This is a genomic window from Metaclostridioides mangenotii (assembly GCF_017873185.1).
In the GTDB taxonomy this organism is placed as follows: domain Bacteria; phylum Bacillota; class Clostridia; order Peptostreptococcales; family Peptostreptococcaceae; genus Metaclostridioides; species Metaclostridioides mangenotii.
The window spans coordinates 1-203,239 of sequence record NZ_JAGGJX010000004.1 but is presented as its reverse complement, the minus strand read 5'-3'; the positions used below and the strand labels follow the sequence as shown (position 1 = coordinate 203,239).

Sequence of the window (203,239 nt, the reverse complement as noted above, 5' to 3'; positions counted from 1 at the left end):
CCATTTGCGGCCTGGTAGTTCAGTTGGTTAGAATGCCAGCCTGTCACGCTGGAGGTCGAGGGTTCGAACCCCTTCCAGGTCGCCAAACTAAATTAATAATGATTGATCCTTAGATAAATAGTATCTAAAGGTAATTCTTGAAAATATGCGGGAATAGTTCAGTGGTAGAGCGCGACCTTGCCAAGGTCGATGTCGCGAGTTCGAATCTCGTTTCCCGCTCCATATAATAATGGGTGCATAGCTCAGCTGGATAGAGCAATGCCCTTCTAAGGCATGTGTCCGGGGTTCGAATCCCTGTGCGCTCACCATTAATTAATAAAAAAGTTTCACGAATGTGGAACTTTTTTTGTTTTTTGTTTTTTAAAACTATTTCTGAGCACAAAATATTTTTGAAGTGCAAAATCATTTCTGAATTTGCACAACTTGGTTCGCTTTTAGGTTATTTTATTGGAATAGATTGGATAGACTGTAAGATTTCCAAAGTATTTAGTAAAAAAGCAAATATGTTAGGGACAGAAAGTAAAGAAATTAATTTAAATAGAAATTAAACACATTGAACTAAGTATAGATAAAATAATATTTATATATTAGATTCTTATATTCATTAAGTTTGCAAAGGAGTAATATAAGATTTACTTTGTCTTACAATCATCATTTTCCTTTAATCTAATATATAGTTACTTATAATAAAATTGATAGTATATATACTCTTGAAATAATTAGATTGTATTGAACTTTCTGATATTAGAATTTTAATTATAATATAAATAGAAATTAAGCAATAATGCCTTTTAAGAAAAGTGAAAAAACGTTATTTTCGTTCTTTTTTTAACAATGTAATCTCCTTTTTATCTCATTTACACCACAAAAATTAACTATACTTCTATAATTGAATATAATCTGATGTATTAAAATATAAATATCTAATTTGTATGTGTTAAAAGAGCCTTATATGCTGAAAGAGAAGATCAGAATTAGAAAAATATTCTTAAAAAGCTGAAAATGAATATTTGATGAAAAATTGAATAGTTTGTATATACTTCGATTAATATAGTGTATAATACATAGTGTAAAGTAGTAAAAGCAAAAATAAATAGGAGGATAAAATTTTGTTAGATCTTAATTTATTTTTAAATGAAATTTTTAATATAATAACAAAAATTAGTATATCTGATATACTTGATATAATAATAGTTGCATACATTTTTTATAAGATTTTTATGTTCATAAAAGATACAAGAGCAGAACAAGTTTTTAAAGGTATAATACTATTTATGGTAATTGTGCAAGTCAGTGGTATTTTAAAGCTTCATACATTAAATTGGCTACTAAATAATACTCTTGAGATAGGTATTATAGCAGCGGTAATATTCCAACCCGAGCTAAGAGCAGGTCTTGAGCGTATAGGAAGAACTAGATTGTCTTTCTTTGGCAAAAATATCAATTCATCAGAAGAAATTTTAAATAGAACGATTGAAGAAATAGTGGAATCTCTGTACTCACTGTCTAGACAAAAGATAGGCGCGTTGATAGTAATGGAGAGAGACACTAAAATAAATGAGATAATAAATACAGGTACTGTTATAGATTCTGAGATATCTAGACAGTTATTAATAAATATATTTATTCCAAATACTCCGCTACACGATGGTGCAGTAGTGATAAGGGAATCTAGGATAAAGGCAGCTGCATGCTTTCTACCTCTTACTGAAACTAAAGATTTGAGTAAGGATTTAGGAACTAGACATAGAGCTGGTATAGGAATCAGTGAAGTGTCAGACTGTATAACTTTAATTGTTTCAGAGGAAACTGGAGGTGTCTCTATAGCCAAATCGGGCAAGCTTTATAGAGATATATCTAAGGAGAGAATGACCAACATACTACGCAGCAATTTAAAGGTAAATACAGATGAAAAAAGCTTCTTTAAAGGTGGTTTATTTAGATGATAAATAAGTTTAAACATAATACTAGAATTAAGGTTATAGCGCTGATCAGTGCGATGGTTCTGTGGATGTACGTGATGCTTGCTATAGATCCACAAAGTAAAAATTTAATAGAAGATGTCCCAGTATCCATAACTAATACGACAGAATTGGAAGACAAGGGCTTTGTAGTTTATCCAGAAAATGATCTTACAGCAGATGTATACATTTCGGGTGAATTATCTAAGGTAAAAAATACAACAAAGAGTAAAATTTATGTATATGGTGAAATAAAGGAACCACTTGAAGGCAGTAATGATATGTATCTAAGATCAAATGTTTCTGAGGGTGTAAATAGCTCTCTTAAAAACAATATGATTATAGTGAACCTCGAAAGGGTTGTAAAGAGGGATAAAGTTATAAAAGTAAATGTAAAAGGTGAGAAGAAAGACGATATAAGCGAAATAAAACTAGAGAAAAACAAAGTTAAGGTGACAGGGCCTCGAAGTATGGTCAACAAAGTTAAAAGCATTGAAGCGGACTTAAATGTAGAAAATGGTAAAGATAATTTTACTAGAAATTTAAAGTTAACTCCAGTAGATGAGTCAGGTAAAAAAGTGGAGGACGTTGTTCTTTCAAATTATTACGTGAACGCAGACGTTGAAATGTTCAAACAAAAGACAGTTCCGATAAAATTTAATTTAAAGGAAGGCAATACAGAAGATATAAAGAGCTACAATGTAAGTAGCAAAGAAATAGTTATAAAAGGTAAAAAGGAAGCTGTAGAAGCGGTTAATGCAATAGACACAGATACAATAGACTTAAAGCAATTGGAAAACGCTAATGAGATTAATGTAACCTTGACAGTACCTGAAGGAATTAACACTGAATTTAGTACAATAACCGTTAGTAAAAAGGAAAAAGACTTATCAAAGGATTCATTTAGCTTCAATTCATCTGAAATCGAAATTAGAAATAATATCGAAGAAGATGCAGATAAAGCTATAATAAACACTGATGAAATTAAGGTAGATGTTGAATACGACAATACTTTGGAAGCTGCAAAAAAATCAGATATTAAGCTATATATAGATTTGACTCAGCAAAGTACAACAAATTATAAATATGTAATAAAATTTGAATCTAGTTTCAATTTTAAAAATGTTAAGATAACTCCTAACGTTGTTGAAGTGAAATAGTCTAAAAATTAAATGATATTAAAAAAACAAGATGCGACAGAATACGACAAATATTGACATTGTTAATTTTATATTTCTGTTGCATCTTGTTTATTTTAGCGATATTATTATATTATGAGGATTATAGAGTAATATAAATATAGAACAATTTAATAAATAATATATTGATTTAAATTAAATAATAATATTAAACTAAATTGTTTTAATTGAATATAGTTTTCTGAAAAAAATTATTAATTTAAACTATGAAAAGCCTGTAACTAGATGTATAATTTAATTTGAAATGTTAAAAACGATTTCAAAAATTCTAAATGAGGTGTAATCGCATGAGAAACTTTGAAGAAGTAATAAGATTTGCAGAAGAAAGAGGTCCTAAGACTATATCTGTTGCTTGTTGTCAAGACAAAGAAGTTTTACTAGCTGTTGAGATGGCAAGAAAAGAAAAGATAGCAAAAGCTATATTAGTAGGGGATATTGAAAAGACTAGAGAGATTGCAAAAAGTATAGATATGGATCTAGACAATTACGAACTTATCGATATAAAAGATTTAGCAGAAGCTTCATTAAAATCTGTTGAATTAGTTTCACAAGGAAAAGCCGACATGGTAATGAAAGGCTTAGTAGACACATCAATAATCTTAAAAGCGGTTTTAAATAAAGAAGTAGGTCTGAGAACTGGAAACGTTTTAAGCCATGTTGCGGTTTTCGATGTTGAGGGCTATGACAAACTGTTCTTTATAACAGATGCAGCTATGAACTTAGCTCCTGATTTACAAACAAAAAAACAAATCATAGAAAATTCATGTACAGTAGCACATGCATTAGATATAAAAGAGCCAAAAGTAGCTTGTTTATGTGCTAAAGAAAAAGTTAATCCAAAAATGCCAGATACAGTAGATGCAAAAGAACTTGAAGATATGTGTAAGAGGGGCGAAATCAAAGGATGTATAGTTGGTGGACCTTTTGCACTAGATAATGCTGTCTCAGAAGAAGCAGCTAAACACAAAGGTATGGATCATCCAGTTGCTGGAAAAGCTGATATACTATTAGCTCCTGATATAGAAGCAGGGAACATACTTTATAAATCAATGTCATACTTTGCTAAGTCAAAGAGTGCAGGAGTTATAGTTGGGGCAAAAGCACCAGTTATATTAACTTCAAGAGCAGACAATGAAGAAACTAAACTTAATTCAATAGCGTTAGGTGTCTTAATGGCGGCTAAAGCATAATATTCAGGAGGTAAACAAACAAATGAATAAGGTTTTCAAAATACTAACGATTAATCCAGGGTCTACTTCGACTAAAATAGCAGTATTTGATAATGAGGTAGAAGTGTTTGAAAAAACATTAAGACACTCTTCAGATGAAATAGGAAAATACGAAAGAATTTCTGATCAATTTGAATTCAGAAAACAAGTAATAGTAGATTCTTTAGCAGAAGGTGGAGTAAAGTTATCTGATTTAGACTGTGTTGTAGGTAGAGGAGGACTTCTTAAGCCTATAGAAGGCGGTACTTATGAAGTAAACGCTCCAATGTTAGAAGATTTAAAAGTAGGAGTTTCAGGAGAACATGCATCAAACCTAGGTGGTATAATAGCTAAGCAAATAGGTGATGAAGTAAACGCTCCATCATATATAGTTGACCCAGTTGTTGTTGACGAATTAAATGATTTAGCTAGAATATCAGGAATGCCTGAAATAGACAGAGCAAGTATTTTCCATGCATTAAATCAAAAAGCTATAGCTAGAAGATTTGCAAGTGAGAATAATAAAAAGTACGATGAAATAAACTTAGTAGTAGCCCATATGGGTGGAGGAATATCTGTTGGAGCTCATGAAAAAGGTAAAGTTGTAGATGTTGCCAACGCCTTAGATGGTGAAGGACCATTCTCTCCAGAGAGAAGTGGTGGTTTACCAGTTGGACAACTAGCAAAGATGTGTTTCAGTGGTGAATTCACTTTAGATGATATTAAGAAAAAAATTAAAGGAAATGGTGGCTTAGTGGCGTATTTAGGAACTAACGACGCTAGAGAAGTAGAAGAGATGATAGAAAAAGGCGACAAAAAAGCTGAACTATTATACGAAGCTATGGCTTACCAAATAGCTAAAGAAATAGGAGCATGTGCATCAGTTCTTAAAGGGAATGTTGATGGAATACTACTTACTGGTGGCATAGCATACTCAAAATCATTCACTCAAATGATAATAGACAGAGTTAAGTATATAACTGATGTTACTGTTTATCCTGGTGAAGATGAAATGATAGCTTTAGCACAAGGTGGACTTAGAGTCTTAAATGCTGAAGAAGAGGCCAAAGTGTATGGTAACTAATGACAAAAGAATTAGAATCATGACTGGCCACTATGGTAGTGGAAAAAGTGAATTCTCAATGAACTATGTTATAAAATTAAGAGAGATGGTATCTGGTAAAGTAGCTATAGCTGATATGGACGTTGTAAATGTTTATTTCAGAACAAGGGAAAAGAAAGAACTTATGGAGTCTCTTGATATAATTCCTATGGGTAGCTCAATCGAAGCATCAAGTTTAGATGTACCAGCAATATCAGCTCAAGTAAAGACGCCTATGAACGATAGTTCATACAACTATGTTATCGACCTTGGTGGAGATAATGTAGGAGCTAAGGTAATTGCAGGATATAAAGATCTTATTAAAGATGGAGACTACGATTTATTTTTCGTAGTGAATGCAAATAGGGAGAAAACTCAAACAGCACAAGAAGTTATCGAATATATATCTATTATAGAGAATGCTTCGAAGCTTAAGGTAAGCGGCCTAGTAAATAATACTCATATGATCTGGGATACAACAGTTGAGGATATTTTAAAAGGTCAGGAAGTAGTCAAAGAAGTTTCTAAAGCGCTTAATATACCAGTTAAGTACAACACATGTATAGAGACTTTAGTTGATCAGTTGCCAGATGGTTTAGAAGGGGAAATATTCCCAATAAAGATGTATATGAGACAAGATTGGATGTAGTTTGGGCTCAAATATATAGAAAGTTTAAGGAGGCAAAGACAAATGGCTAAAGCAAAAGGAACAGTTACTTTTAATCAAGACCGTTGTAAAGGTTGTGGACTATGTGTTAACGCATGTCCAGTAAAGATTATGAAAATTGATACAAATGTAATCAACAAAAAAGGTTATAATCCATCAACAGTAGTTGATATGGACAAATGTATAGGGTGTGCAAGCTGTGCAACTATGTGTCCAGATCAAGTAATTACAGTAGAAAGAGACTAATTTAATCAATTAATAAAGGGGGAAGTTTAATGGCTAAAATACTTATGAAAGGTAACGAAGCTTTCGGAAAAGCAGCTATAGAAGCTGGTTGTAAGCATTTCTTCGGTTACCCAATAACTCCACAAAGTGAATTACCAGAGTATTTATCAAGAGAATTACCAAAAATAGGCGGAGCATTTGTTCAAGCTGAATCAGAAGTTGCAGCAATAAACATGGTATACGGAGCAGGAGGAGCAGGAGCAAGAGTAATGACTTCTTCATCTTCACCAGGTGTTGCATTAAAACAAGAAGGTATAACATACTGTGCAGGAGCTGAAGTTCCATGTGTTATACTTAACATCATGAGAGGTGGACCAGGTCTAGGAAGTATACAACCTTCTCAAGCTGACTACTACATGTCAACAAGAGGTGGAGGAAACGGAGACTACAGAACTCCAGTTTACGCACCAGCAACTGTTCAAGAAGCTGTTGATATGATCATGGGAGCTTTTGACGTAGCTGATTACTACAGAACACCAGTAATGGTTGTTGCTGATGGTATGATAGGACAAATGATGGAGCCAGTTGATTTTAGTGGTCCAGGAAAGAAAAGAGAGTTGCCTCCAAAAGATTGGGCTACTGTAGGAACAGGAATGAACAGAAAGCCTAATATCATAAACTCTCTATACTTAGAGTCAGTTGAGTTAGAGGAACACAACTTACGTTTAGATGCTAAATATAAAGAAATAGAAAAAAATGAAGTAGATGTTGAAATGTACAAAACAGAAGATGCAGAAATTGTCTTCGCAGCTTATGGAACTGTTTCAAGAATAGTTAAGACTGCTATTACTACTTTAAGAGAGCAAGGAATAAAAGCAGGACTTGTTAGACCTAAAACAATATGGCCTTTCCCATTTGACGCATTCAAAGCTGAAAATATACCTAATGCAAAAGCTATATTTACAGTAGAGATGAGTATGGGTCAAATGATCGAAGACGTTGACTTAGCTGTAAGAGGAAGATTACCAATATACTTCCACGGAAGACCAGGAGGAATGACTCCAGATCCAGCATATATTGTTCAAATGGCTAAAGACATATTAGATGGTAAAGAAGTTTCAGGAGGTGTTAGATAATGGCTGTTGTATTTAAAAGAACTGAAGGTTTAACTCAAGCCCATACTCACTACTGTCCAGGATGTACTCATGGTATAATCCACAGAATAGTAGCGGAATCTCTAGAAGAATTAGGATTATTGGGAGAAACAATAGGTATAGTACCTGTTGGATGTTCTGTTTTAGGATATAAATATTTTAATATGGATACTCAAGAAGCATCTCATGGTAGAGCTCCAGCTGCGGCTACAGGAGTAAAAAGAGTACACCCTGACAAAACAGTGTTTACTTACCAAGGAGATGGAGACTTAGCTTCTATAGGTACAGCTGAAATAATTCACGCTGCTGCTAGAGGTGAAAAAATAACTACTATATTCGTTAACAATACTACTTACGGTATGACTGGTGGGCAAATGGCTCCTACTACTCTAGTAGGTCAAAAAGCTACAACTGCTCAATCAGGAAGAAACCCAGAAACTCAAGGTTTCCCAATAAGAGTAAGTGAAATGTTATCTACATTAGATGGAGCAGTATTCGTTGAGAGAGTTACTGTTGATACTCCAGCTAACGTAAGAAAAGCTAAAAAAGCAATAAAGAAAGCTTTCCAAGTTCAAAAAGCAGGATTAGGATTTGGTATAGTTGAAGTACTTTCTACATGCCCAACTAACTGGGGATTATCACCAGTTGATGCATTACAATGGTTAAGAGATAATATGATGCCACATTATCCATTAGGAAACTTTAAAGATGTTGAAATTGATGGGGAGGTGAAGTAAATGTCTACAGCTAGAGTAATATGTGCAGGCTTCGGAGGCCAAGGTGTTATGTCAATGGGACAATTACTTACTTATGCAGGAATGTTAGAGAACAAAGAAGTATCTTGGTTACCATCATACGGACCAGAGATGCGTGGAGGTACAGCAAACTGTGCAGTAACAGTTTCTAGTGAGCCAGTAGGCTCTCCACTTATAACAGATGATGCAACTGCAGCTATATTAATGAATGCACCAGCATTTGAAAAATTCCAAAAAGACGTTGTTCCTGGAGGAAAAATATTAGTTAACAGTTCATTAATCGATACAAAAGTTGATAGAGATGATGTTGATGTTTACTATATACCAGCTAATGATTTAGCTGTTGAATTAGGAAATCCAAAAGTTGCCAACATGATAATGTTAGGTGCTTACTTAGAAGTATCTGATACTGTTGATATAGAATCAGTACTAGACGCATTTAAGAAAGTTTTCGGTCCTTCAAAAGAGAAATTTGTTCCATTAAACAGAGATGCTCTTCAAAAAGGTATGGATGCAACTAAAAACTAATAATAATTAGTATAAATAGGGGATATCCCGAATGTAAGTTACTGCTTACTATCAGGGATATCCCCTTTATTGTAATTTTATGTAGTATTTTATATACTTATATCAATTTTGTTATCTTTATTGTAAAGATAGATTATTTTTTGATTTTATGATAATGTGGTATAATATATAAGATAGTGCATTTTATGCTTTCGATTTTGAAAGGAGATTTTTTAGTGAGGAAATATTTTGGAACAGATGGTGTTAGAGGGGTAGCCAATACCGGACTAACATGCGATCTAGCATATAAGCTTGGAAGAGCTGGGGGATATGTTTTAGCTCAAAATGAGCATAAAGATAATGTAAAAGTTGTTGTAGGAAAAGATACTAGAGTATCGGGAGATATGTTAGAAGCATCATTAATAGCAGGGCTTATGTCTGTAGGTTGTGATGTAATAACAGTAGGGGTTGTACCTACACCTGCAGTAGCGTATTTAATTAAAAAATATGATGCTGATTGTGGTGTTGTTATTTCTGCATCCCACAATCCTTTTGAATACAACGGAATCAAGTTCTTCAATGATAATGGATACAAACTTGACGATGAATTAGAATTTAAAATAGAAGAATATATAGATGATATAGATAAAATTGATTATTACCCAACTGGTGAAAAATTAGGTAAAAAGATTTTCTTACATAACGCACAGAAGGACTATGTAGAATACTTAAAATCGATAATAAAAGAAGATTTAAGTGGTCTAAAAGTTGTTCTTGATTGTGCTAATGGCGCTGCGTATAAGGTTGCTCCAGAGGTATTTAAAGAACTGGGAGCAGAAGTTATTGCAATTCACAATGATCCAAATGGGATAAATATAAATGATAAATGTGGATCTACTCATCCTGAACTATTATGTGAGGCTGTCTTAAAAAACGGTGCAGACTTAGGTCTTGCATATGATGGAGACGCAGATAGACTTATTGCTGTAAATGAACAGGGACAAATAGTGGATGGGGATCATATAATGATTTTGAGTGCTATTTATCTAAAGAAGAAAAAGAAACTTGCAAAGGATACACTTGTTGTAACAGTGATGAGCAATATAGGTCTTACCATAGCTGCTAAGGAACATGGAATAGAACTAGCCACTACATGTGTTGGTGATAGATATGTTCTTGAAGAAATGGTTAAAAGCGGTTACAACCTTGGTGGAGAGCAGTCAGGTCACATGATTTTCCTAGATTACAATACTACAGGAGATGGAGTTTTAAGCTCTTTATTTCTTGCAAGTATAGTAAAAGAAGAAAATAAAAAATTATCTGAACTAGCTTCTGTAATGACGCAGTATCCTCAAGTGCTAATAAATGCAACAATTAAAAATGAAAATAAAAATAAATACATGGAAATAACAGATATAAAAGAAGAAATAGAAAAGATAGAGAATTTATTACATGGTGAAGGAAGGGTCTTAATAAGACCATCAGGTACAGAGCCATTAGTAAGAGTAATGCTAGAGGGTAAAGAGGAAGGTCAACTAAAAAAATTGGCGACAAATTTAGCTAATCTTATTACAAAAAAATTGTCGTAGATAGAATGGATCTTTAGATTAAAACTAAGGATCCGCTAAAGCGCCAGAACTCACTATATGTGAGTTGACGAGGTCAGAGTTAATCGAATTATCGGCGGATGCTCTGCGGTGTGTTTACCATCGAAGAACTTTTTCAAAACATATGAGTAATCGTGTGGACAAAGGGAAGTTCAAGTAAATGTAGACCTAACTCTTAAAATATATTAATAAAATTTTAGGAGGACACAAATATGTGTGGAATAGTTGGATATTTAGGAAAAAGAAATGCTGCTGAAGTAATTATGAATGGACTTTCAAAGCTAGAGTACAGAGGTTATGATTCAGCGGGAATAGCAGTAAACAATAACAATAAACTAGACATCAGAAAGCATAATGGTAGACTTGCAATATTAGGTGATGATGTCGAGTCTTATGGAATGGAAGGATCATTGGGAATTGGCCATACAAGATGGGCAACTCATGGTGAGCCATCGGATACAAACAGTCATCCTCATTTTAATAAAGACAAGAGTTTAGCTGTAGTTCATAATGGAATAATTGAAAACTACATGGAATTAAAAGACGAGTTAAGTAAAGACGGAGTAGTGTTTTTAACTCAAACAGACTCTGAAGTAATTGCCCACTTATTAGACAAATACTACGATGGAAATTTACTTGATGCAGCTTACAAAACAATATCAAGATTGAGAGGAGCATTTGCCCTAGGTATAATTTCTCAAGATAATGACAAAGAACTTGTAGCTGTTAGAAAAGATAGTCCACTAGTAGTTGGATTAGGTAAAGATGAAAATATAATAGCTTCAGATATAACTGCTCTATTAGCATACACTAGAGATGTATATTTCTTAGACAATGGTGAAGTAGTTCATATGCAGGGCAGCGATTTAAAAGTATACGACTTCGATAGAAATTTAGTAGAAAAAGATTCAGTTCATATAGATTTAGATATAGAAGCAGCTTCAAAAGGTGGTTACGACCATTATATGGCAAAAGAAATACATGAACAGCCTACAGCAATAAAAGAGACATTAGAGAGAAGATTAGATGGCAACGGAACTATAACTCTAGACACTATCAATATGGCTAAAGAAGATTTAGATAAAATCCAGAGAATATACGTTGTGGCTTGTGGTACTGCTTACCATGCAGGATTACTTGGAAAATACGCTATGGAGAAATTTATGAAAGTTCAAGTTATAGCTGATATAGCTTCTGAATTCAGATATTCTGATCCTATACTTGATGAAAATACTCTATTAGTGTTAGTAAGTCAATCTGGAGAAACTGCGGATACACTTGCAGTGTTAAGAGACGCTAAAGAAAAAGGTGCTAGAGTATTAGCAGTAACCAATGTAGTTGCATCTTCAATAGCGAGGGAAGCACACGATGTATTTTATACTTGGGCTGGGCCTGAGATATCAGTTGCATCGACAAAAGCTTATACAACTCAAATAGTTTCATTATATATGATATCATTAGACTTTGCTCTTAAAAAAGGTAGTATAACAAGAGAGTACTACGACGAAATGATTGCAAAGATGAGAGCAATACCTGCTCAAATTGAGGAAGTATTAAAAGGTGAAGACTATATAAAAGAAATAGCTAAAAAGTTTGCAGATACAACTAGTGCATTCTACTTAGGTAGAGGAATAGACTGTAGTTTAGCTATGGAAGGAGCTCTTAAGCTTAAAGAGATATCTTATATACATGCTGAAGCATTTGCTGCAGGAGAATTAAAGCACGGTACTATAGCTTTAATAGAGAAAGATATACCAGTAATAGCTGTTGCAACTCAAGAGAAGTTATTTGAAAAAATGGTTTCAAATATGGAAGAGGTTAGAGCTAGAGGCGCTTATATAATAGGAATAGCTCAATCGCACAATAAAGATGTTGAAAAAGCAGCTGACGATGTTATTTATATCCCAGATGCTGATGATATACTTGCTCCAATTTTATCAGTTGTCCCAATGCAAATTCTTGCTTATTATGTATCTATTCTTAGAGGATGCGATGTAGATAAGCCAAGAAACTTAGCTAAATCTGTTACTGTTGAGTAGGTAAAAATATATAAAAATTACTTTTAATAAAGTTGATAAAAACCCTTTTGGATATTATTCAAAGGGGTTTTTTATATAAATATAAGATAAAAAGTTCTTAAAATAGGTACTTTATACTATAAGATATATTCAATATACAATATTCGAGGAAAATATCCGATAAAAATGGCATTCTAGTATATGAAAATATTTCTAAATGCCATTTTTATATGATATATAAACTGTAGTTCTTACTCTAGATTATAAAAATTGTGGTATTTGGAACTACTTACTAGGGAAGTCTAGGAATTTGTCGTAGCAGTTAAATGGCTCCTCTTTACCTAAAAACTCCATTTGACCTGCTAGTTTATATCCAAATTTTTTAAATAACGAATTCATTTTAATATTAAGCGAATAGGTATCCGTCTTTAAATAAACTACGCCGTTATTTTTGGCGAGCTCTTCGGCGAACTCCATTAATCGAGTACCTATTTTTTGATTTCTAAAGTTTGAGTTTACAGCCATTCTATGAATAATCATAGCTTTTTTATCAAAGGCCCATTTTATATCTAAATACTCATCGGGCTCTATATAGTTTACACAGATAAGGCCAACGACTTGACCGTCTAATTCATCTACATAAAGGTCTTCATTTTTAATATCGTTTTCAAAGTCTTTTGCTTGTGGGTAGTTTTCGTCCCACTGTGTATTGTTGTAAGTTTTCATTTCTTTTACAGTATCCGAAATTATATTCATAATTTGATCTAGGTCTTTTATGTTTGCTTTTCTTATCATATTATTACTCCTTGTAATGTTTTAGATCGTACCAATCTGATTCTATATTTTCTTGCATCTTTTTTACTAGCTGGTATGCTAGGATTTTTTCGTTTTCTGAAAAATCTTTAAAGCAAATATCAATGCCTCTATTTTCTTCAGTTATTATAACATTATATATTTCTAATGCTTTTTCTGTAGGATATAGCATTGAGATCCTCTTATCATCAGTATTTATTTTTTTAGTAATGTAATCTTCTTTTATCAGTTTTTGTGTTGCCTTTGTAGTTGTGGTTTTGTCAACTTTTAGTATTGATGTGAGTTGTATAAGGTTTATTCCAGGATTTTCGCATATACGTGTTAGGAATATGTATTGACCCTTTTGGATATTGAATTTTTTGTATTTATTATCGTTTAAAGTGTTGATAGTTCTTGAAAGAGCTCCGACTTCTCTGAGTATTTTATTTTTTAACTCTGTAATGGTATCACCTCCTAATATTAGTTGAAAGTTCAACTAATATTATTATATTACATATCCTTTTATTACGCATTATTTTTTATGTTAAGAATAGATTAAAAAAAGGATTTATGTGATAAAAATATTTATTCTACTATAGGTAGTTTATGGAGGGTTTTTGTAGATTTTAAGTTAGGTTTAATTTAAAAATATATTTTAATATATTATCAATTAACGCCCTAATAAGGTCAGAAGACAGTACTTTCAAGTAAGAAATTTTCTAGAATAACTAAAGTATGCGGAAATGTAAACGAGAAGGCATTAGAAGAATTTATAAAATATTTTAATAATTAAAATCAAGGCGGAGAGCTAGTAATAGCGCTCTTCCTTATTTTATTTGAAGAGTTAAGTATATGTAATTTAGAAAATACTTCGTTTATTTGGTATAATGTATTTGTTATGCAAACAAAAATACAGTACAAAATACACAAATATACTTTATAAATGAAGGTATTGAATATATTGTTTAGCTACTATATCGATTTCAATACTTTTGCGAATTGGCGGTGTTATAAATGCAAAAAATATCTCTAAATAAAGAGACGATAAAATATATAAAAGAAGAAAATAAAAGATGTATAGATTGCAAAAAATGTTACAATGTATGCCCTATGATGGATAAATTTGGAGAATCACCAAAAGCTATTATGGAAGGAATAACTACTGATAAAAAAATAGATAAAGCTTTAGCATACTCATGTATGCTTTGTGGCCTATGTAAAAAAGTATGCCCTAAAGATATAGATCTAGGGGATGCATTTCACAAATCTAGAAAAGATATATTCTCAGCTGGAGAAAATAATTTAAAAGATTTGGGATATAAGTCTGTAAAGTTTCATCAGCAAAATAGTTTTTCATCAGTTTTTTCATACAGTTCAATAAAAAAGGATCACAAGACTGTTTTTATGCCGGGATGTAGTTTGGCAAGTTACAGTGATAAAATCGTTGTAGATACTTTTAAATATTTAAAAAGCCACATAGAAGATATCTCTATAATATATGAATGTTGTGCAAAGCCTACGATGATTATGGGAGATACAGAAAAGTTTAAAAAGTATTATTCAAAATTAGCAGAGGCGTTAAGCTCTATAGACGAGGTTATAGTTGCTTGTCCAAATTGTTATAAAGTAGTTAAAGAAAACAGTCCGGATGTTAAAGTTACATATATTTGGAGTATAATTAATGAGCGTGGTTTACCAAAAGAGTTGGAAGGTTATTACGGCAATTTGGAGAAGAGATTTACACTTCACGATCCTTGTCCCACTAGATATAATTGTGAAGTTCACGATGATGTTAGAGAAATCCTAAATTCATTGGAATTAAAAATAGATGAATTTAAAAATAATAGAGAGAATACAGAGTGTTGCGGGTCTGGCGGAATGACTAGAGTTACAAGCAATGAGATCTCTATAACACAAACTAAAAAGAGAGCTGAAGAAACTGAAAATGATACGGTTATTTCGTACTGTGAGTCATGCTGTGAATCAATGATGTTAGCTGGGAAGTCGACTCTTCATGTACTGGATTTTATGTTTAATGAAGATGTAAAAAATAAAAAGATTTTTAATCAAGAAAATAGCTCCACAGTAGGAAAATGGATGACAAGACGCAAGGGAATTAAGAAGATAAAAAAATTGTAATCTAGAATAGATAGAAAAAAACTATAGAAAAAGGTATGTCATAGAAAATGGAAATGAAGAATAAGCTTATATTTTGTTATAATTAAATGGAAAGAGTAGAAAAACGTTTGTCCTAGGAAGTATTAATAAATTATAAGTTTATGGAGGGTATATTTATGAAGATTAGTAAGAAATTTAGAGTCTTGGTTTTAGGGATGATTATGGCACTTACTTTTGGAAGCTTGGTGGGATGTAGTCCAAAAGATGATAAACAAGCATCTGAACCAGCGAAACAAGAAGAAAAAAATGATGAGAGCAAGGTTGCTTATGAAGATATTGACGGAGAAAAAGCATTAAAATTAATGGAAAAAGAGAAAGATGGAATTGTAATTGATGTTAGAGACGACAAAGATTATTCTTCAGGACATATTGCGAACGCTATAAACATATATGTAGATGATATAGAAGGAAAATTGAGTGATATAGATGGATACAAAGATAAAACTGTAATCCTATACTGTAACTCAGGTAAGAAAAGTGCAGAAGCTGCTGATATACTAGTTAATAATGGATTTACAAAAGTTTACAATGCACAAGGAGTAAAAGATTACAAATATGATTTAGTTAAATATAACGATATAACTGGGGCAGAACTAGAAAAGGCAATAGCGGATAATAAAGATGCTGTGTTAATTGATGTTAGAAAAGCAGATGAGTTTGCTAAAGGTCATATAGAAAAAGCAGAAAATATACCACTTGAAGATATAGAATCAAAATTAGATACTCTTGATAAAGACAAAGATATATATTTATACTGCAGAACAGGAAACAGAAGTGGACAAACTGCAAAGATTCTTTCTGATAAAGGCTTCACTAAAGTTACAAATTCAATTGATGGCGTAGATGAGTACGAATTTAAATTAGTAAAATAAAAGCATAAATGAAGAGAAGTGAATATATAGATGTAAACAAATAGACATATTCTATCAAACGGTAATCGATAGAGTATGTCTATTTTTTATCTAATTATTTTTATTTAAAGAATCTAAGTAGAAAATAAAAGTTTATCTCGAGTATACATAGGTAAAATATGTCAATAATTTATATATATAATGAAATAAAAATTATTTTTATTTAGGGGGATTTAAATGAAAAAGATAAAAATATTTATAAGTATGATATTATTGATGATTTTAGGTGCGGCAATTTCTTACGCAGATTCAAATATTAATACTAAATATAGTACACTAAAATCTTCATTAGAGTGTATAAATGCTGAATATGAATTTTATAATGTAAAGTATAATTCGGAATTAGAATACAATATATCAAAAGAAAAGCTAAAAAAAGTATTGTTTAATATAGTAGAGATTTTTGGTGCCAGTCAAAATGAAATAGAGTATGACGAAAATTGGAATACTAAAAAGAAAGAAATTTTTATAAATGTCGAATTAAAAAATATAAAATTGAGCGTAAAAGGGATTAAAGAAAATTCAAATGAAGCGTATATTACAGTTGACATATCAGAACACAAGGTATATAAACATATAGAGGATGATTATAACAAGCTTGAAAAGCTGTTAAAAAATTATTCAAATAACACGGAAATATACGCCTGCATTGTAGGGAAATACACAAAAAAGTTACAAAATGACAAATATGATGATATTTTGGATAAAATATTATATAATATGAGTGCTGAAGAAATACATAAAATAAAAAATAAACACTTTTTATCAGCTGTAGCATATGGTAAAGTATTAAGATACAGCGAGTTAGATTATTTAGGAAAAAAGATAAATTTAAATATAGCGATTAGATACAAAGAAGATATTGGGGAAACGTACGTCTATATCGCAAGTCCGATTATAAAAATAGATTATTAATTAATGAGGAGAAAAGCAAAATGGCAAAAATAATAGTGAAAAAGAGTAATCCACTTAAAGGTAGTGTTAAAATAGATGGGGCAAAAAATGCAGTATTACCAATAATAGCAGCAACTTTATTAGCGAACGGAAAATCAACACTACACGGAGTTCCAAATCTACAAGATGTTCAAGTTATATCAAATTTACTTAGACACTTAGGTGCTGATGTAGAGTACAAAGACAACACATTAACAGTAGATGCAAGTAAAATAAATACTTGTGAGGCCCCTTATGAGCTAGTTAGAAAGATGAGGGCGTCATTCTTAGTAATGGGACCGCTATTAGCTAGATTTAACAGCACAAAAATCTCTATGCCAGGAGGATGTGCTATAGGAACAAGACCTATTGATTTACATTTAAAAGGGTTTAAAGCATTAGGTGCAGAGATAGAAATGGATCATGGATTTATAGAGGCTAAAACTGATGATTTAAAAGGAAGCAAACTATACTTAGACTTCCCATCTGTTGGTGCTACTGAAAATATAATGATGGCAGCAACTCTTGCAGATGGAACTACAATAATAGAAAATGCTGCAGAAGAGCCAGAAATAGTAGATTTAGCCAATTTCCTAAATGAAATGGGCGCAAATGTAAAAGGTGCAGGAACTAATACTATAAGAATTAAAGGTGTTAAAGAACTAAAAGGTGCTGAGCATAATGTAATACCTGATAGAATAGAAGCGGCAACTTATATGTGTGCAGCGGCTATGACAAAAGGTGATATAGTAGTTGAAAATGTACTACTTGAGCACTTAAAGCCTGTAATAGCAAAATTAAGAGAAGCTGGTTGTAAGATAACTGAAATGGAAAACTCAGTTAGAGTAATAGGTCCAGAGGTACTAAAGCCAATAGATATAAAGACTCTACCACATCCAGGTTTCCCTACAGATGTTCAAGCTCAATTTATGGCTATGCTTACAGTTGCTAATGGAACTGGTGTAGTTATAGAGACTGTATTTGAAAATAGATTTATGCACGTAGCTGAATTCAACAGAATGGGTGCAGATATAAAAATAGATGGCAGAAGCGCTGTTGTAAATGGAGTTGATGAACTTCATGGAGCAAATGTAAATGCCACAGATCTTAGAGCTGGGGCTGCATTAATACTATGCGGACTTATAGCGGAGGGCGAAACTCAAATTGGAGAAATTTATCATATCCAAAGAGGTTACGTTGATATAGACAAGAAGATCAAGTCTTTAGGCGGAAATATAGAAATAATTGAAGACTAATAAAAATTAGAATATTACTAAAAACTTAATCATAAAATAAAAGGGTTGTTCATATACTTTAAGGTAAAAGCTAAATGCTAGGAGGAGAGTGTATGAAGAACCCTATTTTGATTTTACTTTGTTTAGTTATATGTTCAGTTGCAGCACCTATACTGATAACAGCTGTGTCGTACAATGAGACAGAGTTGTCTAGTAGCAATAAAGTAACTGTTGCTAAAGCGGATAAAGAGGAAAATAAAGCAGATAATAAAACGGATGTAAAAAGTGAAAAGATATTGAACTTAGAAACGGTTAATAAAGAATCACCTAAGATTGATATATACAATCATAAACTAGGCAAATATCAGAAAATAGATCTAGAAGAATATTTATCTGGGGTTCTTGCTGGGGAGATGTCTCCAGATTTTGATATTGAAGCTCTAAGAGCGCAGGCTATAGCTGCGAGGACTTATGTAATGTATAAAATGGATAGACCTTATCCATCTAGACACAAAAAAGCAGTAGTTTGTACAGATTTCAAACACTGCCAAGAATATAAAAGCTACAGTGAGCTTCAGAAAATAAACGGCAAAGAGTGGATGAAAAGCAGATATTCTAAAATACAAGAAGCTGTAAAATCTACAAAAGGTCAAATCATAGCGTACGATGACAAAGCAATTCTGCCTCTGTACTTCTCTACATCGTCTGGAAAAACAGAAAACAGTGAGGAAGTATTTTCAGCAAGTTACCCATATTTAAAGTCAGTAGACAGTCCTTATGATAAAATATCCCCTAAATTTATATCAAAAATGAGCATGAGCAACAAAGAATTTGTTAACTCTATTAAGAGAGCAAATGGATCTATATCGTTGAGTGAGCTAAATTTAGAAAATCAAATAAGTGTAGTTGAAAAGAGTAAAGGTGGAGCAGTAGATAAAATAAAAATAGGAAATAAGACATTTGCAGGAACTGAAATAAGAACAATTTTTGGACTTAATTCAGCAAATTTTGAAATAGTTTTTAATGGCGAAAATTTAGAATTTAATGTAAAGGGATACGGTCACGGTGTTGGAATGAGCCAATGGGGAGCAGAGGGGATGGCAAAGGATGGCTCTAAATATTATGAAATATTATCCCACTATTACTCAGATACTAGTATAAAAGATATATATTAGATGTATAAAACCATAAAATGACGTCAATAATCCAAATGTACAAATATATTTGGAGGTGCAATATGAAAAAAAGGCTATTAGAGAAAGATGGTTTTTATTTATCTTTATTTGTATGTGTTTGCCTAATAGCAGTAGGCGGGGTTTGGTTTACAAACAGTAATGTAGATAAATTAGCCTCTAATAATGAAAAATTAGAAAATTCTAATAAAGATAACGAAATACACCTAATTGAGAACAATAAAAACGATAAGGTACCTACTGCTACGGATTCAAAGCAAAATCTTGAGAAAGCAAAACAAACTGAAGATAAAAATGTAAGTAAAGCAGAGAACAAAACTTCAAAATTGAGTTATTTAGGAACTGAAGTACTAAGAGAATATTCGGAAAAAAAGCCTACATATTCTAAAACTTTAGATGTGTGGGAGATACACAAAGCATTAGATATAAGCTCAACTAAGGGATCAGATGTAAAGTCACTTACTAGTGGAGTAGTTACAGATGTATTTAGCAGCGATAAATACGGATATTCTGTAAAAGTGAAGAATGAAGAAAAAGGTATTGTGGTAGTTTATTCGAATCTTGATAAAGATACAAAAGTTGAAAAAGATCAGAAGATAGCAGAAGGTCAAGTTTTAGGAAAAGTTGGAGAATCATCTAAAGCAGAGAGTGAGGACGGATCTCATATACATTTAGAAGTATATAAAAATGATAAATTGGTAGATCCATCAGAATTTTTAAAATAAGATTCTAGACCATGAGAAAGTAAAAGATATCGACGTATATAGTAATGTAGAAAAGAAAGTGACAAAGCAATAAAGCAATTCAGATTAAATAGTAATAAAGCAATGAAGCAAACTAAATTTAAAATAATAGAATTACTAAAGGATGCTAAAAGTGATAACTATCACTAAATAAGCATCCTCTTTTTTTATTTAAACATGCTTTGTTATATTTTCCCTCATTTTCACATATATATCATTAAAGCTATTATGTGAGGGGGGGAATCATTGAAATCGCATATAGAAGAAAGAGCAGTGGTAGTAGCAAAATATATCCTCGAGAAAAATACGACAGTAAGACAGACTGCAAAGACATTTGGAGTCAGTAAGAGTACTATTCACAAGGATGTAACAGAGCGATTAAAAGAGATAAATCCATATTTAGCTAAGGAAGTGAAAAACGTCCTAGATAAAAACAAATCTGAAAGACATATCAGAGGGGGAATGGCGACAAAATTAAAATACTTAAATGATTATAAAAAAATGTAGGTAATTATGCCTACATTTTTTTATAATTATTTAAATATTATGGTAAATATAGGATTTCGTCTTGACTAAAATAAAGTTTTTGTATATGTTGTATTATAAGGATACTAATTTGTAAATACTATATACAAGGTAATTTAAGGATAATAAATATTATAAACTTTAATTTAATAAAATATAATCAATAATCATAAAAGGAGTTGAAGACATGGCTGGAGCTGATATAGGCATAGACTTAGGTACTGCAAATGTGCTAGTTTATGTTAGTGGCAAGGGAATATTACTAGAGGAACCTTCAGTTGTAGCGATTGAGAAGAAATCTAAAGAGGTTTTAGCGGTAGGTGAAGAGGCCAGAAGAATGATAGGTAGAACACCAGGAAATATAGTAGCTATTAGACCACTTAAGGATGGAGTTATATCTAATTACGATGTAACAGAAAAAATGCTTAAATATTTTATAGACCAGATCGCTGAAAAAAAAGGATTTGGTAAGTTTTTTATGCCTAGAATAATGGTATGTGTACCAACTGGTGTTACAGATGTAGAAAAAAGAGCCGTAGAAGAGGCTACAAGAGAAGCTGGAGCTAGAGAGGTATATATTATTGAAGAGCCTATAGCAGCGGCTATAGGGGCTGGTATAGACATTTCTGAACCAAATGGAAGTATGATCATAGATATCGGTGGGGGGACTGTTGATATGGCAGTTATCTCTTTAGGTGGTATAGTTGTAAGCGAATCTATAAAAGTGGGCGGAGATAGATTTGACGAAGCAATCGTTAGATATATGAAAAAACAGCACAATATTCTTATTGGAGAGAGAACTGCAGAGAAAATTAAAATGGAAGTCGGAAGCGCGTTTGAAAGAGAAGAGGTTGTATCGATGAAGGTTACAGGTAGAAACCTAGTAACAGGTCTTCCGATATCTGTAGAAATAAATTCATCGGAAACTCTTGAAGCATTAAATGAATGTATAGAGCAAATTGTTATTGCAACACACTCTGTACTAGAAAAAACTCCGCCAGAGCTAGCAGCTGATATTGGCGACACTGGAATTATAATGACTGGTGGCGGAGCTTTACTTTATGGATTGGACAAGCGTATAGAGCAAAGTACAGGAATAAATGTGGTAATAGCTGAAGAACCACTTTCATGTGTAGCAAAAGGTACAGGGATAGCTCTTGGCTCTATAGATATGTTAGAGACAGGTGGATCATTTAGAAGATAGAAATTAAGGAGTAAAATTATGCTAAATATAGATCAGATAAAAGAGATAATACCACATAGATATCCATTTCTTTTAGTGGATAAGGTAATTGAATTAGAAATAGGGAAAAAAGCAGTAGGCATCAAAAACGTAACTGTTAATGAGCCATTTTTTCAAGGTCACTTTCCAGAGTACCCTCTAATGCCAGGAGTTCTTATAATTGAGGCTCTAGCTCAAGTTGCAGCTGTAGCAATGATGTCTATGGATGAAAATAAAGGCAAACTAGGTGTGTTTGCAGGGATAGATAATGTTAGATTTAAAAAAGAAGTAAGGCCAGGAGATACTCTTACATTGGAAGTAGAGGTTATTTCCATAAGAAGAAATATAGCAAAAGTAACTGCTAAGGCACGTGTAGGAGAAGAACTTGCATGTAAGGGGGACCTTATGTTTGCATTAGTTGAAAAGTAGGATTAAAAAACAAATTTTGACAAATTACGAACCAAAAAGACATTATTGTAATATAGTATATTAGTGGATGAAAAACTCCACGAATTAATTAATAATCCTATAAAATATACAAAGTTCGGGTTGTAAAGTTGATGCTATAAAAAATTAAATAGTTGATAGAAGAGTTTTAGGTGACACGGCTTATAGATTGAGTGTTCGAAATAATCTTCTGAAAAAATCCAAAAGAATCTATAGAGGCTGATTATAGAGTGGTTGCCATCACTTTAGGATCGGCCTCTCTTCTTAAAAATATTAATAAATCCCTTATACATTAAATGTTAAACATATAATGTATAAGGGATTTAATGTTTTATTGAAGTTATAAAATAAAATACAAAAAGCTAATACTTTAAATTAAATATAAATAGTAAAAATAATAGTTATTATCATGCTCAAAATATTATATAATATGAAGTAATTATATAATTGGCTTGGGAGAATTAAGATATGTCAAAAAAAGTTTTAGTAAGAATAATAGTATTAGCCGTAACATTATTAGTACTCAGCACATTTATAAAAACAGATAATGCAGAAAGGATTACTTTTAAAAATAAAAGAATACTTTCAAGTAATAAAGAATTAATTGTAGACAACAAATGGTCAAGTAATATTATCACGTCAGCTGGTGAGTGTTTTTTGATACAGATGAATATTTATGATTTTGATGATGAGTTTGGAGAAGGAACAACAATGCTGCTAAAGGGAAATGAGAATTTAGAGATTGCTGATATAAGATTAGAGAAAATAGACAATGAAGTGAAACAATATAAAAAATACTACCAAACATATTCATTGTTTATAAATGCCACACCTTCAAAATCAGGTGAATTTAAACTTGATGATATGGAAGTCGAAATAACTGGTAATAAGGAAATGCACAAAATCAATTTAGGTAAATTTAATTTAAAAGTTTATCCAAGAGAGGAAGTCGGAGCGGATTTAGAATTCACGGTAGGTAGTGGTTTTATGAGTTTAGGCGAGGGTACTGAATATGAGTCACAAGATTATTTTAAAAGTTCATTCGATACAGAGATAGATAATAAAAATAAAACAGATATAGTAATTAAAGAAATTAGAGTAAATGATGACAAGTATTTTAAACTTGAAGAACTTAAAAATAATATAACAATAAAGCCAGGAAAGAGATCAAAAGTAGAAGTTCCTTTCACATTGGATAGAAAAGCATTAAATTATTGTTACAGTACGGAGATATTGTATAGTTTTGAAGGGAAAGATAAGAGACAAATAACGGCAATAAACTCGATTTCAAATTCTATAGGTCCAAATCAACTTGCCGAAATGATAAAGCAAAAAAGTGAAAATAAAAACATATAAACAAATACAAATGAATATAAACGAATAAAAATAGAAATAAATATAGTCAGAGATTTAAATAAAAAAAGGTGTATTTGAGAGATAAGAGTTTTATATAACTTTACTCCAAAATACACCTTTTCTTTAGTTAAATGTTATCATTTGTGACTTTTAATAATACTGGAAATAAGAATACTTTAAAAACAATGCTTATTAGTGCAAATTGAACAAAAAATTTACATACCTTTCTCAGAATATCACCTACCCTTGCTGTTATGTATAATGATCAGGTAGATACTAATATTGAAAGAGCAATGGCCTCAGCTAAATCAAAGATAAAGCTTAAACGTATGTTATTAAACGAAAATCTGTTGTTTTCATCTATTTTATCCACAATTCCCACAATAGAATAGTTACCTATCTGGGGGAGTTTCTTTCCGACACCTTTTCCAGGGAGAATAGGTCCTTCTCTTATTTGTATATTTCCTATAGTGCTTTGCGATCCTAGACAAGCGTCTATGGCTAAAAAATTGCCATTTAGATGTTTGTTTTTAATCTCATCTAAAGATTCATATATATTTAGTGCGTGAATAGGGTTATCTAGTGTTCCGTATACAGGGTATTTGTAACTGCTTTTTTTTAAGATTGTTCCAACTAAAGGGCCAAGAGTATCGCCAATAGCCCTATCTGTTCCTATACAAACTACTATGGTGTCGTCATCTATTATGCCTTTGAGGGATGAACTAAGGAGATCAACTGCGTTTTCCTCACTGTAGTTTACTTTGGTCAAATACAATAGGAACACCCCCTTCAAAAGATATATATGAATATCTGTAGTGGAAAATACCATTATTTGAATATATTCACGAAATATACATAAGAAGGGTCGTCTATTATTTTTTATAGTTGTTTATCAACGATAAAAATGTTTTTTATACTGTTTATTTTTTGCTAATTAACTTTCATTTAGATGATATTTACAATTTGAGATAGTATCTTGTTGAAATAATTAATTAGTAGATAAATATGTAACAGGAACAATTATTATTATAGAGTTTGCTATAGAATATAACTTAACATCGGAGATCCTATAGTAATAAAATGCGTCCATTAGTAAAAATATTCCTTCAATAATAGTTATCGTATATAAAACTAAATCTTAATCGACTATTTCTGTAAAACCTAAAATCAATAAATTATAATCAAGATACCTATTTTGCTGCTCAATTTTAACATATAAAATACCATATTTTCATTCAATTAGCTTAAATAAAGTAAATTAGATTAATACATATATACTATAATTTTTTATATTTACTATATAACGAATAAGATTTAAATACTTCTCAAATAATAATATAAAAGTATACTAAAAAATTGCACATGTCCCACAAAAATATTGACAGTTTAAAACAAAAATAGTAGTATTAAATAGTATAAAAAATTAAATTCTTGATTACCTTATCAAGAGAGGCTGAGGGATAGGCCCTTTGAAGCCCAGCAACCACCCATATGGGAGAAGGTGCTAATTCCTACAAGACAATTGTCTTGAGAGATGAGGTCAGTTGATTAATGCATTATTACGTTAATTAACCTCTTCTGTGGAATATAGAAGAGGTTTTTTTGATTGTCATTCGTGAGAAATAGTTCATTTGAATAAGGTAAAATGGATAAAATAAATAGTAAAATAGGAGGATTAGAAAATGGCGAGACATTTATTTACATCAGAGTCTGTAACTGAAGGGCATCCAGATAAAATCTGTGATCAGATATCAGATGCAATTCTTGATGAATTATTAAGAAAAGATGTTAATTCAAGAGTAGCTTGTGAAACTACAGTTACAACAGGGCTAGTTTTAGTAGCGGGAGAGATAAGCACATCGGCTTATGTTGATATCCCAAAATTAGTTAGAAAAACGGTACAAGATATAGGGTACACAAGAGCTAAATACGGATTTGATGGCGATACATGTGCGGTAATTACATCTATAGATGAGCAATCAGTGGATATAGCAATGGGTGTCGACGAGGGCCTTGAAAGTAAAACTGGTGAGATGACAAATGAAGAAATAGAAAAGGTAGGAGCAGGTGACCAAGGGATAATGTTTGGATTTGCTTGCAATGAAACTCCTGAATTAATGCCTTTGCCTATATCACTAGCTCACAAATTATCTAGAAGACTTACAGAAGTTAGAAAAGATAGAACTTTGGATTATTTAAGACCGGATGGAAAAACACAAGTTACAGTAGAGTACGAGGGAGACAAAGCTGTTAGAGTTCACACTATACTTATATCAGCACAACACTGTGAAACTGTAGAAACAGAGACTATAAGAAAAGATCTAATTGAACATGTAATAAAGGCTGTTATACCAGCAGAATTACTTGACGATGAAACTAAAATATACATCAATCCAACTGGAAGATTCGTTATAGGTGGACCTCAAGGCGACACAGGACTTACAGGAAGAAAGATCATCATAGATACTTACGGAGGATACTCAAGACACGGCGGGGGAGCATTCTCAGGTAAAGATCCTACGAAAGTTGATAGATCAGCAGCTTATGCAGCTAGATATGTAGCTAAAAACATAGTTGCTGCTGGACTTGCGGATAAATGTGAAATAGAGCTTGCTTATGCGATTGGTGTAGCAAGACCATTATCAATATTTATAGATACTTTTGGAACAGGAAAAGTAGCAGAAGCAAAATTAGTGGAATTAGTAGAAAAGCATTTCGATTTAAGACCGGGTGCGATAATAAGGGACCTAGATCTTAAAAAACCAATATATAGACAAGTAGCTGCGTATGGACACTTTGGTAGAACGGATATAGATGTACCATGGGAGAGAACAGATAAAGCAGAGTTACTTAGAAAAGAAGCGCTTTAAGAATTAATTTAATAGACAATAAAGTAAAAAGAGATAGACTCAAAAAAAAGAGACTATCTCTTTTTTTATTGATAAAAATCTAAAAATAAGGTATATTTTAATTGGAATAGAGGTTAAAAATATATTTGGTGTCAAGATGACTTAATAGGGAATTGGATTGAAATTCCAAGCTAACCCAGTAACCGTGATATGGACGAGATCTTAAAATACCACTGATCAAATTCGGGAAGGTAAGATCGAGGATGAAGTTAAGCCGGGAGAACTGCCCAATATATAGCTAATATCTTCTGAGGGTAGGATGTTAGACTTAAATAAGATAATTTTAGTCTTAAATTTAAGCATTTTACCTAACAATACTATGTTAGGAGGAAACAAATGAATAAATATTTAGCATATCCTTTTTTGTATGATGAATCTTCAGACCTAAGATGTGATTTTGAAATTTTGACAGACGAAATATCAAGCATGATTGGGTTACTTAGATCAATGGTAAGTAATGAAGATCTAGGAGAAGATTTAAGCAAAATCAATGAAATAATGTATCATATCAATCCATCTCTGAGAACAAAAGTTGCTGTTACAGAGGAAGAGCTGTCTTGGCTTGCCAAAAAAGTGTCAGATATTCAAGAAGAAGTAAAAGATACTTTTACTAAGTTTGTTTTACCACAAGGGTGTATACAAGCTTCGTATTGTCATGTCATAAGAAGTAAATGCAAGTCTTTAATTAGACTTTTGAGCAGATACAAACAGCAAGGAAATGATGTAGAAGATATTTTATTTGATTTTGTAAATTTATACTCGGGATATTTTTTTGTTTTGGCATTAAAGCTAAACAAAGAGGATGGTCTCGAGGAAACAGAATTTACAAGCAGAGTTTATTAATAAAAAAATTAAGGAGAAAATCATATGAAAAAGAGATTGATAGCAATTATAATGACTGTGCTGATGATAGCATTAGTTGGATGTAGTCAAAAAACAGAAAGAGAAGTTACAGATAGATTGGGAAATAAAGTTGAAGTCCCAAATAAGATAGAAAAAATAATATCAACAGCTCCATCGAATACTGAGATTATAGCGGATTTAGGACTTGCAGATAAGTTGGTTGCAGTAGACAGCTTCTCGGGGCCAATAAAGGGCGTTGGTAAAGATGTAACTAAGATTGATTTTTCTAACCCTGATGCTGAAGCAATAATAGGATTAGAACCTGATTTAATTATAGCTTCTGGTCACAATAAAACTGGAACTGGTGAAGATCCGTTTAAATTAGTTAGTGAATCTGGAATACCAGTAGTTTATATACCAAGTAGCGATAGTATTGATGGCATATACAAAGATATTGAGTTCATATCAAATACTTTAAATGTAAAAGAGAAGGGCGATAAACTAGTAAAAGATATGAAGTCTGAAGTAGCCGAAATATCTAAGGTAGGAGCTACGATAAAAGATAAAAAATCGGTTTATTTTGAATTATCACCAGCTCCTAGTATATACACTTTTGGAGATGACACTTTCTTAAATGAGATGATTGATATAATTGGAGCTAAAAATGTATTTGCAGACGAAAAAAGCTGGATATCTCCAAGTGGAGAAGCAGTCATAAATAAAAATCCTGATGTAATACTTACTAACGTAAACTATACAGATAATCCTGTTGATGAATTAAAAAATAGAGAAGGATTTGAAAATATCACCGCAGTTAAAAATAATGATATTCATCAAATTGATACAGATTCATCTTCACGCCCATCAAACCATATAATACTTGCATTAAAGCAAATGGCAAAAGCTGTATATCCAGATAAGTATGACAAATAGAAATAAGATTTTAGTTAGTATTGCGTTTGCATTTTTCATTATTTGTGTTGGAACGTCTTTAGGAAGTTCCAACATTAGTATATACGACACCATTGTGATAATTATTGATAAAATATTTAACTTACCAATGCAAAATTATATAGATGCTAAAAATATTTCTATAGTATGGAAATTAAGGCTTCCTAGGGTATTACTTGCGTTTATAGTCGGTGGATGTTTATCAATAAGTGGAGCGGTAGTTCAATCTATACTAAAAAATCAACTAGCTTCACCGTATACATTAGGTGTATCATCAGGAGCATCTTTAGGAGCGGGAATTGTTATAATAACTGGACTGTCTATTCCTATAATAAGTGGATTTACTCTACCGATTGTTGGATTTTTATTCGGCCTTATTACTGTTTATTCGGTGATAGTTTTTTCAAATAAAATAGATAAAACTATGTCTAACAATACGATAATACTTTGTGGTATGGTTTTCTCACTATTTGTAAATGCTTTACTTACAACATTAACTGCACTTTTCTCAAATGAGTTAAAAGCTGTATCACTTTGGCAGATGGGAAGTTTTGCTATGAAAGGATGGCTCTATGTAAGGCTTATTCTTCCATTCTTTATAATAGGAACACTTGGTGTACTAAGATATACAAAAGAAATGGATATACTGACATTTGGAGAAGAACAGGCAAAATCGGTCGGAGTGGAGACTCAAAGCGTAAAAAAGAAGCTCTTTATATTTTCTTCTATACTTACGGGTGGAGCTGTATCACTTAGTGGTACAATTGGGTTTGTCGATTTGATAGCACCGCATGTGGCGCGAAAAATAGTCGGATCAAGCCATAGATATGTTATACCCATGTCTTTTATTGTTGGGGGAAGTTTAATGGTAGTAACTGATTTAATCGCGAGAACTATTGTATCTCCATCAGAACTTCCAGTTGGAGCAATAACCGCAATAATAGGAGCTCCTTTCTTTGCATGGGTATATTTTAAAAAGAGATAGGTGATAATGTGTTAGAAATAAACGATCTTTACTGTGGATATGACGGAGTAGATATAGTAAAAAATATTAATATAAAAGTAAATAAGGGCGACAACTTATGTATAGTTGGACCTAATGGAAGTGGAAAGAGTACACTATTAAAAGCAATAGGAAATGTTATAGATTACAGAGGCAATATAAAGTTAGATTTAAAAGAGGTTTCAACATTATCTAGAAAAGAATTAGCTAAAAAAATTGCATTAATGGGTCAAATGTCACAGATTTATTTTCCGTACAGTGTTTACGATGCAGTTTCATTAGGAAGATATGCACATTCTACGGGAATACTTAAAAGTTTGACTAAAGAGGACAAGTTGATAATATCAGATGTGATAAATAGAGTTGGATTGTATGATATGAAGGACAAGATGATAGATGAATTATCTGGTGGTCAGCTCCAGAGAGTATTTTTAGCTAGAACATTAGCACAGAATCCGGATATTATTTTGCTGGATGAACCGACAAACCATCTGGATTTAAAACATCAAATTGAGCTACTTAACTATCTGACTCAGTGGGCAAAGGATAACAATAAAACTGTTATAGGAGTGCTTCACGATCTGAATTTAGTCCAGTATTTTGGCGATAATGTAGCGATAATGCACAATGGAGAGCTTGTATCTTATGGAAATCCGAAGAGTGTTTTAGATGGGGAGACTTTAAAAGATATATATGATATTGATATACGAGCATTTATGCTGGAATCATTGGAAAGATGGAAAGAGACAAGAGAATATAGAAAAAGTATATAAATAGAACATAAATGGAAAATAAGCATTGAAGCGAGTATCAATGCTTATTTTTTTGCCTAAAAAATTAGAGCTTTATAATTGCTAAAATTTCTAGCGATAGCCTTTTTAATTTTTTTCTGCTAAAATGAATATTAATTGGAATCAGAGTCGAGTATAGAAATACTATTCGTTTTAGGAGAATGTATATGGAAAGATTAGAGGGAATGGTTAGTGATATAGTATTTAAAAATGATGATAACGGATATACTATAGCACATTTATCAAATGAAAAAGATGATGTTGTAATTGTAGGTTGTATGCCAACCCTAGCAGTTGGAGAGAGCGTAGAAGTTTCAGGTAAGTGGGTTAACCATAAGGTTTATGGGTCGCAATTTGAGGTAAATGCTTTTATGCCTATTACGCCATCTTCACTTGAGGGGATTCATGTCTATCTGTCTTCTGGCATGATAAATGGAATCGGAGAAAAGATGGCAAAGAGGATAATAGACAAGTTTGGAGTAGATACATTAAATGTAATTCAAAATGAACCCGAAAGACTTCAAGAAGTTGAAGGTATAGGAAGTAAAAAAGTAAAGCAAATTGTAAAGAGTTATGAAGAAGATAGAGAGCTTAGAAATGTAATTATAGAGTTATCTCCATATGGAATTACTCCAAGTTACTGCTTAAAAATATTTAAAAGATATAAAGAAAAATCGATTGAAGTGATTAACAACAATCCATATCAACTTGCAGAAGATATAAGGGGTATAGGGTTTAAAATCGCCGATAATATTGCAGATAAAATTGGAATAGAGAAGGATTCTAAAAATAGAGTAGCTCAAGGGATTATATATACCTTAAATCTATCTTTAAACAACGGTCATACATATTTACCTAAAAATACACTTATACAAGATGCACTAAAGTTGCTTGAGATCGATGTAAAAATAATCGAAGAATGTGTTTACGAGCTTGTGTACAACAAGAAAATTCAGATAGAAAAAATAGAAGGACGAGAACTAGTGTATTTAATGTCATACTATTTATCTGAAAATGGAGTGTGCTCTCAAATTGTAAAACTATCGGAGCATAAGCTTGACGATTTAAATGTAGATATTGATGAACAAATTAGAGAAGTAGAAGATGAAGAAGAAATAGAGCTTGCAAATAATCAAATAGCTGCAGTAAAAGAGTGCATAGACAATGGTCTGGTAATCATAACAGGAGGTCCAGGTACAGGTAAAACTACAACTATTAATTCTATTATTAAGGTATTTGAGAAGAATAAAAAAGAAGTAGTATTAACAGCTCCTACAGGAAGAGCGGCAAAGAGAATGAGTGAAACATCAAATAAAGAAGCTAAGACTATTCACAGGCTGCTTGAGATGGGATTTTCTACGGATGATGATCTAATGTTTTTCAAAAATGAAGATGATCCAATAAAGGCAGATGTAGTAATTGTAGATGAGGTATCTATGGTGGATATAATTCTTATGTATAATTTGCTTAAGGCTATAAAAGTTGGAACCAGAGTAATTTTAGTTGGAGACAGCGATCAACTTCCCTCAGTTGGTGCAGGTAATGTATTAAAAGATATGATTGATTCAGAGGTAATAAATGTAGTAAGACTTACTGAAATTTTCAGGCAAGCTCAGGAGAGTATGATAGTTGTAAACGCCCATAGAATTAATAACGGACAGCCGCTATTTCTAAATTCAAAGGGAAAAGATTTCTTTTTTATAAAAAAGGAAACACCTGAGGACATTGTAGGTGAAATCATAGGGCTTATAAACGAGAGACTTCCAAAGTTTTATGGGGTGGATAAGCTAAAAGATATACAAGTTCTATCTCCTATGAGAAAAGGTGATTTGGGAGTTACCAACTTAAACATATTACTTCAAAAGTACCTAAATAAAAAAGAAAAGTATAAAGTAGAAGAAACTTTTTCAAAACGACTTTTCAGAGTTGGCGATAAAATTATGCAGATTAAGAACAACTACACTAAAAAATGGGAAAATGAAGATCAAAGCGATAGTGGGGAAGGAGTATACAATGGCGATATAGGCTATGTATATCATATAGACAAACAAAAAAAGATTTTGTATGCACTATTTGATCAAGAGCGAATAGTTGAGTACACATATGATGAATTAGATGAATTAGAGCACAGTTTCTGCACTACAATACACAAAAGCCAAGGGAGTGAATTTCCAGTAGTAGTAATACCGATAACTTGGGCACCTCCAATGTTGCTTAGCAGAAACCTACTCTATACAGCGGTAACAAGGGCAAAAAAATTAGTAATCTTAGTAGGAGAAGTCAAATACTTAGAGCATATGATCAGAAATAACAGGGTCAATGAGAGATACTCAAACCTAGGTTATAAACTAAATAAATTTAAAAAAGAAGGGTTGTTGATTGGCTAAGAATGAAGATTAGTAAAGTTATTAGATCTATTATGTATAATAACGCTAATAGCAAGGGTAGCAATAAAGGCGATAATAGCGATAGTTATAGAGACAAACTTTACAAGATTTACGGAGAGTTCTTAGAAATTTTATATCCTCAAAATATAAATTGTATTTTGTGCAGCAGACCGATAAAAAAGTCAAATTCTTATTCAATGTGTAAATCGTGTTTCGATGAATTAAACTTTATATTAAATGGTTGTGGGAAATGTGGAAAATTCAAAATAAACTATTCACTAGAAAAGCAGTTTATAGATGAGTGTAATTTTTGCCACAGTAAAACATTTTACTTTGAAAAAGCTATATCTTGTATAGAGTACAATGATATAAGTAAGAGATTGATATTAGGGCTTAAGTATAGCTCAAAGACGTACATGTGCAAATATATAGCTCAAATTATGAAGGAGAAGTTAGATATAGAGAATATCAAATTTGATTATTTAACCTATGTACCTCTTCATAAAAAGAGACTTAAAAAAAGAGGATTTAACCAATCGGAAAAAATTGCAAAATACTTAGTAAAATTAATAGATGTGCCGTTGATTGATTTGGTAGTAAGGCATAAATACACAGAAATGCTTTACAAACTAAAAAGAGACGAAAGAAGTAAAGAGTTAAAAAACGCATTTAAAATAAATGAGGAGATAAATATTGGAAATGTAGAGGACAAAGTTGTACTCCTCTTAGATGATGTATTTACAACAGGGTCGACAGTAAATGAGATATCGAAAGTGCTTAAACTTGCAGGAGTAGGAAAAGTATATGTAATAACACTTCTTACGAAAAGCAGCGAGAAGTATGTAAAAGATGATGCGTTATAAGAAGCAAGAAATCCATTTTGTCGCAACTGTAAATGTTGACAAAAAAGGATTTTGATATTAAACTAAACAAGTAATATTTAGGTTTGTGGTTGCAAGTCCAAGCCAGTCGCAGGCAAAAGGATCCACGTAAGTTAGCGATAAAAATGTTGCTAATGAGCATGGTGCGGCTTAGAAGTAAGACCTACCGATAATAAAATCGAGAGAGCGTAGTAGTGCGGCGAACCCAAGCGAACCCTCCAGTAGGCGAGTGTGGGGTCAAAGACCAGGTCAACTAGATATTATTCATGAAGGGGATATTTTAAGATATAAGATTTTTATTTTATGTTTTGAAATATCCCCTTCTTATTTTTATATAATAATGGTAAAATTTCACAATAAAATTAATCTATGTGTATAGATCGAGAAAGCGGGTATAAACATTATAAGGGATATTAATTAAATAATATTTAACGAACACGATAGTACAGCAAAGTTTAAATATATCTAAATTTATATCAAAACTTACTTATTTTTAATTAATACACAAATTAATAACAAATAATGACTTTCTTTGTGGATATATTATTAATTCAAAAAAGCTATTTACTAACAGATTTGAACTTATTCACAATTTAATCCACATTGTCCACAGGTTGATGTGGAATATAGTCCACATTATATACAGACTTATACACTTTTAATTACATAAAGATATCTGAAAATTAAAATAATTATATTAATTTGTAAAAATAAAGGGATATATCTATTTTGTATAGAATTTATATACGAATAGAATTATTTATATACTGTCATAAATGAAAGGGGATGTTTTTATGAATATAATAATAACTGGGAGACAAATAGAATTAACTGACGCAATTAAAGAAAAGATTGAAAGCAAATTAGAAAAGTTGGACAATTACATTGATTCTAACACGGACGTGAAAGTAACTGTTAGCGCTAAAAAAGATAGACAAACTATAGAGGTTACAATTCGCACAATAAATGGGCCAGTTATAAGAGCAGAGGATACACAAGAAGATTTATATTCTGCTGTAGATTTGGTATATGATAAGCTTAAAAAGCAAATTAGAAAGTATAAAAAGAGATTACAAGATAGAAAACAAGATAATAAGAGTATTAGATTCTTAGATGTAGCAGAAGATAACGTTGAGGATGACGCTGACTTAAATGAGTCGTTAGTTATTGAAAGACGTAAGAAGTTTAGTCTAAAACCTATGACTGAGGAGGAAGCAGTTCTTCAAATGGATTTGGTTGGACACGATTTCTACATGTTTAGAAATACTGATACTGATGAGATCGCGGTTGTTTATAAGCGTAATAACGGTGGATATGGAATCATTGAACACGACTAAGTCGTTCCCACAAAAATTGCCAATCTTTGGGTTCGCTTCAAAGCGAAATTTTTCGGTACGATTTTGATTGCCGCTCGCCAAAAGTTTGACAAATTTTGTTGGGTTATGACTTTGGGGGTATGGCAAAATGGAAATAAAAATTTTATAAATCTTTAAAGGTTGTCTTAGATTATAAAGATAACCTTTTTTGATGTAAAAACTTTCAAAAACTAGTCTCTTTATATTTTTTTGCCGATATCCGTTTTTCTCCTTTTCAAGTAAAAAATTATCTAAACCTAAAATAACTCCTATTATGATGTATACTATGTTATCTGCAATTAGTATATAATGCGAGTAAGTTATATCAAATGTCTTACATAATTATATCGTATTAGAGGGTTATTTCTGGACATATTTCTACACAGAATTTTGGATAAATTTAAACCTTATTGGAGATAACATTATTTACCTTTTATATATAAAAAATAAACTTTTATGCTTAGATAGCAAAAAAACAAAAAAGAGTTATTAATAGCCCTAAATAATGCTATAATAAATACTAGGCAGCTTTTTTTAAGCTGTCTTTTTAAATAATATTACATATTAGGGTTTCTTACTGGAAAAATCAACTTAACTCTAGTATAATTGTTTTATAATTTGTGGATAACTGTTTTGATATTGCTTGTAACTTTGAGATATGAATGTTTTGAAATTTGGTTACAAGTTATATTTTAAAATGTAGATTAGTTTAAATATATACAGGAACGAGGAGATAGTTAATGAGTTTTATAGATAGTTTGTTTAATATGGCCGATAAAAAGGAACTTAAAAAGTTTAATAAGACAGTGGATATAATAGAATCACTTGAACCTAAGTTTGAGACTATGGATGATAAAGAATTAAAAAATATGACTAATGAATTTAAAGAAAGATTGGCAAATGGCGAAAGTATAGATTCTATATTACCAGAGGCATTTGCAGTTGTTAGAGAGGCATCTAAAAGAGTACTTGGGCTTAGACACTACAGAGTACAGCTAGTAGGAGGAATAGTTCTACACCAAGGAAGAATAGCAGAGATGAAGACGGGTGAAGGTAAGACTTTAGTTGCAACTGCACCTGTTTATTTGAATGCGCTTTCAGGAGAAGGAGTTCATGTCGTAACAGTGAATGACTACCTGGCAAAGCGTGATAGGGATCAAATGGCTAAGGTATATGAATTCTTAGGTATGACTGTTGGGGTTATAGTACATGGACAAGACACGACAGTTAGGAGAGCTCAGTACAATTGCGATATTACTTACGGTACAAACAATGAGTACGGGTTTGACTACTTAAAAGATAACATGGTAATTCATAAAGAAGAGAGAGTTCAAAGAGGGCTTAACTATGCAATCGTGGATGAGGTTGACTCTATACTTATAGATGAGGCCAGAACTCCGCTTATAATTTCTGGACCTGGAGACAAATCAACACACCTATATTCAGATGCAAATACTTTTGTTTTAACATTAAAAAGTGATGACTATGCAAAAGAAGAGAAGGACAAAGCTGTTTCTCTAACTGAATCTGGAATTCACAAAGCAGAAGTTTACTTCAATGTTGAAAATATAACTGAAATATCACATACAGAGCTTTACCACCATATAAATCAAGCCTTAAAAGCGCACACAATTATGAAGAGAGATGTAGACTATGTAGATAAAGACGGAGAGATTGTAATCGTTGATGAATTTACTGGTAGACTTATGTTTGGTAGAAGATACTCAGAAGGGCTTCACCAAGCTATAGAGGCTAAAGAAGGACTACAAATACAAAGAGAGTCTAAAACTTTGGCTACAATTACATTCCAAAATTACTTTAGAATGTACAACAAACTTGCAGGTATGACTGGTACTGCTAAGACTGAGGAAGAAGAGTTTAAGGCAATATACAAAATGGATGTTTTCCAAGTACCTACAAATATGGCGATGATCAGAGAAGATTTAGCAGATGCTGTATACAAAAGTGAAATGGGTAAATTTAATGCAGTTTCTCTAGATATAATAGAAAGACATGAAAAGAAACAGCCAGTTCTAGTTGGTACGGTTTCTATAGAAAAATCAGAGCTTCTTTCACATATACTAAAGAAAAAAGGCGTTAAACATGAAGTTTTAAACGCTAAGCACCACAATAAAGAGGCTGAGATAATAGCTCAAGCTGGTAGATTAGGATCAGTTACAATAGCCACAAATATGGCTGGTCGTGGTACGGATATAGTTTTAGGAGGTAACCCAGAGGTACTTACTAAAAAAGAAATGAAGAGAGCAGGTTTCGATGATGAAACTATAAGTATAGTAGATACTCCGATCGATGGTTTAGATTTGGAAGGAAATGAAGAACTATTCGAAGCTAGAAAAGAATATGAAAGACTATTTGAGCAGTTTAGAAAACAAACAGAAGAAGAGCAGCAAAAAGTTAGAGAAGCGGGCGGTCTTGCTATAATAGGTACTGAAAGACATGAATCTAGAAGAATAGATAATCAGTTAAGAGGTCGTGCTGGTCGTCAAGGTGACCCAGGTAGCTCGAGATTCTATATTGGTCTAGAAGACGATCTTATGAGATTGTTTGGTAGTGATAGGATATCTGGGATAGTAGACAAAATAGGTCTAGAAGAAGACATGCCAATAGAACATAAAATACTTACTAAATCTATAGAAGGTGCTCAAAAGAAAGTAGAAGGTAAAAACTTCGGAATAAGAAAGCACGTACTTCAATACGATGATGTTATGAATAAGCAAAGAGAAGTAATGTATGCAGAAAGAAGTAGAGTACTTGAAGGTGAAAATCTACAAGATCAAATACAAAGTATGGTTCACTCTGTAATAGAGGAATCTGTGAATGCTTATACAACAGAGCAAGGTTTTGAAGAAGAAGCATTTAAAGATCATATATATGGTTTATTTATGCCAAAAGGTAGCTTAGAGATTCCTGAAATGGACAAATTGAACTCTGTTGAACTTATAGAAAAAGTATACGAGACAGCAGAAAAAATCTATACATTAAAAGAAGATCAAATTGGAAGTGAGAGAATGAGAGAAGTAGAGAGAGTTATACTACTTCAAGCAGTTGATAATCACTGGATAGATCATATAGATGCAATGGATCAATTACGTCAAGGTATCGGACTTCGTGCAATAGGTCAACAGGACCCAGTTGTTGCATATAAGATGGAAGGTTTTGATATGTTTGAAGAGATGAATAAGAACATCAAAGAAGATACAGTTAGATATCTTTTCAATATAACAGTTGAAGAACCAGTTGAAAGAAAACAAGTAGTTGATGTAGAGAATTTAACAGCTAGTACATCAGACGACGAAGAAGAAACTCACACAGTTGTAAAAGGTGATAAAATAGGAAGAAATGATACATGCCCATGTGGTAGTGGCAAAAAATATAAAAACTGTTGTGGAAAGTAAACTCTAGAATGTAAGTGGAGGGTTAAATGTTAAATACACAGGAAGTTAAACATAGCATAGAAGATATGCAGACAAATTTAGAAGAATTGAGGGTTTCTCTTTGACTTAGATGTCCTAAAATCTAAGCTCATTAACTATGAGAAACAGATAAATGAACAACACTTTTGGGATGACAATGATCATGCCCAAAAAGTCTTAAAAGAAGTAAAATATATAAAAGAGAGTATAGAAAGCTATGAAGGTATGAAGGAATCTGTAGATGATATAGAGATACTTATTGAGCTTGCTGTAGAAGAAAATGATGACTCAGTTTACGAGGAAGTCAAAGATTCTATAAATACACTTGAAAAAGAACTGGATGATTTCAAAATAAAGACTCTTTTGGATGGAGAATACGATGGAGGCAATGCAATACTTTCATTAAATGCAGGTACAGGTGGGCTAGATGCACAGGATTGGACTCAGATGCTTCTTAGGATGTATATAAGATGGGCTGAGGATAGAGATTTTAAAGTTAAGCTTTTAGACATAATATCTGATCCTGAGGCTGGAATTAAGACAGCTACAATATCTGTAGAGGGAAGTAATGCCTATGGATATCTTAAAGGAGAAAAAGGGGTACATCGCCTTGTAAGAATATCTCCATACAATTCATCTGGAAAAAGACAGACATCTTTTGCATCTGTAGATGTAGTACCAGAGTTAGATGACAGTATAGAAGTGGATATAAATTCATCAGACCTTAAAATAGATACGTATAGAGCATCTGGCGCTGGCGGGCAGCATGTAAATACTACTGACTCCGCTGTAAGAATTACACACATTCCTACTGGAATCGTAGTACAGTGTCAAAATGAGAGATCTCAACATTTAAACAGAGAGAGAGCTATGAGGATGCTTATGGCAAAACTTATAGAGTTAAAGGAATCTGAACATAAAGAAAAAATTGAAGATCTGCAAGGCAAGTACTCGCAAATTACTTGGGGAAGTCAAATTAGATCTTATGTATTCCAACCGTACAAATTGGTCAAAGACTCTAGAACAAATGCAGAGTCTGGAAATGTAGACGCAGTTATGGATGGGGAGATAGATTTATTTATAAATGAATTTCTAAAGATGAATAAGTCGATAAGCAAATAAAACTATAGGGGGTGTCTCTAAAACTGACTAACAGCAAATGAAGCTGTAAAGTTTTAAAGACACCCCTTTGGGATAGTTTAGATAAAGATAGGAAAGAGGTAATATAGTGAATATCAATGAAATATTAAAAAAAGAATTTAGGCTCAGAGATGAGCAAATCAACAACACTATAAAACTTATAGACGAGGGAAATACTATCCCGTTTATAGCTAGATACAGAAAAGAAATGACTGGTGAAATGAGCGATGTAACTTTAAGAGAGTTACATGAGAAACTTATGTATCTGAGAAACCTAGAGTCTAGAAAAGAAGATGTAAAAAGACTTATAGATGAACAAGGTAAACTTACTGATGAGCTAGTTAAAAACATAGAAAAAGCAAATACTCTTCAGGAAGTAGAAGATGTTTATGCACCTTATAAACAAAAAAAGAGAACTAGAGCGACTATGGCTAAAGAAAAAGGCTTAGAAAATTTAGCGCTATCGATCTTAGAACACAGTATCGTAAATATTGATGACGAGGCAAGCAATTATATAGACGAGGAAAAACAAGTCGTAACAGTAGATGATGCTTTAAAAGGATCTATGGATATAATAGCTGAAATGGTTTCAGATGATGCTGAGATAAGAAAGTTTATTAGAACTATAGCCCTTAGAGATGGAGTATTGATTGTAAAAAATACTACTGATGAAAAGTCTGTATACGATATGTACTATGACTACAGCGAGTCGGTTAAAACTATAGCACCTCATAGAGTTTTAGCAGTAAATAGAGGTGAAAAAGAAGAGTTTTTAAAGGTAAAACTAGATATAAATACTGATAGAATAAAGAAATTTATAGAAGATAAATATATAAATAACGACAATAGAAAAAATAGAGAAGTTATAGTTGCAGCGATTGAGGATTCATATAAGAGACTTATATTCCCTTCAATAGAAAGAGAAATAAGAAACCATCTAACTGAAATAGCTCAAGAGAGAGCAATAAGTGTATTTGCTAAGAATCTTAAAAGTTTACTTCTACAACCTCCGATAAAGGAGAAAGTAGTAATGGGATTCGACCCAGCGTTTAGGACTGGTTGTAAAATTGCCGTAGTTGATAAAAATGGTAAGCTTCTAGATTACACTACTGTATACCCAACAGCACCTCAGAACAATGTTGAAGGTGCTAAAAAGACTCTAAAAGATCTTATTGAAAAGCACAGTATAGATATTATATCAATTGGAAATGGTACAGCATCTAGGGAATCAGAGCTATTTGTATCAGAGCTTCTTAAAGAACTAAACAGAGACGTTCAGTATGTTATTGTAAATGAAGCGGGTGCTTCAGTTTACTCAGCTTCAGAGCTTGCAAATGAAGAACATCCAGATATAAACGTATCTATAAGAGGAGCAATTTCTATAGCTAGAAGACTTCAAGATCCTCTCGCGGAATTAGTTAAGATAGATCCAAAGAGCATAGGGGTAGGTCAGTACCAACATGATTTAAATAAAAAACGTCTAGAAGAAGTACTTAATGGAGTTATCGAGGACTCAGTAAATAGCGTAGGAGTAGATTTAAATACAGCTTCATATTCTCTACTTGAGCATATAGCAGGAATAAGCAAAACAATAGCTAAAAATATAGTTGCTTACAGAGAAGAAAACGGCGAATTTACTTCTAGAGCACAGCTTAAAAAAGTAAAACGCCTTGGGCCTCAAGCTTTTGTTCAATGTGCAGGGTTTATGAGGGTACTAGATGCTAAGAATCCTCTAGACAACACAGGTGTCCATCCGGAGAGTTATGACATATGTAAAGGCATGTTAGAAAAAATAGGATATACATTAAACGATTTGAAATCTAAAAATATAGATGATATAGACGGTAGAGTTGAAAAAATAGGGATAAAGAATTTAAGTGAAGAATTAGGAGTTGGAGAAGTTACATTAAAAGATATTATTTTAGAAATCAAAAAGCCTGGTAGAGATCCTAGAGAAGAGGGAATAAAACCAATACTTAGAGTAGATGTGCTTAAGATTGAAGATATTAAAGAAGGTATGACACTGACAGGTACAGTTAGAAATGTAGTAGATTTCGGAGCGTTTGTAGATATAGGCATAAAAAATGATGGGCTAGTTCACAAGTCTAAGATGAGCAACTCATTTGTAAAAGATCCTATGTCTATAGTTACAGTTGGGGATATAGTAGAAGTTGAGGTAATAGGCATTGATATGGATAAAGGAAGAGTTTCTCTTTCTATGGAAAAATAAATTATTAAACAAAAAATAATTTATTTAAGATAAGAATTGTATCTTATAAATAAGTAGTTGTTTTGAAGTTTTTGTTTAAAGAAGTTTGGAGGGATATAATGATTTATATAAAAAATGGTAGCATAAATACTATAACTAATGGAGTTATAGTTGGAGATATACTAGTAGACGATGGAAAAATAGTTGAGATATCCGATGGGATAGTAGTTCCATTGGATGCTGAAGTTATAGATGCAAAAGGAAAGTTTATATACCCAGGATTTATCGATGCCCACACTCATCTTGGACTATGGGAAGATGGTATGGGAGCAGAAGGTGCTGATGGAAATGAAGAGACTGATCCAATAACACCACAATTAAACCCTATTGATGGTATAAATCCAATGGACAGAACTTTCGAGGAGGCGTATTCTGGAGGGATAACATCAGTATGTGTAACTCCAGGAAGTGCAAATGTAATGGGTGGACAGTGTATAGCCATAAAGACTTACGGTAAAAGAATAGACAAAATGATTATAAAAAATCCAGTTGCATCAAAAATTGCATTTGGAGAAAATCCAAAGACTTGTTATGGGGCTGATGAAAAAGCGCCTCAGACTAGGATGGCTATTGCAGCTATGCTTAGAGAAAATTTAAAAAAAGCTCAAGAATATTTAGAAGAGATTGAGCTTTATGAAAAAGATGAAGATGATGAGAGAGATAGACCAGAGTACGATATAAAATTAGAAGGTCTGCTTCCTGTTTTAAAAAAGGAAATTCCTTTTAAAGTACATGCACATAGAGCTGATGATATTTTTACTGCTATAAGAATAGGAAAAGAATTTGATGTAGATCTAACATTAGATCACTGTACAGAAGGTCATTTAATAGTAGAAGACCTTGTTGAAGAAAACTATCCTGTTATAGTAGGTCCATCGCTTTCTGAAAGATCTAAAATAGAGCTTAGAAATTTAACTTTTGATACTGCAGGAAAACTTTCGAATGCAGGACTTGATGTATGTATTATGACAGATCATCCTGTTATACCAGTTAATTATCTACCAATATGTGCAGGAATAGCTGTCAAACATGGAATGACTAATGAAAGAGCTTTAGAAGCTATAACTATAAATCCAGCAAAGGCAATTGGAATAGATGATAGGGTCGGGTCAATTGAAGTTGGAAAAGATGCAGATCTTGTAATTTGGGATGGGTATCCACTTGAGATAAACAGCAATGTTGTTTGCACAATTATAGATGGAAAAGTTGTTTATAACAATGAAAAAAGTTAACAACGAGAATCATCAAAAACTACTAGATATTTATTAAGTAGTTTTTTGATGATTTTTTTATTTTTACTTAATATTTATATAATAAATTTATTTTATAGAATTAACTCAGAATAGAAACACTAGAGAGGACAGAAAATTGAGTTAAATTATTAAAATTAATTTTACATATTGACAAAATATAATCAAAATATATAATAGTTACTAAAGGGATATACTATTTTTAATGAAGAGTTAATGATCTAAGAAAACGATATCCTAAAGGAATTAAGTAAAAAATCAGATAATATTCAAAAATAGTAGATTAAAAAACTTTATTAAAAAAGATAAAATAACATGTTAATAATAAGACTAATAATATAGGGTACAATTTATTCAATTGTAAATTAAGTATTATTATCTGTCTAAAATCTATAAAAAATACAAAGGAGGAATAAGATTTATGCTACTATTATCAAAAAACGATATCGATAAGGTATTTACTATGAGGGACTCTATTGAAGGTGTAAAAGAAGCGTTTAAATTATTTTCAGAGGGGAAAAGTGAAGTTCCACTAAGAGGTCAAATTCCAGCGCCAAAGCACAGCGGAACATTTTTATCTATGCCTGCATACGTTGAAGATCTCGATATTGCATCATTAAAACTAGTTAATATATTTCCAAAGAATATAGATATGGGTAAACCTTCAGCTCCAGCAACTGTAGTACTAATGGATGGAACAACAGGTGAATTTAAGTCTATTATGGACGGTACATATGTAACACAACTTAGAACAGGGGCTGCTTCAGGAGCAGCATTTGATTTATTAGCTAAAAAAGACTGCAAAAAAGGCGCATTAATCGGAACAGGTGGACAAGCAGCTAAACAGTTAGAAGCAATGATTGAAGTAAGGTGCCTAGATGAAGTAATGGTATATGATATAAATTTCGATAGGACTAAAGCATTCGCTGAAAGAATGCAAGAAGAATTAAAATCATACAACACAAAAATAACAGCGGTGAAAACTTCTGGTGAAGCTGTAACTGATGCAGATTTGATAATTACTGTAACACCATCAGAAAAACCAGTGTTTGACGGAGGCATTGTGAAAAAAGGAGCTACTGTTAGTTGTGTTGGATCTTATCAGCCTCAAATGCAGGAGATGGATCCAGTTATATTAACAAGAGCGACTAAAATATATTTTGACTCAGTAGATGCAGTTCTTTCAGAGGCAGGAGATATACTTATACCACTAGATAATGGAACAATTACAAAAGACGATTTTACAGGGGATCTGGGAGATTTAATACTAGGAAAAATAACTGGAAGAGAAAATGACGACGAAATAATAGTATTTAAAACTGTAGGAATAGGAACACAAGATTTAATAACTGCAAAACATATTTACGACAAAGCGGTAACTTATGGCGTTGGAATAGAGTGGAATTAATTTAAATTAATTTGTATGTTGGGGAGGTATTAGGATGAAAAGTAATCGCGAATATTGGAATGGACCTAAAGCAGCACATAGAAGAGTAATGTTAAAAGCTTCAGGGTATACAGACAACGAGATTAAGAATAAACCTCATATTGGAGTTGCAAATTCATTTATGGAAGGATCACCGGGAAGTGCTCACTTGAGACAAATAACAGAAGCTGTAAAGCAAGGCATTTGGGCAGCTGGGGGTATACCTGTTGAGTTTGGAATTCCAGCGACATGTGGAAATGTTGCCAACGGTGCAGAAGAATTAAAGTACGAACAAGCTGGTCGTGATATAGTAGCTATGTCGATTGAGTTTGTAACGAAAGTTCATCATTTTGATGGTCTAGTTATGGTGGCCTCTTGCGATAACATAATTGCAGGAACGTATTTAGCAGCAGCTAGACTTGATATACCTAGTATGATTGTTACAGGTGGATCGATGCAACCGGGTAACTATCGTGGTAAAAAAGTAGTAGAGGCTGAACTTGATGTTGCAGTATTAAGAGGCGATAGTGAAGAATCACTTGCAGATATGGAAGAGCATGTTTGTCCATCTTATGGAGCGTGTCCTTCGATGGGAACTGCGAATACGATGCAGATGTTAGGAGAAGTATTTAACTTAGTGCTTCCGGGTACTGGTACAATTCCGGCGTCAGATAACCAAAAAATTAGAAAATCTAGAGAAGCTGGAAGCTATTCAGTTGAACTTGTTAGAAAGGGAATTAAACCATCAGACCTAATAACAAGAGAGACTCTGTTAAATTCGATTATGGTAGACATGGCAGTTGCCGGATCTACAAATGCAGTTCTCCACATTTTAAGTATGGCAGTTGAATTAGATATAGATATAACTATGAAAGATTTTGATAAATTGGCTGAGGATATACCATGTATATGTGGAGTTATTCCGAGTGGAGATTATACGGTTGTCGATTTCCACTATGCAGGAGGAATTTCCGTTGTAATGAAGATGCTTGAAGAAAAACTTTACACAGATGTACCTACAATGTTAGGGAATACATGGAAAGATGTTTTAAAAGATGTAAAAGCAGAGAGCACAGAAATTATAAGAAGTTTAGAAGATCCTCTATTTGATGAACCTGGACTTAAAGTTCTTAGAGGTAATTTATCCCCTAATGGTGCAATTGTCAGACCTACTGGAGTACCAAAAGAGATGAAGTACTTTAGAGGAAAAGCTAAGACATTTAATAATGACTTCCATGCGTTAGAGGCTATAGAATCAGGGAATATAGTACCGGGAGATGTAATAGTTATAAGATATGAAGGATGTAAAGGAGCACCAGGAATGAAGGAAGTAATGCTTTCTACAGATGCTCTAGTTGCCAAAGGATTACATACAAGCGTAGGTTTAGTGACAGACGCTAGATTCTCTGGATTTAACTATGGTGCCATAGTGGGTCACGTTTCTCCTGAAGCTTTTGACGGAGGGGTTATAGCCTTAGTTGAAGATGGAGATGTAGTAGTAGTAGATCTTGCAAAAGCAGAAGTAACTTTAGAAGTATCTGACGAGGAACTTTCAAAGAGAAGAGAAAATTGGACTCGACCAGAGCCGAAAGAAACAAAGGGTCTACTTGCTTTATTTGCTAAGAATTGTAGACCGGCAGAAGAAGGTGGGGCTATGCAGCCTTGGTAAAGTATAATTGGTAGCTGCAATTAGAAAAACACGTAATTAAAGACAAGTTTTAAATGAAATATTATATTAGGTCTGACATAAATGTATTTGTAGTCAGGCCTTTTGTTTTAGAAAAAATTTTAATATGTTAAAATAGAAGTAATAAAGTAAAGGGTGGTTATAATTATATGTTTGATAAAGAGATTTCCTTATTAAATAAGCTTGGATTGACAGATTCAGAGGCCAAGGTTTACTTAGCTCTGCTTAGAAATGGAAGTGCATCAGGATATGAGGCAAGCAAAATTTCAGCAGTTCCGCGTTCAAAAATATATAATATACTTGAGTCTTTGACTATGAAAGGCTATATATTATTTGCAGAAGAAGAAAACAACAATAGATATGCTGCTGTACCTATAGATGAAATAGAAAAAAAGGTAAAAAATGAAACTAACGACATACTAGATGAACTTACAACATCTTTAAAAGATTTTCCATCAAATACTGATTTAGATTACCTATGGCATATTCGCCAGAACTCAAATGTATTTGCTAAGTGTAGAGAAATTCTTCAAAGAACTGAGAGTGAACTTTTACTACAGATATGGGAAGAAGATCTACCAAAACTTTTACCAGAGATCAAAAGGCTAGAAGACAAAGGGATAAGAATGGGTATTGTATATTTTAGCAATGATGAAAAATCAGAGGTTCCACTAGAGAAATACTGTAGACATGGATTAGTAGAAGAGAAATTAGAAGAGATGGGTGGAAGATGGATTACACTTGTTTCAGATATGAAAGAAGTAGTATTTGGGCAAATTATAAGCGACTTAACAGTAGAGGTCATATGGACAGAGAGCAGGCCTTTGATAGTATTAGCTGCAGAGTGTGTTAGACACGATATGTACTTTTATAAAAACGCAGACATTTTTAAAGAAGCGATGCAGAAAGAGCTTGGAGAGGATTTCTTAAAAGTTAGAGATATATTTTAATATCGATTTAAGAGATAATAAAAACTTGGCAATGCCTTGATAATTAATAAAAAATAATCAATTAAAATTAATAAGTATTGAGGCTACAATGATTTTAACTATTATATAGATGTAATAGTGTAGTGTGCATTTGCCGCCAATTTGCCACCCTTAATATAAAAAAACAAGAAACGATAAAACAGGAATTGGATAATTGGATAATATAAAAATAATATATTCTGTATTATTAGTGGTACCAAGCTTTTAATATTTTTTTTAAATAATAAAAAGGATTTTTATAAATATAAAGCTAAAACTACTTGACTTTAAATAAAAAAGTAACTATCATAGTATATGTAAGGAAAATAATAAATATAGAAGATCTTCGGGGCAGGGTGAAATTCCCTACCGGCGGTGATAGCCCGCGACCTACCATGGAGTAGTTGATTTGGTGAAATTCCAAAGCCGACAGTAAAGTCTGGATGAGAGAAGAGATTGGAAAAGCTTAAAAACAAGTTATTTTGTTTTAGACTGATTCATATACTCGAAGATAAAGACCTTCGAGTTTTTTATTTTTCCTAATAAATTCAATTAGGGGGAATTACGATGCATAATCAAAACACAGTCAATAGACAGACTTCATTAAAAACTAGAACACTAGTTATGATGGCAATTTTATCTACTATATCATTTATACTTATGTATATAGAGATGCCAATACCAGGTATTTTTCCAGATTTTCTAAAAATAGATATATCTGATATACCCGCAATATTAGGGGGGATGAGTTTTAGCCCTATAGTGGGTGTAGGGATAGTAGTTGTCAAAAATATAGTTCATGCGATAACAGCGACTACATCTGGTGGTGTAGGAGAGATAGCAAATGCTTTAATTGGCGGGGTTTACGTGTTTGTGATTTGCTATATTTACAAGAAAAGTACAGACATCAAGGGCGTAATAGCAGGAATCGTTTTAGGAACACTGGCAATGACTGTTGTAGGGGCTATAGTTAACTATTTTATAACTCTTCCATTTTACGGTCAACTTATGGGACTTGATGCTATAATAAATTTAGGGTCAGTTATAAATCACAGAATAACAGACTTATTTAGCTTTGTAATTTGGATGATAGTTCCATTCAATATATTAAAAGGAACATTGTTGTCAATATGCAGTGTGGTTTTATTTAAGAAAATGGGTCATATAATCAATAACAAATATTAGTATATAATAGTACGATAAATATAAATAAAGAATAAAGAGCTTATCTCAAAAGTATGTATTTGAGATAAGCTCTTTTTAAATGTGTTAAAAAATATAAAATATCAAAAAAATGCTTATTAAACGTTGTTTATATACTGTTTTGTATTAATATGCTTGAAATTGATACTGAAAAAGCGATATATATTTGCATAGCCTATGTGATTTTATTTATATATCGTTATAAATAATTATAAGAAATTAAATTTTTAAATATCTTAAATTAAATATTACTAGAAAAAATAAATGAGCTTATCTTAATTTAATTTAAAGATAAGCTCATTTAGAACAATAAATTTAGTTAAAAAATGAATCTATTTATATATTTAATATTTTAAAGATGAACATATTGTGTGATTGTTGTAAAACTTATTTCTATTTAATTTTATTATATTTCCTCTTCTACAACGTTTTGATGCTCATTTTTAAACTTTTTATTTTTCATATGACCAACAGTCAATACTGGTATGATTACTACAAATATTCCAAGTATTCCAGTATATCCATATCCAATTTGGACTATAGCTGTAAGCCCAAAAAGGGATATAGCCATTGATAATACCATACAACATAAAGATAGAAGACCTCTTCTTACAGTAATGTTTTCTGGAACTTTTATAAGGGTTTCAAATCTTGTAATAGCGCCAAATACACAACTTATACCTGTAGAAATAAACGCGAGTAAAAGTACAATTGTATATACTAAAACTAGCCAATCTTGACCTAACTGTTTACAGATATAAAGAATTGGAAGAGTTTCTCCTGAAGTTCCTGGAAGCCATGCAAATAGCATCATACAGCTTAGAACTATCATTACACTGTTTAGAATGAAACCTACAATAGTTGTATTGTTAATATCTTTATCTGTTTTAAGAGGTTGGGAGACGCTTATAATGATAGACCAGACGATAGCTTGGAATCCAGCGTATTTTAGGCCTAGCCAAAGTGCGTTCCAAATTGATTCAGTTGTGTATCCTGTCGTAGTTAAATTTATAAAATTTCCAGAGTTTGCAGTTATTCCTATGTAGCAGATTAGAGTTAGACAGATAACAATTATAACTGTCATTAGAGTGGAAGCTTTTCTTATAAGATTAGCTCCAAAGATTGTTAGTATGAATAGTATAGTTCCAGTTATTACAACACCTAAATTGTAACTTAAACCAAAGTCGCTAAATAGAGCAGCAGCACCTGCTATTGATCCACCTGTTGCAAGTAGTACTATAATTATATAGCAGACTTCGAATACAATAGAGAGAACTTTATCGTAAGGCTCATATAGTTTTTTAGATAGTGTTCTATAATCGTATGCGTTATAGTTTCTAGCCATCAACATTGTTTCTCTATAAACTAAAGCTATGATTCCAATAATTAAGATTGGCATCCAAAGTGTGTACCAACCTTCTTTAACAAAGAAATTCATTGTCTGATTACCTGTAGCAAAGCCCCCACCTACATGAGCGCCAAACCAAACTGAAGCAACACCAAAAACACCTTTCCAATTAACTTTAGAACTTGATGGATCTAAGTTATTGCTTTTCATTATAAACATCTCCTTTGTTATAATTATATTCATCTTTGTTGTTATTATAACAACAATAAGGCCGCCAGTCTATCAAATGGAACAATTTGTAATAAACAGATTGCAGAATATGGGTTCTGAAAGCCTATAGATGGGATTTACAAAAACATAAAAAATCAACTTGCAGATGAATAATATAATTTATTGTTTATTTAAAGGTGTTTACAATTAGAGAATATCAGTATATTTCTACAAGTTGATATGGCTTTGGATAGTGAAGTAAAGATCGATTAGAGTCCTAAAAATAATTATTAATATAGCTTTTTATAACTTTGCTTAGTGTGAAATTTCAGCGGTCAGCTCAACATAACTTTTGGAGACTACACATCTGTCATCAGATGACTGGTATATGATATCTGTTACACATCCATTTACTTGTATTGCATTTTCACTCGTGTAATCACATAGTAATATAATTGTGCCTTTAAAAGGAGCCTCTATTCCTTCTACTCTTATTTCCTCATTTAAATTCGTTGTCGAATAACAAAAGTTATATAGTATTTTACCAGTTACAAGTAATTTAACTCCATTTATACTATTTGGAGATGTTGAATTACATCTTATAGAGTTTATTGGTTTCCAATCTGATATAATCAAATCTCCGTTCATCCAATTTACATGATCAATATCTGGAAGCTGTTTTGGTATACAAGTAGAATTATCAAAAATAAATTGTCTTTTATAGCTTAGATTGATACTTATTTCTATTATATTTGAATAACATATATGTGCTCCTACATATCCGTTCGGCAAAATGTAGTTGTATGTTGTACTAGAGCTACTTTGAATAATACCACTGCAATCAGATGTTAAAATTCGTACTTGATATTCAACTACTATGCTTTGACCAACGCCAATATTACCCAAGTTTACGCCATAATTTAAGTTTACGTTTTCTATAACTGTTCCATTTATAGTAAATGTACCATTTATTAAACTAGTGGAATTGGGGTTGTTGTCTTCTAGTAGAACGTCATATGCTTCTAAATGACTATTATTTTCTAAAAGTATAGTGTATTTTATAATATCATTTAATGAAGCGCTGTTTGAACTAGAGCTTTTACTAACTTGGATATTGTTGTCATGGATCATTATAGTTAGTGGGCTAGCTGTTACCTTTCCATTAAAAGCATTATCCTTGTCATTGGAGTTGTAATTATAAAAAACGGTAATATTAGTAGTCATAGCATTGCAATTCTCATCAGAACTTACAACCTCGACATTAAAAGTTATTAATTTTTTACCTTTAGGCTCTATAGTTCCAGTTTCAATACCTGAAACTATATTAGCATCTTTATATTCAATAGAATCAATTTTTACACTTCCATCTACAAACTTAAAACATGGATTGAGTTTATCAATTACAACAGCGTTATCTATGGTTGTTTTGCTTTTATTGTATACTGTTAGATTGTACTGTATTATATGTCCTACAACTGCATGATTTGTTGAGACATTTAATAGCAATGAAATCCTTGGATCAACTACACTAGGGTCAAACATATTATTATCTCCACCTTTCCTAATATATGTATACGTTCAGGGGCAGTAGGTTATTATTATTTTATTTGAATAGTATTTTTAAAAGCTTAAAAATTATTATAAGCGCAGACTGGAGTGCAGATTAAGGTGAAAATTAAATCACAGAAATGATCGAGAAAATAGTTAAATAAATAACTAATAAAAACATATGATAAATATAATGAAAAAAATAATTTAATATTTAACAATGATATTTACTTGCTAATAGATTTGAATTTATAACAACATTATAATAACAGTATAAGAACTTTATAATACATGGATATTATTATATAATAATTAATATAGCAATAAATGAGCACAATAATTAAAAGTTGATATAAATAATGGAGATGGGCAAATGTATAAAGTGTACCTTAAAGATGAGGAAGAAACGAAAAGCTTTGGATACAAACTTGGTGAGATAGTTAAAAAAGGGAGTATAATATGTTTGTTGGGTGATTTAGGTGCAGGAAAGACTACATTCACACAGAGCCTTGCAAAAGGTCTTGGTGTTTGTGATTATGTAACAAGCCCGACATTTACAATAGTTAACGAATACGACGGAAGAATTCCGTTGTATCATTTCGATGTGTATAGAATTGGAAGTAGTGAAGAAATGTACGATATTGGTTATGATGAATATATAAACTCAGATGGAGTGTGTATAATCGAGTGGGCAAATCTAATAGAAGATATCGTGCCAGAAGAGCGCTTAACTATAGAACTAAAATATGTAGAAGACGGAAGAGAAATGATACTAACTCCAAAAGGAGAAGAGTATACTAGGATTGTTGAGGAGTTGTTAAAATAATGAAGGTCTTAGGAATTGATACATCTTCTATGGCGGCTAGTATAGCAGTAATAGAGGATGATAAACTTATATGTGAATTTGTGGTTAATGATACAAAGACGCATTCGCAAAAACTTATGGTAATGATAGAAAATATGCTTAAAATTTCTGATATAGATATAAATGATATAGATTTATTGGCAGTTTGTATAGGACCGGGATCGTTTACTGGAATAAGAATAGGTGTGTCTACAGCGAAAGCTATTTCTCATGTAAACGATGTGCCTATAGTTGCTGTAAATTCATTAGAATCACTAGCAGAAAATGCAAGTCTAACTAAAAAAAATATTGTACCTATTCTAGATGCTCAGAAGAATCAAGTTTACTCTGCAGAGTATAAATACAATATGACTGATAAAGATGATAGTTTAAACGTTAAAAAAGATATTGAGATAAAAGAAGTAGACGCATTAGTTGAAGAGATAAAGAATAGCGATGAAGAGTACGTTATTTTAGGTGAAGCGGTGTATAAGTACTTAGATAAATTTAAGAATATTGAAAACGCAACAGTTTGCGATAGTATATACAATGTTTCAAAAGGAAGTAGCCTTTGTTTATCAGCCATAAATAAATATAAACTAGGAAAAGATATATATAATTGCTATGATATAAAACCAATGTATATAAAGAAATCTCAAGCAGAAATACAATATGAACAGAAAAATAAAGAGGTATAAATATGATTGATGGTAAGCTTAATAATAATGATAAGTTTAGTGGGTTAGATAATAGAGATAATGGTTTAGGCAATAAAAATAAAGCGTTGATTGAAAACGATGGATTGATATTAGTAAAAATGACACAAAAAGAAATATGCGGTGTGTTTGAAGTAGAGAGAGACTGTTTTGAAGACTTCTGGAGTAGAGAATCATTTACAAAAGAGCTATCAAATAACTTGGCACATTTTCTAGTGGCTAAAATTGGAGATAAAGTTGTGGGATATGTAGGAACATGGTTTATTTTAGACGAATGTCATATAAACAGTATTGCTGTCCACAATGACTATAGAGGTAGAAAAATTGGCGATAGACTCATGAAAGAACTTATAGTGCTTTGTGAAGAAAATCAAATTGTGGCGATGACTCTTGAGGTTAGAAAGTCAAATACTGTGGCTCAAAATTTATATAAAAAATATGGATTTAAAATTGCTGGTATTAGAAATGAATATTATTCAAATAATCGAGAAGATGCAATAATAATGTGGAATCAGTTAAAAGAGGTGTAATAATGAAGGATATTATAACATTGGCTATTGAGAGTAGTTGTGATGAAACTGCAGTAGCCATTTTAAAAAATGGAAGAGAAGTTCTAGCAAATATCATCTCTACGCAAATTGAAACGCATAAAAAATTTGGTGGAGTTGTACCGGAAGTAGCTTCTAGAAAACACGTAGAGAATATAGATATAGTAGTTCAGGAAGCTTTAGATAAAGCTGAAGTTGGATTTAAAGATATAGATGTTGTAGCTGTTACATATGGGCCTGGTCTTGTTGGAGCACTTTTAGTTGGACTTTCTTATGCAAAATCTCTTGCATTTACTTTAGGAATACCTCTAGTAGGAGTAAACCATATTGAAGGACATCTCAGTGCAAATTATATTGAGCACTTAGAACTAAAACCTCCTTTTATAACTCTTATAGTGTCTGGTGGGCACACTCACTTGGTTGAGGTAAAAGACTACGGTAGATATGAGATACTTGGAAGAACTAGGGATGATGCATCAGGAGAAGCATTTGATAAGATTGCAAGGGCGATGAATCTCGGATATCCTGGTGGACCTATTATAGACAAGCTTGCTAAAAAGGGCAATAAGGATGCAATTGATTTTCCTAGAGCTTATATAGATGACAGCTACGATTTTAGTTTTAGCGGTCTGAAGTCTTCAGTTCTTAATTATCTAAATGGTAAGAAAATGAAAAATGAAGATATCGTAGTTGAAGATGTAGCTGCATCTTTTCAAGAAGCTGTTGTAGAAGTTCTCTCAAATAAAGCTATAAAGGCAGCTAAAGACAAAGGATACGATACTATAACATTGTCCGGTGGGGTCGCCGCAAACTCTAGACTTAGAGAAAAAATTGTGGAACTTTCTAAGGGAATAGAAATCAATATAAAGTATCCGCCACTTATACTATGTACTGACAATGCTGCTATGATTGGATGCGCTGGTTATTATAACTATATAAATGGTGTTCGCAATGATATGAGTTTAAACGCTGTCCCTAATCTTAAAATAGGGGAAAGATAAGTATAAAAAAAAATTTACTTTTAAAGATAAAAATGATCAATTAAAACCCTTCCGAGAGTAAAAATTTTAAATCCCTCAGGAAGGGTTTTATCTATATTAAGATCTCCATTGGGTTATAGTTGTAGGACGTTATATGTGTCGGAGGGTTTCACCCCAAGACATTAAGAATCCATCATGTGCATTATCTAGATAAGATACTTCTAGTATATTTATAATGGAGTCTATAGAATAATCTTTAGTCTTAATCTTTGTTTCTAGACTTTTAAAAATATTATCTATATGTATATCTATTTCTTCAAAAAATAACTTATGCTTACAAATATATTTAATTCCAGAAAGATCATCATTTATTAGATATTGCCCAATTATATCCAAATAAAGAAATAGGTCTTTGCTATTTTGAATATCTTTTACTAATTCTATTCTTTTGTTATTGCTTTCTACTATGTTTCCAGTGGAAATTTCATTAATAGTCTTTATATACATCTAATACCCCCATTATAGATAAAAAAGATTAAAGTATACACTATCTTTTATCTCAAATACACTAATATTAAACTTTATAATCTTTAGTAATACAAAAATACAAAATCCAATTAAGGCAAAAAGTATTGCAAAAAAAATTAATTGAATCGTATTTGGAATAAAATATACAACATCGAATATATGTTCTGTGTAAATTATATACCTTTACTAATACATTTTCAATAGGGATTAAAAAAATATACAAAAAAATCCATTTTACAATGGATTATATTTTTGATTATATGTGATTAAAGCTTCGTGTGAATCTATTTTATAACCTAATTTTTCTTTAAAATCATTTATCATTTGTATTGTCCACTTATCTTTTTTCTCTTCGGACATCTTATGTAAAAAACCAGCTATTCTAAGATGCCTAGGAGTCAAAGTCCAGAAATTGAGAGTTTTATTTAAAAAACTAAACCTCTGTCTAAGTGCAATCTGGGAGATAGGTTTTACACCATTTTCATTTTTTGAAGTAGGTTTTGTCTTAATAAAGTATTCGGACTCTTGGTTGAAATCATAAGACAAACTAGTAGTTAAATGTTCTAAACATTCAGGACTCATAAGTTTGTAGTATGTTCTTTGTCTCTTAGCTTTATTTGCTAGGTCAATAAATATATCATCGACAATTACTTCTTTACCATTATCAACAACAATATTATTTTCAAAATCGACATCTGAAACTTTTAGATATCTAAGATTGTGAAGGCTTAGTTCAGTAAAACCACAGAAAACAGAGTAAACTATAAATCTATCCTGATAATTAATTAAACTATTGCATATATCAATAATTTCCTTTAGAGTAGGATATTCAAAAAGATTTTTTTCTATGTTGACTGGATTTATACATTTAAAAGATATATCTAAATTTAATTCATTCATAAGCTTAGTAAGTATGCTTGTTTTAGTCGCGCTAGTTTTATATCTGTCTTTCCCAAGGGTATCATTTACAAAATTTTCAGTATCTTTAGACGTTAAATTTACTGCGATATAACAATTTTCTTCAGTTATAAGTTTATTATCCTTATTTAAAAAATGTATAAACTCAGAATACATTTTTGAGGCTATAGTCTTATCCCTTGGAGACCAATCTTCTATTAAATTTTCAATTTCTTGTTGATTTAGAAGGTTATATTTCATAAAGACACTCCTTTATATATTTACATTCGTATGTTAAATCATTTCTCAAAAGTTATATTTCATTTCTAAACTAATTTGATGTTTAGAGTAAGCGGTTATCCTTTTCTAAACTAAAGTTTATTTTTAAATGCTTTAAGATCGATTTATAAAATAACTTGGTAGGTAAGCTGTAGATAATTTATAAAAAATAGTTTGTTATTTTATAAAACACATTTCTTAATAACTAATTAATACTCAATAATATAAATTATTGTTTAAATCATGTCTTTATTATAGAAATTATATGAAGTTATGTCAATTGAATATAAAATCAAATAATTTAAATTAATTAACTTTAAATGGATAAATTGTAAAAAAATATTGACATATTTTCAAATTATTGATAATGTATATGAAAATATGTTAATTTAAATTATGGGGATGAACTACTTCAGAGTTTCTAGAGGAGAAAATTTAGCAGACGACTTAAACTGAATAATTCTAGATCTTGAAAGTTTGATTAGTCATACTAAAATTACAGACAATTAAAAAAAGGTACTGCACTTAATGTAATTGGGTTTGATTGTGATAAATATCCTAAAATATAAAATACTTTTATGCCACATATATTGTTAACATTAGGAATTATATATAGTATTTGGATTCAAGGTGTCTCTCCTGGATCAGTATTACAAGGATTATTATGTGCTGGGTCATCTATGGGATTGTAAGATACATTTAAACCATTTAATCAAAACAACTAATAATTTTCTTTAAAATTAGGAGGAATAAAAATGGAACAAATAGGATCAGAGCTTATAAATTTAGGGGTTGTAAGTGTAATAGCATACCTTCTACCTAGCAATATTTTTTCAGAAAAAAAGGAAGATAGAGATTTATATAGACAAAGTGTAGATACCTTTACGGAAGTCTCTAGGCAGTTCGCTGATAGCATTCAAGGGCCTAGTTCTAGAATTGAAAATGTAGTAAAGGGCACCGAGAGAATAGAGCAAAAACTAGATAATCTTATAAATAGTAGGGAGGAATAAATTATGAAAATATGTATAACAGTAGGACATAGCATCCTGAAAAATGGTAATTGCACAAGTGCAAGTGGGGTAGTGAATGAATATCAATACAGTAAAGCTTTAGCTCCAGTCTGTACAGTTTAAATGATAAGAGTACATATAGTTTACATGTGAAAATTGTAAAAGAGATTTAATAGTATATAATAGAATGAATCCAACGCTTGTAGTACATAGACAAGAAAAAGTAACTTGCTTTAATTGTAAAAATATAACAATAGATCCAAAAACAGAGGAAAATTCGCAACTCTTCCCGAAAGAATATAAAAAGAGCAAAAAAAGTCTGTGTAAAAGCTTCTGGATGATAATGTTATATGAGGAGTTATTTTTACAAAAATGAAAGGAAAAATATAATTTATGAAAAAATTTTCGTATGAAATTTATCCCAATAATATTTGCAAAAATAATATAAAATAACTAATGTAAAGAACAATATAAAGTTAGTAAAAAATGAACTTTAAATTTATATTGATAGACTATATCAAATAAAAAATAAATTAATAAACCTTAGTAAAGAGGTACAATTGGGGTGAATGATGAATATAATATTAACTGATGTAATATTGTTAATTATTGGAGTAATAATTGGTGGGTTACTGGAATATAGATATAAAAGATTGTATAATATCGAAGTTGAAAAAACGACAAAAGAAGTCATAGAATTAAAAGAAGAAATTAAGAAATATGTTGAAAAAATAGAAGTATTGCAATAAACTATTAAAGTATCCAGCAAAAACAATATCCCATTAGTCAAAAAGAAGAGAAACTTTAATAGATAATAATAATTTATAAGGAGTGATTTTTATTCGAAAAAAGATATTGTGGGTCTTAGTTAGTACGTTACTATTTCTATTAGTAACGGTGACGATATACGCGGAAACAGATACATCAGTAAAAAAAGTGGATGATGAGATGTTTAAAAAAGGACAAACACATATAGTCTCAGAAGTAAGTGCTGTTTTACAAAAGGGTTTAAATGAGTACAAAAATAGTGAAGAATATAAACTTTTTAGGGTTAGAGAAGATCTGGAAAAAGAACTTGGTGTAGATATAAAAAAAATAGAGCCTATAGTTTGTGAGATTACTTACTATTCGAGTCTAGCTTGTGAAAATGGGCCTTATGGATTAAAAACTGCTTCAGGTGTTGATATGAATAGTAAGACTGTGGCAAATAACTTCTTGGATTTTGGAACTGATTTATATATAAATGGCCATGGACATAAAGTGGTTCAAGATACAGGAAATAAGAGATACTTTGGGACTGTAAATAGATTTGATGTGTATGTTCCAAGAAATAATAATGAGAGTGAATCCTCGTATTATAATAGAGTAAACAATATGGGAAGAAAAACTACAACAGGATATATAATTGTAAAAGATTAATTGTGGATGAAATATAGAATAATACAGAAAATTAAAGTAACAATAAACTATTTAAATGCAGAATAATACTATTAGAGTGAATATAAATGATAAATGTAAAAATAGAATTAACAAAAGAAAAATGTTAGCAAAGTTATCATGTTTGATTTTAATTATAATCCATATAATAAGAAGTAAGAATAAGTATAGAGTAAGTAAAAATTAAGTATAAATTTATAGAATTGATTTAAATTTCATAAAATAAATGATTAATGTAACAATAAAAATAAAAAGTGATTTAAGTAATAATTTAGCCAAGATAAATACATGTAGAATACACATTTTAAAATATATAAATCATATAAAAAGCCGGTTTCTTAACGATATAAGGAACCGGCTTTTGTTTATTTCTCAGAAATATATACAGATAAATCTAATTCATTTCCTTTACAATATTGGCAGCCCATTTTTTAGATAAAACCCTCGGAAGTCCAAATGCAAGCTTTATTAATTCTTCTGAATACGTCAGTAAAAATAAAATGTATATAGGGTATCCACTAAATGCTGCAAAGAATGTAAGCGGTAAAGCGGCAAACCATATACTAGCCTGCTCTAAAATAAGTGCGTATTTAGTATCTCCGCCACTTCTAAGTATACCTATAATCATTAGGGTGTTAAATGCTTTAAGTGGCATCAATATACCTAAAATAAGGAATATTTTTATGATATTAGGAGCTAACACATCAGTTACATTGAACATTTTTAGCAAAAATGGTACATTTATAATCAAAAGCCCGCCCATAATAATCCCTGCTATAATAACTAAGATAGAGAATTTTTTTGCATACTCTAGAGCCTTTTTTATATTGTCAGCACCAAGCTCATTTCCAAGCATAATTCCTCCACCTGAAGCTATACATACGCAAGTCATTATAAAGAAGTTACCAGTAGTAGTGGCTATCTGACTGGATGCTATTGCGGAGGTTCCAGCCTTTGAATATGCAACAGCGTATAAAACTGTTCCAAAAGCCCACGCTGAGTCGTTTAAGAAGATCGGTATACTTTTTGATAAAAATTTACTTGTAAAGTCTTTAGTTATAGATTTAATATTTGTAAATCCAAATCTAAGTGCATAATTTTTTTTATAAATGTATACATAAAATAATAATAATATTATTTCAACCATCCTTGCTATAACAGTAGCTAGAGCAGCTCCCTTAACACCAAGGTTAGGCATTCCTAAGTTTCCGAAAATAAGGCCGTAGTTTAAGATAATATTTGCAATAAGTGCGAATAAACTACATATCATACCAAGTTTTGGATTTCTAATACTTCTAGATCCAGTGCTAAATACAGTACTTATCGCAATAAGCGGATAAGAAAAAATAACAATACTGAAATAATCCTTACATATTCTTACTACTTCTTGATCGTATGAGAAAATGTGTATTATCAATTCTGGTTTTAATGATACTGGAATCAAAAATAATAAAGAAAGAACTAGTGCAAATCCGCAACTTAGTCCTACAACTTTTTTTATATTATTTGTATCTTCTTTACCATAGAACTGTGAAATAAATACACTAGCACCACCAGTTACACCGGATAAAGACATATTAAATAAAAAGAATACTTGATTTGCAATACCTATTGATGCAATTGAGGTTTCTCCCAAACCACTTACCATTACAGTATCAATAACATTTACAGATGCAGAAATTAAGTTTTGGATAATTATTGGTATACATAAGAAAAATAAAATCTTATAGAACTTTTTATTTTCTTCAGTTATTGATAGTCCTAAATTCAATAAATCACCACTTTCATATTGGTTTAAAGTGCTGTAGAATAATCTAATATTTAGATATATTGATAAAAATTCACATATATGAATTTGGCTTGTTAAACGAAAATCAATATTATATTAGTTTTTCCCATTTTTCGTACAGAGAAGAAAGCTTTTCTTCATTGTTGTGTTTTTCTTGATTTACATCTTTAGCTTTATCTGGATTAGAGTAGACCTCTTCTTGACAGAGCATCTCATCTAAGTATTCTATTTGTTTTTCTAAGTTCTCGATTTCTTTTTCTATATTCTGTCTTTCAATTCTCGATCTCTTCTCAATTTCTCTTTGCTCTCTCTGTTTTCTTTTTTCATCTTTTATTTGAGTTTTAGTTTTTTCAGGTTCTTCTTCAACTACACTCATTTCGGACATTTGTCTCTTCTTATCTACATAGTAGTCGTAGTTTCCTAGGTATTCAGTTATTCCTTCTTCATCTAAAACCAGTATTTTACTGGCGATTGTATTTATAAAGTATCTATCGTGAGATATTGTAAATATTGTACCAGTATAACTTGAAAGTGCTTCTTCTAGTACATCTTTTGAGTCTATATCCAAGTGATTGGTAGGCTCATCTAAAAGAAGTAAGTTGGCATTTGATAGTATCATCTTTAGTATTGCGACACGAGATCTTTCGCCACCACTCAATGTAGAAATTTTTTTAAAAACATCTTCATCTTTAAATAGGAAAGCACCTAACATACTTCTTATAGAGGTTTGGGTTAAGTGAGTGTTGTTTTCCCAAATCTCATCTATTATAGTATTATTTAAATTTAGAGTTTTTTGCTCTTGATGGAAGTATGCAACGTGTACATTGGTTCCGAATTTAACTGAACCCGACAATGGTTTTAGTTCGTTGTCTATTATCTTAAATAGAGTAGATTTTCCAATACCATTCGCACCTATAAGAGCGATTTTTTCTCCGCGATATACATCTAAATTAAGATCTTTAAATAAAACTCTTTCTCCATAACCCATAGATATATCTCTTAAAGCAAGTACATCGTTTCCACTTTGGACAGATGGAGAAAATCTGATACGAGCTTTTTCTCTTTCAGCATCAGGTTTGTCGAGCAAATCGACTTTATCAAGAGCCTTTTCTTTACTTCTAGCTCTTTTTAAGTGTTTTTCTCTACCGTAAGCCTTAAGTCTATCTATTGACTCCTCTTGCTTTTTAATTTCTTTTTGTTGATCATCGTATTTCTTTTGTTCTATTTCTTTCTCTGTCTTTGAAGCTACAATAAAGTCGGAGTAGTTTCCGTTGTAAAGCTTAAGCTTCTTATTATTCAGCTCAAATATCCTGTTAACTGTTTGATCTAAGAAATATCTATCGTGCGATATTGTCAAAACAGTTCCTTTATACTGCCTTAAAAATAATTCTAACCACTCTATAGCATCTGCATCTAAATGGTTAGTAGGTTCATCTAGTAGCAGTAGTGTAGGTTTATTTAGTAGCAATTTACTTAAAAGAACCCTAGTTTTCTCGCCACCTGAAAGTACATTGATCTGTTTGTCAAAGTCAATATCGTTAAATCCTAAACCTTTAAGGACCCCTTTTGCTTCAGATTTATATCCATATCCATTTAAATCAGAAAATAGCTCAAGCTTGTGCGAGTATTCATCCATTAATTTTTCTAAAATAGTAGAGCTAGATTTTACACTTTCTTCGGCTATTCTATTTTCTAAATTTCTAAGTTCTTTTTCCATATTTATCAAATCATTAAAAACTTCTAAGACTTCTTCTAATATAGTATTGTTTGAGTTAAAATTAGTATTTTGTTCTAAATAACCAATTTCACAATCTTTAGAGGTATAAATATGGCCAGTATCGTACTCATAAATGCCAGCGATTATCTTAAATAATGTAGTTTTTCCAGTACCGTTGACTCCAACAACACCGACTTTGTCCCCTTCATTTACTGTAAAATCTACATTTTTAAATATTGACTCTATGCCAAAATTTTTGCTAAGATTGTTACATGATAAAACAATCATAAAATTTCCACCTCCTTGAACTATCTAAAATTATAATATTTTGATATAATATAATCAAGCTTATATATATTAGTTTTGATCAATGAAACGATTTAAATAAAGAAATAGAAATTTGTAAGAAGGAGTGATTGTGTGACTAACAAAAATATATCAATGGCAGTTATACGAAGATTACCTAAGTACCATAGATATCTTGGTGACTTATTGGATAGAGATATACAGAGAATATCTTCAAAGGAATTGAGTGATATCATAGGGTTTACTGCGTCACAAATAAGACAAGACTTAAATAATTTTGGGGGATTTGGCCAACAGGGTTATGGATACAATGTTGAAGCTCTATACACTGAGATTGGCAAGATACTAGGTTTAGATAATAAGTACAATGCGATACTTATTGGGGCAGGTAATTTAGGACAAGCAATAGCAAATTATTCGGGATTTAGAAATGCAGGTTTTGAGATAAAAGCACTTTTCGATGCAAATCCAAGAATAATAGGGCTTAAGATTAGAGAATTCGATGTTTTAGATCCAGATATTATTGAAGACTTTATTAAAGAGAACAATATAGATATAGCAGTCATGTGTATACCTAAAAACGGTGCACAAGAGGTTATAGATAGAGTAATTAGAGCGGGAATTAAGGGAGTTTGGAATTTTGCACCTATAGATTTGGAAGTTCCAGAAGGTGTTATAGTAGAGAATGTTAACTTAACAGAGAGTTTGTTTACACTTTCATACCTTATGAAGGAAGAAAACTAATATAATTAAAAAGACTAATTTCTATAATAAAAAAAGACTGATTTGGGATTTTCCTAAATCAGTCTTTTTAATAAACTATTCTCCTTGAGGAGCGTCAACTGGACATACGCCAGCGCAAGATCCACAATCTATACAAGTATCTGCGTCTATTACGTATTTATCATCTCCTGCTGATATACAGCTAACTGGACATTCAGCCTCACATGCTCCACAGCTTATACAAGCGTCAGTAATTTTATATGCCATCTTGAAATCCTCCTTGATATGTATATTTTATATTCAATAGTATTATAACAAATATCTTTCGATATAACAATCATATTTATTTTAAATTTAATTGTAAAAAGAAGTTTACTATTTACGAATATTTGGAAAATTTTAACTAAAATTTTTAAAACTTCTTAAAGCTATTTATTTGTAGAATATGCTTATATTATGTAGTATTCAATAGAATAAAAAGCACTGGATTTAAGTGTTTTGGAGCCTATTTAAGGTGGTTTTTATTCATTATATGCAATGGGTAAAAATAATAAATCTATTTAAAGAAAAAACAAAATATTCAGAAAAGGTTTAATAATAAAAATAAATAATGAATTAAAGTTAAAAAATAAACTTGAAATTTGATATACTAATATTGGGAAAAGTATGCTATAATCTAAGTGTGAACTCGGGAAATGGTTTTTCTGAGTATGGCGAGTACATATAACAATAATATATTTAAGGGGGCTTTCAAAATGTCAGTAAAAGATTTAAACGTTTTTGAAATGGCACAATCTCAAGTTAAAAATGCATGTGATAAATTAGGACTTGAGCCAGAAATCTACGAAACACTAAAAAATCCTATGAGAGTATTAGAAGTAAATTTCCCAGTTAAAATGGATGATGGAAGAGTAGAGACAATTACTGGATACAGATCTCAACATAATAACGCTTGTGGACCATATAAAGGTGGAGTAAGATTCCATCCAGCTGTTGATTTAGATGAGGTGAAAGCGTTATCAATATGGATGACATTTAAATGTGGAGTAGTAGGAATACCTTATGGTGGAGGTAAAGGTGGTATAACTTTAGATCCATCTAAATATTCTGATGCAGAATTAGAGAGAATAGCAAGAGGATATACTGCAGCGATAGCTCCAGTTATAGGAGAAAAAATAGATATACCAGCTCCAGATGTTAATACTAACGGTAAAATAATGGCTTGGATGGTTGACGAGTTCGCTAAAGTTACAGGAGAATTCCAACCAGGAGTATTCACTGGTAAGCCAGTAGAATTCTACGGATCATTAGCTAGAACTGAAGCTACAGGTTTCGGTGTTGCTAAGATGGCATTATTAGCTGCTGATAAATTAGGAATAGATTTACATAACGTAACTGTTGGTCTTCAAGGATGCGGTAACGTTGGTAGTTATGCAGGTAAATATATAGAAGAGTTTGGTGCTAAAGTAATAGCAGTAGAAGACCACACTGGTAATATCTACAATGCTGATGGTATAGACATGAAAGCTTTATTAGCTTACAATGCTGAACACAAATGTATAAAAGGATTCCCAGGTGCTGAAGCTTCTGATATAAGAGTTTTAGAGAGAGAAGTTGACATATTAATGCCATGTGCTCTTGAAAAACAATTAAACGAAGAAACAGCTCCAAAAGTAAAAGCTAAATTAGTTTGTGAAGGTGCTAATGGACCAACAACTCCAGAAGCTGATAAATTCTTCTTCGATAACGGAGTAACTTTAGTTCCAGATATACTAGCTAATGCTGGTGGTGTTACAGTTTCTTACTTCGAGTGGGTACAAAACTTACAAAGATACAACTGGACATTTGAAGAAGTTCAAGAGAAGCAAGTTGCTTCAATGACTAAAGCTTTCAACGCTATATGGGACTTAAAAGAAGAGTTTGGTGTTGATATGAGAACTGCTGCATTCATGATGTCAATCAAGAGAGTTGCAGATGCTATGAAATTAAGAGGATGGGTTTAAGATTTAGTTCGTTAAATTAAATATCCTTATATATAATAAAAGGCGAGTTATTTTAACTCGTCTTTTTTGTGTCTACTATTGTGTTATTTACGTATAAACATATTTATTACAATGCTTAAGTATATTTATACTAATATTTAAAATCTTATTATCTTTTAGATTATTATTCTTTAAATGAGTAGATTTTATAAGTCTAATTTTATGAAAAATATATTGGTATATTATGGAAAAATTTAACGGCTTATTAATTGATAAAACAAAAAAATACACAATTCCATTGTGTATTTGTTGGGCTCTTATATCTAAAATATTTAAGCATAGCTTTACTTTTATATACCCATAAGATATAATAAAATAGATGATGTATATTTAGAAATTGAGCTATCTGAATAATTAATTGGGCGAATTAATTATTCTATACTACTATACAAGATTAATAATAACAATATTACATAATATAAGGATACTATAAATATTGAAACTTTTGATTACAAAATAGTTACAATTAAATTAGTATCCATTATCTTGGACAAGCTCTTAAATGTACTCATGAAAAAGACATTTACATATGTCAATTTTAGGAGGAATATAATGAGGAAGAAAATTTTTGCACCAGTCTTTGCTACAGCAGTAGCTTTATCGGCAAGTATAGTTTCTTATGCAAATCCTGCAGATTATTCACAACAAAATCAAGACGTAGAAAAGATAGATATGACAGAAACACAAGAATACCAGGATGTAAGATTTAAAACTGCAGTGGTTAAAGATGGAGTAGCAGTAAACGTAAGAAATGAGCAAGTAGACGGACAAGTACAAAATGTTGCCTATTCTGGTGATAGCTTTAAGGTTCTAGGTAAGCAGGGAGAATGGCTTAAGGTAGAAAATGGATCACTAGAAGGTTGGATGTCAGCTAAATATTTAGACCTAAAGGAATGTGACGGATATGTTGATGCTAGCAAACTAAACTTTAGATCGGAAGAAGGAACTGATTCTGAAGTCTTTGAGGTGTTAGACTATGGAACTGCGATTACAGTTTTAGAGGACAATGGAGAATGGTTAAAAGTTAAACATAACGAGCAAGAAGGTTATGTATACTCAAAATATGTAACTGATAAATCTCCAATAGTTGATGAATACAATGCTGGAGTTGATTCTACACAAAAGACTGTACCTGAGTTACAAAACAAAGGAACAGAAGAGAACGGATCTGCTCAAGTAAAAGGTACTGAATCAAATGGAACAGAAGAAAATGTAACTGAATCAAGTGATGCGGACACTAACACAAATTCAGAAAATAATGAATCAGCAAATAATGGATCTAAATCATCAGAGGAAGAATCTAGCAATTCATCTTCAGATGTCCCAGCAGCTAGTTCATCATCAGTGCAATCAGTTCTTAACCTAGCGTACTCAAAACAAGGGCTTCCATATGTATGGGGAGCAGAAGGACCTAATAGTTTTGACTGTTCTGGATTTACTAAGTATGTGTTCAATAACTCTGCAGGAGTATCTATTCCAAGAACTTCAAAGGAGCAAGCTAAATTTGGACAAACTGTTAGCAAATCAAACTTACAGCCAGGGGATATGGTATTCTTTACTACAGATGGCTCTGGGCAAGTAAGCCATGTTGGTATATATGTTGGTGGAGGTAGTATGATACATGCGCCATCTTCAGGTAAGAATATTAAAGTGACAAGTATTGAGTCAGATTACTACACTCAAAGATTTGTGACAGCTAAGAGAGTTTTATAAAAGTGATAAGTTCATCTGTTTAATAGATGGAAATATCAACCATATATAGTTTGAATAAGTAAATAATTTAAATAGTAAATAATTTAATATATAATATAGTAGTGTATAACACCCCAAAGATAAACGAAGATATTTTGGGGTGTTTTTTATTTATCAAACCCTCGACCTATATTGACATTATCTTAAATAAATGATAAGCTACTAGCAGTATAAAAAAGTACAAAAATAACTTTTAATTTTAGTCCAGAGAGGCTAAAAAAGGAGGAAAATATGAAATCAAGAAACTTGATCCAACCAGAAGATTTTTCTATAGAGGAGATTAATCAATTATTAGAGTTAGCTCAAAAAATAATTGATAACCCATCAAAATATTCACTTGCATGTGAAGGGAAATTGCTCGCAACACTATTTTTCGAGCCATCTACAAGAACAAGACTTAGTTTTGAGTCAGCTATGTTTAGATTAGGCGGAAAAGTTGTGGGATTCTCAGATTCTAATTCATCATCTACTACAAAAGGTGAGTCGCTTGAAGACACTGTTAGAACAGTTTCAAACTATGTTGATCTAATTGCGATCAGACATCCTAAAGAGGGAGGGGCTTCAATTGCCTCAGACTACTCTGAAGCACCTGTTATAAACGCAGGAGACGGAGGAAATCAACATCCTACACAAACCCTAGCAGATTTGCTTACAATAAAATCATTAAAAGGAAGCTTAGATAACCACACAGTAGGACTTTGTGGAGATTTAAAATACGGAAGAACAGTACATTCTCTTGTAAAGACGCTATCTAAGTACAAAAATATAAAATTTATATTCATATCACCAGATGAGTTAAAGATGCCTGAGTATGTTAAAGATGCATTAGATGATTCATCCTACATTGAAACAGACAATTTAGAGAATGTGATGGGCGATTTAGATATACTTTATATGACAAGAGTTCAATCTGAGAGATTTAGCGATATGGACGAGTATGAAAGACTTAAAGGTTGTTACCATCTTAATAAAGAAAAACTTAAAGCAGCTAAAGATGACATGCTTATTATGCACCCACTTCCAAGAAATGGAGAGCTAGATGCAGATGTAGACTCAGATAAGAGGGCAGTGTATTTCAAGCAAACAAAATTTGGAATGTATGCGAGAATGGCTTTAATAATGATGCTTTTAGATGATGAGATCAATGAATAGGAGAAATTCAATGTATAAAATTATAGAAAATAAATATATCGGCGATGATATGTATAAAATTAAAGTTGAAGGAGACTTCAAAGGAGAGATGGGTCAGTTCTATATGCTTAGAGCATGGGATATGTACCCGCTTTTATCGAGACCAATAAGCATATTTGATATCGATTCTGAAGGAATAACTTTTATATACAAGGTTGTTGGAGAAGGAACTAAAATAATAAGTGATTTAAAGAAGGATGATGATATTAAACTAGAAGGTCCTTATGGAAATGGATATACAAAAGTAGAAGGAAAAGTTGCTTTAGTAGGTGGAGGAATAGGAATAGCACCACTTCACTTAGTAGCTAAAAATATAGATAACTGCGATGCTTACCTTGGATTTAGAAATGAAGTAATACTTGAAGATGAATACAAGGCAGTTTGTAAAAATGTTTATACAACAACGGGAAGTACATTTGTAACTGACATAATAGATGTAAACGAGTACGACTATATACTAACATGTGGGCCAACACCAATGATGGAGAAATTAGTAGGTATGGTTAAAGGTGCAGATACTAAGATTATGGTATCTTTAGAAAATCATATGGCGTGTGGGGTAGGGGCTTGTCTAGTTTGTACATGTAAAACCAAAGAAGGAAATAAAAAGACATGTAAAGATGGCCCAGTATTTTGGGGAGAGGACGTGGTATTCAATGGCTAATTTAAATGTAAAGTTTGGGGATATCAACTTCAAAAACCCAGTAATAATGGCGTCTGGAACATTTGGATTTGGAAGAGAGTATGGGGAAATCTACAATATAGATAAATTAGGTGGAATAAGTAGTAAAGGACTGACACTTAATAAAAAAGATGGAAACAGCGGTATGAGAGTTTGGGAAACGCCTTCAGGAATGATGAACAGTGTTGGTCTAGAAAATCCTGGTGTTAAAGGATTTATAGAAAAAGAACTTCCTAATTTCAGTAAATTAGATTTAGTTAGAATAGCGAACTTAGGTGGAGGAACACTTGGCGAATACTTAGAAGGCGTTAAGTTATTAAATGATCAATCTATAGATATTATTGAATTAAATATTTCATGCCCAAATGTAAAAGCAGGTGGGATGGCCTTTGGTATAAAAAATGAAGTAGCTAGAGAAGTGGTTAGAGAAGTAAGAAATATCACTAAATTACCATTAATCATAAAATTATCACCAAATGCAAAAGATATAGTAGGAATGGCAAAAGTGTGTGAAGAAGAGGGAGCTGACGGAATATCCCTAGTAAATACATTTAAAGCTATGGCAATAGATATTAAGACAAGAAAACCTGTATTTGAAAATGTATATGCAGGTCTATCTGGGCCAGCAATTAAGCCGATAGCGCTTAGAATGGTTCACGAAGTATGTAAAACTGTAGACATACCAGTAATGGGAATGGGTGGAATAACTAAAGCAACAGATGCTATAGAATTTATTATGGCAGGGGCTACCTGTATACAAGTAGGAACTGCAAACTTTATAGATCCTAAGATAGGATTAGATATAATAGAAGGAATAAATAAATTCATGGATAGTGAAGGAATTAAGAACTTAGACGAAATAAGAGGAATACTTTAGTAAAAAATAACTGAAATTTTATAAATATTAGGTATACGAATAGGAGATAATTATGAAAAATTTAGATATAGTAGAAATATTAAAAGATAGCGGTGCATTATTAGAAGGGCATTTTCTTCTTTCATCAGGAAAGCACAGTAATAGATATATACAATGTGCTAAAGTATTAAGATTTCCAGATAGAGCAGCTAAAGTTTTAGCGCCTGTAGTCGACCAAATAAAAGATTTAGATATAGACATAGTAGTAGGGCCTGCTATGGGTGGAGTAGTAGTTTCTTATGAGTTAGGTAGACAATTAGGTAAAGAAGCAATATTTACTGAAAGAAAAGACAATGTAATGGAACTTAGAAGAGGATTTGAAATAAAAAAAGGAGCTAAGATCATAATAGCTGAAGATGTTGTTACAACAGGAAAATCTACTTTAGAAACTAAGAAAGTTTTAGAGGAGCTTGGTGGAGAAGTTATAGGAGTTGCTTGTATAGCCAACAGAACTAGCGGAGATATCGGAATACCAATATACAGTGCTATAAAGCTTGATATTCAAGTTTATGATGTCAATGAATGTCCGCTTTGTAAAGAAGGAAAGATAGACGTAATAAAGCCAGGTAGTAGAGAGTTTGCTACAAAATAAAAGGTAAGTTTAATAACATCTATTTTGACGAAACAATCAGGAGAATAATTTACTATCTTTTAAAATAGTATTGACAAAACGACACTAGTTTCGAATGATTTAGTTAAAATAAAAAATAGCCAGTGAAATTTAAATTTAAATTTCACTGGCTATTTAAATTTAAAAGATTTATTAGATAAATTATAATTCTCTTCTAAATATTGCAGACATTTAGATTACTTTCCATATTATTTTCCTTCTATTCTCTGTTTATTAATTTAATTTAAATTATATTTTGATTGCTGCTATTTACAAATATAGTGTACTAAATAATTTGTTGTGTTTTTAAAACGTAACGAGTTTTTGGTAATGGCCATAAACGCTAAAACATAACTATTACTTTTCGTTAATTCATAATGAATGCAAAAATCTTTATTAATTTTAAAAAGTTACAACTTGTAACTTTTTTGATTTAATGATATACTCAAAAAATGTAATTTACCAGAAAATGTAAAATAGTAATAAGTTAGACATAAAAAGGAGATAGTCAATGAATATTATAATTAGACATAAAAAATTTATTTTATCTTTATTAACTATAGTAGCAATATTCTCTTTTAATAATAAAAGTTATGCAGAAGAAAATATAGTTTATGAAAGAATATCAGGGGAAGATAGGTATGAAACATCTAGAGAAATTGCGTTAAATACATATGCAACAGCAGATACTGTAATTTTAGCAAATGGGGGTTCGTATCCAGATTCTATATCTGCTATAGGTTTATCTAAAAAATATGAGGCACCTATCATACTAAATGAAAAAGAATGTTTAAATAGTGGAAATTTATCAGTATTAATAAAATTAAATACAAAAAAAGTAATATTGATAGGAGACGAGACATCTATCAGTTTAGATGTTGAGAATAAACTTATAGCTAACGGGTTAGAAATTGAAAGATTTGCTGGCGACGATCGTTATGATACTTCAGTTATAGTAAATGATTACGTTTATGATAAAGATAGCATAGATGAGTTGATAATTGTAAGTGGAGAGAACTTCGCTGATTCAATCAGTATATCTTCGTATGCGCATAATAAAAATATTCCTCTATTTATCACACCAAAAGATGCCGATTCAGACTTAATAGATAAGATTAAAAGCTTCAATCCGAATAAAGTCTATGTAGCCGGTGGAGAAAATGTAGTAGGTAGCTGGGTAGAAAAGAATTTCGCTAATACTGAAAGAGTAGCGGGTGAAGATAGATATGATACATCTAAAAAAATACATAATAAATTCTTCGATAATACAGAAGTAGTATACACTACTAAAGGAGACAGTTTCCCAGATTCTATAACTGGTATACCTTTAGCTTCAAACAACGATACTAATATAGTACTATCTAAAAATAATGCAAAAGAGCTTACATATGTAGAAGCAGAGAAAATTGTTATATTAGGTGAGAGACTTTCGATTGATCCAGTTATTAAATTTAATGGCTGGAAAGGGGACAGGTATTACAAAGAAGATATTGCTGTAAAAGGATGGCAAGATATAGATGGAAAAAGTTATTTTTTCGATAATAACTCTAATCTTGTAAAGAAACATACATATATGGATGGCAAATGGTACTTATTTAAATCAAATGGAGAATTTATGGGAAAAGGTAAAAAATATACTTCTAATGCTTCAGCATACTCCGGACATAGAGTAACTGCAAGTGGAGAAAAGCCAAATTGGGGTACAATAGCTACGGATCCTAATGTGATCCCTATGTACTCTAAGGTATATATACCGTACTTTGATAAGACATTCAGAGCTAATGATACAGGTGGAGCGATCAAAGGTACAAAAGTTGATGTATTTATGAATTCAAATAAAGAGGCAAGACAATTTGGTAGAAGAAATATTGATATATTCGTGTTAGAGTAGATACGATACATAATAACTAATATTATTTAAGACTTTATATAAACCCCAAAATTGGTATACAATAAAAATATACTGGTTTTGGGGTTTTAACTATGAATAAATAAAATATTGTATTGTAAAATGATACTAAATAGGATTTTAAGGGTGATAAGCCAAAAGAGTTTCCTCGACTTCAACAAGTTCGATAGTTTATGGAACTGCACCAGCAAGTATTGCCTGCTGAGTTGCCTTTTCTTTAGCATCTTTTAAGCTGTCATCTCTACTTTGTTTTGTGTAGATGTATATTTGCTCGTATTGACCACTTATTTGCGATATGGAAGCTCCTATTGCATTTGCTACTTGGGCAAGTTTATTTTTTATAGTTTGTTCACCTGACAAGACCTCCACATTTCTTATTGAAGGTAATTTTAATAAAACATTAACTCTTATGCCCATTTTTTTACCTCAATTTTAATTAATATATATTATATATCATAATAGGAGAAAAAAATTCCAGATAATTGAATTATATGATGGTCGAAGCCATCATAATTATAACTAAATGTAATGGATAAAAAATATAAAACATCCACTTAGTAAAATTATTTTTTAATCCTAGTTTCCCGTTGTACATAAGAATAGGTATTATTGCAAAGATCATCATCCACTGGTAATCATATAAGAATAATTGCTCATAGGCATCTTTTGTAGAAAGTGCTGGGAAAATTGGAAAAATGCTTAATAAGATATAACATAGAGCCAGTAGTATTTTATAATCTCTACAGAAGTAAAAAGTAAGTGTCATTATTAAACCGTAAATTGATGCTTCTGTAAAAAGGTATATCGATGAGCAGCCTATTAAAGCAATCGCAGAAAATACAGCAATTTTGTTGCTTTTTCCAAAACGAATTGTGTCTATTAACATCATTATAATTATAGATAGAGTAAGCGATAAAAATATATTATTATTAATATTTATCACCTTATCTATGACTATCATCAACAGCCCAAAAGAAGCTAACCTAGTCAGATATTTAAGTCTATTGCTTGTGTGAAAATAGCCTTCAACAATTAAATAGAAGAATATTGGAGCTGCTAACTTTCCTAGATACCCGAACCATATCGGGATATTTAAGCTGCTTTGTCCAATATAAGTATATATATGATCTAGTAGCATTGTTATTATCGCTATTATTTTTAAAGTAAATGAATCGAATTTTTTCATTATAACCCCCTAATATAAGTTGAAATTTTAGTCCGTTTGGTAAAAATCGCTTCCATAATAAATTTATAAAAGGAATTAAATTTATTTTGATTATTCAAATTTTATATTATTTATAAACTTGATTCAATCGATGTCTATAACAATAAACTAACAGAATTGTTATGTTCAGTTTTGATTTATAAGTTGACTTGATATAAGAAGGTAAATTAAAGATTTTATACTAGAATATTGGAAGCAGTGCGGCATCTTATATACCAGACTTTTGGGTGAAGGGAATATGGAAAAAGTTAAAGCAAAGTATTGTGAATTTGTAATCATTAAATAGAGGTTTTGAAAATAATCAAAACCCCTATCTTTCTTAGCATTAATTATTAAATTTACTGCAGTAATTGCATAGTTCACTTAAAAACACATCGACAGACTTAGATAATGTTGTATTTTTTGGAATTATATATGACAGATGTCTGTTGAAGTTTTCATCTAATTCTATTGTAGAAAGTGTCTTGTTTTTTACATCTGATTTAGTAACTAAATTAGATATGATCGTTATTCCAAGACCATTTTTGACAGCTTCTTTTACCGCGTAATTGCTGCCGAGTATTATTATGTTTTTAGGTACTATTTCATTGCTGTTTAAAAACATATTTAAGTATTCTCTTGTGCCAGATCCATTTTCTCTTGCAACCCATATCTTATTTTGAAGGCTATCAAATGAAAAATTTTCTGAAGATAAATTTCTATCATATGGCATTGCCAAAATCATCTTATCCATTAAAAAATATTTTTGTATAAAGTGTGATGAAGAAGTTGTACCTTCTACAAGTCCTACATCGTAGTTTAGATTTTTTATATGAGAAGATACTTGAGATGTATTTTGAATAAAAATTTCTATATCTATATCGGGGTAAGATTTGGTAAAATTAGTGAGAAATTTAGGAAGTATATGCTCGCCAATGGTAAAACTAGCCCCAACTTTAACATGCCCAATTACCGAGTCTGAAACATCTTTCATTTCATGGTCAACTTTATCGAGTAGATTTAAGATTTCTTTGGATCTATTGTAAAGTATATATCCACTTTCGGTAATATATATAGTCTTTTGCTTTATAGATCTATCAATAAGAGTGACTCCAAATCTGTTTTCAAGGTTTTTAATATGTGTACTAACACTTGGCTGAGAAAGTTTTAGATTTTCACCTGCCTTTGTAAAATTTTTACATTCAACGACAGCTATAAGTGTTTTTAATTCCTCTAACATTGCATTCATCTCCGAGTTTTATTTAAATTATATTTTTGCTTCTTAAATTAATTATACTATATATCAATTCCAATAACTTAATAATAGATAAAACTTAACACTTCTAATAATGATTAAAATATATAATGGTTACTATAAGATATATTTATTTTACTTATGATTATACAAATAATATACTATAAATATAATCAATAAGAGAGGACGTAATTTATGACTAAAATAACAGTAGAATCGTCGATAAAATATATAAAAGATATCATTCCGGGGTTAATAGTGTCGGTGGGAGTTGCCTTTTTGAGTATACTATTATCTAAATTATTTCCACAAATAGGAGCAGCATCAATTGCAATATTTTTGGGGATGTTTGTAGGTAATTTATTCTTAGGTCAGCAGATATTTCAAAAAGGGTATAAATTTTCTGAGTCAAACTTACTTGCTTTTTCAATAGTTTTGTTAGGTGGAACACTTAGTATAAAATCTTTGCTAGGACTTGGTATATCTGGGATATCATTTATAGTAATACAGATGTCCATTACGATAATTTCAGCTATGTTTATAGGAAAAAAGCTTGGTTTTGGAGAAAATTTTAGATATCTGATGGCAAGTGGTAACGCAGTGTGTGGTTCATCGGCTATTGCATCAACTGCACCAGTTATAAACGCAAGCGATAAAGATAAAGGAATAGCGATAACAATTGTTAATGTAACGGGAATTTTTCTGATGTTTATATTGCCTATCTTATCTAAATTTCTGTACAATCAGGAAGTCCTTAGAACATCTGCGCTAATAGGTGGAACTCTTCAATCTATAGGGCAAGTTGTAGCAAGTGGAGCTATTGTTGGAGAAGAAGTAAAAGATCTAGCTACAATATTTAAAATTATGAGAGTAATAATGCTAGTGGTTGTAGTTTTACTATTTGGATATCTAAAAAATAGGTCAGATCAGGAAGCGTCAAGTGATAATGGAGATATTAAAGGAACGAATAAATCAAAAACTAGGGCAAAAGTCCCTTGGTATGTATTTGGATTTTTTATAATGTGTGCATTGTTCTCCTTAAATGTTATTCCAGAAAGTATGTCACTTGGATTTAAGGCAATAAGCAATAAATTTGAAATAACAGCCTTAGCAGCAATCGGTTTAAAAGTAAACGTAGTGGATCTAGTAAAGCAGGGGAAAGAAGTATCAATGTACGGGTTAGGCGTTGGAACAATTCAAGTTATTTCGGCGATACTTCTAATAGGTATATTATTTTAGCCTAAATAACGATTAATATAGTAAATTAGTTAAATAATAGCTAGACTAGACTTAGATAAAGTACTAAATAACAGATTAAATTAACCTACATTATAAGTTGATAAGATAAATTTATAGGTGCGAATAGCAGTATAGCAAAAATCACTAAGTGATGCTATAAGTATACAAAATACTGCATTTGCGCTTTTTTTATTCTATAATAAAGTTTTATCTACTTACAAATCGATACAATTGAAGACAGTATTTTTAAAATAGCATTATATGTGTTAAAATAGTAAAAACATGTGTATATACTAAAATAGATAAAATAATTACTAATGCTTACAAAGGGGGAACATATAATGAAAACTTTTGAAAAAAATAACTCTGTTATAGTAGAAGGATTAACAGATTTTGATGCCAAGCATATATTTGAATGTGGTCAGTGCTTTAGATGGAAGCTACAAGAGGATGGTTCGTATACTGGAGTTGTAAAAGGAAAAATACTAAATGTGAAAAGTGAAGAAGGAAAAGCAATATTTAACAATACAAATTTAGAAGATTTTAATAATATTTGGTATGATTACTTCGATTTAGGAACAGATTATACAGAGATAAAGAATACTTTAAAAAATATGGATGAGTACTTAGACAAGGCATCTGACTTTGGATGGGGAATAAGAATATTAAGACAAGACGGATGGGAGATGCTTGTATCCTTTATAATTTCGTCAAATAACAGAATTCCGATGATACAAAGAGCGATAGAGAATTTATCTGAGAAATTTGGAAAATATATAGGAGAGTACGAAGGGCAAAAATATTACGCTTTTCCTACTCCAGAGGAACTAAATAAAGCGACAAAAGAAGAAATAAGAGCATGCTCAACTGGATTTAGAGATAAATACATAAAGAGTACAGCAGAATTGGTATTTTTAAATGAAGACAATGTAAGTGGATACTTTGAGTTAGATACAGAAAACTGTAGAAAAGAACTTTTGAAATTTAATGGAGTTGGTCCAAAAGTTTGTGATTGCATCGCGCTATTTGGAATGCAAAAATACGATACTTTCCCTGTAGATGTATGGGTTAAGAGAGTTATGCAAGAATTTTACCTAGAAGAGGATCTTAGTTTGCCTAAAATAAGAGCATACTCTATGGATAAATTTGGTTCTTTAGCGGGATTTGCACAACAATATTTATTCTATTATGCAAGAGAGCTTGGTATTGGCAAATAAACAAAACTAAGGAGTAATATTTATGGGATTAGGATTAATGTTATTTCTAATTTATTTAGCCATCTCGTACTTAGTGGGAGCAATTATTTCGGTAATAATATTGCTTGAAAATAGAGACCCTGCTAAAACTATGTCTTGGCTTCTGATGTTTATATTATTTCCTGGAATAGGGTTAGTAGTATACGCTGTTTCTGGGAGAAATATTAGAAAGATCAAATTATTTAAAACCCAGAAGCTAGCTAACACTATAAAGGAAAAAAGACTTTTTAATACCTTAGAAAAAATCAAAGAGGTTGTTGAATTAGAAATAGAATCAATAAAGCAAAATAAGCTGCTTTCAGAGGAAGAGGATGGAAGCTCGATAAAAAGAGTAATAAGTTTACTCTTAAAAACAGGTATGTTTCCATTTACGAAGAATAATAAAGTAGATGTATTTATAGATGGAAATGAAAAGTTTGAACATTTAATAAAAGACATAAGAAATGCAAAAGATCATATACATTTAGAATACTTTATTATTAAAGACAGTGAAATTGGTCGAGTAATTAAACATGAACTTATTGAAAAGGCAAAGCAAGGTGTCAAAGTAAGAATAATATACGATGATGTAGGGTGTTGGAGATTTTGGTTTAATAGGAAGTTCTTTAATGAAATGAGATCTGTAGGTATAGAGATTGCTGCGTTTTTACCTACGAAGTTTCCTATTATAGGTGGTAAGTTAAATTATCGAAATCACAGAAAAATCGTAGTAATTGACGGAATAATTGGGTACACTGGTGGCATAAATATTGGAGATGAGTATTTAGGTAAAAAAGAGAAGTTCGGTTATTGGAGGGATACTCATATAAGGATAGAAGGAATTTCTATTTATATGCTTCAAATGACATTTATAATAGACTGGTACTACACAACAAAAGAAGTTATAGAGACTAAAAAGCTTTTTCCAACTGTGGATTACGTTGGAGACAGCATGATACAGGTAGTAGCAAGTGGACCTGATAGCGATTGGGAGGATATTCACTACGCCTATTTTACTGCAATTTGTCAGGCGAAAAAAAGAGTTTATATTGAAACTCCTTATTTCATACCGGATGAAAGTATATTAAAGGCAATAAAGAGTGTAGCTTTGATAGGCGTCGAGGTTATAATTATATTTCCAAAGATTGCAGATCATAAGATTGTAAATATAGCATCACATTCATATTTTGAAGAAATTTTAGAAGCTGGTGGAAAAGTATTCTTGTATAACAAAGGGTTTATTCACTCTAAAGTAGTTATTATTGATGACGAAATAGCATCAACAGGATCTGCAAATATGGATCTTAGAAGTTTCATGCTAAACTTCGAGGTAAATGCGTTCATTTATGATAAAAAAGTTATAGAGAGAATGACAGATGATTTTTTTAATGATTTAAAGTGTAGTGAGGAACTTACTTTAGAGAATTTTAATAAGAGAGGATTCACTAGAAAAGTTAAAGAATCGGTGGCTAGATTATTTTCACCGATATTATAAAAATTACTAAAAAAGTATTGAAAATTATGTAGAGTTGGTATATCATAATAATTATTAGCACTCTATTGGATAGAGTGATAACAAGACAGATTATAAAATAAAATTTATTTCTACATAGTATAGGAGGAGTAAAAATGAAGATAAAACCATTAGCTGACAGAGTAGTAATTAAGAAAGTAGAAGCAGAAGAAAAAACTGCAAGCGGAATAGTATTACCAGGTGCTGCGAAAGAACAACCTCAAGTTGCTGAAGTAGTAGAAGTAGGTCCTGGTGGAATAGTAGAAGGAAAAGAAGTGGTTATGGAATTGAAAGTTGGGGACCAAGTTATATTCCAAAAATATGCGGGTACAGAAGTAAAACTGCAAGGTGAAGAGTTCACAATATTAAAACAAAGTGATGTGCTAGCTGTATTAGAAGACTAGTACAAATTTAGAGATAGTTATTATTTGAGTAATAGCTATTTCAATTTGTATAAAGATATAGCAATTCATCAAAAGAGATCAAACTAAAAAGAATTTAAAACTAGTGTAGATGTATTTACAACGTGGAGTTTAGAAAAATATAAGAAATATTAAGTGGAGGGATTTGTGATGGCAAAAGAAATTAAATTTTCAGAGGAAACAAGAAGAGCTTTAGAAACTGGTGTAAATAAATTAACTGATACTGTTAAAGTAACATTAGGGCCTAAAGGAAGAAATGTTATATTAGATAAAAAGTTTGGATCACCACTTATAACTAACGATGGTGTTACGATAGCTAAAGAAATAGAATTAGAAGATAGATTTGAAAATATGGGTGCACAACTTGTAAAAGAAGTTGCAACTAAAACTAACGATGTTGCTGGTGATGGTACGACTACAGCAACGCTTCTTGCTCAGACAATAATAAGAGAAGGTCTTAAAAATGTAACTGCAGGTGCTAACCCTATACTTTTAAGAAAAGGTATTCAAAAGGCAGTAGAAGTAGCCGTTGAAGAATTAAAATCTCAATCAAAAGCAATCTCTGGAAAAGAAGCTATATCTCAAGTTGCTTCAATTTCTGCTGGAGATGAAGAAGTTGGTATGTTAATAGCAGAAGCTATGGAAATAGTAGGTAAAGAAGGTGTTATAACAGTAGAAGAGTCAAAAACTATGAACACCGAATTAGACGCTGTTGAAGGTATGCAATTTGACAGAGGATACTTATCTTCATACATGGTATCTGATGTAGACAAGATGGAAGCTAATTTAGACAATCCATATATATTAATAACAGATAAAAAGATAACTAACATACAAGAAGTACTACCAATACTTGAGCAAATAGTTCAAATGGGTAAAAAATTATTAATAATAGCAGAAGATGTTGAAGGTGAAGCTCTTGCTACTTTAATAGTTAATAAATTAAGAGGTACTTTCGATGTAGTTGCAGTTAAAGCTCCGGGATTTGGAGATAGAAGAAAAGAAATGCTTCAAGATATTGCAATCCTTACAGGAGCACAAGTAATATCTGAAGAATTAGGATTTGACCTTAAAGAAGCGGGAATAGAAATGTTAGGTAAGGCTTCTTCAGTTAAAGTTTCTAAAGAAAACACTACAATAGTAGCTGGTGGTGGAGACAAACGTGAAATTGAAGAAAGAGTAAACCAAATCAAACATCAAATAGAAGAAACAACTTCTGATTTCGATAGAGAGAAATTAATGGAAAGACTTGCAAAATTAGCAGGTGGAGTTGCAGTGGTTAAAGTTGGAGCTGTAACAGAATTAGAAATGAAAGAAAAAAAATTAAGAATAGAAGATGCTCTTAACGCTACAAGAGCAGCAGTTGAAGAAGGTATAGTTGCTGGTGGTGGAGCTGCTTTAGTAAATGTAATTCCAGCTATCGACAATCTAGTTGATGGGCTTGAAGGCGAAGTTAAATTAGGAGCTCAAATAATAAGAAAATCACTTACAGCACCATTAAAGCAAATAGCAATAAATGCTGGTCTTGAAGGAGCTGTAATAGTTCAAAATGTAATAGATTCTAAACCAGAAATAGGATTTGACGCATTAAACGAAGAGTATGTAAACATGATAGATGCAGGTATAGTTGACCCAACTAAGGTTACTAGATCAGCTCTACAAAATGCAGCATCAATAGGTGCTACATTCTTAACTACAGAAGCTGCAGTAGCAGATTTACCAGAAGAAGATCCAACTGGTGGAATGCCAGGAATGGGCGGAGGAATGCCAGGTATGATGTAGTAAAGCTCAAGAGGTAAGTCGAAATAAAAAAAGGTGGGAAACTTTTGTTTCCTGCCTTTTTTATTTCGATTTAATGAATTATACTAACAACTCAAATCTTTCCCATAAGTATCTTTAAAGTCATTACCACAAACTTAGTGCACTAAAAAATATTTTATAGGTTGTTGCTATATGCTTTAATTCTATTCATAACTCTATTAGCTTCAGCCCCTAATAATGGAGTAGGTTGGTAGTTATTTCTGATTTTAGATGACGATATTGAGCATGGAATAATATTTGGTTCTTCTGAGTCTATTAATTTTCCATCTTCAAAATTAAATGTTTGCTGATATATCATAGAATCTTTATCACTAGGATTTTTATTTCCACCAAAGCAAAAATTGCTCAAACTATATGCTATCATTTTTGTCTCTCCATCTTTATTTTGGTAAGATTCAATACCTTGAAGTACATGAGGATGACTCCCCACTACTAAATCAGCACCATTATCAATACTAAAATGAGCAAAATCTTTTTGAACCTGTGTTGGATAATTCTCTTTTTCTACACCCCAATGGAAATAAACTGTAACTAAGTCGGCTTCTTTTTTAAGTTGATCTATATCTTTTTTAATCCCTTCTAAATATTTATCATTATAGTTAGATTCCCATCCATTATATGCAAGTAGTCCGACCTTAATACCTTTGGATTCTATTATTGCCTTTTCACCCATTCCAGAATATTTTATCCTATTATTATCCAAAACATTTTTAGTATCTTCTAACCCTTTTTCGAAATAATCTAAGGAATGATTATTTGCTATACCTACAGCTTCTACATTTCCTTCTTTCAAAATTTTTGCATAAGAGGGATCTCCCTTGAAAGCAAATTGTTTCTCTGTATTTCCAACAGTAGAAGTTGTCAATGGTCCTTCTAAATTAACTATAGTGATATCATCATTTTCAAAGATTGATTTAACATTTTTAAGGAAATAAGAGTAGTCTCTATTTTGTCTTTCAAACTCTCCGTTAAAAGTTTCAATCCCAGTTGAACCCATATAATTACCCATTGTAACATCTCCAGCAAAGCTCAAAGTAATGCTTGTATGATTTTTTTCTTTAATAACATCTTTTTCATTGGCATTTTTAGAGATTTTATTATAACTAACAATTAATAAAAAAAATATTGCGATTAATAATAATAAAGGTTTTCGTTTAATTCTATATTTAACTCTACGTTTAATTCTTTTTTTTGACAATTTTTTAATCCTCCCTTATTTTCGTATGGATATAAATTCAAGATCATTATAACTAAATAAAGTTATTTTGTCGAATACTCCTTATCTTTACTTTTAGATTAAATACATATCGATCTTTTGTATATAAGCTTTAAAAAAATATTCTTTGAATATCTTACTACTTTACCAATGTAGAGTAACCTGCGCTAAATTTGCGAATTAATTAAGAAACTGTATTTATATTACTATTTATATAACTTTACAAACAGTTACTCAATTCACCGCAGTATTCTAGTTGTTTTTCTGGATGATCTTTAATTTGCAACAGCTAATCTTTAATTTTAAATATATTTGTTAGATTATTGCATAAATATAGTATACAAATATTGTATACTATTAAATAGAGGAATTATTTAAAAAAGAAGCAGTAAAGTTCTGGAAATTATTTAGGTTTCTAGAGGATTAATACAGATAAGATTTTTGATAATACTACAGAAAGGGTGTGAGCAAAAATAATGGATTTAAAAAAACTACTAGAAGAAGTAAAAAATGATAAATTGGATATAGATTCGGCTTTAAATGAGCTAAAAAATTTGCCGTATGAGGATTTAGGGTACGCCAATGTAGATCACCACAGAGAGATCAGAAACGGATACCCAGAAGTAATATACTGTGAAGGCAAGACGGATGATCATATTTTAGGGATAGTAGATAAAATGTACAAAAAAGATTCTAATGTGCTGGGAACAAGATGTAGAGAAGAAACTTTTTTAAAACTAAAAAACATTTATTCAAAAGCACAATATGATAAATTATCAAAGACACTGATGATACAAAAACACCATATAGAAGATACAGGAAAAGGTGAAATTTTAATAGTTTCAGGTGGAACATCGGATATTCCTGTAGCAGATGAAGCCTATTACACTGCAAAGTTTATGGGAAACAAAGTGGAAAGGATATATGACGTCGGGGTTGCTGGTATCCACCGTTTGTTGGATAAGAAGGAATTATTGGATAGGGCAAGGGTAATAGTGGCTGTAGCGGGTATGGAAGGGGCTTTACCTAGTGTTGTAGGTGGTCTTGTAAATGTACCTGTAATAGCTGTTCCGACTTCAGTAGGGTATGGAGCTAATTTAGGAGGTTTATCTGCACTTTTAGGTATGTTAAATAGCTGTGCATCAGGATTATCTGTAGTCAATATAGATAATGGGTTTGGAGCTGGATATCTAGCATCCATGATTAATAAATTAGATTAATATTAAGACATATAGGAGGTAGGTATGAGTAGTAGAGTTATTTATTTTGATATAGTAAATGGAATATCTGGAGATATGACAATCTCAAGTTTGCTGGATTTAGGAGCTTCAAAAGATGTATTTTTACAGGAGTTAGGTAAACTCGGAATGAGTGATGAATTTGAAATAAAAGTGGATTCAAAAAATGAAAGTGGAGTAGTGGGAACTATTGTAGAAGTTATTTCAAAAGAAGGTCATTGCCATAGGCATGTTAAAGATATATTTGAAATAATAGATGATAGCGAATTAAACGATAGAGTTAAAGAAAATGCTAAAAAGGTATTTATGACTATTGGAGAAGCTGAAGCAAAAGTACACGGTACAACTGTAGAAAAAATTCACTTCCATGAGGTTGGAGCTGTTGATTCTATTGTGGATGTTGTAGGAGTGTGTATTCTGATAGATTTGCTAGAGGTAGATGTAATTTATTCAAGTCCAGTGCCTGTTGGATCTGGTTTTGTAAAATGTGATCATGGAATTATGCCAGTACCAGCCCCTGCTACTATTGAGATACTAAAAGATATTCCAGTTAAATTCAATACAGTTGAGGGAGAGTGCACTACACCGACTGGAGCTGCAATAATAAAGTCACTCTGCAATGAAATTGTAGATGTGCTTGAAGTAGAGCCTAAGAAAATAGGATATGGAATTGGTCATAAAAAATTTGAGATACCTAATATGCTTAGGGTTATTTTAGCCGAAAAAAAAAAGAAGTAACTAGCAACGAGGTATACAGTTCTGAAGATGAAGCTATATATGAACTAATAGCTAATATAGATGATATGACAGGTGAGATATACTCGTATATATACGATAAATTGCTAAGTGAAGGGGCATTGGATGTATACACTCAGAGTATATTTATGAAAAAGAATAGACCTGCAACTAAACTTTCAATATTATGTGCTAAAAAAGATAGAAAGAAATTTGTAGAAATGATACTTAAAGAGACTAGTACTTTCGGTGTTAGGTACATTGAGTATAAAAGAAGTGCAATAGAAAGGCAATTCACTGAAATTAACACTGAATATGGTTTAATATCTATAAAATTGGGATACTATAAAGGTAAGCTGATAAAGTTCGCACCTGAATACGAAGATTGCAAAAAAATAGCTGAAAAAACAGGGCTTCCACTTATTGCGATTTTTGACAATATAAATTCGAGAATTATAGAAGAAATTGACGAAAACTTATTGACATAATACTCGAATTTGTGATAAATTAGTACTCAGTTGTAATTATAAATTTAATATAAAATCACTCGTATATACTCAGTAATAAGGTCTGAGAGTTACCCTAAGATACCGTAAATATCTTAACTATGAGTGAAATTATTATAGCAGAATAGCTAGTAAAGTAAATATGTAGGCTGATTAATATCCCTATGTGTTGGCTATAAATTTTATAAGCTCTTCTGGAGACCTGTATAGTAATTTCACTTTCCTGAAAATTTTGGAAGTTATTATACAGGTTTTTTGTATAGATTTATAAGTCGAACAAAAACGGAGAATAATTTGATTAATATTCGTTTGAGTTATCAAATTATAAAAAATGTGTTAATATAGTTATATATAATGTAATTAAAATTAAAATATTGTAAGGAGAGAGATTATGAAACATGAACTAGTATTAGTAGTAGACTTCGGTGGTCAATACAACCAATTGATTGCAAGAAGAGTTAGAGAGAACAATGTATACTGTGAAATAATTCCATACACAGCTGGAGTTGATGCGATAAAGGCAAAAAATCCTAAAGGTATTATATTTACTGGTGGGCCAAATAGTGCGTACTTACCAGATTCTCCTCAAATATCAGCGGATATATTCGAATTAGATATTCCAATACTAGGAATATGCTATGGAGACCAACTAATATCTCACACTTTAGGTGGAGTAGTTAGAAAAGGTGAAAAACAAGAAAAAGAGTACGGAAAAACTGAGATAACTTACGGAAATTCAGCATTATTTGAAGGTATAACTACTAGTTCTGTATGGATGAGTCATACTGACCTTATAGAAAAAGCACCTGAAGGATTTGATGTAGTTGCAACTACATCGGTTTGCCCTGTAGCGGCTATGGAAAATGTTGCTAAGAAAATATACGGTGTTCAATTCCATCCAGAGGTTGAGCATAGTTTAGAAGGACATAAAATAATTAAAAACTTCTTATACAATATATGTAAAGTAAGTGGAGACTGGACTACAACTTCATTTATAGATGACAAAATAAAAGAAATAAAAGAGAAAATAGGCGATAAGAGAGCTTTATGTGCATTAAGTGGTGGAGTTGATTCATCAGTTGCCGCTGTACTAATTCACAGAGCCATTGGAGATAACCTTACATGTATATTCGTAGATCACGGTCTACTTAGAAAAAATGAAGGTGATGATGTTGAGAGAATATTCAAAGAAAGATTTGATATGAACTTAATCAGAGTTAACGCTCAAGATAGATTTTTAGGAAAATTAAAGGGAGTTACTGAGCCAGAGTCTAAGAGAAAAATAATCGGTGAAGAATTCATAAGAGTATTTGAAGAAGAATCAAATAAATTAGGAAAGATGGACTTCCTAGTACAAGGAACAATCTATGCAGACGTTATAGAAAGTGGTCTTGGAGATGCGGCTACAATCAAATCACACCATAACGTTGGTGGAATACCTGAAGATGTAGATTTCCAAGAAATAGTTGAACCTTTAAGAGAGTTATTCAAAGACGAAGTTAGAAGAATAGGTCTTGAGTTAGGAATAGATGAAGATTTAATATTTAGACATCCATTCCCTGGTCCAGGACTTGGAATAAGAGTAATTGGTGAAGTGACTGAAGAGAAGTGTGACATATTAAGAGAAGCTGATGCAGTTTATATGGACGAGCTTAGAAAAGCTGGGCTTTACACTGAAATATGGCAAGCATTTGCAACTTTACCAGATGTTATGACAGTTGGAGTTATGGGAGATGAGAGAACTTACGCTCATTTAGTAGGTTTAAGAGCAGTTAATTCTTCTGACGGAATGACTTCTGATTGGTACAATATGCCTTATGATATACTAGAGAAGATCTCTAACAGAATAATCAACGAGGTTGATGGTGTTAACAGAGTAGTTTACGATATAACTTCTAAACCACCAGGAACAATAGAGTGGGAATAGACTTAAAGTATTAAAGTATTGAAACTACAAGATAGTATGATTTAGATGAATTTTAAAGCGTGTTAGATATTACTTATTTTTAAGTAGTATACAACACGCTTTTTTACGTTTTTGTGTACTAAAATATAGTATCATGGGTGTAGATGTCGAAAGTCAAATTTATGTTGGTAGGAGTTTGAGTAATAGGGATTTTGAAGAGTCGAGAAATTATAAGAACCACAGTGGCGAAAGGTACAGGACATCCGTTGATAGGTGACAATTAGAACAGCATTTTGGGGAGGCGGTGCTAGTCCTGCTAGCAAAGTGTGGAAAAGCGTAGTATAATGGAAAAGACCCCTTATGGTAATTAAAAAATCGGAGCGTAAGATCGTAAGATGGGAGTATTTAAATAATCCACCGCAACAGGTTGGAGGAATAACTATATTTTACTTAATTAATAGGAGGTTTTTATGAATGGATTACGACTTTCAAGCATACCCCTGTCAAGCATAGATATGGATAAATGCTATTTCAATGCAGGCTGTGCGTTTAATACATATAAGCCAGAATCAGAAGAAAAAATACTTAAAATTTTACAGAAATATTTTGGACCAGTGAAACTGCATAAAATGTGTTGTCATCATGAACCGAAATTGGAAAATGGGTCTATTATAATTAATAATTGTGCAGGTTGTGATAGGCGTTTTCGTAGTCTATATGCTGGGGTAAACACAATTTCTCTATGGGAAGTGTTAAATTCTATAGAGAATTTACCCTTACCCAAATATTCTGGGCTAACTCTATCTGTGCATGATTCTTGTTCATATCGTCCAAAACCTCAAGTTCATGCTGCAGTTAGAGGTTTGTTAAGAAAAATGGATATAGAAATTATTGAGTCAGAATATTCGGGAACAAAATCAATTTGTTGTGGGGACAATTTTTATCCCCAATTGCCGGTCGAGAAGGTAATAGCATTTCAAAAGAAGAGAGCAGCCCAGATGCCTTGTCAAGATGTGGCAGTTTATTGCGTTTCTTGTATAAAATCTATGACAATTGGTGGAAAAACTGCACATCATATGGTTGATCTTTTGCTAAATGAGTTAACAGATCCACAGGAGACCAATATTGTTGAATATCATAGTGAGGTTCAAAATTATATTGACAACCATTAAAAATTTTTCTCGCGAGGTTTCGAGAATACTCCACATTATGATTGCAATCAGCTTTTAGACAAATCATTAGCTCATACACCATGATACTATTTTGATACTAGAAAAATAAGAAACCAAAAATAACTGGTGAAATATTAACAAATTTGAATGAATTTGATAAATAATTAAAGCGTGTTAGATATTACTTAATTTTTAGTGGTATACAACACGCTTTTTTGCATTTTTATGTACATACAGTGTCATCGCGAATTTTCAGCCTTGTTTTGCTTCTGCAAACTGCACTAGATTCAGTGATACACTCTCATAAATAGTCCTCCAAAAAATATTATTCAACAGATAATTCAGATACGTATTCAAATTTAAGGATACCCATAATAATAATATCATGCCAATTTCCAGAGCGATACTATCTAAATTAGGTATCTCTGTTTTTATTTTACATACCCAATTTAAATACTAGTCCATAAGAATTGAATTTAAAACGCTTGTAAAAAATTGCTTCGATTATAACTAGACATGGGGAAAATGAGGGGGATAAAATCCATAATAAACACTAAAAAAATATATTAACATTCAAATTTTAGATAAAAAAATCGAGGGATTTAACCTCGATTAATATATCTAATATTATTACTCTTTACTTACTTTATTTTTATCTTCAATCGTATTATTACATATTTTAACACATTATATTTTTATAATGACATTTGAAAATAAATCTATAATATCAGAGTTATTAAAAATAGATATTAAATATATATAGAAAGAACGATTTTTAACTATATAGTTAAAAAATTAACTAATAAACTAATAATTTCAAGTAACTACTCAAACAATTTACAAATCATATTATATTACTCTTTTAACAGATTAATTTGTTTTTACATTTTTAAGCAACTTCCGCAACTTTGGTCGCTTTTTTCTTAAATATCATGCTTCCTACCAAACCGGCAACAGTACCTCCTAAAATAGCAAGTCCAATTGCTGCTAATACTTTAAGGGGATGGTTAAAAGCAAAAGGTGCTAGAAGTCCTGGTATAGGTGAAGCAGTTCCAGGAGCATTGTTTACAATATGTAGAGAAGCAGCAGCAATTCCTGCAAATCCTCCTCCAAAGAAATTAGAGCAATAAATAGGGATTGGGTTGGATGTAACGATATCTGCTTGTGTTAAAGGTTCTAGCATAACTGCTATTACGTTACTTTTATCTCCTAATTTTAAGCGATGAAAGATAATACCATTGGTAAAAGAACCGCCAACGCACGCTATCGCAGCGATGCCCATTGGTAATCCTGTAAGTCCTAGCATTGCAGTCAGCGCCATAGAGCTTAAAGGGGATGTACATATCATTTTAATGATTCCTCCAAGAAGTAACCCCATTATAATAGGGGACTGTTCTGTGGCAAGTGTGATTGTGGTTCCAATCTGTGACATTACCATATTTACTCCTGGATCAACAAGAATTACAATTGCTCTCGCTATTGGAGCAATGAGAAGGGCACCTCCTATGATGTCAATACCTGTTGGCAGTTTTTTTTCGATTAGAGGAGCTAAAAAACCTACCGCGTATCCAGCTATGAATCCAGGAAGAATTCCATAACCACCTACAGCAACGCCTGCCACCACAGATAATACAGGATTGGCTCCCATTGAAATTGGAACTAAAATGGCAGCTGCCACACCTCCGAAACTACCAGAAGTCTCTCCTAATATCTGGAAAAATTTAAGACCAAGTAAATCTCCTGAAATGTATCTATGAATCGCCTCAACTAAAAAAGTTGCCACAGCGGCATTGGCCATTCCAGACATAGCGAGTTGTCCTTTTGGCATTTTCAAACTAAAAAGAGAAAAAGCTGATAATGCTATTAATAATAATGATATTCCTAAAATAATTGTTAACATAAATATCTACCTTTCTTACATAATTTTAAAGGAGATATATAAAATGATTTATTCCTGCCATTGGTCAATAGGGAGAACGTTTGAATTGTAAAAATAAAGAAATTATTAAGCTAAAAATTAACAGATACCATAATATATCTGCTCTATATATTAAATAATTAAATTATAACACATATACTTCTCAAATTTACATATTTTAAATAAATATCGCGAATAATTGCATAATAATATTTTCTAATTCGGTATTATAGGCTTAGGTGTAAATATAAATAAAGAATTTATAGTTATATCGATAGCACAGTTGCGCTGACAAGTGATAGGCGAGATAACAGTGATAATAGTTCCTAATAGATGTGGGAAGTCAACAAGACATTTAACTTAATTAAGTGATTGAGACCATATCGCAACTTGCGATATGGTTCTCTTTTAATATGGGATATAGGATTAATATCGAAAGTGGCAAATCTTGAATACTAGAATATAACACGAAATACTTATATCTGATAGATATGAATAGAAGTGAAAATGACTTATCACAGTGGGGTATCATATTACACTTGCAAGTAATATAATGAATCATAAGAATATAACTTTGCGAAATATTATCACCTTAATAATTACTTCAGAATATTTACTAAAATTATTCACTATCTTACCATCTTATTAGAAATTTTATTTAGTATAAGATTTAGTATTAGTATGAATACAAATAGCACCACCCCAGTTGCAAATAACATTTCTTGATGTACTCCATAGGCATATCCCATTTCTAAAGCTATATTTGTGGTAAGGGGTCTAACACTATCTAATACTGAAGAAGGTAAAATAGCTAAATTCCCTGCTATAAGAATAATTGCCATAGTTTCACCTAACGCTCTTCCCAAGCCTAGTACTACTGCTGACAATATGCCTGATTTTGATGCGGGTAATATAACTTTAAATATTGTTTCTATTTGTGAAGCACCTAATGCTAAAGATCCTTCTTTATATTCCTTAGGAACTGATTTAATAGCAGTTTCTGATACTGAAACAATAGTTGGTAGTACCATAATAGATAGTACAATAATCACAGCTAATAAAGTCTGTCCTTTTGGTATATTAAACGTATTTTGTATAGCCGGGACAATTACCACTATACCAAATATACCGTACAAAACAGATGGTATTCCAGCTAGTAATTCAACTGCTGAAGAAACAATCCTAGAGACTTTTTTTGGTGCTAATTCAGCTATATATACAGCAGTTAATATTCCAATTGGAACTCCAATAAATAGAGCTCCTAAAGTTCCATATAGCGATGCTACTATCATCGGTAGTATGCCAAACTTTTCAGCTGAAGGTATCCACTTACTACCAAATATGAATTCGGTAAACGAATACCCTTCTAAAATAAACGGTTTTAGACCCATATAAAATACAAAACCTATTATCAAAAATAAGCAAGCAACTCCTAATAAAGCACTTAACATAAAAATATTTTTAGTGATTTTCTCGACTAAATACTTCAGTCTATTATTATTGTTAAGATCACATTTCTGTTCGATTTTTACATTTTTAAATTTAAGTATCATTTCCACCCTCTCTTTCACTATTTAATACATCTAGATCTAATTTAAGATTTTTTAGTAATCATACATAAGGAAATATTCAGTATTTTTATAAATTAAAACCTACTAAATATTGATTTTTAAAAAGCCATGGAAAAAATTCTCATGGCTTTTTAATTAATTAAATCTATCTATTAATTAATTACTTAACTCCAACAAAACCGTGTTCTTCTACTACCTTCTGTCCATCTTCGCTTAATATATAATCAATAAATGCTTGACCTTTATCTGATAATCCTTCTGGCTTATTAACTAATAAGAAAGGTCTTAATATCGGATATTTATTAGATTTCACATTATCGACTGTTGCTTCTACTCCTGAAATCGATATACTATTTACTTCTTTGTCTACATATCCAAGTGATATATACCCTATTGAATTTTTGTTTCCTGCTACAGTCGTCTTTATATTCCCTGATCCATCGCTTATAATTGCACTGTTTACGAGTTCTTCAGCAGCATATCCTATTATAGTTTCAAATCCTTCTCTTGTTCCAGAACCGTCTTCTCTTGATACAACAACTATAGGTGAATTATCTCCCCCAACTTCTTTCCAATTTGTTATTTTACCAGTATAAATTCCTTTAATTTGTTCAATAGTTAAATCTTTTACTTTATTTTCATTATTAATTATAACTGCAATCCCATCTATAGCAATTTGAGTTTCTTTTAGACTTGCTTGTTTTTCCCCTTCTTTAAGATCTCTTGATGTCATTCCTATTTCAGATGTACCATCAATTGTATTTTTTATTCCGGAAGAAGACCCTATTTGTTGAACTTCTATATCAGTCCCTTTACCTTCACTCTTCTTATATTCTTCAACAAGAGGTTCCATTACAGCTCCAACTGATGTAGATCCCGAAATTCTAACACTATTAGAATTAGATTTTTGCCTGTCCGCTCCTTTTCCACAACCTACTGAAACAATTCCTATCATCATTGAAAGTGCTAGAACAATAAACTTCTTATTTTTTAACATCTACTAATCCTCCTAATAAATTGTTTTTTAAACTCTAAATTAATAATAACTAAATTATGTTAAGCAATTATTATATATGCGTAAATAAAGAGTAAACATTGTTTATAATTCTTTACATTCTTTACTTAATTTTTTGATTAATTGTTACTGCATTCACAGATTCCTTTTCTCATATCTATTCCGAAAGCTCAAAGCTGATTAAACGATAGCCATAACATCAACTTTTCAATAGATTGTTTATTTAACATTTACTTAATAATATACATTTTTTCTTTAAGATAGGTAATAAAAATCTATAAAGAAAGGTGTTATTCTGTTATTTGATAGGTCATGAAATTTATGGTAGAATCGAACTAATATTTGACACATTAAATTATAAGTATATAACTACAGAAAATATTAGTTTTTTAGATATTAGTGAATTCTGATGATACATTATTGGAGGAAAAATATGTTTAAAGAATACGGCGAATTAAGTACTAAGTTATATGAAATAACCAAACCAGTAGGATATTCAATTAATGGGGATATTGAATACTACTTAAGTAAATTAAAAAATTTGAAAGGAAGCATTTTAGAAGCAGGTGTTGGTACAGGGCGTTTACTCATACCGCTTATTCAAAAAGGACTGCATGTCGAAGGGGTTGATTTATCTTTAGAAATGATAAAACAATGCAAAGTAAATATGAACGAACACAAGGTAGATGCCAAAGTTTATCAACAAGACTTAACTAATTTATCTTCACCTAATAAATATGATGCAATTATAATGCCCACTGGTAGCTTTTGTTTGTTGCCAAAAGATAAAGTTAGCCAAGTTTTAACTTCTTTTTATAATCATTTAAATATAGATGGTAAAATAATTATCGATTTAGAATTACCAATAGATTTTAAGCTTGGCGAAGTGAGCTCAAGTAGTTATTTTTTATCTAAAGAGGAAGGGATACTTTTTACAAACATTAGTGAAGAAATTGACTGGTTCACACAAAAAACTTCATATATCCATAAGTATGAGTTACTTAATAATGGTTCAATTGAAAGTACTGAGGTTTCGCACTTTACTTTATTTTGGTATGGTATAAAAGAATTTGAATTACTTTTAAAAGAAGTAGGTTTTTATAACATAAACTATGAGTTGGGTTACGGACATGATAGCCAATCGTCATTGATCACATTTATTGCTACTAGATAAAACAAGTAAAGACAGGATACAAGCAAGTTGGTATAAAAATCTTTCTAAGTTCAATAAACGGCAATGTTAAAGCGTCTGTTTCCTATCATATTCATTTAAAAAAGAAAACTACTTAACAAGTTGACAGGATAGTTTAATAAAAAGGATGAACTATTTTAAAAAAATTTAGACGAAACAGTCTGAAGTATATTAAATTAAGTTCATAATAAAAAGCTAACCAAATAATTATTTTTTGGACAGCTTTTTTGTTTATATTTAATTCCAAAGAAAATGTTTAACTTCATCAATTAAACTCTCTAATCCTACTTGATCTTTTTCTGAGAAACGAGAGAAAGTTGTAGAATCTATATCTAAGACAGCTTTTACTTCGCCTTTTATAATAATGGGTATAACGAGTTCCGAATTGCTAGCACTATCGCATGCAATATGTCCAGGGAATTTGTGCACATCGTCTATTAGCTGTGTTTTTTTGCTAGAAACACAAGTTCCACATACACCTTTTCCAATATTAATTCTAGTGCAGGCAACTTTGCCTTGAAAAGGCCCTAAAACAAGCCCACCATCCTTTATAAAATAGAACCCGAGCCAATTTATATCTTCTATCGCATCATATAGCATTGCACTTATATTTGATGTGTTTGCTATAAAATCTTTTTCGTTCTCTATTACTGAAACTATTTGCTTTGTAAGTGATGAATAATCCATGCTAATACCCCCTTTTTAGATATTTTATCATAGACGATAATAATATCCAAGAATGCAAGTAGATGGACTTTGAAAATGTAAAGTAAATTGATTTATAAATATTTTAGAATATAATATAGAAGTTTAAAATTTTAATTACAAGGTATAATACATAACAATAAGATTTTAAAATCAGTAGATTAAGAGGTTATTTTATGATTAAATATAAATTTGAGGAAACGAAAAATAGATTTGCAGCGTATCATGAAGGAAAAGAAGTTGGAGAAATAACATTTACTAAAGCTGGAGATAAGGTTTTGATAGTTGATCATACGTATGTAAAGGAGGAATATAGAGGAAAATCTATAGCAAATAGATTGGTAAAGCATATAGTTGATTTAGCTATTTCACAAAATAAATCAATAGTTCCTTTGTGCTCATTTGTAAGAAAAGAATTTGGTAGAAATCAGGAATATCAGGCTATTGAATATAAATAAAATATCATAAATACTTACGATGTATAAAAATTAAATTAAAGTGTGTTAAATATACTTAATTTTAAATAGCATGCAGCACGCTATTGTGATGATTATTATAGTTGTTAGGTATAAGATAAGAAAAATATGGATATATAAAACGGCAGTGGGTAGCAAATGGTAAATCATCAGTTGCACACAAAGGTTTATTGAATGCTGGAAAAACAATTGCGTTAACAGCGTACGATGTTTTAATAAATCCTGAATTACTTGAAACTATGAATAAAGAGCATTTGAATACTCTAGGTGGCAAAAAGTACGAGTCAGCTATTTCAGCTGATGTTATGCCTCACTAGTTAGATTAAAACTTAAAAAATATAATGATTAAGTTTAGATATAGTAACAAATGAAACAGTGTTAAATATATCATTAGGTTCAAAATAAGTGATTATAAGGGATAAAGATTAAATTAAAGCGTGTTATATGTTACTTAATATTCAGTAACATACAGCACGTTTTTTACATTGTGTAAATACATTAGCTTGTGCGGCTTATACTATTTACAACAAAAAAACACCCTTTCACAACAAATAGAAATAAATTGATTTAAATTTATGCTACTGATACTGCTACATATAAAGATACTGGAGACAGACAAGAATTAATCAATTTTGAAGCACCCCTTTATTTTTTTGTGTAATATTATATACTTTATAGAAAGGATAGTTAGAAAATTTTATAATAAAAAGATATTTAACTATATTTGCTATACAAAACTTTAAAAATTTGAGGTGTAGATTATGAAATGTATGAAGCAACAAAAATTGATAGAGATGTTGGATAAAAGAGGTGAAAAATCAATTGATCTCAGTATGACTTCTTTTGATAATATGGATCTACAGGGATTTGATTTTCATAATATAGATCTAAGGAATTCGAGTTTTAAGAATTCAAACTTGAGTGGAGCAAATTTTCGCAACTGCAATTTAACAGGGATAAATATAGAAGGAGCCAATCTATTTGGATCGAATTTAGAAGGGGCATTACTTGAAGGCATAGTATTTAATGACAACACTAAGTATTTTAAAATGTCTTGCCCTGAGGAAGGTGCATTTATTGGATGGAAAAAGTGCTTTAATTTCAGGGTAGTACAGCTATTGATCCCAGCAGATGCGAAGAGATGTTCAGCTACATATAATGCTTGTAGATGCGATAAAGCAAAAGTGTTGACGATTAAAAGTATAGACTACAAGGAATCATTTGACGAGGCAATATCTTATGCAGATGGCAATTTCAAGTACCGAGTAGGGGAAATGGCTATTCCAAGTGGATTTAATGAAGATCGTTGGAATGATTCTACAGAAGGGATACACTTTTTTATGTCAAGAGAAGAAGCTATAGGTTATTTATAAATAAAGTCTAAAGTATATAAAAATATATAGCTGATTGATAGACAATATCTATATTAGTTTGGTTATCTATAGTTTTTATCTAATTTTCTTTATATTTAGTTAACTTTATCTTAGTATATTCTTAGGAAATTGTTTAAAATTTCTAATAGGAGGATTACAATGAGAATAAAATCAGCAAAGAATTTGCTACTAAGTGTGATACTTGTAATAGGAGTATTCTCGTTAGTTGCTTGTAGCAAAGGCGAAACAAAAAAAGATGAGGGGGCAGATGCTTACAAAATTATATCTACGCAAGATCTAAAATCTAATTTAAATGATAAATCTTGGGTTATAGTAGATACTAGACTAAATGATTCTTACAATGGATGGGCATTGGATGGGGAAGAAAGAGGAGGCCATATTGAGGGAGCAGTCGATTTTTCTGCAAACTGGCTTTCAGTTGATAACAAAGATAAAGAGAAAGTTTTAGAGAAGGCTTTAAAAACGAAAGGTATTGAATCAAATAAAAATATAGTATTGTATGATTCTAATGGTAAAGATGCAAATAAGGTAGCGGATTATCTTTCCAAAAAAGGCTATGAGAACATATATACATACGATGTAAAAGAATGGGCAAATGATGATAAATTGCCAATGAAATCATATGAAAATTATGAATTAATAGTACCTGCAAAAGTTGTAAAAGATGTATTAGACGGAAAAACAACTGAGACTTTTAAAAATGCTAAAAATGTAAAAATAGTAGAAGCTAGTTGGGGTGAAGAAAAAGAAGCGTACTTGAAGGGGCATGTTCCTACAAGTGTTCATATAAATACTGACACAATAGAGCCACCACCAGCATGGATGTTGGCTAATGATAAGGATTTAGAAAAGTTTGCTTTAGATTATGGATTTACAAAGGATGATTCTGTTATAGTTACAGGTCCAGATACGATGGCTTCATACAGAGTAGCAGTTGTTCTTAGATATATTGGAGTAAATGATGTTAGGGTTCTAAACGGAGGTAATGACGCATGGGTTTCAGCAGGGTATGATTTAGAAACTAAATCTAATAAAAAGACACCAGGAACTGACTTTGGAACTACAATACCTGCGAATCCAGATCTAATAGATACAATACCAGAGCTTAAAGAGCATTTGAAAAATCCAGAATATACTTTAGTTGATGACAGAACAAAAGATGAGTTCGAAGGTAAAATTTCTGGTTACAGTTATCATGATAAAAAAGGTCGCATACCTGGGGCTGTTTATGGATATTCAGGGACAAGTTCCACAACTCTAGAAGATTACCGTAATATAGATAATACTATGAGAAATGCAGATGAGATAAAGGCACTTTGGGATAAATCAAAAATTGATACTAACAAAAACCTTATATTTATGTGTGGAAGTGGATGGAGAGCAGCCGAAGTAATGACTTATGCAGATGTTATTGGTGTGAAAAACTCTTCTCTATACAGTGATGGATGGATAGGCTGGAGCACTGATCCCGCCAATCCAGTTGAAACAGGAGTTCAGAAATAATTAATAGAAAAAACAAAAATGAGAATCTGATAGCTATCAGATTCTCATTTTTTTTCCTATTAATTCAAATTTATCTTTTATACATTATTTAATCTAAGTATTTATATAGAAAATCTTCGACTTTCTTCCAGTACATTTCACCAGCTATATTGGAAGATTCACCATGACCTGCATCTTTAACATAGAGTTTCTCTTTAGGCACTTTAGCAGCGTCGTAAACTTCATTAAACATTAAAGAAGGAACAAAAGTATCACTACCTCCGTGTATGAACATCATAGGAGTATTAGATTTTACAACTTGGTCTAAAGCACTTGCTTCACCTAAAGTGTAACCTGCACGTAGTTTTGTAACTGCCGATGAAAAGTTCATAAATGGGAAAGCTGGTAAATTAAATATTTCTTTAAGCTGGTATGAGAATTCATCCCAGACAGATGTGTAGCCACAATCCTCTACAATAGCTTTTACGTTTTCGGGTAAATTTTCACCAGAGGCCATCATAACAGTAGCCCCTCCCATTGAGACACCGTATAAAATTATTTCAGCTTCTGAATCTTTCTCTAATATATCATCAATCCAAGAGACTACATCAAGACGGTCATGCCAACCCATACCTATATAATTACCTTCGCTTTTACCCTGTCCTCTAGCATCTGGGAGTAAAACATTAAAGCCCATGCTGTAGAAACGAGATGCAGACTTTGTCATAAGTGATCCCTGGCCACCATATCCATGGCAAATAATAGCGTATTTATTTGATTGGTCTGTATTTTGTATACTATAGGCGTGAAGTTTAAGGTCATCAAATGTTTGAATATACAAATCTTCAAATCCAATATTTTTAAACCATTCTTCGCTTTTTGTCTTTTCTATATCACCAGATGAGTCGACATCAGCAGCATTATCTCCTACATTGTGTGGGGCATTTAGTACTGATGATTTATCAGTAGTTGGATTTAGCGCTAAGTTATAAAACATGTTGCCAACAACAAATCCAGCTATGATTATCAATATTGCGATCACAAAAAGTATAATAAGTATCACTTTTTTATATTTCTTCATATATCCTCCATTATTATTTATTTCTTTTTAAAATATTTTAACATACTAAAATAGAAAGCCATTTTATAGTATAGTAGAATAATAGAAAATATATGAAAAGATATAAAAATAGGGTAACCTCAAAGTTAATTTGAAAATTAACTTTGAGACGACCCCATTTAAATATGTACCAGAACTTATTTATATTATCCGACAAACATTTGTGTCCAGTAAATTGCACCATTTCCTTTTTGTGCAACACCAATTCCTATTTTAGAAAAATTAGCATTTAATATGTTTTTTCTATGTCCTTCAGAATTCATCCAAGCATTTACAACTTCTTTAGGGCTTTTTTGACCCATTGCTATGTTTTCACCAGCAGTTTTATAGCTTATTCCAAACTTTTTCAACATATCGAACGGAGAACCGTAAGTTGGAGAAGTATGATCAAAGTAGTTGTTGTCTATCATATCTTGAGATTTTTTTGTAGCTACACTTGATATTTCTGCATCAAGAGTAAGAGGACTTAAACCTGCTTTACTTCTTTCAACATTTACTAATTCAACAACTTCTTTTTGTTGAGCTGAGAAGTTTCCAGCTTGAGATTCATTATTGTTACTGTTGTTTTCTTCAGTTTCATTAGTAGAACCTGATCCATTATTGTTGCTTTCACCTGTTTCACCAGTAGAGCCAGAACCGTTATTATCATTGTTGTTTTCAGTCTCATTAGTAGAGCCAGATCCGTTATTATTGTTATCAGTTTCATTAGTAGAACCGTTATTGTCATTGTTATTAGTCTCATTGCTAGAACCAGAGTTATTGTTGCAATTATTATTGTCTGGTTTGTTAGTAGAGCCTGAATTATCGTTGCTTGCATTAAGCTCTGGTTTAGAAGAGCAATTTGGTTTTGCTGCAAATTTATACTTAGCATTGCTACAACTTACAGTTTTGCTGTTTAAATTTGTACAGTTTTGAAGAGATAAAGCACTTGCAGGAACAGCGCTAGAAGCTGTTGCTACAGTTACTACTCCTAAAGCTAATAAAGTTTTTAATTTCATTGGTATATTCTTTTTCATATAAAACACCTCTTAATTTGAAGATTCTAAATTTGTTACTAAATTGTAACCTTTAGTGTAGGGGTACCCTGTGCATTTATACTAACATATAAGATAGCCTTTTTTTACTGTAAAGATATGTAAATAATAAAAAAACACGCTGAACAATAGCTATATAGCGATATAAATTTATAAAAAAAGTTTTAAAAAAGCTTGCCAATAGAAAATATATGTTTTTTTAAAACTTTTACATGCAAATTTGGCGTCTAATAAATAAGTGTTATAAAATGTACTAAGATTTATGGAAGAGAGGTTAAAAAAGTGTTTAAAACTCTAAAAAGAAAGAAAGTAGAAGAGTTTATAATAGAAAATCGTGAAAATTTTTATAGAGTAGCATACAGCTATGTGAGAAATGAGCAAGATGCCCTCGATATTATACAAGATTCTATATATAAAGCATTAAACTCTGTAGAAAAATTAAAGGAAATTAAATTTATAAAAACGTGGTTTTATAGAATAGTTGTAAACTGTAGCATTGATTACTTGAGAAAAAATAAGAAATACAGTAATTTTTTGGAAGTAGAGCAATTGGAAAAAATTGAATGCTACGAAGATTATACTAATTTAGATCTAAAAAAGAATCTGGATGACCTCCCAGAAAAATATCGAATTATAATAGTACTCAGATTCTTTGAAGATTTAAAGATAGAAGAGATTGCAAAGATATTGGATGAAAATGTTAATACAGTTAAGACGCGACTATATCATGGTTTGAAAAAATTAAGAGTAAATATAGAAAGTGAAAGGAGAAGTTAGTATGAGTGATAAGAGGTTAAATGAACTAAAAAACGAGTATATGAGCACTCCAATACCAGAAAACTTATATTCGATCATTGAAGATCAAATAAAAAGTAGTAGGGTAAAAGGAAAAAAGTCCCCAAAATTTAAAAGAAGATTTAGCGTAGCATTAGCATCTGTCTTAACTATAGTTGTATTAATAAATGTAAGCCCAATATTTGCAGAAACTATATCGAAAGTACCTGTATTATCACAACTAGTAAAGCTCGTTATAGTTAAAGAATATAAAATAAAAGAAGGCAATAGTGAAGCAAATATAAAGGTGCCAGCAATAGAGGGATTAGATGATAAAGATTTAGAAAAAAGAATAAATAAAAGTTTTATTAGTGAAGGGAAGGCATTATATGATGATCTATCAAAAGAGATAAACTTAGATCAAGGAGCTTATAAATATGTAAATACAGATTATATTATAAAGAGCGAAACGAAAGATAGATTATCTATAGAAAGAGAAAGATTGGAAATTCAGGCTTCTTCATATACAACAAAAAAACATTATAATATAGACAAAAATAAAAAGATTGTATTAACACTTCCTATGCTATTCAAAAATGATAAGTATATTGAGGTTATAAGTAAAAATATAAAAGAGCAGATGAAATCTCAAATGAAAAAAGATAGCAACAAAGTATATTTTATTGATCTAAGCGATAATGAGATGGATAGTTTTGACAAGATTGATAAGAATCAAGATTTTTATATAAATGATAAGAATCAGTTAGTGATATCATTTGATGAATATGAAGTTGCACCAGGATATATGGGAGCTGTCGAGTTTGTTATTCCGGATGCTATTTTAAGCGGGTTATAGGAATTTATAATAATAAAGTCTTATATATTTAAAACATGCTTAATTTGTTGTATAAGTAAAATTAAATATAATAATAATTATATTTACATTTAACCTAAAGTGAGATATACTGAATATCAGTGGGAGCTTGCATTAATTGCAAGTATACGCTAGCCCTAAAAGCCATCTATTTTATAGATGGCTTTTTTATTCAATAAAATATGGCTTAATAATTTTTTTAAATTAGTTATGAGATACGCCAAATAAATCCTTCTTCATTAATATTATAAATTTTAAGTTTATAATAAAAAAATAGTGAACATCATTAGATGCTCACTATAAAAATACTTTATATTTATATTTTCATTAAGTTCTACTTCAAGGCTTATCTAGGTAACTATTTAACTGCAGCAACTATAGTTATTTCAACTAATAAGCTTTCTCTAGCCATTCTAGCTTCAACACAAGCTCTTGCAGGTTCGTTTCCGTCTTCTATCCACGCATCCCAAACTGAGTTCATGTCTGCGAAATCTTTCATATCTCTCAAATATATATTAGCTGATAATATATGATTTTTATCAGAACCGTATTTATTTAATAGATCTTCAACTTTCTTTAAAACTTCTTCAGTTTGTTCTTTCACATCTCCTTCAGCATGAGTTTGTCCACATAGGTAAACTGTGTTGTTGTGTACAACAGCTCTACTCATTCTTCCAGTTCCTTCATATCTTTTGATTTCCATATACACAATACCTCCTATTTAATAACTAATAAAATTATAATACAAAAACACAGATTATTCTAGCATTATAAGTTATATTATAATAAACTTTAAATTTAAAGTACTTTCATTGTGAATTTTTAAGTTCTATTTATTGCGGTAGTTATCACACAGTTTTTTTATAAGCCATATAATAACTATTGCTAATATTAATGCCAACAATACTTCTATTGTGAGATATTGTAGGCTAAATAGTTCACTTATAAAAGTTCCACCAGTTATTAATAGACAGTTCCATATAAATATACCTATAGTTGAAAATATTACGAATTCTGCTAAATTCATCCTTGCCACACCAGCGACAAGAGATATAGCTGTTCTCGCTAAAGGGACGAATCTTGTTAATAGAACCGATATTTTACTGTATCTCCTCATAAAATTGTTTGAAGCTGAAATTGATTTCTTAGTCTTTGGAAATTTGTTTACTACATATTTAACAACTTTTTCTCCAAAATAATAGCCTATCCAATAGTTTAATAATGAACCAATTAGTCCTGCTAAAGTCGATAATAAAATAAGTGAAAATATATCTATATTGTATTTTTTACCTACAACCCCTACCATTGGTAGTATTATTTCACTTGGAATAGGGAAGTTAGCGTACTCAAGAAATACTAAGATAAATATACTTACTACTCCATAGCTGTTTACAAAGTTCTCTATAATAATATTTAAATCCATAATTACATCTCCTAGATAAATATTTCCACACTATTTATATATTAATGTATATAAAATAATATATTATAGAGAAGTAAAAATCAAATAAATTTTCAATGAATTACCAGCCTCTAACAGCTAATTTTTCTTCTTCTTGAAGAGATGATACTGAAATTCCGCTCATCGCACCGCCAAGATCTTTTGATATCTCTGCCAGAAACTTTGAATTATTATAGTTTATAACAGCCTTGACTATAGCTTCTGCTCTTTTCTGTGGATTGTCAGACTTAAATATACCCGATCCAACAAATACACCGTCACAACCAAGCTGCATCATAAGAGCAGCATCTGCGGGAGTTGCTATTCCACCAGCGGCAAAATTTACGACCGGTAACTTTTTATTTTTATTTACATATCTAATTAATTCATAAGGGGCTCCCAGTTCTTTTGCAGAATTCATAAGCTCATCTTCTTCAAGTGAGGTTATTTTTTTAATATCTGCAGTCATAGTTTTCATATGTGTTACTGCTTCAACTACATCGCCAGTTCCAGCTTCTCCTTTAGTTCTTATCATAGAAGCACCTTCACCAATTCTCCTAAGAGCTTCACCGAGATTTCTAGCACCACAAACAAATGGTACTTTAAAATCATTTTTATTTACATGATATGTTTTATCAGCTGGAGTCAATACTTCACTTTCATCTATAAAATCTATTTCTAAGGCTTCAAGAATTTGAGCTTCGACGAAATGCCCTATTCTAACTTTTGCCATAACAGGTATACTTACAGCTTCTTGAATTTTTTGTATCATGCTTGGATCAGACATTCTAGCAACGCCGCCATCTTTTCTTATATCTGAAGGTACTCTTTCGAGTGCCATTACAGCGCAAGCTCCTGCATTTTGAGCAATTAAAGCTTCTTCAACATTTGTTACATCCATTATTACCCCACCTTTAAACATTTGAGCCACGTTTTTGTCTATTTCATATCTATTACTCATAATTACCTCCAAAATTTAATTTTATAGTAAATGTGATTGCAATCAATTGATTAAATATTAGTATAAAGGCTTTTTTAATTCAATAAAATTGGTTTAATTTGGGACTTTATAAGCATTGTACCGAAACAATGTGGGGTAAATTTTGCTTAGAATTAATACTATGTGTATTTACTAATAAAAAGTATAAATAGATAATTAAACTATAAAGTTTAATAAAATAGTGTTAAGTCTTTAATATAACAGGAATATTTGTTGGAATAGATAAATTAGTTTAACACTATTAACTGCGGATTAACTTTGTTTTTATATAGCTTTAACAAATATCAAATAAAATAAAATTAAGATAGTATTTAGGAGAGGGGAGTATATATGAATAAAGCAGATAGTCATGTTCATACACGTTTTTCAAATGATGGGAGAGATCATATCTATAAAATGATAGAAAGAGCGATAGACCTTGGAGTAAAATATTTAACTTTGACAGATCATTTAGAATACAATAAGGATAAATTTAGCCTGGATTTCAACAACTATATAAACAAAATAATAGAGTGCAAAGAAAAATATAAAAATAAAATTAATTTATTTACAGGAGTTGAAGTTGGATACCAAAGAGTTGTTAAAGAGGAAATTGACGTTATTATAAACTCTTATCCATTTGATTATGTCTTGTGTTCAACACACACAATAGACAATAAACATGTCAGTAGAGATGAGTACTTTGAAAATTTGACTCAATTAGAATCGTATACAAAGTACTACGAGAGCATTGTAAGCACTGTAAGAGAATATAACAACTTTGATATTTATGGTCATTTAGATTATGTAAGAAGATATGGACAATACAGAAAAAGTAAATATGTTTACGACGACTACAAAAATATATTAGATGAAGTATTAAAAGAAATATTGTCAGCGGGAAAAGGTATAGAGATAAACACATCAGGTTACAGGTATAAGGTAGATTCGACACATCCTAGTATTGAAGTTTTAAAAAGATATAAAGAACTTGGAGGGGAGCTAATAACAATAGGTTCAGATGCGCATAGATCAGAAGATATATGTCGTGATTTTGATAAGGTTTATGAGATTTTAAATTATATTGGATATAAATATACATGTATATACGAGGATAGAAAGCCTAAATTCTTGAAAATTGCGGAAAAGTTCATTAATGTAGGTGAAGAGACAATTAAACACATAGTATAAATGAATTATGTAAAAAGCTTCACCCAAAATTTTGATTGATTAAATTCTAATTTACAGAATTTAAAAGAACTTGCACATCTAAATTTGTGTAGAGCAGTTCAATAATTACTTACTTTATTGAATCAAGGTTTGGGGTGTGGTTTTTTATTTTCTCGATTTGAAATTATAAATAGGATTATTGGGTTCAGTTTAGGGTAAAAAAATAAAGATATTATTATGTTATAATATTATGAACAAAGTTATTATAACATTACTTATACAATTTTTTGTTGGAGGAATAAAATGAAACAAATGATGCGAGAATTTAAAGAATTTGCACTAAAGGGAAATGTAGTAGACCTTGCAGTCGGGGTTGTTATTGGAGGTGCTTTTGGAAAGATAGTATCGTCGCTTGTCGATAATATTATAATGCCGCTGATTGGAGTGTTACTTGGCGGTTTAGACTTCACAAATTTATCTATAATAGTGGGTGATTCTGCTATTAAATACGGAATATTTATTCAATCTGTTATAGACTTTTTAATTATAGCATTTTCAATATTTATATTTATTAAGGTTTCGACTTCACTTATGAAGAAAAAAGAGGTTGTAGAGGATGTCAGACCTGAGGTAAATCATACAGAAGAGTATTTAAAAGAAATAAGAAATTTATTGAAAGAACAAAACAAATAAACACTACTAAAAAATTATTATGTTGAATTAATGATTTTACTGTGATAAACTTAACCTATAAAAAATCATATATGATTTAGACGAATAGCTAGGGGCGCTATGATTGGATAGCTGAGAGATAAAGCCGTAACTTACAAACCCTAAGAACCTGATCAAGATAATGCTTGCGAAGGGAAGCTCATAAGACTTTTATGATACGGATTTTTCTCAAACTCTAGGACTATTTATATTGAGTGTTTTTAGATTTATCCAAATTAATTTGAGTGTATAAGTGCTTTCCTGAACAAGGATAAGCACTTTTTTGTTTTTAAAATATAAAATTTGGAGGAAATAATATGAATTACACTACACAAATGGATGCAGCAAGAAAAGGAATAGTTACTAAAGAGATGAAAGAAGTATCTAAGAAAGAGCAGATGGATGTAAGAGAACTTATGGAGCTTATGGCGAAGGGGCAAATAGTTATACCAGCAAACAAAAACCATAAATCTTTAAGTGCAGAAGGTGTGGGTAAAAATCTGAGAACTAAGATAAATGTAAATCTTGGTATATCTAGAGATTGCAAGGATGTTGAAGTAGAGCTTGAAAAAGTTAGAACAGCAATTGACATGAAGGCAGAGGCTATTATGGACCTTAGCAATTACGGTAAGACTAGGGAGTTTAGAGAAAAAGTAGTGGATATGTCACCTGCTATGATTGGATCGGTGCCAATGTACGATGCAATTGGATATTTAGATAAAGAACTAAAAGATATTACAGAAGAGGAATTTTTAAGTGTCATCGAGCAACATGCTATAGATGGGGTTGATTTTATAACTATACATGCTGGTTTAACTAGAGATGTATGCAAAAAAATTAGAAATCATCAGAGACTTACTCATATAGTTTCGAGAGGTGGATCTTTATTATTTGCATGGATGGAATTGAATGATAAGGAAAATCCTATATACACTAATTTTGATAAAATACTTGATATTTGTGAGAAGCACGATGTAACTCTTAGCTTAGGTGATGCCTGTAGACCTGGATCTATTGCTGACTCTACTGACACAGTACAAGTACAAGAGCTAGTGAACCTAGGTGAACTTACTAAAAGAGCTTGGGAGAGAAATGTACAAGTTATGATAGAAGGACCGGGACATATGTCTATAGACGAGATTGAGGCAAATGTAGTCTTAGAGAAAAGATTGTGTCACGAAGCTCCATTCTATGTATTAGGACCTTTAGTAACTGATATCGCCCCTGGATACGATCATATAACTAGTGCTATAGGCGGTGCCGTTGCAAGTGCAAAAGGTGTTGATTTCTTATGCTACGTAACTCCCGCTGAACATCTTAGATTGCCTAATCTAGAGGATATGAAGGAAGGAATTATAGCTACAAAGATAGCAGCACATGCTGGTGATATAGCTAAAAACGTAAAAGGTGCCAGAGAGTGGGATAACAAAATGAGTAAAGCAAGGGCTGATTTAGACTGGTCTGAGATGTTTAAACTAGCAATTGATCCTGAAAAGGCAACTAGATACAGAGAAGAATCAAAACCAACTCACGAAGATAGTTGTACAATGTGTGGAAAGATGTGCTCAATGAGAACAGTCAAAAAGATATTGAATGATGAAGAATTTAGCTTAATATAGAGAAAATTATATAGAGAAAACTAACTATGTAGCTAAATTTTAATATATAAATAATTTTAAGATAGGAGGTGATTTCGTGAAGGTAAATGGAAAAGATGTAGAGTTCAAAGAGGGTACAACTATTTTAGACATATTGGAAAGCTATAAATTGAATAAAAACACAGTAGTTGTCGAGATAAACTTCGATATCTTAGAAGAAGAGCTTTATAGCTATATTGCGGACGAAGAAGATATCGTAGAAATAATCAGTTTTGTTGGGGGTGGATAAAATGGATATTTACATAAATGAAAACATAAAGACAGTTGACGACGGTATAACTGCATATGGTGTAAGAGATATTTTCAATGAAAACAGTGATGTGTTAGTGATAAATGGGTTTCCAATAAAGGAAGATACGAAATTAAGAGATAATGATAGGGTTACTCTTATCCAGAGAGGTGTAATTCCATCTGATGAAGAGCTTGAAAGTTTGATGATTGCAAGACATACGCCCAATGTACACAGGAAGCTGAAGCAGAGTAAAGTCGTTATACTTGGATTAGGAGGTCTGGGATCAAATATAGCTATCTCTCTTTCTAGAATAGGGGTAGGAGAATTAGTATTAGTAGATTACGATGTAGTTGAACCGTCCAATTTGAATAGACAACAGTATTTTATAGACGATATCGGTAAGAACAAAACAACAGCAATGAAGGAAAATATTAATAAAATAAATCCTTTTATAGGAATTGAAACGTTAAATATATTTGTGGATAAAGAATTTCTTGATACAAAGAGAAGAAGTGGATTTTTCAACGATGTAGATATAATAATTGAAGCTTTTGATGATTCCAAGTGTAAAGCTGTGATATGCAACTATGTACTTACTCAAATAAGTGAAAAATACCTTATAGCATCCTCTGGAATGGCAGGATATTATGACTCTAATATAATAACGACAAAAAAGATAAGGGATAGGTTTTATATATGCGGAGATTATGTAAATGAAGCTAAATTTGGTGAAGGGCTAATGGCTCCAAGGGTAGCTATATGTGCAAATCACATGGCAAATTTAGCTGTACAAATTATAGTTGAAGAAATATACAAATAATTTCTATAGGAGGAAATGCAATGGATAAATTAGTTTTAGGCGGTTATGAATTTAGCAGTAGACTTTTAGTTGGAACCGGTAAGTATGGATCGAATGAAATAATTCCGGAAGTTATAGAAGCGAGTGGCAGTGAAATTATAACTATGGCTTTAAGAAGAGTTGATCTAGATAATGAAAAAGAAAACATACTTACATACATACCAAAAGATATAAAAATACTTCCCAACACATCTGGGGCAACTAATGCCAATGAGGCGGTCAGGATAGCTAGAATATCACGAAAAATGGGTTGCGGAGATTTCATAAAAATAGAAGTTATATCAGATACTAGATACCTACTTCCAGATAATGAAGAGACTATAAAGGCTACAAGAATTCTAGCAGATGAAGGTTTTGTAGTGTTACCTTATATGTCACCTGATTTATACGCAGGAAGAAATTTGATAGAAGCAGGGGCAGCTGCTGTTATGCCACTTGGCGCTCCAATCGGTTCAAATAGAGGACTCCAAATGAAGGAAATGATTAAAATTATGATTTCAGAATTGAATATTCCAATAATAGTCGATGCAGGAATTGGAAAACCATCTCAAGCAATGGAAGCTATGGAGATGGGAGCGGATGCGGTTTTGGTTAACACTGCAATCGCATCTGCCAGCAATCCAGTTAGAATGGCTAAGGCATTTAAATATGCTGTGGAGGGTGGAAGAGATGCGTATATTGCAAAAACCGGAGCTGTTTCGGAGCTTGCCAGTGCGTCATCTCCGTTAACTGGATTTTTATCTGAAGCATAGAAGTAATAATTTCTGACTGTATGAAAATTAGGAAGGGTGAACAGTTTGAGTTTTTATGAAGTTATAGATAAGTATAGAGATTTTGAATTTAGCGACTACTTTGACAAGGTTTCAGATTCGGATATACTCAGAAGTTTGGATAAAGATAAGTTAGATAACCTTGATTTACTAAATTTGCTATCACCAAGGGCTAGAAAACATCTAGAGCCTATGGCACAAAAGGCTAATAAGTTGGCTATGCAGTATATGGGTAAAACTGTATGTTTGTACACTCCTATGTACATAGCGAATTATTGCATTAATGAGTGTGTATACTGTGGATACAATATAAAAAGCGGTATAAAGAGAAAAAAATTGAATATGGAAGAGATCGAAAGAGAAGGGAAATCCATTTCGCAGGAAGGATTTAAGCATATCTTAGTTTTGACCGGTGAAAGCGAATACCATTCAAGTATAGAGTATATTGGCGATGCAGTAGCTCTTTTATCTAAAAAGTTTCCTTCGATAGGTATAGAGGTATATCCGATGGAAGTAGATGGTTATAAGCATCTTGTTTATAAGGGTGCAGATAGCTTAACTGTTTATCAAGAAACATATAACGAAGATGTGTACAAAGAAGTACATTTAAATGGTCCCAAGGCTGATTTTAAGTTTAGACTCGATGCACCTGAAAGAGGTGCTATAGCTGGAATGAGGAGTCTATCTGTTGGAGCACTTTTAGGATTAAGTGAATTTAGAAAAGATGCGTTTTTCACAATGCTCCATGGTGAATATTTAAAGACTAACTACCCACATTTAGAGTTGGCGTATTCAGCACCGAGAATAAAGCCGTTTAAAGGTTCTTTTGAAGGTATAGTAGAAGTAAGTGATGTAAATTTATATCAAGTCATGACGTGTATGAGATTATTTGATCCACACTCAGCACTTAACGTATCAACAAGAGAAAATTTAGAGTTTAGAAAACATTTGATGCCTTTAGGAGTAACAAAACTAAGTGCAAGCGTTACTACCGATGTTGGAGGACATTCACAGGATGAGCACGATACAGCTCAATTTGAGATTGAAGAAGATTGTAAAATTAGCGATGTAGATAATATGTTAAAATCTATAGGTTACCAATATGTATTTAAAGATTGGGAGAGATTTTGATGTATTTAATAACAAATAGACATCTTTGCAGTAGGGAAAGGTATTTTGAGGTTATAAAAGAAGCTGTAAATTGTGGAGTAGAGAATATTATTATAAGAGAGAAAGATTTATCTGATAAAGACTTAGAGAATCTATGTTTAGAAATAAGAGATATCTTTGATAAATTATTCTTCAAATGCAAAGAAGTGAAGGCTAACTTTATTATAAACAGCAATACAAGCTTATATGAAAAGCTGGATTTCGATGGAATTCACCTGCCATTTAGTCTATTCTCGGATCTAATAGAAAGAGAGTATCATTTTAAACGCAGTAAAATATTGGGGCTATCTCTTCATAGTGTTGATGAAGTTAGAAAATTAAATGATATTGTAAATAAGACAGGAATTAAAGTGAACTATATAACGCTATCTCATATATACGAAACAAATTGTAAAATAGGTCTAGAAGCAAAGGGATTAAATCTGTTAAAAGACTCAAGAAAGCTTACAGATATCAAAATAGTAGCTTTGGGTGGAATTCTACCATCAAATGTATCGGAAGTATTAAGATACAGTGATGATTTTGCAGTAATGTCCACAATTATGGAATCCGAAAATATTAGAAAAACTATTTCCGATTATAAAGTATAAAAAAATGGTGATTGACCTATCAAAACACATTGAACCATTGATATAAGCGACATTTAAATTGAGTAAATCTTAGAATAAATTTAATAGTATCTGTTATATTTGTAGTAGCGAAATCAATGAATTTAATGTGTTTTGAGTCAACCCTAACATTTAACTGAGTGATAACATTTGATCTAAAGCTTTTAATGCTGAAACTTTAATTTTATCTTCTACAATAATTTGATTTTTTACATTGTTGTTTAATATATTATCTATTGCCCAAGCTAGGTGGGGAAGTTCAATTCTATTCATAGTAGCACATGGACATGATATAGGATTGAGAGAATATACATTTTTATCAGGGTATTTCTCGATCATACGCCCAACTAGGTTGTTGTCCGTTCCTATTGCCCAGCTAGTACCAGGGGCTGCATTTTCTACAGCATTTAATATATTGTTTGTTGAGCCATGGGAATCTGAAAGTTTAACCACATCATGTGAACACTCAGAGTGAACAATAATATTTATATCAGGATGATTTTCCCTCATATTTTTAACATGATCAGGAGTAAATTGTTGATGAACAGCGCAGAATCCATCCCATAGTATTACTTTGCAATTTTCTATTTTGCCATCATATTGTAGTTCTTCAGATATAAAATCCCAAGTGGCCATATCATCTAGAGAAATACCTAAACTATTGGCAACATTACGACCTAAGTGTTGATCAGGCATGAAGAAAACTTTTTTACCTTGATTTAATGCCCATGTAATAATATTTTCTGCATTGCCAGATGTTACAGTAGCACCACCATGATCTCCTACAAAAGCTTTTACTGCAGCAGTTGAATTAATATATGTTAAAGGTAGAATATCACCAAAGACTTCAGTTAATTTATTCCATGCTAACTCTAGATCAGCTTCATCTACCATGTCTGCCATCGTACATCCTGCATCTAAATCTGGTAGAATAACTTTTTGGAAGTCTTCAGTCAACATATCTGCTGTCTCAGCCATAAAATGAACACCGCAGAAAATAATATACTCAGCTTTTTTATTTTTAGCAGCAGATTGTGCTAACTGAAGTGAGTCTCCAGTTTCATCTGCAAATTTTACTACTTCATCTTTTTGATAATGGTGAGATAACAATAATAAACGATCTCCAAGAGTTTCTTTAGCTTTTGATATTCTCTGTTCTAGCTCTTCCTTTGAAGCTTCTAAATAATATGTTGGTAAGGTATTTTCTGTTGATAGTTTTACGGTCTCCATATCTTATCTCCTTTTATATTATTAAAACTAATGTCTAACGCTTTGATTGAGTGGGTTAAAAATCCAAGCGATATATAATCAGCATTAGTTCCCTTATATGAATTTATATTCTGAAGAGTAATTCCTCCCGATATTTCGGTAGTTATATGTGCTGGGACATATTTAGCAAATTCTTTTACCTCTTCTGGAGTTCTATTGTCAAACATGATTACATCTACTGCTGAATTAACTGCTTGTTTAACTTGATCTAATCTTTCTACTTCGACTTCAATTTTCACCATATGCCCTATTTTATCTCTGACTTTTTCTACCGCTTGTTGAATACCGCCTGCGTAAGCAATATGATTGTCCTTTAACATAACGCCATCGTAAAGTCCAACTCTGTGGTTATATCCGCCACCCATTCGAACTGAGTATTTATCAAACATTCTAAGACCTGGAGCCGTTTTACGTGTATCGCATATCCTAATATTTGGGTCGTCTAAAGTTTTAACTGCTTGAGCTGTAACAGTCGAAATACCGCTCATTCGTTGCATTAAATTTAATATAACACGTTCACCAGTCAATAGAGATTGCACTGAACCAGATGCTACACCTATAGTTTCACCTGCTTTAACAGTTTCACCATCAAACTTATGGGGTGTAAAAGAAGCTTGTCCTCCTAGGATCTCATAAACAATATTCGGAATATCGATTCCACTTACAATACCATCTTGCTTTGCAATAAAAATACCATCATCTTTATCGTTTTTATCAAAAATTGAGTTGGTAGATAAATCACCACTGCCAATGTCTTCTAATAAGAATTCATTAATTTTTTCCTTTGCTAAAAGTAAATTCATTGTTGTTTAAATTCCTTTCGTAATGTAGTGAGCACCTATACTTTCTTTTCTCTTGAGTGCAGCTTTAGCAATAAGCTGTGCGATTAAACAAAGGTTTTGGCATTCGAAATTTTCTTTGTTTAAATATTTATCACTTATTGGAGATAAAAAGTCGTAATTGGATAACCAATCTAAAAAAGAGGCTATATTTTCTTCAGAGCGAGTAATACCTATATTTTCCCAAGATCTTTGTTGTAGCTCAATTATATTGGGCAAATTAACACTTTTTTCAGTAGAAGCTCCATTTCTACAATTATATGCTTTACTTGAATTGATTTTCTGGTGACAATAAGGATTAATTGTATCAATATCATTAATTCTATCCAGAATTGTTTTTGATGTCGCTTCTGCAAAAACAATAGCCTCCAACAGTGAATTACTAGCTAGGCGATTTGCACCATGTACACCTGTACATGCCGTTTCTCCGATAGCAAATAAATTCTTTATTGAAGTTTCTCCATTTAAATCGGTTTTGATTCCACCCATAAAGAAATGAGCTCCAGGATGAACAGGTATCCGCTTAGTTTCTTCAAATGGAATATTATGTTTCTTTAGATTTTCAGTGATAGCAGGGAATCTTTCTTTAAAATTAGGTATACCAGAAATATCTAAGAAAACCTTTTCACCACTATGGATTTCCGATGATATTTCTCTACTGACCACATCTCTAGGCGCTAGATCCTCAAATTCATGTTTTCCTTTCATGACTCTGCTGCCATCTTCTCTTACAAGAGTTGCTCCTTCACCACGAACAGCTTCAGAAATTAGTCCGTAACAACTATGATCAATTGAAAGTAGTGTTGGATGAAATTGGACAAACTCCATATCTTTCAACTCACATCCAGCACGATATGCTATAGCTATTCCATCACCAGTTATTGTTTTAGAATTAGAGGTAAGAGGGTACATTTGACCAATTCCGCCAGTAGCTAAAATCACGTAATCAGAATAAAGTAATTCAATTTCATTTTTAGAATTGAGTATTTTAACGCCAAAGCAGGTATTGTCTTTAGAGAGTATCTCTACAACTGCTGTGTTTTCTTTTATCTCCACATTTCGTAAATTACAGTGCAAAAAAGATGTCATTTTATTCCCTGTTTTATCACCGCCAATATGAAGTATACGAGGTCTTTTGTGAGCTCCCTCAAGTCCGTATGAAAAAGCACCATCTGAACATTTATCAAAATCCATACCTGAATCTATAAGATTTTGCAGCACTTTAGGTCCTTTTGTTACAAGCTGCTTAAGGGCTTGGGAATCGTTGTAAAAACAACCAGCAGATAAAGAGTCTTCATAATGATCTCTTGAAGAATCGTTTTTATCTAAAGCTACGGCTATACCACCTTGAGCCAACATGGAATTTGAATCAGTTATAGTTTTCTTTGTTAAAATAGTAACGATAAAGTTACGTTGAAGTAGGTTTGCAGCCATAGATCCAGCAATACCGCTACCGATTATTAACACTCTTTTCTTTTGCAAATTTTTTCACCACCCAAATATTTAATTGACATACTTAAAAAATAAATTTGCATCTTAAGTATATATTTTACACAAAATAGTACAAAAAACAAGGGAATTTAAGCAATTTAAGCCGCAAAATATTGTCTATTTTTTATCAATAAATATATTGTATATTTAGCATTTTTAATAAAAATTATACTAAAATTACGAAAGCAAGTAGATAACTATGTTTTAAAAGATTCTGGAACTAAATAGATAAAAAATTAACAATCATAAACGATGATTTATATCGAAGCATTATTAAGTATTGTAAAAAATTTCAAAGTTATTGACCACTTTAAGATTTTGTGATATATTACAATGACTTAAAGATTTCTAGGGTTCCGTTTGCTTTGCAAAGCTGGTCCGAGAGAGATCGCAAACGATAGTTTGTACACGGAAGGATAAAAGCCTGGGAGTTATTTTATAATCCCTAGGCTTTTTTATTTTGCAAATTTAGAGGGGGTATTAATATGAAGATAAATCCGTGGGGGAAAATTATTATAGGTGCAGTATTTGAAATTTTGTGGGTTATAGGTTTAAAATACTCTGGGAGCATATTAGAGTATTTATTAACCGGTATAGCTATTTTCGGAAGTTTCTATTTTTTGATTAATGCTTCAAAAGAGCTTCCAGTAGGTACAGCTTACTCTGTTTTTGTGGGGTTAGGTACATTTGGAAGTACATTATCTGAAATTATTTTATTTGGTCAGACAGTAGTTCCTTTAAAGCTATTGTTCACAGCTACACTACTTATGGGTGTTATAGGCCTTAAGGTTGAAGAAGATATGCGTGTAAGAAAGGAGCTTGAAGAATAATGTATTGGTTTGCACTCGTTACATCTGGACTCTTCGAAATGCTTGGAGTTACTATGATGGGAAAATTAAAAGAAAATAGAAGCAAAAAAAATATTTTTCTTCTTATTCTATTCTTTATTGCAAGTTTTTCTCTTTTGAGTTATGTTATGAATTACCTTCCAATGGCTACTGCATATGCAATATGGACCGGTATAGGTTCTTTTGGTGGTGCTTTAGTAGGAATTATATATTTTAAAGAATCGAAATCATTTTTAAGAATATTATTTATATGCGTTATACTACTTAGCGTGATTGCCCTAAAATTAATATCTTAGTACAGCTATATAAGAAAATAAATAATTTAAAATTACAATTTCTATCAAACTTTGGGTTCTTTCTGAACCCAAAGTTTGAATATTGCTAGATTAATGTATTATCTGATTGAGTATCTACAACTCTATATGCAATCAACCAAATTGTGATCACTTTTACTGGGAACATTGCCACGTTTTGAACTATCTTATTAGGTAATAAGGCTAAATATCCTTTCCCAGTTATCATATAAAACCAATATGTTCCAAGTAGTATACTTATAAAAATATTTATAATTGCTACAGCACAACAAACCCTCCATAATTTTTTAGGTTTTTTGTATAAAAATATTCCATATACTAATCCTGATAGAAATGCTGACAGTGTGAATCCTGGAAAATATGGGGCTGATCCGAATAGTACTGCGCCTAAAATGTCGCTAATAGCTGATCCAACTCCAGTATATAGAGGACCAAACATAATGCCTGCAATCGCAATTGGTAAAAATGAGAATCCTATCCTAACAATCGGTGTATTGATGGATAAAAAACGCGATAATACAATCTGTAACGCGATTAAAATTCCCATAATAACCATTCTCTTAACTCTACTTCTTATCATTGAAAAATTCTCCTTTTGAATTAATTATAAACACAAAAAAAGCCAATCAATCTAGGCTTTTGCCCAGACGGTCGGCTAATAATTGCTATACTTCATGTGGTCAATTCCACTTCCGTCAGTTGTATAACTATTAATAAAATAGCAATTTAATATATATTTGTCAAGTTTACGTTAAGTTATATTTAAATTTTATGTGACATAAAAAGAGAATATATAGTATTAAATTTAAATAATCCCTTGATTTTCTAAAATAGAAAGTTGAAGGGGTTATCCTATTGCTTCATAAAAATGATTTTATTAATACAATATGTTGTAATATACGCTGTATTAAGTGATAATAATAATGTGGTAAGATAGGGAGGGCTTAATATGAAATTAGGAATTGTCGGTCCAGAAGACTCAGGTGTGATAATAAAAGAATGCCTTAGTAATTTAGATTTGGGATTAGAGATAAATTTATATATAAGAGAAAAAGTACATCAAGCTATTGAAGTTATGGAGATATGTGATAAAGAATGCGATGCGTTTATTTTCACTGGCTGTGGAGTATATGAGGCAATTAATGCAAAGTATGAATTAAAGAAGCCGCATTCATTTGTTTCAAGAGGTGGGACAAGCATTACAAAAGCTTTGTGGGAAGTCAATAACGATAATATTATATACGATAAGTTTAGTCTAGATGTTGTAGAAAAAGAGGAGTTAGTCGACACTCTAACTGAATTAAATATAGATATTGAGAGAGTATATTCAAAGCCGTTTTCAAGTGAAACACATGAGGATAAGTATGTTAAGTGGCATATTGATTTATATGAAAATAATAAAATAGATTTAATGTTAACAGGATTTGGCGGAGTATATAATGAATTGAAAAAATTAGGTTACCCAGTTTATAGACTTCAAGCAACGGTTCCGGCAATTAAAGCTAGCTATGAAAAGATTAATAGTAGATATAAGTTGAACAAGGCTAAAAATTCTCAAATAGCAGTCGAGGTGCTGAGGCTTATCGAATATGGTGAAGAAAAAGAAAAGTACTATTCGGATATGATTAAGATGGCGGAGATAGATAAAAAAGTAATAGAGTATGTCAAAGAGTTACAAGGAGCGATATTCAAATTTGGACGTGATGAATATGTAGTATTTGCACATAAAGGTGCTGCAGAAAATATAGATAACTACAATATGTTATGGGATTTGAAAAATAGTATAAAATCTATGGGATTTGTTTTGTGTACAGGAATAGGCATTGGGTTTACGGCGTACCAAGCGGAGACTAATGCGTATAAATCAGCTAAACGCAGTGAAAGCTCTAATAATAAAGATGTATTTTTAATAGATGAAAAAGAAAATTTGAAAGGGCCGTTAAAATCCAAAAAACAATTAGATTATTCTATAGCCTCTACTGATAAGAATGTTATTGAGATTTCGGAAAAAACAGGTCTGAGTAGTGAATCTGTATCAAAGATCATATCAATAAATAAAATTAGACAGAGTAAGGTTTACGATGCTAAAGAATTTGCCGATTATCTAGATATAAGTGAAAGAAGCGCTAGACGTATATTAAATAAAATAGTATCTGCTAATTTTGGCAAAATATATGCAAAAGAGAGTAGCAATGGAGTGGGAAGACCAAGGCACTTGATCGAAATACTATTTTAATAATTTACTGTATTACAAAGAGAATGCTCAAAGATAAAAAATCACCGAGCATCCTCTTTTTAGATTATTATATAAATGTAATTTAGACTTTTTTATACGTATTTATTTTATAATGTTTTATCGTATTCAGATAAAAATTCTAAGTACTCTTCTTTTGACATTGCAGGAGTAAAGTCTGCTAATATTTCATTGGCTACTTTGGCATTGTCAAATAATAGATCTACAACAGTTAATGCCATTGCTTTTGCAGGAACTATATATGCTAGTTCCTCATCGATGATTTCATAATCTCTAGTGTGTAGAGCGCCTTTGACACCTGCTACCATTGGATGAAGAGTAGGCATTAAATGAGATATATCGCCAAAGTCAAATGAGCCTGTGAAGTCTCCGCCATCAACAATTTTATCGCTTTGAATACCGCATTCGATTAGATTGTTTCTAAATAGATCATCGAATTCATGGTATCTTATTATTGGTAAATATCCTGGTATTTCAGTTATTTTAACATCGGCACCGACAGCATATCCACCAGCTTTTAAAGCTCTGTTTACTTTCTCACTTGCATCTTTCATTCCGTCTATAGTTCTGGCTCTTACATATGATTCCATATGTACATCAGCAGGTACTACATTTACGATATCTCCACCTTTAGTTATAATTGGGTGGAATCTAACCCTTTCCTTTTCTTGGAAAGTTTCTCTAAGTGCATTAACGTTGTTTATAGCAAGCATTGCGGCATTAAGAGCATTTATTCCCTCATGTGGAGCTGAACCAGCATGTGATTCTTTTCCTATAAATTGAACCTTTTTACCTACAAATCCATTGCTTTCGGGTCCAACCAATGCAAGATCTCCGTTTAAATCAGATGAGTGGAACATCATAGACATATCTATATCATCAAAATGGCCCCTTTTAACAAGTTCTTGTTTTCCACCAAAATAAGTTATTTCACCATTATCTTTAAGTTGTTGTCTGTATTCTAACTCAATGAATTCTTCGGCAGGAGTAGCCATAAATGTGATTTTACCGGCTAAAGAGTCGAGTACACCACTTTTGATAAGACCGACTGCGGCACCAAGCATACCCGCTATTTGGTTGTTATGTCCACAAGTATGAGATGCACCTATATCATTGGCATCTTTATGATCTTTACATGAGATACCATCTAATTCACCTAGGATTGATATATGTGGACCAGTTTTATCACTGTTTACAGTTGCTTTACAGCCAGTTACAGCGATATTTTTTTCTACATCTAAGTTTAATTCTTCTTCTAAAAATTTAGATACTGATTCAGTAGTTTTAAATTCTTTATATCCGAACTCAGGATTTTCGTAGATACCACGACTAATTTCAGCTATTTTATCTTTATTATCATCAATAGTTTTGATAATTAATGATTTTATTTGTTCTTTATTCATAATACATTTCCTCCAAAATATTAATTATATTCTTCCTTGAAGTTTTAATACTACATGTGCTATAGTTGCACAGGCGAAGAAAATTGTTGTAAATACCAACATCGAAATCACAACAATTTTCCATGACATTTCTTTAAGCTGTTCTATTTTATTTCCAACTGATATACCAGCAAAAGCAAGTAGTGGAGTAGTTATTGCCATGAAGTTAACATTGTCTGTATTTTCTAGAAAAACCTCTGCAGTAGGGCTGTACGGCATACTAAGTAATAGACCTAATATAGTAGCGAATCCAAACGCAGGGAATATCGATTTAGGGAACAGATCTTTTAAAATCATAGCGGCCATAGCAGCAGCGATAACCATAATCATACCAGGTAGGGCTTTCATTACAGGTGTACCAAGACTTATTCTTTGTCCAAGAAGTATAATCGCTCCTACACATGTCATTACAAGTAGTTGATACGAGCTTCTTTTAAAATCTATTTTTCCAAACATAGCTATTCACCTTCCTCGACGTTTATTTTCTTTCTTTTCTTTCTTCCTAAAACCGGCTCTAATTTATCGTATAGGAAGTTAGTAAATGGTAGAGACACAAATACTAAAAATATTATTCCTGTAATGCTGGACATCATATTGCTTGTCGCTGCATATGAAAGTATAGTTTGTTCCATACCTTTTGGAACCATTGCAGAAAGTGATGCAGAAGCGGCTGTCATCATACTACCACTACCAACACCGCATGCCATACCTAAAGCATAGGGATGAAGTCCACTGTATATTGAGACTGATCCTAAAAAGCTGAAATATATAGTTCCCAAAACTGTACCCATAAGATATGTACCAAGTACACCGCTTCCCTCAGGTGAATTTATTCCGTATTTTTCAGAAATAACGCCAAGTGATGGCTCACGGCTAATACTTGCTGTAGCTCCGACAGCTTCTCTTTTCATACCAAATAATAGAGCTAGTGGAAGTGCGACAATTGGGGCAAGTATATGCCCAAATTCTTGAGCTATAAATGCTGGACCAGCTTGAACAATATTTTGTATATTTGGTCCAACTGTAGTCCCATATTTTATACCTAGCATAACTAGGGCAATACCAACGACTTCCCCAGCGATATTGATTTCTTTTTCATTAATAAATTTTTTAAATACAGGTATTTTTTTACCTAAAAGGTCAGGTGTTATTATAAGTCCAATTATAACTGCATACAACATTGGGAATAACGCCATAGTAAACGAACCTATACCTACATTTCTTTGACCTATAAATTCACAAATGATAACGATTACTGCGCATGTTAAAAACGCATTGATGAAGTACTTTTTGCTATTTTCCATATTCTCCTCCAAACTTTTTATTAATTTTGGGAAATGATTATTCCCCCTATAGAATACGATTTCCTATATATTAAGGACATAACCTAAACATGTCCTTAATATGAGGATAAGTTAAAAAATACTAATTGTCAATAATGTTTTCTCAAGATATGATTAATTTATTTTTTATCGGGTATAAATAGTAAGTTAAAACTTTTATATATTAAATTTTTGATAGATATTAATAAAATATACTATAATAATACTAAATGATTTAAAATTTTAGAAAGGATGTGAAGAAATGCTATGCTAGATATAATCAAATCAGATAGAGTAAAAGGAATTATATTTATAACAGCTTCAGCTTTGGGTTTTGCTTTAATGTCAGCTTTTGTAAAGCTTGCAGGTGATCTTCCAAACTTCCAAAAAGTATTTTTTAGAAACTTGGTTTCAGCAACCGTTGCGCTTTATCTAATTATGAAGCATAAGGGCAGTATGACTGGAAAAAAAGAGAATAGAAAGCTTCTTATATATAGATCGCTATTTGGGACATTGGGAGTTATTTTTAGCTTCTATGCAATTGACAAGTTGGTGCTATCAGATGCAAATATGATCAACAAATTAAGCCCGTTTCTTGTTATTATACTAAGCGCACTATTTTTAAAAGAAAAAATAAATGCTAAGCAGATAATATCTCTTGTGGTTGCATTTATAGGGTCTTTATTTATTATAAAACCAACATTTTCAGTAGATTTAGTACCGTACATAGTAGCTATATTAGGGGCATTATTTGCAGGTGCAGCGTATACATGTCTTAGGGTTTTGAGGGATAAAGAGGAGTACTATACAATAGTATTTTTCTTCTCAGTATTTTCTCTCGTGACAACTTTTCCAGCATTTATACTTGTATATAAGTCTATGACATGGTTGCAACTTGTATATCTGCTTTTAGCAGGAGCTTTTGCTAGTTTAGGTCAATTTGGAATAACTCTTGCATATAAATATGCACCAGCCAAAGAGATATCTATATTCGATTATACAAACATAATATTCTCAGCGATACTTAGTATTTTGCTTTTCAATCAATTTCCAGATACACTCAGTTTGCTTGGATACTTAATAGTATTTATTGCATCGTTTTATATGTTTTTATACAATAAAAAACTTGATAAAATTGAAGACAAGGATTAATATCCTTGTCTTCATAAATAAAATCTAAAGGTTTCAAGGCCCATTATCGTTGGTAAAGGTGCCTTTTTTTATTGAAATTATTTGTGATGAATAAATTCCTGAGTTGCCTGAGAATAAATAACTTATTACACATATTAAGAAAATGTATACTGCACCTTCAGATCCGAATAATTCAACGCCCATAATGAAGCAAGTTATTGGAGTGTTTGTAGCTCCAGTAAAAACCCCTATAAATCCAAGTGCAGCCAAAAATGCAGTAGGTAACATTAAAACTGTAGATAGAGTAGAACCAAATGTTGCACCTATTTCAAATAGCGGGGTAACCTCACCTCCCTGGAATCCAGCTCCTAGAGTAAAAGCAGTGAATACAAGTTTCCATAAAAACGCGAATACCTCTGAAGTTCCAGCAAAAGCTTGTTGAAGAAGAGGAAGGCTTAGTCCCAAGTAGTCTCTTGTTCCTACTAAAAAAGCTAGCAATATTATGACAATTCCACCTACAAATGATCTAATAACGGGGTCTGGCATCCATTTTATATAGAATTTTTTAATTATAATGATAGATCGGCTTAAAGCAAGGCCAACTATACCAAATGCAATACCTGCTGTTATCAATTTTATAACTAAGATTGAATTTAATTCTGGTATAACGCCAATGCTATAGTGCGTATGGTTAACCCCGTAGCTTAAAGTTACTATATTTGCAAAGAAAGCAGAGAGAAAACTCGGTACTAGCGCGTCATGTTTAATAAGTCCAAGTGACAAAACTTCAAGACCAAAGATAGTTCCAGCTAATGGAGTGCCAAAAACAGAGCTAAATCCAGCGCTTATACCGCATATAATTATTATTTTTCTGTCGAATTTATTGAGTTTAAAAATTTTACCAGTAAATTCAGCGACGGCACCACCCATTTGTACAGCAGTTCCTTCACGACCAGCTGACCCACCGAATAAATGAGTAACAAGTGTTCCAAAAAGTGTAAGAGGAACAAGTCTTAATGGTATATTTTCTTCCTCTCCATTGGCCTGTTCAATAATTAAATTATTGCCTTTAATGGCATTATTGCCAAATCTTTTATATAAGAAGGAGATAAATGCTCCTCCAAAAGGTAGCAAAAATAATAACCATCTATAATCGGTTTGCTTGATTGTGACAAAATCAAGACTAACTAGGAAAAATGCAGATAAAGAACCTACTATTATACCGACAACAAGTGAGACTATAAGCCATTTTATAAGGTAAAAAGTGATAGATTTTGCGTTGTTAATATATTCTTTGAAAACTAAATTCAAAAATTTCACCTCCTGATTTTAAAATAGACATTAAAAAACGCCTACTTAAATAGAGGAACCATAAAGTCCCAATATTTAAGTAGGCGTCATCAATCATTTAATGATATTTAAAAGGCGAACGCCATCACCTATTAAATTATTATATTATAATATTATCATTTATTTTATCAAAATACAAATAGTAAGCAAAAAAATAGTTTATGCAGTCAATGAAGGCGGTTTAAAGTTTGTAATACCAAAAAATCCTTTATCAATAGGATATTATGGAAATTATATTAATATGTTTTAATTTATATTTATACTCTAATAATATTAAATATTATAGATAAAAACTTCCAATAACAAAATGAGTGATAACTCATTTTGTTATTGTGTTATAAATATATACATGGTAGAATAAAAATAAAATGAGTGAATACTCATTTAGAATGTATTATAAGGGGATGAAGATATGGAAAATGAAAACTGCATTCAAATTAAAGAGGTATCTAAACAATATAATAAGCAGAAAGTACTAAAAGATATCTCGTTCGAAGTGAAAAATGGAGAAATATTCGGATTGTTAGGTCCATCTGGAGCTGGAAAGACAACTCTAATTAGACTTATAATGGGGATGGAATCGGCTAATGATGGAGAAATATATATAATGGATAAAAAGGTTCCAAATGTAGAGATTATAGAAGATATAGGCTATACAGCACAGGCTGATGCGCTGTATACAGATTTGACAGCTGAGGAAAATATGAAGTTCTACTGTCAATTGTATAAAATTCCAAAAAAACAGTGGAAAGGGAGAATATATGAATCATTAAAGGTTGTCAATTTGAATGATGATGGCAAAAAAGTAGTGGCAAATTATTCTGGTGGAATGAAGAGAAGGCTATCTTTAGCAATAGCACTTTTACATAGACCGAAACTCCTTGTTTTAGATGAACCTACAGTCGGAATGGACCCACTCCTTAGACAGCAAATATGGGATGAATTGAGAAGCCTAAAGGAATCAGGAGTTACAATCCTAATGACAACACATGTTATGGATGAGGCTCAAAAATGCGATACACTTGCCATGATCAGAGGTGGTAGGTGTATATCTGTTGGATCTCCAAGAGAATTAATAAAGGAACAAGGATGTAGTACTTTAGAGGACGTATTCTTGAAGTTAGGGGGAGATGTATATGAGAATTAATGCAATTGTAACGAGGATTATAAGACAGTTCTTTAGAGATAAACGTACACTTGCCCTGTTGATATTTGCTCCAATACTTATACTGACTCTTATGAACTTTGTATTCACAGATAATGAAGCTGGTGTAAATATTGGCGTAGAAAATAAGCAGATAGCAGAGATACTTTCTTTTATGGAAAGTGATAAAAATATATATGTTATGACAAAAAGGGAAGCTGAAGAAAAATTTAAAGAAAAAGATCTAGATGCGTATATATCAAAAGAAAGTTCAAAGATAAATATTTTACTTAATGGATCAGATAGCTCTATTAGTTCGCAGGTGGTAAAAGATATTCAAAGCGCTATAAAGAAAAATGTACCTACTAATATGAACTCTTTAGAACTTAAAATTGATAGTTATTATGGATCGGATGATATGAATACACTTGATTACTTGGGGCCTTTACTTATAGGATTTTTTATATTCTTCTTTGTATTTTTAATCTCTGGAGTTAGTTTTTTACGAGAGCGTACAACAGGGACTCTAGAGAGATTATTGGCTACACCGATAAGAAGATACGAAGTAGTTTTAGGATATTTAATAGGATTTGGTGTATTCACTATTTTGCAATCAGCTATAATATCATCGTATAGCATATGGGTATTAGAAATATACAATGTAGGCAATATCGGTTTAATTTTAGTGATTAGTATAGTAATTGCACTATGTGCTCTTAGTTTTGGAATGTTCATATCGGCATTTGCCAATAATGAACTTCAAATAATTCAATTTATACCGATTGTAATAGTTCCACAGGCGTTTTTTGCTGGAATATTCCCTATAAGAGGTATGGAGGAGGCACTACAGATTTTATCGAAATGTATGCCATTAACATATGCTGGTGAAGCACTTAGAGATGTAATGACGTGTGGAGCTTCAATTTATGATGTGGCGCCAGATTTATTGGTGTTGCTTGGATTTACAGTGGTTTTTGGTGTATTGAATGTATTTGCACTTAAAAAACATAGAATATGGTAAAGAGGTAATTATATGAGCGATTGGATTGATTATATTATAAATGACAATAACAAGGATGGAAAACTGACAAAGAAACAGCAAAATATTTTGATTGCAGCAGTAGAACTAATTAGTGAAAAAGGATACGAAAAAGTATCTACTGCAGAAATTGCTCAAAGGGCTGGGGTAGCAGAGGGAAGTATTTTTAGACAGTACAGAACTAAAAAAGGTTTATTGGATGCGGTTGTATTTCCATCGTTTATTAGATTTATGGCACCTAAATTTTTCAAAGAGTTTTATGAAACTGTATTAAACAAAGAGTATATCACATTTGAAATGTTTATAAGAGCTGTTGTGGATGATAGATTTGAGTTTGCTAAAAAAGAGACACCTATTTTAAAAATACTTGTAAATGAGTTTATGTCACAAGAATATATAAGGGACGAAATCGAGTCTTTATTTTATGAGTACGGATATAATAAGATTGAAAATTTATATGATAAATTTAAAGAAAAAGGCGATATCATTGATATACCGACTATGACAGCTTTTCGTATAATCATCACAAATGTATTAGGATATTTTATACCGAGATTTATCTTATACCCGAATTTAGAATGGGATGATAAAACTGAAAAAGATATGGTAGTTAAAACTATTATTAGCGCATTGAGTCCTGCAGATTAAGATGAAAATACGCATTATTATACTATTTTTAAGAAATATTGTTTTATAGTGTCAAAAATTTGTTTATTTAATATATTTATATTAGGGTATAAAACTTATTCTAAAAAAATATAGGAGTGAAATAAATGGATAATGCTAAAACTTTAAATAACTATAAATCAGATTTAGAAGCCTGTACTGCAGATTTAAGAAAATTAATTGATATAATACCTCAACAAAAATTAGAATCTTTAAAGGTGGAAAGTGATCTATATCAAATAACACCTTGTTATATATGGGATATAATTCAGTATATTTTAGTAGGGGGTAGTCTGCATACAGCAGCACTTGTAAAAGAAGTAGATGAAATTTTTGTTTACAGTTCTGATAGGGGAATATTGGGATTCCTTTCTAGAATATTAGAGGAATTAATAGAAAGTGGTTTAATAGAAAACTGTTCTCTCAAAGAAGAATTAGAGAGAGCTTTAAAACTTAACAGTTGCTTAGCTGATGCAATAAGACAAGTAAACTGTGACGATAAACATGAATCTTTAGTAGGAGAATTATTCTGTGTACTACTACAACTAATACTTCTAATTTTGTCTATTATAGCTAAAATAATCATCCTGATTATATTCTGTAATAGAAGTTGTTGTAACCTTAGTGGAGTATCTTCATCATTCTGTAAGTGTTTAACATGTGATTTATCTAAAGAGTTAGATCAAGTTGAGAAATTAATAGATGAACTTAGAGAAATAGCAATTGAATTTATAGTTCGCACTGGCGATAAGTGTAAATTTGATAAAAAACACGACGATAAATGCGACAGACATGAAAAATGGGACTGCCACGATGAATGTGACTGCGATGAATGTGATCGACATAAAGAGCGCGATCATCATAAACCATTATATGGCTATGAAAGCAATTCTTACAATGGTTTCTCTGATTCACAGAAAAGCGATAAAGAAAATAAGATGAAATATAGCGATAATAATTATTATAATAAATATCATAATTATTATAAATAAACCTAGATAAAGATAATATTATTATAGGTTTAGAGGAGATAAATAGAAGTATAAAAGTATTAAATTAAAGAGGATATATCAATTTTGAATTGATATATCCTCTTTAATTCGTGTTTAGAATAATTCTAAAATATGCTGTACTATATATTTACTAGCTTTTCCATCGCCATAAGGATTTGAAGCCTTTGCCATTTTATTGTAGACATCTTTATCAGTTAACAGTTGTTTGGTAAGAGAATATATTGTATCTTCGTCAATACCAGCTAACCTTAATGTACCAGCAGCTACCCCTTCAGGTCTTTCAGTAGTATCCCTTAGTACTAATACTGGTTTTCCTAGAGAAGGTGCTTCTTCTTGTATCCCACCGCTATCTGTCATGATTATATAAGACTTACTCATAAAGTTGTGGAAATCTAATACTTCCAGTGGCTCTATTAAATGTATCTTATTGTCATCTCCAAATACCTCCTGTGCAGTTTTTCTAACTTCAGGATTTAAATGAATTGGATAAACTACTTGGACATCTTCGAATTCATCTGCAATTCTCTTTATAGCTCTAAACATGCTATACATATTTTTACCAAGATTCTCACGTCTATGAGCAGTCAATAAAATCATTCTGTCATCTTTTAATTTATCTAATACTTCATGATGGTAGTCGTCGTTTACAGTAGTATTAAGTGCATCAATAGCTGTATTTCCTGTAACAAATATTTTATTGATATCTTTTCCCTCTTTTAATAAATTTTCTTTAGCGTGCTCTGTTGGAGCAAAATGAATATCTGCTAAAATGCCTGTTAGTTGTCTGTTTACCTCTTCAGGGAAAGGGGAGTATTTATCATATGTTCTGAGTCCTGCTTCAACATGGCCAATCATTGCCTTATTGTAGAAGGCAGATAGTCCGCCTACAAAAGTAGTAGTTGTATCTCCATGTACCAAAACTATGTCTGGATTAACTTCTTTCATTACGCTATCTAAGCTCGATAAAGCTTTTGATGTTATATCAGTTAATGTCTGACCATCTTTCATTATGTTTAAATCATAATCAGGAGTTATATCAAAAGTTTTTAAAACTTGATCTAACATCTGTCTATGTTGGGCTGTAACGCATACTATACTTTGGATACTGTCGCAAAGCTGAAGCTCTTTAGTTAAAGGAGCCATTTTTATAGCTTCAGGTCTAGTTCCAAATATAGTTAAAACTTTTATTTTCACTATTTTCACCATCCTAAATTTACTAAAATACTAACTGTTTTCATCCCATTTAGTCAAGTTTATATTTTCATCGAGGATAGAAGCATATTGATCTAATGATCCAAATTCACCATTTGGATCTAGCTTTAAGTATCTATTATACTTTTCAATGCGGTCTTCTTCACATGACCAACCATAATGCTTTAATCTCATGTTAGAAAGGCAGTATTGAAGTTCTCCGACATTGTAGGGCATTCTTCCGCAGTGTTGAGCTGATTCATTGAATTTGTAATCGAAATTCCTTTGATATCTTATCATAAAAATTCTATAAGAATTATGCGCACGCCATAGATTATCATCCCTGTAATGATCTTCATTCCAAAAGTCGTAAAGTCTAAACATATAACTGTCTATATCGTAGTTAATCATTAATTCCTTGACATTGTCTTTGAATTTATCTTCGAATATTTCATCTGCATCTAAGAATAGTATCCAATCGGGATCTGTACTTATAGTTTCTCTCCACTGCTGTTTTCTCAAGTCAATTTCATTGCTGAATTTTGATTCTTTGTTTAAAATTAATGTAAGAGGTATATCTTTTAGGGTCTCTTTACATATTTCAACAGTATTGTCTGTGCTGGCATCATCTATTATTACAGCACTGTCGATATATTCCCTAGCAGATTCAAGCACTTTTTTTAGATATCTACCTTCTTCGTTTTTTACGATCATAGATAAAGTAAGTGTAGGTTTATCTCTAAAATATCTAACAATAGGTGCGTTCTCTAGAGTTATTTCATTTCCAATAATAAATTCATCGATCAGATACTTACCATCATTTTGTTTTGTTAACCTGCACTTTGCAGAGTATTTATTGTAATAGCTTTTAAAGTTTTTAAATCCATCTACAGTCAATTCTAGATCACAGTCAATTTTTGTATCGTTTATATCAAAGTCATCAAAGTCGCACTTAGTTATGCAAGCTCTATTAATTATTTTATTAGACTCTACATTGTCTTTTTTACTGTTAATCAAAAGCAATTGTTTTTTTCCCTCATCTAAAGTAAAGTATTCTAAAAAGTCATTAGAAAATTCAGTTTGATATGAGTATGTTTCTAATGCGTTAATTCCCTTTGTTATACTATTTAACACTTTGGATTTTATTTGATCTTTACTTTTAGCTATTGTATTAGTCTTGTAATTCTCTACACCCTCAAGGTCCGTATATCTGTAGATATGGTAAGCAGGAAGATGGGTATCTACATAAAGCTCAAGTCCTAGAGCAGCAGCTCTTATACAGAAATGTCTATCCTCTCCCCAAAATGAGAGATTGTATATTTTGCTGAAACTTACACCGGATAAGAGCGCTTTTTTGCTTATTAAAGTACATGCTCCAAGTCCACCAACTTTATAAACTCCAGGTATTCTCATCTTATTAATAAACTCCATAGTTTGTTGTGCTTGATCTATTGGAATACTATCATCGTGCATATCATATGAATCCTTTAACCAAACTTGTGGCATTTCAATTGTGTTAGGCTCCCACTTAGTCCAAAATACATTAGATATTATATCCTTGTTATCTCCTACAAGTTGATTCAATGTTCCAGGATTTACTATTAAATCAGAGTCGATGAAAAAAAGGTAGTCAAAATTATTTTCAATTGAATATCTAATAATTTCATTTTTGAAATTTGCTACCTTATCAACAAGATTAGGACTCCACATGTGAGTATGTTCATTTTTAACATAATTATCTTGAAAATCTGAAGCAATAAGAGTTACATTTTTTTCACTTTCTTTAAAATCTTTAAGATAATCCGAAGAAATTTCTTCAATATTATCATCTATAAAGTAATAGCTAATATCAAAATTGCTCTTATCTAATTCTTTTAGCGACATCAGAAACTCTTTTAAAATATCTGGTGTTTGGTGTATGGGGCTTCCTATCAAAACTTTTTTTAAGTCTGACAATTATATTCCCTCCTCTTAAATATCGATAATATTTATATACTATTATTAAATGATTGAACAGTCCGCTCTATACATATTTATGTAATTTGGGCTAAATAGTTTATAGAATTGAACTATAATTAAATAAATAGTAAAATATAGTGTATTTAATTAAAAAACACGAACATTTATAATGGGGTATAAAATAATATTTCTAGAAAAATTCAAAAAAACCTTGAAAAAAGCTGTATATTATTATAAAATTTAAGTATATAATTCGTGTTAATTCAAAATGATTATAAATCTTAATATAAATAAGGAAGGTGAAGTTAAGTGAAAGTAGCAGTAGTAATGGGATCTAAATCTGATTACCCAAAATTAGAAGAGGGAATAAAGCTTTTAGAAAGATTCGGTATTGAGGTAGTGGTTAGAGCGTTGTCAGCTCACAGAACTCCTACTCAGTTAACTGAGTTTATAACGGAAATAGAAGATGAAGTAGATGTAATAATTGCAGCTGCTGGAAAAGCAGCACACTTGCCAGGCGTTATAGCTGCTCAGACTTTAATACCTGTTATAGGTTTACCAATAAAATCATCTACTATGGATGGATTAGATTCATTATTATCAATAGTACAGATGCCAAAAGGTATACCAGTGGCAACTGTAACTATAGACTTAGGACTTAACGCAGCACTTTTAGCAATTCAAATCATGACACTTAAATATCCTAAACTTAAAGAAGATTTAAAAGAATACAGAAACGAGATGGCTCAAAAAGTATTAGAAGATGATCAAAATCTAAGGGGGTAATGAAATGTTATTATATGAAGGAAAAGCGAAGCAAGTTTATGAAACAGATAATAAAAATGAGTATGTAGTTTACTATAAGGATGATGCAACAGCATTTAACGGAGAAAAGAAAGCTGAAATAGATTCAAAAGGTATTTTAAACAACAAGATATCTACTATAATTTTTGAAATGTTAAATGAAAACGGTATAAAAACACATTTTATAAAAAGTTTGTCAGAGAGGGAGATGTTGGTTAAGAAAGTAGAAATATTGCCACTTGAGGTGATCATAAGAAATATAACAGCAGGTTCATTTTGTAAGAGAGTAGGTATGGAAGAAGGTATTGTTCTCGATGAGCCTATATTTGAGTTGAGCTATAAAAATGACGATTACAACGATCCGATGATAAATGAAGACCATGCAGTAGCAATGAAACTTGCAAATAGAGATGAACTTAAATACTTAAAAGAAGAGACTTTAAAGATAAATAAATTATTAAAAGACTTCTTCCTAAAATTAAATTTAAAACTAGTAGATTTTAAAATAGAATTTGGTAAAGACGCGGACGGAAATATAATATTGGCAGATGAAATATCTCCAGATACATGCAGACTCTGGGATGTAGACACCAATGAAAAGCTTGATAAAGATAGATTCAGAAGAAATCTTGGCGGACTTATAGAGAGCTACACAGAAGTCCTTTCAAGAATGAATAAATAGGAGGGGTTTTTATGTGTGGGATCATAGGTATTTACTCCGATAAAAACGTATCAAAAGAACTGTACTACGGTCTTTTTTCTATACAACATAGGGGACAAGAAAGTTGTGGTATGGCTGTTATGGGCGACGAAAAAATTAAATATAAAAAAGACATGGGGTTAGTAGGTGAAGTATTCAAGGAGGAAGAAATCGAAAACCTTAATGGAAATATAGGAATTGGACATGTTAGATATTCAACAGCAGGTGGTAGTCATATTTCTAATTGCCAACCATTTGTTGGAACTTGCAGAAAAAGAAATTTAGCTATTTCACATAATGGTAATTTAGTTAATGCAAATTACCTAAAAGATATGCTTGAAGAAGATGGATATATGTTTCAAACTGATTCTGATACAGAGGTTATTTTGTATATACTAGCTAGATATTACAAAGGAGATATAGTAGAAAGTTTAAAACTTACTATGGACTACATTAAAGGCGCATATGCACTTGTAATACTTAGCGATGATGAATTAGTTGCAGTAAGAGATCCGAATGGATTTAGACCACTTATAATGGGTAAAAAGGGTGATGAATATATATTTGCATCTGAAAACTGCGCTATAGATATACTTGGTGGAGAAGTAATTAGAGACGTAGAGCCTGGTGAAATAATAGTAGTTAAAGATGGAAAAATGAATTCTTACCATTACTCAGAAAATTTAAAGTCAGTTAAGAGAAGCTGTATATTTGAACATATTTACTTTGCAAGAAATGATGCAACTATTGATAATGTCAACGCTTATGATTTCAGAGTAAAATGTGGAGAAAGGCTTGCGCAAAATGACGATATTAATGCAGATATAGTGGTTCCAGTACCTGATTCTGGTTGGCCAGGAGCACTCGGTTATGCAAATGCCAGTGGAATCAGAGTAAGTGAAGCTCTAGTAAAAAATAGATATGTGGGCAGAACTTTTATAAAGCCTACACAAGAAGAGAGAGAAATAGCAGTAAAGATAAAATTAAATCCTTTAAAGAGAATGATTGAAGGTAAATCTATAGTTTTGGTAGATGACTCTATAGTTAGAGGGACTACATCAAAACGTCTAGTAAAATCACTGAGAGAAGCAGGGGCCAAAGAGATACATCTAAGAGTGACATCACCACCTGTTGAGTACTCGTGTTTTTATGGGATTGATACACCAAATAGATCGAACCTGATAGCATCAAATCATACTGTTGAGGAGATGAGAGAACATATAGGTTGTGACACGCTTAAATTTTTAGATATAGAGGGAATGTTGGAAGCTACAGACAGTGAAACAACTTTCTGTATGGCTTGTTTTGATGGAGATTATGCAGTTAAAATAATTGATAAGGAGGACTAGGTTATATGTTGACATATAAGCAGTCTGGAGTAGATATAGATGAAGGAAACAGAGCAGTAGATCTTATTAAAGAGAAGATAAAAGGTACTTATGACAACAACGTAATAGGAGATTTGGGTAACTTTAGTGGGTTGTATAGTCTAAAAGATTTTATATCTATGGAAGAGCCAGTTTTACTTGCATCAACTGATGGGGTTGGAACAAAGCTGAAAATCGCTCAAATGATGGAAAAACATGATACTGTAGGTATAGACTTAGTTGCAATGTGTGTAAATGATTTAATATGTCAAGGTGCTAAACCACTGTTCTTCTTAGATTATATAGCTCTTGGAAAATTAGTTCCGGAGCACATAGAAAAAATTGTGGGCGGAATTGCAGATGGTTGTAAGATGTCAGGTTGTGCATTAATCGGGGGAGAAACAGCAGAGATGCCAGGAATGTACGGTCAAGACGACTACGATCTCGCAGGATTTTCAATAGGTATAGCAGATAAAGAAAAGATAGTATCTGGTAAAGATGTAAAATCAGGAGATGTGCTAGTAGGGATTTCATCTAGTGGAGTACACAGTAACGGATTTTCGTTTATAAGAAAGATATTCTTAGATACTTACAACTATAAAATGGATCAATACGTTGAAGAATTAGGAATGACAGTCGGAGAAGCTCTTTTAACTCCAACAAAGATATATGTTAAATTAGCTTTAGATATTCTTGAAAAACACAATATAAAGGCAGTAGCACATATAACTGGCGGCGGACTTATAGAAAATATAACTAGAGTAATACCAAGAGGCCTAGGGTTAGACATAAATAAAAAATCTTGGGATAAACCAGCGATATTTAAGATGATTGAAGGATTTGATGCAGTAGATGAAAGAGAGCTTCACAAGAGCTTTAATATGGGAATAGGTTTGGTATTAATTGTAAATAAAGAAGAAGCTGAAGGTGTAGTAGACTTTATAAATTCAAGAGAAAACGACAATATGGCCTTTGTAGATAGTAAGTACAAAGAGTTGTTTAAAGACAATGCTTATGCAATCGGAGAAGTTGTAGATAGCCACCAAGGTGTTGAATTATGCTAAATATAGGCGTTTTGATATCAGGTGGGGGTACAAACCTACAATCAATTATCGATGGAACTGATTCAGGAGAAATTGAAGGAATAGTAAAGGTTGTAATTTCAAATAAAGAAGATGCTTATGGATTAGAAAGAGCTAGAAATAACAATATAGAAGCAATATACGAATCTAATGAAGACAATATAATTGAAATATTAAAAGATAGAGATATAGATGTAGTAGTTTTGGCAGGTTATTTAAAAATAATAAGTCCAAAATTTATAAATGAGTACAGAAACAAAATGATAAATATTCACCCTTCATTGATCCCTGCATTTTGTGGGAAGGGGTTTTATGGAAAAAAAGTGCACCAAGGTGTAATTGACTATGGTGTTAAATTTACTGGTGCGACGGTTCATTTTGTAGATGAAGGAACTGACACAGGCCCGATAATTATGCAGGATATAGTCGCGGTTAAAGTAGATGATGATGCAAAAACTCTCGCAAAGAGAGTTCTGAAAGTTGAGCATAGAATACTTAAAGAAAGTCTTAGCCTTTTCTGTGAAAACAAATTAAAAGTTGAAGGTAGGAGAGTGTTAATAAATGAGTAAAAAAAGAGCTTTGATAAGCGTTACAGATAAAACAGGTGTAGTAGATTTTGCAAAAGAACTCAGCAGTTTAGGATATCAAATAGTTTCAACAGGAAATACATTCAGAGTATTAAAAGAGCAAGTTGAAAATGTAATTCAGATAGACGATGTTACAAAGTTTCCAGAGATACTAGACGGAAGAGTAAAAACACTAAATCCTATGATTCACGGTGGTATTTTATACAAAAGAGACAACAAAGACCATGTTGACACCATTAGAGAGCACAACATTGAACCAATTGACATAGTAGTCGTAAATTTATATGATTTTGAAGGAACATTAAAAGCAGGTAAAAACCACGATGAAATAATTGAAAACATAGATATTGGTGGACCTTCGATGATAAGATCAGCAGCTAAAAATTATAAAGATGTTGCAGTTGTAGTGGATATAAACGATTACGGATATATAATAGATAAACTTAAAAAAGATGATTTAACGGTAGCGGATAGAAAGAATTTAGCGTACAAAGCTTTTTCAACTACTGGTAGATACGATAGCTTAATATCTAATTACTTCGCTGAAGAAGTTGGAGATAAGTATCCCAATATACTGAATATGAGTTTCCAAAGAGAGCACAAGCTTAGATACGGCGAAAATCCACATCAAAACGGTTTATTGTATTCAGATTCAAGTGCTAAAAACCCTATACTTAATTACGAGCAGCTAAATGGTAAAGAGATTTCTTATAATAACTTAAATGATCTTCACGGTTGTTTAGAAGTTATGAGGGAATTTAAAGATAGCGATGAGATTGTTGCAGTTGCAATAAAGCATGCAAATTCATGCGGTGTTGGATTAGGTAAAAATCCTTTTGAAGCTTACACAAAATGTTATGAAGCAGATCCAGTATCAATATTCGGTGGAATAGTTGGTATAACTTCAACGGTAGATAAAGCAACAGCAGAAAAACTACATGAAATATTCTTAGAGATAGTAGTAGCATATGACTACGAGTCAGAAGCACTAGAAATACTTAATCAAAAGAAAAACTTGAGAGTATTAAAGATTGACAAAATTGAAGACAGCTTACAGCCATTTGAAATGAAGTATTTAGATGGTAAATTATTAGTTCAAGATAAAAACGATGTTTTATTTGAAAAAATGGAAGTAGTAACAGAGGTGAAACCAAGCGATAGAGAGCTAAAAGATATGGAGTTCGCAATGAAAATTGCTAAGAACCTGAAATCTAATGCAATAGCAGTAGTAAAAGATGGACAGACTTTAGCGCTTGGATGCGGTCAAACTTCTAGAATTTGGGCACTTAAAAATGCGTTAGAAAACAATAATGAAAAAGACTTTACAGGGGCAGTATTAGCCTCAGATGCTTACTTCCCATTTGATGATTGTGTTGCGTTGGCACATGAATACGGAATAACTTCAGTAGTGCAACCAGGTGGATCAATCAGAGACAAAGACTCAATAGAGGCCTGTGATAAATATAAGATGTCTATGGTATTTACGGGAATAAGACACTTTAAACACTAGGAGAGATATTATGAATATATTAGTTATAGGTGGCGGAGGTAGAGAGCACGCAATATGCTGGAAACTTAGAGGCGAAGATGGTGTCCAAAATATATACTGTGCTCCAGGTAATGCAGGTATTAGTGGAGTTGCAGAGTGTGTTGATATAAGTGACAGCGATATTGAGGGTTTGATTGATTTCGCAAAGAAAATAAATATTGACATTACTATAGTTGGACCAGAAGTACCTTTAGTTATGGGAATTGTTGATAAATTTGAAGAAGAAGGACTCAAAGTATTTGGACCTAATAAAGGGTGCTCTAGATTAGAGGGAAGTAAAGCTTTTTCTAAAGAATTTATGGTAAGACACGGTATACCGACAGCGAAATATAAAGAGTATACAAATATAAATAGTGCAATTGCCGAGATAGATGACTTTGGATACCCAGTTGTTATTAAAGCAGACGGACTAGCTGCTGGAAAAGGCGTAATAATCTGTGAAAATAGAGAATTTGCGATAGAAAGCTTAAAAAGCATAATGGAATCTAAACAATTTGGAGCTGCTGGAGAAAAAATAGTAGTGGAAGAATTTCTGGCGGGAATAGAAACATCTATACTTGCTTTTGTAGATAACAATACTATAGTTCCTATGGTGAGTGCAAAAGATCATAAAAAGATCTACGACCATGAAAAAGGACCTAATACAGGGGGTATGGGAACTTTTTCTCCAAGCGAGATTTATACAGATGAACTGTCTGAAAAAATTAGAGTTGATGTTCTAGAGAAAACTTTAAATGGATTTAAAGAAGACGGTCTAAAGTTTAGAGGAATTCTATTTGTAGGCCTTATGATAACAGAAGAAGGTGAAAAAGTACTTGAGTACAATGTTAGATTTGGAGATCCAGAAACTCAGTCAGTACTTTTTAGACTTGAAACAGACCTTAACAAGATAATAAGTGCAATTTTAGAAGATAAATTAGACAGTATAGAGATAAAGTATAGCAATAGCCAAGCTGTATGTGTAATGTTGACATCAGGAGGTTATCCTGGTAACTACGAAAAAGGTAAAAAAATTACTGGACTTGATAAATTGGATAAAGATATAGTGGTATTCCATAGTGGAACTAAGTTTGATTCAGGACAATTAGTTACAAATGGTGGACGTGTACTAGGTGTAACAGCAAAAGGCTCTACAGTTAAAGAAGCAGCAGAGAAAGTATACCAAAACATCAAAGGAATTGATTTTGAGGGAATGCACTATAGAACAGATATAGGAATATAATTTTCAAACATGGAGGATGTATTATGCCAAATACTGTTGATGTAGATTTAAGCGTTAGGAGAGTTCTAGTAGAAAAGAGAGATGGATTCAATCTTGAAGCCAAAGCTCTAAAAAAAGATTTAGTTGAAAATCTGCATTTAAGTAGCATAGAAAATGTAAGGATTTTAAATAGATACGATATAGAAGGTATTTCTTTAGATATATATAATGACGCAATAAAGACGATATTTTCAGAGCCAAATCTAGACGAAGTGTACAATGAAGAGTTACCGAGTACTTATGGTGAGAGAGTATTTGCCATAGAGTTCTTACCTGGTCAGTACGACCAACGAGGTGACTGGGCGGCTCAGTGTGTTGAGATTTTAAATAACGGAATCAGACCTGAAATAAATACTGCAAAAGTATATATTTTAGGTGGAAATATAGACGATGAAGATTTTGCTAAAATTAAAGACTACTGTATAAATCCAGTTGACAGTAGGGAAGCAAGTTTGGAAAAACCTGAAACTTTAAAAGTTGAATACGAGGTGCCTTCTCCAGTAGAAGTGCTTGATAATTTCAACGATTTCTCACAAAATGAATTAAAAGAGTTTTTAGATAACTTTGGGCTGGCAATGACTATTGACGATTTAAAACATATCCAAAATTATTTTAAAGAGACAGAACGCAGAAATCCTACTGTTACAGAGATAAAAGTATTAGACACTTATTGGTCTGATCACTGTAGGCACACAACTTTTATGACCGAAATAAAGAATGTAGAGATAGAGTCAGGAAAGTACACTGATGTAATAAAAGATACATACAACATGTATCTTGAATCTAGAAAGAATGTTTATGTAGATAGAAATAAAGATATGTGTTTAATGGATATTGCCACAATCGCAATGAAAGAGCTTAGGAAAGAAGGAAAACTTGACGATTTAGACGTGAGTGAAGAAATAAATGCTTGTAGTATAAATGTTGATGTTGAAATAGATGGAAAAATAGAAAAATACTTAGTAATGTTTAAAAACGAGACTCACAACCACCCGACTGAAATAGAGCCATTTGGTGGAGCAGCTACTTGTTTAGGCGGGGCAATAAGAGATCCACTTTCAGGGAGAAGTTATGTTTATCAAGCTATGCGTGTTACAGGAAGCGGCGATCCTAGAAAGTCTTTAAATGAGACTTTGCCAGGTAAGCTTATGCAAAAGAGAATAACTACAGAGGCTGCAAATGGTTACAGTTCATATGGAAATCAAATAGGTCTTACAACTGGACAAGTTTCAGAAGTTTACGATGAAGATTTCGTAGCTAAGAGAATGGAAATAGGTGCAGTTATAGCTGCGGCTCCAAAAGAAAATGTGGTCAGAGAAAGACCCGAGTCGGGAGATATAATAGTCTTACTTGGTGGAAAAACAGGTAGAGATGGCTGTGGAGGAGCAACTGGATCTTCAAAAGAGCATAGTGAAGAGTCTATATTTACTTGCAGTGCTGAAGTTCAAAAAGGTGATGCCCCTAACGAGAGAAAGATACAGAGATTTTTCAGAAATAAAGAAGCTGCGCAAATGATAAAAAGATGTAATGATTTTGGAGCAGGTGGAGTATGTGTAGCTATAGGCGAGATAGCAGACAGTCTAGATATAAACCTTGATCTAATTCCTAAAAAATACGATGGATTAGACGGTACTGAGCTCGCAATATCTGAGTCACAAGAGCGTATGGCGGTTGCAATTGACAAGAAGAATAAAGATAGATTTATAGAATTGGCTTCTGCAGAAAACTTAGAAGCTACTCATGTTGCTTCAGTTACGAATACTGGATATATGAGACTATTTTGGAACGGTCAAACTATAGTTGACATAAGCAGAGCATTTCTAGATACAAATGGTGTAAAGCAAACTACAGATGTACACGTTACTAAGGTTGATGAAGAAAAAAAATTCTTTGGAAAAAATGAGATACTAGATAAAATAGATAGCAGCAGTATGAAAGAAAGGTTTGAGAAAGTAATGTCTGACTTAAATGTTTGCTCTCAAAAAGGTCTTATAGATAAGTTTGACAGCACAATAGGAGCTGGAACTGTACTTATGCCTTTTGGTGGTAAATATCAAAGCACACCTTCTCAAGCTATGGTAGCGAAGATACCAGTGTTAGGTGGAGAGACGAATACATCTACAATAATGACTTATGGATATAATCCTAGAATAGGGAAATGGAGTCCATTCCATGGCGCGCTTTACTCAGTTGTAGATTCTATAGCTAAGTTGGTAGCTGTAGGTGGAAACTACTCAACAGCTAGACTAACATTCCAAGAGTACTTTGAAAAGTTAGGAAACGATCCTAAAAAATGGGGTAAACCATTTTCAGCATTATTAGGTGCTTACTATGCACAAAATAAACTTGAGATACCTGCAATAGGTGGAAAAGACAGTATGTCTGGTACATTCAAAGATATAGATGTCCCTCCTACATTAGTGTCATTTGCTGTTGATACTGTAGATGCTTCAAAAGTAGTTTCTTCAGACTTTAAGAAAAATAATTCACAAGTTATTATGTTATACACAGAAAAAGGCGAAGATGATGTATTGGATTTTGAAGAATTTAAATCGAATTTAGATAAAGTTAGATCTCTTATACACAATGGCGATGTGTTATCAACATATGCAGTAGGATTTGCAGGAATAGGTGAAGCTATAAGTAAAATGTCATTTGGCAATAAAATAGGATTTAAATTCTCTAAAGAAGCGGAAGAAAAGTTTGGAGAAGATAAAATGTTTGAGCCGTTCTACGGAAGTATAATATTAGAGCTTGGTGAGAATGTTATAAGTAATTTAGAGGCTCACAACTATATTGTACTAGGCAAAACTACAGAAGATGAAATAATATCTATATGTGGCGAGAATATAAATCTAGATGAATTGTATAAAAGTTATGCGAATACACTTGAGAGTATATTCCCTACAAAATCATCGGATATCAAATCTAAGATAGAGACTATAAGCTATAAGTCAACAGGTGAGGTTAAAAAATCACTACTTAGAACAGTGTCACCTAAAGTATTTATACCAGCTTTCCCAGGAACAAATTGCGAATATGATATAGCAAGAGCTTTTGAAAAAGCAGGAGCTAAGACTAGTATAGAAATATTTAAAAATCTCAACCAAAATGATATAGAAAGCTCGATATATACAATGGTAGACGAGATAAAATCATCGCAAATAATTATGCTTCCAGGAGGATTTAGTGCTGGAGATGAGCCAGACGGTTCTGGTAAGTTTATAGCTACAGTATTTAGAAATCCAAGAGTAATGGAAGCTATAAATCAGTTTTTGACAAAACAAGATGGTTTAATTCTTGGAATCTGTAACGGTTTTCAGGTGCTTATAAAATTAGGTTTGGTTCCTTATGGTGAGATAAGAACAATAGATGAGAAATCACCTACGCTTACTTACAATCAAATTGGACACCACCAGTCAAAAATTGTTAGAACTAGAATATCATCAAATAATTCCCCTTGGTTAACTCAGACAGAAGTTGGCGACATTCACAGTATTCCAATATCACACGGCGAAGGTAGATTTGTTGCAGACGAAGAGATGATAGATAGACTAATCGAAAATGGACAAGTTGCAACTCAGTATGTAGATTTTAACAACGAAGCCACTTACGATGTAGAATTTAATCCAAATGGTTCATTCTATGCGGTAGAAGGTATAACTAGTTTAGACGGAAGAGTATTTGGTAAGATGGGACACTCTGAAAGATTAGGAAATAATGTTATTAAGAATATCTATGGAGAAAAAGATCAAAAGATATTTGAATCCGGCGTAAACTACTTTAAATAAATTAATAAAGTACTGTGAAAGACTTGTAAATACTATGTTTCTATAGGCTATTTAAAAAACATGGTTTATAAAATCGTGGATTATAAATAATTCTTGTGCTAAAATAATTATGCTATGTTTATTATGATATAAACATAGCATAATTTGCATTATTCTAAATAATTTAAGGATTATTATAATGGAAAGGAAAGAATTTATGTCATTTGAGATAAGCAATTTGTTAAGCGCGGGCACACTTATGGGTACAAATTTAAACAATAGCACAAATAGCTGTGACTGCAGTAATAAAGGTACAGATATATTTAGTCTGGTAGTAGAGGGATTGTTATTAGCTTTATCCCAAAGATCCAAACAGAACAATGCTTTAGGAAATCAAAATGAGACTATGACAGATTATTTAGATAACCTAAGCTATATGAGGGAACCGCTTAATAACTATAATATGGCAGAGAAAGTAGTGAATGTTACTAGTAAAGATGGAGATACAAAGGCTAGAATAGAGAACGCAGTAGCATTAGCATCTAAAAAATATGGAGTTAGCGAAAACCTAATTAAAGCGATAATAAAGGTAGAGTCAAATTTCAACCCAAATACAGTATCTTCAGCAGGTGCTAAGGGGCTTATGCAATTAATGCCCGAAAACTGTAGAGATTTAAATGTAAAAAATCCGTTTAACATTGAAGAAAATATTGATGGTGGCACTAGACATATAAAAGAGTATTTAGATTTATACAAAGGCGATGTAAAAATGGCGTTGATGGCATATAATGGAGGGCCTACAAGAATGAAAAAAAGAGGGGTCGTTTCTCCGGATGATATATATAAAATGCCTAAAGAAACACAAAATTACGTGCCTAAAGTAATGAAGCATTATCTAGGGTAGTCGGATATGAAAATAGAGGATCTAAAATTAAAGCCATCCACAATATATGAAACAAGAAAGATAGATGGATATAAAAAGTTTAATGAGAAATTTAACTATATCCAAAAGGAAAAGTCGCTTGAAGATGTTAAGCAGAGTTTAGAAAAAGTGAAAAGTCTAGGAGAGAGGCTTACAATAACTGAAAGTTACTTAGATATAAAAAAATATAAAATGGCTATCAAAGATTATTTAGAGTCGGCTGTTGAATATACTTATACGTTAAATAATAAAAGCGGTTTTTGGGAGCAGCAGTATTTTAAGACAGTAGAAGTAGTAGATGAGAGGCTTGAACATTTAACTAAGGAACTTTTAAAAGAAGAAAAAGATAATATAAATATAATATCATTAGTTGATGAGGTACAAGGTCTGTTGATAGATCTTTATAGATAATTAAAAAATTTTATCAAAGTTGGAGAAAAATATGAATAAGACAGAAGAAGTATACGAACTTGAATTTGATCAGTTGGTGGAAAGAGAAACAGATGTATTGACTACAAATAATAATTTATTTGATGCAGAAGTTTCAGTATCGGTTTCTATTGGAAGTGTTACAAAAAGTATAAGGGATATTCTTGGATTACATAAGGGATCTACAATTGTATTGGATAAGCACATAGATGAAAAATTAGATATATGCCTTAATGATAAAAAGATAGCGTGTGGTGAGAGTGTAGTATTTGACAACAACATATCAGTAAAGGTATTGGATGTGCAAAATTCACGTTTTAACTAAAATTTTATAATTAGAAACGATTAGACTAGTTTATATAATAAATTGACTAGTCTTTTTTTGTACTATAAATTTAAACAAATAGTCCAGAAACATTAAATATTTTCGCTTAATAGACGATAATTATTGTATAAGGAGAATATCTGGGGGATCATTTATGGATATAAAAAATATCAATTTAAATATAGCTGTGAATAGCTATAAAGAGAATATTTCAACGTTTTATAATAGTAAAGATGTAAGTTCAGTTACAAGTACAGATAAGATAGAATTATCACCAGTAGCAAGAGAAATGTTGATTACAACAGAGACAATGAATGAGTACATAGACAATAAAAAAATCGATAGAATCAAGAAAGCCATTGAAAATGGAACATATGTAATAGATTCAAATAAAATAGCTAAAAAGATGTTGGGTAGGTATAGTGAAAGGATAAAAAAATGATTGCTGATCTGAAGGTTGTACTTTACGAGGAAAAAGAAGAATTAGATAATATGATAAATTTATTAGATGTACAGTTAGATTATATTTTGAAAAAGGATATAAAAAACCTAAATAAACTAAATAAGAAGTTAGAATCTGCAAGTAGAAATCTGGCGACAATAGAAATAAAAAGAAGACAGATAATTGGAGAAGATAGCGAATTCATAGAATTTATCGAAATAACGGAGGATGATTTTTTGAAAAATATCTATAGAGAAATAAAGATATTGCTTAAAGGGGTATCTAGCCAACAAAAGTTTAATGTAGATCTGATAAAGAAAGAATTAAATTTTACTAAAAGATTGATGGAGTTTATGAAGCCAAAAAATTCAGAAGTAAGTACATATAATGCTAAAGGTCAGATAAGTAGATAGGGGGAAAAACGAATGTCAGGATTATTTTTAACACTTAGGACATCTGAGTCTGGAATGCGAGTACATCAAAAGGCAATACAGACAACATCTAACAATGTCGCAAATATAAATACTCCAGGATACTCAAGACAGCGAGCTGAAATAGTATCATCGGGTGCACTTTATAATCCATCCAGAACTAATATAACAAACAATGGACAAATGGGTACAGGTGCTGGAATATCAGCCATCACTAGAGCACGAAACGCATTTTATGACCATCAATACAGAAGCGAAGTTCATAACTATGGGGAAACTAATGTAAAGTATGATTACTACAATGGAATAGAAAGTATAATAAAAGAACCAAGTGATTATGGGATTTCATCAAAGCTAAAAGATTTTTTTTCTGGGTGGGAGGAATTATCAAAAAATACTTCTAGCAAAAGCAGTAAAAACCTTGTCGTTGAAAAAGGTTTAGATTTAGCAAATGCTTTGAGCGATGCCTACAATAAATTGAACAATCTAAAAGAGGGAATAAGCGGAAATATAGACACTGAAATAGAACAAATTAATGGAATGTTGGATTCTTTAAAAGAGATAGAGAGACAGATTGATTTGGTAAATGCAAGTGGATCTGATCCAAATACTTTACTAGATGAAAAAGACAGGATATTAGACGAGCTTAGCTCAAAATTGGATATTCAAGATAAAGATGTTGCTACAATGATTGCAGATGGAAAATTAGATAGAGCTGAGTTAGAAGAAGCGTTTAACAACGGAGTTAAAGTGTCAGGATCACTTCAAGGTTATCATGATATGGATGGAAAACTAAATGAGTATATGGAAGACTTACAAACTTTGTCAGACACTATTGTAGATCAAGTTAACAATGCTTATGGTGGAACTTTCTTTGAAAAAGGGAATCCTCCAGCAGATAAATTGATAAAGGTAGAGGAGACTATAAAAAATAACCCATACTTAATAGATATAACATCTGAACAAGCAGAAGCAGTTGGAAACGTACAAAATCAAAAATTTAATATGAATGGTGAAAAAACCACTATAAACAAATATTATAATAACTATGCAGAGAGAATAGGGATAGACTCTAGCAAAGTTGTACAGGATGAAAAAAATCAAAGAGGTCTGCTGACTGAAATAGACAACTTTAGAATGAGTATATCTGGTGTTTCTTTAGATGAGGAGTTTGTTAACCTTATACAGTTAAATCACTCATACACTGCAAGTGCAAAGGTATTGTCTACAGTAGACCAACTATTAGATGTAGTTATAAATGGAATTATAAGATAAGGAGGCTTACAATGAGAATAAGTAACGGCATGATGAATACAAGCCATTTAAATTCTATTCAAAATAATCTTCAGAAAATGGATAAAGAAAATCAGCGTATTGTGACTGGGAGAAAAGTTAATAGACTATCAGATGATCCGTTTAATACCGCTAAAATTCTAAACATGAGAAATGAAGTTAAATCAGTAGAACAGTATGAAAAAAACTGTAATGAGGGAATTGATTGGATGGATCAGACTGATAATGCGCTCGATCAACTTGGAAAAATAACATCTGATATAAAAAAATTATTAATAGAGAGTGGAAATGGAATTCATACAGATGAAGATCTAGATAAAATAAAAAATAACATTGATTCTTTAATGAAGCAGATGGTGGATACACTAAATACATCTCATGGTGGAGACTATATATTTTCTGGAACAGATACAGATGAAGCTCCAGTGACATATGAGATAGATGCCTTGACTGGTGCAATAACAATAAAGGTAAGCGATAATCTGGATTCTGATAAGATGGACAACAACCTACATCTAGATCTAGGATCTGGGGTAAAGGGTAATTATAATACTACTCTTAAAGATATATTTGGATCTGATGACCCGTTTAAGGATTTAAACGATTTATCTCAGGAATTGGCTGTAAGAGATGACAGTGATAAAAATCTATCTACTGTATTCTTAGATAAAATGGAAAAAATTATATCGGATATATCTGGAGCAAGAGCACAAAATGGTGCTAAGACAAAACAATTTGAAGCCTTAAAGGATAAAAATGGAGACGATTTAGTAGTAATAAAAGAAGCGCTATCAAAAAAACAGGATGCAGATTACGCGACTACACTAACTAAGTTAAAAGAAGCTGAATTTGTATATACTGCGACATTAAAGACGACAACACAATTTCTCAATAATACAATACTTGATTATGTTTAATGAAAGAGGTAATTATGAACGTAGAATTTAGAAAGCCATTACTAGGATTTGACAATTTAAATAAGTTTGAAATACTGGATGTAGAAGCTAATCCGTTATTCAAGGAGATTAATTCAACGGAGGATGAAAATATAAGTTTTTTATCTATATCTCCTTTTGCCGTTGATGAAGATTACGAAATAGATCTAAGTGATAGCGATATTGAGGATCTTGAGATAGAAAATCCAGAGGATGTAATATTGTTAAATATAATAACTCTAGGGGAAAGTCTCGATACATCAACTGTAAACATGAGAGCTCCTATCGTATTAAATATAAATAAGGAATTAGCGTCTCAAATAGTAATACAGAACGATAAATACGATATAAGAACTCCTTTTAAATTAAGGGGTGATAAATAGTGTTAGTAATATCTAGAAAAAAAGATGAGACAATACTGCTCGGCGATGATATAGAAATTACAGTGGTAAGTGTTGATAACAACACTGTTAAATTGGGTATATCAGCACCTAAAGATGTAAGTATTTTAAGAAAAGAAGTCTATGAAAAAGTAAAAGAAGAAAATATAAAGGCAATAAATAAAAAATCTAATCTTTCAGATTTATTAAAGTAAATTCACTGTGAGGTAAAAAATGAATCAAACTAATCCATATAACACATATAAACAAAATGAAGTGAATACAGCAACTCAAAATAAACTGCTTTTAATGCTTTTAGATGGGGCAGTAAAATACACTAAAATCGCTAGATTGGCAATAATGGATAAAAATATTAATAAAGCGCATTCAGAATTAGTTAGAGTACAAAACATATTTATCGAGCTTATGTCTACTTTAGATACAAGTGTAGGAGGTTGGACTACAGATATATATGATGTTTATGACTTTATAAGACAAGAGCTTATGAAAGCTAATATTAAGAAAGATGCAGAGATTTTAGATAAATTATTGCCACTAATAGAGCAAATTAGAGATTTATGGTATGAAGTAGACGAAAATGCTAGATAGTGGGGAGGATTTTTTATGGCGAGTATAAACCCAGTTAGGATAACAGGTTTATCTGGAAGTGGAATAGACACTGAGAAAATAATTAAAGATATGATGGTTAAAAACCAAGAACAAGTCGATAAAGCAAAGCAAAATCAACAAATAACTAAGTGGAAGCAAGAGATATACAGAGATATAATTAAAGATGCAAAATCATTGTACGATAAGTATTTTAGTATGACATCAAAGAATAATTTGTTATCTGACAAAAATTATTCCACTTTTAAAATAAATAGTTCAAATACAGATGTAATTACAGCTGTATCCGGATCTGGAACAGATAGAATCAATTATACTTTTGACATCACACAGGTAGCTGAACCGCCTAAAATATCTATAAGCGTGGATTCATTAAAAAAACAAATAGCTTCAGGATCTAGCACAATAACTATAAATGGAAAAGATATCGAAGTAGACGCATCTGATTCAGAAAAGGATATTGCAAGCAAGATCAATAAAGCTTTTGAAGGTGATGGTAGTATAAAAGCTAGATTTAATGATATGAGGGGAGAGCTGATAATTTCTGGAAGTGAAGAAGGAGCGGACTCGAAGTTTGAGATCGGCGGGGACTTTATAGAAGGTATAGTATCAGATAGTACTACTACAGATCTTAAAGACTTAGGGGCTAGTGTAAATGGAGTTTATACAAGGAATGGTAAAAATCTTGAAGGCGAAGTTAAAGACTCTGTTACAGGCGAAGTAATCAGGCAATTAAATGAAAATAAAAGTAACTTTATTATAGACAATATATCGTATAATGTTAATTCTGTTGGAGAGTCTAAACTTACATCAGTTGTAGATAGCGGCAATTCAGTTGACAACATGAAGGCCTTTATTAAAGAGTACAATGGTTTATTAGACAAAATGTATACTAATGTCATTCAGAAAAAGGCAAAGGACTATGCTCCATTGACAGATGAACAAAAGAAAGAAATGAGTGAAAAAGAAATAGAGAACTGGAATCAAAAGGCAATAGAAGGAGTTCTTAAAAATGACGATGAGCTTAGGAAATTTGTTGATGATCTAAGTGAAGATATATTTGGAAATATAGGTGAAGCTGGATTTAATTTATCTGATATGGGACTAACAGTAGCCCAAGATTATAATAAAAGAGGTCAAATTGATTTCGATGAAGATAAATTTAGGCAGGCACTTGAACAAAATGGAGACAAAGTAAAAGAAATACTAGTGGGTGGTCCTAGTAAAAAAGGTATATTTGAAAAAGTAAAAGATACACTTTACGAATATGCCGGCAGCTCGACATCTATACTTGCAAAAAAATCTGGAATAGATAAATCAGCGACAAGTGCAAATAATTTATACTCAAAAGAAATAAAAGATCAAGAGCAGATAATAAATAGGTTAATCGAAAAAATGAAAGAAAGAGAAAGTAGATTATATGCGCAGTTTGCGAATCTTGAAGCATCACTTAATAAATACAATGCACAAATGAACTACTTTAATCAGGTGTAGATTTAATGAACAGTATAGAAGATAAAAGTGTTATATATGAAAAGAAATCACTTGAGCTGATAGAGTTACTAGAAAATGAAGAGTATTTAAAGATAGATGATAAATTGGATGAGCGGATGCTGTTGTTAGAAAGTATAGATGAGTGTGACAAAGATAAATTTATTGAGATATATAATGATAAAAAACTGTTCGCAGTTGATGAGAACATAAAAAGACTTTTTATTGAAAGATTAGACAGATTAAAACAAGATTTGATTGAATATAACTGTAAAAAACAGGGAAATATAGGGTATTCTAGGGTTTCCAGAAATAAAATAGATATTTTTGATAAAAAAGTATAAAGTTTTATATGGTTTGGACGATTATAATATTGTAAGTAATTATATGCTTACGAATGCGGATTATATTTTATGACAAGGATGTCGTCAAAAACTATGGAGGGTAAATAAAATGAGAATTAACAACAACGTAAATGCTTTAATAGCAAACAATCAAATGAATAAGAATACAGCTTTACAAAGTAGATCTATGGAGAAGTTATCTTCTGGTCTAAGAATCAAAAGAGCTGCTGACGATTCTGCAGGTTTGGCAATTTCTGAAAAGATGAGAAATCAAATTAAAGGTTTAAATCAAGCGGGACTAAATGTACAAGATGGTATATCTGTAGTTCAAACAGCTGAAGGAGCTTTAGAAGAAACAGGAAATATTTTAAAGAGAATGTCTCAACTAGCTGTTCAATCAGCAAATGAGACTAATACTGCTTCAGAAAGAGAAAAAATAGCTAATGAATTGACACAATTAAGTGAAGAAATAGCTAGAATGTCTAAAACTACAGAATTCAATGGAAAACAGTTGTTAGATGGGACAACTACAGAATTAAGCTTACAAGTTGGTTCAAACGGATCAACAGACAATCAAATAAGTGTAAGTTTAGTTAATACTTCAAGTATAATGACAGATGCTGGAATAACTTCAGACCTTATAGCTTCTATGAAAGCTGGAACTACTGAGGGATCTGCTGCAGCTAGAACTATGATGTCAAATATTGATAGTGCTCTTGCTAGCGTAAACTCTGCAAGATCAACTATTGGTGCGCAACAAAATAGACTTGAGTCAACTCAAGTAAACTTATCTAATACTGTAGAGAATGTTACTGCTGCAGAATCAAGAATAAGAGATACTGATGTTGCAAGTGAAATGGTTCAATTATCTAAACTAAACATATTAGCACAAGCGTCCCAATCAATGTTAGCGCAAGCTAATCAACAACCACAAAGTATATTACAATTACTAAACTAATAATTTGAATTTTTTTTATTAAAGGGGCTGTCTCAAAATTGATTGATTTATCGGAGTTGCTTTGTAAATTAAGCAGAGCAATATTGTTGTCATTTAGCCGTATTATTCGATCGATTTTGGTGGATCAACCCATGGAGATGGCTTAAGTATATAAAAATATAAAGTATATAAATAAGTCATGGACTGATGTCTCATGACTTTATTTATATAAAAACTTATCATTGTGATTTATAAAAAGTTATTTATATTTTATAACTTGAGCTTTATTTCAAGGTTGAATCCAAAAATTGATCGAGTGTTTTGCTAAACGACGTTTATTTCATTTTATAGGATTGTATGGAGTAAATTAGTCGATTGATCAATTTTGAGACAGTTCCTTTATTTTTTGTTTTAAGTTTGAAAAATGTATCAATTTATGAAAGAAAGGATGTGGCTTATGTTACTTAGCGTAGTAATGATGGTAAAAAACGAAGATCGGTTTCTTCGGAAAACTTTAAATGCCTTAAAGCCTATAACAGATTCTATCGATAGCGAGATCATAATACTTGATACAGGATCTACAGACAAAACTGTAGAGATAGCAAAAACATTTACGGATAAAGTCTATTTCTGCGAATGGAATGACGATTTTGGATCTATGAGAAATAAATCTATTTCTTATGCCTCAGGTGAATGGCTTCTTGTTATCGATGCAGATGAAGTTCTCAACGAATCCAAGGATTTAATAGAGTTTTTTAAAAGCGACATGCATAAAATATATAATTCCGCCTCAATAGAAGTAAATAATATAATGAATGGAAAAACAGAGCTCAATAATTATGAAAGTTCTGTAGAATTAGTTAGGCTTTTTAGAAAATCTGGTTTTAAATATACTGGGAAAATTCATGAGCAACCGATTTTCTCGGAACCATTATTTAGAAGGTTATCTAAGTTTAATCACTACGGCTATCTATTCGTAGATGAAGAATTCAGAATGAATAAAATTAAGAGAAATTACGATATTTTAGTCAAGGAATTAAAAGATAAACCAAATGAACCGTATTTAATTTATCAACTTGGGAAAAATTTTATGTCTGAAAAAAAGGACAGAGAGGCATTAGATTATATAGAGAAATCATACAAAATATATGAAGATGCAAATAATATACCAGGCTATGTAACTTCGACATTGGTGATGTTGTATTTTATAAATGGTAAATACAAAAAATGCGAGGAAATTTGTCTAAAATACATAGAAGATGATAAAAATAATATAGATATTTATTATTTCCTGGGAAAAGTTCAGAGAAATTTAGGTAATATGGAGAATTCCATGCTTTACTATGAAAGATACTTATATCTTTTAGAAAACTATGAACTGAGTACACAGGCGAATGACATGTTAACTGATAGTGCAACTTTATCAAATAGAGATAGAGTAATAATAGAACTGATAGAAATGCACTATGTATTTGAAGAATATGAAAAAGTACTTGAAAAATATAAAAGTATAAATACTTTTGAAAATAAAAAAGATGTATATAAGCTAGTATTTGCATCATTAGATAAATTAAATAAAAGGAATGAGATATTAGATTATTATGCTGAAATCCCTAATTCAAGGATAGAAAAGAATATATTCTACAATAATATCGAAATTTTTGTAAGAACTTTAAAAGAGGAAGATAAAACTTATATTTATGAGAAACTATCTTCTTTAAATGACAATTACGGCAGACTAAATAAAGCTAGATTACAAAGTTATGTATCCATTGAAGAATGTAAAAAAATACTGAAAAATGAAAAAGATACTTTGTACAGCCCAGTTATAAATATAGCTATAAACAAAGGTGAAAATTTACTAGAGATATTTTATGATTTGGATTCAGTTTGGGTTGAGAAGTATATGCAGCACGAACTAAAACACAATAAAGATCTATCGGTTGTTCTGTACCAATATATAATGTCACAGCCAAATACAGATGATTTTAATAAAATAAGAATCTACAGAATATTATCTAAAGTGCTTTTAGAAAATGGATCTCTTTATGACAGTAGGTACAAACAGATATTATACATATATGCAATGTATTCATATCAATATATATGCAGTCTGTACAAAAATTTTAACGATCATGAATTATTAAAATATGTGAATAATGATGTAGATAGGTTTGTAATAGAGTTTAAGATTTTTAATGAAGCTTACCGTTGTGAAGAACATATATCTATAGAAAAATTGCAGTCTCTTTTATATGAATATCCGAGGTATGCAAAAGCAATTAAGCTTATAATTGAAGATTTACAGGAAGAGTTGAAGGAGACAGAAGAATTAAGAAAACTTAGAAATATGTTTTTAGATAATATAGAGAATATGATCAATGTTGGAGAAATTCACGCTGCAAATAGTCTTCTAACGGAATATTTGAGTAAATTTGATGAAGATGTAAGAGTACTAAATATAAAGGGAATACTACTTATTCTAGACAGTAAATTTGAAGAAGCAGATCTAATTTTTAAAAGTGCACTATCAATGGACTTTACCAATGAAGATACAATCCATAATATAAATTATTTGAAAGTGAAATTAGGAGAATCCTATTGTATAGGATAAGAATAATTAAATTTCATACTATGGGAAAATATTAAATAAAATTTAAAAAAACTTTAAGAATTGTATATATTATAATAAAATATAATATATCCATTAATTATAAAATATATAAAAATTTACCAAAAAAATTATCAAAATGATATAATAATATGTAAATTATAATATTAATGCCTGAATTTAAATTTTAAATAATATAATAATTTAAAAAATATTAAAAAAGGAGGTAGTAGATGGAAAGTTATGGGTTGATAAAACTTGGACTAGATGCTTCGAATCTGAGGAGTCAGACGATTGCGAATAATATAGCTAATATAAACACTACGGGCTATAAAAGAAAGTATGTAAGCTTTGAGGAGACATTAGAGAGTAGTACACCAAAGGTAGAAGTAAAAGTAGATAGATCAAGATCAATGAGAGTTGACAAAAACAATGTAGATATTGAATCAGAAAAAGTCAATCAAGCAGCTACAACCTTGCAGTATAGTGCTCTAGTTACCATGGCAAATGGAAAACTATCTATGATTAAAAGTGTTATAGGAGGAAGGTAATTAGATGAGTGTATTTAGTGGTTTGCGAATAAGTGCAAGTGGTTTATCTGCAGAAAGACTGAGAATGGATGTTATATCCTCGAATGTAGCGAATATAAGTACTACTCGAGGTGCAAATGGAGAAGCGTATAGAAGAAAAGTGGCAATGTTTGAAGAAAATTATGACAATAAGCTAGGAATGTTAGGTGTTAAAGCTACAGGCGTGGTAGATGATAAATCTGATTTAAGGAAAGTATACGATCCGACTCATCCAGATGCCAATGAAGAAGGTTATGTAGAATACCCTAATGTGGATATACTGGTAGAAATGTCAAATTTAATAGCTGCGTCGAGATCTTATGAGTCTAATGTAGATACTCTAAATGCGCAAAAAACTATAATTTCAAAAGCTTTAGAGATAGGAAAGTAGGTTGCAAATATGCCGATAATAGATGTAAATCAGCTCAATAATGTTTCACAAGTGACAAATATAGCTGGGAATATTGGGAATACACCACAAAATATTGATTCAGGTGTAGAGAAATCTAGTTTTGCAAATGTACTAACTGATGCTCTTGATAAAGTTAATCAATATCAGGTAGTGTCTAGTGATAGGACAGAGCAATTTATTAAAGGTGAAAACGTATCTATGCACGAAGTTATGTTGGCAGGTCAAGAAGCACAAATTTCAATGCAGCTTCTCATAGAGGTGAGAAATAAAATTTATGATGCGTACCAAGAAATGTATAAAGTACAAATATAGAACTTTGGGTAGAGGAGTATACCATGAAAGTTAGCGTCAAAGACATTAAAAAACAAAGAATTGATCCTCTAATTCAAAAATTTAAATCTTCTAAAAAGGGCGTCAAAATAGCGATAATTACAAGCGCATTGGCAGTTTTACTAGCAGCCGTATTTACTATCGGATATATCAACAAAAACAAATACGCTGTTTTGTTTTCTGATATAGATGCGCAAGATGCAGCTGAAATAGTTGAAAATCTAGAGTCCGATGGTGTTAAGACAAAAATAAAAGGAAATACTGTATACGTTCCTAAAAATCAAGCTGATAAATTGAGACTTGAGTTGGCACCAGAGTTTTCAAATGGATCTAAAGGGTTTGAGCTAATGGATGAGGGTTCTTCTATGGGACTTACTGATGAAGAATTTAGACTAAAGAAGCAGAGAATGCTCCAAGGAGAAATTGAGAAAACTATAAAAAGTTTTCCACAAGTTGATGGAGCAAGAGTTCATATAACACCAGGAACAAAATCTGTATTTGAAAAAGAGTCAGAACCTGGTAAAGCAGCGGTATATATAATTTTAAAAAAAGGTACAGATCTTGATGAAAATCAAGTTAAATCTATAGTTTCTCTGGTTTCAGGAAGTGTCGATAATATGGCAAAGGAAAATGTTGAAGTTATAGATGACAAAATGAATCTTCTGTCTGAAGGATTATTTGTTGCAGGTGAAAGTAAAAATAAAACAGGTGTAAATACAAATATAAAAGAAGCTAAAGAGGCAGAAAGTGCTTTAAACCTTGAGCTAGAAAAATCTATCTTAAATATGTTAGAACCTATATTTGGGAAAGGTAAGGTAAAAGCTACTGTAAGTGCTGATTTAAATTTTGATTCTGTAGAACAGACTGAAATAAAAATTGATCCAAATAAAGTCGCAATAAAAGAGACTAAAATGAAAAATACATCTCAAGGAGGCGTTAATAACGCAGGACTTGTAGATGACAATATGACAAATGTTGTAAATGACTACACAAATAATAAGGAGGAATCTTTAGAAGAAAGCTATGAGTACGAAACCGGTAAAACAGAAACTCATACTATTAAAGCTCCTGGTGAGATCAAAAGACTAACAACATCAATTGTAATTGATGGAAAAGTCAAAAAAGCAATATTGTTTGATGTTGAGGATATTGTATACAATGCGATAGGTCTCGATAAAAAAAGAGGCGACGATTTATTCGTAACTTCTATGGATTTTGATCCAGAAGGAAAAGCTGAGGCTAAAAAAGAGATTGAAGAGATAAAAGCACAAGAGCTTAAAGCTAAGTTGCTTGCATTAGGTATTTTCATTGTTACTTCGCTGATCGTATTAGCAGCGGTATACTTCTTAGTAATAAGAAAAAATAAAAAGCAAAGTGAAGATGTATATGATGAAGACTACGATGCAAATCTAATAGATTCGGAAAGTCAGTCGACTTTTGATGAAACAGTGGGAAGAGCAAACCGCATAGTGGATGGCGAAGATCTATCTCTAGAGGATGAAGTTAGATTGTATGCATCAGATAAGCCTGATCAAGTTACAGAGATAATTAAGACTTGGCTAAATGAGTAAGAGGGGTGATACCTTTGAACGAAGAGAAAAATGACATAAGTGCTTTTGATATGAGCGATATCGAAGAAGAATACAAAGAAGTTGGAATAAGAAAAGCAGCTATTTTATTGATGACTTTGGGGCCTGAGACTTCAAATGAGATCATCAAAGATTTACCTGATGACCAAATTCAAAAAATAGGATTAGAAATTGCAAACATTCACCATGTATCTTCTAAAAATAGAAGGCAGGTATTAAAAGAATTTATAGAGGTAAATAAGGCAAAGGATTTTGATATTGCAGGTGGGATGTCGTATGCAAAGAGATTGCTAAGCAAAGCCTTGGGAGATGAAAAGGCCGAGCAACTTTTAGAAGGTATACTTCAAGACGTTAAGCAGAGACCTTTTTTAGCTGTCAGGAAAGCGGATATTCCTAGTATTATAAATATACTAATGGATGAAAACTCTCAGACTATAGCTATTACTCTTGCCCATATACAACCAGAAAAAGCTGCAGCCGTAATGTCTGAGCTTCCTTTACCACTACAAAAAGAAGTAGCTGTTAAAATTGGGAATGATTCCTCAGTACCAATAGAAGTTATTAAAATAATTGAAGAGAGCCTAACAAGAAAACTTAGATCGATAAACAATAGCGAAAGTGAAACTGCTGGTGGAGTTATTGCATTAGTAGATATCTTAGACAACGTAGATAGAAGGACGGAAAAAAATCTGCTGGAAAAAATAGAAAATGAAGATACAGAACTAGCAGAGAGAATAAAAGAGAATATGTTTGTGTTTGAAGATTTGGTTAAACTAGATAAATCAAGTATACAGAAAGTTCTAAAAGAAGTTAAGATGCGTGATATAGCATTTGCTTTAAAGGACGCAAGAGAAGAAATCGTTGATACTGTATATAAAAACCAATCTAGTAGGGCTGCGGAGGCTTTAAAAGAAGAAATAGAACTACTTGGAACGGTAAAAAACTCCCAAATAGAGCAATCGCAACAGTCTATTGTACATATCGTAAGGAAACTTGAAAAAGAAGGATCAATCAATATAATAAGGAATTCTAGAGATGAATTTGTCAGATAGAGTAATTAAAAGCAAAGAGGCTCAGAGCAAAGGTAAACTCAGTTTATCAGATTTTTATGTAGATAAAGATAGAGGAGATAGTGAATCTGAAGATATCTTAAACGAAAATATAAATGAATACAAACAAAAATTAAATGAAGTAAAAGAACGTATCCTTGAAGAAGCCAGATTAAATGCTAAAGAAATTGAAAAAAGTGCATATATTGAAGGTTACGACCAAGGTAAAAAAAATGGATACGAAGATGGATATAGAGAGGCTTATACTGAATATGTGGATAAAGCAAAAGAAGAAGCTTTAAAAATAAAAAAAGAAGCTGATGAATTATTGTTTAGATCAAATAGAGAGTTTGTAGCCTATCTTAAGGAAAAAAATAAAGATGTAATAAACTTAGCTATCAATATAGCTAGTTCTGTTTTAAGAAAAAAATTTGACGACAAAGAATCTATGTCCGAATTACTAAAAAACATCATCTCTGAATATGAACAGGATTCAACTTTTATAGTTAAATGCAATTCTTACTACGAAGAAGATATTAGGGAAGATCTAAACTCTTGGAAAAAAGAATTACCTTTAGGAAGAAACATATTTGTTGTTGCTGATGACAGTTTAGAAAAGGGAAATGCTGTGATAGAAAGAGAAAATGGACGAGTAATATTAGGTATTGACTGCGCTATTAGCAAACTAAAAGAGGAGCTTTTAGGAGGAAATGCGTAATGGAAGAAAAATTCATAGATATAGATTTCGATAAAGTTAGTAAGGTAGTAAACAATTTAGAGCTTACTATCGCTGAAGGTAAAGTAAAGAAAATAATTGGACTTACTGTAGAAGTGGAAGGTATAAAGGCTTTTGTAGGTGAGTTGTGTGTAATATACAACAAACTAAATCAACCTATTAATTGTGAAGCAGTCGGATTTAAAAGCGATGAAGTCATACTAATGCCTTTAGGTGAGTTGTCTCTTATATCGCCAGGATGCAAGGTTGTTTCTAAAGGAATACCGCTTAGCGTAGTGTGTAGTGATGCAATGTTAGGTAAAGTTCTCGATGGTTTAGGCAATCCATTAGATGGTACTGATCTCAATGGTATGGGCGATAGGTACAATCTAAATAATGAACCTCCAGATCCAATGAAAAGACAAAAAATAAAAAATGTAATGACAACAGGGATTAAGGCTATAGACTGTTTTACAACATGTGGAGAAGGACAGAGAATAGGCATATTTGCAGGTAGTGGGGTAGGTAAGAGTACTACTATGGCTATGATTGCTAAAAATGCCTGTGCAGATATAAATGTAATTGCCTTAATTGGAGAAAGAGGAAGAGAAGTACGAGATTTTATTGAAAATGACCTGAAGAAAAAAGGGATGGAAAAGTCTGTAGTAGTTTGTGTGACTTCAGATAAACCACCACTGCTTAGGTTAAAGGGTGCATTAACAGCTACAGCAATTGCTGAATACTTTAGAGATCAAGGTAAAAAAGTGATATTTATGATGGACTCGGTTACTAGATTTGCTATGGCACAAAGAGAAGTTGGAATAGCAATTGGTGAACCGCCAGCGCAAAAAGGTTATACACCATCTGTATTTGCAATGCTTCCAAAGCTTATGGAAAGATCCGGAACGTCTGAAAAAGGCTCCATAACAGCTTTTTATACAGTATTGGTTGATGGGGATGATTTTAATGAGCCTATAGCAGATACAACTAGAGGTATCTTAGATGGTCATATAATTTTATCAAGAGATTTGGCACATAAAAACCAATATCCTGCAATTGATGTTTTAAGTAGTATAAGTAGACTTATGAATGATATAGTTGATAAAAAATATTTAGATACCGTATCTAAAGCGAGAAGTATACTAGCTGATTATCGTGAAGCTGAAGAGCTTATTAATATAGGTGCATATACGATTGGATCTAATAAAAAAATAGATAAAGCAATAGAATACTACCATCCAATTGTAGACTTTTTAAAACAAGGAACTGATGAAGGATGTACATTTGAGAGCGCTATGGTGGGTTTAAAGGCAGTATTTGATGAAGATATTAATCAAAATTTGTAGAAGGGCATGATTAGATTGATAATAAAATATTATTTTTCGGTGTTAAACAGGTAATCAATACCCCGCAAATGTTCAATTGGTATGGTAATGCTTAATGATATTGTAAACATGTTGAAGATGGATACAGTATCTAAAAACATATAACAATAGCGGAGTATCGACAAGTAGTGAAAATCAATATTTATATAAATATCAATAAGTCCTGTTAGCTGCAATATACAATTGAAGCTATAACTCATTAATGCCCATTTATCGTCATTTTAAACAGAATACTTAAAATGATATTAGCTGTTGAACTCAAACTTTAAATTAACGACGATAAGGTGAATTAGCATGGAGAAGAACTTTAAATTTAAACTTCAGAAAGTCTTAGACATTAAGATTGATGATAAAAGAGAAGCGGAGAGAGAATTGCTTCAATCTCAAAACAATAAGTTGAGCATTGAAGATCAATTAAAAAAATTAGAAAAAAGTTACCATAAATATATGAATATGCAGATAGATGGAGATCGAGTATCACAAAAGTTAACGAGAAATTACATAACACTTCTCGATAATTCTATTCAAGATACAAATGACAAACTTAATCAATCTGTTAAAGAAGTTGAAATAAATAAAAGTAAGTTGATAGAGAGAAGGATAGAAGTGAAATCTCTAGAAAAACTTAAAGAAAATAAATATAGATCGTTTTTGAAAGAGCAAAATTTAAAAGAGCAGATCGAAAGTGATGAATTTGCTATTTTAAATTTTATAAGAAGAAAAGAAACAGTATAAAAAAGCGTAAGAGGTGTTGTATGAAACTAGATTTTAATTCTGAGTCTATTGCCTTCAGTGAAAAAAAAAATGAAGTACGCGATACATTTTCAACTTCTAAAAAAATCTCGGAAACAAATAAAAATAAGTTTACCGATAAACTAGGTAGTGTCAATAAAAAAACGGAAAAAAACAAGGATCGAGAAGAATTAGATAGCAATAAAATCAGTGAGGAAGATTCTTCTCTTTTATATGCTTTTTTAGAGAGCATATTAAATCAAACTACAGAGTTGGCTGAAGTAACAATTGGTCTTGGTGAGACTGATAAACTAGGAAAACTTGATTGCAGTGTCAATTTAATAGATCAATTAGCTGGTCGAGAAGAATTAAATAAAATGATGAATGATCTCAAATCAGCAATTACAGCTGCAGATTTAGGAAAATTAAGCTCTGATGATGAAGGAATTACTAAGCTTGATAAGTTGATAGCTCTGATGCTGGAAGAGACGGAACCCCTTGATGTAAAAGAGATTTTGGAGAAAAATTTAGACATAATTAAAAATAAAATTTCAAAAATAATTGAGCATAAAGATTTTGATTACAGTTCACAGGAAGATTTATCTGTAGAAGGAGATCAATACTCCGATCTATATGATTTGAAAAGTATGAATAATGTAAGCGAAATAGATGATAAATTATCCAAAAATGAAAGTCTCGTTGTTTTAGAAAAGATAGCCGATTTAAAAAATTACAAGAATAATATATCTAGTGAATTCAGTTCGGTCGTTGAGCCAAGTCACGATGTGAATTTAGCGCAGAACAAGGAGTTTAAGCTCGGAGATATAGGTACTGATAAACTGCCATCGTACATCACAAGAGCAAACATTGAACAAGATATAGTCAAAATTGTCAAGTACATAAAATCTAATGGATTAGAGCAGATGACAATTAGATTAAAACCAGATGAACTTGGAGAGATGAATATAAAGTTGTCAAAACAAGATGGTGAGATGTTCGGAATAATTACTGTTGCAAATAAAAATGTATATGATTTAGTTAATAAAAATACATTGGATTTGAAACAGCATCTAGAATCTCTCAATATAAATCTAAAAGAAATAACGGTTAATGTCTCTGATCAAGGAGCTCAGCAGTTTGATTTATCCAAGCAAGATTTTGATCAACACAGCTATAGAGAAAACAAGAAATCTTTTAGTGGCGAGGATAAAGAAAATATAAACACGGAAAATAAAATTGATAAAATCAATGAAAATACTGACGATAGGTTAGATATATTAGCTTAGATGTAGGAGGTTATTTATGGATAATTTAAGTTCATTTAATACGAATTATTTAGATATTGCTAAGAATAAATCAGTTGAAAGTAGAAGTAACACGGAGCAAAGATCTAGTGGTGCAGTAGATAAAGAAATGTTTATGAAGATACTTGTAGCTCAAATGGCTAATCAAGATCCATTAAACCCACAAGATCCATCTCAATATGTATCACAGTTGGCGGAATTTTCTGGATTAGAGCAAATGATGAATATGAATACAAATATGGAGATATTGTTGGCTTTTGGAAATGCAAACCTAATAAACTCTGCTCTTGGAATGGCGACATCTCTTATAGGAAAAGAAGTAGAGATTTCAAATGAGAATTCGGGAGTAGAAGGTTCGGAGAATGAGAATTATGTAGGAGAAGTACAATCGGCATATATCAAAGATGGGATTATTTACTTAGATGTAAAGTTAAATGATACTGGAGAGATTAAGTCTTTTAAATATGAAGATTTGTTGAAAATAAGCGGTAAAAACAATTCGGAGGGCGTATAAACTATGATAAAAGCAATGTATTCGGGAATAAGCGGGATAAAAGCGAATCAAACTAAATTAGATGTTGTTGGTAACAATGTTGCTAATGTTAGTACAGTAGCATTTAAAAAATCAACAGCTAGAACTACGGATTCATTTTATCAAACTATGATATATTCAAGTGCACCAACAGCAGCTATGGGAGGTACAAACTTAGGTCAAGTAGGTATTGGTACTCAAGTTTCTTCTATAGTAAAAAATATGTTGCAAGGTGGACTTCAACCTACAGGTATTACTTCAGATCTAGCTATAGATGGGGAAGGGTATTTTCCGGTGGTAAGAAACGGACAAGTTCTATATACGAGAGATGGATCTTTCGGTGAAGATGAACAAGGAAGACTTGTAAACTCTTCAGGGTTTATATTACAAGGAAAGATAACTCCAGAAGGGGGCGCCGCTGCAGATGGAATAATAGAAATTCCACTTCAAAGTGTTAGTCCTAAAGATGGCACAATACAAGATGTAGTATCGTACACAATATCCAAAGATGGCGTTATTACATACTCATTGGCTGATGGCCAGACAACTGACAAAGTATACGATATACCACCTGATACACCATCAGGATCTGTTGGAACAGTTGCTACTAATATGAGAACACAACAGGTTCAAATATATGCTTTTAAAAATCCAGCAGGATTAGATGCTCAAGGTGGAAACTTATTTTCTCCTTCTGCAAACTCTGGTGACCCTCAAATTGAAGGAGCAAGTGGTGTAATAAAACAGGGATCTATAGAGATGTCTAATGTAGATCTCGCAGAGGAATTTACAGAGATGATTGTTTCTAGTAGAGCATTTCAGGCTAGTAGTAAAATTATAACAACATCAGATGAAATACTACAAGACATTATAAACTTAAAGAGATAATTTACTTTTGATTAGGAGAGGGAGAAAATGAGGAGAAAAAGCGATATTTTAACTCCATTAGGTCTTATTGTATCCATAGGATTAATACTGTGGGCTTGTATATCTGGTGGAAGTAGCATAAAAATATTCTACGACTTCCCGTCCATCTTAATAACTGTAATAGGGTCTTTAGGAGCTATAGTTATAACTTATCCTATAGAGGATGTTAAATTAATTCCAAAAGCCTTAAAGTACTCTTTTACAAATGGAGATTCTTCAAAGGTTGAATTGTTGAACCAGTTTAAGATGCTATCTAGAAAAGCTAGAAGAGATGGCTTATTGGCACTAGATGATGACTTACAAAGTATAGATAATTCTTTTTTGAGAAAAGGATTAGAACTTTCGATAGATGGAGTAGAACAAGAAGTAGTAAAGGAAATCCTAGAAAATGAAATCGCTGAATATGAATCAAGTACTGGTAAGTATTCAGAAATGTTTAAAATTTGGGGTTCATATGCACCTGCATTTGGAATGATGGGAACTCTAGTGGGTCTAATACAGATGTTATCAGATCTGACTTCACCAGACATGATTGCTGCTGGTATGGGTAAGGCGTTAATAACTACATTTTATGGAAGTTTTATGTCTAGTATTGTACTAAATCCAATTGGATATAACATTGAAGCGAAATTAGCAACTGAAGTAAATACAATGGAAATGATAACGGACGGGATAATTAGCATCCAGCTAGGGGATAGCAGCAGAATTTTAGAAGGAAAATTACTTTCATACCTTTCAAATGATGAAAAGGTTGAGTACTTTAGAGAACTTAAATCTTCTGGGTCTAATTCATTCGTAGAAGGAGCAACTGGAAATGTCTCGTAGAAATAAAAAAAAGACATCAGTAAATCTAGATGCGTGGTTGCCGACTTATGCTGATACCGTAACGTTATTACTTACTTTCTTTGTATTGCTTTATTCTATGGCGAGTGTAGATAATGAAAAATTCAATGATGTCAATAACGCTCTAAAAGGGCAATTTCAAGGTCAGGGTGTATTGAATGGAAGTTCAAATTTAGGTGATAAAGAGGCTTTAGAAGGATTTATTACAAATGAATCACAAAAGGCACAAGTGCAGGAACAATTGCAGAAAGAAATAAATGAAAAGGAACTTGATGGAAGCATTAAGTTGAAAAATGACGAGAGGGGAATATTATTGGAAATGGAAGATTCAATATTATTCGACTCAGGAAAAACCAATTTGAGAAGTGACAGTAAAGAGATGCTAAAAGAAGTTCACGAGATGATAAAAGATATGAAGAACCAGATAGTAATAGAAGGACATACAGATAATGTGCCAGTTGGATCTAGGACAAGCGAAACCAATTGGGAGTTATCGTCTAATAGAGCAGTAAGTGTGGTTAGGTATTTTGTAGAGGAGAGGGGAATGAGTCCAAATCTTTTTTCTGCTACAGGATACGGTGAATATAAGCCAATACATGCAAATGATACAAGTGATCATAGATCTGAAAATAGAAGGGTTAATATTCTTATAACTACACTTCAGGAGGGTAAAAGTGAAAGGTAAAAAAGGATTTCTTATAATAATGCTATTAATTGTAGCAGGACTTGGACTTGGAGCAGGATATGCTATGTTTGGGCAAAACATATCCAATACGACAAAAGAAAATTCTACTACAACAATTTTAGATTTAAAAGATGAAATATTAGTTAAGTTATCTGATGAGGATTCAGCGAGATACTTAAAGTCAACTATGAGTGTAGAATACTATTCTAATGATAAAAAGTTTGAAGAAAAATTACCTCTAGTAAGAGATGTAATAATTAATTTTTTGATGTCTAAAAAAGCCGAAGATTTTTCTTCGGATAATTTAGATAATTTGAAGGAACAATTAATACAAAAACTGAACGAAAGGTTAGGATCAAGTACAGTTAGTGAAGTATATTTTACAAACTTAGTAGTTCAATAAAGGGTGATTAGTATGTTTCTTTATGTGGTTAAAATACTGGTATTTATTCCGATAGTAATTTTTTTGATTGTTATATCCCTTAAAATGAGCCAAAAAACATTGGTCGGTAGTTATAAGAATAAATATGTAAGAGTTCTAGAAGTTTTAAATATCAGTAAGAATAACAGTATCATTGTATTAAAAATTGGAGAGAGTGGATGTATTGTATCATCCACTCCATCGGGTGTAGAAAAGTTAAAAGATTTAACTGAAGAGGAGATTTTGAAGCTTGATCAAAATCTTAAAGAAAGCTCTGATATAAACTTTAATAACTTTAAATTAAAAAACGAATTTGGGAAATATATAGAAAAAATCGTAAAAAAGGAAGACTAAAAAGATGGAATTACTATCTAGTTTAATTGCAGGTAAGGCGCAGTATACGCCGGAAATGCAGCTATTTATTTTTATGACAATTTTGATGTTTTTGCCATCTCTTATGTTTATGATGACATGCTTTGTCAGATTGGTAATTAGTTTGTCATTTTTAAAATCAGCTTTAGGAGCATCACAGGCAATACCGAGTCAGGTGTTGGCAGGATTAGCAATAGTGTTGACGATCTTTATAATGAGACCCGTGACTGATGACATTAATAAAAATGCTATACAACCTTATGAAAAAAAGGAAATTACTTTGGAAGTTGCGTTAAATAGAGCAGAGATACCGATTAGAAAGTTTATGTTAAAACAAACTAGACAAAAGGATCTGGATCTTTTTGTAGAGCAAGCAGATTTAAAGGATAAAAAACTTACAAGGGACAATATTCCTCTAAGTGTTGTTTTGCCAGCATTTGTTACGAGCGAACTAAAGACAGCGTTTCAGATAGGTTTTCTAATGTATATTCCATTTTTAATAATCGACCTTGTAGTAGCAAGTATATTAATGTCTATGGGGATGTTTATGCTTCCACCAGCAATGGTTTCTTTACCATTTAAACTACTACTATTTGTCATGGTTGATGGATGGAATTTAGTTATAAAATCGTTGATTATGGGATTTTAAGGTAGGAGAAAATTTATGAGTGAATTAATTATAATGAGTATTGTAAAAAAATCTCTATTCACAGCTATTATGATAGCATCGCCAGTCCTTATTGTATCGCTTGTAATAGGTCTGGCTATAAGTATATTTCAGGCTACAACACAGATACAGGAACAGACGCTTACATTTGTTCCAAAGTTGATTGGAATACTGCTTATTATAGCGGTATTAGGCGGGTGGATGTTGAGAACGCTATCAACTTTTACAGTAGAGATATTTGACATGATAAAGCTCATAACAAAGTAGGAGGACTAAATGTATGTATTTATTAGAGTGTTAGCATTTTTTGCCTCTCTTACAATGCTATTTCCAAAAGGTACTCCAAATGCTTTTAAGGTGATTTTTTCTATTATGATATCTGTACTTTTAGCATTTAATATGGATGTTCAATTATTAGAACATACAGACAGTACAGTAGAGATTATTTTATGTGGTGTATCCGAAACATTGACCGGACTTATATTAGGATACATTACAAATATATGTTTTTATAGTATCAGATTTGCAGGTAGCTTGATTGATTTCCAGATGGGTCTATCAATGCTGAGTATATTCGATCCAGGATCGAATTCTCAGACTACCCTTACGGAAAATATAATGAATTGGCTAGCAATTATGTTGTTTTTCAGCATAGATGGATTTCAGATATTGATAAGTGGAATAAAGTATAGTTTCGAAGTCATTCAGATTGGAAGCGGACTTTTGATATACAACACTCAATACATCGTTGATATATTTGTACAGTGTTTCTCAATCGGTTTTAAAATAGCTATACCGATTATAATTTGCTTGATTCTGGCTGATTTTATACTGGGACTTATATCTAGAAGTGTACCTCAATTAAATGTAATGTTGATCGGGATGCCTTTAAAATTGTTAGTAGGTATGACATTACTGATGATGGTACTCCCACTTATTATCAATGAGATAATCAGTTTATTTAAAGAGATACCGAATATGTACGATGGGACATTTCAAGCAGGAGCAATGGTATTTATGCTCTCGTCTGAAAAAACAGAAGATGCTACTAATAAGAAAAAGAAGGATGAAAGAAAAAAGGGAAATATAGCTAAGAGTAAAGAAGTAACATCTGCTTTGACATTAGTAGGATTTACTATTCTATTGCCATCGCTTACAAAATTTATGGTGAATTCATTTACAGGTGTATTGTCTGAATTTCTTACATTTAATTACTATACAGAACTAACCTATAGTGGAATTCAAAATATTGTCATAAACGGAATAACCTATATACTAAAGTTATTTTTACCTATTGCATCAATTTTTTTAGTTCTTGGAGTAGCTGGAAATTTACTTCAAACAGGGCTCTTATTTACATCGGAAGGTTTGAAACCAAAACTTTCAAAATTAGACCCAATCAAAGGACTTAAAAATATTTTTTCTATGAAGAATTTAGGGACTTTGGTCAAAAATTTATTTATCGTGGCGGTACTAGGATATATTGGGTATTCGTTTTATAAAAATAAATACATGGAAGTAATTAAATTAAGCAACGTATATATTCCGACGCTTATTTATGAAATTGAGAATTTGGTATTTGAAATACTTACGAAAATTTGCATTGCTTTATCAGTAATAGCACTAGCTGATTTTTTATTTCAAAAATTTACTTATAAAAAATCAATAAGAATGACTAAGCAAGAAATAAAAGATGAGTATAAGCAATCAGAAGGAGATCCTCAACTGAAGTCTAAGATTAAGCAAAAGCAGAGAGAAATATCATCGCAGACAAGAATACAGGCAGTGCCTAAAGCGACGGTTATAATAACCAATCCTACACATATATCGGTGGCAATAAAATATGAAAAAGGAGTCGATGAAGCTCCTGTAGTGATAGCAAAAGGCGCTGATAAATTAGCTTTTAAGATAAGAGAGATAGCAGCAGAGCACAACATAGAAATAATGGAGAATAAACCTCTGGCTCAGACTTTGTACAAAAATGTTGCAATTGACCAAGAGGTGCCTGAAGAAATGTATCAGGCTGTTGCAGAAATATTAGTAGCAGTCTACAAAATAAAAAACAGATATAAACCAATACGTAAATAAAAAGAGATCGAAATAAAAAACTAAATATCGATAGTAATATAAATGTATCGTTAAGAAGGTAGGATAAACAATGAAAAAAGTAAACCTTAAAGGCCAACTAGACATTATAGTAGCTTTAGGTGTTATGTGCATTATTCTGATGATAATAATACCACTGCCAACATTTTTACTAGACTTATTGTTATCTGTCAACATAAGTTTATCTATACTAATACTACTTATGACTTTGTTCACAAAAAATATTCTTGAGCTATCAATATTTCCGACTATGCTACTGATAACTACATTATTTAGATTGGGACTAAATATGTCTTCAACTAGATTAATACTTAGTCAGGGGTATGCTGGAAATGTAATCGAAGCGTTTGGGAGCTTTGTTGTGGGCGGAAATTATGTTGTAGGTATTATTATATTTCTTATTATAATAATCGTTCAATTTGTAGTTATAACCAATGGTTCCGGAAGGGTATCTGAGGTTTCAGCAAGATTTACACTGGATGCAATGCCTGGAAAACAGATGAGTATAGATGCAGATTTAAACTCTGGAACTATAGATGAAGATATGGCTAAAAAAAGAAGGGAAGAACTGCAACAAGAAGCAGATTTCTTTGGATCTATGGATGGAGCATCTAAATTCGTAAAAGGAGATGCAATTGCAGGGATAATAATTACTCTAATAAATATAGTGGGCGGTATTATTATTGGAGTTTTAATGATGGACATGACTTTAACAGAGGCAGGTCAGACATTTGTTAGACTTACTATTGGTGATGGTTTAGTCAGCCAAATACCAGCGCTGTTGATTTCTGTATCATCAGGTATCTTAGTTACTAGAGTAGCTAGTGATGATAATTTTGGTACTTTAGTTGGTAAACAATTAACTTCTATACCAAAGGCAATTATTATCACAGGTGTTGTACTTATAATCTTAGGGCTAATGCCGGGACTTCCTAAATTTGCATTTTTCTCTTTAGGGATAGGTGCCATGGTTTCGGGATATTTTCTATCTAAAGATTCTGAGGAAGAGCTTGATGATTATATAGTTGAAGATGCAAATATGGTTTCAGCTGATAAAAATGAAGCCGAAGATGTAAAGGATTTAATAAACGTAGAGGTAATAGAAGTCGAAATTGGATATGGACTTATTGCACTAGCAGATGAGTCTAGCGGTGGCGACTTGTTGCAGAGAATAGCTTCAATAAGAAGACAGTGTGCAATAGATATGGGAATAATCGTACAGCCTATAAGAATAAGAGATAATCTACAGCTAAATCCCAACCAGTACAATATCAAAATCAAGGGAAATATAGTTTCTAGTTATGAAATTATACCCAACATGGTTTTATGTATGGATTCTGTAAATCAGGGTTTTAGTATAGATGGAATCAAGACCACAGAGCCAACTTTTGGTCTGGAAGCTTTATGGATAGATAAAGATAAATTAGAGGAAGCGGAATTAAAGGGTTACACGATAGTAGATTCTGCAACTATCTTGATTACTCATTTGATGGATGTAATTAAATCTAATGCTCATGAACTTTTGGGAAGGCAAGAGGTTAAAAATATAATTGATATCACTAGAGAAAATTATAGTGCTGTCGTGGAAGAGCTTATCCCGGATCTTATGACACTAGGTGAAATACAAAAAATACTCCAAAACCTTCTTAAGGAAAAAGTTAGTATAAGGGATAGAGTAACTATTCTTGAAACTCTTGCAGATCAATCTATAGGTACAAAAGATTTAGAAGTCTTAACAGAGTACGTGAGAATTGCTCTAAACAGGAGTATTTGTGCAAATTTAGTAGATGAAAACAATACTATTGTGATATCCACATTGAGTAAAGATGTAGAAAATATGATTTCTGATAATATACAGAGATCTATAAATGGTAATTATCCTGCAATTGATCCAGAATACTCTAACAAAATATTCGAAGGTATACAAGAGATTATTAGGACGGTTTACTTTAACAATAATATTCCGGCTATAGTGGTGTCTCCCAAAATAAGAGCGCCATTTAGAAAGTTGACTGAGATAGTATTTCCAAATCTAATGGTATTGTCATTAAATGAGATACCAAATGATATCCAAATCAAGGCAGAAGGTGTGGTGGAAATCTAAATGATAGTATCGGACAAATCAGGCATAGATAAAAGATCTAGTGGAGTAGAAAAAATTTGTTTTAAGTTGAGCAATCTCGATTTTAATGAAGTTAGTATCAGAGAGATGAAGCTAAAACTTGACCAAAAGAAATTTAATGGAAGAGATTTAAGTTTAGATGTAGTAGAAGCACTAAAAGATAGTATAAAAATAGATATGAGTAACCTAACAGGAAGAAGAGTAGTTTTAGTTGGACCACCCGGCGTGGGAAAAACAACTACTATAGCCAAGATTGCCGCGAATCTATTGTTTAACGATCATAAGAAAGTTGGTTTAATAACGACAGACACTTATAGAATTGGTGCAGTTGAACAACTAAAGATCTACGCAGAAATTATGAATATGCCATTTAGAGGAGTTATTACTCAAGAAGAAATGGATGAGGCTCTAGAGTATATGAAAGATTGTGACACTATACTGATTGACACCACAGGTAGAAGCTATACAAATTCTAAAAAAATTTTAGAATTAAAAGAATATATAGAAAAAGTTGGCGATAAGAAGGTGTTACTAGTTCTAAGCTGTACAACAAATGATAGATGTGTTAAATCGACAATTGACGCTTATAGACCCTTGAATTTTACTAGTTTAGTAATAAGCAAATTAGATGAAACTACTACATATGGTTCAATAATGAATATTTTAAATCATTCAAAAAAACCAATTTCTTATCTAACAACTGGGCAAAATGTTCCAGAGGATATTTTGAAACCAGACAAGGATAAAATAATAAGATTATTTTTGGGGGCTGAATGTATATGATGGATCAAGCGTATATGTTGAGAAAATTAGTAGTTGATAAATCAATTACTGAGCCGTTTAATAATGTAGATAGTAAAAAATGTGTTGTTCTTGATAGAGAACAATTAATTAAAGACAATATTCCTCTTGTAAAGAGCATTGCAAACAAGCTGTTTGTTCCAAACAAAGGGCTTGAGTTCGATGATCTAGTGAATACAGGTATATTAGGTTTAATTGATGCAGTTAATAGATTCGATGTTGAGAGAGATGCAAAGTTTTCAACTTATTCATATATAAGAATCAAAGGGGCAATATTAGATGAAATAAGAAGACAGCAACCTATTTCAAAACAGAGGATATCTAGGATAAATAACTACAATAAAGTGGTTGAGAATTTAAGAAATAAACTATTTAAAGAGCCGAGCATTGGTGAAATAGCAGATGAATTAAACATAACAAAGATGGATGTTTCAGAAATTGAGACGGATATAGATATGCTGAGTACATATTCTCTAGATAAAGTTATATTTGAAGATACGAGTGAAAATATTGAAAGATTTTTAAAAATAAGTGACGATGAAAACCCAAGTAGTATTGTCGATGAAAATGAAAAAGCAGAGATACTTTCAAAAGCTATATCAAACTTAAAAGATAAGGAACAACTAGTGTTGTCACTATACTATTACGATGAGTTAAACTTAAAGGAGATTGCTAGTGTTCTTAAAGTATCAGAATCTAGAGTATCACAATTGCATCGTAAAGCTATAACTAATCTAAAATGTGAGATAGACAAGATGAAATACTCAGTGAGGAATGATTGATTATGACACAGATAGTGTTGGTGTTTATAGGGATATCTATACTGTTTATTGTTTTTATAATAGACAGAAGAGAAAAGAAGATCGACTGTGATACATATCAAAGTTTTGACGAAGTACTAGACAATAAATACAAGAAACGTGATTTATTCTTTGAAGAAAAAAGAACTAACTTTCTAGAGAAAATATCTAATTGCAATTTTGAAGAAAAACTAGCAGAGCTAGAAGAACTGGAAAAATTAGCAGAGTTAACAGAAGTGGAAGAACTAGGAGAAACAGAAAATATAGAGGAAAATAAATCTATAAAAGATATTGTGTCGATGTTAAATCAAGGATATACAGAAGAACAAATATGCAAAAATTTTGATATTGGCAAGGGGGAATTGCAATTAATAATAAATTGTTACAAAGAATAAGAATTATCAGCATAGATAAAAAGTTTTTAATTGGAATGGCTGTTGGAATCCTTATATCTGCACTTAGTACAATTATATTTAATACAAGAACCTTAAGCGATGCAGATATAGAGAAGAGAGCTATGGAACTTGGAATGAAGTATCCAAGTGAAATGAAGGTTGTTGAATAGGAGGCTTAACGATGTTAAGAGGTTTATATACATCAGTATCATCTATGATAACTAACGAAAAACGACAAGCTGTTATTACCAATAATTTAGCAAATATAAATACAATTGGGTATAAAAACGAAAAGTTGATATCCAAAAGTTTTGACGAAGTTAGTTTATCAAATAGAGATAAGTTTGCGGGTGGAAAAGGTCATAAACAAATTCTAGGTAATATAAGCTTAGGAGTAGCTATGGACGATGTTGTAGTAAATTACACACAAGGTGTTGTAAAACAAACGGGTAATAAAATGGACATCGCACTTAGCGGCAAGGGATTTTTCAAGGTAGAGGATAAAAATGGACAGCAGTTTTACACAAGAAATGGAAACTTTAGAGAAGATACTATGGGAAAGCTAGTTACTAGTGATGGTTATTATGTTTTGGGTACAAATGTTCAAACTGGAGCAGTAGAGCCTATTCAAGTCAACGGTGGATCATTTGAAGTATCAAGAGATAATTTAATAACAATAAATAATACTCAAATGTACAAATTTAATATAGTTGACATTGGGGATTATACCACATTAAACAAAGTAGGAAATAATGTGTACACCGGAGAAGGTGAAGTAGCAACTGAGGGAGTTGAGACAGTACAAAGCGCTGTTGAAACATCAAATGTCGACATGATTTCTGAAGTAACCGATATGATGATGTATATGAGAGAATACGAGGCAAGTCAAAAAGTCATTCAGACAATTGACTCTACACTTGATAAAATAGCAAATCAGATTGGAGCAGTATAGATAGTGAGGGGAATCTAGTATGTATACAATAATAAATAATAGCAGAGCTGGAATGAATTCCAATCAAGAAAAATTAAATATAGTATCAAACAATATAGCGAATGTAGATACTGTCGGTTATAAAAAATTAAATATTGAATTTAGTGACTTAGTAAATGAGACCTTAAACAGAAAGACATATCCAACTGGAAAGAATAAAATAGACACTGGTACAGGAAGTAAAGTAACACTTCCGATAAGAGATTTTACGCAGGGAGCCATTAGGTCTACTGAAATAAGTTCTAACCTAGCGATTGATGGAGATGGATTTTTCAGAGTGATAAAAAATGATGGAAAATATTTATACACTAGAGATGGAAACTTCAGTGTTGATAAAGCTGGAAACATTGTAGATGCTAGAGGAAATAAGTTAGATGTACAATTTAATGCAGGATTTAACTATGCAAATAGCAATATAACTAATGAAAATCTTAATATAGCAAAGGACGGAAATATATATATTGATGATAATCATATAGGAAAAATTAATTTGTATAATTCAGTTGGCAATGAAGCATTTATATCTGTTGGGGATAGTCAATATGAATTAAAAGATGGAGCCGCTTTATATGTAGAGAATAATTCGAGTATTGAACAAGGTTTCTTAGAAATGTCCAATGCAAATTTGCAAGATGAAATGGTTGAAATGATAACAACTCAGAGAGCTTTTCAACTTAACTCAAAGGGTATGAATGTCGCCGATGATATGTGGTCGATGGCGAACAATTTAAGATCTAAATAGTCTGGATGTGTAATAGATATGAATAAAACTAGAGAGTACGATTTTAGAAAACCGCAGAGATATTCTAGCGAAAATATAAGAAATATAAGTATACTAACTGATGATTTCTGTAGAAAATCCAATATGTACCTAAATTATGAACTTAAATATAGATCGGGTTTAAATGTTGTGGAAATTGAACAGTCTAGCTATCAAGATTTTTTTGATAAACTATCTGCTTCGTCAATTGTTGTACAAGTTACCATAAAGCCGATATCTAAAAGTTTCTTATTAAAAATTGATAAAATAGTAGCGTTGATATGGGTTGACATAGCCTCTGGTGGCGATGGTAATATTGAAGATCTAGATAGAACTTTTACCGATGTTGATAAAAATATTCTAACTTATTTGGTAAATAAACTCATGGAGAAGCTGTATATTCCAGAAAAATTCGACTCTATAGAAGTGGAAGGAATTTATACAAAAGTTGCTATGCCACAATTTTTCATTCCAAGTGATTCTAGTTGTATATCGGATGTAGATGTAGATCACAAAGGTATGAATATAGGGAAAATATCATTTTGTATGCCGTACAGTAGTATGGAGGAGTGGCTTGAAAATTATCTTCCAGAAAACGATATAGTAGATAAATTTACAAACGATCCAGAAGAGTTTTCATCAAAATTAAAAGAAAGTGTGTATGAAGCGAACCTAAATTTAAGTGTTGAAATAGGTAAAGTAAATATTACTATAGGAGACCTACTTAAGTTAGAAGAAGGAGATATATTAATTACAGACAAAGGCATCGATAATCCCGCAGATATATACATAGAAAATATAAAATCGTATACAGCAAAGCCAGGGATTATCAATAGTAAAAGAGGGTTGGAAGTTTTAGACTCTGTAAATAAAGAGGTGTAGATTATGGATGGTAGTAAAACTATATCAAATGAAGATGCAAAGATACTTTTAAATAAAGAGATTGCAAACAGTAAGAATGTAGATAGTGACTATATAAATGAAAATTTATCTAGAATATTAGATGTAAATTTAGAATTGTCAGTAATAATAGGTAGAACGAAGATGAAACTTAAAGAGATACTGTCACTACAGAAAGGTTCATTAATGGAATTAGACGCTCTTGTAGATCAAGATGTAGAAATTTTAATTGACGATAAAGTTCTCGCATATGGCAAAGTGGTGGTAGTTGATTTAAATTTTGGAGTTAAGATAACTAGTATTGTCGAAGGAGACGAATTAGTCAAAACATTTATATAAATCATAGGGTTGTCCTAGAGTTGATTGTTAATAAGTTAAGTTTAATACTATTCGATTTTGAAAGTCAATTTTGTATAGAGTTAAATAACAACTCGCTTCGGGGCAACCCCTAGATTTTTAGAGAGATTGGAGGAAAATTATTGCTGTTTACTAATGTAGAATATGATTTACACAATTTTGATAAAAATAGCAAAGATACGCACTCATACAAATTATACAATGAATCGATTGACTTGATAAAAGCAGGAGATATTACTAGGTCTTATATAGTTTTAAGAAAAAGTCTTTACATAGATGAAAATAACACCGATGCAATGAACTTATACGGTATTTTAAATTTAATCAAGTGTGATTTTGATAAATCATTTGAGAGTTTTTATAAATGTTTGAAAATAGAAGAGAATGAAATAGCAAGAAAATATATAGAAATATTTTTATCTGATAAGTTTTCTAGTTTTATAAAAGAGTACAATAACCTTATAAAAGCTGCAAATATAGAGGATTATGAAAATGCAATAAAAGGATTTGAAAAAGTTGCAAAAGATGAAAGCTATCTAATAGAGCCTAATTTAATACTTTACAAGGTATGTAGAGAAGTATATGAGATAAAAAAAGCACAAAAATATTTAGATAAAGTATACACATTAGATAGAGGTAATGAAATCTTTGATAGAAATGACTTTATAGAAAAAATGAGCGAAGTAAAAAGCAACGAAGGCAACAATAGCTACATAGATAACGGCTTAGATACACAAAGTACATCAGATTTAGATAGTGATAAAAGAAATTATGAAAAAGAACCCGATTACCGAAAGAAATTTATGAATAAAAGATATGTTTTTTTCATAGTATTTATATTGTTATTAGTTGTGCTAGCTTATAACTCTTATGAAATTAAAAACTTAAAAAAGGATTTAATAAAAGATACTCCTAGTGTACAGGTAAATCAAGACGTAGGAATTAATGATAAAAATATAGATAAAGAAAAAGATTTGGATAAAACTGATAAAGATAAAAGTTCAAAGAATGAAGATGTTAAAGATAACACTAAAAATAAAAAAGATAAATCTAATAAAGAATCAACTATATTATCTGATCAAGAGTCTTTCGAAAAGGCTATTGAATTTAAAAATAACAAGGAGTATTATAAGGCTATAAATCTATATAAAGATGTTTTAGAAAATAGTGTTAATAAAAAATACGTATCTGAATCAATCTATCAAGTTGCAAATCTTAGCCAGACATTGAAAAAATACAGTGATTCAGCAAAATACTACTCTATGTATATACAAAAATACAATAAAGAATATCCGTACTATGAAGAGTCATACTATAATCTAGGGTTAATTTACTATGAAGATGACCAATTAGAAAAGTCTAAAGATGTATTTAGAGAATTTAAGAAAAAGCTTCCAGATAGTCTATACAACAATTCAAAAGTTCAAGAAATATTAAAAAAATAGCTTACTCAACAGGGAGATTACATATCAAAGTTGATATTTTAATTTTAATAAAATATATAAATTTATTATTTAATGGAGGGATGATTATGAGTATTGAAAAAGGGAGTATTTCAATTCATACAGAAAATATTTTTCCGATAATTAAGAAATGGTTGTATTCTGATAAGGACATTTTTATCAGAGAGCTTATTAGTAACGGATGCGACGCTGTAAATAAGTACAAAAGATTAAAATCTCTTGGAGAGATATCAAACTCAGGAGAAGAAGTTTACAAAATCACAGTATCAGTAAATAAAAGTGAAGGGACTATTAAATTTACTGACAATGGTATTGGCATGACTGCAGAAGAAGTAAAAAAATATATCAATCAAGTTGCTTTTTCTGGGGCAGAAGATTTCTTTAACAAATACAAGGACAAGATGGAGGAGTCTAATGACATTATAGGACACTTTGGACTAGGATTTTATTCTTCTTTTATGGTATCTGATAAAGTACAAATTGATACTGCGTCTTTCGTTGAATCATCTAAACCAGTCAGATGGACCTCTGAAGGTGGAACTGAGTATGAAATAACTGAGTCAGATTTTCAAAAATCAAGAGGTACAACTATAACTTTGTATCTATCAGAAGACAGCAAAGAATTCCTAGACTATTATACTGTTAAATCTATAATAACTAAGTATTGTTCATTCTTGCCTGTCGAGATATTCTTAGTAGATGAAGAGAAAGTAAAAGAAGAAAAATTAAATTTAGAGAGGGTAAAAGAAGAGGAAGTAAAAGAAGAAAATATACAAGCAGAGGTTAAAAAAGATAAACAGCAACCTTTGAACGATATAAATCCTCTTTGGTTAAAAGCGCCAAATGACTGTACTGACGAGGAGTATATTGCATTCTATAAAAAGGTGTTTAACGCATTTGATGAGCCACTGTTTTGGATGCACTTAAATGTAGACTATCCATTTAATCTAAAAGGTATATTGTATTTCCCTAAACTTAAAAATGAATTTGAAATAAGAGAAGGCGAAGTAAAACTGTTCAATAATCAAGTTTTCGTAGCAGATAATATAAAAGAAATAATACCGGAATTTCTACTTTTACTTAAAGGGGTAATAGATTGTCCAGATCTTCCTCTGAATGTTTCCAGAAGCTTCTTGCAAAATGATAGAGAAGTAGGTAAGATATCAAAACATATAGTAAAAAAAGTAGCAGATAAATTGAAATCTCTATTTAAAAATGAAAGAGAAGAGTATGAGAAGTTTTGGGATGATATACAACTTTTTATAAAATACGGTTGTTTAAAAGATGAGAGTTTCTACGAAAAAGTAAAAGACTATATAATGTACAAAACAATAGATAAAAAACATATCACCCTTAAAGAGTATTTAGAAGAAAATAAAGAAAAACATGAGAATAAGGTTTTCTATGTTAGCAATGAAGAGCAGCAATTTCAATATATAAAACTGTTTAAAGATTACGAAATCAATGCTGTAGTGCTAGATTCTACAATAGATGTAAACTTTATATCTTTTATAGAGTTTAAAGAAAACGGGGTTAAGTTTAGCAGAATAGATTCAGATTTAAATGATGTACTAAACACAGGCGATGGAAAAGATACAACAGACACAAAGGATGGAAGCGAGGAAAGTAAATCAGCTATAGAAGATATATTCAAAGATTCAGTAGTTGGAAGAATCAAAAACTGTAAAGTGGAGTCTCTTAAAAGTAAGGAAACCCCAGCAATAATACTGATTTCAGAGGACTCTATAAGGATGTCGGAGATGAAATCAAACTTTGCAGGAGTTGATTTTGGAGTAAACATTGAAGAAGAAAAAACTCTAGTTATTAATGCTAATAATCCGATTGTAAACAAAATAGTGGATCTAAAAAATAGCGATAAAGAAGAAGCGTATAAAAAAGACACTATTGATCTTTTATGTAACCAAATAGTCGATCTGGCGTTAATGTCGAATAAAGAACTAGATCCTTCAGAGATGAATGAATTTATAAAAAGAAACTCAAAACTCATGAACCTGATAATATCAAAATAATTAGATATATAATTAGATTATTAGTTTCAATAATTTATAAATTTTACTAATGCTAGAAGATAGATTTTAGACAATATAAATAAATAGCTACACAAAAGGAAATAGTAGATTTCTTTTAGTGTAGCTATTTATAGAAACATAAATCATATTAACTAAATTTAGGAGACACCACTATATCTTCAAGTTTTTCAGAATTTTGAACGAATAAATCGTAGATATATGGGTCTATTATACTTCCACTACATTTTTCGAGTTCTCCTAACGATTCGAAATGATCCATTTCAGGATCTCTAGCTGTTGTAAATTCGTCGTACAAATCTACCGCACACATTATACGTGCTTCAATCGGGATATCGCATCCGCTCAATTCTTTAGGTGATCCAGAACCATCAAAAAATTCAGTATAGCTACTCTCAATAATTGACACGTATTTCATAACATCATCATTTGGATAAAGGGCTATAATCTTTTGTAAAGTTTCTTTGGAATTAGAATAATTTTCTTCTTTAAATCGAATTAAAAATTCATCTATTTTGTGAAATGTTGCTGCATAACATATGTTGTCGATAAAATCATTTTTTTGATCATCTGAAATGTTTGATTCTGCATATGAAGTAGAAATGATCTTGATATACTCTTTTATTCTTCTTATATATAGTCCGAAATCTTCATCTATATCTATTATAATATTTTCAATCGTATAGCTTAAACCTTCTTTAGAATTATGTAACTTTGTCTTTAATAATTCAATATCTTTTGATAAGTTTTGGTTGATTTTTGATGTTTCAACTCCAAGTAAAAAAATTTTATGAAGTCTTTCTTCCCTATAATAATAACTGGCTATACCAACTCCATTGATTCCTATCAGGAAAATAGAAGTGCCTATAAATCCAGTGTGAAAGTTGCTATTAAATAATGAATAAAGTACGAAATAAAAAATTGTAATGCTCCAACCTGTTATATGGGTAATTTTACTACCTAAATTAAATAGTGAATATATAGAGAAAAAAATAAAAAATAATCCAATATAGTAGATTATATTAAATTTAAACATTACAAGCATATAGCAGAGATAAGCTCCAGAATACATAGATAGGGACGATAGCATGTATAAAATATATTTTTGTCCGAACTTTGTAAATGTTAGGCCTAAAACTAAAACCATTGGAACTAATAGAACTAAATATGTAAATACTATATATTTTATATCTAGACCGCTATTAGAGAAAATCTTAGTTGTTGCATAAAATAAGGTTATTAAAATATACAGAGATAGGCCGAGTTTTGCCATGTTAGTGTTTTCGCTTGATTTGATTTGTAGAAATTTTTTTTCGGATGATTCATGAGAACTATTGTCCAAAATTACATCTCTCATTTCATTACCTCCTAAAAACATAATTGCAATAAAAAATATTACTGGATTAAAATAAGTTGTGTTTATTATAGCATTGTTGGTTAATTATGTATATCTATAAAAGACCACAAACTGTTGAAATTTCAGAAATTTTAATTGATATCCGGAATAACAATAATGCCTAAAAATAGCTATTTTCATAAAAAGAACGCTTGGGCTTGTAATACTTCTAGTCTATTTTAAAAAATATCTTAATATATTTTGACCTTGTTCATTAGTTTGGACATATGTTAAAATTATTCTTAAGAATATTGGACGAACATATATTAGTGATTTCACTTAGGGGAGTGAATTTTTATTATATGTAACAATAATAAAATCACTAAAGGTGTTTAAGGGGGCCAGGGTTTTATGCTAAATATTATTATAACTTTAATTGCAGCATGTTTTTATGTATATCGTGACGATTTAAGAATTAGCAGACCTTTAACCATGCTCTATGTATTTCCTATATTTTTATCAATAAGGGTAATTGAGCAAAACTTAAATGGAAATTTAGCAGTAGGTATAACTTTTTTAATTATTACTTCAATGTTAACTATTGTAATAATAGAAAGGCCAGCAATTTATGCAGTATACAAAAATGTACAGTATACATTTTTACAGGAATTTTCACATATTGTATCATTTATGTTAATAAGATATATCTCAAACTATATGGGGGATATGTCCAAATTTTATGGAGTATTATTGACTGTTATTTTTTCAATAGTATTGGTATCTACAAAACTATATGAAAAAAGAGAGAAATTCAATACAATGCCACAAAGAGTAAATTTAATTATTTGTATTACAGTTATACTGATTGAGATAGTGTATATGTACAAATATGTTAGGCTGAGCTTAGATTATGGTAGCGCATTTAATGATTTATCTGCAATATTGATATTCATACTATCCTTTTGTGTCATGATTTTTATTCAGGAATTATCAAAAGTTGGTAGATATCTAAATATAATCAATGACCTTCAGAGACAGTTAAAGCTTCAGTTAGAGCACTATGAGTCATATGAAAAATACATAGAAATAACACGTAGATTTAGACATGATATTAAAAATCATAATTTTTTAATATTAACATTAATTAAAAAGGGTGATTACAGAGGCGCTATTGGATATATAAATAGCTTAACAGATAACATCTTTGATATTCCATATAAGCAGATAACTAACAATAAGATAGTCGATGCTGTAATGATAGGGGCAATAGAAAAATCTAAGAGATTAAATATAGATTTTGAGTATAAGATAAATAACGTCGAAAATTTAAATATAGATGATGTAGATTTATCTTCTGTGTTTTCAAACATACTCAACAATGCTATCGAAGCTTGTGAACGAATGCCTATCAATAACAGAAAGATTTTATTAATTGTAAACTCTAGATCTAATGTGCTCGCTATTGAAATATCGAATACTTACAGTGGAATAGTGAGAAAAGATGGTTCTAGCTTTAAAACAATCAAGGGAAACGACCGCGATCATGGTATAGGGATGAATAACTTAAAAGAAATCGTTAAGAAGTACAATGGGATATTCAATACTGAGCATGATGAAAAGGTTTTTAAGGTATCCATGACATTATTTAGCAAAGACAATTAGACCAGATTGATAGGAGGTTAAATATGAAGATAACCAGAGAAGTTGATTATGGCATACGTACTATACGGGCATTAGCGGATGGCGAAACTCGTACGATAAAATTTATTTGTGATAATGAAAATATTCCAATAGATGCTGGATATAAAATATTTAGAAAACTAAAAGAAAACAATATTATATCAATATCAGTAGGTGCCAAAAATGGAGGATACAAGCTTCTATCAGATCCTAAACAAATAACTTTGCTTGACGTAATTAGTGCTTTAGACGACGACATTTATATAAATGATTGTCTTGAGGATGGGTTTAACTGTGCAAATAATACTGGTGGTAAAGTTTGTAAGGTAAATAGGGAACTTTGTAGAATACAAAAGATAATGATGGATGAAATGTCTAAGCACACACTATATGAGGTTTTGACTATGTACGATGAAAAACATAATGAATGTTCAGGCACAGAAGATGCTAACAATGAAGATGATGAAAAATAATCCAATTAACGAGTATAAATAGGAGGAACATATGGAAAAATCAAAAGTATATTTTTGTGATTTGTATTCAAATGCAGAAAATAAAAATTTGTTAAATAGCGTTAAAAAGTTATTTGATAAGGCTGGGTTTGATAGTTTTATAGATAAAAATGATTTAGTGGCAATTAAACTGCATTTTGGGGAAAAAGGTAATACAACTTACATGAATCCCCTTGCTGTTAGACAGGTTGTAGATAAGGTTAAAGATTGTGGTGCAAAACCGTTTTTAACCGACACAAATACACTCTATACAGGAAGCCGAACAAATTCTATAGATCATATAACAACAGCTATACAAAATGGATTTGCGTATCCAGTTGTTGATGCTCCTATAATCATCGCGGATGGAATTTTTAGTAGAAACTATGAAAATGTAAAGATAGGTCAAAAACACTTCAATGATGTGAAAATCGGTGGAGAAATATATAATTCTTCATCAATGATAGTTATGAGTCACTTTAAGGGTCATGGTATGGCTGGGTTTGGTGGTGTATTAAAGAACTTAGCAATGGGTTGTGCAAGTGCAGCTGGTAAGCAGATGCAACATTCTGATGTAACACCTACAGTAAAAGATGCCAAATGCGTAGGATGTGGAAAATGTGTTGCGAATTGCCCTAGAGAAGCAATAAAAGTAATAGATAAAAAGGCTAATATTGATCATGATCTTTGTTATGGATGCGGAGAATGCCCAACAGTATGTCCAACAAGGGCTATAAATGTTCAATGGGAAAGCGACGAAAACGTTTTTATTGAAAAAATGGCGGAATTTGCTTATGGAGCTGTTTCAAACAAAAAAGGAAAGGTTGGATATATTTCCTTTATAATGAATGTAACTCCGCTATGTGACTGCGTTGCTTGGTCAGGTAGACCTATAGCAAATGATATAGGGATAGTTGCCTCAACAGACCCAATCGCTATTGAGCAAGCATGCTATGATTTAGTAGTAAAAGAAATGGGACATGATGTATTTAAACATGCTCATCCAAATATAAATGCTACAAGGATAATTGATTATGCTTACGAGATGGGTATGGGAAATAAAGACTACGAGTTAATAAAAATCTAAAATATTTTAAAATACTATATACTTTTTAATTTAAATGCATATAAAGATTATGAGGGTGTTACCAAATAAATATATGTGAGGTATCTATAATGAAAATATATAGTGAAAGCAATAAAAGTAAAAAAGCAAATGTAAACAACATACCTAATGTCTTTGCATTTACTTTTCTTAGAAACTTTTTAACTACTAAAGAGTATGAAGAAACTAGGAAAGAGTATTTTATAAACAATTTAAATAAAAATCAGGTGAATAAGTGTATGAGTAATATAAAATGGCTTTTTAAAAATTATAGCGGCCTAGAGGTTATAACAATAGAAAAAAGTGATGGATCAAAATCTAAATTCATATTATAAAAAAATAATCATATGTATATTTCACCTTTTGCAGTGCTTTTTAGCGCTGTATTAAGGTGAATTTTATTTTGCATAGAAAATTTAAAGAATTGGAAATAATTTCACTAAATAAAAAATCAAAACTATTGTATTCAAAATACTATTATGATAATATTTAGGTAACCGTTTACTCTAACCGGTTACCTAAAATTTGGAGGTGTGACATTGGGTGTTACAATTAAGGAAATAGGTAAGCTAGCTGGTGTTTCTAAGACGACAGTATCAAAGGTAATTAACAACAAGGATGAGAATATCAGCCAAGAAACACGAGAGAGAATTCAAAAAATTATAAAGGAGCACAATTATGTTCCAAATAAATTGGCTCAGAGTTTAGTAACAAAGAAAACTAACACTATTGGACTTTTGATTCCAGATATACGAAATCCATTTTTTACGGATATTTCTCGTGGAGTAGAAGATAAAGCGCATGAATCCGGTTACAATGTAATTCTTTGTAATACAGATGAAGATGCTGAGAGAGAACAAGCAGGGATAACTACATTGCTTGAGAGAAAAATTGATGGAATAATATTTGCAGCTTCTTCAAATACAAATTTAGACGAAGTAAGTTATACAAATATAAAAATACCTACAGTTCTAATTGATAAAAATATCAATATAAATCTAGAGAATTTAAAGGGAAAAGTAAGAGTAAACAATCTAGATGGTGCTTATAAGGCAACAAAATATCTTTTAGATAATGGACATAGAAAAATATTGTATTTGAGTGGTCCAAACCAAAACGAAATTGCATCAGAAAGATTGGGAGGATATAAAAAAGCATTAGAAGAGTATAGTATCGAATGGGATCCTGAAAGTGTAGTTATAGGCCAGTTCACAATTGAGTGGGGATTTAATTTTATCCGAAGTATAGAAAAATTAGATTTTACAGCAATTTTCTGCGCAAACGACCTTATAGCGATTGGAGTTATGAAAGGCCTTAAAAGTAGAGATCTCAATGTTCCACAGGACATTAGCATAATTGGATTTGATGATATATATATGTCTAGTATGATAAGTCCATCGCTTACTACAATAAAACAGCCTTCGTACAATATTGGATATAAAGCTGGAGAAATCCTCATAAAAAATCTAGAAAATAAAAACAATAATATGGATTCTATAGAAGATATGGTTTTTAAACCAGAGCTAGTTGTTAGAGAATCCACTAGAAAATTGTAAGACATATAGAGACTACATGAAGGAGTAAAAGAATGGGAAATATAATAGTTGTAGGAAGTGCAAATTTAGACATGGTTTGCGCAGTTGATAAGAGACCTAAAAGTGGAGAGACTGTTTTAGGAAATGATTTCTTTACCTCACCTGGAGGAAAAGGAGCAAACCAGGCAGTTGCAGCATCAAAATTGGGCGGAAATGTCAGCATTGTAGCTTGTTTGGGATACGACGCTTTTGGTGATCAAATGCTGGAAAACTTTGAAAACAACAATGTAAGTACAAATTTGATAACTAAAAAAGAAGGAGTATCATCAGGGGTTGCATCTATAGTGCTTTCAGATAACGACAATAGCATAATCGTAGTTCAAGGTGCAAATGAGAAATTGGATGTAGATATGGTTAAGCAGTTTGAAGACGAACTATTGAAGGCAGATATAGTACTACTACAACTAGAAGTACCGCTTAAAACTGTTGAATATGTTATAAACTTCTGCTATGAAAACAAAATAAAGGTGTTACTTAATCCAGCACCAGCAGTAGAACTTTCATGTGAAATTATAGATAGAGTGTCTTATTTGACACCAAATGAGCATGAGTACAAGATTGTATTTAATACTCAAGAAGAAATACCAAGTATTTTAGCCAAGTACCCAAATAAATTAATAATAACAGAGGGTAGTAATGGAGTTAGATTCCATGATGGAGAACAAGTTAGACATGTACCTAGCATAAAGGTAGATGTTAAGGATACAACTGGTGCAGGAGATACATTTAACGGTGCATTAGCTGCAGGGATAACAGAGTGTAAGTCGCTTTTCGATTCTGTTGAATACGCAGTAGTTGCTTCGGGTATATCTGTAACAAAGCTTGGAGCTCAACCTGGAATGCCAACGCAAGTTGAAGTGCTTAAGTATCTACAAAACAAATAAAAGATTAGTTTTATTGGTTTTAAGTTAAAACATTTGTAATAATTCTGCTTGCTTCTAGAGATAAATTTTCTAGGTATAAAAAAGTCTAAGACATAAATAGTACGCAGTTTACGGATTATATCTAAATGGAGGCTAAGTGGTTTTGGGACAAGTTTTATTTATTTTATTTTAACTAAATGGAGGTTAATTATGAAAAAAGTATTATCATTAGGGGTAGTAACTGCACTAGCTTTAGGTGCTCTTACAGGTTGCTCTATGGAAAGTTCTTCAGGATCGGATAAGAAAGATTCTAAAGACAAAAAAGACCTTACTATTGGGGTATCTACAATAACAATGCAACACCAATTCTACATTGATATTGATGAGGGTATCAAAGAAGAAGCTGAAAAACTAGGTGTAAAAGTTATAGTAAATGATCCAGACCAAGACGTTGCTAAGCAAACTTCTGCAATAGAAGATTTCTTACAACAAGGTGTTGACGGAATGATAGTTATGGGAACTGATAACTCTGCAATAGTTCCAGCAGTAGAAAATGCACAAGAAAAAGTGCCAGTAGCAACAGTTGACGCTAAACTTACAACAGACAATGTACTTACTTACATCGGTACTGAGAGTAAAGCAGCAGGTAAGCAATTAGGTGAATACACTAAAGAACATATAGATAAAGATTTAGGTGGAAAAGCTCAAATAGCTATAGTAACTGAGTTAAAATCTCATATACAAAGAGAGAGAGTTGAAGGATTCAAAGAAGCTTTCAAAGATTCAGCAGACATAAAGATATTAAACAGCTTACCAGGATATGACAGAGAAGAGTCTCTAAACACAGTAGAAAACTTACTACAATCAAATCCAGATGTAGATATAATATACGCTACAGCTGAAAACAGTGTTCTTGGAGCAAAAGCAGCTCTTGAGTCTTCTAAAAACACTAAAGCTAAAATAGTAGGATTTGACTTAACAGAAGAAGCTGCATCAGGAATAACTGATGGAACAGTACTTGCAATGATACAGCAACAACCTAAAGAAATGGGTCGTATGGCAGTAGAAGCAGTTGTTAAATCAATAAAAGGCGAAAAAGTAGATAAAAACTTACCAGTACCAGTAGTTCTATACGATAAAGCAAACGTAAAAGATTTTAAATAGGAAGTGCATCAAGAGGATGTCTCAAAATTGTCTGGTTTATGTAAGTGACATTTGATTATAATCTTTAGATTTTAAAGAGATCATCAATCATTCAATTTTGGGACAACCTTTATATAAGGAGTGAAGTAATGAGCAATACAATTTTAAAATTAACTAATATTGCCAAAGAATTTCCTGGAGTTAGAGCATTAGACGATATAAACTTTAATCTTGAAAAAGGTGAAGTTCATGCCTTATTAGGTGAAAACGGTGCGGGTAAATCTACACTTATAAAGATTCTTACTGGAGCACATGCTAAAACATCAGGTAAATTTGTTTTCCAAGACAAAGAGATAGAACATATATCACCAACTATATCGAAAGAAATAGGTATAAACGCAATATACCAAGAATTAACGGTATTTGACGAGCTTACCGTAGCTCAGAACATATTTATGGGAAAAGAAATAAACGGAAAAATCTTAACTAATGATAAGAAAATGAATGATGAAGCAAAAAAAATCTTTGACAATATGGGAATCGACATAAACCCAAAAAGTTTAGTAAGCAGTTTGAGCATTGCACAGAAACAAATGGTTGAGATAGCGAGAGTGCTGTCTTTAGATACGAAGATATTGATAATGGATGAGCCGACATCATCTATAAGTAAGAAAGAAACAGAGATATTATTTAGATTAATAAAAGATTTGAGAAAAGATGGCGTGAGTATAATTTATATATCACACAGAATGGAAGAGTTATTCGAGATATGTGACAGAATAACAATCATGAGGGATGGAAAAACCATTACTACACTTATAACAGAAGAAGTTGAATCTGAAGAAGAGTTAGTAAATTTAATGATAGATAAAAAGTTAGACCAATTTTTCCCTAAAAGACAAGTTGAGATTACTGATGAAATATTAAGAGTAGAAAACATAACTAGAGATGGTGTTTTCAGCGATGTAAGTTTCAATGTTAGAAAAGGTGAAATATTTGGTATTGGTGGTCTAGTTGGCAGTAAGAGAAGTGAAATTGTAGAATCAATATTTGGACTAACTTCATTCGATTCAGGAAAGATGTTCTTAAGTGGAAAAGAAGTCAAATTTAAGGACCCTTCAGTAGCAATTAAAAATGGTATAGGTTTGATAACAGAAGATAGAAAGAAAACTGGTCTGTTTTTACAGATGACTGTAAAAGAAAATATAACAATGCCTGGTTTAGGTAAGATCTCTAAGTTTGGGTCAGTTATTGATAATGCTAAAGAAAAAGAAATAGTAGATGGATATATAAAATCACTAAATGTAAAAACTCCTAATATGAATCAGATAATACAAAGTTTAAGTGGTGGTAACCAACAAAAAGGTATAATAGCCAGATGGTTATTATTGAGTCCAGACATACTTATAATGGATGAACCGACAAGAGGTATTGATGTAAATGCAAAATCGGAGATTTACAACTTGATGGGTGATTTGGTAGAAAATGGAGTTAGTATAATCATGATTTCATCTGAGATTCCAGAACTTATCTCTATGAGTGACAGAATAATGGTTATGAGAGAAGGTAAAGTAGGCGGATTTTTAGAAGGTGAAGAAAAAGTAGAAAACAACGTTTTAAAATTAGCTTTTGGAGGTAAGATTGATGAGTTCAATAACTAAAAAAGAGGAAAATACGCCATCGACATTTAAGAGTAAAGTACTTCCTTTTTTAAGAGAGCAAGGTAGTGCAGCAGCAGGGCTTATAATACTGTTTGTAATTATGAGTGTGGCTTCATCTAACTTCTTGACAATGGATAACTTAGTAAATGTTATGAGACAAATTTCTATAAATGCGATACTAGCAGTTGGTATGACATTTGTAATTATAACAGCAGGTATAGACTTGAGTGTTGGTGCTGTTATAGCTTTAACGGGTACTTTGTGGGCTGCTACTGTAGTAAATTACAATATGCCTATATGGGTTGGTATAATATTAGCTTTATGTATAGGTGGATTATTAGGTGTAGTTAAAGGTTTAATTATTTCTACACAAAAACTACCGCCATTTATCGTTACGCTTGCGATGCTTACTATCATAAGTGGTCTTAGTTTCGTGTTTACAGGTGGTAGACCAATATCTGTAAATACAGACGCATTTAAAATGATAGGTAGAGGTTACATAGGTCCAATTCCTATTCCAGTAATAATAATGATTGTAGTAGTTATAGCAGGACATTATTTACTTAAAAAGACTTCATTTGGTAGACACGTACTTGCAGTAGGTGGAAACCCAGAAGCAGCAAGACTTTGTGGGGTAAAAGTAACAAGCGTAATAGTTAAGGTTTACGCTTTAGCTGGTGTACTTACTGCTCTTGCAGGTATTATACTTTCTTCTCGTCTAGCTTCAGGATCTCCAACAGTTGGTGATGGTGCTGAGCTTGATGCTATAGCAGCCGTTGTACTTGGAGGAACTAACATGATGGGTGGTTCTGGTTCAATACTTGGTACATGTATAGGTGTCGGTATAATAGGTATACTTGGAAATGGTCTAAACTTATTAGGTGTTTCTTCATATAATCAAATGATTATAAAAGGTTTAGTTATGTTATTTGCTATATGGATCAATAACCTAAAGTTAAAAAAAGCAAACTCTAACTAATTCTAAAAAAGTTGTATTTAGTTAGGATTATATAGCCTAATATTTGGAGGTTATTATGAAAAAAGTTTTAGTTGATACTTTAAACAAAAACAAACAAGAGTATATTGAGGACCTGAAAGGTCTAATCGGAATAAAGACCGAAAATATCGGTCACGGTGTACTTGGTGGATATGAAAAAGAAGGACAAGTTTATTTAGAAAAGCTTGCAAAAGAAGTTGGATTTGATGCTCAACGTCAAGATATGAGCGAAGAGACAATTTTGAAATCGAGAAAAATAAACAAAGAAGGAAATATAGGTCATAATTATAAAGACCATGATAGATACAACCTTATTTGTGAGTACAGTGAAAAAAATCCAGGTAAAACAATAGTTTTTAATGGACATATAGATACTATGCCAGCAGGAGATCTAAGTAAATGGACATACGATCCATATACTGGTACTGAGGTTGATGGGAAGATCTACGGCCTTGGTACTGCTGATATGAAATCAGGTCTTATAGCACCAATTATGGCGGTTAAACTTATAAAAGAGAGTGGACTAGAGCTTCCAGGAACTGTAAAAGTCATGTCTGTATGTGACGAAGAAGGTGGAGGAAATGGTACTGTAAACGCTGTAATGAATGGCATTGAAGGGGATTATTGTGTAGTATGTGAGTGTTCAGAAAAGAACATGATAGTCGCTCATATGGGATTTGTTGGATTTGACGTAGATGTTAAGGGTATTGCCCTTCACGCTGGTAGCAAATGGAAAGGTGTTAATGCAATAGAAAAAGCTATGTTACTTATTCAGGATCTTAAAGAACTTGAACACAACTGGCTTATGAACTACAAGCATCCACTGCTTCCTGCTCCTACAATAAATCTAGGGGTTATACAGGGCGGAGATGCAGCTTCTACTGTAGCAGGTAAATGTACTTTTAAAGCTATGGCGCATTTCTTACCTACAGTTATGAGCTATGATCAAGTTGTAGACGATATATTTAACACTATTAAGACTAGAGCTGAAGGAGATAGTTGGCTAAGAGAGAATATGCCAGAGATAACAATATCTCAATCAGGATTTGGGTTTGAAATTGATACAAAGTCTGAGTTTGTAACTAAGACGAAGGATATACTTGAAGATACGCTTGATAGAGAAGTGAAAATCATTTCATCTACAGCTGGAAATGATGCTAGAATAATGCAAAACATGGCAGAGATTCCTACTATTATATTAGGACCAGCCTCAATTAATCAGTGTCACTCAGTAGATGAATATGTGGAAATAGATAGCTATTTAGAGAGCATACTTATGTATGCAAGCATGATCTTAAACTTATCAAAATAGGAGGAAACAAAAGAATGAAAAAAGTTTTAATTGTTGGAGAATCTTGGGTTAAGAATATAACTCATATAAAGGGATTTGATACATTTGTGACTTCTCACTACGAAGTAGCAGTAAAGTGGATCAAAGAGGGTATAGAGTCAGGTGGATATGAAGTTACTCATATGCCAGCTCATGAAGCAGTAGATGGCTTCCCATACCATATGGAGGGATTAAAAGAGTATGACTGTATAATACTTTCAGATATAGGTTCTAACTCATTCTTACTATCAAACAGCACTTTCGTAGAGTGTAATTCTAATCCTGACAGATTAGCATTATTAAGCGACTACGTAAGGGATGGTGGGGCTCTAATAATGGTAGGTGGATACATGTCATTTACTGGTATAGATGCAAAAACTCGTTACGGTGAAACTGCTCTTGCAGAAGTTCTTCCTGTAACAATGATAGATAAAGACGACAGAGTAGAAAGACCAGCGGGAATAACTCCTGTAATAGTAAACTCAAACCACGATGTTTTAAAAGGTATACCAACAGAGTGGCCAAAATTCTTAGGATATAACAAGACTATAGCTAGAGAAGGTTGCGAAGTTTTAGCTACAATAGGTGGAGATCCATTTGTTGCAGTTGGAGAATTCGGTAAAGGTAAATCAGCTATATTCAGTTCTGACTGTGCTCCTCACTGGGGACCAAAAGAATTCACTGATTGGGAATACTACAACACACTATGGGTTAACATGGTAAACTGGTTAACAAAATAATTAGATGAACTTTAAAACCTCTTGAATAGTCTCGTTTTGACTTTTCAAGAGGTTTTTGTAATATACAGAATGATTAGTTAAAATTTAGAAGTGTTTAATGCTTCTAAAATATATTACAAGGAGATGACAACTATGAGCAATCTTGATCCAAACAAGCAAATGACAGTAGATTACATCGACAGTATTGAAAAGGAACTAAGAGATATTTCAGACCAAATCTGGTCAAATCCAGAACTTCAATACAAGGAATACTTTGCATCAAACCTGCACAAAGAGTACTTAAAAAGCAAGGGTTTTAGAATTGAAGAAGTGGATGGCATGGATACTGCATTTATAGCTTTTTTTGGAAGTGGCGAGCCGGTTATGGGTATACTTGGCGAATACGATTCTTTAGCTGGGTTATCTCAAAAAGTATCAACGGTTAAAGAACCTGTCACTGAAGGAGCACCGGGACATGGATGCGGACATAACTTACTTGGAACGGGGGCGATAGGAGCCGCTGTAGCCGTTAAGAAGATGATTGAGGATGGAAAGGTAGGTGGAACAGTAAAGTACTTTGGAACTCCAGCAGAAGAGGATTTATCAGGTAAAATATACATGATAGATAAAGGATGTTTTGATGGAATAGACTGTGCATTTAGTTGGCATCCATTTGATATAAATACACCTATAAGAATTCCGACACTTGCGAACTATTCAATTAAATTTAGATTTAGAGGAATAAGCGCACATGCCGCACAGGCTCCTCAAAATGGTAGAAGTGCCCTTGATGCAGTTGAACTTATGAATGTGGGTTGTAATTATCTAAGAGAGCATATATTTGACAGCTGTAGATTACATTACTCGATTACTGATGGTGGGGGAGCGCCTAATATAGTTCCGGCCTTTGCAGAAGTTTGGTACTACGTTCGAGGAGTTAAGATGGAGCATGTACAGAGTGTATTTGAAAGGGTTGTAGATGTTGCTAAAGGGGCGGCACTTATGACTAGTACACAGATGGAGTACGAGATAATAAGTGGTGTTTATGACTATATACCAAACAATGCTTTAACAGATGTGCTTTCAGAAAATATGAAGGCGATTGGTACACAAAAATACAATGATAAAGACATCCAATTTGCAAAGGCATTGACTAAAGAGATATCTAAATCTGACAGAAGTATGGTTGCAAACGTGCTAAGTGGAAATTTAAATATAATTGATAAATACCTACACACTGGAGTTACTGATGATACTGTAGTTCAAAATAACTGTATACCGTTATCGCTAGATATAGGAGATATAAGTTATTTGGTTCCAACTGCACAGTGTTCATGCTCAGTTTGGCCTATAGGAGTTTCAGCTCATACTTGGCAGTCGTGTTCAAGTGCCGGATCAGATATGGGATTTAAAGCTATGTTATTAGCATCTAAATCTATAGCATGCACGGTAGTAGATGTAATGAATGATAAAGAATTAGTTAAAAAGGCTAAAGAAGAGTTAGTAGAAACAAAAGGTGATTTTATATACAAACCTATACTGTAATGCCTTAAATTTATATTATTGCAACTAATAGTAGCAACATGCAACTATAAATTGGTTTTAATTTTTCGCTTCTAATCTATAATTGTCCATGGGGGTGAAAGAATGAAATTATCAAAGAAGATTAAATTTTTAAGAGTAGAAAATAATATGTCACAAGAAAAATTAGCGGAAGTATTGGATGTATCGAGGCAATCTATTTCAAAATATGAAAATGGGAGCTCAGTCCCTGATTATGAAAAGTTAACTAAGATTGTAAAAGTTTTCGATGTAACTTATGATTATCTGCTAAATGATGAAGTCGATATAATAGATAGTGTTAGAAAGTCAGTTGATGGTATATCAAATGTTGAATATAGTGATATTTCCGACGAAAATTTAAATAGAAGTATTAAAGGTGGAAAAGTCTATACTAGCAATATCTACAATAGAAACAATGACCGTAATAATAACAGAAATACCGATAAAATATCTATTATTGATTGTACAGGAAAAATTTTATCATCATACTATAAATTTAATGTGTCTCGGGTTTTTAAACCTAAAAATAATCAACCTTACGCTATGCTTTTAGGTATTGATAAACACACTTTCTGGGGAGAAAACACTGTCCCGTTGGGGTGGTACGCATCTGAAGAGGATATAAAAAATGAGATTGAAGATATTTACAAAGCGATAGCTAATAAACAAAAAAATTATCGCCTAAAATATAACGTGAAAATCAAAAAACGCGGATTAATTGATATTGAAATAGACGATTGTAAATGAAGATAGAGAATATAAATAAATAAACGATTAAGAGGACAACATAGATTAATTATTACTATGTTGTTCTTTTATTTTAATCAAATTCTAATCTAAATGTAACACTTTGTTGTTAGAAATATTCAGAAAAAAATGTTATACTATAAGATATTAATTTCTACGTAAATAGAATTTAGAAGGGAATAAATATGTTTGGATATGTAAAAATAAACAAGATGGACTTAACATTTAGAGAGTACGACCATTACAAGTCATACTACTGTGGTCTATGTAAATGCCTTAAGAGAAATCATGGAGAGATATCTAGACTTTCATTAAATTTTGATATAACTTTTTTGATCGTTTTATTGTCATCAATATACAGACCTAAGTCAGTTGTAACTGATGAGATATGTATTTCATCTCCTATTAAAAAGAATAAAGTTCTTATAAATGAAGTTACAGAATACGCAGCAAGTATGAATGTATTACTCACTTACTATAAATTGGAAGACAATGTTCGCGATGAGGGAGGTATTAAAAATAAATTAGCATATAATATATACAAAGGTAAAATAAATAATGCTTATGAAAAATATCCCGATAAAGCTGAATATATAAAAGATCAACTTCAGGAGCTAGATAGGCTTGAAAAAGATGGCAATATAAATATAGATGAAGTATCAAATACTTTTGGAAACCTGATGAGTGAGATATTTGCATATAGAGAAGACGAGTACGAGGAAAGGCTCAGAACAGTAGGGTTTAACATAGGAAAGTACATCTATATACTAGATGCGTTTGAAGATCTGGATGAAGATATAGAAAAAGGAAGCTATAACCCATTTAAAGAATATGTAGATAGAAGAGATGAGTTAAGAGAAAGAGTAGATAAAATAATAGGTTTTTCACTTGGATTAATGGGAGATGCAGTAGATAGTCTAGATATAAAAGTAAATAGGAATATCCTTGAGAATATAATATACTCTGGGGTTTACCTTAGATATAGAAAAATACTAAACAAAGGAAATAGTTAAATAAATCAACAGAAAAATTAATATAAAAATAATGAAAATTGTATTTAGTTATAAAAACCGAAACTACAAATATTGTGTAAAATTTCCTGGGAAATTATATGTCGTTTTTAGGTAAACTAAGAAGTACTTTGAAAGGGGAGAACAAAAAATGTATAACAATGGCGGTTTTATTGAAGCTAGAAGAATGATAGACAATAGAGAATTTAGAAAGGCATACAATTTCTTAAAGTCGATATCTGACAAGTGTGCTGAGTGGTACTATTTATCTGGGATATCTGCAATGAATATAGGTTACTATGAAGAAGGAGAAGACTATATTAAAAGAGCTAGATTTATGGACCCAAATAATGGAGAGTACAATAGAGCTTTTGACAACTATACTCAATATAGAAATAATTACAATGATAGAGCTGATAATTACAATAGAAGACGCCAAAGTGATCTAGGAGGATGTTGTTGTTGCTGTGGTGATGACTGCTGTGATACATGTTGTAAATTATGGTGTTTAGATTCATGTTGCGAATGTTGCGGAGGAGATCTTATAACTTGTTGTTAGGTGATGAATATGAATAAGAAAATAGCTTTTGCTGGAATGTTGTTGGCAGTAAATGTAATACTACTGTTTTTGATAAATATAATCCCTAATAATACAATGTTTTTGATGGGTCTAGCATCTCTTCTTGTAGCAGTTGTAGTAATGGAGTGGGGTTTAAAAATAGGAATTGCATTCTACATGGGGTCAGCATTACTTGGATTTTTAGTTATGTCAAATAAAGTACACTGGGTAGTGTATGTTTGTACTTTTGCGATTTATGGTATAGTAAAGTACTTGATTGAAAAAGACAGACCGATATATTTAGAGTATGTTCTGAAGTTGGTATTTGCAAATATAGCTGTTTTTACACTTTATTTTATGCTTAGAGCTATAGTCTACATTCCAATGAACATATTCATTATTTTAGCGTTTCAAGTGATATTTTTGGTTTATGATTATGCTTATACAGTATTTATCAATTACTACAATCAAAAACTTAGAAAAATGATTTTTAGAGGATAGGTAGTTTATCTAGAAGATATGATAATTCGATATCAGCAGAAGCAATGCCTATAGATGTTTGGATAAAGAAGTTAAAAACAAATATATAAAAGAACTCTATAGGTTAATAAAAAATTAAAAAAAATAATATATTTAGAATTTTAAAGCTTCTCAATTAATGTATGAGTATTAATTGAGAAGCTTTAATCTTTGTAAAAATATATTATATATCGACAATTTCAACACTTGGGACTAAAGAATATACAAGGTCTTTTCTCTCTACGATAATCTTAGTTTTGTTTTTCATATTTCCATTGAGATTTATCATTTTTAAAAGTTCTTTTGTAGGGTTTATAGCGATTGGTTTCCCGACGCGTCTCAACATGTTAAAATCACCATTTGTATCCCCATAAGCGTATGAATTAGCAAGATCAATATCGTATTTTTTAGTAAAATTATTTATAGAAGTATTTTTGCTCTCAGAATCCCACATAGGAACTAAATTACCAGTAAAAACATCATTTTCAAAAATATATTCACTTCCGCAAAAATCAGTGGCGTTGTATTTCTTAGCCATCTTCTCAACTAAAAAATTTGGGCTTCCTGAAATAAAAATTACAATATGACCTTGTGCTAAATGCCAGTCAATTCTAGATCTAGTGTATTTATAAACTCTATCGGCTTTTAACTTTATAACTTGGTCGCTTGTAAAATTAATGCACGTAGTATCCAGCCCTATAATTGATCTAACATATAGCTCACTAACCTCTAATAAATAGTCATCGTAGTTTCCCTGTCTTTTATCCCAGTCCATAAAAGTATCTCGCACATTGCTATACCAGTCTTTTTGATCGATTATATCGTATTTAATTAGTTTTTTAAAATGTTCTATCATTAGTGAATCTCTATACAGAGTTCCATCTATATCGAAAAAGGCTGCCGTTTTTCCCAAAAAATCACCCCTATATTTATCATTTTATATTATTATTATATTATAAATTATATCTATGTTACCATTTTATATGTATAATAACTAATATAAATAATTTTTATTTGAAAATGAGAGGAAATGATTTTATGAAGTTTAACTTCGCAAAGGTTACGAATTCAAGGCTTATGGGTAGCATGGGTCTTATTATAAATTGGAACAATGAGGATGATAAAATTTTTTGTCAATACTTTTTATTAGATTCTGAAGGATTGGGAATAGCTGATTATGTGAGTCTTGAAGATCCAAGTGGACATGAAGTGTATAGAGAAGAAGAAAGACTTATGGGAGGTCTAGGATCGGACAAGATTAGAATATCTGAAGATGAAGCTAGATTTTTGGTGAGTTTTTATGGAAAGAAAAATGAATACTATAATAAAGATCTTCCTGGAGATACAGAGGAATACATTGATATAATAGAAAAATACAGTGGAGATCTAAAGATAGAGGATATGTATCCAAAGATCTGCAAAGAGATAGTAGATGAAATTGAATTTGTTAATTACATGACCATGAGGTTTATCGCTTGGGATAGAGAGGGTTTGATGTATTACTCCGCAAGTGAAGAGATTTCTAGTATGCATGTAACAAAGATAAATGGTACCTTACTTAAAACTATAGTTAAATCAATGGGCAACTCTAGATACATAAGTACAGCTATATATGAAGATGTAGATGGGTACTATTCATGTAAGATAGCCTTTAGTATAGAAAAAGATATACATCAAAGAAGAGGATTTAAACTAAATTCATTACTGATTACCGATGTTGAGGAAGTGTTAGATTTCGAAGTGTTTGACGAAATTTCAAAGCCTGAGTACGTCTCTATATACAATATTAAAAATGTTGATGCCTTTGAAAAAGACTTTCATGAAGAAAATCCATTTCTGTTTAAGAGCTTTATGGACAATGGTAATTTGTATACTAGATTTAGTTTTAATAATGATCATGTAAAAGAGAGTGAATATGTAATAAATAATGATATCAAAGCAATTTATTACTTTTCTGAGGAAGAGCTATTTGTTGGTACTTATTCAAAAGAGGATAACGAGTTTATAAATGAAGCTATAGAATTTAACCACAGTGATAGCGTTGAGTTAATGGACAGTTACTATTTTGAGCAAAATGCACTTTACGATTTTGCAGAGTCAGGATCTAAAGACTTCAATGATTTTTTAAACTAGAAGATATATTTATCATTAAAAGATATATTTTCAAAAAATTAAGAGTGACCAGTTGCAGCTGGTCACTCTTAATTTTATTTCTATAATATTGGGGGAATATTATGAGGAATACATTAATATTATGGTCAAAATATTTAAATATATACATGTTTTAAAAAAATATATATTGATATTAATTATTTCAATAAAAAAGACTAGAATTTAATCTAGTCTTTTTTATCTGTATAACTTTATTTCTATAATATTGGGGGAATATTATGAGGAATATATTAATATTATTGTCTTATATTTAAAAAATATACATTAAATTTTAAATAATTAAAAAGTTTACATTTCTTCTTCATCGAGTTCTTCCTGATTTATCTGAGCAGGATCTACATTTGATACATATCTAGGGGTTCCTGCACTAGATGGAGTACCGGACATATTTGGTGTAGAAACTGAACTATTTGAGTAAGTTCCAAAATTAATCCCAAATTTGCTTGAATTTGCAGTTGATCCAGTACTAGAGCCACTCGGTATTTGATTCATATTGCTGTTCATAGGGTTAGAATTACCCATTCCGCTATTAACTCCAACTCCATAAGGGCTCTGATTTAAATTAAACATATCAGAACTTGGAGGAGTTGAGTAAGGGGATGGATTAGTATTGCTCATATTGTGAGAGCCGCCCATAGGAGAGCCGCCCATGCTAGAGCCGCCCATGTGAGAGCCGCCCATGCTAGAGCCGCCCATAGGAGAGCCGCCCATGCTAGATCCGCCCATGTGAGAGCCGCCCGTAGGAGAGCCGCCCATGCTAGAGCCGCCCATAGGAGAGCCGCCCATGTGAGAGCCGCCCATGCTAGAGCCGCCCATGCTAGAGCCGCCCATAGGAGAGCCACCCATAGGAGAGCCGCCCATAGGAGAGCCGCCCATGTGAGAGCCGCCCATGCTAGAGCCGCCCATAGGAGAGCCACCCATAGGAGAGCCGCCCATGTGAGAGCCGCCCATGCTAGAGCCGCCCATAGGAGAGCCACCCATAGGAGAGCCACCCATAGGAGAGCCGCCCATGCTAGATCCGCCCATAGGAGAGCCGCCCATGTGAGAGCCACCCATAGGAGAGCCACCCATAGGAGAGCCACCCATGTGAGAGCCGCCCATAGGAGAGCCGCCCATAGGAGAGCTGCCCATGCTAGAGCCACTCATGTTAGCACCATAAGGAGTTATGCCACCACCAAAGTTCATACTTTGTGGAACAACAACAGGAAGACCTTGCATAGTCCCCCTAATTACCCCAGGTATCATTATAATTACATCGCTTCCCATAAAGTTAATTCCAGGATAGATATTTGGATTAACAGATTGTTGATTTGTACCTGTCTGGTTCTGATTGCCACCTGTATTAGCAAAATTTGCAAAGTATGAATTTGCATTGCTATTAGGCATAATTTGAGCGTTCTGAGGATGGGTATTTGTATTTACAGCTTGTTGATAGTTATTATTCATTTGATTTAGATTAGATCCAGAACCAGCACCATCAATCCTATTCATATCGTGGTCGTTACTAAAATCAATATAATCTTTATAGGAATCTTGATTTAAGTATGGCATGTAACTGGTATCTAAAGTGTTTTTTGTTTCATCGAAACTCATTTAAGCACCTCCCAAAAAAACTATAAAAAGTTATTCTTTTAATATATATAAAAGATAGTTAAATAATATGTATGATTTATTTATTTAAAAAATATCTTAATAGATATTGCATAATTTTACAGTTAGGACTATAATGAACATATGAACAATTATTCAATTATTAAATGATGGGAGAAAAAATCTTATGAATATAAATGAAGAATTTAAAACATGTGAATGTAAAAATGTACATCAGGAAATAGTAAGTGGAGCGAAGTCTACTATGCCAGATGAAGAGGTATTATACGATTTGGCTGAGTTGTTTAAAGTATTTGGAGATTCAACAAGAATAAGAATCTTATACGCTCTTTTCGCAAGTGAGATGTGTGTATGTGATATAGCAAATTTACTAAATATGACTGACTCAGCGATTTCACATCAGTTGAGAGTTTTAAAGCAAGCTAGACTTGTTAAGTTTAAAAAAGAAGGTAAGACAGTATTTTACTCATTAGACGACGATCATGTAAGTCAAATATTTAATTGCGGTCTATGTCATATCCAAGAGTTAAATAAAAAATAAAGGAGGTCTTCTAAATGTCATCTGAAGTATTAAACAAAAAAGAAATGATTTTAGGTGGTTTGAGTTGTGCACACTGTGCATCAGAGATAGAAGAGGCAGTAGGCAAACTTGATGAAGTAAAATCTGCAAACCTAAACTTTGTAAACAAGAAATTGAGTTTTGAAATGCAAGACTCCGTAAATGAATCGCAAGTTGTAGATAAAATAGTAAATAAAATTAATATTATAGAGCCTGGGCTAGATATAAAATTAAAAGATACAGCAAAGGCAAATTCAAATAAAAAAGAAATGATTTTAGGCGGTTTAAGTTGTGCACACTGCGCAGCAGAGATTGAGGAAGCTATTGGAAAATTAGATGAAATAAAATCTTCGAACTTAAACTTTGTAAATAAAAAATTAAGCTTTGAGCTTACTTCATATGCCGATGAAAAAGTAGTAGTAGAAAAAATTATAGATAAAATTAATACTATAGAGCCTGGCCTTGATATCCAAATGAAGTCAGGTAAAAAACAAAGTGACCACAGTGATGATTCACATGATCACGGTGGTGGAGAACACAATAAGAAAGAATTAATAAAATTACTTTTAGGTGTAGCTGTTTATATATTAGGTATATATCAAACAGCAACAGGTAATGAGAGTATAGTAAGCAGTGTAATATTTGTCGTAGCTTATTTAGTAATCGGTGGAGATGTACTGTTAAAAGCTATAAAAAATGCAACTAATGGTAGAGTATTCGATGAGAACTTCCTTATGTCCATTGCAACCGTCGGAGCATTAGCAATAGGAGAGTTAGCTGAAGCAGTAGGAGTTATGCTTTTCTACAAAATAGGAGAATATCTACAAGATATGGCAGTTGGAAAATCTAGAAAATCTATCACTGCACTGATGGAAATTAGAGCAGACTACGCCAATCTTAAAGTTGGATCAGAAATAAAAGTGGTATCACCTGAAGATATTAATATAGGAGATATAATAGTAGTTAAACCTGGTGAAAAGGTCCCTCTAGACGGTGTAGTAGTAGATGGTTCATCTATGCTTGATACTTCAGCTATAACTGGAGAATCAGTTCTGAGAGAAGTTTCAAAAGATGAGGAGATCTTATCTGGTGTAATTAACAAAAACGCTTTACTTACTGTTAGAGTAACTAAACTGTTTGGAGAATCGACTGTTTCTAAGATTTTAGACCTAGTAGAAAATGCAAGTAGTAAAAAAGCACCTACAGAAAACTTTATTTCCAAGTTCTCAAAATACTATACACCAGCAGTAGTGGCAATAGCTTTAGCAGTTGCATTTATTCCTCCGCTTGTATTGCCGGATGCCTCTTTTAGAGAATGGGTTTACAGAGGGCTCATATTCTTAGTAGTTTCTTGTCCTTGTGCTCTTGTCCTATCTATACCGCTAAGTTTCTTCAGCGGGATAGGGTTAGCATCTAAAAACGGTATTCTTATTAAGGGAAGTAACTATCTAGAATCTCTTAGATATGTTGATACAGTAGTATTTGACAAAACAGGTACCCTTACAAAAGGTGTATTCAATGTTACAAAAGTATATCCAGTTGGAATTTCAGAAGAAAAATTAATTGAGTATGCAGCGTTAGCTGAAGCAAACTCAAATCACCCAATAGCAAAATCTATAACTAATTTCTACAATAAAAAAATAGATTTAGATAAAGTAGAAAACTACGAAGAAATAGCAGCTCATGGTATAAAGATAAATTACTTTGGCGAGACAATTCTTGCAGGTAACGAAAAACTTATGAAGGGCGAAAATATTTCTTATGCTCCAGCTACAGAAGTTGGAACAGTAGTATATGTAGCTGTAGACTCAGAATTCAGAGGATATATAGTTATATCTGATGAAATAAAAGAGGACAGTGTTAAAGCAATTAAAGATTTAAAAAATGAAGGTATAAAAGAAGTAGTAATGCTTACTGGGGATAATGAAAAAGTGGCAAATAATATAGCATCGAAATTAGGATTAGATAAAGTTTACTCAAATCTACTACCTGATGAAAAAGTTGAAAAGCTAGAGGAAATATTTAAAGGAAGAACAGATAAAGAAAAAGTAGCATTTGTTGGAGACGGAATTAACGATGCGCCAGTTCTTGCTAGAGCAGATGTAGGTATAGCGATGGGTGGACTTGGATCTGATGCAGCTATCGAAGCCGCTGACGTAGTTCTTATGAACGACGAACCTAGCAAAATATCAGTTGCTATAGGTATTGCAAATAAAACTAATAAGATTGTATGGCAAAATATAGCGATTGCTCTAACTGTTAAGGCGATAGTTATGGTATTAGGTGCTGGAGGAGTTGCTACTATGTGGGAAGCAATATTTGCAGATGTAGGGGTAGCGTTAATAGCAGTTCTTAATGCAATGAGAGCTATGAAGTAAGTGACTTATTGTAAAGTGAAAAATTATATTCAATAGTATTGATATACATTAAAGGGGAGTCTTAAAAATGATTTATTAGATCATTTTTAAGACTCCCCTTCTGTTAAAGTATTTATATTACATATTTAAATACGCATATGTAGTGAGTAAAAGTTCCTAAAAGTATAAATACATGGAATATCTCATGATATGCAAAATTCTTGAATTTTAAAAACTTAGGCTTTACTGCATATATAACAGCGCCGATTGTATAGAAAATACCACCGCCTACAAGCAATATAACACCCTCTAGCGATATAGCTTTGTATAGAGGAACAATAAGTAGTACAGAAACCCAACCCATAGCAACATATATAACTGTAGATATCCATCTTGGGCAGTTAAACCATATTAGTTTAAAGCATACCCCAGCGATTGCTGCAGTCATAATTACAGCGAACAGTGCCCAGCCAGTAGGTCCATTAAGCGCAATTAAACAAAATGGAGTGTAAGACCCTGCAATCAATATAAATATCATTGAGTGATCTAGTCTTCTAAGCCAACTGATTACCATATCAGAAGAGATTACAAGATGGTATACAGTCGATGCAGTATATAAAAGTATCATGCTTATACCAAAAATAATCACTGCAGTAAGTGATAATGCAGAAGGATTATCCAAGCTTGTTTTTATAACTAGAGCTAGTAAACCTATAAAGGAAAGAACAGCCCCAGCCAAGTGAGTAAATCCATTGATTGGTTCTCTAAGATATTTATTCAATTTTTAATCACCTCTCTTAACTTAAATATATAGAATAGAAAAGATTATTATAGAATTAAATCTATTATTGACCTGTTTCTTATTTTATATAATATAGACTATTATACTTCAAAATGACAGAAAATAGATAGATTTTAAATATAAATAAAAATAGTTTTATTAAATTCTAAATAAATTCAATGAAAATAGTAATAAAAATAGTGATGCTAGATAACAATTGAATAATGTAAAATCTATGTAGTTTAAAAAATATAAGTTTTAAATTAGATAATATAATAATAATTTTAGATAGAAAAAAGAGTCTAAAAGAACTGAAATTACTAATGGTGAGAATCAGTTTTACAGTTAGTTTAAGTATGAGTATTTAAAAACATATAAAAAAATTTAAAAAAAGTGTTGACTTAAATTTTAGATTTTGATATAGTAATACTTGTCCTCGAGAGAGCGGCAAACGAAACACAACGAAGCAAGAAGAAAACAAAAAAGAACATTGAAAATTAAACAGTAGGTTAATTTATAAGAAAACAAGAAACAAACCATATAAAGCCAGATATTAAAGATAACGATAGTATCTG

The 203,239-nt window shown here is 31.7% G+C and carries 192 protein-coding genes, 3 tRNA genes, 2 pseudogenes and 8 riboswitches; of the genes and pseudogenes, 160 read left to right on the top strand and 37 right to left on the bottom strand.

From position 1 onward, the window contains the following. Positions 1 to 8 precede the first annotated feature (8 nt). The 15 genes from J2Z43_RS10735 (at position 9) to glmS (ending at position 12,424) form a co-directional block, all read left to right on the top strand. Positions 9 to 85, top strand: a tRNA-Asp gene (locus tag J2Z43_RS10735). A 62-nt stretch (positions 86 to 147) separates the two neighbouring features. Continuing rightward, positions 148 to 222, top strand: a tRNA-Gly gene (locus J2Z43_RS10730). Between the two features lie 9 nt (positions 223 to 231). Then, positions 232 to 308 (top strand) — tRNA-Arg (locus J2Z43_RS10725). A gap of 81 nt (positions 309 to 389) precedes the next feature. Further along, on the top strand, positions 390 to 548 hold the full coding sequence (locus J2Z43_RS10720) for a hypothetical protein (protein WP_209457190.1): 159 nt from the start codon (positions 390 to 392) through the stop codon (positions 546 to 548). Between the two features lie 561 nt (positions 549 to 1,109). After that, on the top strand, positions 1,110 to 1,946 hold the full coding sequence (cdaA, locus tag J2Z43_RS10715; RefSeq protein WP_209457189.1) for a diadenylate cyclase CdaA: 837 nt from the start codon (positions 1,110 to 1,112) through the stop codon (positions 1,944 to 1,946). Continuing rightward, the gene (locus tag J2Z43_RS10710) at positions 1,943 to 3,121 is read left to right on the top strand and encodes a CdaR family protein (RefSeq protein WP_209457188.1); all 1,179 of its coding nucleotides are present in this window, start codon (positions 1,943 to 1,945) and stop codon (positions 3,119 to 3,121) included. Before cdaA ends, J2Z43_RS10710 begins: the two co-directional genes overlap by 4 nt. A 326-nt stretch (positions 3,122 to 3,447) precedes the next feature. Then, a complete protein-coding gene (gene ptb / locus J2Z43_RS10705; protein ID WP_027703068.1) occupies positions 3,448 to 4,350 on the top strand; it encodes a phosphate butyryltransferase in 903 nt (300 codons plus the stop codon). 22 nt (positions 4,351 to 4,372) lie between these two features. After that, positions 4,373 to 5,452, top strand: a complete 1,080-nt coding sequence (gene buk, locus J2Z43_RS10700) for a butyrate kinase (RefSeq protein ID WP_027703067.1) — start codon at positions 4,373 to 4,375, stop codon at positions 5,450 to 5,452. Further along, complete coding sequence (locus J2Z43_RS10695; RefSeq protein ID WP_209457187.1) at positions 5,442 to 6,119, top strand: ATP-binding protein; 678 nt, start codon at positions 5,442 to 5,444, stop codon at positions 6,117 to 6,119. The genes buk and J2Z43_RS10695 overlap by 11 nt, the downstream gene beginning before the upstream one ends. A 42-nt stretch (positions 6,120 to 6,161) precedes the next feature. Next, the gene (locus J2Z43_RS10690; protein ID WP_024620964.1) at positions 6,162 to 6,383 is read left to right on the top strand and encodes a 4Fe-4S dicluster domain-containing protein; all 222 of its coding nucleotides are present in this window, start codon (positions 6,162 to 6,164) and stop codon (positions 6,381 to 6,383) included. 29 nt (positions 6,384 to 6,412) lie between these two features. Further along, entirely contained in the window at positions 6,413 to 7,498 is a 1,086-nt protein-coding gene (locus J2Z43_RS10685; protein ID WP_209457186.1) for a 3-methyl-2-oxobutanoate dehydrogenase subunit VorB, read from the top strand. Beyond that, positions 7,498 to 8,253 carry a thiamine pyrophosphate-dependent enzyme gene (locus J2Z43_RS10680; RefSeq protein WP_209457185.1) on the top strand — a complete coding sequence of 252 codons (756 nt, stop codon included), beginning with the start codon at positions 7,498 to 7,500 and terminating at the stop codon, positions 8,251 to 8,253. Before J2Z43_RS10685 ends, J2Z43_RS10680 begins: the two co-directional genes overlap by 1 nt. Beyond that, entirely contained in the window at positions 8,254 to 8,799 is a 546-nt protein-coding gene (locus tag J2Z43_RS10675; RefSeq protein WP_209457184.1) for a 2-oxoacid:acceptor oxidoreductase family protein, read from the top strand. A gap of 215 nt (positions 8,800 to 9,014) precedes the next feature. Next, entirely contained in the window at positions 9,015 to 10,367 is a 1,353-nt protein-coding gene (gene glmM / locus J2Z43_RS10670) for a phosphoglucosamine mutase (protein WP_209457183.1), read from the top strand. A 230-nt stretch (positions 10,368 to 10,597) separates the two neighbouring features. After that, positions 10,598 to 12,424: a glutamine--fructose-6-phosphate transaminase (isomerizing) gene (gene glmS / locus J2Z43_RS10665; protein WP_209457182.1), complete on the top strand. Its 1,827-nt coding sequence runs from the start codon at positions 10,598 to 10,600 to the stop codon at positions 12,422 to 12,424. A 264-nt stretch (positions 12,425 to 12,688) separates the two neighbouring features. On the opposite strand, the gene J2Z43_RS10660 is transcribed toward glmS, so the two are convergent. Further along, positions 12,689 to 13,198: a GNAT family N-acetyltransferase gene (locus J2Z43_RS10660; RefSeq protein ID WP_209457181.1), complete on the bottom strand. Its 510-nt coding sequence runs from the start codon at positions 13,196 to 13,198 to the stop codon at positions 12,689 to 12,691. 4 nt (positions 13,199 to 13,202) lie between these two features. Further along, positions 13,203 to 13,691, bottom strand: a complete 489-nt coding sequence (locus J2Z43_RS10655; RefSeq protein ID WP_234926358.1) for a MarR family winged helix-turn-helix transcriptional regulator — start codon at positions 13,689 to 13,691, stop codon at positions 13,203 to 13,205. A gap of 518 nt (positions 13,692 to 14,209) precedes the next feature. Between J2Z43_RS10655 and J2Z43_RS10650 the strand changes: the two genes are divergently transcribed. From J2Z43_RS10650 to J2Z43_RS10605, 10 genes are all read left to right on the top strand, one after another. Continuing rightward, a complete protein-coding gene (locus J2Z43_RS10650; protein ID WP_209457180.1) occupies positions 14,210 to 15,334 on the top strand; it encodes a (Fe-S)-binding protein in 1,125 nt (374 codons plus the stop codon). A 155-nt stretch (positions 15,335 to 15,489) separates the two neighbouring features. Next, positions 15,490 to 16,245, top strand: coding sequence for a rhodanese-like domain-containing protein (locus tag J2Z43_RS10645; protein WP_209457179.1), 756 nt, complete (start codon positions 15,490 to 15,492; stop codon positions 16,243 to 16,245). Positions 16,246 to 16,461: 216 nt separating this feature from the next. Further along, positions 16,462 to 17,199: a YwmB family TATA-box binding protein gene (locus tag J2Z43_RS10640; RefSeq protein WP_209457178.1), complete on the top strand. Its 738-nt coding sequence runs from the start codon at positions 16,462 to 16,464 to the stop codon at positions 17,197 to 17,199. Between the two features lie 20 nt (positions 17,200 to 17,219). Next, complete coding sequence (murA, locus tag J2Z43_RS10635; RefSeq protein ID WP_209457177.1) at positions 17,220 to 18,473, top strand: UDP-N-acetylglucosamine 1-carboxyvinyltransferase; 1,254 nt, start codon at positions 17,220 to 17,222, stop codon at positions 18,471 to 18,473. A gap of 92 nt (positions 18,474 to 18,565) precedes the next feature. Next, complete coding sequence (spoIID, locus tag J2Z43_RS10630) at positions 18,566 to 19,627, top strand: stage II sporulation protein D (protein WP_209457176.1); 1,062 nt, start codon at positions 18,566 to 18,568, stop codon at positions 19,625 to 19,627. A 62-nt stretch (positions 19,628 to 19,689) separates the two neighbouring features. Then, positions 19,690 to 20,370: a M23 family metallopeptidase gene (locus J2Z43_RS10625; protein ID WP_209457175.1), complete on the top strand. Its 681-nt coding sequence runs from the start codon at positions 19,690 to 19,692 to the stop codon at positions 20,368 to 20,370. Between the two features lie 264 nt (positions 20,371 to 20,634). Next, on the top strand, positions 20,635 to 20,895 hold the full coding sequence (gene spoIIID, locus J2Z43_RS10620) for a sporulation transcriptional regulator SpoIIID (protein WP_027703056.1): 261 nt from the start codon (positions 20,635 to 20,637) through the stop codon (positions 20,893 to 20,895). Between the two features lie 205 nt (positions 20,896 to 21,100). Next, entirely contained in the window at positions 21,101 to 22,117 is a 1,017-nt protein-coding gene (mreB, locus tag J2Z43_RS10615; RefSeq protein ID WP_209457174.1) for a rod shape-determining protein, read from the top strand. An 18-nt stretch (positions 22,118 to 22,135) separates the two neighbouring features. Next, on the top strand, positions 22,136 to 22,564 hold the full coding sequence (gene fabZ / locus J2Z43_RS10610; protein WP_209457173.1) for a 3-hydroxyacyl-ACP dehydratase FabZ: 429 nt from the start codon (positions 22,136 to 22,138) through the stop codon (positions 22,562 to 22,564). Positions 22,565 to 23,050: 486 nt separating this feature from the next. Next, the gene (locus J2Z43_RS10605; protein WP_209457172.1) at positions 23,051 to 23,938 is read left to right on the top strand and encodes a hypothetical protein; all 888 of its coding nucleotides are present in this window, start codon (positions 23,051 to 23,053) and stop codon (positions 23,936 to 23,938) included. Positions 23,939 to 24,203: 265 nt separating this feature from the next. On the opposite strand, the gene yyaC is transcribed toward J2Z43_RS10605, so the two are convergent. Beyond that, a complete protein-coding gene (yyaC, locus tag J2Z43_RS10600; protein WP_024620949.1) occupies positions 24,204 to 24,713 on the bottom strand; it encodes a spore protease YyaC in 510 nt (169 codons plus the stop codon). Between the two features lie 662 nt (positions 24,714 to 25,375). After that, a riboswitch (SAM riboswitch) is annotated at positions 25,376 to 25,479 on the top strand. A 141-nt stretch (positions 25,480 to 25,620) separates the two neighbouring features. Between yyaC and metK the strand changes: the two genes are divergently transcribed. The 16 genes from metK (at position 25,621) to J2Z43_RS10520 (ending at position 48,417) form a co-directional block, all read left to right on the top strand. Continuing rightward, entirely contained in the window at positions 25,621 to 26,808 is a 1,188-nt protein-coding gene (metK, locus tag J2Z43_RS10595) for a methionine adenosyltransferase (RefSeq protein ID WP_209457171.1), read from the top strand. Positions 26,809 to 26,917: 109 nt separating this feature from the next. Continuing rightward, positions 26,918 to 27,092, top strand: a riboswitch (cobalamin riboswitch). A 91-nt stretch (positions 27,093 to 27,183) separates the two neighbouring features. Next, positions 27,184 to 27,690: an ATP:cob(I)alamin adenosyltransferase gene (locus J2Z43_RS10590; protein WP_209457170.1), complete on the top strand. Its 507-nt coding sequence runs from the start codon at positions 27,184 to 27,186 to the stop codon at positions 27,688 to 27,690. 24 nt (positions 27,691 to 27,714) lie between these two features. Continuing rightward, a complete protein-coding gene (locus J2Z43_RS10585) occupies positions 27,715 to 28,623 on the top strand; it encodes an ABC transporter substrate-binding protein (protein WP_209457169.1) in 909 nt (302 codons plus the stop codon). Further along, entirely contained in the window at positions 28,613 to 29,626 is a 1,014-nt protein-coding gene (locus tag J2Z43_RS10580) for a FecCD family ABC transporter permease (RefSeq protein WP_209457168.1), read from the top strand. Before J2Z43_RS10585 ends, J2Z43_RS10580 begins: the two co-directional genes overlap by 11 nt. An 8-nt stretch (positions 29,627 to 29,634) precedes the next feature. Beyond that, a complete protein-coding gene (locus J2Z43_RS10575; protein ID WP_209457167.1) occupies positions 29,635 to 30,417 on the top strand; it encodes an ABC transporter ATP-binding protein in 783 nt (260 codons plus the stop codon). Positions 30,418 to 30,602: 185 nt separating this feature from the next. Beyond that, positions 30,603 to 32,822, top strand: a complete 2,220-nt coding sequence (recD2, locus tag J2Z43_RS10570) for an SF1B family DNA helicase RecD2 (protein WP_209457166.1) — start codon at positions 30,603 to 30,605, stop codon at positions 32,820 to 32,822. A 2-nt stretch (positions 32,823 to 32,824) separates the two neighbouring features. Then, positions 32,825 to 33,685 (top strand): ComF family protein, encoded by an 861-nt coding sequence (locus J2Z43_RS10565; RefSeq protein ID WP_234926357.1) that lies wholly within the window; start codon positions 32,825 to 32,827, stop codon positions 33,683 to 33,685. A gap of 812 nt (positions 33,686 to 34,497) precedes the next feature. Then, the gene (hpf, locus tag J2Z43_RS10560) at positions 34,498 to 35,040 is read left to right on the top strand and encodes a ribosome hibernation-promoting factor, HPF/YfiA family (protein WP_027703044.1); all 543 of its coding nucleotides are present in this window, start codon (positions 34,498 to 34,500) and stop codon (positions 35,038 to 35,040) included. Positions 35,041 to 35,798: 758 nt separating this feature from the next. Further along, the gene (gene secA, locus J2Z43_RS10555) at positions 35,799 to 38,474 is read left to right on the top strand and encodes a preprotein translocase subunit SecA (protein ID WP_209457165.1); all 2,676 of its coding nucleotides are present in this window, start codon (positions 35,799 to 35,801) and stop codon (positions 38,472 to 38,474) included. A gap of 26 nt (positions 38,475 to 38,500) precedes the next feature. Further along, a protein-coding gene (gene prfB, locus J2Z43_RS10550) for a peptide chain release factor 2 (protein WP_209457164.1) occupies positions 38,501 to 39,614 on the top strand; the annotation gives its coding sequence in 2 pieces (ribosomal slippage) (positions 38,501 to 38,575 and positions 38,577 to 39,614; 1,113 coding nt in all). A 106-nt stretch (positions 39,615 to 39,720) separates the two neighbouring features. After that, complete coding sequence (locus J2Z43_RS10545) at positions 39,721 to 41,862, top strand: Tex family protein (protein ID WP_327786959.1); 2,142 nt, start codon at positions 39,721 to 39,723, stop codon at positions 41,860 to 41,862. Between the two features lie 98 nt (positions 41,863 to 41,960). Then, complete coding sequence (locus tag J2Z43_RS10540) at positions 41,961 to 43,133, top strand: amidohydrolase (RefSeq protein ID WP_209457163.1); 1,173 nt, start codon at positions 41,961 to 41,963, stop codon at positions 43,131 to 43,133. Between the two features lie 439 nt (positions 43,134 to 43,572). Beyond that, the gene (locus J2Z43_RS10535) at positions 43,573 to 44,559 is read left to right on the top strand and encodes an ornithine cyclodeaminase family protein (RefSeq protein WP_209457162.1); all 987 of its coding nucleotides are present in this window, start codon (positions 43,573 to 43,575) and stop codon (positions 44,557 to 44,559) included. A gap of 34 nt (positions 44,560 to 44,593) precedes the next feature. After that, entirely contained in the window at positions 44,594 to 46,246 is a 1,653-nt protein-coding gene (gene ilvD, locus J2Z43_RS10530) for a dihydroxy-acid dehydratase (protein WP_209457161.1), read from the top strand. A gap of 167 nt (positions 46,247 to 46,413) precedes the next feature. Beyond that, on the top strand, positions 46,414 to 47,214 hold the full coding sequence (locus J2Z43_RS10525; protein WP_209457160.1) for a TrmB family transcriptional regulator: 801 nt from the start codon (positions 46,414 to 46,416) through the stop codon (positions 47,212 to 47,214). 356 nt (positions 47,215 to 47,570) lie between these two features. Beyond that, a riboswitch (FMN riboswitch) is annotated at positions 47,571 to 47,691 on the top strand. Between the two features lie 108 nt (positions 47,692 to 47,799). Further along, a complete protein-coding gene (locus tag J2Z43_RS10520; protein WP_209457159.1) occupies positions 47,800 to 48,417 on the top strand; it encodes an ECF transporter S component in 618 nt (205 codons plus the stop codon). Positions 48,418 to 48,841: 424 nt separating this feature from the next. Here the strand turns inward: J2Z43_RS10520 and J2Z43_RS10515 are convergent, their stop codons facing one another. Both J2Z43_RS10515 and J2Z43_RS10510 read right to left on the bottom strand, forming a co-directional pair. Next, positions 48,842 to 49,993, bottom strand: a complete 1,152-nt coding sequence (locus J2Z43_RS10515; protein ID WP_209457158.1) for a YkvI family membrane protein — start codon at positions 49,991 to 49,993, stop codon at positions 48,842 to 48,844. A gap of 315 nt (positions 49,994 to 50,308) precedes the next feature. Further along, a complete protein-coding gene (locus J2Z43_RS10510; protein WP_209457157.1) occupies positions 50,309 to 51,535 on the bottom strand; it encodes a DUF11 domain-containing protein in 1,227 nt (408 codons plus the stop codon). A gap of 379 nt (positions 51,536 to 51,914) precedes the next feature. Here J2Z43_RS10510 and tsaE point away from each other — a divergent pair, with 379 nt between their 5' ends. From tsaE to tsaD, 4 genes are all read left to right on the top strand, one after another. Next, positions 51,915 to 52,367, top strand: a complete 453-nt coding sequence (gene tsaE, locus J2Z43_RS10505; protein WP_024620927.1) for a tRNA (adenosine(37)-N6)-threonylcarbamoyltransferase complex ATPase subunit type 1 TsaE — start codon at positions 51,915 to 51,917, stop codon at positions 52,365 to 52,367. After that, positions 52,367 to 53,083 (top strand): tRNA (adenosine(37)-N6)-threonylcarbamoyltransferase complex dimerization subunit type 1 TsaB, encoded by a 717-nt coding sequence (gene tsaB, locus J2Z43_RS10500; RefSeq protein WP_209457156.1) that lies wholly within the window; start codon positions 52,367 to 52,369, stop codon positions 53,081 to 53,083. The genes tsaE and tsaB overlap by 1 nt, the downstream gene beginning before the upstream one ends. A gap of 119 nt (positions 53,084 to 53,202) precedes the next feature. Further along, positions 53,203 to 53,631: a ribosomal protein S18-alanine N-acetyltransferase gene (rimI, locus tag J2Z43_RS10495; RefSeq protein ID WP_209457199.1), complete on the top strand. Its 429-nt coding sequence runs from the start codon at positions 53,203 to 53,205 to the stop codon at positions 53,629 to 53,631. A 2-nt stretch (positions 53,632 to 53,633) separates the two neighbouring features. Next, a complete protein-coding gene (gene tsaD / locus J2Z43_RS10490) occupies positions 53,634 to 54,650 on the top strand; it encodes a tRNA (adenosine(37)-N6)-threonylcarbamoyltransferase complex transferase subunit TsaD (RefSeq protein ID WP_209457155.1) in 1,017 nt (338 codons plus the stop codon). Positions 54,651 to 54,779: 129 nt separating this feature from the next. Here tsaD and J2Z43_RS10485 read toward each other — a convergent pair whose 3' ends face one another. Beyond that, on the bottom strand, positions 54,780 to 55,136 hold the full coding sequence (locus tag J2Z43_RS10485; protein ID WP_209457154.1) for a hypothetical protein: 357 nt from the start codon (positions 55,134 to 55,136) through the stop codon (positions 54,780 to 54,782). A gap of 255 nt (positions 55,137 to 55,391) precedes the next feature. Beyond that, the gene (locus J2Z43_RS10480; RefSeq protein WP_209457153.1) at positions 55,392 to 56,315 is read right to left on the bottom strand and encodes a hypothetical protein; all 924 of its coding nucleotides are present in this window, start codon (positions 56,313 to 56,315) and stop codon (positions 55,392 to 55,394) included. Between the two features lie 773 nt (positions 56,316 to 57,088). On the opposite strand from J2Z43_RS10480, the gene J2Z43_RS10475 reads away from it, so the two are divergent. From J2Z43_RS10475 to J2Z43_RS10460, 4 genes and pseudogenes are all read left to right on the top strand, one after another. Continuing rightward, entirely contained in the window at positions 57,089 to 57,343 is a 255-nt protein-coding gene (locus tag J2Z43_RS10475) for a hypothetical protein (protein WP_209457152.1), read from the top strand. 3 nt (positions 57,344 to 57,346) lie between these two features. Beyond that, a pseudogene (locus J2Z43_RS15330) lies at positions 57,347 to 57,454 on the top strand (N-acetylmuramoyl-L-alanine amidase); the annotation flags it as partial. Positions 57,455 to 57,915: 461 nt separating this feature from the next. Further along, positions 57,916 to 58,092 (top strand): hypothetical protein, encoded by a 177-nt coding sequence (locus J2Z43_RS10465; protein WP_209457151.1) that lies wholly within the window; start codon positions 57,916 to 57,918, stop codon positions 58,090 to 58,092. A gap of 148 nt (positions 58,093 to 58,240) precedes the next feature. Continuing rightward, complete coding sequence (locus J2Z43_RS10460) at positions 58,241 to 58,762, top strand: 3D domain-containing protein (RefSeq protein ID WP_209457150.1); 522 nt, start codon at positions 58,241 to 58,243, stop codon at positions 58,760 to 58,762. A gap of 412 nt (positions 58,763 to 59,174) precedes the next feature. Here the strand turns inward: J2Z43_RS10460 and J2Z43_RS10455 are convergent, their stop codons facing one another. Both J2Z43_RS10455 and abc-f read right to left on the bottom strand, forming a co-directional pair. Next, positions 59,175 to 60,551 (bottom strand): MATE family efflux transporter, encoded by a 1,377-nt coding sequence (locus tag J2Z43_RS10455; protein ID WP_209457149.1) that lies wholly within the window; start codon positions 60,549 to 60,551, stop codon positions 59,175 to 59,177. A 109-nt stretch (positions 60,552 to 60,660) separates the two neighbouring features. Then, entirely contained in the window at positions 60,661 to 62,574 is a 1,914-nt protein-coding gene (gene abc-f, locus J2Z43_RS10450) for a ribosomal protection-like ABC-F family protein (RefSeq protein ID WP_209457148.1), read from the bottom strand. 132 nt (positions 62,575 to 62,706) lie between these two features. Here abc-f and J2Z43_RS10445 point away from each other — a divergent pair, with 132 nt between their 5' ends. After that, a complete protein-coding gene (locus tag J2Z43_RS10445; RefSeq protein ID WP_027703005.1) occupies positions 62,707 to 63,336 on the top strand; it encodes a redox-sensing transcriptional repressor Rex in 630 nt (209 codons plus the stop codon). Positions 63,337 to 63,411: 75 nt separating this feature from the next. Here the strand turns inward: J2Z43_RS10445 and J2Z43_RS10440 are convergent, their stop codons facing one another. Continuing rightward, positions 63,412 to 63,582: a DUF362 domain-containing protein gene (locus J2Z43_RS10440; protein WP_024620915.1), complete on the bottom strand. Its 171-nt coding sequence runs from the start codon at positions 63,580 to 63,582 to the stop codon at positions 63,412 to 63,414. A 488-nt stretch (positions 63,583 to 64,070) separates the two neighbouring features. On the opposite strand from J2Z43_RS10440, the gene J2Z43_RS10435 reads away from it, so the two are divergent. The 7 genes from J2Z43_RS10435 (at position 64,071) to J2Z43_RS10405 (ending at position 72,399) form a co-directional block, all read left to right on the top strand. Beyond that, positions 64,071 to 65,318, top strand: coding sequence for a Glu/Leu/Phe/Val family dehydrogenase (locus J2Z43_RS10435; RefSeq protein WP_209457147.1), 1,248 nt, complete (start codon positions 64,071 to 64,073; stop codon positions 65,316 to 65,318). A gap of 591 nt (positions 65,319 to 65,909) precedes the next feature. Continuing rightward, on the top strand, positions 65,910 to 67,070 hold the full coding sequence (locus J2Z43_RS10430) for a C40 family peptidase (RefSeq protein WP_234926355.1): 1,161 nt from the start codon (positions 65,910 to 65,912) through the stop codon (positions 67,068 to 67,070). A 270-nt stretch (positions 67,071 to 67,340) separates the two neighbouring features. Next, on the top strand, positions 67,341 to 68,261 hold the full coding sequence (pyrB, locus tag J2Z43_RS10425; protein ID WP_209457146.1) for an aspartate carbamoyltransferase: 921 nt from the start codon (positions 67,341 to 67,343) through the stop codon (positions 68,259 to 68,261). 10 nt (positions 68,262 to 68,271) lie between these two features. Further along, complete coding sequence (locus tag J2Z43_RS10420; RefSeq protein ID WP_209457145.1) at positions 68,272 to 68,964, top strand: dihydroorotate dehydrogenase electron transfer subunit; 693 nt, start codon at positions 68,272 to 68,274, stop codon at positions 68,962 to 68,964. Next, entirely contained in the window at positions 68,957 to 69,859 is a 903-nt protein-coding gene (locus tag J2Z43_RS10415; protein ID WP_209457144.1) for a dihydroorotate dehydrogenase, read from the top strand. The genes J2Z43_RS10420 and J2Z43_RS10415 overlap by 8 nt, the downstream gene beginning before the upstream one ends. Before the next feature lie 52 nt (positions 69,860 to 69,911). After that, positions 69,912 to 70,490 carry an orotate phosphoribosyltransferase gene (gene pyrE, locus J2Z43_RS10410; protein ID WP_209457143.1) on the top strand — a complete coding sequence of 193 codons (579 nt, stop codon included), beginning with the start codon at positions 69,912 to 69,914 and terminating at the stop codon, positions 70,488 to 70,490. Between the two features lie 529 nt (positions 70,491 to 71,019). Beyond that, entirely contained in the window at positions 71,020 to 72,399 is a 1,380-nt protein-coding gene (locus J2Z43_RS10405) for a cell wall-binding repeat-containing protein (RefSeq protein WP_209457142.1), read from the top strand. A gap of 189 nt (positions 72,400 to 72,588) precedes the next feature. Here J2Z43_RS10405 and J2Z43_RS10400 read toward each other — a convergent pair whose 3' ends face one another. The 3 genes from J2Z43_RS10400 to J2Z43_RS10390 form a co-directional block, all read right to left on the bottom strand. Further along, positions 72,589 to 72,834: a hypothetical protein gene (locus J2Z43_RS10400; protein ID WP_209457141.1), complete on the bottom strand. Its 246-nt coding sequence runs from the start codon at positions 72,832 to 72,834 to the stop codon at positions 72,589 to 72,591. A gap of 70 nt (positions 72,835 to 72,904) precedes the next feature. After that, entirely contained in the window at positions 72,905 to 73,603 is a 699-nt protein-coding gene (locus J2Z43_RS10395; RefSeq protein ID WP_209457140.1) for a TraX family protein, read from the bottom strand. A gap of 364 nt (positions 73,604 to 73,967) precedes the next feature. Beyond that, positions 73,968 to 74,861, bottom strand: coding sequence for a LysR family transcriptional regulator (locus tag J2Z43_RS10390; protein ID WP_027702995.1), 894 nt, complete (start codon positions 74,859 to 74,861; stop codon positions 73,968 to 73,970). Between the two features lie 210 nt (positions 74,862 to 75,071). Between J2Z43_RS10390 and J2Z43_RS10385 the strand changes: the two genes are divergently transcribed. From J2Z43_RS10385 to groL, 5 genes are all read left to right on the top strand, one after another. Further along, positions 75,072 to 76,115, top strand: coding sequence for a YeiH family protein (locus tag J2Z43_RS10385; protein ID WP_209457139.1), 1,044 nt, complete (start codon positions 75,072 to 75,074; stop codon positions 76,113 to 76,115). A 341-nt stretch (positions 76,116 to 76,456) separates the two neighbouring features. After that, on the top strand, positions 76,457 to 77,332 hold the full coding sequence (locus J2Z43_RS10380; protein WP_209457138.1) for a DNA-3-methyladenine glycosylase family protein: 876 nt from the start codon (positions 76,457 to 76,459) through the stop codon (positions 77,330 to 77,332). A 22-nt stretch (positions 77,333 to 77,354) separates the two neighbouring features. Continuing rightward, positions 77,355 to 78,845: a cardiolipin synthase gene (cls, locus tag J2Z43_RS10375; protein WP_209457137.1), complete on the top strand. Its 1,491-nt coding sequence runs from the start codon at positions 77,355 to 77,357 to the stop codon at positions 78,843 to 78,845. 134 nt (positions 78,846 to 78,979) lie between these two features. Then, entirely contained in the window at positions 78,980 to 79,267 is a 288-nt protein-coding gene (locus tag J2Z43_RS10370; RefSeq protein ID WP_209457136.1) for a co-chaperone GroES, read from the top strand. Positions 79,268 to 79,435: 168 nt separating this feature from the next. Further along, positions 79,436 to 81,067, top strand: a complete 1,632-nt coding sequence (groL, locus tag J2Z43_RS10365) for a chaperonin GroEL (protein ID WP_209457135.1) — start codon at positions 79,436 to 79,438, stop codon at positions 81,065 to 81,067. Positions 81,068 to 81,221: 154 nt separating this feature from the next. Here groL and J2Z43_RS10360 read toward each other — a convergent pair whose 3' ends face one another. Further along, positions 81,222 to 82,304, bottom strand: coding sequence for a CapA family protein (locus J2Z43_RS10360; RefSeq protein ID WP_234926354.1), 1,083 nt, complete (start codon positions 82,302 to 82,304; stop codon positions 81,222 to 81,224). A 494-nt stretch (positions 82,305 to 82,798) separates the two neighbouring features. Between J2Z43_RS10360 and larB the strand changes: the two genes are divergently transcribed. The 5 genes and pseudogenes from larB to J2Z43_RS10335 all read left to right on the top strand — a co-directional run bounded on the left by larB (position 82,799) and on the right by J2Z43_RS10335 (position 87,879). Then, on the top strand, positions 82,799 to 83,542 hold the full coding sequence (larB, locus tag J2Z43_RS10355; RefSeq protein ID WP_209457134.1) for a nickel pincer cofactor biosynthesis protein LarB: 744 nt from the start codon (positions 82,799 to 82,801) through the stop codon (positions 83,540 to 83,542). A gap of 24 nt (positions 83,543 to 83,566) precedes the next feature. Continuing rightward, complete coding sequence (larC, locus tag J2Z43_RS15070) at positions 83,567 to 84,298, top strand: nickel pincer cofactor biosynthesis protein LarC (RefSeq protein ID WP_209457133.1); 732 nt, start codon at positions 83,567 to 83,569, stop codon at positions 84,296 to 84,298. 29 nt (positions 84,299 to 84,327) lie between these two features. Further along, positions 84,328 to 84,783 (top strand): annotated as a pseudogene (gene larC2, locus J2Z43_RS15065) (nickel pincer cofactor biosynthesis protein LarC2); the annotation flags it as partial. 39 nt (positions 84,784 to 84,822) lie between these two features. Further along, positions 84,823 to 84,923, top strand: a riboswitch (purine riboswitch). A gap of 269 nt (positions 84,924 to 85,192) precedes the next feature. Next, on the top strand, positions 85,193 to 86,728 hold the full coding sequence (gene guaA, locus J2Z43_RS10340) for a glutamine-hydrolyzing GMP synthase (RefSeq protein WP_209457131.1): 1,536 nt from the start codon (positions 85,193 to 85,195) through the stop codon (positions 86,726 to 86,728). Positions 86,729 to 87,177: 449 nt separating this feature from the next. Next, positions 87,178 to 87,879, top strand: coding sequence for a (Fe-S)-binding protein (locus J2Z43_RS10335; RefSeq protein WP_209457130.1), 702 nt, complete (start codon positions 87,178 to 87,180; stop codon positions 87,877 to 87,879). A gap of 889 nt (positions 87,880 to 88,768) precedes the next feature. Here J2Z43_RS10335 and J2Z43_RS10330 read toward each other — a convergent pair. The 3 genes from J2Z43_RS10330 to J2Z43_RS10320 form a co-directional block, all read right to left on the bottom strand. Then, positions 88,769 to 89,707 (bottom strand): PTS sugar transporter subunit IIC, encoded by a 939-nt coding sequence (locus tag J2Z43_RS10330; protein WP_330617494.1) that lies wholly within the window; start codon positions 89,705 to 89,707, stop codon positions 88,769 to 88,771. Positions 89,708 to 90,426: 719 nt separating this feature from the next. Then, positions 90,427 to 91,350 (bottom strand): phosphate ABC transporter permease subunit PstC, encoded by a 924-nt coding sequence (gene pstC / locus J2Z43_RS10325; protein ID WP_209457128.1) that lies wholly within the window; start codon positions 91,348 to 91,350, stop codon positions 90,427 to 90,429. A gap of 178 nt (positions 91,351 to 91,528) precedes the next feature. Then, positions 91,529 to 92,365, bottom strand: coding sequence for a phosphate ABC transporter substrate-binding protein (locus J2Z43_RS10320; RefSeq protein WP_209457127.1), 837 nt, complete (start codon positions 92,363 to 92,365; stop codon positions 91,529 to 91,531). Positions 92,366 to 92,816: 451 nt separating this feature from the next. Here J2Z43_RS10320 and J2Z43_RS10315 point away from each other — a divergent pair, with 451 nt between their 5' ends. Then, on the top strand, positions 92,817 to 93,557 hold the full coding sequence (locus J2Z43_RS10315) for a class I SAM-dependent DNA methyltransferase (protein WP_209457126.1): 741 nt from the start codon (positions 92,817 to 92,819) through the stop codon (positions 93,555 to 93,557). Positions 93,558 to 93,812: 255 nt separating this feature from the next. On the opposite strand, the gene J2Z43_RS10310 is transcribed toward J2Z43_RS10315, so the two are convergent. Further along, on the bottom strand, positions 93,813 to 94,262 hold the full coding sequence (locus tag J2Z43_RS10310; protein ID WP_209457125.1) for a GAF domain-containing protein: 450 nt from the start codon (positions 94,260 to 94,262) through the stop codon (positions 93,813 to 93,815). 194 nt (positions 94,263 to 94,456) lie between these two features. Between J2Z43_RS10310 and J2Z43_RS10305 the strand changes: the two genes are divergently transcribed. From J2Z43_RS10305 to J2Z43_RS10290, 4 genes are all read left to right on the top strand, one after another. Continuing rightward, the gene (locus tag J2Z43_RS10305; RefSeq protein ID WP_209457124.1) at positions 94,457 to 94,738 is read left to right on the top strand and encodes a GNAT family N-acetyltransferase; all 282 of its coding nucleotides are present in this window, start codon (positions 94,457 to 94,459) and stop codon (positions 94,736 to 94,738) included. Between the two features lie 188 nt (positions 94,739 to 94,926). Beyond that, on the top strand, positions 94,927 to 95,073 hold the full coding sequence (locus J2Z43_RS10300; protein ID WP_209457123.1) for a hypothetical protein: 147 nt from the start codon (positions 94,927 to 94,929) through the stop codon (positions 95,071 to 95,073). A 444-nt stretch (positions 95,074 to 95,517) separates the two neighbouring features. Beyond that, entirely contained in the window at positions 95,518 to 96,129 is a 612-nt protein-coding gene (locus J2Z43_RS10295) for a pentapeptide repeat-containing protein (RefSeq protein WP_209457122.1), read from the top strand. A gap of 159 nt (positions 96,130 to 96,288) precedes the next feature. After that, positions 96,289 to 97,653, top strand: coding sequence for a sulfurtransferase (locus tag J2Z43_RS10290; protein WP_209457121.1), 1,365 nt, complete (start codon positions 96,289 to 96,291; stop codon positions 97,651 to 97,653). 88 nt (positions 97,654 to 97,741) lie between these two features. On the opposite strand, the gene J2Z43_RS10285 is transcribed toward J2Z43_RS10290, so the two are convergent. Both J2Z43_RS10285 and J2Z43_RS10280 read right to left on the bottom strand, forming a co-directional pair. Continuing rightward, positions 97,742 to 98,713, bottom strand: coding sequence for an alpha/beta hydrolase (locus J2Z43_RS10285; RefSeq protein WP_209457120.1), 972 nt, complete (start codon positions 98,711 to 98,713; stop codon positions 97,742 to 97,744). Between the two features lie 185 nt (positions 98,714 to 98,898). Beyond that, entirely contained in the window at positions 98,899 to 99,768 is an 870-nt protein-coding gene (locus tag J2Z43_RS10280; RefSeq protein ID WP_209457119.1) for a CAP domain-containing protein, read from the bottom strand. Positions 99,769 to 100,068: 300 nt separating this feature from the next. Here J2Z43_RS10280 and J2Z43_RS10275 point away from each other — a divergent pair, with 300 nt between their 5' ends. Further along, positions 100,069 to 100,563: a sigma-70 family RNA polymerase sigma factor gene (locus tag J2Z43_RS10275; RefSeq protein ID WP_209457118.1), complete on the top strand. Its 495-nt coding sequence runs from the start codon at positions 100,069 to 100,071 to the stop codon at positions 100,561 to 100,563. Between the two features lies 1 nt (position 100,564). Beyond that, positions 100,565 to 101,416, top strand: a complete 852-nt coding sequence (locus J2Z43_RS10270) for an RsiV family protein (RefSeq protein ID WP_209457117.1) — start codon at positions 100,565 to 100,567, stop codon at positions 101,414 to 101,416. A 376-nt stretch (positions 101,417 to 101,792) separates the two neighbouring features. Here the strand turns inward: J2Z43_RS10270 and J2Z43_RS10265 are convergent, their stop codons facing one another. The 3 genes from J2Z43_RS10265 to pdxS all read right to left on the bottom strand — a co-directional run bounded on the left by J2Z43_RS10265 (position 101,793) and on the right by pdxS (position 103,836). Next, a complete protein-coding gene (locus J2Z43_RS10265; protein ID WP_209457116.1) occupies positions 101,793 to 102,137 on the bottom strand; it encodes a RidA family protein in 345 nt (114 codons plus the stop codon). A gap of 126 nt (positions 102,138 to 102,263) precedes the next feature. Continuing rightward, positions 102,264 to 102,857 (bottom strand): DedA family protein, encoded by a 594-nt coding sequence (locus tag J2Z43_RS10260; RefSeq protein WP_209457115.1) that lies wholly within the window; start codon positions 102,855 to 102,857, stop codon positions 102,264 to 102,266. Between the two features lie 100 nt (positions 102,858 to 102,957). After that, complete coding sequence (pdxS, locus tag J2Z43_RS10255) at positions 102,958 to 103,836, bottom strand: pyridoxal 5'-phosphate synthase lyase subunit PdxS (RefSeq protein WP_209457114.1); 879 nt, start codon at positions 103,834 to 103,836, stop codon at positions 102,958 to 102,960. A 369-nt stretch (positions 103,837 to 104,205) separates the two neighbouring features. Between pdxS and J2Z43_RS10250 the strand changes: the two genes are divergently transcribed. The 8 genes from J2Z43_RS10250 to J2Z43_RS10215 all read left to right on the top strand — a co-directional run bounded on the left by J2Z43_RS10250 (position 104,206) and on the right by J2Z43_RS10215 (position 111,014). Continuing rightward, positions 104,206 to 105,045, top strand: a complete 840-nt coding sequence (locus J2Z43_RS10250) for a histidinol-phosphatase HisJ family protein (protein ID WP_209457113.1) — start codon at positions 104,206 to 104,208, stop codon at positions 105,043 to 105,045. Positions 105,046 to 105,327: 282 nt separating this feature from the next. Then, positions 105,328 to 105,717, top strand: a complete 390-nt coding sequence (mscL, locus tag J2Z43_RS10245; RefSeq protein WP_327786958.1) for a large conductance mechanosensitive channel protein MscL — start codon at positions 105,328 to 105,330, stop codon at positions 105,715 to 105,717. A gap of 80 nt (positions 105,718 to 105,797) precedes the next feature. After that, a riboswitch (TPP riboswitch) is annotated at positions 105,798 to 105,909 on the top strand. A 143-nt stretch (positions 105,910 to 106,052) separates the two neighbouring features. Continuing rightward, the gene (thiC, locus tag J2Z43_RS10240) at positions 106,053 to 107,354 is read left to right on the top strand and encodes a phosphomethylpyrimidine synthase ThiC (protein WP_209457112.1); all 1,302 of its coding nucleotides are present in this window, start codon (positions 106,053 to 106,055) and stop codon (positions 107,352 to 107,354) included. Positions 107,355 to 107,430: 76 nt separating this feature from the next. Then, a complete protein-coding gene (thiS, locus tag J2Z43_RS10235; RefSeq protein WP_209457111.1) occupies positions 107,431 to 107,622 on the top strand; it encodes a sulfur carrier protein ThiS in 192 nt (63 codons plus the stop codon). 1 nt (position 107,623) lies between these two features. After that, positions 107,624 to 108,445: a sulfur carrier protein ThiS adenylyltransferase ThiF gene (thiF, locus tag J2Z43_RS10230; protein ID WP_209457110.1), complete on the top strand. Its 822-nt coding sequence runs from the start codon at positions 107,624 to 107,626 to the stop codon at positions 108,443 to 108,445. A 20-nt stretch (positions 108,446 to 108,465) separates the two neighbouring features. After that, positions 108,466 to 109,236: a thiazole synthase gene (locus tag J2Z43_RS10225; protein WP_209457109.1), complete on the top strand. Its 771-nt coding sequence runs from the start codon at positions 108,466 to 108,468 to the stop codon at positions 109,234 to 109,236. 45 nt (positions 109,237 to 109,281) lie between these two features. Then, positions 109,282 to 110,385, top strand: coding sequence for a 2-iminoacetate synthase ThiH (thiH, locus tag J2Z43_RS10220; protein WP_209457108.1), 1,104 nt, complete (start codon positions 109,282 to 109,284; stop codon positions 110,383 to 110,385). Next, a complete protein-coding gene (locus tag J2Z43_RS10215) occupies positions 110,385 to 111,014 on the top strand; it encodes a thiamine phosphate synthase (protein ID WP_209457107.1) in 630 nt (209 codons plus the stop codon). The genes thiH and J2Z43_RS10215 overlap by 1 nt, the downstream gene beginning before the upstream one ends. A gap of 150 nt (positions 111,015 to 111,164) precedes the next feature. On the opposite strand, the gene nadA is transcribed toward J2Z43_RS10215, so the two are convergent. From nadA to nadB, 3 genes are read right to left on the bottom strand one after another with little or no spacing between them, the layout of a single operon-like run. Next, positions 111,165 to 112,262 carry a quinolinate synthase NadA gene (nadA, locus tag J2Z43_RS10210; protein ID WP_209457106.1) on the bottom strand — a complete coding sequence of 366 codons (1,098 nt, stop codon included), beginning with the start codon at positions 112,260 to 112,262 and terminating at the stop codon, positions 111,165 to 111,167. Further along, the gene (gene nadC / locus J2Z43_RS10205; protein ID WP_209457105.1) at positions 112,250 to 113,104 is read right to left on the bottom strand and encodes a carboxylating nicotinate-nucleotide diphosphorylase; all 855 of its coding nucleotides are present in this window, start codon (positions 113,102 to 113,104) and stop codon (positions 112,250 to 112,252) included. Before nadC ends, nadA begins: the two co-directional genes overlap by 13 nt. A gap of 6 nt (positions 113,105 to 113,110) precedes the next feature. After that, positions 113,111 to 114,622 carry an L-aspartate oxidase gene (gene nadB / locus J2Z43_RS10200; protein ID WP_209457104.1) on the bottom strand — a complete coding sequence of 504 codons (1,512 nt, stop codon included), beginning with the start codon at positions 114,620 to 114,622 and terminating at the stop codon, positions 113,111 to 113,113. Positions 114,623 to 114,968: 346 nt separating this feature from the next. After that, a riboswitch (guanidine-I (ykkC/yxkD leader) is annotated at positions 114,969 to 115,064 on the top strand. Positions 115,065 to 115,116: 52 nt separating this feature from the next. On the opposite strand from nadB, the gene J2Z43_RS10195 reads away from it, so the two are divergent. Both J2Z43_RS10195 and J2Z43_RS10190 read left to right on the top strand, forming a co-directional pair. Further along, positions 115,117 to 115,461 carry a DMT family transporter gene (locus J2Z43_RS10195; protein ID WP_209457103.1) on the top strand — a complete coding sequence of 115 codons (345 nt, stop codon included), beginning with the start codon at positions 115,117 to 115,119 and terminating at the stop codon, positions 115,459 to 115,461. Further along, positions 115,461 to 115,775: a DMT family transporter gene (locus J2Z43_RS10190; protein ID WP_234926353.1), complete on the top strand. Its 315-nt coding sequence runs from the start codon at positions 115,461 to 115,463 to the stop codon at positions 115,773 to 115,775. Before J2Z43_RS10195 ends, J2Z43_RS10190 begins: the two co-directional genes overlap by 1 nt. 85 nt (positions 115,776 to 115,860) lie before the next feature. On the opposite strand, the gene J2Z43_RS10185 is transcribed toward J2Z43_RS10190, so the two are convergent. Beyond that, complete coding sequence (locus tag J2Z43_RS10185) at positions 115,861 to 116,373, bottom strand: folate family ECF transporter S component (RefSeq protein WP_209457102.1); 513 nt, start codon at positions 116,371 to 116,373, stop codon at positions 115,861 to 115,863. A 54-nt stretch (positions 116,374 to 116,427) separates the two neighbouring features. Continuing rightward, positions 116,428 to 116,506, bottom strand: a riboswitch (ZMP/ZTP riboswitch). Between the two features lie 236 nt (positions 116,507 to 116,742). Between J2Z43_RS10185 and J2Z43_RS10180 the strand changes: the two genes are divergently transcribed. Continuing rightward, positions 116,743 to 118,029, top strand: coding sequence for a transcriptional regulator (locus J2Z43_RS10180; protein WP_209457101.1), 1,287 nt, complete (start codon positions 116,743 to 116,745; stop codon positions 118,027 to 118,029). Positions 118,030 to 118,136: 107 nt separating this feature from the next. On the opposite strand, the gene J2Z43_RS10175 is transcribed toward J2Z43_RS10180, so the two are convergent. The 3 genes from J2Z43_RS10175 to J2Z43_RS10165 are packed head-to-tail and all read right to left on the bottom strand — an operon-like array spanning position 118,137 to position 120,793. After that, positions 118,137 to 119,450, bottom strand: a complete 1,314-nt coding sequence (locus J2Z43_RS10175) for an amidohydrolase (protein ID WP_209457100.1) — start codon at positions 119,448 to 119,450, stop codon at positions 118,137 to 118,139. 24 nt (positions 119,451 to 119,474) lie between these two features. Then, a complete protein-coding gene (locus tag J2Z43_RS10170; protein WP_209457099.1) occupies positions 119,475 to 119,945 on the bottom strand; it encodes a hypothetical protein in 471 nt (156 codons plus the stop codon). Positions 119,946 to 119,947: 2 nt separating this feature from the next. Further along, a complete protein-coding gene (locus tag J2Z43_RS10165; RefSeq protein ID WP_209457098.1) occupies positions 119,948 to 120,793 on the bottom strand; it encodes a DUF3100 domain-containing protein in 846 nt (281 codons plus the stop codon). Between the two features lie 285 nt (positions 120,794 to 121,078). On the opposite strand from J2Z43_RS10165, the gene J2Z43_RS10160 reads away from it, so the two are divergent. Continuing rightward, entirely contained in the window at positions 121,079 to 121,963 is an 885-nt protein-coding gene (locus tag J2Z43_RS10160; protein ID WP_209457097.1) for a DMT family transporter, read from the top strand. A 33-nt stretch (positions 121,964 to 121,996) separates the two neighbouring features. Here J2Z43_RS10160 and J2Z43_RS10155 read toward each other — a convergent pair whose 3' ends face one another. After that, the gene (locus J2Z43_RS10155) at positions 121,997 to 123,253 is read right to left on the bottom strand and encodes a voltage-gated chloride channel family protein (protein ID WP_234926352.1); all 1,257 of its coding nucleotides are present in this window, start codon (positions 123,251 to 123,253) and stop codon (positions 121,997 to 121,999) included. A 73-nt stretch (positions 123,254 to 123,326) separates the two neighbouring features. Beyond that, a riboswitch (Fluoride riboswitch) is annotated at positions 123,327 to 123,391 on the bottom strand. A 313-nt stretch (positions 123,392 to 123,704) separates the two neighbouring features. Between J2Z43_RS10155 and J2Z43_RS10150 the strand changes: the two genes are divergently transcribed. The 4 genes from J2Z43_RS10150 (at position 123,705) to J2Z43_RS10135 (ending at position 127,133) form a co-directional block, all read left to right on the top strand. Then, positions 123,705 to 124,439, top strand: coding sequence for an ABC transporter ATP-binding protein (locus J2Z43_RS10150; protein ID WP_209457096.1), 735 nt, complete (start codon positions 123,705 to 123,707; stop codon positions 124,437 to 124,439). Continuing rightward, positions 124,429 to 125,457 (top strand): ABC transporter permease, encoded by a 1,029-nt coding sequence (locus J2Z43_RS10145; protein ID WP_209457095.1) that lies wholly within the window; start codon positions 124,429 to 124,431, stop codon positions 125,455 to 125,457. The genes J2Z43_RS10150 and J2Z43_RS10145 overlap by 11 nt, the downstream gene beginning before the upstream one ends. Before the next feature lie 12 nt (positions 125,458 to 125,469). Further along, positions 125,470 to 126,123, top strand: coding sequence for a TetR/AcrR family transcriptional regulator (locus tag J2Z43_RS10140; protein WP_209457094.1), 654 nt, complete (start codon positions 125,470 to 125,472; stop codon positions 126,121 to 126,123). Between the two features lie 125 nt (positions 126,124 to 126,248). Next, a complete protein-coding gene (locus J2Z43_RS10135; RefSeq protein WP_209457093.1) occupies positions 126,249 to 127,133 on the top strand; it encodes a hypothetical protein in 885 nt (294 codons plus the stop codon). Between the two features lie 114 nt (positions 127,134 to 127,247). Here J2Z43_RS10135 and wecB read toward each other — a convergent pair whose 3' ends face one another. Both wecB and J2Z43_RS10125 read right to left on the bottom strand, forming a co-directional pair. Beyond that, a complete protein-coding gene (gene wecB, locus J2Z43_RS10130; protein WP_327786960.1) occupies positions 127,248 to 128,351 on the bottom strand; it encodes a non-hydrolyzing UDP-N-acetylglucosamine 2-epimerase in 1,104 nt (367 codons plus the stop codon). Between the two features lie 27 nt (positions 128,352 to 128,378). Continuing rightward, positions 128,379 to 130,301, bottom strand: a complete 1,923-nt coding sequence (locus J2Z43_RS10125; RefSeq protein ID WP_234926351.1) for a glycosyltransferase family 2 protein — start codon at positions 130,299 to 130,301, stop codon at positions 128,379 to 128,381. A 312-nt stretch (positions 130,302 to 130,613) separates the two neighbouring features. Here J2Z43_RS10125 and purE point away from each other — a divergent pair, with 312 nt between their 5' ends. The 51 genes from purE to htpG all read left to right on the top strand — a co-directional run bounded on the left by purE (position 130,614) and on the right by htpG (position 177,848). After that, positions 130,614 to 131,090, top strand: coding sequence for a 5-(carboxyamino)imidazole ribonucleotide mutase (purE, locus tag J2Z43_RS10120; RefSeq protein WP_209457091.1), 477 nt, complete (start codon positions 130,614 to 130,616; stop codon positions 131,088 to 131,090). A 4-nt stretch (positions 131,091 to 131,094) separates the two neighbouring features. Further along, entirely contained in the window at positions 131,095 to 131,790 is a 696-nt protein-coding gene (gene purC, locus J2Z43_RS10115; RefSeq protein WP_209457090.1) for a phosphoribosylaminoimidazolesuccinocarboxamide synthase, read from the top strand. Between the two features lie 11 nt (positions 131,791 to 131,801). Next, positions 131,802 to 133,157, top strand: coding sequence for an amidophosphoribosyltransferase (gene purF / locus J2Z43_RS10110; protein ID WP_209457089.1), 1,356 nt, complete (start codon positions 131,802 to 131,804; stop codon positions 133,155 to 133,157). Positions 133,158 to 133,162: 5 nt separating this feature from the next. Next, the gene (gene purM, locus J2Z43_RS10105; RefSeq protein ID WP_209457088.1) at positions 133,163 to 134,239 is read left to right on the top strand and encodes a phosphoribosylformylglycinamidine cyclo-ligase; all 1,077 of its coding nucleotides are present in this window, start codon (positions 133,163 to 133,165) and stop codon (positions 134,237 to 134,239) included. Continuing rightward, complete coding sequence (gene purN / locus J2Z43_RS10100; protein WP_209457087.1) at positions 134,233 to 134,826, top strand: phosphoribosylglycinamide formyltransferase; 594 nt, start codon at positions 134,233 to 134,235, stop codon at positions 134,824 to 134,826. Before purM ends, purN begins: the two co-directional genes overlap by 7 nt. Next, entirely contained in the window at positions 134,819 to 136,354 is a 1,536-nt protein-coding gene (gene purH, locus J2Z43_RS10095) for a bifunctional phosphoribosylaminoimidazolecarboxamide formyltransferase/IMP cyclohydrolase (RefSeq protein WP_209457086.1), read from the top strand. Before purN ends, purH begins: the two co-directional genes overlap by 8 nt. A gap of 10 nt (positions 136,355 to 136,364) precedes the next feature. Further along, complete coding sequence (gene purD / locus J2Z43_RS10090; RefSeq protein WP_209457085.1) at positions 136,365 to 137,615, top strand: phosphoribosylamine--glycine ligase; 1,251 nt, start codon at positions 136,365 to 136,367, stop codon at positions 137,613 to 137,615. A 23-nt stretch (positions 137,616 to 137,638) separates the two neighbouring features. Beyond that, positions 137,639 to 141,445: a phosphoribosylformylglycinamidine synthase gene (locus J2Z43_RS10085; protein ID WP_209457084.1), complete on the top strand. Its 3,807-nt coding sequence runs from the start codon at positions 137,639 to 137,641 to the stop codon at positions 141,443 to 141,445. Positions 141,446 to 141,623: 178 nt separating this feature from the next. Beyond that, positions 141,624 to 142,328 carry a lytic transglycosylase domain-containing protein gene (locus J2Z43_RS10080; RefSeq protein WP_209457083.1) on the top strand — a complete coding sequence of 235 codons (705 nt, stop codon included), beginning with the start codon at positions 141,624 to 141,626 and terminating at the stop codon, positions 142,326 to 142,328. Between the two features lie 6 nt (positions 142,329 to 142,334). Continuing rightward, positions 142,335 to 142,757: a YaaR family protein gene (locus J2Z43_RS10075; protein WP_209457082.1), complete on the top strand. Its 423-nt coding sequence runs from the start codon at positions 142,335 to 142,337 to the stop codon at positions 142,755 to 142,757. Positions 142,758 to 142,788: 31 nt separating this feature from the next. Further along, positions 142,789 to 143,100 carry a FliM/FliN family flagellar motor switch protein gene (locus J2Z43_RS10070; RefSeq protein ID WP_209457081.1) on the top strand — a complete coding sequence of 104 codons (312 nt, stop codon included), beginning with the start codon at positions 142,789 to 142,791 and terminating at the stop codon, positions 143,098 to 143,100. Positions 143,101 to 143,254: 154 nt separating this feature from the next. Continuing rightward, positions 143,255 to 143,542 (top strand): flagellar biosynthesis anti-sigma factor FlgM, encoded by a 288-nt coding sequence (gene flgM, locus J2Z43_RS10065; protein ID WP_209457080.1) that lies wholly within the window; start codon positions 143,255 to 143,257, stop codon positions 143,540 to 143,542. After that, positions 143,539 to 143,955, top strand: coding sequence for a flagellar protein FlgN (locus J2Z43_RS10060; protein ID WP_209457079.1), 417 nt, complete (start codon positions 143,539 to 143,541; stop codon positions 143,953 to 143,955). Before flgM ends, J2Z43_RS10060 begins: the two co-directional genes overlap by 4 nt. Positions 143,956 to 143,967: 12 nt before the next feature. Then, the gene (flgK, locus tag J2Z43_RS10055; protein WP_209457078.1) at positions 143,968 to 145,248 is read left to right on the top strand and encodes a flagellar hook-associated protein FlgK; all 1,281 of its coding nucleotides are present in this window, start codon (positions 143,968 to 143,970) and stop codon (positions 145,246 to 145,248) included. 11 nt (positions 145,249 to 145,259) lie between these two features. Beyond that, positions 145,260 to 146,183 (top strand): flagellar hook-associated protein FlgL, encoded by a 924-nt coding sequence (gene flgL / locus J2Z43_RS10050; RefSeq protein ID WP_209457077.1) that lies wholly within the window; start codon positions 145,260 to 145,262, stop codon positions 146,181 to 146,183. A gap of 14 nt (positions 146,184 to 146,197) precedes the next feature. After that, positions 146,198 to 146,584: a flagellar assembly protein FliW gene (gene fliW / locus J2Z43_RS10045; protein WP_209457076.1), complete on the top strand. Its 387-nt coding sequence runs from the start codon at positions 146,198 to 146,200 to the stop codon at positions 146,582 to 146,584. Then, the gene (gene csrA, locus J2Z43_RS10040) at positions 146,584 to 146,796 is read left to right on the top strand and encodes a carbon storage regulator CsrA (RefSeq protein ID WP_027702927.1); all 213 of its coding nucleotides are present in this window, start codon (positions 146,584 to 146,586) and stop codon (positions 146,794 to 146,796) included. The genes fliW and csrA overlap by 1 nt, the downstream gene beginning before the upstream one ends. Positions 146,797 to 146,815: 19 nt before the next feature. Further along, the gene (gene fliS, locus J2Z43_RS10035) at positions 146,816 to 147,190 is read left to right on the top strand and encodes a flagellar export chaperone FliS (RefSeq protein WP_027702926.1); all 375 of its coding nucleotides are present in this window, start codon (positions 146,816 to 146,818) and stop codon (positions 147,188 to 147,190) included. Between the two features lie 15 nt (positions 147,191 to 147,205). After that, entirely contained in the window at positions 147,206 to 148,702 is a 1,497-nt protein-coding gene (gene fliD, locus J2Z43_RS10030) for a flagellar filament capping protein FliD (protein ID WP_209457075.1), read from the top strand. Positions 148,703 to 148,707: 5 nt separating this feature from the next. Continuing rightward, positions 148,708 to 149,043, top strand: a complete 336-nt coding sequence (locus J2Z43_RS10025; RefSeq protein ID WP_209457074.1) for a hypothetical protein — start codon at positions 148,708 to 148,710, stop codon at positions 149,041 to 149,043. Positions 149,044 to 149,152: 109 nt separating this feature from the next. Then, positions 149,153 to 150,001: a flagellin N-terminal helical domain-containing protein gene (locus J2Z43_RS10020; protein ID WP_209457073.1), complete on the top strand. Its 849-nt coding sequence runs from the start codon at positions 149,153 to 149,155 to the stop codon at positions 149,999 to 150,001. A gap of 436 nt (positions 150,002 to 150,437) precedes the next feature. Beyond that, positions 150,438 to 152,594 carry a glycosyltransferase family 2 protein gene (locus J2Z43_RS10015; RefSeq protein ID WP_234926350.1) on the top strand — a complete coding sequence of 719 codons (2,157 nt, stop codon included), beginning with the start codon at positions 150,438 to 150,440 and terminating at the stop codon, positions 152,592 to 152,594. Between the two features lie 230 nt (positions 152,595 to 152,824). After that, positions 152,825 to 153,142 (top strand): flagellar basal body protein, encoded by a 318-nt coding sequence (locus tag J2Z43_RS10010; protein WP_209457071.1) that lies wholly within the window; start codon positions 152,825 to 152,827, stop codon positions 153,140 to 153,142. 4 nt (positions 153,143 to 153,146) lie between these two features. Continuing rightward, a complete protein-coding gene (gene flgC / locus J2Z43_RS10005; RefSeq protein ID WP_027702920.1) occupies positions 153,147 to 153,551 on the top strand; it encodes a flagellar basal body rod protein FlgC in 405 nt (134 codons plus the stop codon). A 9-nt stretch (positions 153,552 to 153,560) separates the two neighbouring features. Then, entirely contained in the window at positions 153,561 to 153,884 is a 324-nt protein-coding gene (gene fliE, locus J2Z43_RS10000) for a flagellar hook-basal body complex protein FliE (protein ID WP_209457070.1), read from the top strand. A gap of 23 nt (positions 153,885 to 153,907) precedes the next feature. Beyond that, positions 153,908 to 155,473, top strand: coding sequence for a flagellar basal-body MS-ring/collar protein FliF (gene fliF / locus J2Z43_RS09995; RefSeq protein ID WP_209457069.1), 1,566 nt, complete (start codon positions 153,908 to 153,910; stop codon positions 155,471 to 155,473). A gap of 14 nt (positions 155,474 to 155,487) precedes the next feature. Beyond that, on the top strand, positions 155,488 to 156,543 hold the full coding sequence (gene fliG, locus J2Z43_RS09990; protein ID WP_209457068.1) for a flagellar motor switch protein FliG: 1,056 nt from the start codon (positions 155,488 to 155,490) through the stop codon (positions 156,541 to 156,543). Further along, a complete protein-coding gene (locus J2Z43_RS09985) occupies positions 156,527 to 157,258 on the top strand; it encodes a FliH/SctL family protein (RefSeq protein ID WP_234926349.1) in 732 nt (243 codons plus the stop codon). The genes fliG and J2Z43_RS09985 overlap by 17 nt, the downstream gene beginning before the upstream one ends. Beyond that, entirely contained in the window at positions 157,258 to 158,601 is a 1,344-nt protein-coding gene (gene fliI, locus J2Z43_RS09980) for a flagellar protein export ATPase FliI (protein WP_209457067.1), read from the top strand. The genes J2Z43_RS09985 and fliI overlap by 1 nt, the downstream gene beginning before the upstream one ends. 333 nt (positions 158,602 to 158,934) lie before the next feature. Next, the gene (gene fliJ, locus J2Z43_RS09975) at positions 158,935 to 159,375 is read left to right on the top strand and encodes a flagellar export protein FliJ (protein ID WP_209457066.1); all 441 of its coding nucleotides are present in this window, start codon (positions 158,935 to 158,937) and stop codon (positions 159,373 to 159,375) included. Positions 159,376 to 159,395: 20 nt separating this feature from the next. After that, complete coding sequence (locus tag J2Z43_RS09970) at positions 159,396 to 160,658, top strand: flagellar hook-length control protein FliK (protein WP_209457065.1); 1,263 nt, start codon at positions 159,396 to 159,398, stop codon at positions 160,656 to 160,658. A gap of 16 nt (positions 160,659 to 160,674) precedes the next feature. Next, a complete protein-coding gene (locus J2Z43_RS09965) occupies positions 160,675 to 161,190 on the top strand; it encodes a flagellar hook assembly protein FlgD (protein ID WP_209457064.1) in 516 nt (171 codons plus the stop codon). A gap of 3 nt (positions 161,191 to 161,193) precedes the next feature. After that, positions 161,194 to 162,096 carry a flagellar hook-basal body complex protein gene (locus J2Z43_RS09960; protein WP_209457063.1) on the top strand — a complete coding sequence of 301 codons (903 nt, stop codon included), beginning with the start codon at positions 161,194 to 161,196 and terminating at the stop codon, positions 162,094 to 162,096. Between the two features lie 27 nt (positions 162,097 to 162,123). After that, positions 162,124 to 162,960, top strand: coding sequence for a motility protein A (locus J2Z43_RS09955; RefSeq protein WP_209457062.1), 837 nt, complete (start codon positions 162,124 to 162,126; stop codon positions 162,958 to 162,960). Next, positions 162,950 to 163,663 (top strand): OmpA/MotB family protein, encoded by a 714-nt coding sequence (locus J2Z43_RS09950; protein WP_209457061.1) that lies wholly within the window; start codon positions 162,950 to 162,952, stop codon positions 163,661 to 163,663. The genes J2Z43_RS09955 and J2Z43_RS09950 overlap by 11 nt, the downstream gene beginning before the upstream one ends. Next, positions 163,653 to 164,066: a flagellar basal body-associated FliL family protein gene (locus tag J2Z43_RS09945; RefSeq protein ID WP_209457060.1), complete on the top strand. Its 414-nt coding sequence runs from the start codon at positions 163,653 to 163,655 to the stop codon at positions 164,064 to 164,066. The genes J2Z43_RS09950 and J2Z43_RS09945 overlap by 11 nt, the downstream gene beginning before the upstream one ends. An 84-nt stretch (positions 164,067 to 164,150) precedes the next feature. Then, complete coding sequence (locus J2Z43_RS09940; protein ID WP_234926348.1) at positions 164,151 to 164,438, top strand: flagellar biosynthetic protein FliO; 288 nt, start codon at positions 164,151 to 164,153, stop codon at positions 164,436 to 164,438. A gap of 4 nt (positions 164,439 to 164,442) precedes the next feature. Continuing rightward, positions 164,443 to 165,105, top strand: a complete 663-nt coding sequence (fliP, locus tag J2Z43_RS09935) for a flagellar type III secretion system pore protein FliP (protein WP_209457058.1) — start codon at positions 164,443 to 164,445, stop codon at positions 165,103 to 165,105. Between the two features lie 15 nt (positions 165,106 to 165,120). Further along, a complete protein-coding gene (gene fliQ, locus J2Z43_RS09930) occupies positions 165,121 to 165,390 on the top strand; it encodes a flagellar biosynthesis protein FliQ (protein WP_024621256.1) in 270 nt (89 codons plus the stop codon). Between the two features lie 9 nt (positions 165,391 to 165,399). After that, the gene (locus tag J2Z43_RS09925; protein ID WP_209457057.1) at positions 165,400 to 167,211 is read left to right on the top strand and encodes a fused FliR family export protein/FlhB family type III secretion system protein; all 1,812 of its coding nucleotides are present in this window, start codon (positions 165,400 to 165,402) and stop codon (positions 167,209 to 167,211) included. A gap of 70 nt (positions 167,212 to 167,281) precedes the next feature. After that, positions 167,282 to 169,333 carry a flagellar biosynthesis protein FlhA gene (flhA, locus tag J2Z43_RS09920; RefSeq protein WP_209457056.1) on the top strand — a complete coding sequence of 684 codons (2,052 nt, stop codon included), beginning with the start codon at positions 167,282 to 167,284 and terminating at the stop codon, positions 169,331 to 169,333. Next, positions 169,334 to 170,134: a flagellar biosynthesis protein FlhF gene (locus J2Z43_RS09915; RefSeq protein ID WP_209457055.1), complete on the top strand. Its 801-nt coding sequence runs from the start codon at positions 169,334 to 169,336 to the stop codon at positions 170,132 to 170,134. It begins immediately after the preceding gene. After that, complete coding sequence (locus J2Z43_RS09910) at positions 170,131 to 170,934, top strand: sigma-70 family RNA polymerase sigma factor (RefSeq protein ID WP_234926347.1); 804 nt, start codon at positions 170,131 to 170,133, stop codon at positions 170,932 to 170,934. Before J2Z43_RS09915 ends, J2Z43_RS09910 begins: the two co-directional genes overlap by 4 nt. A gap of 2 nt (positions 170,935 to 170,936) precedes the next feature. Further along, positions 170,937 to 171,347 (top strand): DUF6115 domain-containing protein, encoded by a 411-nt coding sequence (locus J2Z43_RS09905; protein ID WP_209457054.1) that lies wholly within the window; start codon positions 170,937 to 170,939, stop codon positions 171,345 to 171,347. Next, positions 171,332 to 171,517 carry a flagellar protein gene (locus J2Z43_RS09900; RefSeq protein ID WP_209457053.1) on the top strand — a complete coding sequence of 62 codons (186 nt, stop codon included), beginning with the start codon at positions 171,332 to 171,334 and terminating at the stop codon, positions 171,515 to 171,517. Before J2Z43_RS09905 ends, J2Z43_RS09900 begins: the two co-directional genes overlap by 16 nt. A gap of 11 nt (positions 171,518 to 171,528) precedes the next feature. Further along, positions 171,529 to 172,299, top strand: coding sequence for a flagellar hook-basal body complex protein (locus J2Z43_RS09895; protein ID WP_209457052.1), 771 nt, complete (start codon positions 171,529 to 171,531; stop codon positions 172,297 to 172,299). A gap of 19 nt (positions 172,300 to 172,318) precedes the next feature. Then, a complete protein-coding gene (locus J2Z43_RS09890; protein ID WP_209457051.1) occupies positions 172,319 to 173,080 on the top strand; it encodes a flagellar hook-basal body complex protein in 762 nt (253 codons plus the stop codon). Between the two features lie 18 nt (positions 173,081 to 173,098). Further along, the gene (locus J2Z43_RS09885; protein ID WP_209457050.1) at positions 173,099 to 173,980 is read left to right on the top strand and encodes a flagellar motor switch protein FliM; all 882 of its coding nucleotides are present in this window, start codon (positions 173,099 to 173,101) and stop codon (positions 173,978 to 173,980) included. A 3-nt stretch (positions 173,981 to 173,983) separates the two neighbouring features. Then, complete coding sequence (locus J2Z43_RS09880) at positions 173,984 to 174,337, top strand: FliM/FliN family flagellar motor switch protein (RefSeq protein WP_027702899.1); 354 nt, start codon at positions 173,984 to 173,986, stop codon at positions 174,335 to 174,337. A gap of 140 nt (positions 174,338 to 174,477) precedes the next feature. After that, positions 174,478 to 175,800 carry a tetratricopeptide repeat protein gene (locus J2Z43_RS09875; protein WP_209457049.1) on the top strand — a complete coding sequence of 441 codons (1,323 nt, stop codon included), beginning with the start codon at positions 174,478 to 174,480 and terminating at the stop codon, positions 175,798 to 175,800. Between the two features lie 86 nt (positions 175,801 to 175,886). Then, a complete protein-coding gene (gene htpG / locus J2Z43_RS09870) occupies positions 175,887 to 177,848 on the top strand; it encodes a molecular chaperone HtpG (protein ID WP_209457048.1) in 1,962 nt (653 codons plus the stop codon). A gap of 148 nt (positions 177,849 to 177,996) precedes the next feature. Here htpG and J2Z43_RS09865 read toward each other — a convergent pair whose 3' ends face one another. After that, entirely contained in the window at positions 177,997 to 179,223 is a 1,227-nt protein-coding gene (locus tag J2Z43_RS09865) for an HD-GYP domain-containing protein (protein ID WP_209457047.1), read from the bottom strand. A gap of 390 nt (positions 179,224 to 179,613) precedes the next feature. Here J2Z43_RS09865 and J2Z43_RS09860 point away from each other — a divergent pair, with 390 nt between their 5' ends. The 16 genes from J2Z43_RS09860 (at position 179,614) to J2Z43_RS09785 (ending at position 195,166) form a co-directional block, all read left to right on the top strand. Next, a complete protein-coding gene (locus tag J2Z43_RS09860; RefSeq protein ID WP_209457046.1) occupies positions 179,614 to 180,864 on the top strand; it encodes a sensor histidine kinase in 1,251 nt (416 codons plus the stop codon). Between the two features lie 23 nt (positions 180,865 to 180,887). Next, complete coding sequence (locus J2Z43_RS09855; RefSeq protein WP_209457045.1) at positions 180,888 to 181,355, top strand: RrF2 family transcriptional regulator; 468 nt, start codon at positions 180,888 to 180,890, stop codon at positions 181,353 to 181,355. 31 nt (positions 181,356 to 181,386) lie between these two features. Next, positions 181,387 to 182,460 carry a DUF362 domain-containing protein gene (locus J2Z43_RS09850; RefSeq protein ID WP_209457044.1) on the top strand — a complete coding sequence of 358 codons (1,074 nt, stop codon included), beginning with the start codon at positions 181,387 to 181,389 and terminating at the stop codon, positions 182,458 to 182,460. An 89-nt stretch (positions 182,461 to 182,549) separates the two neighbouring features. Continuing rightward, complete coding sequence (locus J2Z43_RS09845; protein ID WP_027702892.1) at positions 182,550 to 182,813, top strand: hypothetical protein; 264 nt, start codon at positions 182,550 to 182,552, stop codon at positions 182,811 to 182,813. Between the two features lie 204 nt (positions 182,814 to 183,017). Beyond that, positions 183,018 to 184,034 carry a LacI family DNA-binding transcriptional regulator gene (locus J2Z43_RS09840; RefSeq protein WP_209457043.1) on the top strand — a complete coding sequence of 339 codons (1,017 nt, stop codon included), beginning with the start codon at positions 183,018 to 183,020 and terminating at the stop codon, positions 184,032 to 184,034. A gap of 32 nt (positions 184,035 to 184,066) precedes the next feature. Next, positions 184,067 to 184,957, top strand: coding sequence for a ribokinase (gene rbsK / locus J2Z43_RS09835; RefSeq protein ID WP_209457042.1), 891 nt, complete (start codon positions 184,067 to 184,069; stop codon positions 184,955 to 184,957). 189 nt (positions 184,958 to 185,146) lie between these two features. Next, on the top strand, positions 185,147 to 186,100 hold the full coding sequence (locus J2Z43_RS09830) for a substrate-binding domain-containing protein (protein ID WP_038299159.1): 954 nt from the start codon (positions 185,147 to 185,149) through the stop codon (positions 186,098 to 186,100). A 128-nt stretch (positions 186,101 to 186,228) separates the two neighbouring features. Next, positions 186,229 to 187,740, top strand: coding sequence for a sugar ABC transporter ATP-binding protein (locus tag J2Z43_RS09825; RefSeq protein ID WP_209457041.1), 1,512 nt, complete (start codon positions 186,229 to 186,231; stop codon positions 187,738 to 187,740). Next, positions 187,724 to 188,719, top strand: coding sequence for an ABC transporter permease (locus J2Z43_RS09820; RefSeq protein ID WP_027702887.1), 996 nt, complete (start codon positions 187,724 to 187,726; stop codon positions 188,717 to 188,719). Before J2Z43_RS09825 ends, J2Z43_RS09820 begins: the two co-directional genes overlap by 17 nt. 55 nt (positions 188,720 to 188,774) lie before the next feature. Continuing rightward, positions 188,775 to 190,049 (top strand): M20 family metallopeptidase, encoded by a 1,275-nt coding sequence (locus tag J2Z43_RS09815; protein ID WP_209457040.1) that lies wholly within the window; start codon positions 188,775 to 188,777, stop codon positions 190,047 to 190,049. Positions 190,050 to 190,063: 14 nt separating this feature from the next. After that, entirely contained in the window at positions 190,064 to 190,807 is a 744-nt protein-coding gene (locus J2Z43_RS09810) for a glutamine amidotransferase (protein WP_209457039.1), read from the top strand. Positions 190,808 to 190,939: 132 nt separating this feature from the next. Then, complete coding sequence (locus J2Z43_RS09805; protein ID WP_209457038.1) at positions 190,940 to 192,331, top strand: M20 family metallopeptidase; 1,392 nt, start codon at positions 190,940 to 190,942, stop codon at positions 192,329 to 192,331. A gap of 102 nt (positions 192,332 to 192,433) precedes the next feature. Next, positions 192,434 to 193,096 (top strand): helix-turn-helix domain-containing protein, encoded by a 663-nt coding sequence (locus tag J2Z43_RS09800; protein ID WP_209457037.1) that lies wholly within the window; start codon positions 192,434 to 192,436, stop codon positions 193,094 to 193,096. Positions 193,097 to 193,281: 185 nt separating this feature from the next. Next, entirely contained in the window at positions 193,282 to 194,109 is an 828-nt protein-coding gene (locus J2Z43_RS09795; protein WP_209457036.1) for a DUF5685 family protein, read from the top strand. Positions 194,110 to 194,257: 148 nt separating this feature from the next. Further along, complete coding sequence (locus J2Z43_RS09790; RefSeq protein ID WP_209457035.1) at positions 194,258 to 194,665, top strand: hypothetical protein; 408 nt, start codon at positions 194,258 to 194,260, stop codon at positions 194,663 to 194,665. A gap of 9 nt (positions 194,666 to 194,674) precedes the next feature. After that, positions 194,675 to 195,166, top strand: a complete 492-nt coding sequence (locus J2Z43_RS09785) for a hypothetical protein (RefSeq protein WP_209457034.1) — start codon at positions 194,675 to 194,677, stop codon at positions 195,164 to 195,166. Positions 195,167 to 195,368: 202 nt separating this feature from the next. Here J2Z43_RS09785 and J2Z43_RS09780 read toward each other — a convergent pair whose 3' ends face one another. Next, on the bottom strand, positions 195,369 to 196,097 hold the full coding sequence (locus J2Z43_RS09780) for an HAD family hydrolase (protein WP_209457033.1): 729 nt from the start codon (positions 196,095 to 196,097) through the stop codon (positions 195,369 to 195,371). Positions 196,098 to 196,222: 125 nt separating this feature from the next. Between J2Z43_RS09780 and J2Z43_RS09775 the strand changes: the two genes are divergently transcribed. Beyond that, positions 196,223 to 197,317: a hypothetical protein gene (locus J2Z43_RS09775; RefSeq protein ID WP_209457032.1), complete on the top strand. Its 1,095-nt coding sequence runs from the start codon at positions 196,223 to 196,225 to the stop codon at positions 197,315 to 197,317. A gap of 327 nt (positions 197,318 to 197,644) precedes the next feature. Here J2Z43_RS09775 and J2Z43_RS09770 read toward each other — a convergent pair whose 3' ends face one another. Further along, entirely contained in the window at positions 197,645 to 198,949 is a 1,305-nt protein-coding gene (locus J2Z43_RS09770; protein ID WP_209457031.1) for a hypothetical protein, read from the bottom strand. Positions 198,950 to 199,133: 184 nt separating this feature from the next. On the opposite strand from J2Z43_RS09770, the gene J2Z43_RS09765 reads away from it, so the two are divergent. Both J2Z43_RS09765 and J2Z43_RS09760 read left to right on the top strand, forming a co-directional pair. Beyond that, a complete protein-coding gene (locus tag J2Z43_RS09765) occupies positions 199,134 to 199,508 on the top strand; it encodes an ArsR/SmtB family transcription factor (RefSeq protein ID WP_209457030.1) in 375 nt (124 codons plus the stop codon). 14 nt (positions 199,509 to 199,522) lie between these two features. After that, the gene (locus J2Z43_RS09760; protein ID WP_209457029.1) at positions 199,523 to 201,904 is read left to right on the top strand and encodes a heavy metal translocating P-type ATPase; all 2,382 of its coding nucleotides are present in this window, start codon (positions 199,523 to 199,525) and stop codon (positions 201,902 to 201,904) included. A gap of 112 nt (positions 201,905 to 202,016) precedes the next feature. Here the strand turns inward: J2Z43_RS09760 and trhA are convergent, their stop codons facing one another. Then, the gene (gene trhA / locus J2Z43_RS09755) at positions 202,017 to 202,664 is read right to left on the bottom strand and encodes a PAQR family membrane homeostasis protein TrhA (protein ID WP_027702874.1); all 648 of its coding nucleotides are present in this window, start codon (positions 202,662 to 202,664) and stop codon (positions 202,017 to 202,019) included. Positions 202,665 to 203,239: the final 575 nt, after the last annotated feature.

What these genes read in the sequence shown, in the direction of transcription:
- J2Z43_RS10710 (WP_209457188.1), top strand. Translation starts at nt 1,943, where the DNA reads ATGATAAATAAGTTTAAACATAATACTAGAATTAAGGTTATAGCGCTG.
- ptb (WP_027703068.1), top strand. Translation starts at nt 3,448, where the DNA reads ATGAGAAACTTTGAAGAAGTAATAAGATTTGCAGAAGAAAGAGGTCCT.
- buk (WP_027703067.1), top strand. Translation starts at nt 4,373, where the DNA reads ATGAATAAGGTTTTCAAAATACTAACGATTAATCCAGGGTCTACTTCG.
- J2Z43_RS10695 (WP_209457187.1), top strand. Translation starts at nt 5,442, where the DNA reads ATGGTAACTAATGACAAAAGAATTAGAATCATGACTGGCCACTATGGT.
- J2Z43_RS10690 (WP_024620964.1), top strand. Translation starts at nt 6,162, where the DNA reads ATGGCTAAAGCAAAAGGAACAGTTACTTTTAATCAAGACCGTTGTAAA.
- J2Z43_RS10685 (WP_209457186.1), top strand. Translation starts at nt 6,413, where the DNA reads ATGGCTAAAATACTTATGAAAGGTAACGAAGCTTTCGGAAAAGCAGCT.
- J2Z43_RS10680 (WP_209457185.1), top strand. Translation starts at nt 7,498, where the DNA reads ATGGCTGTTGTATTTAAAAGAACTGAAGGTTTAACTCAAGCCCATACT.
- J2Z43_RS10675 (WP_209457184.1), top strand. Translation starts at nt 8,254, where the DNA reads ATGTCTACAGCTAGAGTAATATGTGCAGGCTTCGGAGGCCAAGGTGTT.
- glmS (WP_209457182.1), top strand. Translation starts at nt 10,598, where the DNA reads ATGTGTGGAATAGTTGGATATTTAGGAAAAAGAAATGCTGCTGAAGTA.
- J2Z43_RS10660 (WP_209457181.1), bottom strand. Translation starts at nt 13,198, where the DNA reads ATGATAAGAAAAGCAAACATAAAAGACCTAGATCAAATTATGAATATA.
- J2Z43_RS10650 (WP_209457180.1), top strand. Translation starts at nt 14,210, where the DNA reads ATGCAAAAAATATCTCTAAATAAAGAGACGATAAAATATATAAAAGAA.
- J2Z43_RS10645 (WP_209457179.1), top strand. Translation starts at nt 15,490, where the DNA reads ATGAAGATTAGTAAGAAATTTAGAGTCTTGGTTTTAGGGATGATTATG.
- J2Z43_RS10640 (WP_209457178.1), top strand. Translation starts at nt 16,462, where the DNA reads ATGAAAAAGATAAAAATATTTATAAGTATGATATTATTGATGATTTTA.
- murA (WP_209457177.1), top strand. Translation starts at nt 17,220, where the DNA reads ATGGCAAAAATAATAGTGAAAAAGAGTAATCCACTTAAAGGTAGTGTT.
- spoIID (WP_209457176.1), top strand. Translation starts at nt 18,566, where the DNA reads ATGAAGAACCCTATTTTGATTTTACTTTGTTTAGTTATATGTTCAGTT.
- J2Z43_RS10625 (WP_209457175.1), top strand. Translation starts at nt 19,690, where the DNA reads ATGAAAAAAAGGCTATTAGAGAAAGATGGTTTTTATTTATCTTTATTT.
- mreB (WP_209457174.1), top strand. Translation starts at nt 21,101, where the DNA reads ATGGCTGGAGCTGATATAGGCATAGACTTAGGTACTGCAAATGTGCTA.
- fabZ (WP_209457173.1), top strand. Translation starts at nt 22,136, where the DNA reads ATGCTAAATATAGATCAGATAAAAGAGATAATACCACATAGATATCCA.
- J2Z43_RS10605 (WP_209457172.1), top strand. Translation starts at nt 23,051, where the DNA reads ATGTCAAAAAAAGTTTTAGTAAGAATAATAGTATTAGCCGTAACATTA.
- metK (WP_209457171.1), top strand. Translation starts at nt 25,621, where the DNA reads ATGGCGAGACATTTATTTACATCAGAGTCTGTAACTGAAGGGCATCCA.
- J2Z43_RS10590 (WP_209457170.1), top strand. Translation starts at nt 27,184, where the DNA reads ATGAATAAATATTTAGCATATCCTTTTTTGTATGATGAATCTTCAGAC.
- J2Z43_RS10585 (WP_209457169.1), top strand. Translation starts at nt 27,715, where the DNA reads ATGAAAAAGAGATTGATAGCAATTATAATGACTGTGCTGATGATAGCA.
- J2Z43_RS10580 (WP_209457168.1), top strand. Translation starts at nt 28,613, where the DNA reads ATGACAAATAGAAATAAGATTTTAGTTAGTATTGCGTTTGCATTTTTC.
- recD2 (WP_209457166.1), top strand. Translation starts at nt 30,603, where the DNA reads ATGGAAAGATTAGAGGGAATGGTTAGTGATATAGTATTTAAAAATGAT.
- J2Z43_RS10565 (WP_234926357.1), top strand. Translation starts at nt 32,825, where the DNA reads ATGAAGATTAGTAAAGTTATTAGATCTATTATGTATAATAACGCTAAT.
- hpf (WP_027703044.1), top strand. Translation starts at nt 34,498, where the DNA reads ATGAATATAATAATAACTGGGAGACAAATAGAATTAACTGACGCAATT.
- secA (WP_209457165.1), top strand. Translation starts at nt 35,799, where the DNA reads ATGAGTTTTATAGATAGTTTGTTTAATATGGCCGATAAAAAGGAACTT.
- J2Z43_RS10540 (WP_209457163.1), top strand. Translation starts at nt 41,961, where the DNA reads ATGATTTATATAAAAAATGGTAGCATAAATACTATAACTAATGGAGTT.
- J2Z43_RS10535 (WP_209457162.1), top strand. Translation starts at nt 43,573, where the DNA reads ATGCTACTATTATCAAAAAACGATATCGATAAGGTATTTACTATGAGG.
- ilvD (WP_209457161.1), top strand. Translation starts at nt 44,594, where the DNA reads ATGAAAAGTAATCGCGAATATTGGAATGGACCTAAAGCAGCACATAGA.
- J2Z43_RS10525 (WP_209457160.1), top strand. Translation starts at nt 46,414, where the DNA reads ATGTTTGATAAAGAGATTTCCTTATTAAATAAGCTTGGATTGACAGAT.
- J2Z43_RS10520 (WP_209457159.1), top strand. Translation starts at nt 47,800, where the DNA reads ATGCATAATCAAAACACAGTCAATAGACAGACTTCATTAAAAACTAGA.
- J2Z43_RS10515 (WP_209457158.1), bottom strand. Translation starts at nt 49,993, where the DNA reads ATGAAAAGCAATAACTTAGATCCATCAAGTTCTAAAGTTAATTGGAAA.
- J2Z43_RS10510 (WP_209457157.1), bottom strand. Translation starts at nt 51,535, where the DNA reads ATGTTTGACCCTAGTGTAGTTGATCCAAGGATTTCATTGCTATTAAAT.
- tsaE (WP_024620927.1), top strand. Translation starts at nt 51,915, where the DNA reads ATGTATAAAGTGTACCTTAAAGATGAGGAAGAAACGAAAAGCTTTGGA.
- tsaB (WP_209457156.1), top strand. Translation starts at nt 52,367, where the DNA reads ATGAAGGTCTTAGGAATTGATACATCTTCTATGGCGGCTAGTATAGCA.
- rimI (WP_209457199.1), top strand. Translation starts at nt 53,203, where the DNA reads ATGACACAAAAAGAAATATGCGGTGTGTTTGAAGTAGAGAGAGACTGT.
- tsaD (WP_209457155.1), top strand. Translation starts at nt 53,634, where the DNA reads ATGAAGGATATTATAACATTGGCTATTGAGAGTAGTTGTGATGAAACT.
- J2Z43_RS10485 (WP_209457154.1), bottom strand. Translation starts at nt 55,136, where the DNA reads ATGTATATAAAGACTATTAATGAAATTTCCACTGGAAACATAGTAGAA.
- J2Z43_RS10480 (WP_209457153.1), bottom strand. Translation starts at nt 56,315, where the DNA reads ATGAAATATAACCTTCTAAATCAACAAGAAATTGAAAATTTAATAGAA.
- J2Z43_RS10475 (WP_209457152.1), top strand. Translation starts at nt 57,089, where the DNA reads ATGGAACAAATAGGATCAGAGCTTATAAATTTAGGGGTTGTAAGTGTA.
- J2Z43_RS10465 (WP_209457151.1), top strand. Translation starts at nt 57,916, where the DNA reads ATGAATATAATATTAACTGATGTAATATTGTTAATTATTGGAGTAATA.
- abc-f (WP_209457148.1), bottom strand. Translation starts at nt 62,574, where the DNA reads ATGATTGTTTTATCATGTAACAATCTTAGCAAAAATTTTGGCATAGAG.
- J2Z43_RS10440 (WP_024620915.1), bottom strand. Translation starts at nt 63,582, where the DNA reads ATGGCATATAAAATTACTGACGCTTGTATAAGCTGTGGAGCATGTGAG.
- J2Z43_RS10435 (WP_209457147.1), top strand. Translation starts at nt 64,071, where the DNA reads ATGTCAGTAAAAGATTTAAACGTTTTTGAAATGGCACAATCTCAAGTT.
- J2Z43_RS10430 (WP_234926355.1), top strand. Translation starts at nt 65,910, where the DNA reads ATGAGGAAGAAAATTTTTGCACCAGTCTTTGCTACAGCAGTAGCTTTA.
- pyrB (WP_209457146.1), top strand. Translation starts at nt 67,341, where the DNA reads ATGAAATCAAGAAACTTGATCCAACCAGAAGATTTTTCTATAGAGGAG.
- J2Z43_RS10420 (WP_209457145.1), top strand. Translation starts at nt 68,272, where the DNA reads ATGTATAAAATTATAGAAAATAAATATATCGGCGATGATATGTATAAA.
- J2Z43_RS10415 (WP_209457144.1), top strand. Translation starts at nt 68,957, where the DNA reads ATGGCTAATTTAAATGTAAAGTTTGGGGATATCAACTTCAAAAACCCA.
- pyrE (WP_209457143.1), top strand. Translation starts at nt 69,912, where the DNA reads ATGAAAAATTTAGATATAGTAGAAATATTAAAAGATAGCGGTGCATTA.
- J2Z43_RS10405 (WP_209457142.1), top strand. Translation starts at nt 71,020, where the DNA reads ATGAATATTATAATTAGACATAAAAAATTTATTTTATCTTTATTAACT.
- J2Z43_RS10400 (WP_209457141.1), bottom strand. Translation starts at nt 72,834, where the DNA reads ATGGGCATAAGAGTTAATGTTTTATTAAAATTACCTTCAATAAGAAAT.
- J2Z43_RS10395 (WP_209457140.1), bottom strand. Translation starts at nt 73,603, where the DNA reads ATGAAAAAATTCGATTCATTTACTTTAAAAATAATAGCGATAATAACA.
- J2Z43_RS10390 (WP_027702995.1), bottom strand. Translation starts at nt 74,861, where the DNA reads ATGTTAGAGGAATTAAAAACACTTATAGCTGTCGTTGAATGTAAAAAT.
- J2Z43_RS10385 (WP_209457139.1), top strand. Translation starts at nt 75,072, where the DNA reads ATGACTAAAATAACAGTAGAATCGTCGATAAAATATATAAAAGATATC.
- J2Z43_RS10380 (WP_209457138.1), top strand. Translation starts at nt 76,457, where the DNA reads ATGAAAACTTTTGAAAAAAATAACTCTGTTATAGTAGAAGGATTAACA.
- cls (WP_209457137.1), top strand. Translation starts at nt 77,355, where the DNA reads ATGGGATTAGGATTAATGTTATTTCTAATTTATTTAGCCATCTCGTAC.
- J2Z43_RS10370 (WP_209457136.1), top strand. Translation starts at nt 78,980, where the DNA reads ATGAAGATAAAACCATTAGCTGACAGAGTAGTAATTAAGAAAGTAGAA.
- groL (WP_209457135.1), top strand. Translation starts at nt 79,436, where the DNA reads ATGGCAAAAGAAATTAAATTTTCAGAGGAAACAAGAAGAGCTTTAGAA.
- larB (WP_209457134.1), top strand. Translation starts at nt 82,799, where the DNA reads ATGGATTTAAAAAAACTACTAGAAGAAGTAAAAAATGATAAATTGGAT.
- larC (WP_209457133.1), top strand. Translation starts at nt 83,567, where the DNA reads ATGAGTAGTAGAGTTATTTATTTTGATATAGTAAATGGAATATCTGGA.
- guaA (WP_209457131.1), top strand. Translation starts at nt 85,193, where the DNA reads ATGAAACATGAACTAGTATTAGTAGTAGACTTCGGTGGTCAATACAAC.
- J2Z43_RS10335 (WP_209457130.1), top strand. Translation starts at nt 87,178, where the DNA reads ATGAATGGATTACGACTTTCAAGCATACCCCTGTCAAGCATAGATATG.
- J2Z43_RS10330 (WP_330617494.1), bottom strand. Translation starts at nt 89,707, where the DNA reads ATGCCAAAAGGACAACTCGCTATGTCTGGAATGGCCAATGCCGCTGTG.
- pstC (WP_209457128.1), bottom strand. Translation starts at nt 91,350, where the DNA reads ATGATACTTAAATTTAAAAATGTAAAAATCGAACAGAAATGTGATCTT.
- J2Z43_RS10320 (WP_209457127.1), bottom strand. Translation starts at nt 92,365, where the DNA reads ATGTTAAAAAATAAGAAGTTTATTGTTCTAGCACTTTCAATGATGATA.
- J2Z43_RS10315 (WP_209457126.1), top strand. Translation starts at nt 92,817, where the DNA reads ATGTTTAAAGAATACGGCGAATTAAGTACTAAGTTATATGAAATAACC.
- J2Z43_RS10310 (WP_209457125.1), bottom strand. Translation starts at nt 94,262, where the DNA reads ATGGATTATTCATCACTTACAAAGCAAATAGTTTCAGTAATAGAGAAC.
- J2Z43_RS10305 (WP_209457124.1), top strand. Translation starts at nt 94,457, where the DNA reads ATGATTAAATATAAATTTGAGGAAACGAAAAATAGATTTGCAGCGTAT.
- J2Z43_RS10295 (WP_209457122.1), top strand. Translation starts at nt 95,518, where the DNA reads ATGAAATGTATGAAGCAACAAAAATTGATAGAGATGTTGGATAAAAGA.
- J2Z43_RS10290 (WP_209457121.1), top strand. Translation starts at nt 96,289, where the DNA reads ATGAGAATAAAATCAGCAAAGAATTTGCTACTAAGTGTGATACTTGTA.
- J2Z43_RS10285 (WP_209457120.1), bottom strand. Translation starts at nt 98,713, where the DNA reads ATGAAGAAATATAAAAAAGTGATACTTATTATACTTTTTGTGATCGCA.
- J2Z43_RS10280 (WP_209457119.1), bottom strand. Translation starts at nt 99,768, where the DNA reads ATGAAAAAGAATATACCAATGAAATTAAAAACTTTATTAGCTTTAGGA.
- J2Z43_RS10270 (WP_209457117.1), top strand. Translation starts at nt 100,565, where the DNA reads ATGAGTGATAAGAGGTTAAATGAACTAAAAAACGAGTATATGAGCACT.
- J2Z43_RS10265 (WP_209457116.1), bottom strand. Translation starts at nt 102,137, where the DNA reads ATGGAAATCAAAAGATATGAAGGAACTGGAAGAATGAGTAGAGCTGTT.
- J2Z43_RS10260 (WP_209457115.1), bottom strand. Translation starts at nt 102,857, where the DNA reads ATGGATTTAAATATTATTATAGAGAACTTTGTAAACAGCTATGGAGTA.
- pdxS (WP_209457114.1), bottom strand. Translation starts at nt 103,836, where the DNA reads ATGAGTAATAGATATGAAATAGACAAAAACGTGGCTCAAATGTTTAAA.
- J2Z43_RS10250 (WP_209457113.1), top strand. Translation starts at nt 104,206, where the DNA reads ATGAATAAAGCAGATAGTCATGTTCATACACGTTTTTCAAATGATGGG.
- mscL (WP_327786958.1), top strand. Translation starts at nt 105,328, where the DNA reads ATGAAACAAATGATGCGAGAATTTAAAGAATTTGCACTAAAGGGAAAT.
- thiC (WP_209457112.1), top strand. Translation starts at nt 106,053, where the DNA reads ATGAATTACACTACACAAATGGATGCAGCAAGAAAAGGAATAGTTACT.
- thiF (WP_209457110.1), top strand. Translation starts at nt 107,624, where the DNA reads ATGGATATTTACATAAATGAAAACATAAAGACAGTTGACGACGGTATA.
- J2Z43_RS10225 (WP_209457109.1), top strand. Translation starts at nt 108,466, where the DNA reads ATGGATAAATTAGTTTTAGGCGGTTATGAATTTAGCAGTAGACTTTTA.
- J2Z43_RS10215 (WP_209457107.1), top strand. Translation starts at nt 110,385, where the DNA reads ATGTATTTAATAACAAATAGACATCTTTGCAGTAGGGAAAGGTATTTT.
- nadA (WP_209457106.1), bottom strand. Translation starts at nt 112,262, where the DNA reads ATGGAGACCGTAAAACTATCAACAGAAAATACCTTACCAACATATTAT.
- nadC (WP_209457105.1), bottom strand. Translation starts at nt 113,104, where the DNA reads ATGAATTTACTTTTAGCAAAGGAAAAAATTAATGAATTCTTATTAGAA.
- J2Z43_RS10195 (WP_209457103.1), top strand. Translation starts at nt 115,117, where the DNA reads ATGAAGATAAATCCGTGGGGGAAAATTATTATAGGTGCAGTATTTGAA.
- J2Z43_RS10190 (WP_234926353.1), top strand. Translation starts at nt 115,461, where the DNA reads ATGTATTGGTTTGCACTCGTTACATCTGGACTCTTCGAAATGCTTGGA.
- J2Z43_RS10185 (WP_209457102.1), bottom strand. Translation starts at nt 116,373, where the DNA reads ATGATAAGAAGTAGAGTTAAGAGAATGGTTATTATGGGAATTTTAATC.
- J2Z43_RS10180 (WP_209457101.1), top strand. Translation starts at nt 116,743, where the DNA reads ATGAAATTAGGAATTGTCGGTCCAGAAGACTCAGGTGTGATAATAAAA.
- J2Z43_RS10175 (WP_209457100.1), bottom strand. Translation starts at nt 119,450, where the DNA reads ATGAATAAAGAACAAATAAAATCATTAATTATCAAAACTATTGATGAT.
- J2Z43_RS10170 (WP_209457099.1), bottom strand. Translation starts at nt 119,945, where the DNA reads ATGTTTGGAAAAATAGATTTTAAAAGAAGCTCGTATCAACTACTTGTA.
- J2Z43_RS10165 (WP_209457098.1), bottom strand. Translation starts at nt 120,793, where the DNA reads ATGGAAAATAGCAAAAAGTACTTCATCAATGCGTTTTTAACATGCGCA.
- J2Z43_RS10160 (WP_209457097.1), top strand. Translation starts at nt 121,079, where the DNA reads ATGCTAGATATAATCAAATCAGATAGAGTAAAAGGAATTATATTTATA.
- J2Z43_RS10150 (WP_209457096.1), top strand. Translation starts at nt 123,705, where the DNA reads ATGGAAAATGAAAACTGCATTCAAATTAAAGAGGTATCTAAACAATAT.
- J2Z43_RS10145 (WP_209457095.1), top strand. Translation starts at nt 124,429, where the DNA reads ATGAGAATTAATGCAATTGTAACGAGGATTATAAGACAGTTCTTTAGA.
- J2Z43_RS10140 (WP_209457094.1), top strand. Translation starts at nt 125,470, where the DNA reads ATGAGCGATTGGATTGATTATATTATAAATGACAATAACAAGGATGGA.
- J2Z43_RS10135 (WP_209457093.1), top strand. Translation starts at nt 126,249, where the DNA reads ATGGATAATGCTAAAACTTTAAATAACTATAAATCAGATTTAGAAGCC.
- purC (WP_209457090.1), top strand. Translation starts at nt 131,095, where the DNA reads ATGTTATTATATGAAGGAAAAGCGAAGCAAGTTTATGAAACAGATAAT.
- purF (WP_209457089.1), top strand. Translation starts at nt 131,802, where the DNA reads ATGTGTGGGATCATAGGTATTTACTCCGATAAAAACGTATCAAAAGAA.
- purM (WP_209457088.1), top strand. Translation starts at nt 133,163, where the DNA reads ATGTTGACATATAAGCAGTCTGGAGTAGATATAGATGAAGGAAACAGA.
- purN (WP_209457087.1), top strand. Translation starts at nt 134,233, where the DNA reads ATGCTAAATATAGGCGTTTTGATATCAGGTGGGGGTACAAACCTACAA.
- purH (WP_209457086.1), top strand. Translation starts at nt 134,819, where the DNA reads ATGAGTAAAAAAAGAGCTTTGATAAGCGTTACAGATAAAACAGGTGTA.
- purD (WP_209457085.1), top strand. Translation starts at nt 136,365, where the DNA reads ATGAATATATTAGTTATAGGTGGCGGAGGTAGAGAGCACGCAATATGC.
- J2Z43_RS10085 (WP_209457084.1), top strand. Translation starts at nt 137,639, where the DNA reads ATGCCAAATACTGTTGATGTAGATTTAAGCGTTAGGAGAGTTCTAGTA.
- J2Z43_RS10080 (WP_209457083.1), top strand. Translation starts at nt 141,624, where the DNA reads ATGGAAAGGAAAGAATTTATGTCATTTGAGATAAGCAATTTGTTAAGC.
- J2Z43_RS10075 (WP_209457082.1), top strand. Translation starts at nt 142,335, where the DNA reads ATGAAAATAGAGGATCTAAAATTAAAGCCATCCACAATATATGAAACA.
- J2Z43_RS10070 (WP_209457081.1), top strand. Translation starts at nt 142,789, where the DNA reads ATGAATAAGACAGAAGAAGTATACGAACTTGAATTTGATCAGTTGGTG.
- flgM (WP_209457080.1), top strand. Translation starts at nt 143,255, where the DNA reads ATGGATATAAAAAATATCAATTTAAATATAGCTGTGAATAGCTATAAA.
- J2Z43_RS10060 (WP_209457079.1), top strand. Translation starts at nt 143,539, where the DNA reads ATGATTGCTGATCTGAAGGTTGTACTTTACGAGGAAAAAGAAGAATTA.
- flgK (WP_209457078.1), top strand. Translation starts at nt 143,968, where the DNA reads ATGTCAGGATTATTTTTAACACTTAGGACATCTGAGTCTGGAATGCGA.
- flgL (WP_209457077.1), top strand. Translation starts at nt 145,260, where the DNA reads ATGAGAATAAGTAACGGCATGATGAATACAAGCCATTTAAATTCTATT.
- fliW (WP_209457076.1), top strand. Translation starts at nt 146,198, where the DNA reads ATGAACGTAGAATTTAGAAAGCCATTACTAGGATTTGACAATTTAAAT.
- fliS (WP_027702926.1), top strand. Translation starts at nt 146,816, where the DNA reads ATGAATCAAACTAATCCATATAACACATATAAACAAAATGAAGTGAAT.
- fliD (WP_209457075.1), top strand. Translation starts at nt 147,206, where the DNA reads ATGGCGAGTATAAACCCAGTTAGGATAACAGGTTTATCTGGAAGTGGA.
- J2Z43_RS10025 (WP_209457074.1), top strand. Translation starts at nt 148,708, where the DNA reads ATGAACAGTATAGAAGATAAAAGTGTTATATATGAAAAGAAATCACTT.
- J2Z43_RS10020 (WP_209457073.1), top strand. Translation starts at nt 149,153, where the DNA reads ATGAGAATTAACAACAACGTAAATGCTTTAATAGCAAACAATCAAATG.
- J2Z43_RS10015 (WP_234926350.1), top strand. Translation starts at nt 150,438, where the DNA reads ATGTTACTTAGCGTAGTAATGATGGTAAAAAACGAAGATCGGTTTCTT.
- J2Z43_RS10010 (WP_209457071.1), top strand. Translation starts at nt 152,825, where the DNA reads ATGGAAAGTTATGGGTTGATAAAACTTGGACTAGATGCTTCGAATCTG.
- flgC (WP_027702920.1), top strand. Translation starts at nt 153,147, where the DNA reads ATGAGTGTATTTAGTGGTTTGCGAATAAGTGCAAGTGGTTTATCTGCA.
- fliE (WP_209457070.1), top strand. Translation starts at nt 153,561, where the DNA reads ATGCCGATAATAGATGTAAATCAGCTCAATAATGTTTCACAAGTGACA.
- fliF (WP_209457069.1), top strand. Translation starts at nt 153,908, where the DNA reads ATGAAAGTTAGCGTCAAAGACATTAAAAAACAAAGAATTGATCCTCTA.
- J2Z43_RS09985 (WP_234926349.1), top strand. Translation starts at nt 156,527, where the DNA reads ATGAATTTGTCAGATAGAGTAATTAAAAGCAAAGAGGCTCAGAGCAAA.
- fliI (WP_209457067.1), top strand. Translation starts at nt 157,258, where the DNA reads ATGGAAGAAAAATTCATAGATATAGATTTCGATAAAGTTAGTAAGGTA.
- fliJ (WP_209457066.1), top strand. Translation starts at nt 158,935, where the DNA reads ATGGAGAAGAACTTTAAATTTAAACTTCAGAAAGTCTTAGACATTAAG.
- J2Z43_RS09970 (WP_209457065.1), top strand. Translation starts at nt 159,396, where the DNA reads ATGAAACTAGATTTTAATTCTGAGTCTATTGCCTTCAGTGAAAAAAAA.
- J2Z43_RS09965 (WP_209457064.1), top strand. Translation starts at nt 160,675, where the DNA reads ATGGATAATTTAAGTTCATTTAATACGAATTATTTAGATATTGCTAAG.
- J2Z43_RS09960 (WP_209457063.1), top strand. Translation starts at nt 161,194, where the DNA reads ATGATAAAAGCAATGTATTCGGGAATAAGCGGGATAAAAGCGAATCAA.
- J2Z43_RS09955 (WP_209457062.1), top strand. Translation starts at nt 162,124, where the DNA reads ATGAGGAGAAAAAGCGATATTTTAACTCCATTAGGTCTTATTGTATCC.
- J2Z43_RS09950 (WP_209457061.1), top strand. Translation starts at nt 162,950, where the DNA reads ATGTCTCGTAGAAATAAAAAAAAGACATCAGTAAATCTAGATGCGTGG.
- J2Z43_RS09940 (WP_234926348.1), top strand. Translation starts at nt 164,151, where the DNA reads ATGAGCCAAAAAACATTGGTCGGTAGTTATAAGAATAAATATGTAAGA.
- fliP (WP_209457058.1), top strand. Translation starts at nt 164,443, where the DNA reads ATGGAATTACTATCTAGTTTAATTGCAGGTAAGGCGCAGTATACGCCG.
- fliQ (WP_024621256.1), top strand. Translation starts at nt 165,121, where the DNA reads ATGAGTGAATTAATTATAATGAGTATTGTAAAAAAATCTCTATTCACA.
- J2Z43_RS09925 (WP_209457057.1), top strand. Translation starts at nt 165,400, where the DNA reads ATGTATGTATTTATTAGAGTGTTAGCATTTTTTGCCTCTCTTACAATG.
- flhA (WP_209457056.1), top strand. Translation starts at nt 167,282, where the DNA reads ATGAAAAAAGTAAACCTTAAAGGCCAACTAGACATTATAGTAGCTTTA.
- J2Z43_RS09915 (WP_209457055.1), top strand. Translation starts at nt 169,334, where the DNA reads ATGATAGTATCGGACAAATCAGGCATAGATAAAAGATCTAGTGGAGTA.
- J2Z43_RS09910 (WP_234926347.1), top strand. Translation starts at nt 170,131, where the DNA reads ATGATGGATCAAGCGTATATGTTGAGAAAATTAGTAGTTGATAAATCA.
- J2Z43_RS09905 (WP_209457054.1), top strand. Translation starts at nt 170,937, where the DNA reads ATGACACAGATAGTGTTGGTGTTTATAGGGATATCTATACTGTTTATT.
- J2Z43_RS09895 (WP_209457052.1), top strand. Translation starts at nt 171,529, where the DNA reads ATGTTAAGAGGTTTATATACATCAGTATCATCTATGATAACTAACGAA.
- J2Z43_RS09890 (WP_209457051.1), top strand. Translation starts at nt 172,319, where the DNA reads ATGTATACAATAATAAATAATAGCAGAGCTGGAATGAATTCCAATCAA.
- J2Z43_RS09885 (WP_209457050.1), top strand. Translation starts at nt 173,099, where the DNA reads ATGAATAAAACTAGAGAGTACGATTTTAGAAAACCGCAGAGATATTCT.
- J2Z43_RS09880 (WP_027702899.1), top strand. Translation starts at nt 173,984, where the DNA reads ATGGATGGTAGTAAAACTATATCAAATGAAGATGCAAAGATACTTTTA.
- htpG (WP_209457048.1), top strand. Translation starts at nt 175,887, where the DNA reads ATGAGTATTGAAAAAGGGAGTATTTCAATTCATACAGAAAATATTTTT.
- J2Z43_RS09865 (WP_209457047.1), bottom strand. Translation starts at nt 179,223, where the DNA reads ATGAGAGATGTAATTTTGGACAATAGTTCTCATGAATCATCCGAAAAA.
- J2Z43_RS09860 (WP_209457046.1), top strand. Translation starts at nt 179,614, where the DNA reads ATGCTAAATATTATTATAACTTTAATTGCAGCATGTTTTTATGTATAT.
- J2Z43_RS09855 (WP_209457045.1), top strand. Translation starts at nt 180,888, where the DNA reads ATGAAGATAACCAGAGAAGTTGATTATGGCATACGTACTATACGGGCA.
- J2Z43_RS09850 (WP_209457044.1), top strand. Translation starts at nt 181,387, where the DNA reads ATGGAAAAATCAAAAGTATATTTTTGTGATTTGTATTCAAATGCAGAA.
- J2Z43_RS09845 (WP_027702892.1), top strand. Translation starts at nt 182,550, where the DNA reads ATGAAAATATATAGTGAAAGCAATAAAAGTAAAAAAGCAAATGTAAAC.
- rbsK (WP_209457042.1), top strand. Translation starts at nt 184,067, where the DNA reads ATGGGAAATATAATAGTTGTAGGAAGTGCAAATTTAGACATGGTTTGC.
- J2Z43_RS09830 (WP_038299159.1), top strand. Translation starts at nt 185,147, where the DNA reads ATGAAAAAAGTATTATCATTAGGGGTAGTAACTGCACTAGCTTTAGGT.
- J2Z43_RS09825 (WP_209457041.1), top strand. Translation starts at nt 186,229, where the DNA reads ATGAGCAATACAATTTTAAAATTAACTAATATTGCCAAAGAATTTCCT.
- J2Z43_RS09820 (WP_027702887.1), top strand. Translation starts at nt 187,724, where the DNA reads ATGAGTTCAATAACTAAAAAAGAGGAAAATACGCCATCGACATTTAAG.
- J2Z43_RS09815 (WP_209457040.1), top strand. Translation starts at nt 188,775, where the DNA reads ATGAAAAAAGTTTTAGTTGATACTTTAAACAAAAACAAACAAGAGTAT.
- J2Z43_RS09810 (WP_209457039.1), top strand. Translation starts at nt 190,064, where the DNA reads ATGAAAAAAGTTTTAATTGTTGGAGAATCTTGGGTTAAGAATATAACT.
- J2Z43_RS09805 (WP_209457038.1), top strand. Translation starts at nt 190,940, where the DNA reads ATGAGCAATCTTGATCCAAACAAGCAAATGACAGTAGATTACATCGAC.
- J2Z43_RS09800 (WP_209457037.1), top strand. Translation starts at nt 192,434, where the DNA reads ATGAAATTATCAAAGAAGATTAAATTTTTAAGAGTAGAAAATAATATG.
- J2Z43_RS09795 (WP_209457036.1), top strand. Translation starts at nt 193,282, where the DNA reads ATGTTTGGATATGTAAAAATAAACAAGATGGACTTAACATTTAGAGAG.
- J2Z43_RS09790 (WP_209457035.1), top strand. Translation starts at nt 194,258, where the DNA reads ATGTATAACAATGGCGGTTTTATTGAAGCTAGAAGAATGATAGACAAT.
- J2Z43_RS09785 (WP_209457034.1), top strand. Translation starts at nt 194,675, where the DNA reads ATGAATAAGAAAATAGCTTTTGCTGGAATGTTGTTGGCAGTAAATGTA.
- J2Z43_RS09775 (WP_209457032.1), top strand. Translation starts at nt 196,223, where the DNA reads ATGAAGTTTAACTTCGCAAAGGTTACGAATTCAAGGCTTATGGGTAGC.
- J2Z43_RS09770 (WP_209457031.1), bottom strand. Translation starts at nt 198,949, where the DNA reads ATGAGTTTCGATGAAACAAAAAACACTTTAGATACCAGTTACATGCCA.
- J2Z43_RS09765 (WP_209457030.1), top strand. Translation starts at nt 199,134, where the DNA reads ATGAATATAAATGAAGAATTTAAAACATGTGAATGTAAAAATGTACAT.
- J2Z43_RS09760 (WP_209457029.1), top strand. Translation starts at nt 199,523, where the DNA reads ATGTCATCTGAAGTATTAAACAAAAAAGAAATGATTTTAGGTGGTTTG.